This is a genomic window from Streptomyces sp. NPDC111520 (genome assembly GCF_055635295.1).
In genome coordinates this window covers 225,448-453,191 of sequence record NZ_JBVKBW010000008.1, presented here as the reverse complement: position 1 = coordinate 453,191, position 227,744 = coordinate 225,448, and the positions used below count along the sequence as shown (strand labels likewise).

The window sequence follows — 227,744 nt, the reverse complement described above, 5'->3', positions numbered from 1 at the left end:
TCGCGGGCGGCCTGACCGAGGCCACCCGGCGACGGGCGGTCGGAGCGGCGAGGGAACTGCTCGACCAGACCGGGATAGACGTCGACGCGGTCCAGCGGAGCATCGGCGAGCGCATCCCGCCCGAGGTGCAGTCGCTCGCGGACGAGCTGATGGCGTCGGGACGGGCCAACCGCGACCTGCTCGTGGGGCTCATCCGCGAGGAGATCGACAAGGCGATGAGCCGGGTCGGCCGGCTGGCGGACGAGGTCACCAAGGTCGGTGTCGTCCTGGAGGCCCTGGAGCGCCGCATCCGCAACCTGGAGGACGGCGACCGGGAGCCGGCCGTGGCGGACCTGGCGGACGAGGAGCCGGACCCCGGTCTGTACGTGCCGCCGCAGCCGCCGGTGGAGCACGTGCCGGTCGACGGGTACGCGGCCGCGCCCGCGCCGGTCGCCCGTAAGAACGCCGCCCCGGGGAAGGCGCCCGCGACTCCTGAGGTCCCCGCGACTCCCGCGACTCCCGCGACTCCTGCGGCTCCGGAGGCGGCCGAGGCCGCGCCCGCGCCGGTCGCCCGTAAGAACGCCGCTCCGGCGAAGGCGCCCGCGGCCAAGAAGGCGGCGCCTGCCGCGAGGAAGACCGCCCCCGCGAAGAAGGCGGCCCCGGCGAAGAAGGCGACCGCTTCCGGCGGGGCGTCCACGGCGAAGAAGGCGGCCCCGGCCGTGAAGAGCACGACCGCCGCCGCGCCCGCGAAGAAGACGGCGGCCGCCAGGAAGGCCGCCCCGGCCAAGAAGGCGGTCCCCGCGAAGAAGACGGCCGCGGCGTCCGGCACCGCTGCCGCCACCCCGGCCAAGAAGACGGCGACCGCCAAGAAGGCCACCCCGGCCAAGAAGACGGCGACCGCCAAGAAGACCACCCCGGCCAAGAAGACGGCGACCGCCAAGAAGGCCACCCCCGCGAAGAAGGCCACGACCGCGAAGAAGACGGCGGCCCCCCGCACGCAGGAGGCGAAGGGCCGTGACTGAGACGGGGCCCGAGGGCGCGGCACACGCGCCCGGACCGGAGGCCGGGCCCGCGCCGGCGGCCCTCGCGGCGGAGGCCGCCGGAACGGGGCCGCGTCCACTGGGGGTCGTGCTGGAGGCGACGGGGAATACCGAGGTGGACGCCGTCCTTGTCCGCCTGCAGGACGCCGACCTGCTTCCCACCGAGGACCACGTCGAGGTGTACGAGGATGTACACCGTGGGCTGCGCGACACGCTCACGAGACTCGACGACGACAACAGGAGCTGAACCTCACGTGGCACGACGCCGACTCGACGCCGAGCTGGTGCGCCGGAACCTCGCCCGCTCGCGGGAACACGCCGGGCAGCTGATCGCCGCCGGCCGGGTGACCGTGGGCGGGACGACCGCGACGAAGTCCGCCACACAGGTGGAGACCAGCGCCGCGCTCGTCGTGACCAAGGACGAGTCGGACCCGGACTACGTCTCCCGCGGCGGCCACAAGCTGGCCGGCGCGCTGGCGGCGTTCGTGCCCCGTGGGCTGCTCGTCGAGGGGCGCCGCGCGCTGGACGCCGGGGCCTCGACGGGCGGTTTCACCGACGTCCTGCTGCGCGGTGGCGCGGCGCGCGTCGTCGCCGTCGACGTCGGCTACGGGCAGCTCGCGTGGTCGCTGCAGAGCGATGAACGCGTCACCGTGAAGGACCGTACCAACGTGCGCGAGTTGACGCTCGAGCAGATCGACGACGAGCCGGTGGACCTTGTCGTCGGCGACCTGTCCTTCATCCCGCTCGGGCTCGTCCTGCCCGCCCTCGTACGCTGCGCCGCGCCCGACGCGGACCTGGTCCTGATGGTCAAGCCGCAGTTCGAGGTGGGCAAGGAGCGACTGGGCAGCGGCGGGGTCGTCCGCAGCCCCGAACTGCGCGCAGAGGCCGTACGACAGGTCGCCGGGCAGGCGGCCGGACTGGGACTGGGGGTGCTGGGCGTGACCGCGAGCCCGTTGCCGGGACCGTCGGGGAATGTGGAGTACTTTCTGTGGCTGCGCGCCGGGGCGCCCGAACTGGACCCGGCGGATGTCGACCGCGCTGTGGCGGAGGGGCCCCGTTGAGCGAGACGAACGAGACGCACGAGGTGCACGGGACGTCCGGACGCACCGTCTTCCTGCTGGCGCACACCGGGCGGCCGGCGGCCATCCGCAGCGCCGAGCGGGTGGTCCAGGGACTCAAGCGCTGCGGCATCGGCGTCCGGGTGCTGGCCGAGGAGGCCGAGGAGCTGACGCTGCCGGGGAACGGCGCGGTGCAGCGGGTGCAGGAGATCGGACCGGACACCGTCGCGGACTGCGAGCTGATCGTCGTCCTGGGCGGTGACGGCACGCTGCTGCGCGGCGCGGAGTTCGCCCGCGCCTCCGGGGTGCCGATGCTCGGGGTCAACCTGGGCCGGGTCGGCTTCCTCGCGGAGGCCGAGCGCGACGACCTGGACAAGGTCGTCGACCGGGTGGTCACCCGCGACTACGAGGTCGAGGAGCGCATGACGATCGACGTCCTGGTGCGCAACGACGGCCGGGTCGTCCACACCGACTGGGCGCTGAACGAGGCGTCGGTGGAGAAGCAGGCGCGCGAGCGGCTGCTGGAGGTCGTGACGGAGGTCGACGGCCGCCCGGTCTCCCGCTTCGGCGGCGACGGGGTGGTGATGGCGACCCCGACGGGGTCGACCGCGTACGCCTTCTCGGCCGGCGGGCCGGTGGTCTGGCCCGAGGTCGAGGCGCTGCTGATGGTGCCGATCAGCGCGCACGCGCTCTTCGCGAAGCCGCTGGTGACCTCGCCGCGCTCGGTGCTGGCGGTGGAGGTGCAGCCGAAGACCCCGCACGGCGTGCTCTGGTGCGACGGGCGGCGCTCGGTGGACCTGCCGGCCGGGGCCCGGGTGGAGGTCCGGAGGGGGGCGGTGCCGGTCCGGCTGGCACGGCTCCACCACGCCTCCTTCACCGATCGGCTGGTCGCGAAGTTCGCGCTGCCGGTGGCGGGCTGGCGGGGCGCGCCGCACTGAGTTTCCCCTCAGGGGTGAGGCCCGTCGCGCGGCGGCCCGCAAACCTCGTATGGTCGTATCCGTGTTGGAGGAGATGCGGATCCGGTCGCTGGGAGTCATCGAGGACGCCGTGGTGGAGCTGTCGCCCGGCTTCACCGCGGTGACCGGTGAGACCGGCGCGGGCAAGACCATGGTCGTCACGAGCCTCGGGCTGCTGCTGGGCGGCCGTGCCGATCCCGGCCTGGTCCGGATCGGGACGAAATCGGCGTCCGTCGAGGGACGGATCACGCTGGACGCGGGCGCGCCCGCCGCGGTGCGGGCCGAGGAGGCCGGCGCCGAGCTGGACGACGGCGCACTGCTGCTCAGCCGTACCGTCTCGGCGGAGGGGCGTTCCAGGGCCTTCGTGGGCGGGCGCTCCGTCCCCGTGGGGCTGCTGGGCGAGCTGGCGGACGAGCTGGTAGCCGTCCACGGCCAGACCGACCAGCAGGGACTGCTGCGGCCGGCCCGCCAGCGCGAGGCGCTGGACCGGTACGCGGGCGACGCCGTGGCCGTGCCGCTGGCCAAGTACGCGGCCGCCTACCGGCGGGTGCGCGAGGTCGCGGGCGAGCTGGACGAGCTGACCACGCGGGCCCGCGAGCGGGCCCAGGAGGCGGACCTGCTGCGCTTCGGCCTGGAGGAGGTCGCCGCCGCCGAGCCGCTGCCCGGCGAGGACGCCGACCTGGCCGCCGAGGCGGAGCGGCTGGGCCACGCCGAGGCGCTCGCCTCGGCCGCGACCCTGGCGCACGCCGCGCTCGCGGGGAACCCCGAGGACCCCGAGGGCGTCGACGCGGGCATGCTCGTCGCGGGCGCCCAGCGCGCGCTCGACGCCGTCCGCTCGCACGACCCGGCGCTGGCCGCGCTCGCGGACCGGATCGGGGAGATCGGCATCCTCCTCGGCGACGTCGCCGGTGAACTCGCCGGGTACGCCGACGACCTGGACGCCGATCCGCGGCGCCTCGCGGCGGTGGAGGAGCGGCGGGCCGTCCTCGCCCACCTCACCCGCAAGTACGGGGAGACGATCGACGCCGTCCTGGCCTGGGCAGAGCAGGGCGCGGCCCGGCTCGGCGAGCTGGACGGCGACGACGAGCGGATCGATGAGCTCACGGCCGAGCGCGACGCGCTGCGCGCCGAGCTCGGCGACCTCGCCCAGGCCCTCACCGACGCGCGGACGGAGGCGGCGGAACGCTTCGCCGCGGCCGTCACGGCGGAGCTCGCGCAGCTCGCCATGCCGCACGCCCGCGTCAGCGTCGCCCTCCGGCAGACGGCGGACGAGGAGGGCATCGAGGTCGGCGGCCGCCGGGTGGCCTTCGGCGCGACCGGCGCGGACGAGGTCGAGCTGCAGCTCGCGCCCCACCCCGGCGCCCCGCCCCGGCCCATCGCCAAGGGCGCGTCCGGCGGCGAGCTGTCCCGCGTGATGCTCGCCGTGGAGGTCGTCTTCGCCGGGTCGGACCCGGTGCCGACGTACCTGTTCGACGAGGTCGACGCGGGCGTCGGCGGCAAGGCGGCGGTCGAGGTCGGCCGGCGCCTGGCGAAGCTGGCGCGCAGCGCGCAGGTCGTGGTCGTCACGCACCTTCCGCAGGTGGCCGCGTTCGCGGACCGGCAGTTGCTGGTGGAGAAGACCAACGACGGGTCGGTGACGCGGAGCGGGGTGCGCGTGCTGGAGGGCGAGGAACGGGTGCGCGAGCTGTCGCGGATGCTCGCCGGCCTGGAGGACTCGGAACTTGGCCGCGCCCACGCGGAGGAACTGCTGGCGGCGGCCCGCGAAGCCCGCTGACGCGCGCTGACGCGCCCCAGGACGGGGTACGCCGCATCGTGCCCAGCCTCTGTGCCCTGAAGGCGCGCCGGTCACCGCGTGCGCGGGCCGCGGTGCGGCTCGTCGCCGGCGACGGGTGGGCGACCGCCGTCCCCGGTGTGACGGGGTGCCCGTCTCGTCGTCCGAGGGCTGCCGGAGCGGGTCCGGGTGCCGTCGTTGCCGGTCGGTCCGTGGCCGGCTCGCGGTGAGCCTGGCCGTTTCGAGGCGCGGCCGGGGCGTGTGAATGCCGGGCCCGGTGACGGCTGGGCGACCGCCGTCCTCGGTGTGCCCGTCCGGGGTTCCGGAGGGGGTTCCGAGTGTCACCGTCGCGGGTCGGTCCGCGGCCGGCTCGGGGTGGGCCTGGCCGTTCTGTGGTGCGGCCGGCGACGGGTGGGTGGCCGCCGTGCCCCGGAGTGGGTTCCGGTGCCACGGTCGCCGGGGGCCCCGAGGGGGCTCAGCGTTGCGGGAGAGGCGGGCGTCCGCGTCGCCGGCCGGCCTGCGGTGGGCCTCGCCGTCCTGGGGCGCGTGGTGGCGGGTTGGTGGCCACCGAGCCCGTCCCGGGGTTCCGAGTGTCACCGTCGCCTGTCGGTCCGCGGCCGGCTCGCGGTGGGCCCCGCCGTTCTGTGGTGCGGCCGGCGACGGGTGGGTGGCCGCCGTGCCCCGGAGTGGATTCCGGGTGCCAGGGTCGCCGGGGGTCCAGGGGGTTGCGGGGGAGGCGGGTGTCGCCGTCGCTGGTCGGACCGCGGTGGGCTCGCCGTCCTGGGGCGCGCGCGGCGACGGGTGGGCGGCCGCCGTGCCCGGAGGGGGGTTCCGGGTGTCCGCGTGGGCGGGTGCGCCGGAGGCGCCGCCCCGGCGCGCGCGGATGCCACGGCCGACGGCGGGTACCCCGGCTTACGGGGGCGGGGTCGGCGTGATGGGGGAGCCGAGGGCACTCGTAAGGGTGGTCCCGCGTACGTGTGGCCGGGTGGGGGCGGGGCATCGCTCCCTGGATGGCCTATCGGCCTGGCATCCTTGAGGGAGCGGACCCGCCGCCCTTCCCACGATGCCGAGTCAGGAGTCCTACCCCGCGTGAGCAGTTCACCGAGCCCCTTGCACGGGCAGCTGCACGCCGTCCACGTGCTGGGCGAGACGGCGCGGGCCCATGTCGCCTCCGTGGCGGGCGGTTTGGTGGCGCGCGGTGTGCAGGTGACCGTCTGCGGGCCGGGCGAGGCCGAGGAGCGGTACGGATTCGGCGCGGCGGGCGCGAGGTTCGCCCCGGTCGAGATCACGCGGCGCTCGCAGCCGAGGGCGGACGCGGCGGTGGTGACGGCCCTGCGGGCGGCGTGCGCCGGAGCGGACGTGGTGCACGCGCACGGGCTGCGGGCCGCGCTGCTGGCCACGATGGCGCTGAGCGGGCGTCGTACGCCGCTGGTGGTGACCTGGCACGGCGCGGTGCTGGCCGAGGGCGCGCGCGGGCGGGTGCTGCGGCTGCTGGAGCGCCGGGTGGCGCGGGCGGCGGCGGTGGTGCTGGGCGCCTCCTCGGACCTGGTGGACCGGGCCCGTTCGGCGGGGGCCCGCGACGCCCGGCTCGGGCCGATCGGGGTGCCGGCTCCGCCGAGGGTCGCGCCGTCCGCGGAGGCGGCGGCGGAGGCGGAGCGGCGCCGGCAGAAGTCCCGGGACGAATTTGCCGTGGGGGAGCGTCCGTTGCTGCTCGCGGTGGGCCGCCTGGAGCCGCGCAAGGGCTACCACCTGCTGCTGGACGCGGCCCACGGCTGGGCGGGGCTGGAGCCGGCGCCCCTGCTGATCGTCGCGGGCGAGGGCTCGCTGCGTACGGAGCTGCAGGAGCGGATCGACGCCGAGGAACTGCCGGTGCGGCTGCTCGGCCGCCGTGACGACGTGCCCGAACTCCTCGCCGCCGCCGACGTGGTGGTGCTGCCGTCGCGCTGGGAGGCGCGCTCGCTGACCGCGCAGGAGGCGCTGCACGCGGGGGCGCCGCTGGTGGCGACCTCCGTCGGCGGTACGGCCGAACTCGTCGGCGAGGCCGCGGTGCTGGTGCCGTACGGCAATCCGAAGACGCTCGCCGACACCGTCACGCGTCTGCTGGCGGACCCGGCGCGGCGTGCGGGGCTCGCCGCCGCCGGTCCCGCGCAGGCCGCCACCTGGCCGACCGAGGATGACACGGTCGCCCAAGTGCTCAGCATCTACGACGAGTTGACCTCCTGCTGAGGGCCGCCGGGGGCGGCGGCCCCGCCGTCAGCCGCCGTACGCGCCGCTCGCGGTGAGCCGCAGCGCCGTGTCGATCAGCGGCACATGGCTGAACGCCTGCGGGAAGTTGCCGACCTGCCGCTGCAGTCGCGGGTCCCACTCCTCGGCGAGCAGGCCGAGGTCGTTGCGGAGCGCGAGCAGCTTCTCGAAGAGCCTGCGGGCCTCGTCGACCCGGCCGATCATGGCGAGGTCGTCGGCGAGCCAGAACGAGCACGCGAGGAAGGCGCCCTCGTCACCGGGGAGGCCGTCGAGGTTCTCGCCGCCGGGAGGGGCGTCGGTCGGGTAGCGCAGCACGAAGCCGTCCTCGGTGGACAGCTCCCGCTGGATCGCCTCGATGGTGCCGATCACGCGCTTGTCGTCCGGCGGCAGGAAGCCCACCTGGGGGATGAGCAGCAGGGAGGCGTCCAGCTCGCGCGAGCCGTAGGACTGCGTGAAGGTGTTGCGTTCCTTGTCGTAGCCCTTCTCGCACACGTCGCGGTGGATCTCGTCGCGCAGTTCGCGCCAGCGCTCCAGCGGCCCGTCGACCTCGCCGGACTCGATGAGCTTGACGGTGCGGTCGACGGCGACCCAGGCCATGACCTTGGAGTGGACGAAGTGCCGGCGCGGGCCGCGGACCTCCCAGATGCCCTCGTCCGGCTCGTCCCAGTGGTCCTCCAGGTACTGGATGAGCCGGATCTGCAGCAGCGAGGCGTAGTCGTTGCGGGCCAGGCCCGTCATGTGCGCCAGGTGCAGGGCCTCGGTGACCTCGCCGTAGACGTCGAGCTGCAGCTGGTGGGCCGCGCCGTTGCCGACCCGGACCGGGATCGAACCCTCGTAGCCGGGCAGCCAGTCCAGCTCCGTCTCGCCGAGCTCGCGCTCGCCGGCGATGCCGTACATGATCTGCAGGTTCTCGGGGTCGCCGGCGACCGCGCGCAGCAGCCACTCGCGCCAGGCACGGGCCTCGTCCCGGTAGCCGGTGCGCAGCAGGGAGGACAGGGTGATCGCCGCGTCGCGGAGCCAGGTGAAGCGGTAGTCCCAGTTGCGGACGCCGCCGATGTCCTCCGGGAGGGAGGTGGTGGGGGCGGCGACGATGCCGCCGGTCGGCCCGTACGTCAGGGCCTTGAGCGTGATCAGGGAGCGGACCACGGCGTCCCGGTAGGGGCCGTGGTAGGTGCACTGGGCGACCCACTCGCGCCAGAAGTCCTCGGTGGCCTCCAGCGAGGCCTCGGGCTCGGCCAGCGGGGGCGGCTCCTTGTGCGAGGGCTGCCAGCTGATGGTGAAGGCGATGCGGTCGCCGGGCGACACCGTGAAGTCCGCGTAGGTGGTGAGGTCCTTGCCGTACGTCTCGACGTCGGTGTCGTGCCAGACGGAGTCGGGGCCGGCGACGGCGACGGTGCGCTCGCCCACCTTGTGCACCCAGGGCACGACCCAGCCGTAGCTGAAGCGCATGCGCAGCGCGGACCGCATCGGCACCCGGCCGCTGACGCCCTCGACGATCCGGATCAGCTGGGGGGCGCCGTCACGCGGCGGCATGAAGTCGATCACACGGACCGTGCCGCGGGGGGTGTCCCACTCGGACTCCAGCACCAGGGAGTCGCCCCGGTAGCGGCGGCGGGTGGCGGCCGGGGGCCGGGTGCCGTTCGCGTGGGCGGGACCGAGCCGCCAGTACCCGTGCTCCTCCGTGCCGAGCAGGCCCGCGAAGATCGCGGGGGAGTCGAAGCGGGGCAGGCACAGCCAGTCGACCGTGCCGTCCCGGCACACCAGGGCGGCGGTCTGCATATCGCCGATGAGTGCGTAATCCTCGATACGCCCGGCCACGTAGGTCTCCCAGTCGAACGACGGCGGCGCCCCGTGGGACTGGGGCGGTGATTGCGGTCTGTGGATCTGTCGACGAGCTCTTTCCCGGGAGCGGGCGGGGTAGTGCCGTGCCGGTTCACTCGCATCGAATCGATGTGTCCGAGCAGGATACGACGTCAACGCGGGCTGTGCGGAAGCGACGACCGCACCCGCTGGGCCGGTCGGGTGCATTTTGTCGTACCAAAGTCCCGGTGGCCTCGTTTTTCGTCAGAGAGCCGCCCGCACCGTCTGGTGCGCGTCACTGATACCCTGGTAGCCCGTGGGCCGGTGGGCTGAACCACTGAACCGCCGCGACGACACCCCTCTTCACCACCATGGTGCCGTCCCGACCACCACCTCGCGACCACGGGAGCCCCCTGTTGGCACTGCCGCCCAAATCCACGACGACCAAGCACCTCTTCGTCACGGGGGGTGTCGCCTCCTCGCTCGGCAAGGGCCTGACCGCCTCCAGCCTCGGCGCCCTGCTGAAGGCCCGGGGTCTGCGCGTCACCATGCAGAAGCTCGACCCGTACCTCAACGTGGACCCGGGCACGATGAACCCCTTCCAGCACGGTGAGGTGTTCGTCACGGACGACGGCGCCGAGACCGACCTGGACATCGGCCACTACGAGCGCTTCCTGGACGTGAACCTCGCCGGCTCGGCCAACGTCACCACCGGCCAGATCTACTCCTCGGTGATCGCCAAGGAGCGGCGCGGCGAGTACCTGGGCGACACCGTGCAGGTCATCCCGCACATCACCAACGAGATCAAGTCCCGCATCCGGCGCATGGCGACCGAGGACGTGGACGTGGTGATCACCGAGGTCGGCGGCACCGTGGGCGACATCGAGTCGCTGCCCTTCCTGGAGTCCGTCCGCCAGGTCCGGCACGAGGTGGGCCGGGACAACGTCTTCGTGATGCACATCTCGCTGCTGCCGTACATCGGCCCCTCCGGCGAGCTGAAGACCAAGCCGACGCAGCACTCGGTCGCGGCGCTGCGCAGCATCGGCATCCAGCCCGACGCGATCGTGCTGCGCGCCGACCGCGACGTGCCGACGTCCATCAAGCGCAAGATCTCGCTGATGTGCGACGTGGACGAGGAGGCGGTGGTCGCCGCCATCGACGCCCCGTCGATCTACGACATCCCCAAGGTGCTGCACACCGAGGGCCTGGACGCCTACGTCGTCCGCAAGCTGAACCTGCCGTTCCGCGACGTCGACTGGACGGAGTGGGACGACCTGCTGGGCCGGGTCCACCAGCCCGAGCACGAGGTGAAGGTCGCGCTCGTCGGCAAGTACATCGACCTGCCCGACGCCTACCTGTCGGTGACCGAGGCGCTGCGCGCCGGCGGCTTCGCCAACAACGCCAAGGTCAACATCAAGTGGGTGACCTCGGACGAGTGCAAGACCCCGGCGGGCGCCGCCCGTCAGCTCGGCGACGTGGACGCGGTCTGCATCCCCGGCGGCTTCGGCGACCGCGGCGTGGAGGGCAAGGTCTCGGCGATCACCTACGCCCGGGAGAACCGCATCCCGCTGCTCGGCCTGTGCCTGGGCCTGCAGTGCGTGGTCATCGAGGCGGCCCGCGGCCTGGCCGGCATCCCGGACGCCAACTCGACCGAGTTCGACCCCGCCACAGCGCACCCGGTGATCTCCACCATGGCCGAGCAGCTCGACATCGTGGCCGGCCAGGGCGACCTCGGCGGCACCATGCGGCTGGGCCTGTACCCGGCGAAGCTCGCCGAAGGCTCCATCGTCCGCGAGGTCTACGGCGGCGAGCCCTACGTCGAGGAGCGGCACCGCCACCGCTACGAGGTGAACAACGCCTACCGCGGCGAGCTGGAGAAGAAGGCCGGCCTGCTGTTCTCCGGCACCTCCCCGGACAACACCCTGGTCGAGTACGTCGAGTACCCCCGCGACGTGCACCCGTACCTGGTGGCCACCCAGGCGCACCCCGAGCTCAAGTCCCGCCCGACCCGTCCGCACCCCCTGTTCGCGGGACTGGTCGCGGCCGCCGTCGAGCGCCTCAAGGGTTGATCGGTACGGTTGCGGGGGCGGGCCGGCGAACGGGCCGCCCCCTGCACCGCGTACGGAGGGCACCATGCTGAAGGACACCCCCGAGCAGTGGCGGGTCACCGCCACCGCCACCCCCTTCACCGGGAAGAAGACCGGCGTCCGCACCGACGACGTCGTCATGCCCGACGGCAGCGTCGCCCGGCGCGACTACCAGGTCCACCCGGGCTCGGTGGCCGTGCTCGCCCTCGACGACCAGGACCGGGTCCTGGTCCTCAAGCAGTACCGCCACCCCGTGCGGATGAAGCTGTGGGAGATCCCCGCCGGGCTCCTCGACGTCCCCGGCGAGAACCCGCTGCACGCCGCCCAGCGCGAGCTGTACGAGGAGGCGCACGTCAAGGCCGAGGACTGGCGGGTGCTCACGGACGTGTACACCACGCCCGGCGGCTGCGACGAGGCCGTGCGGATCTTCCTGGCCCGGGGCCTGTCCGAGGTGGAGGGCGAGCGCTTCGAGGTGTCGGAGGAAGAGGCCGACATGGAGTCCGCGCGCGTGCCGGTGCAGGAGCTGGTCCGCGGGGTCCTCGCGGGCGAGCTGCACAACAACTGCCTCGTGGTCGGAGTGCTGTCGTTGCAGGCCGCCCGGGCCGGGGACGGCCTGGAGGCGCTGCGCCCGGCCGAGGCCGAGTGGCCCGCGCGACCGTTCTCCGCGTGATCGGTTCGGTCTGACCATCCGATCGTCCGAGAGGGTGATCATTGGCCGGATCCGCCGCGTCGCGTACGGGGGTTGGACCCCCACCGTGAACTAGGCTCTTGCCGTTCGTAGGAGAACGGGAGTGGGCCCGTGGCGGATCACGTGCTGGACGCCGACGCATCGGCGGCGGCCTCTGACGACGGCCCGTGGGAGCCGGCGTCACAGACCCCGGCACACGGCACGCTGCCCCCCGGCCTGCCGGGTTTCGTCGGCCGCCGCCGCGAGCTCGAGGAACTGCGCGCCGACATCGACCGGCCGGGCCTGGCCGCCCTGCGCGGCCAGACGCCCGACGGCAGTCGTGTCCTGCTCGTGGCCGGCCGGCCGGGCTCGGGACGCACGGCGCTGGCCGTGCGGCTCGCCCACGAGGTGGCCGACCGCTACCCCGGCGGTCAGTTCTACGTACGGCTCAGCGAGAACGACGGCCGTCCGGTGCCGCCCGAGCAGTCCGCCCGCGACCTGCTGCGCGCGATGGACGTGGAGGCCGAGCCGGCCGCGGAGCCCGAGGAGCTGCTCGCCGCACTGCGCACCGCCCTGAACGGGCGCAAGGCCGTCCTCGTCCTGGACGACGTCGTCGACTCCCGGCAGCTGCTCGACCTGTTGCCCAGGGGCTCGGGGAACTTGCTGGTGGCCACGGCCGAGGGGCCGCTGCCCGGCGTCCACGACGTACGCCCGTGCACCCTGGGCGGGCTGGACCCGGCGGCCTGCGTGGACCTGCTGACCGAGGCGGTCGGGCGGGTGCGGATCACCAACGACCCGCGGGCCGCGGAGGGCCTGGTCCAGGAGTGCGGCGGGCACCCCGGGGCGCTGCGGCTCGTCGCCGCCTGGCTCGCCGCGCAGCCCCGCACCCCCGTCGCCGAGGCCACCCGCAGGCTGCACGCCGACGCCGGCGAGCCGGTGGCCGCGAACGCGGCGTCCGACGGCGGCGCGGCCACCCGCGGCAACGGCATGCTCCGCGCGGACGTCGGGCACCGCACGGGCAGCGGCCCGCTGCCGGAGGCGTTGCGCGGTCTGGCCGCGGACGGGCAGGCACGGGTGCTGCGCCGGGCGGGCGCTCCGGGCGAGCCCGCGGCGAAGGCGGCCGGCGGCGCACGGGAGGCCGACGGGACCGGGGCGGCGAAGGAGAAGGGGAGCGCCACCGCGGCGTCCACCCCGCGTGCCACTCCCGCGCCGGAGCTGCTGCGCGCCTTCCGTTTCGTGTACGGGGCGCTCTCGCCCGCCGTGTCCCGGATGCTGCGGCTGCTCGCGCTCGCCCCCTCGGGCCTGACCGACGCGCACACCGCCTCCGCGCTGGGCGGCTGCTCGGTCGAGGCCGCGCAGGCCACGCTGGCGGACCTGGCCGCCTGCGGGCTGCTGCACCCCGAGCCGGTCTTCGGCGAGCTGCCGGCGCAGTACCGGGTGCCGGGCTGGCTCACCCCGCCGCTGCGGGCGCTGCTGGAGGGCACGGAGAAAGCGTCCGAGGTGCAGCTCGCCCGCGCCAGGATGCTGGAGCGCACGGTACGGCTGCTGCACGCGTGCCGGATGTGCCTGGAGGGCGAAGAGGAGCCCGACGGGCTGCCCAAGTCCCTGCGCTTCCCCGGCCGTCCGGTCGCGGCGGGGTGGCTGCGGATGCGGCTGCCGGTCCTGCTGGCCGCCGCTCGGCTGGCGGTCGCGGACGGCGACCTGGACACCCTGGCCCGCCGCCTGATGGCCGCGCTCGTGCGCGCCCTGGCCGCGGACCCCGACGGCGGCGCGACGGCGCCGGAGCGCTACCGGCTCCACCACCTGGTGCTGGACGTCGCCGAGCGGCGCGGACTGCACCGGGAGAAGGCGGCGGCCCTGCTGAACATCGGCGACCTGGACGTCGAGGCGGTCCGCCCGCTGGACGCCCTCGACCGCTACCGGGCCGCGCTGGTCGCCTCCCGGGAGGCGTACGACGGGGATGCCGAGGGCCGCGCGCTGGAGGCCATCGCCGGGACCTACCTGGAGCTGGACGACCCGCAGCGGGCCTCCGACTGGTACGGCCGGGCGCTGGCCCTGCGGCAGGCCCGCGGCGAGCTCGTCCACCAGGCGCGGCTGCACGCCCGGCTCGGCGCCCTGTTCACCTACGCCGGCCACTACGGCAACGCGCTGCGCGAGTGGCGTGCCGCGGCCGCCGCGCACCGGCGGCTGAAGGACCTGCCCGCGCAGGCCCGGGCGCTCAGCGAGGTGGCCCGGGTCCAGGAGTACGCGGGGCACCCGGAGGACGCGCTGCGGACCTGCCGTGACGCCCTGTACTGGGCCCGGCAGGCCAAGGAACGGCGACTGGAGGGCGCGGTGCTGCTGCGGATGGCCGACACCCTCGACCGGCTGGGGGACCCCGCGGGCGCCCGGTTGCAGCGGGCCGCCGCGCGGCGGCTGCTGCCGGCCGAGGAGATTCCGCAGCCGGAGGAGGACTGAGGGCCCCTGTTTCCGGGGCCGAGGGCCCGCTGGGGCACCTCAGATCGCGCCGAGAGCGAGCTGTACCTACGAAACTGCCGATGCCTTCGCTGAAAGTAGTCACTTTGTAAGGCTGGACAGTGACTCTTCCTTCACTACACTTGGTCGCACCGCAGAACATCGCGGTCAGGTCCGACGTACCCCGTCATCGGGCGACATGTCCGAAGACCTGCTAGAAACCCTCCACTCCCGTGAACAGGACCGTGATCGACGTGAAGGTCGGCATCCCCCGCGAGGTCAAGAACAACGAGTTCCGCGTGGCCATCACCCCCGCCGGCGTGCACGAGCTCGTCCGCGGCGGCCACGAGGTGTTCGTCGAGCAGGACGCCGGCGTCGGCTCGTCCATCCCGGACGGGGAGTACGTCTCCGCCGGCGCGACGATCCTCCCGACCGCCGACGAGGTGTGGGCCGTCGCCGACCTGGTGCTGAAGGTCAAGGAGCCGATCGCGGAGGAGTACCACCGGCTCCGCAAGGACCAGACCCTCTTCACCTACCTGCACCTGGCCGCGTCCCGCGAGTGCACCGACGCGCTGCTGGAGTCCGGCACCACCGCGATCGCCTACGAGACCGTCGAGCTCGCCAACCGCCAGCTGCCGCTGCTCGCCCCGATGTCCGAGGTGGCCGGCCGGCTCGCCCCGCAGGTCGGCGCGTACCACCTGATGCGCTCGGCCGGCGGCCGCGGCGTGCTCCCCGGCGGCGTCCCGGGTGTGGCCCCGGCCAAGGCCGTCGTCATCGGCGGCGGCGTCTCCGGCTGGAACGCCACGCAGATCGCCGTCGGCATGGGCTTCCACGTCACCCTGCTCGACCGGGACATCAACAAGCTGCGCGAGGCCGACAAGATCTTCGGCACCAAGGTGCAGACCATCGTCTCCAACGCCTTCGAGCTGGAGAAGGCCGTCCTCGAGGCCGACCTCGTCATCGGCGCGGTCCTCATCCCGGGTGCCAAGGCCCCCAAGCTCGTCACCAACGAGCTGGTCTCGCGCATGAAGCCGGGCTCGGTGCTCGTCGACATCGCCATCGACCAGGGCGGCTGCTTCGAGGACTCCCGTCCCACCACGCACGCCGAGCCGACCTTCGCGGTGCACGACTCGGTCTTCTACTGCGTCGCCAACATGCCGGGCGCGGTGCCGAACACCTCCACCTACGCGCTCACCAACGCGACGCTGCCCTACATCGTCGAACTCGCCAACCGCGGCTGGCGCGAGGCGCTGCGCCGGGACGCCGCGCTCGCCAAGGGCCTCAACACCCACGAGGGCCAGGTCGTCTACGGCCCGGTCGCCGAGGCGCACGGCCTGGACGCGGTGGACCTCGGCACCGTCCTCGGCTGACGGCCGCCTCATCGATTGATCGATTTTTCGCGTTGGCGTCAACTTGTCGCCAATCCGGTACGCACGGCCGGGTCTTGAGTCCCAAGGCCCGGCCGTTCGCGTGGAACCATACTGTTTTGCCGATTCGTCCCCCCGCGAAACATCCCCGGCGTCGTCGTTACACCCTTGACAGCGAGACGTTCGGTTGCCGACACATCGTGCCGTGTCCGGTGGATTGTGTTGCTGTGAACCACCGACACGCCATAGAGTCGCCAACCGTCGGCATGCTGCAACGCTGACCTATTGAGAAGTTTCCTGGTCACCAAGGAGGTAAGACGACTTGTGAATGAGTCGACATTTGCTCCCGGGGGTGGTCAGCCAGGAATGACCGTGCAGACCGACGGTTCCGCACGACTCGGACCGGTGGCCTCGGTGGCCGTCCGGACGTTCGAGGCGCGCAGGCCCGGCACAGACAACGAGACGCGCTACGCGAACCCCATGGCCCAATACGAAGAAGAGCTGCAGGACGGTCAGTTCTACGACCCCGACGCGGAGTACGAACCCGACCCCGAGTACGCGGCCACCCTCGCACCCGACGCGGCGCGCCAGCGCCGTGAGCGCGTGGGCCCCACCGGCCGCCCCTTGCCGTACTTCCCGATCCCCGGCCCGCTGACGGACCACGGCCCGGCGAAGATCATCGCGATGTGCAACCAGAAGGGCGGCGTCGGCAAGACGACCTCGACCATCAACCTGGGTGCCGCGCTCGCCGAGTACGGCCGCCGCGTCCTCCTGGTCGACTTCGACCCGCAGGGCGCGCTCTCCGTCGGCCTCGGCGTCAACCCGATGGAACTGGACGTCACGGTCTACAACTTGCTGATGGAGCGCGGGCTCTCGGCCGACGAGGTGCTGCTGAAGACCGCGGTGCCCGGCATGGACCTGCTGCCCAGCAACATCGACCTGTCCGCCGCGGAAGTCCAGTTGGTCAGCGAGGTGGCCCGGGAGTCGTCGCTGCAACGCGCGTTGAAGCCGCTGCTGCCCGACTACGACTACGTCATCATCGACTGCCAGCCGTCGCTCGGCCTGCTGACGGTCAACGCCCTGACCGCGGCCCACCAGGTGATCGTCCCGCTGGAGTGCGAGTTCTTCGCGCTGCGCGGAGTCGCACTGCTCACCGAGACCATCGAGAAGGTCAGGGAACGGCTCAACCCCGAGCTGGAGCTGGACGGCATCCTCGCCACGATGTACGACTCGCGGACCGTGCACAGCCGCGAGGTGCTGGCGCGCGTCGTCGAGGCCTTCGACGACCACGTCTACCACACCGTCATCGGACGGACCGTCCGCTTCCCGGAGACCACGGTCGCCGGTGAGCCGATCACCACCTACGCCTCCAACTCGGTGGGCGCCGCCGCCTATCGCCAGCTCGCCAGGGAGGTGCTCGCCCGGTGTCACGCCGAGTGAGTCTCCCGGGGGCCGACGAACTGTTCCGCACGACGGGGGGACGGGGGCTCCAGTCCCCGGCGCCGCGGCAGCACGCCAACGGCGAGACTCCCGGCGCGGGCCCGGGCTCGGACCCCGCGGCCCCCGGCGAACGCCCGCTGCGGCAGGTGCCGGCCCCCGCCGAGGAGCCGGCGGCGGAGGAGGCGCCGGTCAGCGAGTCCGCGACGCCCTCCGAGGCGGCCGAGCACGGCGGACGGGACACCGCCGCCGACCCCGGCGCCCCGCCGGCCCCCGCGGCCCGCTCCGTCCCGGAACAGGCGGGTCCGTCCGGTCCGCCCGTACGGCGCGGCCTGCAGGCCCCCGGAACGGGCTCCACGGGCCCCCAGGCGGCCCCGCAGCCGCCCCAGCCACCGCAGCCGCGCCGCAAGTCCGGACGGGCTCCCAGACGGCCCAGCGGGCGCGAGCGCCACGACGAGAAGATCACCGTCTACGTCTCCGCCGAGGAGCTGATGGACCTCGAGCACGCCCGCCTCGTGCTGCGCGGGGAGCACGGGCTCGCCGTCGACCGCGGGCGGATCGTCCGCGAGGCGGTCGCGGTGGTCCTGGCCGACCTCGAGTCCCGCGGCGACGCGAGCATCCTCGTACGCCGCCTGCGCGGCCGCTGACACGCTCCGCGCGATACGGTGCCGTCCTCCGTACGGCCCCGTCAGCACCACCTGGACCCCCATGCCCCCCGACGACACCGCCAGCCCGCAGCGCTCCCGCCGCCTCCTCGGCCGCGGCCCCGGCGCGAGCCCCGTGCCGCCCCCTGCCGCGGCCGAGGAGGGCGTGGACGGCCCGGGCGCGGGCGACGGGGCAGGTGATCCCGGCCACACCACGTCCCCGGTGCCGCCGCCCGCCGTCGCCGAAGCCGTGGCGGAGACCGCCCCGGAACCCGTGGGACCTTTGCTCGTCGCCGACCCGCCGCCCGCACCGGAGGCCGGGGAGCCGCCCGCCACCGACGAGCCGGCGGACGCGGGCGAGCCGGCCGACGGGGGCGAGCCCGGGGACGAGGACGGCGGCGCCGCGAACGACGGCCGCTTCACCGTCCGGCTGGCGAACTTCGAGGGTCCCTTCGACCTGCTGCTGCAGCTGATCTCCAAGCACAAGCTCGACGTCACCGAGGTCGCCCTCTCCAAGGTGACGGACGAGTTCATGGCGTACATCCGCGCCATGGGACCCGACTGGGACCTGGACCAGACCACGGAGTTCCTGGTCGTCGCGGCGACCCTGCTGGACCTGAAGGCCGCCCGCCTGCTGCCCGCCGCCGAGGTGGAGGACGAGGAGGACCTCGCCCTGCTGGAGGCCCGGGACCTGCTCTTCGCCCGGCTGCTGCAGTACCGCGCGTACAAGCGGATCGCCGCGATCTTCGCCGAGCGCCTGGAGGCCGAGGCGCTGCACCACCCGCGCACCGTGGGGCTGGAGCCGCAGCACGCCGAACTGCTGCCCGAGGTGGTGCTGAGCATCGGGCCGGAGCGCTTCGCGCAGCTCGCCGTCAAGGCGATGCAGCCGAAGCCGAAGCCGCAGGTGTACGTGGACCACATCCACGCGCCGCTGGTGAGCGTCCGCGAGCAGGCCGAGCACGTCGTCGCGATGCTGCGGGAGCGCGGCGAGGCGAGCTTCCAGGAGCTCACCTTCGACGCCCCCGACACCTTGACGGTCGTGGCGCGCTTCCTGGCCCTGCTGGAGCTCTACCGGGAGAAGGCGGTGGCGCTCGACCAGGAGGAGGCCCTCGGTACGCTCCAGGTCCGCTGGACGGGCGGCGCGGCGGCGCCGGACCAGCCGCTGGTCACCGACGAATTCGACCAGGCGCCCGCCGCCGCGAAGGACGGGAAGGATGGCTGACGTGACGGAGGTGACCGGAGTGACCGAGCCGGCGTCCGAGGCGCCCGAGACGGTCGAAGGGACCGTAGGGACGGCCGGCGGTGCGCCCGCGGGGTTGCTGTCCGTGGCGGGGCTGGAGCTGCGGCCCGCCCTGGAGGCGGTCCTGATGGTCGTGGACGAGCCCGTCACCGAGGAGACCCTGTCCAAGGTGCTGGAGCGCCCGCGCCGGGAGATCGCCACCGCCCTGCACGACCTCGCGGAGGAGTACGCCGCCCAGGGCCGCGGCTTCGACCTGCGGCTGATCGCCGGCGGCTGGCGCTTCTACACCCGGCCCGCGTACGCCGCGGCCGTGGAGAAGTTCGTCCTGGACGGCCAGCAGGCCCGGCTCACCCAGGCCGCGCTGGAGACGCTGGCGGTCGTCGCGTACCGGCAGCCGGTCAGCCGTTCGCGGGTCTCCGCGGTGCGCGGGGTCAACTGCGACGGCGTGATGCGCACCCTTCTGCAGCGGGGTCTGGTGGAGGAGTGTGGGACGGAAGCCGAGACAGGTGCGATCCTGTACAGGACGACGAACTACTTCCTGGAGCGGATGGGCCTGCGCGGCCTGGACGAGCTGCCCGAGCTCGCCCCGTTCCTCCCGGAGGCGGACGCCGTCGAGGCGGACTCCCTGGAGGGCGTCCCCTCATTCGACCCGGACTCGACGACGGAAACTTGATGCGAAGCAGCAGCGGCAGCGGCAGGAACAGCGGTGGCAACCGGAACTACCGGGGTGCCGGCAACGAGCGCGACGACCAGCAGAAGCGCGCGCGCCGGCCCCGTCCGGAGGAGCGCCGCTACGACGTCGGCGGCGGCGCCGGTGGGTCCGGCGGCTCCGGGGGCTCCGGCGCACCGGGGGGAGCCGCCAAGCGCGGCACCGGCGGCAAGCCGGGCGGCGCGTCCGGCAAGCCCCGCAAGTCCGCGCCCGCGCGCCCGCGCGAGCTGGACGCCCAGATCGAGGAGCGCAACCGCGAGCGGCACAGCAAGCCCAAGCTGAACCTGCCCAAGACCTTCCCCGGCGCGGAGCAGGAGGGCGAACGCCTGCAGAAGGTGCTGGCGAGGGCGGGCATGGGCTCGCGCCGCGCGTGCGAGGAGCTGATCGAGCAGCGCCGCGTCGAGGTGAACGGCAAGATCGTCACCGAACAGGGCCTGCGGGTGGACCCCGACAAGGACGAGGTGCGCGTCGACGGGCTGACCGTCGCCACGCAGTCGTACCTGTTCTTCGCCCTGAACAAGCCGGCCGGCGTCGTCTCCACGATGGAGGACCCCGAGGGCCGCCAGTGCCTCGGGGACTACGTCACCAACCGCGAGACCCGGCTCTTCCACGTGGGGCGGCTGGACACCGAGACCGAGGGCATCATCCTGCTCACCAACCACGGCGAGCTGGCCCACCGCCTCACCCACCCCCGCTACGGCGTGCAGAAGACCTACCTCGCCGCGATCAACGGTGTGCTGCCGCGCGACATCGGCAAGCAGCTGAAGAACGGCATCCAGCTGGAGGACGGCTACGCCCGCGCCGACAGCTTCCGCGTCGTGCAGCAGACCGGCAAGAACTACCTGGTCGAGGTCACCCTGCACGAGGGCCGCAAGCACATCGTGCGCCGCATGCTCGCCGAGGCGGGCTTCCCGGTCGACAAGCTGGTCCGCACCAGCTTCGGCCCGATCGCGCTCGGCGACCAGAAGTCGGGCTGGCTGCGGCGGCTCACCAACACCGAGGTGGGCATGCTGATGCGCGAGGTCGACCTCTGAGCCGTCCGCACCCCGACGGTACGGGCCCGGTCCGCCTCCCGTGGCGGACCGGCGTCCCGGGCCCGGCGACCGGCCGGCCTCCGGCCGCTCTGCGGCTGCTCCCGGGATAAGGACTTTCCCGGAAGGTGCCGTTCCGGGAAGGATGGCGCCATGACCATCCACGCCGAACGCCTGCGCGGGGCCGGGCTGCCCGAACTCACCCCGGACCTCGCCCAGCAGGGACACCCGTTGCTGTTCGCCACCGTCTCCGGTGCGCACCTGTACGGCTTCCCGTCCCGTGACTCGGACGTGGACCTGCGCGGTGTCCACCTCCTCCCGCTGGCCGACCTGATAGGGCTGCGGGAGGGCGAGGAGACCCAGACCCGCATGTGGCAGCAGGACGGCCTCGAACTCGACCTGGTCACCCACGACCTGCTGAAGTTCGCCCGGCTCATGCTGCGGCGCAACGGCTACGTGCTGGAGCAGCTGCTGTCCCCGCTCGTGGTGCACACCAGCGGCGTCCACGCCCAGCTGGTCGACCTCGCGCCCGGCGTCATCACCGGCCACCACGCCCACCACTACCGGGGCTTCGCCCGTACCCAGTGGGAGCTGTACGAGAAGACCGGCGAACTCAAGCCGCTGCTCTACACCTTCAGGGTGCTGCTGACCGGCATCCACCTGATGCGCACGGGCGCCGTCGAGGCGCACCTGCCGACGCTGCTGGAGCACGTCCCCGCCCCCGGCTACGTCCGCGAACTCATCCACGAGAAGGCCGTCGCCGAGCACGGCCTGGCATGGACCTCGACCCGCGGCGCGTCCGCGCCGACGTCGACGCCCTCCACGCGGTCCTGGACGACGCGCAGCGCGACACCCGGCTGCCCGGCGAGCCGACGGCTACGACGCCCTCCACGACCTGGTCGTCCGCACCCGGGTGGCCGCCGTATGAGACGCGCCGCATCGGGGGCGATGGCGGGGCTGGCGATCGGTGACGCGCTCGGCTTCCCCACGGAGTTCAACGACGTCCCGTCGATCCTGGCCAAGTGCGGCCCGTGGCGGGAGATGGAACTGCCCCGCCCGGCCTTCGTCACCGACGACACGCAGATGACCCTCGCCCTCGCGCGCGGGCTGCGCACGGCGACGGAACGCGGCCCCCTCACGCCGTCCCGGCTGGCCCGCCCGGTGCGCGAGGAGTACGTCGACTGGTACCACTCGCCCGACAACAACCGCGCCCCCGGCCGCACCTGCCTGGTCGCCTGCGCGAAGCTGGACCATCCGGACCGGCCCTGGCAGGAGGCCAGCCAGACGGGCTCCAAGGGCTGCGGCGCGAACATGCGGGTCGCCCCGATCGGGCTCGTCCCCGGGCTGCGCCCCGACGAGCGGTCCGGGGCGGCGCAGTTGCAGTCCGCGCTCACCCACGGCCACCCCACGGCGCTCGCGGCCTCCGACCTCACCGCGCACGCCGTCCACCTGCTCGCGGGGGGCGCGGAGCCGGCGGAACTCACCGGCCTGCTGCGCGGCTACGCGGCGCAGCAGCGCGACACCTACCACGAGTGGTGGCTCGGGGACCTGTGGCTGCGCGCCCACGACCACGGCCCGCCGGCCTTCGTCCGCCGTGGCTGGGACGAGTGCGTCGAGGCGCTCGACCGCCTCGACGCGGCGCTCGCGGCGCCCGACCGCGAGGCCGATCCGTGCCTGGCGACCGGCGCCGGATGGATCGCCGAGGAGGCCCTGGCGACCGGTCTGCTGTGCTTCCTGCTCTTCCCGGACGAGCCCGTGACCGCGGTGCGCCGGGCGGCGTGCTCCTCCGGGGACTCCGATTCCATCGCCTGCCTGACGGGCGCCTTCGCCGGCGCGCACCACGGCCTGGCGGCCTGGCCGGAGGCCTGGCTGGAGCACCTCGAGCACCGGGACGAACTACTGGCCTTCGGCGCCCTGTGGGACGGCGACGGCGGCTGACGCCCGCCGGACCCGGAACAGGAAGTCCTCGACGCGGGCCCGGTCCGGCTCGTCCGGGAGCGGGCTGCGCGAGGCGGCGGCCGCCGCCTCCTCGTACAGCCGGCGCATCCAGACCTCCGTCTGGGACCAGCCCACCTCGCCCCGCTTGACCGCGAGCAGCCGCTCGCGGTGCTCGCCGACCTCGATGCGCAGCTCGCCGGTGCGCAGCAGGTCGCGGGCGCTGATCAGCAGCCGCAGCAGGTGCATGGCGTGCTTCCAGCGGGGCGCGCCGTGCGTGCGGACGTCGGCCTCCAGCTTCCGCAGCTGGCCCGTGGCGTAGCGGGCGAAGCTCTCGTGGACGTGCCGGGACAGGAAGGCGCCGCGCAGGGCGAGCAGTTCCCTGCCGGTGTCGTCCACGTGCTCGACCAGGGGGGAGTGCAGGCACTCCAGGATGTTGGGGTTGGCGCGCAGCGCGAGCTCGCAGAACCGCTCCAGCTCCCAGGAGAACTGCTCGCGCTCCGGACCGTCCACGTGGCGGGGCGGCTTGTCGAACCGCCAGAAGAGCGGGGTGGGCGCGACGTACACCCCGCGGCGGTCCGTGTCGCTGCCGTCCGTGGCCAGTCCGAAGGCGCGCGAGCCCATCACACAGGCGTAGACGGTGTGATGGCGTACGAGGTCGTGGTCGCGCATGGACCGGGATGGTACGGGCTAGGCGAGGACGATCTCGCCGTCTTTTTCGACGATCGACTCGGCGGGCAGCGGCTTCGGGGCCGGCCCGGCGACCACCGAGGCGTCGGTGATGCGGAACTTGCTGCCGTGGCAGGGGCAGTTGATGGTGCCGTCGGCGACGCTGTTCACCAGACAACCCTGGTGGGTGCAGACGGCCGAGAAGGCCTTGTACTCGCCGGCCTCGGGCTGGGTCACCACGATCTTCTTGTCCGTGAGCACCGTGCCGCCGCCCACGGGCACGTCGGCCGTCTTCACCAGCACCTCGCCCGGGGTCGCGGCCGGTGAGGCCGATGCCGAACCCGGCGGCGACGCCGGCGCCGCGGCCGGCGCGGAGGCGGGCTCCGAGGCCGGTGGCGCCGAGGTCGCCGCGGCCTGCGGCGCGCTCTCCTCGCCGTACTTGCTGCATCCCGCAAGCGCCGCCGTCGACAGCAGCACGATGCGTCGTTTCATGTCGTCACCCCGACCGTTCGGAAGAACCACAACGCGGACGTCAGCCACAGGACCGTCAGCGCCGTGAAGACCAGCCCGCCGACGAACGGCAGCAGCCGGTCCGGCAGTCGCTCGGCCCGCAGCAGGAGCATCTTTGCGGTGAATGTCCCGAAAAAGAAGCACCCGACCAGCGAGTGCCACAACACGCGGCCGCTGTACGTCTGATAGCCCAACGCGTACAGGCAGTGCACGGCGACCGGGACGGTCAGCAGGAACGCGGCCCGGCCCGACCAGCGGTGCAGCCCGCCGGTCCAGGAGGGGGCGCGGACGCCGGGCACCTTGCCGTACATCACCAGCGCCGAGGCCGCCTGCACCAGGGCGAGGGCGAAGGCGGCCGTGGCGAGCCACGCCTTGACCGCGCCCGTGCTGGAGAAGCCGGCCAGGTTGAAGGCGGTGCCCGCCGGGTCGTGGACCCTGCCGTACGCGCCCAGGGCGACGGCGACCGCCGCGGCGGCGAGCGCGGGGACGAGGAACACGGCGGCCCGCTGCCGGGGCCGCGGCGGCGGTGCGGGGAAGGACGTGGTGGCGGCGTTCGGGTCCACGTTCATGGGGCGCTCCTGCCTGCCTGCGGGCGGACGGTCAGGGGATGGGCCGTGCGGTGAGCTGCGTGCCGTCGACGGTCACGGCGCCGGTGGCGGGGTCGATGGCGGGGGCGGCGGACGGTTCGCCGTCGCGCGAGACGATCCCCACCTGCTTGCCGTTCGGCAGCACGATCCAGCCGCCGACGACCCGTGCGCCGCGCACGGAGGCGGTCGCCCGGTACAGACCGGACGGCTTCACCGCGTGCCCCGCGGTGAAGGGCTGCTCCAGCCCGGTCAGCCGCACCTGGCCGGTGACGCGGCCGCCCTCCACGGTGCCCTCCAGGCGCGCGCCCCGGTCACCGGTCAGGCGCATCCGGCCGTCGTCCCGGACCTCGCCGCGCAGCCACGCCTCCTTGGTGCGCCCGTCGCAGACGTACGCGACGGCCTTCCCGTCGCGCAACGCGATCGCGACGCCCGCCGCGCCGTCACCGGTGCGGCCCGCGTAGTCCGCGTCGGGGCGCGGGGCGGCCGTCCTCGTGGCCGTGGGGGAGGGGGTGGGCGTGCGCGACGCCGAGGGCGGCCCGGAGGGGGCCGGGGAGGTCGCCGGAGTAGCCGCCGAGGGCGGCGGGGCGTCCGCGCCCGCCGGCGGCGGTTCCGTCGTCGCGTTGAGCGACAGCATGACCAGGGCGAGCACCAGCCCCGCCAGGAGCGTGTGGAGCGGTCCGGAACGCTGCATGTCCGCCTCCCCCGAGGCCGCGCGGTCAGGCCCCCATCGAACCGGACCGCCGCCCCGCCGTCCAGGGGCGTGTCAGGACAAAGCAGCGCTTACGACCACACCGCCAGCGCCACCGCGCGGCCCTCCGCGTCCCGCCGCACCTCCAGCATCCCGACCACCGCGCTGCGGTTGACGCGCCCGTACACGTGCGGGAAGCGGGTCTCCGCGGGCACCCCGGGCGGCGGCACCGGATCGGCGTCCTCCCACAGCACACGGGCCTCCAGGGCCTCCTCGTCGATCAGCAGCACCATCAACGGACCCGGGGTGTCCCGGTAGAAGGCGTCGGCGACGGCGAGCGCCACCTCCTCGTCGGGCGCGCAGTGCACGAACCCGTCCTCGGCGAGCGACGAGGGCGCGTACGGACGGTCCGGGTCGCGCAGCCAGTCGTCCAGCGGAACCAGGTGGAAGATCATGCTTCATGGTGTACCGCGGCACCCCGTGCGTCTCGCAGGGCGGGCGTGTCCGCCGCACCCCGTCCACCACGACTACGCTGACCAGGTACGTGCGCGCAGCAACACAGGGAGCGATGACGTGGCGGTACGAGCGGTCCGCGGAGCCGTCCAGCTGGAGCGGGACGAGGCGGAGCACATGCACGAGCAGGTCGCCGGGCTGCTCACCGCCATCCTGGAGCGCAACGGCATCGCGGTGGACGACCTGATCAGCGTCTGGTTCACCGCCACCCCGGACCTGCACAGCGACTTCCCGGCGGTCGCCGCGCGCAAGCTCGGCATCACCGACGTGCCGCTGATCTGCGCGCAGGAGCTCGACATCGCCGGGGCCATGCCCCGGGTCGTGCGCATCCTCGCCCACGTCGAGTCCGGGCTGTCCAAGGGCGAGATCTCCCACGTCTACCTCGGCGCCGCGGCCGCCCTCCGCAAGGACATCGCGCAGTGAGGACCGCCCTCGTCATCGGCACCGGCCTCATCGGCACCTCCGCCGCCCTCGCGCTCGCCGCGCGCGGCGTGGTGGTCCACCTGGAGGACCACGACCCCGCCGTGGTGCGGACCGCCGCCGCGCTCGGCGCGGGCACCGACGAGCCCCCGTCCGGCCGGGTCGACCTGGCGGTCATCGCCGTGCCGCCGGCCCACGTGGCCGCGACGGTCGCCGACGCCCAGCGGCGCGGACTGGCCCGCGGCTATCTCGACGTCGCCAGTGTGAAGTCCGGGCCGCGCCGCGACCTGGAGGCGCTCGGCTGCGACCTCACCTCGTACATCGGCACCCACCCCATGTCCGGCCGCGAGCGCTCCGGCCCGCTGGCCGCGACGGCCGACCTGTTCGAGGGCAGCCCCTGGGTGCTCACCCCGACGCCGGTCACCGAGACCGAGGTGCTCAACCTCGCCCTGGAGCTGGTCGCGCTCTGCCGCGCCGTCCCGGTCGTCATGGACGCCGACGCCCACGACCGTGCCGTCGCCCTGGTCTCGCACACCCCGCAGCTCGTCTCCAGCATGGTCGCGGCGCGCCTGCAGCACGCCGAGGACAGTACGGTGCGCCTGTGCGGCCAGGGCATCCGCGACGTCACCCGGGTCGCGGGTTCCGAGCCCGGCATGTGGATCGACATCCTCTCCGCCAACCCCGGCCCGGTCGCCGACGTCCTCGCCGACCTCGCCGCCGACCTGACGGAGACCGTCGAGTCCCTGCGGGCCCTGCAGTCCGCGGACGACGCCAAGCGCCGCGACGGCGCCGCCGGCATCGAGGACCTCCTGCGCCGCGGCAACGCCGGCCGGGCCAAGGTCCCCGGGAAGCACGGCTCCGCCCCCAAGGCGTACGAGGTCGTCGCCGTCCTCATCGGCGACCAGCCGGGAGAGCTGGCGCGGCTCTTCGCGGACGCGGGTGCGGCCGGGGTCAACATCGAGGACGTGCGGATCGAGCACTCGACGGGGCAGCAGGCGGGTCTGGTGCAGCTGATGGTCGAGCCGGCCGCGGCGGCACGCCTGTCCGTGGCCCTGCGGGACCGCGGCTGGTCCCTGCGGGCCTGACCCCCCGGGGCCCCTCAGGGGCCCGGGGAATCGCGGACGTGGTCCGGTGCGGCCCTCCGAGGACGTGGCGTCACGCGGGTCCGAGCGGTGCGCCGGCGGCCCCGCGGGCCCCGGAGCGGGTGGTCCTCGGTGCGGCGGCGGGGCGCCCGGCCGGGGGCCGGGAAATCGTGGTACGGAGCCGAATGGGTGGGCCGGTAACCTTGTGGGGATGGCATTGCGCCAGCCGTGTACCTGCTCCACGCACAAGGAAGGTCCCCCGACTGTGTCGAATCCGGTGATCGTCGCGATCGACGGCCCCTCGGGCACTGGCAAGTCCAGCACTTCGAAGGCGGTCGCGGCCAAGCTCGGCCTGAGCTACCTGGACACCGGGGCGCAGTACCGGGCGATGACCTGGTGGATGCTGAGCAACGGCGTCGACATCGACGACGCCTCCGCCGTGGCGACCGCCGCCGAGAAGCCCGTGATCGTGTCCGGGTCCGACCCGGTGGAGCCCACGATCACGGTGGACGGCCTGGACGCCTCCGGCCCGATCCGCACCCAGGAGGTCACCGCGGCGGTCAGCGCCGTCAGCGCGGTGCCCGAGGTGCGCACCCGCCTGGTCGGGCTCCAGCGTGACGCGGCCGCCGCCGCGCCGGCCGGCATCGTCGTCGAGGGCCGGGACATCGGCACCACGGTGCTCCCGGACGCCACCGTCAAGATCTTCCTCACCGCCTCCCCGGAGGCCCGCGCCGCCCGCCGCGGCGGCGAGCTGACGGCCACCGGCGGCGCCCAGGTCGACCTCGTGGCGACCCGGGAGGCCCTGGTACGCCGCGACGCGGCCGACTCCGGCCGCAAGACCTCCCCGCTGGCGAAGGCGGACGACGCCCTCGAGGTCGACACCAGCGAGCTCACCCTCGACCAGGTCATCGAGTGCGTCGTCACCTTGATCGAGGAGAAGCGGGCCGCTTCGTGAGCGACACCTCCGCGGTTCCCGGGCCGAAGGGCGTGGCGGTCGGCCGCCGCCTCGGCATCGGGATCATCCACAGCCTCTGGCGGCCCCGGGTGCTCGGCGCCTGGCGGCTGCCGGCCGCGGGCCCGGTGATCCTGGCCGTGAACCACTCGCACTACGTGGACGGGCCGGTGCTCATGGGCACCTGCCCGCGCCCGGTGCACTTCCTGATCAAGAAGGAGGCGTTCGTCGGGCCGCTGGACCCGTTCCTGCGTGGGATCGGCCAGCTCCCGGTGGACCGCCACAGCACCGACCGCACCGCGGTGACCAGCGCGCTCAGCGTGCTGGAGCGCGGCGGGGTGCTCGGGATCTTCCCTGAGGGCACCCGCGGCGAGGGCGACTTCGCCGACCTGCGGGCGGGCCTGGCGTACTTCGCGGTGCGCTCCGGCGCGCCCATAGTGCCGGTCGCGGTCCTCGGCACGTCCCGGCCGGGACGGCTGATCCGCGGTCTGCCGCCGGTGCGCAGCCGGGTGGACGTCGTCTTCGGCGACCCCTTCGACGCCGGCGACGGCAGCGGCCGCCGTACGCGTACCGCGCTGGACGCCGCCACCGTGCGCATCCAGAAGCACCTGACCGGCCACCTCGAGTACGCCCGGCGTACCACGGGCCGCGCCTCCTAGCGGCGGCCTGATCCACTCTGGGGCGTGCAAGCGCCCGCACATTTGACGATCGACGGAGAAGCTTTCATGGACATCGAGAACGAGTACGGCGAAGTCGGCGCGCTCGGCGACGCCGAGTACGCCGAGTTCATGGAGCTCGCCGCCGAGGAGGGCTTCGACCTCGACGAGGTCGCGGGCGACCTCGCCGCGGCGGGTCACGGCCCGCTGCCGGTCGTCGCGGTCGTCGGCCGTCCGAACGTCGGCAAGTCGACTCTGGTGAACCGGATCATCGGCCGCCGAGAGGCGGTCGTCGAGGACCGCCCCGGCGTCACCCGTGACCGCGTCACGTACGAGGCGGACTGGAACGGTCGCCGCTTCAAGATCGTCGACACCGGCGGCTGGGAGCAGGACGTCCTCGGCATCGACGCCTCCGTGGCCGCGCAGGCCGAGTTCGCGATCGACGCCGCCGACGCCGTCGTTTTTGTGGTGGACGCCACGGTCGGCGCGACCGACACCGACGAGGCCGTCGTCAGGTTGCTCCGCAAGGCCGGCAAGCCGGTCGTGCTGGCCGCCAACAAGGTCGACGGCCCCTCGGGCGAGGCGGACGCCGCCATGCTGTGGAACCTCGGCCTGGGCGAGCCCTTCCCCGTCTCGTCGCTGCACGGCCGCGGCACGGGCGACCTGCTGGACGCGATGCTGGAGGCGCTTCCCGAGGCGCCGATGCAGTCCTTCGCCAACGCCATCGGCGGCCCGCGCCGGGTCGCGCTGATCGGCCGCCCGAACGTCGGCAAGTCCTCGCTGCTGAACAAGGTGGCCGGGGAGGAGCGCGTCGTCGTCAACGAGCTGGCCGGCACGACCCGCGACCCGGTCGACGAGCTCATCGACCTCGGCGGCAAGACCTGGAAGTTCGTGGACACCGCGGGCATCCGCCGCCGCGTCCACCTGCAGGAGGGCGCGGACTACTACGCCTCGCTGCGTACCGCGGCCGCCCTGGAGAAGGCCGAGGTCGCGGTCGTCCTGATCGACGCGGGCGAGACGCTGGCCGAGCAGGACACCCGCATCATCTCGCTGGCCGTCGAGGCGGGCCGCGCCATCGTCATCGCCTACAACAAGTGGGACCTGCTGGACGAGGAGCGGCGCTACTACCTCGAGCGCGAGATCGAGAAGGACCTGGTGCAGGTCCAGTGGGCGCCGCGGGTGAACGTCTCCGCCCGCACCGGCCGCCACATGGAGAAGCTGGTCCCGGCCATCGAGACCGCCCTGGCGGGCTGGGAGACCCGGGTCCCCACCGGCCGGCTCAACGCCTTCCTGGGCGAGCTCGTCGCCGCCCACCCGCACCCGATCCGCGGCGGCAAGCAGCCCCGCATCCTCTTCGGTACCCAGGCCGGCACCAAGCCCCCGCGCTTCGTGCTCTTCGCCTCCGGCTTCCTGGAGGCGGGCTACCGCCGCTTCATCGAGCGCCGGCTGCGTGAGGAGTTCGGGTTCGCGGGGACGCCGATCCAGGTGTCGGTGCGGGTGCGGGAGAAGCGCGGCCGCAAGAAGTAGTCCCCGCGAGGGCACGGTGTTCCGCCGCCCGCCCGGTCGTCCCCGAGGGGACCGACCGGGCGGGCGGTTCTTCGTGGGTCCGGCGGCGCGCGGAACCCGGCCGCGGCAAGTGGGCCCGCCGGGGCCGGACATGGCGCCGCCCGCCGGGTCGCCTCCTGGAGGGGCGGTCGGGCGGGCGGTTCGTGCGGGGCGGGTCAGAGGCCGCCGTGCATGCGGTTCTCGGCGAGGCCCGGGGGGAGGGCCGGGAGGTCGCCGCGGTGGCGGCCGGCCCGGTACGGGGAGTTGGGGCCACCGCGGTCGCCGAACGCGTTGAACTGCAGGTCCTCCTCACCGGTGCGGTCGCCCGGGAGGGTGCGGAACAGCCTGCGGTACTCGGAGTAGAGCGCGTCGTAGATCGGCGTGCCCTCACTCACGGACGCCTCCTGCGCGGTGCGCATGGGAGGAATGGGGCTCCGGTACTGGGCTCGTGAGGAAGCGTCAAAGGTGTGCACGTCGTGGCAACGAGCGGCTCAACTGCGGGGATGCGGGTCGTACGGATGAATCACGCATATGCACTGCCATAGGCCAAAGGCGCGTACGGACAGCCGTACGCGCCTTTGGTCGGAGCCGGGGCGATCAGGTGCCGGAGAGGGGCATCGTCGCCGCGACGAGGAGCCCGCGCCCGCAGGCGCGCTCGAGGGCGTCGCGCAGCAGGTCCTCTCGGGGCTGCTGGCCGATGGTGCCGTGCGGGGCGGCGTACACGTACACCTCGTTGGTCTTGTGCACCGCCTGGCGCCAGCCCTCGCTCACCGCGAGCGGCTGGTGCGCCTGCCACCACGCGCCGGCGGAGCCGGGCTGCAGGATGGCGTGCAGCTGCCCCATGGCCAGCAGCACGGACCAGCCGGGCAGCGGGGAGGGCGGCGTGGACAGGTCGTTGACGGGGAGGAAGCCCTGCTCGATGAGGATCGGCAGGAAGTCGTCCTCCGGGCCGTTGTCGCCGGGGCGGGCGATCGGTCCGGTCGGTTCGATGACCAGGGCCGGGCACACCTCCTCCTTGACCAGGACGAGGCCGCAGGTGATGCCGAGCACCGCCTGGCGGGGCACGGCCGGCGCCGCGGCACCGGCCACCTCCTCGCCGGCGATGCTCTGCACCGCGCCCTGCAGTTGCTCCTCCGACACCGGCACGACCTGGGAGGGGATGCAGGTCGCGTGGGCGAAGGCGAGCACGGCGGTCTCCTCGCCGACGAACAGCACCGTGCTGGTGCGCTCCGTGGCGGTGTCCCCGGGGGTGCGGCAGGAGGTGCAGTCGTACGTGCCGGGCGCGCTGTCGCCGGCCAGCAGGCGTGCCGCCTCCTCATCGCCGATCTCGGCTCGTACCTCGTCGCTGACGTCGAGCATGGGCGGCACTGAAGCCTCCTTGGAAATGTACGGCTACGGGCTCCTTTGCCGGGCCTCGCCCGGCACATAGTGACAACGGCCGATCTGTGGCGGGAGTCACGGCCTTCTTGGTGCGTGCTCGTGCGTCCGCGTGCGGAGGGTGAGCGGAGGTGCGGAGCCGGTCACTCCTCGTCCCACCTTTCACCCCCGGAAGCCTCCGCGCCTATGAGACGGGTCACATGGCGCATATGCGCTGTGCGGACATGCCGTAAAAAGCACCATCAATCCGGTGTCCTGAATAGGTCTTTACTCCCGGTAACCATCAAGTGGCCTGCGACGTAAGGGATTTGTTTGGTGACGGAGCGCGAGCCTGCCTAGATTGGCCCGCCGTGTGCAGGGAGCACCACCCGGGAGGGCCCGTACGGAGGGCGACCGCGGCCAGGACGGCCGGCGGTCGGCGGGCGAAGGGGGCGGGGACCGCGCCGGATGCGCGGGGACCCGTCCGTCGGGTGCCGTACCAGGAGTACGGCGCCATGGGGGAACCCCGGGTCCGTGGAGAGGGATTCCATGGCCGTATCAGCCAAGTACCGCCGGTCCGCAGTCGCAGCCGGCGTCACCGTCCTGACCCCGCTGGCCCTGATGGCCGCCGCGGGGCCCGCGAAGGCCGCCGGCAACGGGGTCTGGGACCGCATCGCGAGCTGCGAGAGCGGCGGGAACTGGCACATCAACACCGGCAACGGGTACTACGGAGGACTCCAGTTCTCGGCCGGTACCTGGCGCGCCTACGGCGGCACCGCGTACGCGGCCACCGCCGACCGGGCGAGCCGTGAGCAGCAGATCGCCGTCGCCACCAAGGTGCAGCGCGCGCAGGGCTGGGGCGCCTGGCCCACCTGCTCCGCCCGCGCCGGCGCCCGGGGGAGCGCGCCCGCCCGCGGCAGCGCCCCGGCCGCGCCCAGGACGCAGCGGCACACCGCCCCGGCGCCGGCGAAGCAGTCGCGCGGTACCGGCGACCACGCCGACCGCGGCCGGAGCCGGCCGGCGGGGCACGGTGACTACAGCGTCCGCAGCGGCGACACCCTGAGCGGCATCGCGGCCGCCCACGGGACGACCTGGAAGAAGCTGTACGCCGTCAACCGGTCCGTGATCGGCGCCGACCCCAACCTGATCCTGCCGGGTCAGCGCCTGTCGGTCTGACCTCCCGCGCACCCCGGACCACCCGGCGGCCGTGCGCCGACCGGGTGGGCCCGGGACGCGCCCACGGCGCGGCGGGCGACGACGCCCGCCGCGCCGTGCCTAGCCTGGCCCGCATGTTCCGTCCCCGCCGTGCCGCGGTGACCGCGCTCGCCCTGCTCGCCACCTCGGCGGCCCTCGCCACCGGCGTCGCGCGGGCCGACGGGCACGCCCCCGTCTGGGTGGAGCTCGCGAACTGCGAGAGCAGCAACCGTTGGAAGACCAACACCGGCAACGGCTTCTACGGCGGGCTGCAGATCTTCCAGCCCACCTGGGCCGAGCACGGTGGCCTCGACCTGGCGTCCCGGCCCGACCGCGCCACGCCCGACCAGCAGGTGACCGTCGCCGAGGAGATCCTCCGCGACCAGGGCTGGGAGGCCTGGCCGACCTGTGCGCAGCGCCTGCGGCTGGCCGGCCGTGCGCACGCCGTCCAGTCCGGCGAGACCCTGGACAGCGTGGCCCGGCGCTTCGACGTCAGCGGTGGCGCGGCCGAGCTGTACCGGCTCAACCAGGACGTCGTCGGCTCCGATCCGGCCCGCCCGCTCACCCCCGGGACGCTGCTGCGCCTGCCGAGGTGAGACCGGCGGGCACGCCGTGAGCGGCCCGCCGCCCGTCCCGGTCCGCCGCCCCGCGCCCGCGTCGGGGTCCGCTGCCGCCTCCGTCACCCGGTGGGCCCTGGGCGCGTAGCCCGGTGGGGTGACACCGTGGACGGAGGGCTCGGGGGTTCGGGCCATCCGGGGAACGCAGTGTGGGGCGCGATCGCGCCTCCGCGCCGCGACGGGGCTCCGTGCCTGATGGCACGCGATCCGGGGAGGATGCCCCGGGACCTCTCGCGAACGTCACGGCGGGGATACAACGAGGAAACGGGAAGGTGAACGGGGGCAACCTGTGGGTCCTGGGAGCGGTCTTGCCAGCACCAGGACGGACACCGGTCCGTGGGAAGCAGGAGAACGCAGAGACGCATGCGCATTTCCATACTGATCCAAAACGCGTACGGAGTCGGTGGCACCATCCGCACGACGTACAACCTGGCGGGAGCCCTGGCCGAGCGGCACGAGGTCGAGATCGTCTCCGTCTTCCGCCACCGTGACGAACCCACCTTCGCCCTCGACCCGCGCGTCAGCCTGCGCCACCTGGTGGACCTGCGCCCGCACAGCGACGCCTGCGACCTGGCGGACCCGCTGTACAGGCAGCCCTCGGCGGTCTTCCCCAAGGGCGAGAACCGCTACGCGCAGTACAGCGTGCTCAGCGACCGGCGGATCGAGGCCCACCTGTCGTCCCTCGACGCCGACGTCGTCATCGGCACGCGCCCCGGGCTGAACGTCCACATCGCCCTGCAGGCCCCCCGCCACATGGTCCGGATCGCGCAGGAGCACCTGACGCTGGAGACCCACTCCGTACCGCTCATCCTCACGCTGCGCCGGTTGTACCCCCGGCTGGACGCCGTCACCACGACCACCGAGGCCGACGCCGACGCCTACCGGCGCAGGCTGCGGCTGCCCGGGGTGCGGGTGGTCACCGTGCCGAACAGCGTGCCCGACCCGGGCGTGGCCCCCAGCACCCTGGACGCCAAGTACGTCGTCGCGGCCGGCCGGCTGGCCCCGGTGAAACGATACGGAGACCTCATCCGGGCCTTCGTCAAGGTCGCGGCGGAACGGCCGGACTGGGGCCTGCGGCTGTACGGCTCGGGTGCGCAGCAGGAGAAGCTGGAGCGGCTCATCGCGCGCCTGGACATCGGGGACCGCGTGACCATGATGGGCACCGCCTCGCCGATCGAGCCGGAGATGGCCAAGGGGTCGATGCTCGCGGTCTCCTCCAGCATGGAGTCGTTCGGCATGACCATCGTCGAGGCGATGCGCGTCGGTCTGCCGGTGGTGAGCACCGACTGCCCGCTCGGTCCCGGCGAGATCATCAGCGACGGGGTGGACGGCCTGCTGGTGCCCCCGCGGGACGTGGACGCGCTGGCCGCGGCGATGCTCCGGCTGATCAACGACGACGAGCTGCGCCACCGCATGGGCCAGGCGGCCCTGGAGAAGGGCGCCAGGTACGACCCCGCGGAGATCGCCGGCGACTTCGAACGGCTGCTGGAGGAACTCCTCGCCCGGCGGGGCGGCGCCGTGGGCCGGCTGCGCGCGGCCGGCCGCCACGTCGGCGGCCTGGGCGTGGGCGCCGCCTACTCGGGCAAGGACCTCGCCCGCGCGGCCAAGCGGCGGGCCCGCAGGCTCCGCAAGAAGCTGCGGAAGAAGCTCCGCGGGAGCGGGCACAAGGCCGGGTCCCCGGCGCGGGGCCGGTCCGCGGGATAGCGGGAGAGCGGGATGGCGGGGTCCGGGCCGCGGGTCAGCGCGGGCCGGGCCGGGCGGGGGCGGTACGGCGTCGTGGCGCCCCCGCCCCGCTCAGTCGTGCTCCCCGGCCCCGGGGTCGACGGCGTCGCGGCGGCCGGTGGACCGTGCCTGGTCGAGGGCGGCGACCTCCGGATGGTGCAGGTCGAAGGCGGGGGACTCGGAGCGGATCCGCGGCAGCGTCGCGAAGTTGTGCCGCGGCGGCGGACACGAGGTCGCCCATTCCAGTGAACGGCCGAAGCCCCAGGGGTCGTCGACCTCGACCCGCCGGCCGTACCGGGCGGTGCGCCACACGTTGTAGAGGAACGGCAGGGTGGACAGGCCCAGCAGGAACGCCCCGATCGTCGAGATCGTGTTGAGCACCGTGAAGCCGTCCGCCGCCAGGTAGTCGGCGTACCGCCGGGGCATGCCCGCCACGCCCAGCCAGTGCTGGACGAGGAAGGTGGTGTGGAAGCCGACGAAGAGCGTCCAGAAGTGGATCTTCCCCAGCCGCTCGTCGAGCATCTTCCCGGTGAACTTCGGCCACCAGAAGTGGAAGCCGGCGAACATCGCGAACACCACCGTCCCGAAGACCACGTAGTGGAAGTGGGCCACCACGAAGTACGAGTCGCTGACCTGGAAGTCCAGCGGGGGTGAGGCGAGGATCACCCCGGTGAGGCCGCCGAACAGGAAGCTCACCAGGAAGCCGACGGACCACAGCATCGGGGTCTCGAAGGACAGCGAGCCGTGCAGCATCGTGCCGATCCAGTTGAAGAACTTCACCCCGGTCGGCACCGCGATGAGGAACGACAGCAGCGAGAAGAACGGCAGCAGGACGGCGCCGGTGACGAACATGTGGTGCGCCCACACCACCATCGACAGGCCGGTGATGGCCATCGTCGCGCCGATCAGCGTCGTGTAGCCGAAGACCGGCTTGCGGGAGAACACCGGGATGACCTCGGTGACGATGCCGAAGAACGGCAGCGCGATGATGTACACCTCGGGATGGCCGAAGAACCAGAACAGGTGCTGCCACAGCAGCGCCCCGCCGTTCCCCGGCTCGAAGACGACCGAGCCGAAGCGCCGGTCCGCCTCCAGCACCAGCAGCGTCGCCGCCAGCACCGGGAAGGCCATCAGCACCAGCACCGAGGTGAAGAGCACGTTCCAGGTGAAGATCGGCATCCGGAACATGGTCATGCCGGGGGCGCGCATCCCCAGGATCGTCGTGACGAAGTTGACCGCGCCGAGGATGGTGCCGAAGCCCGACAGCGCCAGTCCCATGATCCACATGTCGGCGCCGATCCCCGGCGAACGGGTCAGGCTGTTCAGCGGCGCGTAGGCGAACCAGCCGAAGGAGGCGCCGCCGGTCGGCGTCAGGAAACTGCCCAGCACGATCAGGCCGCCGAAGAGGAAGAGCCAGTACGACAGCATGTTCAACCGAGGGAAGGCGACGTCCGGCGAACCGATCTGCAAGGGCATGATCTCGTTGGCGAACCCGGCGAAGGTCGGGGTGGCGAAGAGCAGCAGCATGATCGTGCCGTGGACGGTGAACAACTGGTTGTAGCGGTCGTTCGTCATCAGCTGCAGACCGGGGCGGGCGAGCTCGGCGCGCATCAGCAGGGCCATGAACCCGGCGGCGAGGAAGAAGCCGAAGGACGTGATCAGGTAGAGGTGGCCGATCTTCTTGTGGTCGGTGGTGGTCAGCCAGTCCACCATCAGCCGCCCGGGCCGCCGGGGCGCCTTCGGCCGTCCGGTCGTGGTCCGTGCTGCGTACGTCCCCATCGGCGCGTTCCCTCGCGGTAGGAGATCCTGCCGGTACCCGCGGTCCTGCGTACTCGATCCTCCGTACAGTCTCGGGCAGACGGCCCGTCAGGCGACGGACCGGGACGGGACGGCCGTGCCGCGTCGTCGACGGGTGTCGGTCCGGAGCGTCACCATGGGGGTGACCGGCCCGGCGGGAACGGGTGCGTGAGGGTTCGTCAGGCACCCGGTGCCGGGCGGGCCGGCGGCTCGTAGGGGCTGTTCGGCGCGCCATTGAGTGGGCGGTCGAACGAAAGTACGATAAAGAGGCCATGCCGTAGCGCATCGAGGGGGCACCCCGTGACGCATCCGGACCACGACCGCGCGCTGGAGTGCGCGCTCGCCGCCGCCCGGCGCGGCTTCCCGGTCATCCCGCTGTCGCGGACCAAGCTCCCGGCGGTCCGTTCACCGCACCGGGGGGAGACCGGCCGCGGGATGTGCCGCGGCCAGTGCGGACGGCTCGGCCACGGTGTGCACGACGCCGCCACCGAGCCCGCCCGGATAGCCGAGCTGTTCGCCGCCGCCCCCTGGGCCTGCGGGTACGGGATCGCCTGCGGGCGCGCGCCGCACTACCTGATCGGCCTCGACCTGGACCGCAAGGACGGCGTCGACGGCGTGACCGACCTGGTGGACCTGGCCGCCCGGTGGGGCTTCGCCGTGCCGTGGACGCGCACGGTGATCACCCCGAGCGGCGGCCGGCACCTGTGGCTGCGCGGGCCGGCCGAGGTGATCGTGCCCAACTCCGTGCGCCGGCTCGGCAACGGGATCGACGTGCGCGGCAGCGGCGGCTACCTCGTGGGGCCCGGCTCGGTCACCACGGCCGGCTTCTACCGCTGGGACCCGCCGACGGCCTCGATGCCGCCGGCCGCCGTGCCCAGGAGGCTGCTGCGGCTGCTGCTGGCGACCCCGCAGCGCCGGGCCGTGCGGGCCGCGGCGGGCGGTGCGGGTGCGGGCGGCGGTGGTGGGGGCGGCGGGGGCGGAGGCACGGCCGAGCCGCTGATCCGCTTCGTCCTCGGCTCGCCGGTGGGGGAGCGCAACGAGCGGCTCTTCTGGGCCGCCTGCCGGGCGTTCGAGAACGGGCACGGCGACCGGGTCGCCGCGGAGATGGTCGGAGCGGCCGTCAGCACCGGTCTGCCGGAACGCGAGGCGGAGTCGACCGTGGGCTCCGCCCGCCGGCATGTCCTGCGGGGGTCTGGCGGGCGGCGCCCGGCGGGAGCACTCTGACCCCATGACCTCAACCGCACCGAGGGCCCGCCGGGTCGACGTCACCGAGGAGGCCGCGGGGCTGCTGCGGCTGCTCGCCGACCAGCACGGCCCGTTGATGTTCCACCAGTCCGGCGGCTGCTGCGACGGCAGTTCGCCCATGTGCTACCTGCTGGGGGAGTTCCTCACCGGGGACTCCGATGTGCACCTCGGCGACCTCGACGTCCCGGGCGTCGACCCGGTGCCCGTGTGGATGTCGCGCGACCAGTTCGCCTACTGGAGCCACACGCATCTGACGATCGACGTGGTGCCGGGGCGCGGCAGCGGCTTCTCGCTCGAAGCACCCACGGGCAACCGGTTTCTGATTCGGTCCCGGCTGCTGACGGACGACGAGCTGTCGTCGCTGGGGATGTGATGTGAGGGAAGTGTGTGGACCGTTTCCCGGAATTCCGCCGGGACCGGTCCGGCCGGTTTTCGGCGGTCCGGACCGCGAATTCGGCGGCCGATTGGAAAAGTCGCCCCCAAAGAGTGAACGGTGCACGCCAAACGCTGCCCGGGATTCTGTGACAGAAGTGTGACGATCAAGTCGGCCGCGCCTTCCGTCACGGGTCGTGTGCGCCTACGGTTGCTCACATGGCAACCGATCCGACCGCCCCACGGCAACCGCAGGACGAACCGGAGACCTACGTCGGCCTCCCCGCCGACGAGGCCGAGCGCCGGGCCACCGAGCGCGGCTGGAGCGCGGTGCGCGCTCTGCCGCCGGGCGCCGTCATCACCATGGAGTACCGGGTGGGCCGGCTCAACTTCACCGTCGAGGGCGGCCGGGTGACCCGCTGCTGGAGCGGCTGAGGTCCCCCGTACCGCCCCGCACCACGGCGAAGGCCCCGGGCGCCCCTGTGAGGGGCGGCCGGGGCCTTCGTACGGGCGGCGCGGGCGGGGCTGAGGCGTGCGTACCGGCCCCGCGGGCGGTCAGCCGGTGGCGTTGCGGCCGCGGGCCACGCCGGCCTGGCCGACGGGCGCCGGGCGGCCCGGCCGGTCCGCGGGCGGGCGGCGGCTGCCGGCCGGGGTGACCGGGGTGCGCTCGTGCCGGTTGGTGTGCGGGCGGGCCGGGTGGTGCGCCACCCCCGGGGTGGGCGCCGTCGCGCGGCCGCTGAGAACGACGGGCTCGAGTAGGCCGTCCGGGTTGTCGGCGAGCTGCGCGGAGGCCATCGACGCGTTCGCGACGGGGGCCGCGGCCGGAGCCGGCGCGGTGCGGCGGCGGCGCGCCCAGGCGGCGGTCATCCGCTGCTCGGCGGAGGCCATCAGGGGCTCGAACCAGGGCAGTGCCAGCAGGATCAGCAGGCCGGCCGCCCAGCCGAGCAGGACGTCGCTGACCCAGTGGGTGCCGAGGTAGATGGTGGTCATGCCGACGCCCAGCGCCAGCAGCGCCGCGATCACGGAGGTGACCCGGCGGACCCACGGGGTGGTGGCCAGATAGGCCAGGACCCCCCAGGTCACCACCGCGTTCGCGGTGTGACCGGAGGGAAATATATCGCCGCCGGCGAAGAGTTCGGCCGATCCGGCGCTGGTCGCGTAGTGCGGGCCGAGCCTGCCGAGGCCGTACTTCACCGAACCCACGGTGACGTTCAGCAGCAGCAGCGACGTGCCCAGCACGAGCAGCGGGTGCAGGGTGCGCTGGCGCCAGGCGCGCCAGCCCAGCCAGGAGGCCACGATCACGGCCGTCGGGCCGCGCTGGCCCAGGACCACGAAGTAGTCCAGGAAGGCGTGGATCTGCGGCCATTGCTTGTACGGCCGCCACATCATGACCTGCCAGTCCAGGGTCACGAGCTTTGACGTGGTCAGGACGCCTACGACGATGGCCACGTAGGCCACGAGCGTCGAGCCGAACAGCAGTACGCGTGTCCGGCTCATACCCGGGGGCGCCTGGGCCGTCTCGGGCTCCTCCATGAGGCGAAGCTTGTCATCGGTACGCACTCAATCGACGTTACAGCGTGTGATGGCGGAGTTCGGCCGGAGGGACGGGTTCGTAATGACGATGTGATGTGGACTCCGTCTCACTCCACCCATTGGCCGTAGTGCTGACGTGCGCATTGAGCCGAATGCGGGAACTCCTTGATTTTATGTTTCGAAGTGCTTCCGGAGGGTCTTGTGAAATAGTGCGTTCGATTTTCTTATGCCTTGTTTATCTTTGATTGGCCGTCACTTCTCCTGGAGTTCGCCCGGCCTTGGCCCGGGCCGCCCCCGTGTCGTCCGGACCGGCCGCCGCGGGCCGGAGGCGGGTCGGCGATCCGGGCGTATTCCCCGGCGGCGGGTGCGTGAACGCATGTGAAGGGCGTGCGCGTTGGCTCGCGCGCCCCCGGACCGTCGTGCGTGCGACGGGAACCGACGGGTACACGAGACCGCGTGGACCCCCGGCGGACGGCCCGCCGGCACCGGAAACGTCCGGCAGGTCGCCGGCGGATGACCGTCACGTGACGACGGCCACGGGGCAACGTGACCTGCGCCACCCACCATCGGCGCGGACTCGCGTAGTCTGACGACTTCACTCGCCCTCGTCACTGGGTTCCCCCGGGACCGTCCCCCTCGTCCTGCCCAGGGACACCGCGAGAGCACCGCTGGGAGGTACGTACATGACAGGGACGTCCTCGGCCGGCATTCCCGCGCGGGCCGCCGTCCCACGGCACGATCGACCGGTCAACCGCTGGACCGTGCTGATCGTCCTCTGCGTCAGCCTGCTGCTCGTCGCCCTCGACGCGACCGTGCTGCACGTCGCCGTTCCCGCGGTGAGCGAGGACCTGCGCCCCGGCGCGATCGAGCTGCTGTGGATCGTCGACGCCTATCCGCTGGTCGCCGCGTCCTTGCTGATCCTCTTCGGCACCCTCGGGGACCGGGTCGGGAGACGCCGGATCCTGCTGCTCGGCTACACGATCTTCGCGGCCGCCTCGGCGGTGGCCGCCTTCGCGCCCGACCCGCACGTGCTGATCGCGGCCCGCGCCCTGCTCGGCGTCGGCGGCGCGATGATCATGCCGGCGACGCTGTCGATCCTCCGGCAGGTCTTCCCCGACCGCCGTGAGCGGGCCGTCGCCATCGGCGTGTGGAGCGCCGTCGCGGCCGTCGGCGCCGCCGTCGGGCCGGTCCTCGGCGGTTTCCTCGTCGAGCACTTCTGGTGGGGCTCGGTCTTCCTGATCAACATCCCGCTGATGGCCGTCATCCTTCCGGTGGCCCGCTGGCTGCTGCCGGAGTCCCGCGGCGAGCTGGACGGGCCCTGGGACGTCCTGGGCGCGGTGATGGCCGCGCTGGGCATCCTCGGCGCCATCCTCGGGGTCAAGCGGATCGGTGGCGGCGCGGTCCCGTACGGGCCCTCCGTGCTGGTCCCGCTGCTCGTGGGCCTGGGCCTGCTGGTGCTGTTCGTGCGCCGGCAGCGGGGGCGCGAGCATCCGCTCATCGACATACGCATGTTCACCAGGCCCGCCTTCGGCACCTCCGTGGGCTGCATCGTGCTGGCGCTGCTCGCCCTCGTCGGCCTGGAACTGATCGCCGTCCAGTACCTGCAGCTGGTCCTCGGCCTGAGCCCCCTGCAGACCGGGCTGCGGCTGCTGCCGCTCACCCTCGCCGCCATGGGCGCCGGCCTGCTCGGCTCCCGGATGCTCGGCGGCCTCGGGCCGCGTGTCATGGTCAGCTCCGGCTTCGTCCTCACCGCGTGCGCGGTGCTCGTGCTCACCCTGATGGGCCAGCACGACCGGCCGGGAGTGCTGGCCACGGGCTTCGTCCTGCTCGGCTTCGGGCTGGAGACCACGCTCTTCGGCGCGTACGAGTCCATGCTCAGCGACGCCCCCGCCGAGCAGGCGGGCGGCGCCGCCGCGATCGGCGAGACGTCCTACCAGATGGGCGCCGGCCTCGGCATCGCCCTGCTGGGCAGCGTCATGAACGCCGCCTACGCCCCCGGCGTCGCCCGGGTCCCCGGCGTGCCCGCCGAGGCCGGCGCCTCGGCCGGGAAGTCGCTCGGCGAGGCCTACGAGGTCTCCGACCACCTCGGCGGCTCCGCCGGGGCCTCCCTGCGGCACGCCGCACGGCACGCCTTCGTCCACGGGATGCACCTCACCCTCGTGGTCAGCGCCGGGCTGCTGCTGCTCGGCGCGGTCGCCGCGCTGCGGCTGCCCCGCCGGATGGAGTGCGGAACGGCGGCCCAGCGGGCCGCCACCCCCGGCATCCCCTCCCCGCGCGAGCACGCCCTGGCCGGGGCCGAGGTGTCGCGCTGAGCACACCGCCGGGGGCTTTACCCGCCCCCGCCGCGGAAGTAGCTTCGTCGGCGAAGCGCAGTGATCACCGGAGAGGACGACGATGTCCGCTGGAAGGCCGCAGTTCGACCCGTACGACCCGCTCGGCATCGACGACCTGCTGGACGACGAGGACCGCGCCGTACGGGACACCGTCCGGGTCTGGGCCGCCGACCGCGTGCTGCCGCACGTGGCCGAGTGGTACGAGCGCGGCGAGCTGCCCGGGATCCGCGAGCTGGCCCGGGAACTCGGCTCGATCGGCGCGCTGGGCATGTCGCTCACCGGCTACGGCTGCGCGGGTGCCACCGCCGTCCAGTACGGCCTGGCCTGCCTGGAGCTGGAGGCGGCCGACTCCGGCATCCGCTCGCTCGTCTCCGTCCAGGGCTCGCTGGCGATGTACGCGATCCACCGCTACGGCTCCGAGGAGCAGAAGCAGCGGTGGCTGCCGCGGATGGCGGCCGGCGAGGTCATCGGCTGCTTCGGGCTCACCGAGCCCGACCACGGCTCCGACCCGGCGGGCATGCGCACCCACGCCAAGCGGGACGGCTCCGACTGGATCCTGAACGGCCGCAAGATGTGGATCACCAACGGCTCGGTCGCCGGCGTCGCCGTGGTGTGGGCCCGGACCGACGAGGGCATCCGCGGCTTCGCCGTGCCCACCGACGCCCCCGGGTTCTCCGCCCCCGAGATCAAGCACAAGTGGTCGCTGCGCGCCTCCGTCACCAGCGAGCTGGTCATGGACGACGTCCGCCTGCCCGCCGACGCGGTCCTGCCCGGGGTCACCGGCCTGCGCGGCCCGCTCAGCTGCCTGAACCACGCCCGCTACGGCATCGTCTGGGGCGCCATGGGCGCCGCGCGCAGCAGCTTCGAGGCCGCCCTGGAGTACTCCCGCACCCGTGAGCAGTTCGGCCGGCCCATCGGCGGCTTCCAGCTGACCCAGGCCAAGCTCGCCGACATGGCGCTCGAACTGCACAAGGGCGTCCTCCTCGCGCACCACCTCGGGCGGCGCATGGACGCGGGCACGCTCCGTCCCGAACAGGTCAGCTTCGGCAAGCTCAACAACGTGCGCGAGGCGATCGAGATCTGCCGCACGGCCCGGACCGTGCTGGGCGCGAACGGGATCTCGCTGGAGTACCCCGTCATGCGGCACGCGACCAACCTGGAGTCCGTGCTGACCTACGAGGGCACCGTCGAGATGCACCAGCTCGTGCTCGGCAAGGCGCTCACCGGGATCGACGCCTTCCGGTAGCCGCGAGGACGGCGCCGGGTCCCGGGACCCGGCGCCGTCCCCCCGCGGTCAGTTCTGGTTGAAGAAGCCGTCGCCCCCGCGCTTGCTGTCGGCGTTGACGACCAGGTAGTCGGGCGGGGTCAGCAGGAAGACGCGGTTCGCCACGCGGTCGATGGAACCGCGCAGGCCGAAGGTGAGCCCGGCCGCGAAGTCGACGACGCGCTTGGCGTCGGCGGGGTCCATGGCCGTCAGGTTGACGATGACCGGGACGCCGTCCCGGAACAGCTCGCCGATGCCGCGGGCGTCCCGGAAGCCGTCCGGGGTGACCGTCGCGATCCGGCGTCCCTGCTCCTCGGCCGAGTCGGACGCCACGCGCACGCGGGGGTCGGTGACCCAGGAGTCGGGGGAGGACGTCTCGGCGCCGTCGCCGTAATCGGCGTAGTCCTCGTCGTAGTACTCCTCGGCGCTGTTGTCGTCGACGAGTCCCAGCCAGGCGCTCGCCCGTCGTACCGATCCCATGGACGCCTCCTCTCGCACGCGGTTCAGTTTGCCGTCCGCACCCCTATGGTCGTCCATGATGCGGATGATGCGCCAAGCGGATACCCACCGTGGGGTGGATTCGTGACAGACCTGGTGCATAAATCGCACTAGTGGCCCCCAGTCGCCCCACGGAATACGGATCCTGACGGATCATCGGAAAGGGTCCCGCTCGGTAGAGTGATGCCGCACCGCCGGACAGCCGAACGGGTGGCGTACCGAACGACCAGCCGATGACGTGCTCCATTGCTGCGAATGATGTACGGGGGATTGCGATGTTCGGAATCGTCAGACCGTGCAGACACCGTCTGCCGGAGAAGCTGGCCATATCGTGGACGGCCCATCTGTGCGGCCTCTGCCTTGCCCTGAGGGACGATCACGGGCAACTGGCCAGGGTCGCCACGAATTACGACGGGCTCGTCATCTCGGTGCTGGTCGAGGCCCAGGCCGGGCGGGCGCGGGACGCCCGCCGCACCGCCGGGCCGTGCCCGCTGCGCGCGATGCGGACGGCGCCGGTCGCCCAGGGGGAGGGCGCACGGCTGGCGGCGACGGTCTCGCTGGTGCTGGCCTCCGCGAAGGTGCGCGACCACATGGCGGACGGCGACGGGCTGCTGGCGCGCCGTCCGGTCGCCGCGGCGGCGCGCACGGTGGTGCGGCGCTGGGACCGGGCGGGCGCCGTGACCGGTTCGGGGCTCGGGTTCGACACCGCGGTGCTGCTGGACGCCGTCGGCCGGCAGACGGCCGTCGAGGCGGCCGCCGGTCCCGGCACGTCCCTGCTGACCGTCACCGAGCCCACCGAGTCGGCCACCGCCGCCGCGTTCGGCCACACGGCGGTGCTCGCCGGGCGCCCGGCCAACCGCGCCCCGCTGGAGGAGGCGGGCCGCCTCTTCGGCCGCCTCGCCCACCTGCTGGACGCCGTGGAGGACCTGGAGGCCGACGCCGCGGCGGGCGCGTGGAACCCGCTGACCGCCACCGGCGCGAGCCTGGACGAGGCGCGCCGGCTGTGCGACGACGCCGTGCACGGGGTCCGGCTGGCGCTGCGGGACGTCGAGTTCGCCGACGGCGCGCTCGCCCACCTCCTGCTCGCCCATGAGCTGCGGCGCTCCGTGGACCGCGCGTTCGGCGCCTCGTGTGCCCACCAACCGGGCCCGGGCGGGCCCGGGCAGCCGGTGCAGTCGCCCTGGCTGACCCCCGGCCCCCCGCACCAGCAGGGCCCTCGCCGCGGCCTGCTCGCCGGGTGCGCGGTGTTCGCGGGGCTCTGCTGCACCTGCCAGATCTGCTGCCGGGACCACTACGAAGACCCCTGGAGCGGCAAGCGGCGCGAGGGCTGGTGCTCCAACTGCGACTGCTCCTCCTGCGACTGCGGCTGCGGTGACGGCTGTTGCTGTGACTGCGACTGCTGCGGCTGCGACTGCTGAGGGGGCGTGCGGCCCGTTCCCGGCGAGGTCGGGGGCGAGGGTGACGGCGGGCGCGGGCGCGATGTCCTGCGCCCTGGCGCCCGTGGGTGCGCGCGGTGGTCCTCGGGCGGTTGTCGTCAGGTGGGTGAGGTGCCCGGGGCCCTTCAACGGGCCCCGCGCGGCGGGGGATCGTGCGGCCGCGGTGCTCGGGCAGGCCGCGCGGGCGGCCGCATCTTCGGCGCAGGCCGCACTCGCACTCCCGCGGGCGCGCGGCCATGAGCCGGAGCCAGGCTGAGGCGGCGTGAAGGGCAGGCGCGTCGTGCGGCGCTGCGGAGGGGTGTTCCCCCGTGACCGGTGGGCCCCGGTCGGGGGCTGCGTGGCGTAGGGACGCACGTGCCCGTGAGGCCGTTCGGCGCCGCTCTGGGCGGTCGTCATGTGGGCCCCGGACACGGATCGCGTGGCCGCGCAGCGCGGTGGCGTGCGGCGACCTGGCGGCGTCAGGCCTGGTGCGGGCCGTCCGTTCGCGCCAAACCGGGGGCGGGGCGCGGGGGCGGCCGAAAGGTGGCGGGGGCGGCGGGCTCACCAGCCGATACACCGTCACAGCGGTGAGCGCGGGGGCGCCGCCGCGGCGTTCCGGGGGTGTGCCGCGGCCGAAACCTGCCCTTGTGCGCTTGTGCGTGACTCTGAATACTCCCGTGTGCGCAGCACTTGTCAGGGGCACGCCACCCCCACAGTACGGCGGCGCCCTGGCTGCGCCTCACCGGCCCGCGCTACGCGGGTCAACTTCCGTTCCCCCACAGGAGGAAAAAGCGTGAGGATCAAGCGCACCACCCACACCCCCGTCCCGAGACGCGCTCGGCTGATCGCCGTGGCGTCCGGTCTGCTGGCGGCCACCGCGCTCACCCTGCCCGCCGCCCAGGCCGCCCCCGCGCCCAAGGCCTCCCCCGAGGCCGCGGCCGCGCTCACCACGTCCCTCGGCACCGCCTCCACCGCCGGTTCGTACTACGACGCCAAGGCCAAGGCCATGGTCGTCAACGTCACCAGCGACAAGGCGGCCCAGGCCGTCAGCGCGGCCGGCGCGGTCCCGAAGTTCGTGGCGCACAGCACCGCCCAGCTGGAGAAGGCCGGCAAGGCCACCCTCGCCGCGGACGTCGCGGGCACCTCGTGGGTCGTCGACCCGAAGTCCAACCGGCTGGAGGTCACCGCCGACAGCACGGTCTCCGGTGCCGAACTGGCCAAGCTGCAGGAGGCCACGGCCTCCTACGGCGACGCGGTCACCTTCCGCCGTACGGCCGGCACCTTCAAGCGGCTGATCGCCGGCGGCGACGCGATCTACGGCGGCGGCTACCGCTGCTCGCTCGGCTTCAACGTGCGCAGCGGCAGCACCAACTACTTCCTGACCGCCGGGCACTGCGGTGAGGTCGCGTCCACCTGGTACTCCAACTCCAGCCAGTCCACCGTGCTGGGCTCGAACGTCAGCTACAGCTTCCCGACCAACGACTACGCGCTGGTCCGGTACAGCAACACCTCCGTGACCAAGAGCGGCACGGCCGGCAACACCGACATCACCAGCGCCGGCAACGCCTTCGTGGGCCAGGCCGTCCTGCGTGACGGCTCCACCACCGGCATCCACAGCGGTTCGGTCACCGGCCTCAACGCCACCGTCAACTACGGCGGCGGCGACGTGGTCTACCAGATGATCCGCACCAACGTATGCGCCGAGGGCGGCGACTCCGGTGGCGCGCTGTACACCTCCGGCGGCATCGCGCTGGGTCTGACCTCCGGCGGCAGCGGCAACTGCAGCGTCGGCGGCACGACCTTCTTCCAGCCGGTGACGGAGGCGCTCAGCGTCTACGGCGTCAGCGTCTTCTGACCTTCCGGGAGGTCCACGCCCTCCCTTCCGTCACGGACGTGCCCGGCGGCCCCACGGCCGCCGGGCACGTCCCGTATGGCCCTCTTGTCCGCAGGGCTGATCGTCGCAATACTCCGCGAGGCACCGCATAACCTCGTAGGGGGGAACATATGAGGAACAAGCGCACCACTCCGCGCCGCGGCCTCGCCAGAGGCGCCGCACTGCCCGGAGCGGCGCTGCTCGGCCTGCTGGCCGCGACCGCGGTCGCCGTGCCGGACGCACGGGCCGCCACCTCCGCCACCGCCGCCCGCACCGCCTCGGCCGCGCAACTGGCCGCCGCGGGGCTGGCGGCCGAGTCGGCGGACGTCGCGGGCAGCGCCTGGGCGGTCGACCCGCGGAGCGGCGCGCTGGTCATCGCCACCGACGACACCGTCTCGCGCAGTGGGCTCAGCGCGCTGAGGCGGGCCGCCGGACGCCACGGCGGCGCGGTCCGCTTCGAGCGCGTCGGCGGCTCCTTCAAGCGGATGGTCGCCGGCGGCGACGCCGTCCACGGCGGCGGCTTCCGCTGCTCGGTCGGCTTCAACGTCCGCGCCGCGGGCACCTACTACTTCCTGACCGCGGGTCACTGCGGACGCGCCGCCACGACCTGGTACGCCGATCCCGGCCGGACCAGGACGCTGGGCACCACCACCGCCTTCAGCTTCCCGTACGACGACTACGCCCTGGTCCGCTACACCGGCTCCGTCGCCCGGCCCGGCAAGGCCGGCCGCCAGGACATCAAGAAGGCAGCGCGGGCCCGGGTCGGGGAGGCGGTGAAACGGGACGGCTCCACCACGGGCGTCCGCGGCGGCACCGTCACCGGGCTCGGCTACACCGTCAACTACGGCGACGGCGACATCGTCCGCGACCTCATCCGCACCGACCTCTGCGCCGAACCCGGGGACTCCGGCGGGCCGTTGTACGACGGGACCAAGGCACTGGGGCTGCTCTCCGGCGGCAGCGGCGACTGCACCGAGGGCGGCACCACCTTCTTCCAGCCGCTGCCCGAGGTCCTCACGGCGTACGGGGTCAGCGTGTACTGAGCCGGCCACGCCGCCGCCCGCGAACGCTCCGCGGTCACCCCGCGAAGCGCACCTCCCGGGCGGTGGCCTCCGGCACCGCGAACGCCAGCAGCCGCCCGCCCTCTGCCGCGACCGCCTCCCGGGCCCGGGCGCCGAGCGGCGCGTACGGCCGGACGTGGAGCACGGCCGCGTCGCGGGCGGCCTGGATCCGCCACAGCCCGTGGACGAAGCCGTCGTGCAGGAAGAAGCCGCGGCTGCTGCCGCTGCCGGGCAGCGGCAGGTCGGCGTCGGGGTAGCGCGGCATGATCCGTGCCCGGTCGGCGTGCGAGAGGGCGATGTTGTCGTACTGCGGCAGGAAGCGCGGCGGCGCCGGTGTCCCGGGGTCGGGGAAGGGCGCCCCCGGGACGTCGTACAACGTGGTGCCCTTCTCGTCGCGGTAGACCCGCAGCCGCGGGCGGAGCCGGTCGACGACCGCGCCGAGCCCGGTCAGCCCCGACCAGACGGCGACGTCCCGGGGCGAGGCGGGCCCGAAGGCGGCGAGGTAGCGCAGGACGGCCGCGTCGGGCGCGGCGCCGTCCGCGAGGTCGAAGTCCCGGCCCAGCCAGCGGTCGGCCGGGGTCTGCAGAGCCGCGCCCGAGGTACGCCACAGACCGCGCGGCGGCGGCTGCACCGTCGGAACGCGGACCGTGACGGCCAGGCTGAGCGGCAGCCGCTCCCGGTCCGGCCAGCGCTCGCGCAGGGCGTCCCCGAGCCGGCTCGCCGGCAGTGGGCCGGCCGCGAGCAGCGTCCGGCCCGCCGCGGCCACCTCCGCCAGGTCCAGCCCCGCCAGCTGCCGCCGGAACTGCCCGAGCAGGCGGCGTTCGATCACGTCCTGCACCACCGGGCGCAGCGCCATGCAGTCCCGCGCCGTCACCAGATGCACCGTCCACCGCAGCAGCGACATCCGCACCGCCCGCCGGTCCTCCAGCAGCGCGGACAGCTCGCGGGGCGCGAAGTCCTCGATCCGGGACCACAGCGCCACGTACGGGTCCTGCGGCTCCTGCGCCTGCAGCCCCACCAGCTGCTCGACCGTCTCCGCGACGCCGGTGCGCTCCCGGCCCAGCAGCGACTGCCGCGCGAGAAGGGAGCGGTTGAGCGTCCGGCGGTCGAGGACGGTGCCCTCGGGGATCGTCTCCATGGACGTGACGGTAGGGCGGAACGCGGTCAGGAACCGTCCGCGACGACTGCCAGACTGATGCCGTGCTGGAAACCTCCGCCCGTCTGCTGTGCCTGCTGTCCCTGCTCCAGTCCCGGCGCGACTGGCCGGGGCCCGAACTCGCCGAGCGTCTCGAGGTCACCGCCCGGACGGTGCGCCGCGACGTGGAGCGCCTGCGCGCCCTGGGCTACCCGGTGCACGCCACCCCCGGCACCGCCGGCGGCTACCGGCTGGGCGCGGGTGCCGCGCTGCCCCCGCTGCTGCTCGACGACGAGGAGGCGATCGCGGTCGCGCTGTGCCTGCGCACCGGCGCCGGCGGCACCGTCGAGGGCATCGAGGAGACCTCGCTGCGCGCCCTGGCCAAGCTGGAGCAGGTGCTGCCCGCCCGGCTGCGCCACCGGGCGCAGGCCATGGAGGCCGTCGCGGTCGCCCGGCCCGCCGTCCTGCGGAGCGCCGTCGCCCAGGACGTGCTGACCGCGATCGGCACCGCCTGCCGCGACCACGAACGGCTGCGCTTCGACTACCGGGCGCACGGCGGCACCGCCAGCCGCCGCACCGTCGAGCCGCACGGCCTGGTCCACCACGGCCGCCGCTGGTACCTGCTCGCCTGGGACACCGACCGGCAGGACTGGCGCACCTTCCGGGTGGACCGGATGGAACCCAAGTCCCCCACCGGCCCCCGCTTCGCGCCCCGGCGGCCCCCGGTGGACGCCGCGACGTACGTCGCCCGCGGCGTCACCTCGCGGGCCTACCGCCACCAGGCGGTCGTCGCCGTGCACGCCCCCGCCGAGGCGGTGGCGGAGTACGCCGGCTACGCGACCGTGGAGTCCACCGGGCCGGACAGCTGCGTGCTGCGCACCGGTTCCGACTCCCTGGACGCGCTCGCCGTCTACATCGGCATGATCGGCGTCGACTTCGAGGTGCGGGAGCCCCCTGAGCTGGTGGAACGGCTGAGGGTCGTCGCGGACCGGCTCGCCCGGGCGGCGGGCGAGCCGGGCGCGCCGCGGTAGGGCGCCGCCCGGGGCGCGACCGGCCGGCGACCGGGCACCGTAACGGGGCATCCCGGACCGTATCCGGCGGGTTACCCGCGAGGTACCGTGGAAGTACTGCGATTCCGGACCCCAGGGGGCCGTGATGGTCGTCGAGTTGATAGCCGCCGTGCTCTCGGCGGGAGCGCTGTACTTCCTTGCCGGGGCCCGTGTGGTGCAGCAGTTCGAGCGGGGTGTGGTGTTCCGGCTCGGCCGGGTCAGGGGCGGGGTGCGCACGCCCGGATTCACCATGATCGTGCCGGTCGTCGACCGGATGCGGAAGGTGAACCTGCAGATCGTGACGATGCCGGTGCCCGCCCAGGAGGGCATCACCCGCGACAACGTCACGGTCAGGGTGGACGCGGTGGTGTACTTCAAGGTCGTCAACGCCACCGACGCGATCATCAACGTCGAGGACTACCGGTTCGCCGTCTCGCAGATGGCGCAGACCTCGCTGCGGTCGATCATCGGCAAGAGCGACCTGGACGACCTGCTCTCCAACCGCGAGAAGCTCAACCAGGGGCTGGAGCTGATGATCGACAGCCCGGCGATCGGCTGGGGCGTGCAGATCGACCGCGTCGAGATCAAGGACGTCTCGCTGCCGGAGACGATGAAGCGCTCGATGGCCCGCCAGGCCGAGTCCGAGCGGGAGCGCCGGGCGCGGATCATCAACGCGGACGCCGAGTTCCAGGCCTCCAAGAAGCTCGCCGACGCCGCGGCGGTCATGAGCGACACCCCCGCCGCGCTCCAGCTGCGCCTGCTGCAGACGGTCGTCGCCGTCGCCGCGGAGAAGAACTCCACGCTCGTGCTGCCCTTCCCGGTGGAGCTGCTGCGCTTCCTCGAACGTGCCCAGCCGGGCCCGTACCCCGCGGTCGAAGCGCAGCCCGCGCCGGCACCCCGCGCGGCGGCCCCCCGCGGGCCCGCGTCACGGGCCGAAGCCGACCCACCGGAGTCCGGCGTGCCGCTGGAGGAGCCCGCCGAGGAGCTCCCCGCCGACCTGCGCGAGACGCTTTCGGCGGACCCGCTGCTGGACACCGTCCGGCCGCAGCGGCCCCCCGACGTCAGCTGACCCCGTCGCCCGCGGGCGGCACGTCCGGCCGCCACACGTACGGCACCGTCACCGCCACGGGCAGCAGCCCCAGCCGGGCCAGGATCGGGGCGCTGTCCGGGGAGGCGTCGACCTGCACGAAACGGTGGCCCGCCGCGACCGCCAGCCGGGCCCGGTGCGCCACCGTCGCCCGGTAGGCGCCCCGCCCCCGCCACTGCGGCAGCGTGGAGCCGCCCCACAGCGACACGAAGTCGGTGCCCTCGTGGAAGCGGGCCCAGCCGGCGCAGACCACCGTGCCGTCGGAGGTCTCGGCGACGACCACGGTGCAGGGGTCGCCGGGCCCCGACACCTCGCTCTCCAGCATCCCCGGCAGCCAGTCGTGGGGGACGCCCCAGACCGCCTCCTCCATCTCCCTGACGCGCTCGAAGTCCGCCCGTGACGTGACCTCCCGCAGCGCGAGACCCGCCGGCAGCACCGGCGCGGCCGTCAGCGCCGCCGCCTCGCCGACCAGCACCGTCTCCGGTTCCTCCGGCACGAAGCCGGCCGCGACCAGCCGGTCGGGCAGCCCCGGCGGCAGGTCGTGGGCGTGGTACTTCCACTCCACCGGCATGCCCAGCGCCGCGTAGTGGTCCCGCTGCCGGGCGATCAGGGCGTCCAGCCCGGGGCCGTCCAGTCCGCCGAGGTCGCGGTAGTCCAGGAACCCCGTCTCCCCGTGCTCGTAGGTCTTGCGCAGCAGCGGGCCGTCGCGTTCCACCGAGCGGAACCGCGAGAGGTCGGCGGGCACACGGGCGCGCAACTGCCGGTCGTAGGCGGCGCGGTACTCCAGCGCCACGGGGGAGGGGTCGAAAGTGCTCATCGGGCGGATTCCACCACAACCGCGACCGCGGACGCGAGCGGATCGGCGGTGGTGAACGCAACGGGGCGGGCCTGCGTATGGGGGACGGAACGACGCTTCCCCCTGCGCCCGACGATCCGGCCTGTATCCCCCCACAGGAGGTCACGAGTTGAAGCACAAACAGATAGCCAAGAGGAAGATCGTGTTCGTCACGGCCGGTGCCGCCGCCATCGCGGCAGCGGCCGTACTGCTGCCCAACGCCAACGCCTCGCAGTCCCCGTCGCAGGACCGTGAGGCCGCCGCGCCGAAGAAGTTCAGTGCCGCGTCCGCCGCGGAACTCGCCTCCCGGCTGGGCGCGGAGTTCGGCCCGTCCGTCGCCGGGGCGTACTACGACAAGGCGAGCGGGCGGCTCGTCGTGAACGTGGTCGCCGGGGACAACGGCGACGTGATCGCACAGGCACAGCGGGCCGGCGCCGAGACCCGGACGGTCGAGAACAGCGCCGCCGAACTGACCTCCGCCGCGCGGACCTTGAAGCAGCGCGCCACGATCCCCGGCACCGCCTGGGCCGTCGACCCCCGGACCAACCGGATCCTGGTCACCGCGGACCGCACCGTCACCGGCGGCAAGTGGGACACCCTGGAGTCCACCGTGCGGTCCCTGGGCGGCGGCACGGCCCGGATCCGGAAGTCCGCGGGCGAGTTCAGGCCCCTGTTGGCCGGCGGGGACGCCGTCTTCGCCGACGGGGCGCGCTGTTCGCTGGGCTTCAACGTCGTCAAGGACGGCGCTCCGGCCTTCCTCACCGCGGGCCACTGCGGGGTCGCCTTCCCGAACTGGTCGGACAGCCAGGGCGGGGCACCCGTCGCGACCGTGCGGCAGGCGGTCTTCCCGGGCGAGGGCGACTTCGCCCTCGTGACGTACGACGACCCGGGCACCCAGGCGCCCAGCCAGGTGAACCTCGGCAACGGCCGGGCCCTGGCGGTGGGCGGGGCCGCGGAGGCGGCCGTGGGCCAGGAGGTGTTCCGGATGGGCAGCACCACGGGGCTGCACGGGGGCACGGTCCTCGGGCTCGACGCTACGGTCAACTACCCGGAGGGCACCGTCACCGGGCTGATCCAGACCGACGTCTGCGCGGAGCCGGGCGACAGCGGTGGCGCGCTGTTCACCCGTGACGGCAGCGCGATCGGCCTCACCTCCGGCGGCAGTGGGGACTGCCAGGCGGGCGGGGAGACCTTCTTCCAGCCGGTGACCACGGCGCTGGCCGCGGTCGGGGCGCAACTCGGCTGACGCCCACGTGTTCCGGCGGGCCCCGGGCTGCGGCGGAGTCCGGGGCCCGGCCGTGCGCGGCCGGGGGAGCCGCACCGGGTGCCGGGCGGCCGGGACCGGGGGGTCAGTGGAACCGGCGGTGCAGGGGGAAGGCCATGACCGTCGCGCCGACGTGCACGGCCCGGTGCGCCGGGCGCGGCGCCTTGGCCTCCTCGTGCAGGCCGACCAGCAGCGCCGCGAGCCGGTGCCGGAAGTCGTCCCAGACCTCGGCGTCCTCGTCCTCCGGGTACCGCGGGGGCCGTGCGCCGCACGGCGGCTCCACCAGGCCGGCGGCCGCGAGGCGGCGCAGGCGGCTCACCATGCGCAGCCGGCCGGGGTGCGCCACGGGTCTGGAGAGGATGTCGGTCGCCGTCATGGCGGTCAGTAAATCGTGCCGTCCCCTTGCCTTCGCAACCCCTGAGTAGCCACTGGGGTGACGCGCGCGTGACACGGGTTGACGGGTGGGGCGAGGGAGCATCCACGTGACATCGGGACGTGACGAATCTCGCACCGACGCGGTGTTTGGGGCGCCCGGGAGGGCGCGTACCCTCGCCCCCTTCCGGGCCGGGCCGCCCGTCCCGCCCCGCGGGGGCCCGCGGGGCGGGGCGATGACGCCGTGTCCGGGGAAGGCCGGGGCTTTTCGGCGTAGCGTGGCGGCCGTGACGGATCTGGTGGCACGGACTTGTGACCGCATCGACCGGCTCGACGCCCGGATCAAGGCGTTCGTGCGGGAACCGGACCGGCGGGGCAGGCTGGCGGCGGAGGCGGCCGCGGCGCCACCGGGTGCGCTGTCCGGGGTGATGGTGGGCGTCAAGGACATCGTCCGGATCGACGGGATGGAGACCAGGGCCGGGTCCGCGGTGCCGCCGGAGGCGCTGGCCGGGCCGCAGGCACCGCTGGTGGACCGACTGCGGGCGGCCGGGGCGCTGGTCGCGGGGAAGACGGTGACGGCCGAGTTCGCGGTGACCGCCCCGGGGCCGACTCGCAATCCGCACAACACCGCCCACACGCCGGGTGGTTCGAGCAGCGGTTCGGCGGCCGCGGTGGCGGCGGGCATGGTGCCGCTGGCGGTCGGGACGCAGACCGTCGGCTCGGTGGTCCGGCCCGCGGCCTACTGCGGGGTGGTGGGCTTCAAGCCGACCTTCGGACGCGTACCGGTGGACGGGGTGATCGCCAACGCCCCGAGCTTCGACACGGTCGGCGTGCTCGCCGTCGACGTGGCCACGGCGGCGCGCGGCGCGTCCGTCCTGTGCGACGACTGGCGGGAGCCGCCGGCCGGCGAGGGCCGGCCGGTGCTCGGCGTTCCCGTCGGCCCCTACCTGGACCGGGCCGGGGCGGAGGCCCGGGAGGCCTTCGCGGCCCAGGTCAAGCGGCTGGAGGCGGCGGGCTGGACGGTCCGCGAGGTGCCGGTGATGGCGGGCCCGGGCGAGTTCGACGCGGTCGTACGGCAGTTGTACGTCATGAACCGCTACGAGGCGGCCCGTACGCACGCCGACTGGTTCCCCCGGTACGGCCACCTGTACCGCGAGCAGACGGTCGCCGCCATCCGCGAGGGCCACGCCGTCGGCCGCGACGACTACGAGCGGGCCGAGGGCGAGCGCCGGGTCTTCCGCGAGCGGCTGCTCGCGGCCATGGGGGAGGTCGACGTCTGGCTGGCGCCGTCCGCCACCGGCCCCGCCCCCTTCGGGCTGGGCAGCACCGGCGACTCGGTGATGTGCCTGCCGTGGAGCAACGCCGGCTTCCCCGCGGTGAGCCTGCCCGCCGGGTTCGCCGCGAACGGCCTGCCGCTCGGTCTGCAGGCCGTCGGACGCCCCGGCGAGGACGAGGAACTGCTGCGGTGGGCGGCCGGGTTCGCCCCGGTCGTCAGGCCTCGGTGAAGACCAGGTCCTCGATCGGGACGGTCATCCGCACGGTGTGGTCGCCGGTCACCTCGACGACCCGGTGCAGTCCCCGCACCTGCGTGCGGGGGGTGTCCGAGGACAGGATCCGGTAGCTGTCCGCCGCCCCCGCCAGATAGGCGCGGAAGGCGGCGAGGGAGGGCTCGCCGAGCGCGAGGTAGTCGAAGAGCCGCCGGAAGAGCTTGGGGACGAGCACCGCGTCGTCGGTGAGCGAGGAGAGCCCGGTGATCTTCGCCCCGGTGGTGCTCACGTCGCCGGGCCACAGCCCCTTGCCCGCGTCCCGGGCCTGCCGGGCGGCCTCGGTCAGCTCCTGGCGCAGGTCCTCGTAGAGGTTGCTGTAGAAGGTGGGGTAGGCCAGGCCCTCGGTGATCAGGTGGTGGTTGACGGTCTCGCGCAGCAGCGGCACGCCGACGGTGACCTCCTGCCCGCTCTTGGTGCCCTCCGGCAGCGGGCCGCGGCCGGCCAGGGCGACGCAGCGGCCGTGCACGTCCACCCCGCCGGTCAGGATCCAGCCGGGGACGCTCTCGGGGGCGGACGCGACGACGCGCTCGTCGCCGGGCTCGCGCTCCACGGCGGTGAAGCCGAGCCAGCGCAGCAGCTCGTCCCGGGCGGCGTGGGCGAAGGGCAGCGGCTGGTGGGCGGGGGCGGAGGTGGGGCCGTAGTGGGTCTCCAGCGCGTCGACGGCGTCCAGGCGCAGCTTGCCCCGGCAGGAGTTGGTGAGGTCGAGCCCGAGCCCGCCCCTGACCCGGTTCCAGTCGGGGTGGCGGGTGGGGGTGAAGCCGACGGTGTCCCCGTCCGGTTCGGTGTTCTTTATCTGGAAAGAGCCCTTGACCAGCAGCATCGGCATGGCGACTCCCCGTCGGGGTGCGAGCGTCGGTGACGTCGTGTGCATGAAACCACGCGGAGGGTGGCGGAGGACAGGGATCCGGCGCGTCTTCGTACACATGTTCGACAAGTGGTCTATGGTGGGTGGCAGAGGGTTCGGAAGGGGGGAGACGTGAGCGGTCGGAGGTGCGTATGGCGGGATTCACGCACCTGCACACCGTCTCCGGCTTCTCGCTGCGGTACGGGGCCTCGCACCCCGAGCGGCTCGCCGAGCGCGCCGCCGAACGGGGGATGGACGCGCTGGCACTGACCGACCGGGACACCGTGGCCGGTGTGGTGCGCTTCGCCAAGGCGTGCGTGCGGGCCGGGGTGCGGCCGCTGTTCGGCGCCTCCCTGGCGGTGCCGGCGGCGTACGCCGGAGGGGGCGCCGCCCCGCAGACCGGCTCCCGGACCGCCCCGCCGGCCGCCCGGCGGCGCACCCCGGTGCGCGGCGGGGCCTTCGTGCCGGAGGCGACCGACCGGGCGGTGTTCCTCGCCCGCGACCGCCGCGGCTGGGGCACGCTGTGCCGGCTGGTCAGCGCCGCCCACACCGACGGCGGCATCGGCTGGGAGGACCTGGGGCGGGAGGGGCTGTACGTGCTGCTCGGCGCGGACTCCGAGGTCGGCCGCGCGCTGGCGGCCGGACGCCCCGACCGGGCCGCCCGGCTGCTGCGCCCCTGGCGCGAGGTGTACGGGGACGCGCTGCGCCTGGAGGCCGTGCACCACGGCCGCACCGGCACCGGGTACGGCTCGCTGCGGCTCGCCGCCCGCACCGTCGGCTTCGCCGTCGAGCAGGGCGTCGTCCCGGTGCTGAGCAACGCCGTCCGCTACGCCGACCCCGGGCAGGGGGAGGTGGCCGACGTCCTTGACTCGGCGCGCCGCCTGGTGCCCGTCGACGTGCGCGACACCGGGAGCCTGGACAGCGGCGAGCGCTGGCTGAAGGACTCCGGGGACATGGCGCGCACCGCCGAACGGGTCATGGAGGCGGCCGGGTTCACCCGCGGCGACGCCCGCCGGCTGCTGCGGTCCACCGAGGAGACCGCCGCGGGCTGCGCCGTCGACCCCGAGGAGGACCTGGGGCTCGGGCAGGTGCACTTCCCCGAGCCGGAGGTCGTCGGCGCGGGCGCCCGCACCGCCGACCGCGTGCTGCGCTCCCACTGCGCCGCCGGGATGGTCCGCGAGGGCCACGACCGGGACCCGGAGTACTGGACGCGGCTCGACCACGAACTGCGGATCATCGAGCGGCTCGGGTTCGCCTCGTACTTCCTCACCGTCGGCCAGGTGGTCGCCGACGTACGGGAGATGGGCATCCGGGTCGCGGCGCGCGGCTCGGGCGCCGGCTCGCTCGTCAACCACCTGCTGGGCATCGCCGCCGCCGACCCCGTCGAGCACGACCTGCTCATGGAGCGCTTCCTGTCCGGCCGGCGCGCCTCCCTGCCCGACATCGACATCGACGTGGAGTCCGCCCGCCGGCTGGAGGTCTACCGGCGCATCCTGGACCGCTTCGGCGGCGAGCGGGTCGCCACCGTCGCCATGCCCGAGACCTACCGCGTCCGGCACGCGGTCCGCGACGTGGGCGCGGCCCTCGGGATGGACCCGGAGCAGACCGACCGGCTGGCCAAGGCCTTCCCGCACATCCGGGCCCGCGACGCGCGGGCCGCCCTCGCCGAACTGCCCGAGCTGCGGCAGGTGGCCGGGGAGGACCACGGCCGGCTGTGGGAGCTGGTCGAGGCACTGGACGCACTGCCGCGCGGGGTCGCCATGCACCCCTGCGGGGTGCTGCTCTCGGACGCCGGGCTGCTGGACCGTACGCCGGTGATGCCGACCAGCGGCGAGGGCTTCCCCATGTCGCAGTTCGACAAGGACGACGTCGAGGACCTCGGGCTGCTCAAGCTCGACGTGCTCGGGGTGCGCATGCAGTCCGCGATGGCGCACACCCTGGACGAGGTGGAACGGACCGGCGGCGGCCGGATCGACCTGGACCGCATCCCGCAGGGCGACCCCGCCACGTACGAACTGGTCCGCTCCGCCGAGACGCTGGGCTGCTTCCAGATCGAGTCCCCGGGCCAGCGCGACCTGGTGGGACGGCTGCAGCCGGCCACCTTCCACGACCTGGTCGTGGACATCTCCCTCTTCCGCCCCGGGCCGGTCGCCGCCGACATGGTGCGGCCCTTCATCGAGGCCCGGCACGGCCGCAAGCCCGTCCACTACCCGCACCCCGACCTGGAGCCCGTGCTGCGCGAGACCCACGGGGTCGTCGTCTTCCACGAGCAGCTCATCGACATCATGCGCGTCATGACCGGCTGCGACCGGGGGTTCGCCGACGAGGCCCGGCGCGCGCTGTCGGACGAGGCCCGGCAGGGGCGGCTGCGGGCCTGGTTCGCGGACGAGGCCCGGGAGCGCGGCTACTCCCGCGAGGTCATCCGGCACACCTGGGAGATCGTCTCGGCCTTCGGCGCGTACGGCTTCTGCAAGGCGCACGCCGTCGCCTTCGCCGTGCCGACCTACCAGTCCGCCTGGCTCAAGGCGCACCACCCGGCGGCCTTCTACGCCGGGGTGCTCACCCACGACCCCGGGATGTACCCCAAGCGGCTGCTGCTCGCGGACGCCCGGCGGCGCGGGGTGCCGGTGCTGCCGCTGGACGTCAACCGGTCGGGCGCGGCCTACCGGATCGAGCCGGTGCCCGGCGAGGAGGGCGAGGGGGCCGAGGAGGTGTGGGGGCTGCGGCTCGCGCTCTCCGAGGTGCACGGCATCAGCGAGGCCGAGGTCGCCCGGATCACCGCCGGACAGCCCTACTCCTCCCTCCAGGACCTGTGGGAGCGCGCCCGGCCGGGCCGTGCCGCCGCCGAACGCCTCGTCCAGGTCGGCGCGCTGGACTCCTTCGGGGGCAACCGCCGCGACATGCTGCTCCAGGTCGCCGAGGTGCACCGGCAGGGCCGGGCCTCCGCCTACGACGGCCAGCTCACCCTGACCGGAGGGGAGGGGGAGCCGGCGTTCGCGCCGGTCGGCCTGCCCGACATGGACGACGGCGAACGGCTCGGCGCCGAACTCGGCGTCCTCGGCATGGACGCCTCCCGCCACCTGATGGACGACCACCTCGCCTTCCTGGAGGAGCTGGGCGCGATCCCGGCGAACCGGCTGCGCGAGGTGCGGCACGGCGAGACCGTGCTGGTCGCCGGGGCCAAGGCGGCCACCCAGACGCCGCCCATCCGCTCCGGGCGCCGGGTCGTCTTCACCACCCTCGACGACGGCACCGGCCTGGTCGACCTCGCCTTCTTCGACGACAGCCACGAGGCCTGCGCCCACACCGTCTTCCACTCCTGGCTGCTGCTGGTCCGCGGGGTGGTCCAGCGCCGCGGCCCGCAGAGCCTGTCCGTCGTCGGCGCCGCCGCCTGGAACCTGGCCGAACTGGTCGAACTGCGCAAGGAGGGCGGCCTGGAGGCGGTCGCGGCGCGCCTGGCCGAGACCCCGGGCGAACCCGCCGGCCTCCCGGCGCCCCCGCCCGCGGGCCGCCGGGTCCGCATGTCCACCGGTTACGAGATGCACCCCTGGGCCGATCTGCGGCCCGCGGGCGAGGGCGTCCCGACCGGCCGCAAGCTGTGGCACTCCAGCCCGGGGAGCGCGGGACGATGAGCGCCGACCTGACGCGGAGTTTGCAGGCCGGGCGGCGCCCGCAGCCGCCGGGGACCCCGCCCGCACCGCACGTGCTGTACGTGCACTTCCACGCAGCCGAGGAGCGGTACGAGCCGCTGCTCGCGCTGCTCGGCGGCTTCACCCCCGTCGTCCAGGCACTGCCGCCCGACGCCGCGCTCGCCGACGTCCGCGGGGCGCTGCGCTACTTCGGGCGCGACGCCGCGGGACTGGCCACGCTGCTGCGGGTGCGGCTGCTCGCGCTCCACGGCGTGGACTGCACGATCGGCGTCGGCCCGAACCCGCTGCTCGCCCGGATGGCGGCACAGGACGGACCGGAGGGCGCGGTGCGCGTCGCTCCCACCGACCCCGCCGCCGTCGCGGCCTTCCTCGCCGAGCGCCCGGTGGCGGCGCTGCACGGCGTCGGCCCGGCGACGGCACGGCAGTTGGCCACGTACGGCCTGGACACGGTGGGACGGGTGGCGGCCGCGCCCCTGGGCACCCTGCAGCGCATCCTGGGCGCCGCGGCGGGCCGCAGGACGCACGAGCGGGCCCGCGGCATCGACCCGGCCCCGGTCGTCCCGAACGCCCCCGCCCGCTCGGCCGGGGCCGAACGCCGCTTCGGCCACGACGAGCTGGACCCGGTGCGGCACCGCCGTGCCCTGCTGTCGCTCACCGAGGAACTGGGCTCCTCGCTGCGCGCGTCGGGCCGGGTCGCGCGCTCACTGACCCTCACCGTCCGCTACGCCGACCGCTCCACGACCACCCGCACCCGCGCGCTGCCCGAGCCGAGCGGCCACGGCACCGCCCTCGCCGAGGCCGCGTACCGGCTCTACGAGGGGCTGGGACTGCAGCGGGCCCGGGTGCGCGGACTCGCGCTGCGCGCCGAGGGGCTGACGGACGCCGGACTCGCGACGCTGCAGCTCAGCCTGGACCCGGGGGACGAGAAGGCGCGCCGCATCGAGGCGGTCGCGGACCGGGCGCGGGCCCGCTTCGGCCCGCGGGCGCTGATGCCCGCGGCGCTGTCGGGCGCCGCCTGACGCCCCATTATCACATCGACGTGAAGCCGACGTGATGAATTCTTTACCGACCGGTAGCTGGCGACGTTTGTTACTCACTCGTAAATTGACGGAAGCTCAGCACTCTGGTGATCCGGATCACAGGCTGCACGGGAGCCAGTCCTTCCCCCACCTGCGAGGAGATCGCTCGATGCTGCCCATCAGACCGCGATCAGCGCTCCGGCTCCTCTCCGCGCTGACTCTCACCGCCGCCCTCTTCGCCACCCCCGTCCTGGCGGACACCACCACCGCCGCACTGGCGAAGGCCCCCGCGTCCGGTACCAAGACCACCACGGCCGTCAACGCCGCGGCCACCGCCGCCGGCGCCACCGCGAGCAGCGGCTGGAACAACTGGTCCTGCAAGCCGTCCGCCGCCCACCCGCGGCCCGTCGTCCTCGTCCACGGCACCCTCGGCAACTCCATCGACAACTGGCTCGGGCTCGCGCCCTACCTGGTCAAGCGGGGCTACTGCGTCTACTCCCTCGACTACGGCCGGCTGCCCGGTGTGCCCCTCTTCTACGGGCTCGGCCCCATCGCCGCGTCCGCCCAGCAACTCGCCGACTACGTCGACCGGGTCCTCGCGGCCACCGGCGCGGGCAAGGTCGACGTCGTCGGGCACTCCCAGGGCGGCATGATGCCGCGCTACTACATGAAGTTCCTGGGCGGTGCCCCCAAGGTGAACGCCCTGGTCGGCATCGCGCCCAGCAACCACGGCACCGACCTGGGCGGGCTGCTCAAGCTGCTGCCCTACTTCCCCGGCGCGGCCGAGGCCATCGAGCACCTCACCCCGCAGGGACTGACCGACCAGATGGCCGGATCGGCCTTCCTCACCCAGCTGAACGCCGGCGGCGACACCCTGCCCGGCGTCCGCTACACGGTGATCGCGACCACGTACGACGAGGTCGTCACGCCGTACACCTCGCAGTTCCTGTCCGGCCCCGACGTGCGCAACGTGGTGCTGCAGGACCTGTGCCCGCTCGACCTGTCCGAGCACGTCCTCGCCGGGCTGACCGACCGCATCGTGTTCCACGAGACGGCCAACGCCCTCGACCCGGCGCACGCCAAGGCGACCGACTGCGGGGACGTCTTCAGCTGACGGTCCGCCTCAGCCGGCGTTCCCCGCCCGGCGCCTTCGGGCGACCAGCAGCAGCACCGACGCACCGAGCGTCACGGCGGCGGCCCCCGCCGCCATCAGCGAGGTCGTGCCGGTGCTGCTGCTCCCGGTCTGCGCGAGGTCCGCGCCGGCCGGGGAGGCCTCCGCCGTCGTGGAGGGCTCCGGGAGCGGGCTCGCGGAGCCCTCCACGGCGGTCTGCGCGTGATGGCGGTGGCGCACCGTCGACCGGTCCGCCCCGGCGGAGACCTGCGCGTCGTCCGGCACGGAGGCGGTGGGCGCGGGGGCGGTCGTGGCCGCGGCCGGGGCGCCCCCGGTCGTGGCGGGGGCCGAGGTGGCGGGCGCGGCGGGTGCCTCCGGGGCCTTGCCGGTGTCCGCGCCGAAGACCACGTCCGAGCAGGAGTAGAAGGCCTCCGGGCTGTCCGAGCGCTGCCAGATCGCGTAGACCAGCTGGCGCCCCGACCGGGCCGGCACGTCCACCGGCAGGACGTAACTGCCGTCCCGCACCGGGGGGTCGGTGACCTTGGCGAAGGGCCGCGCGTCCAGGTCCGACCACGTCAGCGGCCTCGACGGGTCGTACCCCGCCTTCGTCATGTACAGCTCGAACGCGCCCTTGTGGCGGGCCGTCACGCGGTACGTCAGCTCCTGCCGTCCCGGTGCCATCCCCGTCGCCGGCCAGTCGGCCCGCGCCAGGTCCAGCGCCTTGAACTCCTCGTTGCCGGCGCTGCACAGCCTGCCGTCCGGTATCAACTGCCGGTGGCGCCCGGCCGCGTCGCCGATGCGCACCCCGTTCCAGTCGTAGAAGGCCTGCGTGCCGCCCGCCGCGACCGCCGCCCGGCACGCCGCCGACGACGGGTGCTCGGGGTTCTCCGCGTAGCAGGTCAGCACCCGGCTGACCGGGCCGCCCATGGTGCCGTGGGCGTTCGCCGGTCCCGCCGCCAGGCCGGTCAGCGCGAGCGGTCCGATCCCGAGGGCGGCGGCCAGGGCGGCCGTTCTGCGTGCGGTCATGGTGGGGTTCTCCTTCGGCGGTGGCCCGGGGTGCGCGGGGTGCCGGGACCCCGTCGGCGCCGCCCCCGTGCGCGGCGCCGACGGGCATCGGCGAACCAGCACGCTAGCCGCGCCGCAGGGGCGGAACCCCTGTTCGGGGGAGCTGCGGACGATCTTTATGGCGGCGTTAAGGCATCGCTAAGCGGGGGCTGAGGCTGCGGGACGCGCCCGAGCGCGGGCCTCGCCGGGCCCGCGGCCCCGGCCCGCTCGACGGGCCGGGGAGGGGCGCCGTGTCAGGAGGAGTGCCGGCTGCGGGAGGTGCGGCGCGGCGGGTGGGTGAGGGTGATCTGCCGTACGAGCTGGTGGAAGCAGGACAGCGCGGCGATGGCGGGCAGGCTGGCGACGGTCCAGTCGGTGATCGTCCGGGGGGCGGAGGCGACGCAGAACAGGATCGCGAAGGCCGAGAAGAGCAGTACGACCGCCCAGGAGTGCGGTGCGCGGCGCTGGTGCAGCGCGGCCCGCAGGATCGACAGCGAGGCCACCATCCAGGGGCCGTAGACCAGCAGCGGCCACCAGTCGGCCAGCCCCGACGCCCCGTTGGTGGCGGCGATGTGCCGCAGCGGGTCGTGGGCGACCATCCCGCCGAGCACGCTCACCATGGCCACGATCGTGGCGGCGACCGCCGCGACGACGAAGCTGAGCGTCTGGGTCCTGGTCACCTTCTGCCGCAGCGCCGCTCCGCGGATCCTGCGGTGCCGGTGCCGGGTGAGCGGCAGTTCGTGCGTCGCGGCCTCCGGGGAGGGCGCGGCGAAGACGTCGTCCTCGTCGTCCTCGTCCACGTCGTCCAGCAAAGGGGGTTCGAGGAGCTGGGCCAGTTCCTCCTCGGACGTCCACACCCCGTTCAGGACGTCGTAGTCAGGGGCGGAGAAGACGCCGTTCCCCGAGGTGTCGTCCGGGGCCTGGCGGGGACTGTAAATGGTGTGGCCGTTGAGGTCGTCCTCGTACGGCACGTCGTTCTCGAAGCGGAAACGGTCCTGCAAAGGCGGCATGTAGGAATTCCTGTCGGGGCCGGGCGTGTGCGGGGGATACGGGGAATGCACGCCCTAATACCGCCCGTCCAGATCGATGCCGGAGCAGCGGCGGGTGAAATCACCCTCGATCCCGACCATTTCGTTGGCGAACTGTTCCAGTTCCGAAGAGCAGTACACGAGGGGAATGTGCTCCTCGCCGCGCTCGATGTAGGCGTCCGAACTCTGCCCGAAGAATCCCGCCGTCCCCGGGACGAAGACCCATTCCCCGAGGGGGAGGCCTTCCGGCGGGCGGTACGGACGGCTGCGGCGGATGGGCGCCGGGACCGTCCGGGGGACCTCACTCCCGGACGGCGCACCCGGCGCGTTCTGGGGATCGACTGTGACCACATCCCCACAACGACCTTCGGCCCGTGATGGAGTTGCGCCGTCCGAGTGACCTCCGCCCCGTGTTCCGTGAGGTGTTGGCCCTGGCCACCGCCTCCGTCGGGCACCCTAGGGTGGCCCCATGACCGAACCGACGCGCCGCCGCGCGGCCGCCCTCGAGCTCATCGACGCCGTCGTCGACCGCGGCACCTGGCACGGCTGGGACGAGCCCGTGACCGCCCTGCCCGGGTACCTCGACGACCCCGGCTACCGCGCCGACGTCGCCCGGGCCCGTGAGCGCACGGGGCTCGACGAGTCGGTCGTCACCGGCGAGGGGCGGATCCGCGGCCGCCGGGTCGCCGTCGTCGCGGGCGAGTTCCGCTTCCTGGGCGGCTCGATCGGCGTCGCCGCGGGCGAACGCCTCGTACGGGCCGTCGAACGGGCCACCCGCGAACGGCTGCCGCTGGTGGCCTCGCCCGCCTCGGGCGGGACGCGGATGCAGGAGGGCACCATCGCGTTCCTGCAGATGGTCAAGGTCGCGGCGGCCATCACCGACCACAAGGCGGCCGGTCTGCCGTACCTGGTCCACCTGCGGCACCCGACCACGGGCGGGGTCTTCGCGTCCTGGGGCTCCCTCGGGCACGTCACCGCCGCCGAACCCGGTGCGCTCATCGGCTTCCTCGGCCCGCGGGTCCACGAGGCCCTGTACGGGGAGGAGTTCCCGGCCGGCGTCCAGGTCGCGGAGAACCTGCTGGCCAACGGCATCGTCGACGCGGTCCTGCCCTCCGGGGGGCTCGCGGACGCCGCGGCCCGGGTCCTCGGGGTGCTGAGCGGCGACTCGTCGGCCGCCCCCGACCCCGGCGGGGCCGGACCCGAGCCCGACGCGCCCGTCCCCGTTCCCACCGCCGAGGAGTCCATCCGGCGCTCGCGGCGGCCCGAACGGCCGGGGCTGCGCGCCCTGCTGGCGGTGGCCGCCCGGGACGTGACCCCGCTCAGCGGCACCGGCGCAGGGGAGCGGGACCCCGGACTGCTGCTGGCGCTCGCCCGCATCGGCGGCACGCCCTGCGTCGTCCTCGGCCACGACCGGCGCGAGACGGGCGACGGCCGGCCGCCCGCACTGGGCCCCGCCGGCCTGCGGGTCGCCCGCCGCGGCATGGGCATCGCCGCGGAACTGGACCTGCCGCTGCTGTCCGTCGTCGACACCGCGGGCGCCGCCCTCTCCCGGGAGGCCGAAGAGGGCGGGCTGGCGGGCGAGATCGCCCGCTCCCTCGCCGACCTGATGACCGTGCCCGCGCCCACGCTGTGCCTCCTGCTCGGGCAGGGCGCCGGCGGGGGCGCGCTCGCGCTGCTGCCCGCGGACCGGGTGGTCGCGGCCCGCCACGCCTGGCTCTCCCCGCTGCCGCCCGAAGGGGCCTCCGCGATCCTCCACCGGACGACGGAGCGGGCGTACGAGGTCGCCGGGCGCCAGGGCGTGCGCTCGGCGGACCTGGCCGCGCACGGCATCGTCGACCGGGTGGTGGAGGAGACCCCCGACGCGGCGGACGAGCCCGAGGCGTTCCTCGTCCGTCTCGGCGCTGTCCTGGGCGCGGAACTCGCTGCCCTCCGGACCCGGCCGCGCGCCGTCCGCCTGGCGGCCCGCCGCACCCGCTACCGGAACCTCGGCCTGAGCTGACACCCCTCCGCGGCCCGCGCCCCGCCGGGGGAATCCGCAGGGGGTGGCTCCGCGGGATCGCCCGGCCGTTGTCCGGCCGGGGAGCGGTCGTTGACGCCGCGCAGTCGCGGGGCCGGCGACGCCCGCCGGCCCACGGACGCCGGGTCTGATGCGGGTGGCCGCCACCGCGTCCTGCCGGTGCGCCGGACGGCGGCCTCCGCGCCTGCGGCGGCGGGGGCGGCCCGCGGTCATCGGGCGTTGTCAGTGGCGGGTGGAAGGATCACGGGGTGGGCGAACTCAGCAGTGACGCGTACTGGGACACCGTGGCCGACCGCTTCGACGAGGAGCCGGACCACGGTCTGCGGGACCCCGCGGTGCGGGAGGCATGGGCGGCGCGGCTGCGGGGATGGCTGCCCGGCGCCCCGGCGGACGTGCTCGACCTCGGCTGCGGCACGGGCAGCCTCGCGCGGCTCGCCGCCGAGCAGGGGCACCGGGTGACGGGCGTCGACCGTTCGCCGCGGATGGCCGCGCTGGCCCGGGCGAAGCTGGCCGGCACCGGGGCCCGGGTCCTGGTCGGGGACGCCGCCGGACCGCCCGTCGCGGACGGCCGGTTCGACGTGGTGCTCGTCCGCCACGTGCTGTGGGCGCTGCCCGACCCCGTGGCGGCGCTGCGCCGCTGGGCCCGGCTGCTGCGCCGCGGCGGACGCCTGGTGCTGGTCGAGGGCTGCTGGGGGGAGGTCGAGCCCGCGGGCATCCGCGCCGCCGAACTGGCCGCGATGGTCCGGCCGCTGGCCGAGCACACCCAGGTCGAGCAGCTCGCCCACGACACCGCGCTGTGGGGCCGCCCGGTCCACGACGAGCGCTACGCCGCGGTCGTGCGGATCAATCAGCCCCGCAGGCACACGGAGATCGTCGACGTCCACCTCGTGCTCCGCCGCGGCGGGCAGGTCCTGCTCGGCCGCCGGGTCAACACCGGTTACGCCGACGGCCTGCTGCACGCCCCCTCCGGGCACGTCGAGGACGGCGAGGACGTCCTCACCGCCATGATCCGCGAGGCCCAGGAGGAGGTGGGCGTCGTGCTGCGCCCCGAGGACGTCTCCGTCGCCCTCGTCATGCAGCACCGCGCGCCCGGCGGCGGCGAGCGCATCGGCTGGTTCTTCACGGCGGACGGCGACGCCCACGAACCGGTCAACCGCGAGCCGGAGAAGTGCTCGGAGCTCGGCTGGTTCCCCCTGGACGCGCTGCCGGACGACATGGTGGCGTACTGCAGGGCCGGCCTGGAGGCGTACCGCGCGGGTGAGCGCTTCGTGCTGCACCTGCACGAGCCGGGCGACTCCATCGCCCACGACCCGGCGGGTCCAGGCCGTGCCGTCCTCCTCGCGGACGGCGTGTGCAGCACAATGGCCGCGACAAACAGCGCCGATCCGTCCCGCCGGGAGGACGACACACCGTGAGCCTCAAGATCACCGTCAGGCCGGACGCGGCCACCGCCCCCTACGAGCAGCTGCGCGAGCAGATCGCCGACCAGGCCCGTTCCGGCGCCCTGCCGGTCGGCTACCGGCTGCCGACCGTCCGCGGCCTCGCCGACGACCTCGGGCTGGCGGCCAACACCGTGGCCAAGGCCTACCGGGCCCTGGAGGCGGACGGTGTGATCGAGACCCGCGGCCGCAACGGCACCTTCATCGCCGCCGCGGGCGACGCCGCCGCCCGGGAGGCCGCGTCCGCCGCGTCCGCCTACGCCCAGCGCGCCCGGCGCCTCGGACTGGACCGGGCCGCCGCGGAGACCGCCGTGCGGGACGCCCTGCGCGCCGCGTACGAGGCGTAGCCCGCGCCACCACCGGTCACAGCAGCCCGGCCGGCTTGTAGAGCGCCGGCGAGCCGGCGACCGCGACGTTGAGGCCGGCGTCCGTGCCCACCATCGGGATCTCCACGGCGAGGTCGAGCAGGTCGAGCGCCTCCGGCGGTATGCCGTGCTGCTCGTGCCCCAGCACGACGACGGTGGTGCGCCGCGCGGCCGGCAGGTCCGTCGGCCGTACGGCCTCCTCGGCGAGTTCCACCCCGACGACGTGCGCCCCCCGGTCGCGCTGCCGCCGCAGCCGGCCCAGGGGGTCACCGGTCCGGTGCACGCAGGCGGGCCGCCGCAGGGTGTTGCCGCGGGCGAGCGCCTCCGGCACCCAGGGGAAGCGCGGGACGACCAGGCACGCGCCGACCGCGTCGCAGGTGCGCAGCAGTGTCCCCAGGTTCACGCCGTGCAGCGGCCACAGGGGCGCCGCGTACAGGTGGTCCCAGCAGCCGTGCGACCGCGGACGGCGTTCGCGGCGCAGTTCCGCCGGGGTACGGGTCCGGATCCGCCCCCGCGCCCCGGCGGGGGGACCCCCGGCCATCAGAGGTAGAGGCCTCCGGATGCGGAGGCCGGGGTCGTCTGGTGGGGGAGCGCGGTGCCGCCGGAGGAGGACGCGGCACGGCGCAGCGCGTACAGCTCCGCGAGCGTGGCGCCGTCCCGGCCGACGCCCTCGGACGTACCGAGCCAGCCGGTCGCCTCGGCGCGGGTCAGCGGGCCCACCTCTATCCGGGCCAGGCAGCGGCCGGGACGGACCACCGCCGGATGCAGACGCTCCAGGTCCTCGTTGGTGGTGATGCCCACCAGGACGTTGCGGCCCTGGCCGAGCAGGCCGTCCGTGAGGTTGAGCAGCCGCGACAGGGCCTGCCCGGTCTGGTGCTTGGCCTGGCCGCGGATGAGCTCGTCGCAGTCCTCCAGGAGCAGCAGCCGCCAGCGGCCCGGCCCTTCGGAGTCGTCCTCGCCGATGGCGATCTCCATCAGGTAGCCGACGTCGTTGAAGAGCACCTCGGGGTCGAGGACGCAGTCCACCTGGCACCAGTCGCGCCACGACCGGGCCAGCGTGCGCAGCGCGGAGGTCTTGCCGGTGCCCGGCGGGCCGTGCAGGAGCAGCAGCCGGCCGCTGACGTCGTCGGCGGTGAGCTTCATCAGCCCGTCCATGGCCTCGGCCACGGGCGCCGTGTAGTTGCCCCGCACGTCGTCCCAGGGGGCGGCGCTGATCTGCCGGGTGATGCGGTGCGGGCCGCGGCGCGGCGCGACGTACCAGAAGCCCATGGTCACGTCGTCGGGCTGCGGTTCCGGCTGGTCCTCGGCGTCCTCGACGGCCTCGGCCAGGACGCGCCGCGCCAGCTCCTCGCTGACCGCCGTCACCGTCACGTCGGCCCGGCGGTGCCAGCGCGAGACGAGGATCGTCCAGCCGTCGCCCTCGGCGAGGGTCGCGCCGCGGTCCTTGTCCCGCGCGGAGCGCAGCACCGACCCGCCGCCCGGGAGGAGCGTCAGCCCCGACTTGACCCGGTCCAGGGACGTGCCGCAGGAGTAGGGCTGCTCGCCGGTGACGAAGCGGCTGAGGAACAGGGCGTCGATGGCGTCGGACGGCGAGTCGTCGTCGTTCATGCCGAGACGGATGGACAGGGCGCGATGCGGGGGCGTTGCGTCGGGCATGCCGCACATGATCCGGCACAAGGTCCTCATTCGCACCGGGTTTTTGCGGAGTGGCGGAATACCCCTGAATCCCTGAACGGCCGGTGAAACCGGCCCGATCCGGGCATCGCGGCGGTTACCCTGACGGGTGATGGGACGTCATGCGAACGTGCGTGTGGGGTTGCCGGGGGCCGGGCGGCGAGGCGTCACCGTGCTCCTGGGCATCGGAGTGGCCGCGCTGGTCCTCCTGTTGGCGATGTGCGATCTCGGGGGCGGCGCGGGCAGCACCGCGCGCGGCAGCGGCGGCGCGGGAGGCGGGGTGCACGGTCCGTCGACCGCGCCCACCGGCAGTCCCACGACCGGGCTGGGCTTCGGCCTGACCCACACCGAGTACAGCGCGGACCACGGCGGCCGCACGGCCAAGCGGTCCGCGGAGCGGCTGCTGTCGGAGCGTGCGCTACCGCAGAACCAGGCGATCATGGGCTGGGGCGCCGACAACCCCGAACCCTCGCCCGGCACCTACGACTTCGGGGAACTCGACGACCGGGTCGACCTGGTCCGCGCCAGCGGCGGCACGCCCGTCATCACGCTGTGCTGCGCCCCGGACTGGATGAAGGGCGGCAAGGCCGGGACGACCGACTGGTCACGGCTCGAGGTCGCCCCCGACCGCGCGCACTTCGACGACTTCGCCGCGCTCGCCGCCACCGTGGCCCGGCGCTACCCGGACGTGCGGCACTTCATCGTCTGGAACGAGTTCAAGGGCTTCTGGAACGACGGCCGGCAGCGCTGGGACTACGAGGGCTACACCGACCTCTACAACCGGGTGTACCGGGCCCTGAAGGAGGTGAACCCCGGCAACCTCGTCGGCGGCCCCTACCTCGTCATGGACAGCTTCGCCCCGGGCGACGACGGCAACGGGGACGCCTCCGCGACCCTCAAGGGCCCCTGGGGCGCCGCGGACCGGCGGGCCCTGGACGCCGTCGACTACTGGCTGGAGCACAAGGCCGGTGCCGACTTCATCGTCGCCGACGGCTCCAGCACCAGCCGCGACGACCGCATGCGGCCCGACGAGTTCGCCGCCACCGAGAAGTTCGCGGCGGTCGGCCGCTGGCTCAAGGAACGCGCCGGCGGGCTGCCCCTGTGGTGGGCCGAGTGGTACGTGGAGCCCGACGACGGCAGTGCCGGCTGGGACGAGCGCCACCGCACCGCCGTGCAGGCCACCGCGATGATGGAACTCGCCCGAGGCGGCGCCGACGCCGCCTTCTACTGGAACCCCCAGGAACGCGGCCGTTCCTGCCCCGGCTGCCTGTGGACCAGCACCGAACTCTCCTCGGGCGGTGGGGAGCAACTGCCCATGATGGACCTGCTCCGGCGCTTCGCCGCCGCCTTCCCGCCGGGCACCCGGTTCCGTGACGTGTCCGTCGCGGAGGACGACCGGCCCAACGTGCGCGTCCTCGCGGACGACCACGCCGCCCTGGTCGTCAACACGCTCGGCCGCACCATCCGGGCGACGGTCGACGGCCGTTCCTTCGACCTCCCCGCGTACGGCGTCCGCTGGCTGCGCCGGGGGTAGCCGAGCCGGGTGCGGGTGGGTGGTTCGGCTTTCCCGCCGTGTCGCGCCCTTCGGGCGCGAGACGAACCCGCACCCACCGGTCCACCGAACCTCCGGCAGACCGCAGTCGGTCAGCCCACGGTGCGGATCAGCCACTCGTCCGGGTTGTAGGTGTCCCTGGCGGGCTGCGGGGCCGTGGCCGGGGTCTCCACGAAGGTGTCCTCCGGGCGTATGCGGTCCGGCAGCTTCCCGAAGCGGGCGCGCCGCGACTGCGCGGCCTCGTCCTCCACGGCCGGGTCCGCCACGGTCCTCCGGGGGCTCTGGTCCTCGGTCATCGGGCCACCTCCTTCACTCCTGCCACGACAACGCGGAGGCTCGGACGGGTGTTCCCCCGGGTGGCCACCCGACGAACCCCGGTGGCCCCCCGCCGGTACGGGCGGGGGGCCCGGCCGGTCACCGCAGGGTGAGGAACCGCTCGACCGTGGCCGCCAGGAACACCAGCAGCAGCGGCGCGGCCGCCAGCAACGAGATCCGCATGCCGCGCCGCCGCCGCGCCTCGGGCAGCGTGACCCGGGCCAGTTCGCGGGCGCCGAGCAGCACCAGCAGCGCCACCCCGGCCAGCACGCCCGCCGCCGTCCAGGCGTTCCAGGTCACGACCGGGAAGACGCGGCCGGGCCGTGGCTCCGGTACCGGCCAGTCGGCGGGCTGCTCCCGCAGCTCGTACAGCGTCGCGTCTGCGTCGCGCAGCACCGGCCGCAGCTCGGGGCGTCCGTCGAGGGAGCGCAGCAGCTTGTCCGGCCAGGTCGCCGAGAAGCCGGCGTCCAGCTGCAGGTAGGTGTTCTGCCCGCGCGACACCATCAGGTACGAGTTGGGCCCGGCGTCACGCAGTGCCTCGACCAGCGGACCGACCAGCACCGGATCGCGCGGCGCGAGTACCGGCACGTACGTCACGCGTTCCATGTCGCGGGCGTTCCACGGCAGGCTGGGCGTCACGTCCTCCACGGGGTCGGTACTGAGCCAGACCACCCGCGCGGTGGGCCGGTCGTGCTCGTAGACGTACTCCATGGCCGCGACCTCGCCCGTGCGGACCCGCTCGAAGGACTCGTTGCCCCAGCGCGCCACGAGGAAGCCCGCGATGAGCACCCAGCCGGCGAGCAGCGCCGCGACCGGCCCGCGCCACCCCCGGTCCGACGAGCTGCGCGGGAAGATCGCCAGCGCGCCGAGCACACAGGCACCGGGCAGGGCGAAGAGGAACACCCGCAGTGCCATCTCGCCGCCGTAGGACTGCATGCCGAAGCCGAGGAAGGGCACGAACAGCAGCACCAGCAGCGCCCGGTCGGCGAACCCCGCCCAGCGGCGGCGCAGCCAGCCCAGGACCGCCAGCGCCATGACCGCGCCCGCCAGCGCCACCCGCACGTAGAGCACCAGCTTGTGGACGGTGCTGCCGCCCTCGATGCGCCCGGAGACGCTGGAGGAGACGTTGCCGCCCAGCGAGCCCATGCCACCGAACAACTCGTCGAAGTGACCCGACCAGTACGGCTCGGCGACGAAGCAGATCCACCCGACCAGCAGCACCCCGCACAGCAGGGGCAGCCCGGCCGGCGTGGAACGGCGGACGAGGACCAGCACGGTCAGCACGCCGAGCATGACGAACGGGGTCAGCTGGTGGCTGACGACCGAGGCGGCGAACAGCCCGACCAGCAGCGCCAGCAGCAGCGCCCGGTCGCCCCGGCCCACCGTCGGCACGTCGGCCTCGCCCGGGATCAGCTTGCCCGCGGGCGGGCCGGCGGCGCGGAACCACACCAGGAGCACGGCGGCGAACATCAGGTACAGGAGGTGGTTGAGGGACTGCGGGGAGAAGTAGTCCTGCCCGACCCAGCCGCACAGCGCGAACAGCCACGCCGCGCACCACTTGGCCCGCCGGCCGGCCCGTACCGCGCGCAGCAGCAGCGCCAGCGGGGCCAGGGAGAGCAACTGGACGGCCAGCGGCCACCAGCGCAGCACCTCGGTGAGGTCGGTGACCCCGCAGGCCGAGGCGACGAGCGTGATCAGCGCGAAGAAGCCGGGCCACGAGAACCGGGCGTCCATGTCGGGCGCCGCGTCCCCGGTCCGGCCGATGTAGTCGATGAAACCCGCGTGCTGCCAGGCCGTCGCGAACCGCGGCTGTTCCTCCAGGACCGCGGGGACCGCGTGCAGCGACACCACGGTCGCCAGCAGAACGGCGGCCAGGAGCCACGGCCGGCGGCCGGGCAGCCACAGTCCGCAGACGAACGCCAGGACGAGCAGTGCCGCGCCGGCCAGCGTCGCGGGCGGCAGGACGGAGACCAGGCCGAGCCCGTTCATGGCGTCCAGCGAGGCGTCGTCCATGCCGCGCAGGGGCAGCCAGTACAGCCCGAGCGCGCACAGCAGCAGTCCCCACACGCCGAGTTCGAGCAGCAGGGTGCGCCCGCGCCGCCCCTCCTCCGGAGGCGGCTGCGCGGGCGGACCCGGTCTCCCCGGCCCGGCGGTCGAGGGCTCCGCGGTCCTCCGTGCCGGGGACGCGGGGAGCGCCGGGAGCGCTCGGGACGCCGTCGCGGACGCGGACGCCGGCTTGGACGCCGGCGCCGGCACGGCGGTGCCCTGCGGGGGCGTCACATAGGGGCGCCGCTCCGGATGGTCGAAGTCCATGCGCACGCCGAGCTGGAGCGTGTCGCTGTCCAGCGCCGCGGCGCGCGCCCAGCGCGTGCCGTAGACGATCTCCAGGTCCTCACCGGCGGCCGTGGTCTCCGCCGCGCGCGCCGCGTCGGCCGGGTCCGCGGCCTCGGTCGCCCCCGCGGTCTCCGCGGCTGCGGCCGGCTCCGGCGTGGGGACGGTGGACGCCGTGCCGGAGACCAGCCGCCGCAGCCCGACCAGCGAGACCAGCGCGATGACGACGAGGCTGCCCAGCTCGGCCCAGCCCGCGCCGGTGATGCCCAGCGGGCCCAGCAGCGCGAGGGTGAACCCCAGTACCAGGACGCACAGCAGCCCCTGGAGCACGGCGAGGAGGCCGGTCCGGCTCTGGGCGCGCAGGATGCCGAAGTACACCTCGATCAGCACCCGGGTCAGCGAGCAGAGCGCCAGCAGCCGCAGCAGCGGCGCGCCCTCGCGTGCGTAGCCCTCGCCGAAGACGCCGAGTATCTGCGGTGCGAAGACGACCATGAACAGGGCGATCGGGACCATGATCCTGGCCATCCGGCGCAGGGCGGCCCGGCAGTTCTCGGCGATCCGCGACGGGTCGTGCGCGCCCTCGACGGTCAGCGAGGCACCCATGTTGATCGCCAGCAGGTCGATCGTGCCGCCGATCGTCATCGTGATGTAGAAGTACGCGTTGTCCTCGGAGCTGATCTGCGAGGCCACGATCACCGGCACGAGGTAGACCACCGCGAGGGCGAAGAAAGAGCCGGTCGCGTCCCCCGCGACGAAGCGCCGCATCTCGCGCGGCCGGGGCGCGGCCGTGGTGCCCTCCGTCGCCTTGACGTGCCGGGGCACCAGCCGCCGGAAGACCAGCCAGCCGAGCGGGACGACCGACAGCGCGATCGCGGCGACCCACGAGACGAAGACGCCCGCGGTCGGCACGGCCGCGGCGATGCCCACCAGCAGCGCCAGCTTGGCCGCGGAGAAGACGGTGTTGCCCACCGGTACCCACACCGCGCTGCGCAGCCCGGTCAGTACCCCGTCCTGGAGGGTCAGCAGCGACCAGCCGACGACCGCCGCGAGGAAGCCGAGCCCGTTGACGGGGCCGTGCAGGAAGCGGTACGAGGGGCCCCAGAAGTCCAGGGTCAGCAGGAAGACCGCCGCGGCGAGCGCCACGACGGCCGAACTCCCCGCGTACGTACCGAAGATCAGCCGCCCGGTACGGCGCCCCGCGACGGGGATGAACCGGGCCAGCGCCCCGGTGAGCGTCACGGCGGTGAGCCCGGCGAGGAACTTCATCGCGGCGATCGCCGCCGAGCCCTGGCCGACCGCGTCCTCGGTGTAGTAGCGCGCGGCGACCAGCCAGTAGCCGAGGCCCAGCACCGCGGAGACGCCGGTGTTGAGCATCAGCGCGTACGCGTTGCGGAACAGCTGGTTGCCGCCGCGCTGGGCGGTCGTCCCCCCGTCCTCGCCCCCGTCGAGGGGGCCGCCGCCCGTGGCGGCGGGCGGCGGCGCGGCGGTGGCCCCGGGATCCGTGGTGGTCGTGCTCGTGGTGGCCGTCGTCTCAGACACGGGTCTCGTGCACCTTCCGCAGGCACCGCCGGGCTCTGCGGACCAGGGCGTACCCCTTGGTCAGCGCCCGGTCCTTGGCGAAGTCGCGGGCGACGGAGCGGCCCTCGACCAGCCGCTCGAACTCCTCGGTCCCCGTGCTCCGGCGCACGGTCACCCGGGCCAGCGCGTACGGCCCCTGGCGCCTGCGGTCCGCGAGGGTGTTGCCGACGGCGAGGGCGGAGGTGAACCCCGCGGAGCGCACGGCACGCCGTACGCGGCGGCTGGAGTAGCCGTACGGGTAGGCGAAGGAGAGCGGGGGAGCGCCCAGTTCGTCGCGCAGGACCTCCTTGCAGCGCAGCACCTCGGACCGCAGGCGTTCGTCGTCGAGCTGGTCCAGTTGGGGATGGGTGTGGCTGTGGCCGCCGATCTCCACGCCCGCGGCGTGCAGTTCGCGCACCTGCTCCCAGTCGAGCATGGTGTCGAGGGCGGCGCCCGCCACCTCGTACGGCCCGCGCAGCCAGCCGGTCGAGACGAAGAGGGTCGCCGGGAAGCCGAGGCCCTTCAGCACGGGGAGGGCGTGCCGGTGCACGCCCTCGTAGCCGTCGTCGAAGGTGATCAGCACGGGGCGGGGCGGCAGCGGCCGCCCCGCGCGCCACGCGTCGGCCAGCGCCGTGCTGCCGAGCGGGGTGAAGCCCCGCGCGGCGAGCAGCGCCATCTGCCCGGCGAAGGCGCCGGGCGTGACCGACAGCCCGCGCGTGGCGGGCGCGGGCGTGTCGGTGACGGCGTGGTACATCAGGATCGGCACGGGACCGGTCCCCTGCCCGGCCGGCTCGGTCATACGACGGCACCTCCCGGTGCGTTGTGGTCGGACGGGGACACGGCGGGCGGTCTCATGCCGGGCCGGCCTCCCCTCGGGTGCGGAACCGGGCGACGGCGTAGCCCGTCGCCGTCGTCGCGACGCCGGCGACGATGGCGCCGGCCCGGCCCGCGCCGCCCGGACGTCCGCGCAGGGCGTCGCGCAGCCCGCGGGCCGCGCCGGCGGGCAGGACGCGGGTGGCGTACCGCCGTTCGGTCGCGAGCCCGGCGTCCGTGCCGACGCTGCGGGTGACCAGGGCCTTGGACAGGCCCTCGGCGTAGCAGCGGGTGCGGAAGTAGCCGAAGCGCTCCCGGGCGGCGGGGACGCGGTGCCAGATCACGGCGCGGTCGTCGATGAGCAGCAGGCTGCCCGGCTTGGCCTGGGTGAGCCGGATGCAGAACTCGGTCTCCTCGCAGCCCAGCGGCCGCCGGTCGCCGTCCCGGCCGATGCCGGTGGCGAAGCCCCCGGCGATGTCGAAGGCGATCCGCCGGAACGAGGCGTTGCCGCCGAGCACGTTGCGCACCAGGGCGCGCCCGGCGGGCTGCCCGCGGTAGGAGGCGCCGACCACCCAGTCGAACTCCTCGGGGAACCAGCGCGGCCGGCGCCCGGAGGCCCACACCGGGCGGGTGCGCCCTCCGACGCCCATGACGGCCGGGTCCCGGTAGGCGTCGGCGAACCAGTGCAGCCAGTCGCGTTCGGCGACGGCGTCGTCGTCGAGGAAGGCGACGACCTCGCCCCGCGACGCGGCGATGCCGGTGTTGCGGCCCGCGGACAGGCCGCGGGGACCGGCGTTGGCGAGCACCCGCACGGCCGTGCCCTCGTAGTGGCCGGTCAGCCGGGCCAGCAGGACGGGGTTGTGGTCGACCACCAGCAGCACCTCGTGGGCCGGGAGGCGTTGCGCGTGCACCGAGGCGACCGCGGCGAGGATGTCCTCCCAGCGGTCCTCGGTGTACGCGCAGACGACCACGGACACCCGGAGGAGGTCCTCGTGGGTCACCGGGCCCCCTCGCGGCGGGCCGCCCGGCGCTCGGTCTTCTCCCGGAGGATGACCTTGAGGACCCGTAACCCGTCGCGGACCGCCCGCAGGTTGCTGGCGCCGTGGATGCGCACGTACTCGTGGCTGGGGATCTCCTGGACCTTCAGACCGGCCGTGACCACTCTGATGTTCATCAGGGTCTCCACCTCGAAGCCCGTGCAGTCCAGGGTGATCTTGTCCAGGCAGTGCCGCCAGAAGGCGTTGTACCCGTAGCACAGATCGGTGTAACGGGCTCCGAACTTGGCGTTGACGGCCGCGCACAGCACGCGGTTGCCCAGCTTGCGGATGGGCGTCATGTCGTCGGTGCCGCCGCCGTTGGCGAAGCGCGAGCCCTTGGCGAAGTCGGCCCCGGCGACCAGGGCGGAGACGTAGGAGACGATCTCGGAGCCGTCCGCCGACCCGTCGGCGTCGACCATGACGATGATCTCGCCGGTGCAGGCGGTGAAGCCGGCGATCAGCGCGTCGCCCTTGCCCTTGCCGGTCTGCGGGACGATCCGTACGTCGGGCCGCAGCTCGCGGGCGACGCGGACGGTGTCGTCGGTGGAGTTGCCGTCGACCAGGACCACTTCGTGGATCCAGGACGGCAGGGTGGCGAACACGTGCGGCAGGTTCTCCGCCTCGTTCATCGCCGGGATGACCACGCTGACCAGCGGAGCGATGGCCAGGTGCGTGGAGACCGGCGTGAAATGGTCCGGCGCCAGGACCGCGGCGGTCTGCGCCTGCCCGGTGGCTGCCGGGCGCAGGAAGGAGCTCATGAGTCGTGTTTCCCTCTCGTCCGGTGGGCCGCCCGCGCGGGCGGCCCTGTGGCGTGTCCGGTTCGAAAGGGGGGTTGGTCTCACCCCGCCCGGGACCCCGCGCATGGCGGGCATGTCGGTGTCCCGTGCGCAGGCCGGCCGGGTGAGCGGGCATGCGTGACCGGCCGCGCGGTTCGCGGCTCGGCACACGTGTGACGGTGACCGAGCACGGCACCCCCCTACCGCGCCCCGCGGTTGTCCTGTCGCGACTCTCTGGCCCTCCCCTTGAGCCGCTGTGCATGACAGGTCGCCGCGGGTGGATGTACGACAATATTGAGGATTGAGACCCTATGGCAATACCTGACAGAGTGAATGCCGTTTTAAGAAATTGCCATGGACTCGTCTGATTGATCATGCCTGTACGACAATGTCCGTTATTGAGCGCCGGCGCGCAACCGTCCCACACGCTTGAGGAATCGGTCCGCCGGCTCCCGCAACGCGGGCCGGGCCGTCACCGCGTTGCGCAGCGCGCGCACCGGCGCACGCCGGGCGCGGTGCCCGAGCGCGACCGGATGACGGCGGGTCACCCATCCCTCGGAGACCGTCAGGTCCCGCGTCTTGAGCGACTCCTTGTACTCCTTGTGCCCCCGCCCCAGGTCGAGTTGGGCCACTCCCTCGGCGGCCGCCCCCTCCGCCATCCGCAGGTGCAGCACCAGGCCCGGGGAGAACTTGGAGAACTCCGTGTCGTACGCCGGGAACCAGCAGGCGAGCACGGCGGGCGTGCGCATCCCGAAGTGCGCCGCGACCGGCCGGTCCCCCGCGTACAGCACCGAAAGCCGCCCGGCGAAGCCCTCGGTGCGGGTGTGGAACAGGTGCTCCACCAACTCGACGATCCACGGCCGCGCGAAGCGGTCGCTGCGCCCGGTTCTTCGGTACTGCGCCGACTTCCAGGCCATCAGCCGCCGCAGCGCGGCCACGTCGCGCTCGTCGTGGACGTAGCGCACCTCGCCCGCGTCCCGGCCGAGCCTGCGCTCCTTGGCGAGCGTGGTCCGCAGGAACTTGGGCGAGTGCGCCCGAAGATGGCCGAGATACGCCTCGTACCCGTGTTCCACGTCCATGACGGGCGAGGGGTACGTGCCGGTCGCCCCCTCCTCGAAGGGTTTCTGGCCCTCCATCAGGTGGTCGAACTCCCACAGGGCCAGGCCGCAGGCGCGCAGCAGTTCCCGCGCGTCCCACTGGAAGCCCGGCCGGTGTACGAGCCCCTGGCAGTCCGACAGCCCGAGCCCGACGGCCCGGCCCACGCCGGCCGCCGAGCGCTGGTACGGGAAGAAGGCCACCGGGACGCCGTCCTCGCGGACCACGGCGACGCGCACCCCCCGGTGGTGGTGGGCCACGGCCAGCGTGAACTCCGGTGACAGGAAGGGATTCCCCAGTTGCGGGCTGCCCGAGGCCACGGCCTGGTCCTGCACGCGGGTCCACTCCGCCCGGTCGGCGGCGGTGAGCTCGCCGGGGCGGTACACGGTGATGTCCACTTTACGGAGTCCGCCTTCTCTCGGCCCGGGCAAGGGAGCGCCGCAGCAGCGGCAGCAGGAACAGCGCGGCGCTCAGCGCCGCGACCACCGCGACACCACCGCGGACCGACCACATGTGCAGGGCGAGCATGCCCTGCGCCACCAGCAGGTCGATCACGATCGTGCCGCCGGCCGCCACCACCGCCCGGCTCAGCGGGTCGAGGGAGCGCAGTGCCCCGGCAAGCGCGGCCGCCGGGGCGGCCAGCAGGAAGAAGAAGGTGAACGGCGCCCGGACGGGCGAGGCGATGTCCGCGAGCGCGAGCACCGCGCCGACCCCGCCGACTCCCACGGCGGCGCCCGCGAGCAGGGGAAGTGATTCGTTGCCGGTCGGGTGACCGGATGCGTTGTCTCTACGCGTTGGTTGCATTGGCGACTTTGCCCCCCAAAACGCCGGATGCAGAAGTTCAATGTCGCTCAATTCGGGCGCGTGCGTCAAGGAAGGGGCGAACAGAAGCGGCCGCCGCGCCCGATGGGGTGACGGGCGCTCATGACGTGGGCGATTTCCGTCGAACAGTTCGGACGGCCGGGGTGTTGTGTTCGAGTGGCGTCGCGTTGGCGGCTCCCTTCGGGAGCGGGCCGACCGGGGGAGTGGGGTGCGGCGCCGGATGCGGCGTCACCTCCGGGTGCGCGCAGGGCGATCACGAGGTTCTTAGGAATGTCCATGCCAATAAATCTTGGCATGGACACTTCCCGAACGTGTTACTGCGCGGTACGAAAGACGCGGCAGAGATCCTGCTAAGGGAGGTTCCATGAGACTGTCCCGTTTCGTGTCAGCCGCATCCACACTTCTCCTTACCGCCACGATCGCCCTGTTCGGTACCGGTTCCGCCCACGCCGCCGGCCCCGTCTACGTGGCCCTGGGCGACTCCTACTCCGCCGGAGTCGGTTCCGGCAGCTACGACAGCTCGAGCGGCAGCTGCTACCGCAGCAGCAAGGCGTTCCCCCGGCTGTGGGCCAACACCCATAGCCCGTCCGGGTTCTCTTTCACCGCGTGTTCGGGAGCGACCACGACCGACGTGCTCAACAACCAGCTCGGTCCGCTCAACTCCTCGACGACCCTGGTCAGCATCAGCATCGGCGGCAACGACGCCGGCTTCGCCGACGTGATGACCACCTGCGTCCTCAGCTCCGACAGCACCTGCCTCAGCCGGATCAACCAGGCCAGGGACTTCGCCAACAACCAGCTGCCCGCGCGCCTCGACTCGGTCTACAACGCCATCAGCTCCCGTGCCCCCACGGCGCGTGTGGTCGTCCTCGGCTACCCGCGCTTCTACAAGCTGGGCACCACCTGCATCGGCCTCAGCGAGACCAAGCGCAGGGCCATCAACGACGCGGCCGACCTCCTGGACACCGTCACCGCCAAGCGCGCCGCCGACCACGGCTACACCTTCGCCGACGTCCGCGGCACCTTCACGGGGCACGAGCTCTGCTCGGGCTCGGCGTGGCTGCACAGCCTCACCCTCCCCGTCTACGAGTCCTACCACCCCACCGCCTCCGGCCAGTCCGGCGGCTACCTGCCGGTGTTCACCTCCGCCGCGTGACCCGCCGCACGGCGGCGCGCAGCACCCGGACGGCATGAGACGAGGGGTGCCGGGCCATCGCCCGGCACCCCTCGGCCGTGCCGCGGCGGTTCGGGGCGCCGGCCTCAGGGGGTCGGCGCCGTGCCGTCCGAACCGCTCGGCGACGGGCTCGGCTCCCGGCACGTGACCGTGAACGGGACGTGCCCGGACTCCGATTCCACCGGGCTCCGCACGGCGAACGCGACCCAGCCCTCGATCGTGCCGTCCGGCTCGTAGGACGGCACCGTGTACGTGACCGTACGGCTCTTCGCGCCCCCCGCGGGGAAGTCCAGGGTCTGCTCGCCGTGGTCGGAACCGCCGGCGCTCGACGTCCAGCGGTAGGTGACCGTCACCGGAGTGCGGTCGACCGTGACGACCGCCGAGAAGGACGGCGCCTGCTCCGCGGGCGGCGGACAGCTCCCGGTGTAGGTGTCGCGCACGGCCGACACCGTGACGTGGACGTTCACACGGGTCGGTGTGGCGGACGGCGCGGAGGAGTGCGGCGAGCCAGAACCGCCGCCGGCCGTCGCCTCGTAGCCGCTGGCCTCCGCGTCGTCCTCGTCCTCCGGCGAGCCCGTGGCGGACGGGGACGACCCGCCGCCCGGGGTCTCGCCGGCGGTGGTCGAGGGGCCGGAACCGCCCGGGTCCTCGTCGAACAGGGCGTAGGCCACGCCCCCGACGCCCAGCGCGAGGGCGAGCACGCCCGCCGTCATCGCCACCACCGCACGGCGCGGCCGGGCCCGCGGACCGTCCGCGGGCGGGGGACCGTACCCGGGGCCGACGGGCGTCGTCGGCCCGAGCGGTGTGGAGGAGACCGGGGTCGAGGAGACCGGGGCCGAGCGGACCGGTGTGCCGCCCGGCCCCGGCGCCGGCAGCGGGACGGCGGCCCGCGTGGTGGCGTACGCCGTTCCGGCCCCCGGCGGGGTGCGCCCGGCGGCGAGGGCGTCCAGCAGCCGCTGCGTCTCGTCGCCCGGGAGCCGGGCCGCCGGGTCCTTCTGCAGCAGCCCCGTGATCACCGGGGCGAGCGCTCCCGCCCTGCGGGGCGCGGGCAGTTCCTCGTCCACCACCGCGCGCATCGTGCTCAGCGCCGTCTCGCGGCGGAACGGCGAACCGCCCTCCACCGCCACGTACAGCAGCACCCCCAGCGACCACAGGTCCGACGCCGGGCCGGGACGGCGGCCCAGCGCCCGCTCGGGCGCCAGGTACTCGGGCGAGCCGACCAGTTCGCCGGTGCGGGTGATCGCCGAGGACCCCTCGATCATCGCGATGCCGAAGTCGGTGAGCACGACCCGCCCGTCGTTGCCGATGAGCACGTTGCCCGGCTTCACGTCGCGGTGCAGCACCCCGGCGGCATGACCGGCGCGCAGCGCCTGCAGCACCTTGCCGCCGACGCCCGCGGCGCGCCGGGGGTCCATGGGGCCCTCCGCGTCGAGGACGTCGTCGAGCGTCACGCCCCGCACGAGCTCCATGACGATCCACGGGCTGCCCTCGGCCATGGCCACGTCGTACACCTTGATGACGTTGGGGTGCTCGACCCGCGCCGCCGCGATCCCCTCCTGCTGCAGCCGGGCGTACAGCCGCTCGACCTCCCGGTCCTCCAGGCCCGGCGGGGCCTTGACCTCCTTGACGGCCACCTCGCGGCCCAGCAGTTCGTCCCGGGCCAGCCACACCACACCCATGCCGCCCCGGCCCAGCTCGCTGATCAGCCGGTAGCGCCCCGCCACGAGCCGTGTCATCGGCGTGTCCCCCCCTCGCTCCGCCCGCAGCCCAGCATGACCGAACTTCCTCCCCAACGGACCCTTTCGGCGGAAAGCTCCCTCAACCGGCCATCGCCAGCGACGCCCTGAGCACCAGGCCGCAGCCCAGCACCAGCACCACCGACGCCGTGACCAGCGGCGCGAGCCGCCGCGCCGCGGCGAACGACCGCCCCCGGGCCCGCAGTACGGACGCCTTCCCGGCCAGCCGCCCGAGCCGGACGACGGCGAAACCGGCGGCCGTGAGCGTGACCGCCAGGCCCGCGCCGTACGCCAGGACCAGCAGGAAGCCGAACCAGGCCTGGCCCAGCGCCGCGGCGCCCACCAGGACGACGACCGCGGAGGGGCTGGGGACGAGACCGCCCGCGAAGCCCAGCAGGACGGTGCCCCGCAGGGTGGGGCGCGGCTCGTGCGCGTGGACGTGGACGTGCGGATGCGGGTGGACGTGCACGGGGTGGACGGGGGCGGGGCGTTCGGCGGTGAGGACGGTGGCGGGCACGGCTTCTGCGGCGGTCCCGGGCGCGGACGCGGGCGCGGAGGTGGGCGGGGCGTGATGCGGGCGGCCGTGGTGGGGATGCCCGTGGTCGTGGTGAAGGTGCCCGTGGTCGTGCCCGTGGTCGTGCCCGTGGTCGTGTCCGTGCCCGTGGTCGTGATCGTGGGTCCGTCCCCGCAACCGCCACGCGCGGCGGAGCAGCGCCGCCCCTGCGCCGGCGACGAGCACGCCGCTCGCCACCCCCAGCCAGCCGATGACCGAGGGCGCCGCTGCCGAACCGGTCGTCACCAGCAGCCCGAGCGCGAACACCCCCATGGTGTGGGTGACCGTCACGGAGGCGCCCAGCGCGACCATGTCCCGGCGCGATCGCCGGCCCCCCGCCGCGGCCGCCGCGGCCATCAGCGTCTTGCCGTGCCCGGGCGCCAGCGCGTGCATCGCGCCGAGCGCCAGCGCCGTCAGGAGCGCCAGGGCGGCGAAGCCCGGGGTGAGCGCGTGCCGCGACACCAGGTCGGTGAGGGCCCGCGTCCAGCGGTCCGCGCCGCGCGGCAGCACACCGGCGGTGGCGGGGACGTCGTCCTCCGCCGCCAGGGCGGGGCCGCCGGGGGTCACCCGGAAAGCGGCCGCGCGGTCGTCGGCGGGCGAGGAGAGCAGGTCCTTCGGGTACGCGGTGAGCCGCCGCGACACCGACTCCGCCGGCACGTCGGCGCCGTGGAGCGTCGTGCGGTCGCCGCGCGCGGTGACCTCCCGCCAGCCCGGCCCCGTGGCGACGTCCGCCGGACGGTAGTCCAGGGACGCCGGCTCCCCGGACGGCAGCCGCGCCGTCATCCGGCACTCGACGCGCAGCGTCGTCAGTCCCGCCTGCCCCGGGCGCACGGCCGCCGTCGCCCGGCGCACCGCGACCGGTTCGCGCCGGCCGTCGACGGTCGCCCGCGCGCCCTTCGCGGCGGTGTCGCAGCGCCGCGCCGCCCAGTCCGCCAACTCGGTGCGGCCCAGCGCACGGTCGCCGTCCCGGTCGATCACGGGTACGGCCTGCGCCGCGGGGATTTCGGCGAGGTCCTCGACGTGGTCGATCCGCAGTACACCGGGGGCGGCGACCAGGCCGTCGTAGCGGTTGACGGTGAAGTTGCCGAGCGGATGCGCCTGGGCCTGCCCCGCGGGCAGCAGCGCGAGGGCCGCTCCGGCCGCCGCCGTGACCGCCGCGGCGGCCGTCCTGTGCCGGATCCTGCGCCGGATCCTGTGCCGGATCATGACGGGTCTCCTTCGATGCGGGCCAGCACACGGCGGGCGGCGGGGGCTGCGGTGGGCGAGAAGCCGGGGTTGAGCCGGAGTGCCGCGGTGAGGGAGGTCCTGGCCGCCTCGCGCCTGCCGAGGGCGGCCTCGATGACACCGCGGTGGTAGAGGAAGGCCGCGTTGCGGTAACCCGGCGCCGAGGAGCGCTCGGCGTACGGCAGGGCCTCGCGGTCGCGGCCGTTGACGTGCAGGGCCCAGGCGAGCGCGTCGGCGGTGTGGACCGTACGCCGGCGCGACCATTCGGCCCGTGCCGCCCGCAGCGCCTCCGCGGCGTCCCCGTGGTCGGCGGCGACCAGCGCCGCGTCCAGGTCGGTGGCGACGCCGTTCGCCCTGGCGAGGGCGATCCAGGTGCCGACGACCGCGTACTGCCGCGCCGCGCGCTCCTTCCGCCCCGCGGCCTCGTACAGCTCGCCCAGGGCGGCCAGTTGCGCCGGCAGCGGGTAGCGGTCGACGACCGTGCCCAGGTCGCGCAGGGCCTTCTCGCGGTCGCCGAGGGCCTCGTGGGTACGGCCGAGGCCCTCGACCGCCGGCAGGTATCCGGGGTCGGCGCGCAGCGCGGTGGCGAAGTGCCGCAGCGCGTCCGGGTAGTGGCCCTGGCTCCAGGCGAGCTGGCCGAGCGCGGTGGCGACGTAGGCGGTGTCGCCCGGGGTCGCGGCCGAGTCCAGGGCGCGGGTCAGGATGCGGCGGGCACCGGCGGTGTCGCCGCGCAGTTCGTGGACGTAGGCGAGACGGGTGAAGACCGGGATGCCGGGGCGCACCGCGTCGGCGTGCTCGGCGGCGCGCAGCGCCTCGTCGTAGCGGCCGAGTTCGACCAGGGCGTCGACCCGTACGGCGAGGGCCCGCTCGGCGTAGGGGTTCACCTTCAGCGCCCGGTCCGCCTCGGCGAGGGCGGTACGGAAGTCGTGCCGGGCGGCGGCGAGCGCGGCACGCCCGGCGAGCGCGGCGTCGTTGCCGTGCGAGGAGATTCGCAGCGAGCGGCTGAAGGCCGCCTGGGCCTGCGGGTAGCGGGTCGGGTCGCCGCTGGTCCTGGCCTGCTCGACGTATGCGGCGCCGAGCGCGGCCCACCCCGCGGCGTCCTTGGGCTGGGCCCGCAGGTGCGTCTGCAGGGCCGCGATGCCGCCCCCGAGGTCGCCCTCGGCGAGGCGGTCCAGCGGGGCGTCGGCGGCGGGCGCCGCGGCCCGCGCGCCGTCCCGCGGGGCGGAGGGCCCGCCGAGGACCAGCGCGCCGGCGGTGAGCGCCAGCGCGAGGCCCAGCACCAGCGCCGCGTACAGGGCGGCGGCGCGCAGTCGGCCCGGGGCCGGTACGTCCATGGCTGCTGCCTTTCGGGAGGATGGGGTGGGGCCCGGCCGGGGCGCTTGCGGTGCGCCCCGGCCGGGTGCCGTGCGGTGTGCTTCCGCCGGGTTCACCGGGCCCGGCGGATCGACGGGCCGGTGTGCCTTCGGACGGGCGGCGGACCGGGCCTCAGGCCCGGCCGTGCGCCCCGCGGCCGGCGGGGCGGCGGCGCGTCCGCCACCACAGCAGCGCCGCCCCGACCAGCAGCACGCCCGCGCCGCCGGAGGCCGCGGAGGCGATCAGCACGGTGTTGTCGTCGTCACCGCCGCCGGAGAGCAGGCCGCTCCCATTGAGTTGTGTGACCCCGTTGGACTGCGCCGAGTTGGTGGCCGGCTTGGCCAGCGGGCCGTCCGAGCCCGAGGCGGGCAGGGCCACGTACGGGAAGCCGGCGCCGAAGGCCTGGTCGTTGGCGTTGACGGCGTCGCCCAGGTCGTTCTTCGACCCGACCAGTTCGCCCTCCACCACCTGCAGTGCGATGTCGACGACGTCGTCACCGAGCCTGCGGCCGTTCGGGAAGCCCGCGTTGTCGCCGTCCAGGACGCCGAGCCGCTTGGGCGCGGCGGCCGGCGGGACGGCCGTGTTGAGCCGCAGCATCTCCGACGGGCGGACGTGCGGCGGCTGGTTGAGCCCGGGCACCCCCGTCAGGAACACCTGGACGAGGTCGTCGCGCGGGGTGGCCGGGGCCTTGATCTTGTAGATGCCCTCGATGAGCTTCGGCAGTTCGGGGTGCGTCACGTTCTTCAGGAACTGGGCGTCGTTCCAGGGCGAGGAGGCGTTGAACCGGTCCTTGTCCTTGAGCGGATTGACCACCTCGTTGACCAGCGGCATGCCGAGCCGGGACACCTGCGCCCAGTCGCCGTTCGCGGTCCGCCGCTGCGTGGTGGACCAGATGCCGACGACGGGCTGCTTCGCCGACTTGCGGATCGCGGCCGTCGGGACCTGCAGGGCTATGGTGTTGACGTTGTAGCCCTTGAGGGTGTCGTCGCCGACCTCGGAGAGGTTGCCGCCGTAGAGCAGGTCGAAGACCCGCAGGTCCAGGAAGAACGGGTCGTCGGCCTGGCCGGCGAAGGCCTTGGTGCCGCGGCCGAGGTCCTTGACGGCCTGCCGGCGCAGTACGTCGTAGTCGGGCATGGAGGCCTTGCCGACGTTCGACGGCGCGACCGGCACGTCGTTCGCGACCTTGTAGCGGCCGGTGACCTGCTGGTCGTGCAGCCGGAACAGGTCGATGTCGTAGGTCTGGCGGAAGTTCAGGTCCGGGTCGTCGAGGCTGGTGACCGGGCCGGTGTTGTAGAGGAACGTCTTCTTGTTGCGGACGTGGTCCTGGAACGTCCACCGGTAGAGGTAGTCGCCCTGGGCGTCGCCGTCGTTGTCGATGTGGATGTCGTACTGGGCGTCGTCGGCGAACTTGTAGAAGTTCGGGCCGCCGGCCGGGTCCTGGAACGGGATCCAGTTGGCCACCAGGGTGGTGGTGTCCGGGCGGTCGGGGCTGACGAACGCGTAGACGTCCGTGGTGTCGTACTGCGGCTGCCCCGAGATCAGCGGTGCCTCCCGGTGGCTGGACGCCTGCGCCGTCCCCGGCTCCAGTCCGGTGACGCCCACGGTGGCGAGTCCCCCCGCGGCCACGGCGCCCGCGGCGAGCAGGGCGATCGTGCGCGATCGCCCGAACCGGGCCCTGAGCCTGCTCCTGCTGTGTGCGGTCATCGCGTCGGTCCTTCGCGAGTCTGGCCCCTCCCCCTTGGAAGAGGTCCTGCGTGGGTTGTTCGGGGCCGTTCGGACGGCGGATTGGCGGACCGGGGTGAATTTGTGTCACAGGGTTGTAACGTGATAAAGGCCCGGCCGGTCGGTGCGCGCACCGCGGAGGGAAGCGGGGCGACCCATGAGAGGTTCCGTGCACGAACTGGCCGCGGCGTACGCGCTCGACACCCTCGCGCCGCGGGAACTGCGCCGTTTCGAACGGCACCTGATGCGCTGCGACGCGTGCGCGGACCGGGTGCGGCGGCTCGCCGGGGACACCGTCCGGCTCGGCGCCGGGGGCTCCGCCGTGTCGGCGCCGCTGCCCTTGGCGCGCCTGACGGTGCCGTCCGCGGTGGTCCCGCCACCGATCAGCGCCGGGCCGGACGGCGCGGACGCCCCCGAGGAAGCGCCGCAGGGACGGTGGTGGGAGGCGTGGCGCCGGCCGCCCACGACCCGTCTGGCCGTGGCGGGCGCCGGGGCGGCCCTCCTCGTCTGTGCGGTGCTGGGCGGCCTGCTGGTGTGGACCGCCGCGCAGTTGGACCGCGTACGGGGTGACACACGCGCGGTGAACGAGGTCCTGACGGCCGCCGACGCCCGCCCCGTCTACTCCAGCGACGACCACGGGCGGGGGGTGTCCGCCGTCGTGTCGCGGGACCTGCGGCGCGCCGTGGTGACCGTCCACGGGCTGCCGCCGCTGGAGGGGCGCGAGGTCTACCAGTTGTGGCTGGTGAGCGAACGCCCGGCGTCCTTCCGCTCCCTCGCGGTGCTGGGCGCCGATCCGGCGGCGGGCGGCACGTCCGGTCCGTTCGTCACCGACGGGCTCGACGAGTGGTCGTACGCCTTCACCGTGACGGTTGAGCCGACTGGCGGATCCGCGGTTCCGACCTCGGATGCCGTCGTCCAACTGCCGCTGCTCGCACTGGGTATCGGCTCGTGACGTCAACCCCCTTGACGGGAAGGTGAATCCGGGAACGCGGATGCATAGGTGACGCCGCAGGACGATAGGGTTACCCTGCCCGGTGCCGGGTGCCCTCGAACGGGTGGGGAGTGTCATGGATCAGATAGCAATGCGGAGCAGGCCGCGAGTGCCTGCCATCACGTGTGGGAGCAGCGCGTCCAGTGCGCGCCTCGACCGTCATCTCTCGGTGCTGGCCGGCCCTGCCGTGCCGCAGCAGGAGGCGGAGGAGGCCACGCTGTTGATGCGCGAGCTGACCTCGCGCGACCACGTGCGCGCGAACGCCAACCGCGGGGCGCGTGTATCGCTGTTCGCGCCACTGCGGCGACTGCGTCGTTCCCTCTTCGGCAGCCGCGGCTGACCGGAGGCGTTCTCGGCGTTCCTTCAGCGGACAGGCTCGGGCGCAGTACACCGTCCCGGCACCGCGCTGCGTCAAGCGGCGCGTCGGTGTACTCCGTCCGGGCCTGTTGTCATGTCGACTTGTGGTCACAGCAGGGCGAATTGCCCGTCCGGTCCCTCTTCGTGGTGATCCAGCACGGAGGCCGGGCGGCGCGCGGATTCCGGCACCGGAAGGACGCGCGCCGCGCGCAGCTCGGCGGCGCCGATCCGCGGGCCGGCCGCCACCCGGGCGGCGAGCGCACGGCGTGACGGCCGCGCCTCGGCCAGCAGCGCCAGCACACTGATCAGCTCCAGCAGCTCGGTCGTCCTGGCCCGCGGCCAGGCGGCGGGCCGGACCGCGTCGAGGCCCTCCGCCGGCCCGTCGGGGATCCGCCGCTCGAACCAGGTCTCCAGCACCCGCGTCCCCCCGGCGTGGAACTCCCACACCGCCTCCGGCACCGGCGACACCCGCCCGCTCCCCAGCACCAGCGCCTCTTCCCGCGGGTCGTACGACGGCGCCTCCCGCGGCACGTCGGGCAGCGCCGCCCGTACGTAGGGGCGCCGGCCGCCCGGCAGCCGGGGATGCCCGGCGGGGCGCTCCCGCGCCGGATCGGAGCAGCGGGCGCCCCGGGTGTGCAGCCACAGCAGACGGCGCCCCAGCGCGACCCCCTCCGCCCACAGCGCCGGATCCGCGGTGAGCGGGACCTCGACGGGCGAGCCCGTGGCGAGCGCCGCGATCCAGGCGAGCACGTCCTGGGCGGCGACCGGGGTGCCCAGCCGTTCGGAGAGGCGGTCCAGCAGGCCCGGCGCCAGATTGGGGTCCGCGCCGCCGGGGCGGCGGAACAACGGACGTACGCGGCCCGGCCGGCCGGCGGGGGAGTGGCCGTCCGGGAGCAGCGCGGAGAAGCCCAGCGGCGGCCCGGGGACCTGGGGCAGCCGCGCCAGCTCCACCGCGTACAGCTGGTGGTCCTCGTCGGCGACCCGCCACAGCTCGGGGCGGGCGGCGTCGATCAGCCGCTGGTCGGGGATGAGCCACTGCTGGTCGTAGGGCCCGTGCAGCACCCGCACCGGCTCCGCGCACGGGCCCTCCGCCCGCTCCAGGCGGGTGGTGGGCGCCGGGTGGCCCGGCAGCTGGGCGACGGCGGTGTGCGGGGTGCGTGCCCGGGTCGGGCGGAACAGCCGCTCGCGCTCGGCGGCTCCGGCCTCCAGCAGCCGGTCCCAGCGCGCGGTGAGGGTCGCCGCCTCCGGGGCCATGACCCAGCTCCGCCCCAGGCGCAGGGGCGGTACGGACCACGGCATCAGGTCGGCCAGCGTCGGCGATTCATCGCTCACCGTGAGCATGCTACTGAGGCCCCTCAGGGTGCCTCCATGGTCACCGTGAAGGAGAAGCGGTCGCCCCGGTAGTGGATGCGGACCACGTCGACCGTGCGGCCGGTGTCGTCGTAGGTCACCCCCGTGTAGTGCAGGATCGGGCTGAGCAGGGGCACCTGCAACAGCCGGGCGGTGTCCGGGTCGGCCAGCCGCGCCTCGACGGTGTCCGTGATGCGGCTGATCCGGACCCCGAGGGCGTCCCGGAGCACCTTCGTCATCGGCCAGCGCGCCAGGTCCGCCAGGTCTATCCGGGCCGCCAGTTCCGGCAGGACGAAGTTCTCCGCCCAGTTGGTGGGCTCACCCGACTCGTCGCAGCGCAGCCGGCGGTAGGCGACGGTGTCCGCCAGCCCGGGGAAGTACTCGGCGTACTCCGGCGGCACGGGCGACGGGCCGTGGCTGAGCACGCTGGTGCGCTCCCCGGACTGCTGGGCCACGATCGCGTCGACCGAGCCCAGCAGCCGCACCGGCGCCCCGCGCAGCGCGGCGGGCTCGATGAACGTGCCGCGCCGCCGGCGGCGGCTGATCAGGCCCTCCTCCTCGAGCTCCTTCAGCGCCTGCCGCATCGTGAGCACGCTGACGCCGTAGTGGCCCGCCAGCGCGTCCTCCGTCGGCAGCCGCAGCGGGGCGTCCGGACGACGGCCGAGTATGGAGGCGCGCAGGGACTGCGAGACCTGGTACCACAGCGGGAGCTTGCGGTTCAGGACCAGCGAGTCGGGGGCGAAGGTGCTGCTCGGGCTCGTCGTCATGGCCTGAAGTGTCGCTCAAGCCCCCGCCACACGCCGTCGTAGTCCCGCTGCAGGTGCCCGGCCGTCATGGCCTCCGGTGTCGCCACCACCGGCCAGCGCGTCTCGAACATGAAGGCCAGCCCGTCGTCCACCTTCTGCGGGACCAGTTCGGCGGCGCTCGCCCGGTCGAAGGTCGTCCGGTCCGGGCCGTGCGCCGACATCATGTTGTGCAGCGAGGCCCCGCCGGGCACGAAGCCCTCCGCCTTGGCGTCGTACGCGCCCTCGACGAGCCCCATGAACTCGCTCATCACGTTCCGGTGGAAGTACGGCGGACGGAAGGTGTCCTCGCCGACCAGCCAGCGCGGGGCGAAGACCACGAAGTCGGCGTTGGCCAGGCCCGGGGTGTCGGAGGGCGAGGTCAGCACGGTGTAGATCGACGGGTCCGGGTGGTCGTAGCTGACGCTGCCCAGCACGTTGAAACGCCTGAGGTCGTACACGTACGGCACCAGGTTGCCGTGCCAGCCGACGACGTCGAGGGGGGAGTGGCCGTACTCGGCGGCCCACAGGTTGCCGCCGAACTTGTTCACCACCTCCACCGGCTCCTCGCGGTCCTCGTACGCCGCGACCGGCGCCATGAAGTCCCGCGCGTTGGCCAGGCCGTTGGCGCCGATCGGGCCGAGGTCGGGCAGCCGGAAGTGCTGGCCGTAGTTCTCGCACACGTAGCCGCGCGCCTCGCCGTCCGGCAGCTCGACGCGGAAGCGCACCCCGCGCGGGACCAGCGCGACGTGGCCCGGAGCGGCGGCCAGGACGCCGAACTCCGTGCGCAGCAGCAGCCGGCCGCGCTGCGGCACGATCAGCAGCTCGCCGTCGGAGGAGGAGAACACCCGGCCGTCCATGGAGCGGTTGGCCGCGTACCAGTGGATGCCGATGCCCTCGCGGCGCAGCACGTCACCGTTGCCGCCGACGGTGACCAGGCCGTCCACGAAGTCGGCCGGCTCCTGCGGCAGCGGCAGCGGGCTCCAGCGCAGCCGGTTGGGATCGGGCTCGGCCGTGAAGGGGGCGCTGCGCAGCCGCCCGTTGTCGATCCGGCGGAACGGCGGGTGGGCCGCCGAGGGGCGGATGCGGTACAGCCACGAACGGCGGTTGTGATGCCGCGGCTCGGTGAAGGCCGTGCCGCTGAGCTGCTCCGCGTACAGGCCGAGCGGGGCGCGCTGCGGCGAGTTGCGGCCGGCCGGAACCGCTCCGGGGACGGCCTCGCTCGTGTGCTCGTTGCCGAATCCGGGGAGGTAGGCGAGGTCCTTGCCGTCCTGGATCTCTGTGCTGGCGATCTCTGTGCTGGTCACGATTCCTATGGTTGTCCATAGGAATCAACCCCGCAAGGGATCGGCCGGTCCCTGTGGAAAACCGGCATGATGGACCCCGTGCACAGCAGCGGCAACGGTCTCCGGCGCGTCCCCGTCCAGCAGCGCAGCGCCGAACGCTTCGCCCGGATCCTCGACGCGGCCGCGGCGATCCTCGACGAGGGCGGTTACGACGAGCTGAGCACGCGGGCCGTGGCCGCCCGCGCGGGTGTGCCGATCGGCTCGGTCTACCGCTTCTTCTCCAACAAGCGCGCGATGGCCGACGCCCTCGCCCGGCGCAACCTCGACAAGTACCTCGCCGGGGTCACGGACCGCCTCGACGCCCTCGGCGCGGCCGACGGCGGCGCGGCCGACGGCGGCGCGGCCGACTGGCGCCTGCTGATCGACGTCGTCGTCGACCAGTACGTCGCGATGCGCCGCAGCGTGCCGGGCTTCGCCCTCGTCAGCTTCGCCGGCCCGGCACCCGGCCCCGCCGTGAACGACCTGGCCAACCACCTCGTGGCCGACCGGCTGAGGTCGCTGCTCATCGCCCCGCTCGGCGCGGCGGGCGTGGCCGTGACCGACGACCGGCGGTTGCGCACCGCCTTCGTGGTGGGCGTGGAGGCCGCGGACGCGCTGCTCAAGATGGCCTTCCGCGCCGACCCGCAGGGCGAGGCCGCCCTCATCGCGGAGACGAAGGAACTGCTCCGCGCCTACCTGGCCGGGGTCCTGGAGCCGTAGGCCGTGTCGCGTTCCCGCGGCGGCCTCCCGCGAGGGCCGTCCCCGCGAACGCTATCCCGACATGCATACCGGTCGGTATGGTGACCGCACACGAGGAAGCGCCCTGCCCCGGGAGGCCCGATGGCCAGCAGTCGTACCGCCCTGCGTATCTGTCCGCTGTGCGAGGCAACCTGCGGACTGACCCTGACCATCGACGGAGACCGGGTCACCGGCGCCCGCGGCGACCGTGACGACGTCTTCAGCGCGGGCTTCGTCTGCCCCAAGGGCGCCTCCTTCGGCGAGGTCGACGGCGACCCCGACCGGCTCACCCGCCCGCTCGTACGCCGCGACGGCGTGCTCGCCGAAGCGACCTGGGCCGAGGCGTACGCCGCCGTCGCCGAGGGCGCCGCCCGCGTCCGCGAGACCCACGGCGCCCACGCGACCGGCGTCTACCTGGGCAACCCCAACGTCCACACCATCGCCGGCGGCCTCTACCCGCCGGCCGTCGTCCGCGCCCTCGGCACCCGCGCGCTGTTCTCGGCCAGCACCCTGGACCAGATGCCCAAACAGGCGGCGTGCGGCCACCTCTACGGGGACGCGCTCGCCGTCCCCGTGCCCGACCTGGACCGCACCGACCACCTCGTCGTCATCGGCGGCAACCCCCTGGTCTCCAACGGCAGCCTCGCCACCGCCGCCGACTTCCCCGGCAAGCTCAAGGCGCTGCGTCGCCGCGGCGGCCGGCTGACCGTCATCGACCCCAAGCGCACCCGCACCGCCGAACTCGCCGATCTCCACATCGCCCCGCGCCCCGGCACCGACGCCGCGCTGCTCTTCGCCGTCGTCCACGTGCTGTTCGAGGAGGGGTTGACCGGCCTCGGCCACCTCGAAGGGCAGGTCACCGGCGTCGACGAGGTCCGCGCCCTGGCCCGCGACTTCGGCCCCGAGACCGTCGCCCCGTACTGCGACGTCCCCGCCGAGCGGATCCGCACCCTCGCCCGCGACCTGGCCGCCGCCCCCAGTGCCGCCGTCTACGGGCGCCTGGGCAGCACCGCCGTACGCTTCGGCACCCTCGCCAGCTGGCTGATCGACGTCCTCAACATCCTCACCGGCAACCTCGACCGGCCCGGCGGCGCGATGTTCCCGCTGCCCGCCACCGCCCGCGCCCCGCGGCCGGCCGGACCCGGCCGCGGCTTCACCACCGGCCGCTGGCGCAGCCGGGTCTCCGGCCACCCCGAGGTCGCCTCCGAACTGCCCGCCGCCGCCCTCGCCGAGGAGATCGACACCCCCGGCGAAGGCCGGATCCGCGCCCTGGTCACCATCGCGGGCAACCCCGTGCTGTCCGCCCCCGACGGCGCCCGCCTCGACCGGGCCCTGGCGGGCCTGGACTTCATGGTCAGCGTCGACCCGTACCTCAACGAGACCACCCGCCACGCGCACGTCGTCCTGCCGCCGCCCCCGCCCTCCCGCAGCGCGCACTACGACCTCGCGTTCGGCAACTTCTCCGTGCGCAACAACGCCCGCTACAGCCCGCCCGCGATCCCGCTGGAGGACGGCAGGCCCGGCGAACCCGAGATCCTCGCCCGGCTCGCCCTCGTCCTCGGCGGCTCCGCCCCGGACGCCGACCCCGCGACCGTCGACGAACAGGCCGTCGCCCACCGCCTGGCCAAGGAGACCGCCGACCCGCACTCCGCCGTCCACGGCCGCGACCCCGCGGAACTGGCCGCGACGCTCACCGGGGACACCGGCTACGAGCGGCGGCTCGACATGATGCTGCGGCTCGGCCCGTACGGCGACGGCTTCGGCACCGCCCCCGGCGGCCTCAGCCTGCGCCGCCTCCTCGACCACCCCCACGGCATCGACCTCGGGCCGCTGCGCCCGCGCGTCCCCGAGGTGCTGCGCACCGTCTCCGGCGCGATCGAACTCGCGCCCGCGCCGCTCACCGCCGACGTGCCCCGGCTGCTGGCGGCGGTCACCGGCCGGTCCGCGGACGGGCTGGTCCTCATCGGCCGCCGCCACCTGCGCTCCAACAACAGCTGGATGCACAACGTGCCCGCGCTCACCGGCGGGAGCAACCGCTGCACCCTCCAGGTGCACCCCGAGGACGCCACCCGGCTCGGCCTCACCGACGCGGCGCGCGCCCGCATCAAGGGCGACGGCGGCGAGATCGAGGCCCCGGTCGAGGTCACGGACGCGGTGCGACCGGGCGTGGTGAGCCTGCCGCACGGCTGGGGCCACGACCGCGCCGGCACCCGGCTGACGGTCGCCACCCGCGAACCGGGGGCCAACCTCAACCAGTTGCTCGACGGCACCCTGCTCGACCCGCTGTCGGGCACGGCCGTCCTCAACGGATTCCCCGTCCAGGTCGCCCCGGCGTGACCCACCGCACGGGGCACCGGCCTGGAAACCGAAAACTATCGGCGCTAGTTTGGGCGTGCCACGGCAGGCCCGCCCGGGAGGACAAGGGATGAAGCCGCACGACGGGATGTACATCGACGGTGACTGGCGGCCCGCCGCCGGCCCGGGGACGATCGAGGTCGTCAACCCCGCGGACGAGCAGGTGTTCGCCACCGTGCCCGCCGGCACCGCCGAGGACGTGGACGCCGCGGTCCGCGCCGCCCGCGCGGCCTTCCGCGGCTGGGCGGCCACCCCGCCCGCCGAGCGCGCCGCCCGCATCGCCGCGCTGCGCGACGTCCTCGCCGCCCGCGGCGAGGAGATCGCCGAGACCGTCTCCGCCGAACTGGGCGCGCCGCTGGCCTTCAGCCGGGCCGTCCACGCGGGGCTCCCGGTCGCGGTCGCGGGCTCGTACGCCGAACTCGCCGCCACCCACCCCTTCGAGGAGCGGATCGGCAACTCCACCGTCCTCCACGAGCCCGTCGGCGTGGTCGGCGCGATCACCCCCTGGAACTACCCGCTCCACCAGATCGTCGCCAAGGTCGCCCCCGCGCTCGCCGCCGGCTGCACGGTCGTCCTCAAGCCCGCCGAGGACACCCCGCTGGTCGCCCAGCTCTTCGCCGAGGCCGTCCACGAAGCGGGCCTGCCCGCGGGCGTGTTCAACCTCGTCACCGGCCTCGGCCCGGTCGCCGGACAGGCCCTGGCCGCCCACGAGGACGTCGACCTGGTCTCCTTCACCGGGTCCACCGCCGTCGGCCGGCAGATCGCCGCGACCGCGGGTGCCGCCGTCAAGCGCGTCGCCCTGGAACTCGGCGGCAAGTCCGCCAACGTCATCCTCCCCGGCGCGGACCTGGCCAAGGCCGTGGGCGTCGGCGTCGCCAACGTCATGTCCAACACCGGCCAGACGTGCAGCGCCTGGACCCGCATGCTCGTCCACCGCGACGTGTACGAGGAGGCCGTGGCCCTCGCCGCGACGGCCGCCGCCAAGTACGTGCCCGGCGAGCGCATCGGCCCCGTCGTCAACGCCCGGCAGCACGAACGCGTCCGCGGCTACATCGCCAAGGGCGTCGAGGAGGGGGCCCGCCTCGTCGCCGGCGGCACCGACGTGCCGCGGGCACGGGGCTACTGGGTCAGCCCCACCGTCTTCGCCGACGTCACCCCGGAGATGGCGATCGCCCAGGAGGAGATCTTCGGCCCCGTCCTGTCGATCCTGGCGTACGAGGACGAGGAGGACGCGCTGCGCATCGCCAACGGCACCGTCTACGGCCTGGCCGGGGCGGTCTGGGCGGGCGACGAGGCCACGGCCGTGGCCTTCGCCCGGCGCATGGACACCGGCCAGGTCGACATCAACGGCGGCCGCTTCAACCCGCTGGCGCCGTTCGGCGGGTACAAGAAGTCCGGGGTCGGACGCGAGCTCGGCCCGCACGGCCTCACCGAGTACCTCCAGACCAAGTCCCTCCAGTTCTGACCGCCAGGAGAAAACACCGTGGTCCGCGCCGCCGTACTGCCCGCCGTCAACGCGCCCCTCACCCTCGCCGACATCGACCTGCCCGAACCCGGGCCGGGCCAGGTGCGGGTCAGGCTCGCCGCGGCCGGGGTGTGCCACTCCGACCTGTCCCTGTCCAACGGGACGCTGCGGCAGCCCGCGCCCGCCGTCCTCGGGCACGAGGGCGCCGGCACGGTCGTCTCCGTGGGCGAGGGCGTCACGGACGTGACCCCCGGCGACCGCGTCGTCCTCAACTGGGCGCCCGCCTGCGGCACCTGCCACTACTGCGGGCTCGGCGAGCCGTGGCTGTGCGCCGGCGCGGGCGCGGCGGCGGGCGTGCCCTACGCCAAGCTCGCGGACGGCGGGACCGAGCTCTACCCGGGGCTCGGGACGGCCGCGTTCGCCGAGGAGACCGTGGTCGCGGCGGGCGCCGTCCTGCCGCTCCCGGACGGGATCCCCCTGACCGAGGCCGCGCTCCTGGGGTGCGCCGTGCTCACCGGGTACGGCGCGGTCCACCGCAGCGCTGCGGTGCGCCCCGGAGAGTCCGTGGCCGTCTTCGGCGTCGGGGGCGTCGGGCTCGCCGTCCTGCAGTCCGCCCGCATCGCGGGGGCGGGCACCGTCGTGGCCGTCGACGTCTCCCCGGAGAAGGAGGCCCTGGCCCGGGCCGCGGGCGCCACGGAGTTCCTGCCGGCGGGGGAGGACGTCGCGAAGCGGATCCGCGCACTGACGGGCGGGCACGGGGCGGACGTCGCCATCGAGTGCGTCGGGCGCGGCGAGACGATCCGCTCCGCGTGGTCCTCGACGCGGCGGGGCGGGCGCACGACGGTCGTCGGCATCGGCGGCAAGGCGGACCTGGTCTCCTTCTCCGCGCTGGAGCTCTTCCACTTCGGGCGGACGCTGTCCGGCTGCGTGTACGGCAACAGCGACCCGGGGCGCGACCTGCCGGTTCTGGCGGAGCACGTGCGGGCGGGGCGGCTGGACCTCTCCGCGATGGTGACGGAGCGGATCGGGCTGGACGGGATCCCGGGGGCGTTCGCGGCGATGCGACAGGGGCGGGGCGGGCGGTCGCTGGTCGTCTTCTGACGTCCGGTTGTCGTGTGCGGGTGCGTTGTGGTTGTTGTTGGGTTTCTCCCCCCACCCTCCCGCCCGATTGCCCGGCACGATTGGTGCGGGTCTCGCACCTTGTGCTGGGGTCGGCGCCGCGCCGGCGCACTCCCCCAGCCTTCGGCCGGGGGGACCCCCAGAACGCTCGCGGTTTACGTCCACATCGTCGGGCGCCGCACTTGACCGCTCGTCTCCCCCAGCCTTCGGCCGGGGGGACCCCCATGGGCGCACCCCGACACACCCCCTCCCGTCGTATGGGCGCACAACGGCCGGTGGGGGGGGCAGATAGGCGTGCGGGGGCACCCGGAACCGCCTTCTGACCCCCACAGCCCCGTGGTTAAGGCCCGCATTGTTCGGCACCGGGTCTGTTGCTCGTCTGCCCCGGCCTTCGGCCAGGGGGAGCACCCCGCAGCGCCCCTCCCTCTCGCGCCGGCGCAGGGTGTCCCGTTGGGGGTGCGTGGGACAGGTGCGGTGCCCCCGGACTGCCTTGTGACCACCCACCGGCCGTTGGCCGCGACGGGTACGGAGGGGGTGGGGTCGTAGGGGTGGGCGTTCTGGACGCTGACGTGTATTTGATGTGCGGCAGAGACGGCACCGACGAGTGGTTGCCCGCCATGCACATAAATATGCGGTACAGAATGCCCACCCCGGAGGCCCCGCCCCCGGCCCACCCAGCCACAGTGCGCACGCCCGCACCAATCGCGCCGGGCAATCGGGTGGGAGGGCGGGCGAACAGCCCGCCGCAGGCGCAAACAACCCGCACGCAAGAACGGGGCAGCACGGTGCAGCCCCGCACAATGGCGCCGCACGCGGAAACAGCCCTACCCGGCGGAGCCCAGCGCAGCGAACTGCAGCGCGAGCCCGTCCACCAACGCCCGCAGCCCCGTCTCGAAGGCACCCTCGTCCACCTGCTGCTGCCGTTCCGCGAGGAGGTGCGCCTGCCCGAGGTGCGGGTAGTCCGCCGGGTCGTAGGCGGACGCGTCGTCGACGAAGCCCCGCGCGAAGGACCCCAGCGCCGACCCCGCCACGAAGTACCGCATGAGCGCGCCCACGCGGGTGGCGTGGGCCGGGGGCCAGCCGGCGGCGGTCATGCCGCCGAAGACCGCGTCCGCCATGCGCAGGCCGGCCGGGCGGCGGCCGGGGCCCTGGGCGAGGAAGGGGACGATGTGGGGGTGGGCCGCGAGCGCGGCGCGGTAGGAGCGGGCCCAGGCGACGAGGGCGTCCCGCCAGTCGCGGCCGTCGTCGAACATGGCGAGGTCGACCTCGCCGACGACCGCGTCGGCGACCGCGTCCAGGATGTCGTCCTTGGTCGGGAAGTGGTTGTAGAGGCTCGGCCCGCTGACGCCGAGCTCCGCCGCGAGGCGGCGCGTGGAGACGGCCTGCAGCCCTTCCCCGTCCACGAGCGCGAGTGCCGTGGAGACGATGCGTTCGCGGCTGAGCAGGGGCTTGCGGGGGCGGGCCATGCGGCACATAGTAGAGGCTGCCCACAGGAAACTAGCAGTGGTAATTTAAAGCCGAACCGAGGTGTGCCGTGAATCTTGAGCTGTCCGAGGAGCAGGCCGCGGTCCGCGCGCTGGCCGCCGAGTTCACCGCGCGCGAGATCGTGCCGCACGCGGCCGCGTGGGACCGGGCGGAGGCCGTGGACCGGGGCATCGTCAAGAAGCTGGGCGACGTGGGCTTCCTGGGGCTGACGGTGCCGGAGGAGTACGGCGGCTCGGGCGGCGACCACCTGGCGTACTGCCTGGTCACCGAGGAGCTGGGGCGCGGCGACTCCTCGGTGCGCGGCATCGTGTCCGTCTCGCTCGGGCTGGTGGCGAAGTCGGTCGCGCACTGGGGCACGGAGGAGCAGAAGCGGGAGTGGCTGCCCCGGCTGGCCTCCGGGGAGGCGCTTGGCTGCTTCGGGCTGACCGAGCCCGGCACCGGCTCGGACGCCGGCAACCTGACCACGCGCGCCCGGCGCGACGGCGGCGACTACGTGATCAACGGCGCCAAGATGTTCATCACCAACGGCACCTGGGCGGACGTCGTCCTGCTGTTCGCCCGCACCAACGACGCCCCCGGCCACAAGGGCGTCAGCGCCTTCCTGGTCCCCGCCGACAGTCCCGGCCTCGCCCGGTACGAGGTGCACGGGAAGCTGGGGCTGCGCGGCCAGGCCACCGCGGAGCTGGTGCTGGAGGACGTGCGCGTGCCGGCCTCCGCGATGCTCGGGCCGGAGGGGAAGGGCTTCTCCGTGGCCATGTCCGCCCTGGCCAAGGGCCGGATGTCGGTCGCCGCGGGGTGCGTGGGCATCGCGCAGGCTGCGCTCGACGCCGCCGTGGGCTACGCCAAGGAGCGCGAGCAGTTCGGCAAGCCGATCGCCGGGCACCAGCTGGTGCAGGAGCTGCTCGCGGACATCGTTCTGGACGTGGACGCCGCCCGGCTGCTGACCTGGCGGGTCGCCGACCTGATCGACCGGGGCCTGCCCTTCGCGGCGGAGTCGTCCAAGGCGAAGCTCTTCGCCAGCGAGGCGGCGGTGCGCTGCGCCGGCAATGCGCTGCAGGTCTTCGGCGGCTACGGGTACATCGACGAGTACCCCGTGGGCAAGCTGCTGCGGGACGCCCGCGTGATGACCCTGTACGAAGGGACGAGCCAGATCCAGAAGCTGCTGATCGGCCGGGAGCTCACGGGGGTGTCGGCCTTCTGAGGGGGCGGGCCCGCACCGACCGACCGCTCGGTATCTAAGCGCTTGCTCAGCGTCCATGTAGGGTGTCCGCCATGGACGTGGAGGCGGAGCGGTCGGAGCAGCGGACCGAGGCGTGGACCGGTGTCACCCCTGATGCCGCCCGGCGGCTGGTGATCGCCGCGGTCGAGGCGTTCGCGGAGCGCGGCTACCACGCGACGACCACGCGCGACATCGCCGGCCGGGCCGGCATGAGCCCCGCGGCGCTCTACATCCACTACAAGACCAAGGAAGAGCTGCTCTACCAGATCAGCGTGGTCGGCCACCGGCTCTCGCTCGGGCTGCTCCAGGACGCCGCCGACGGCGACGGCGGCCCCGCCGACCGGCTGGCCACGGCCGTGCGCTCCTTCGTGCGCTGGCACGCGGAGCACCACACCACCGGCCGGGTCGTGCAGTACGAACTCGGCGCGCTCGGCCCCGAGCACTACACCGAGGTGGTGGAGCTGCGCCGCAAGAGCGAGGCGGCGGTCCGCTCGGTCATCCACGACGGCGTGCAGGCCGGGGAGTTCGACGTCCCTGACGTCTCCGGGACCACCGTCGCGCTGCTGTCGCTCTGCATCGACGTGGCCCGCTGGTTCAACCCCGGAGGGCGCCGGACGCCGGACGGGATCGGCGCGCTGTACGCCGATCTCGCCCTGCGCATGGTCGGGTACGCGCCCCGTCAGAGGTAGAAGCGGACGACCGTCTCGGCCACGCACACCGGCTTCTCGCCGCCCTCCCGCTCCACGGTGATCGCCACGACGAGCTGGGCGCCGCCGGGGACCTCGCTCACCTCGGCGATCCGGCCGGTCGCCCGCAGGCGTGAGCCGACCGGTACGGGGGAGGGGAAACGGACCTTGTTCACCCCGTAGTTGACGCCCATCTTCACGCCCTCGACCCGCAGCAGCTGCGGGGTGAAGGACGGGATCAGCGACAACGTCAGGTAGCCGTGCGCGATGGTCGTGCCGAAGGGGCCCTGGGCCGCCTTCTGCGGATCCACGTGGATCCACTGGTGGTCCCCGGTGGCGTCCGCGAACAGGTCGATCCGCTTCTGGTCGACCTCCAGCCAGCCGGTCGTGCCGAGGTCCTCCCCGATGGCCTCCTTCAGTTCGCCGACCGAGGTGAAGATCCTGGGCTGTCCCATGTCATGCCTCCCGTACTGTCCAAGCGCTTGCTCAGCATGGTCTCCGCGGCGGACCCGTGTCAACGCCCCGCACCCGGCGCGTATCAACGGCCGTTCGTCCGGTTTGTGACTATCTTTCATCTCCGTATGTCCCTGTTCGCGCCGGTGGAGGAGACGGAAGTGGCCGAGGCCCCCACGGAGACCAGCCCGTCCGACTGGCACACGGTGGAGGTCCGGCACGGCGGCGGCACCCCCGCCGCGGCGGGCGCCGGCATCGCCTTGCTGCGGCCCGCGACCTGGCCCCAGACCTGGCTCGCCCTCGGCGTCTACTGGCTCGCCAGCCGGGTGGTCATGCTGGCCCTCCTGCGCAGCGGGCAGGGTGACATCGCCCGCGAGGTGCACTTCCTCTACCGCCGGTGGAGCGAAAGCTTCGCGCACGGGACGTTCCCCGTCGGCGACGTGACCTGGCAGTACCCGCCCGGCGCCGCCCTGGTGATGCTCGCCCCGGAACTGCTGCCCGGGCTCAGCTACTTCCAGGGCTTCGTCCTGCTGTCGCTCACCGCCGACGCCGTCGTCCTGCTGCTCCTCCTGCGGGCCGGGACCGGCCGCCCCGGCCGCAGCACGGCCGGGGCGTGGCTGTGGGCGCTCGCCCTGCCGCTGCTGATGCACCTGCCCTACGCCCGCTACGACCTGATGGTCACCGTCGTCGCCGTCGGCGCGCTGCTCGCCCTGCCCGCGCGGCCACGGCTCGGCGGCGCGCTCGCCGGACTCGCCGCCCTCATCAAGCTCTGGCCCGTGCTCACCGTGCTCGGCACACCGCGCGGCCGCACCACCCGGGAGACCTGGACCGCGCTCGCCCTGTCCGCCGGCGGCCTGCTCCTGGTGCTGTGCACCGCGTTCCGCGGCGCGTTCGGCTTCCTGTCCGCCCAGCACCACCGCGGGGTCGAGATCGAGTCCCTCGGCGGCACCTTCCTCCACGTCGCCGAGATGTTCGGCTGGCCGGGCCGGGTGGTCGCGCACTACGGGTCGCTGGAGTTCACCGGACCGTACGTCGCCGAGATCACCACCGCCTCCCTGCTGCTCACCGGGACCTCCCTGCTGTGGCTGCTGATGTGGCGCGTGAGGGCGTCCCGCTGGACCCCCGCCACGCCGTACGACGCCGCGCTGGCGGCCGTGCTCCTCTTCACCGTCACCAGCCGGGTCATCAGCCCCCAGTACCTGGTCTGGCTGATCGGCCTCGGCGCGGTCTGCCTGACCACGCGGCAGACCACCCAACGCCCGGCCGCCGCCCTGGTGCTGCTCGCCACCGCCGTGACCACGGTCGACTACCCGCTCTTCTTCGCGGACGTCACCGCCGCCACCTGGCAGGGCGCCGTCATCGTCGCCGTCCGCAACGCGCTGCTGGTCGCCGCCGCGCTCGTCTCCTGCGTCCGGCTGTGGCGGAACAGCGTCCCGCACCGCAAGTAGAGTCGTGGCGTGGCGAGGATCCCCGGCGAGCACCGCGAACTGACCGTAGGCCAGCTGAGCGGGCGCAGCGGCGCCGCCGTCTCCGCGCTGCGCTACTACGAGGCCCAGGGCCTGATCCGCAGCCGCCGCACCAGCGGCAACCAGCGCCGCTACACCCGCGACACCCTGCGCCGCGTCGCCTTCATCCGGGCCTCCCAGCGGGTCGGCATGCCGCTCGCCGCGATCCGCGAGGCACTGGACGGCCTGCCCGAGGGCCGCACCCCGGACCGGGCCGACTGGGCCCGGCTCTCCGCGGGCTGGCGGGCCGAACTCGACGCCCGCATCGACCGGCTCACCGCGCTCCGCGACAGCCTCGACGACTGCATCGGCTGCGGCTGCCTCTCCCTGGACCGCTGCGCCCTGTCCAACCCCGGCGACACGCTCGGCGACCAGGGACCGGGAGCACGGCGGCTGCTCGGCACGGAGCCGCCGCGCCCCGCCCCCGCTACCAGATCGCGGGCCTGCGGGCGGCCCACGGACGGGCCGACTCCAACTGCGCCGACAGCGAGATGAGCGTCGCCTCGTCCCCGAAGCGGCCGCCGAACATCACACCGATCGGCAGATCCTCCTCCGTCCAGTGCAGCGGCACGTTCACGGCCGGCTGGCCGGTGGCGTTGAAGACCGGCGTGAACGGCGTGTAACCGGCCAGTCCCGCGAACTCGGCCGCCGGGTCGTCGTCGTTCCGCAGACCCGCGCTCCCCACGAACGCCGGGGGCTGCGCCAGCGTCGGGGTCAGCACCACGTCGTACGAGGAGAGCAACGCGTCCGCGATCAGCTGCCCCAGCGCCCGGAACGCGTACAGGGCCGCGGCGAACTCCGGGCCGCTCACCCGGCCGCCCTCGGCCCGCAGGTGCCGGGTGAGCGGCATCAGCAGCTCCTCCTGCTCCGGTGCCACCGGGTAGACGGTGGCCATCACGCCCCACACCCGGGTGAAGGCGTCCAGGACCGCGCCGTCGACGGGCAGTTCCAGCTCGTCCACCTGGTGGCCGAGACCCCGCAGCAGCTCGGCGGCGCCGTCGTACGCTGCACGGCAGTCCGGGTGCAGCTCGACCCCCGGCACGGGGGGCCGGGGCAGGCCGGCCACGCGCAGCGTCCCCGGGTCGCGGGTGACGTACGAGGAGAACGTCTCACCCGGCGGCAGCGAGGGCGCGCCGTACGGGTCGCCCGGCATCGGGCCCGCCAGGACGTCGAGCAGGGCCGCCGCGTCCGCGACCGTCCGGGCGATCGGGCCGCTGCCGCTCAGACCGCTCACGTCGTGCTGCACCGGGCCCGCGCTCACCCTGCCGCGGCTCGGCTTGATGCCGAACAGTCCGCAGACGGAGGAGGGGATGCGGATCGAGCCACCGCCGTCGCTGCCCTGCGCGACCGGGGCCAGCCCCGCGGCGACCGCGGCCGCCGCGCCGCCGCTGGAGCCGCCGGCGGACCGCTCCAGGTCCCACGGGGTGCGGGCGGGCGGGGCGAGCTTGTTCTCGGTGTAGCAGGGCAGCCCGAACTCCGGGGTGTTGGTCTTCCCCAGCAGCACCGTGCCGGCCGCGCGCAATCTGGCGGCGACGTGGTCGTCGACGTCCGGCACGTGGTCGGCGTACGCCTGCGAGCCCAGGGTGCAGCGGACTCCGGCCACGAAGTTGAGGTCCTTGACCGGGACCGGGACGCCGTGCAGCGCCGACAGCTCTTCCTCCCGGTCCCCGCGGCGGGCCGCCAGTGCCTCCGACTCGGCGTCGGCGGCCTGCTTGCGGGCGATCTCCGGGGTGACCGTGATGAACGCCCCGAGGGTCCCGTTGTGCCGGTCGACCCGGTCCAGATAGTGCTCGGCGAGCTCCGTGGGGGAGACCTCCCCGGCCTTGATCGCGTTCCCCTGCTCCAGCGCCGTCAGATCGTGCAGCTCCGCCATGTGCCGGTCCCGTCCCTCCGCGCGAGGTACTTGCCTGGGCTGGCATCGTCGCATCGTCCCCGTGGGGGTGTCAGTACGGCGGGGTGCGTCTGTGCGGGCCGGTTGCTGGGTGCGGGTTGTTCGCGCCTGCGGGCGGCTGCGCCGGGCTGCGGGGTGGTTGTGTGCGGGTCCGTTGCGCCTGCGGCAGGCTGTCTCCCGCCCTCCCTCCCTCCCCCAGCCTTCGGCCGGGGGGACCCCCATCCGGCGCGGTTGGTGCGGGCGTGCGCTCTGTGCATGGGTGGGCCGGGGGCGGGGCCTCCGGGGTGGGCATTCTGTACCGCATATTTATGTGCATGACGGGCAGCACTTGTTCTTGCCGTCTCTGCCGCACATCAAATACACGTCAGCGTCCAGAACACCCACCCCTACGACCCCACCCCCTCCGTATCCGTGGCGACCAACGGCCGGTGGGAGGTCACAAGGCAGCCCGGGGGCACCGCACCTGCCTAACGCACCGTCGCTAGAGGGAGGTGGGTGACGGGGTTGTCTCCCTGACCGAAGGCCGGCGAAGACATGCGGCGAAGCCGATGCCGAATGACGTGGGCGCAATCCTCATGGCCGCGGCGGTCATGCGCACACAAGAGGAGGGGGTGTGGCTGGAGTGCCTCCCCCCCTGACCGAAGGCTGGGGAGGGACGAGCGCCGGCACCGAATGATGTGGGCGTAGGGCCATGGAGCCGTGGGGGTCAGAGAGCGGTTCGGGGTACCCCCGCATGCCTATCTGCCCCCCCACCGGCCGTTGTGCGCCCGTACCTCGGGAGGGGGTGTGGCGGGGTGCGCCCTGGGGGTCCCCCCGGCCGAAGGCTGGGGGAGACGAGCGGTTAAGTGCGGTGCCGAATGACGTTGGCGTAAACCGCGAGCGTTCTGGGGGTCCCCCCGGCCGAAGGCTGGGGGAGTGCGCCGGCGCGGCGCCGACCCCATACGTACTTGCGCAGGCCCGCACCGATCGCGCCGGATGGGGGTCCCCCCGGCCGAAGGCTGGGGGAGGGCGGGAGGGTGGGAAAAATCCCCAACCCCAGCCACAAACGACCCGCACACAACCACCCACCGGGCAGCCCGGCGCAGCCGCCCGCAGGCGCAAAACAACCCGCACACAACAACGCCCCGCACCCGCAACGCGGCCCCCCGCAGGCTCATCCCGAAGGGACAAGCGCCCCCCGCGCCCCCACCAGCGCGGCCTCGCAGAGAACAGGCACCGGCACCACGATCCCGCACCGCCCGCACACGGGCCCCGCCCCGGGGTAGTGGTTGAGCCCGTTCCGCCACCGCAGCCGCTGCTCGCCGCAGACCGGGCACCCCGCCCCCGGCCCCGCGTCGATCGCCGCGATGAGGCGGCGCAGCACGTCCGCCAGCCGGTCGTCCGGGTGGACGCGGGGGTCCTCGCACCAGGCGACCCCGTTGCCGCCCCACGTGCGCCGGTGCCAGTCGTCGAGCGCGCCGGGCTGCCGGATGCCGTAGTACTTCTCCTCCTTGCGGCGGGCCGCGAACTCCCGCTCGTAGGTGAGCCAGACCGCTCGCGCCTCCTCCAGTTCCGCGAGGGCCGTGACGAGCCGGACCGGGTCCGGCTCGCGGTCGTCGGGCGCGATCCCCGCGCCGGTGCACAGGTGGTCCCAGGTCGCGCGGTGCCCGTACGGCGCGAAGCGCTCGAGGCACCTGCGCAGGTAGGTGCGGCGCTGGGTGGGGGAGCGCCGGGGATCGCGCACCTGTCTGGCGAGGCTCCGGAATCCGGCCATGGTGTGCCACCTCCGTCGTCGGTGTCGCATCGCTGTCGAATGGACGTAACGGACGGCGTTCCGGATCCATCCCCGGCGCGGCGAGTTCCAGCCGGGATGGCGTAGCTGAAACGTGACGCATGTTCACCTTACTCGGCGGTCATCTCCCGAAGTAACCTGCGTCACACCGCGCTTCGGGAGGAGTGGTCATGCGATCCAGATTTGGCAGGTTCAGGACAAGACTCAGAACGGCCGCCGCGGCGGCGGTCCTCGCCCTGGGGGCGAGCCTCGTCGCGCCGCTGCCCATGGCGGCGCACGCCGCCCCCGCCACCGACTACTGCCAGGGACGGTGCTCCGACGTCCTGCCGCCGGGCCAGAACGGCAACGCGACCCTCGCCCAGATCCTGCTGAACCAGATCTTCGGCACCCAGCCGGAGCACGCGGAGGACCAGCTCGGTCCGTACGCGAACCTGGCCGGCGGGTACCAGAACCTCACCGACGCCACCATCAACAACTTCTTCAACGACGCATCCTTCGGCGTCCCGGCCGGGCAGGTCGCCTCGACGACCTCGCCCCGCAGCGACGTGACGATCACCCGCGACAAGAAGACCGGGGTCCCGCACATCTCCGGCACGACGCGGTACGGGACCGAGTTCGGCGCCGGGTACGCCGCGGCGCAGGACCGGCTGTGGCTGATGGACCTGTTCCGGCACGTGGGGCGCGGTCAGCTGACCTCGTTCGCCGGCGGCGCCCCCGCCAACCAGGGTCTGGAGCAGGAGTTCTGGCGCGCCGCGCCGTACACCGAGGAGGACCTGCAGGCCCAGATCGACTGGATCGCCACGCAGAACGGGGAGCGCGGCCGGCAGGCGCTGGCCGACGTCAACGCCTACGTGGACGGGATCAACGCCTACATCGCGGCCTCCGACAGCGGCCGCTACTTCCCCGGCGAGTACGTGCTGACCGGCCACAAGGACGCCATCACCAACGCCGGGACGATCGAGAGGTTCAAGTCCACCGACCTGATCGCGCTGGCCTCCGTGATCGGCGCGCTGTTCGGCACCGGTGGCGGCGGTGAGGTGACCAACGCCCTGTCCCTGCTGGCCGCCCAGCAGAAGTACGGGGTCACCGAGGGCACCAGGGTCTGGGAGTCCTTCCGGGAGCGCGACGACCCCGAGGCCGTGCTGACCGTGCACGACGGCCAGAGCTTCCCCTACGCCGTCCGCCCGGAGAACCCGCAGGGCAGGGCGCTGCCCGACGCCGGGAGCGTGACGGTGGAGCCGCTCGTCCACGACCGCACCGGCACCGCGGGTACCGCGAAGGCCTCCGCGGCGTCGAAGAGTGCCACCACGAGCGCGCTCTCCGCGAACACCCGGGGCATGTCGAACGCGCTGCTGGTCAGCGGCGCGCACACCGCGAGCGGCCACCCGATCGCCGTGTTCGGACCGCAGACCGGCTACTTCGCGCCACAACTGCTGATGCTCCAGGAGATCCAGGGCCCCGGCATCAGCGCCCGCGGCGCCTCCTTCGCGGGCCTGAGCATGTACGTGGAGCTCGGCCGCGGCCAGGACTACGCGTGGAGCGCCACCACCTCGGCCCAGGACATCACCGACACCTACACCGTCGAGCTCTGCCAGGACGACGTCCACTACCTCTACCGCGGCACCTGCACGGCCATGGAGAAGCTGGAGCGCAGCAACTCCTGGAAGCCCACCACCGCCGACGGCACCGCGGCCGGCTCCTACCGGATGCAGATCTACCGCACCGAGTACGGCCCGGTGACGCACCGCGCGACGATCGACGGCAAGAAGGTCGCCTACGTGGCGCTGCGCAGCTCCTACATGCACGAGGCCGACTCGGTCGTCGGCTTCCAGATGCTCAACGACCCCTCCGCCGTCACCGACGCGGCCTCCTTCCAGCAGGCCGTCCAGCACATCAACTACACCTTCAACTGGTTCTACGCCGACTCCCGTGAGGCCGCCTACTTCAACAGCGGCGCCAATCCGGTGCGGGCCGCCGACGTCGACCCGACCTTCCCCGTCCGCGCCGAGCCCGCGTACGAGTGGCGCGGCTTCGACCCGGCCCACAACACCGCCGACTACACGCCCGCCTCGGAGCACCCGCAGTCCGTCGGCCAGGACTACTACGTCTCCTGGAACAACCGGCAGGCGAAGGGCTACGACGCGGCCGGGTTCGGCAACGGCTCGGTGCACCGCGGCGACCTGCTGGACGACCGGGTGAAGAAGCTCGTCGCGGCGGGCGGCGTCACCCGCGCCCAGCTCACCAAGGCGATGGCCGACGCGGCGCTGACCGACCTGCGCGGCGAGGACGTGCTGCCCGGCCTGCTCAAGGTGCTGCGCAGCGGAGCGGTCTCCGACCCCGCGGTGTCCGCGGCCGTCACCAAGCTCTCCGACTGGGTGGCCGCCGGTGCCAAGCGCCGGGAGACCTCGCCGGGTTCGCACGCCTACGCCAACGCCGACGCGGTGCGGATCATGGACGCCTGGTGGCCGCTGCTGGTCAAGGCCCAGTTCGAACCGGGCCTGGGGAGCGAGCTGTACGCGGCACTGACCGCCAACCTCACGGTGGACGAGGCGCCTTCGGCCGGGCACGGCCCGACCGGCTCGCACGCCGGCAGTTCCTTCCAGTACGGCTGGTGGTCCTACGTCGACAAGGACGTGCGGGCGGTGCTCGGCGAACCCGTGCGGGGCGGCCTGGCCCGCACCTACTGCGGCGGCGGCGACCTCGCGGCCTGCCGTGACGTGCTGACCGGCACCCTCAAGCAGGCCGCCGCCAGGACCGCCGCCCAGGTGTACCCGGGTGACGAGAACTGCTCGGCCGGCGACCAGTGGTGCGCCGACACGATCATCCACCGCACCCTCGGCGGCATCAAGCACGGCAAGATCAGCTGGCAGAACCGCCCGACCTACCAGCAGGTCGTGGAGTTCCCCGCCCACCGCTGACCCGCCGAGCACGGCCCGCGCGGGCCGGTGAACGGCCCACGGCCTCAGGCCAGGAGCCGGCCCGCGCGCAACACGATCCGCGCCAGTTCGGGGTGGCAGATGTCGCTGTGCGCCCCGGACGGCGGGCCCCCGCGGCTCACCACGGCCGAGGCGTCCACGCTCACGCAGCCGGCCCGGGGGAACGCCCCGCGCAGCGCCTCGGCCAGCGGCACGTCCGTGGTGCCGTCGACCGCCTTGATGCCGTCGTGGCCGGTGGCCCCCCAGCGGTCGCCGAGGTCCGGCCCGAACCCGCGGTCGTCGCCCGCCAGCCGGGAGGCGATCGGGTACATCGTGCCCAGCGCCGTGTCGTGGCGCGAGTAGCAGGACACCACCGGGCCCGCCACCTTGAGCCGGGCGGCTCCCAACGCGCCGCCGTGCGCGCCGTCGTGGGGCAGCCGGGACGCGAACGCGTAGTGCGAGAAGGCGCCCTGGAGCAGCGTCACCGACTTCACCGACCGCACCTCCTCCGGCAGTCCGCGCAGCGCGTAGGAGACCAGCCGGCCGCCGAAGCTGTGCCCCACCAGGTGGACGGAGAGCGAGGGGTGGGTGCGGGCGAGGCGGCCGAGGAGCGGGCCGAGTCCGCGCTCGCCGACCGTACCGGCCCGCCGTTTCATCGCGTAGTACGTCGCCTGGCGCAGCATCTCCTTGGCGCCGTTCCACAGCCGCGTCCAGCCGCCGCCCGCCAGCGGCAGCCGGACGCCGCCCTCCAGGGCCGCCGCGTACTCCTCGCAGGCGGCCACGGGATCGCCGCACAGGACGGCCGGCTCCGCGCCCGGCGCCGCGTCCGAGGTGTCGTCCGCGCACAGCCCGGCGACGGCCTGCGGTGCGACCCCGGTCAGACGCCGCACCAGCGCGGCGAACTCCGCGAACGGCTCCTCGCCGTCGGGGCGTTCCTCCAGCAGTTCGGCGATCCGGCGAATCTCGTCCTCGTGCCCGGGGAAGACCGCCACGAGCGCGTCGCGGCTGGCGGCGTCGAGCGCCGGCTCCGGCCGGGGCGGCTCCGGGACGGGCAGCAGGGCCTCGAAGTCCGGGATCGGCTCGTCGGAGAAGCGCATGGAGGGCCACAGCACGCCGACGTAGCCCAGGACCGAGCCGGGCCGGGCCCGGCCGGCGAGCAGCCCGGGGACGGGGGCGAGGAAGCGGTCGTACAGGGCGGTCGCGCCGGAGCGGTCGTTGTTCCAGCCGTGCGAGAAGACCAGCAGATCGGTGACGCCCCGCGCGCCGACCCCCGCCGTGAGCCGGTCGCGCTGCGCCCGGTCGGGGTCGCCGTCCGCGTCGAAGGTCAGCTCCCAGTACGGTTCGACACTCATCCCCGGCATGACCGTCCCCCTGGTTCGCCCGGACCGATGCGGTCGCATCATCCCAATCCGGCGCGGGTCCGGCCATACACCGCGCGGGGGGAATTCAGCCACCGGCCCGGTGCGCCCTTCCCCAGGCGTGACCGACCGCTTAGTATGTTGACCGGAGCCGTTCCGAGTCGAAGTCGAAGGAGACGCGATGGAAGCGCTGCGCGATGCCCGGGTGGTCGTCACCGGTGCCGGGGGCGGGATCGGGGCGGCGCTGGCCCGGGGGTTCGCGGCGCGGGGCGCGCGCGTGGTCGTCAACGACCTGGACGAGGACTCCGCCAAGGCCGTCGCGGACGAGATCGGCGGCATCTGCGTCCCCGGTGACGCCTCCGTCGTCGTCGGGCCGGCCCGCGCGGCCCTCGGCGGGGGCGTCGACGTGTTCTGCGCCAACGCGGGCGTCGGCAGCATGGCCGGGGCCGAGGCCGAGGACGCCGTGTGGGAACGGGTCTGGGACGTCAACGTCATGGCCCACGTGCGTGCCGCCCGGGCACTCCTCCCGGAGTGGCTGGAGCGCGGCGAGGGCCGCTTCGTCGCCACCGTCTCCGCCGCCGGGCTGCTGACGATGGTCGGGGACGCCCCGTACTCGGTCACCAAGCACGGCGCGCTGGCCTTCGCCGAGTGGCTCGCCCTCACCTACCGGCACCGGGGCGTGCGCGTCCACGCCGTCTGCCCGGAGGGCGTGCGCACCGACATGCTGCGCGCCGCGGGCCCCGCGGGCGACCTCGTGCTCGCCCCCACGGCCATCGAGCCGGAGGACGTCGCCGAGGCCGTGCTCCAGGGCATCGCCGACGAGCGCTTCCTGATCCTGCCGCACTCGGGGACGGCCGCCCACTACGCCGCCCGCGCCGGGGACACCGACCGCTGGATCGGCGGGATGAACCGGGTGCAGCGGAAGCTGGAGGAGGGGCACGGCGCGTGAGCCCGTACGGGAACAAGCCCTGGCTGCGGCACTTCGACGAGGAGCTGCACACCCTCCCCGACCCGCCGGTCACCCTGCTGCACGCCTTCCGCGAGGTCGTCGCCCGCGTCCCCGACCGCACCGCGCTGGCGTACTTCGACGGCCGCCTGAGCTACCGCGAACTCGACGCGCTGTCGGACGGGCTCGCCCGGTACCTCGCCGCCCGCGGCTTCGCGCGCGGCGACCGGATGGCGGTCCTCCTGCAGAACGTGCCGCAGTTCGCGGTCGCGCTGCTCGGCGCCTGGAAGGCCGGCGGCACCGTCGTGCCGGTCAACCCCATGTACAAGGAGCGCGAACTCGCCCATGTGCTGGCGGACGCCGGGGTCACCGCCCTGGTCTGTGCCGACCGGGCCTGGGACACGTACGTGCGCCGGACGGCGGCCGGGTCGCCGGTGCGGATCCCGCTGACGACCAGTGAACTCGACCTGCAGACCAGGGACGACGAGCGGGTCCTGCCCCAGCGGCGCACACCGCCCGGGGACACCGACGACCTGCTGGCCGCCGCGCGGGCCGGCGCGGCCGGCCCGGAGCTGCCCGACCCCGGGCTGACCGGGGCCGACGTCGCGCTGATCAGCTACACCTCGGGCACCAGCGGCGTCCCCAAGGGCGCCATGAACACCCACGGCAACATCAGCTACAACGCCGACCGGCAGCGCGCGCACAGCGTCCTGCCCGACGGCGCCACGCTCTTCGCCCTCGCCCCGCTGTTCCACATCACCGGCATGGTCTGCCAGCTGGCCGCCGGCCTGGTCGCGGGCTCCACCGTCGCGCTCGCCCACCGGTTCGAGCCGGGCGTCGTCCTCGACGCGCTGCGCGAGCACCGCCCGGCGTACATGGTCGGCCCCTCCACCGCCTACATGGCGCTCATGGCGCGGCCCGACGCCACCGCCGAGGACTTCTCCTCCTTCCACCTGCTCTACTCCGGCGGCGCCCCCGTGCCGCCCGCGCTGGTCGCCGCCTTCCGCGAGCGCTTCGGCCACTACCTGCGCAACGGGTACGGCCTCACCGAGTGCACGGCGCCCTGCGCCAGCGTCCCCGCGGGGCTGGAGGCCCCGGTCGACCCGGTCTCCGGGACGCTCTCGGTCGGCGTCCCGGGCCCCGGGACGCTGGTGCGCATCGTGGACGACGAGGGCGCCGACGTGCCCTTCGGCGAGCACGGCGAGATCGCCGTCCGCGGGCCCATGGTGGTCCCCGGCTACTGGAACCAGCCGGAGGCCTCCCGTGCGGCGCTGCCCGGCGGGGAGCTGCGCACCGGCGACATCGGCTTCATGGACGAGGAGGGCTGGCTCTTCGTCGTCGACCGCAAGAAGGACATGATCAACGCCTCCGGCTTCAAGGTGTGGCCGCGCGAGGTCGAGGACGTCCTGTACGCCCACCCCGCGGTGCGCGAGGCGGCCGTGGTCGGGGTCCCCGACGCCTACCGGGGCGAGTCGGTGAAGGCCTTCGTCAGCCTCCGGCCGGGGGCCGAGGCGGACCCCGCGGAACTGGTCGGGCACTGCAGGGACCGTCTCGCGGCGTACAAGTACCCGCGCGAGGTCGAGGTCCTGCCCGAGCTGCCGAAGACGTCCAGCGGCAAGATCCTGCGCAGGGAGCTGCGCGCACGGAGGGATTGAGCCACATACCGGTCGGTATGCTGTCCGGGCGCACCGGTACGGAGAGAGGGCAGGCCATGGCACGGAGCACCACCCCACCCAAGGCGACCGCGACCGCGGTACCCCAGCGGCTGCTCGCCGAGGCCACCCGCCTCTTCGCCGAGCGCGGGTACGACCGGACGTCGGTGCAGGAGATCGTCGAGGCCGCCGGGGTCACCAAGGGAGCGCTGTACCACTACTTCGGCAGCAAGGACGACCTCCTGCACGAGATCTACGGGCGCGTGCTGCGGCTGCAGATGGAGCGCCTGGAGGCGATCGCCGGCAAGGAGACGGCCCCGGTGGCCGACCGCCTGGTCGAGGCCGCCGCCGACGTCGTCGTCACCAGCATCGACAACCTCGACGACACCAAGATCTTCTTCCGGTCGATGCACCAGCTCAGCCCGGAGAAGCAGAAGGCGGTGCGGGCCGACCGCCGCCGCTACCACGAGAAGTTCCGCGCACTGGTCGAGGAGGGGCAGCGCGAGGGCGTGTTCCGGCCGGAGGTCCGGCCCGACCTCGTCGTCGACTTCTTCTTCGGGGCCGTGCACCACCTCGGCACCTGGTACCGGGAGGACGGGCCGCTGTCCGCCGGCCAGGTCGCCGCCGACTTCGCAGACATGCTGCTGCACTCCGTGCGGCAGCCCTGAACCGAACCGGGAGCAGACCGCATGAAGGCATGGCGAGTGCACGAGAACGGGGAGCCGCGCACGGCGATGCGCCTGGACGAGGTCCCCGACCCGCAGCCGGGCCCCGGTGAACTGCTCCTGAAGGTCCGCGCCGCGAACGTCAACTTCCCCGACGCGCTGCTGTGCCGGGGGCACTACCAGGTGCGGCCGCCCCTGCCGTTCACCCCGGGCGTCGAACTCTGCGGCGAGGTCGTCGCGGCCGGCGAGGGGGTCACCGGGCACACGGCCGGCGACCGGGTCATCGCCCCGGCCGCGCTGCCCGGCGGTGCCTTCGCCGAACTCGTCGTCGTCCCCGCCGCGAACGTGCTGCCCGCGCCCCCGGCCCTGGACGACGCCGAGGCCGCCGCCCTCCACATCGGCTACCAGACCGGCTGGTTCGGGCTGCACCGGCGGGCCGGGCTGCGCGCCGGCGAGACGCTGCTCGTGCACGCCGCGGCGGGCGGTGTCGGCAGCGCCGCCGTCCAGCTCGGCAAGGCCGCGGGCGCCACCGTCATCGGCGTGGCCGGCGGCCCCGGCAAGGCGAAGGCGGTGCGGGAGCTGGGCGCCGACGTCGTCGTCGACCGGACCGCCGAGGACTTCGTCGCCGTCGTCAAGGAGGCGACCCGCGGACGCGGCGCCGACGTCGTGTACGACCCGGTGGGCGGCGACGCCTACACCCGGTCGACCAAGTGCATAGCCTTCGAGGGCCGCATCCTGGTCGTGGGCTTCACCAGCGGCACGATCCCCAGCCCCGGCCTCAACCACGCCCTGGTCAAGAACTACTCCGTCGTCGGCCTCCACTGGGGCCTGTACAACACCCACGACCCCGCCGCGGTGCGCCGCTGCCACGACGAGCTCACCCGCCTCGCCGCGGAGGGCGCCGTCAGGCCCCTCGTCAGCGAGCGCGTCCCGCTGGAAGGCGCGGCGGACGCCGTCCAGCGGGTCGCCGACGGCACGACGACCGGCCGCCTGGTGGTCGTGCCAGGCTGACCGCGTGGCGGGCACCCGGCCGCGCGGCGGATCCCACGCGGCCGGCCGGGTCCTCACGCGCCGCGATGCGGTGGCGCCGCGGCGGGGTGCCGTGGGGCCGCCGCAGGGCCGACGCGGGGGTCAGCCCTCCTGGGCGTGGCGCCTCAGTTCCCGCCGCGCCAGGGAGCGCTTGTGGACCTCGTCGGGGCCGTCGGCCAGCCGCAGCGTGCGGGCCGCCGCGTACAGCTCGGCCAGCGGGAAGTCCTGGCTGACACCGCCCGCGCCGTGCAGCTGGATGGCGCGGTCGAGGATCAGCCCGACCTTCTCCGGGGTGGCGATCTTGATGGCCTGGATCTCGGTGTGGGCCCCCCGGTTGCCGACGGTGTCCATCAGCCAGGCGGTCTTGAGCACCAGCAGCCGCAACTGCTCGATCTCCACCCGGGCCTCGGCGATCCACTGCTGGACGACACCCTGTGCCGCCAGCGGCTTTCCGAAGGCGACCCGTCCCGTGGCCCGGCGGCACATCAGCTCCACCGCCCGCTCGGCCATGCCGATCAGGCGCATGCAGTGGTGGATGCGGCCCGGGCCCAGCCGTGCCTGAGCGATGGCGAAGCCGCCGCCCTCCTCGCCGATCAGGTTCTCCGCGGGGACCCGCACGTCGTGGAAGACGACCTCGGCGTGGCCGCCGTGGTCCCCGTCGTCGTAGCCGAACACCCGCATGCCGCGGCGCACTTCGAGGCCGGGGGTGTCCCGAGGTACGAGGAGCATGCTCTGCTGGCGGTGCCGCTCGGCGGACGGGTCGGTCTTGCCCATGACGATGAAGATCCGGCAACGGGGGTTCATGGCGCCGGAGATGAACCACTTGCGACCGTTGACGACGTACTCGTCACCGGCCCGCTCGATCCGCGTCTCGATGTTGGTCGCGTCGGAGGAGGCGACGTCGGGCTCGGTCATCGCGAAGGCCGAGCGGATCTCGCCCGCGAGCAGCGGCTCCAGCCAGCTCTTGCGCTGCTCCTCGCTGCCGAACTCGGCCAGCACCTCCATGTTGCCGGTGTCCGGCGCGGCGCAGTTGAGGGCCGGCGGGGCGAGGTGCGGGCTGCGGCCGGTGATCTCGGCCAGCGGCGCGTACTGCAGGTTGGTCAGCCCGGCGCCGCGCTCGCCGGGGAGGAAGAGGTTCCACAGTCCGCGCTCGCGGGCCGCCGCCTTCAGCTCCTCCACGACCGGCGGCGCGGACCAGACCTCCTCACCCACGGCCGCCTCGCGCTGCCGGTGGAAGACCGGTTCCGCGGGGTACACGTGCTCGTCCATGAACGCGAGCAGTCGCCCACGCAGTTCCTCGGTCCTGGCGTCGTACGCGAAATCCATGGCTCAGCCTTCCTGAAGCGTCCGCAGGCCGTTGTCGATGAAGGCCGGGACCAGGGCGCCGATCCGGTCGAAGCCGGCGCCGAGGGTCTGGCCGAGGGTGTAGCGGTAGTGGATGCCCTCGAGGATCACCGCGAGCTTGAAGTAGGCGAAGGCGGTGTACCAGGCGACCGAGGACACGTCACGGCCGGAGCCGGCCGCGTAGCGCTCGACGAGCTCGGCGGGGGAGGGGTGGCCGGGCGCGCCCCCGGTGACGGAGACGGGCGTGCCGGGCGTCGGACGCAGCTCGCTGTACATCAGCAGCAGCCCGAGGTCGGTGAGCGGGTCGCCGAGGGTGGACATCTCCCAGTCGAGGATGGCCCGGACGGTGTCGTCGGCGCCGACCAGGACGTTGTCCAGCCGGTAGTCGCCGTGCACGACCGCTGCCGGCGCGGAGGCGGGCAGGCGGGTGCCGAGCAGTGCCGCGAGTTCGTCGATGCCCGCCAGCTCGCGGCTGCGCGAGGCGTCGAGCTGCTTGCCCCAGCGGCGCAGCTGCCGTTCAAGGAAGCCGTCGGGCCGCCCGAAGTCGTCCAGTCCCACCGCCCGCGGGTCCACGGCGTGCAGCGCCACCAGGGTGTCCACCAGCCGCAGCACGATGTCGCGGGTGCGTTCCGGTCCGAGCGCCGTCAGCTGCCGCTCGGTGCGGTAGGGCGTGCCCTCGACGAAGTCCATCACGTAGAACGGCGCCCCGACGACCTCGGGGTCCTCGCAGAGCAGCACGGCCCCGGGGACGGGCACGGGGGTCTCGCGCAGGGCGCTGATGACGCGGTGCTCGCGGGTCATGTCGTGCGCCGTGGCCAGGACGTGGCCGAGCGGGGGACGCCGGACGACCCAGCGGGAGACGCCGTCGGTCACCGCGTAGGTCAGGTTCGACCGGCCGCCCTCGATGAGCTCGCCGTCCAGCGGGCCCGCCAGCAGCCCGGGCCGCTCGGCGTCCAGGTGCCGCCGCAGCCGCTCCAGGTCGAGTCCCGGTGGGTTCTCCGTCCCGCTCATCCTTGCTCCTCGCCGCTGCCGTGGGCACCTGTCCGGGCTATCATGCCGACCAGTCGGTATGTCGTCCAGTCCGCCGCCCCGCCCGCCGCCGGGAAAAGCAGGTGACCGGCGTTGCGGACGCTGCGAGACTGGTGACCATGATCCCGCCCGCCGCCCTCGACTCGCTGTACGGACTGGCCCACGGCGAGGCGTTCGGCGACCGCTGGTTCTTCACCTCGCGGGAGGAGCGGGAGGGCGGCATGGCGCACCGGATCGCCCCCGAGGACGTTCCCTGGTACTGGACCGACGACACCGCCCAGGCCCTGGTGCTCTTCGGGCACCTGGCGGGGAACGGCGGATCCGTCGGGCAGGACTCCCTGGCGGCCGGCCTCGCCGGTGCCTACGCCGCCGACCCCCACCGCAAGTACGGGCCCTCCATGCACGACGTCCTGCGCCGCATCGGCGCCGGTGAGCGCTGGGCGGACGTCGTCGGCGAGCAGTTCGGCGGGCAGGGCTCGTACGGCAACGGCGCCGCGATGCGGGTGGCGCCGCTGGGCGCGTGGCTCGCCGCCGACCTGGAGGGCGTGGCCGAGGCCGCCGCGGCGCAGGCCGCCGTCTCCCACCACCATCCCGAGGCCGCCGTCGGCGCCGTCGCCGTGGCGCTCGCCGCCGCCTTCGCCGCGCGCAGCCGGGGCGGACCGGCGCCGCGGGACCTGCTCGCACAGGTGGCCGACCGGCTGCCCGACAGCGACGTGCGCTCCGGCCTGCGCATCGCGAGCCGTTTCCCGGAGGCCACGTCGGTCCGGCACGCGGCCGAGGTCCTGGGCTCCGGCTACGGGGTCTCCGCGCAGGACACCGTCCCCTTCGCGCTGTGGTGCGCCGCGCGGCACCCGGACGACCTGGAGGGCGGCCTGTGGGACACCGTCGCCGGGCTCGGGGACATGGACACCACCTGTGCGATCGCCGGCGGGGTCATCGCCGCCCGCACCGGGGTCGGCGAGCTGCCCTCCGCCTGGAGGGCGGCCCTGGAGCCGTTGCCGGACTGGGTCCCGGCGCCGTCCGGCGAACCGGTGTAGCGCCGCCGACCTGCGCGTTCTTGACGGGCATCCGGACGCCACCTAGGGTCGCGTTCTGGTGGACGCACAGGATTCACATATATGAACGCGAGGGGTGGCGTGCCGTGGCACAGCAGAGGGATCTGACGATCACCGGGGTGAGCCTCACCCCCGTCCTCATCTCCGACCCGCCGCTGCTCAACACCCAGGGCGTGCACCAGCCCTACACCCCGCGCCTGATCGTCGAGGTGACCACCGCGGGCGGGGTGAGCGGCGTCGGGGAGACCTACGGCGACACCCGCTACCTGGAACTCGCGCGGCCGCTGGCGGAGGCCCTGCCGGGCTGCCGCGTGGACGACCTGAACAACCTTCCGGTCCTCGCGGCGCTGGTGTGCGCGCCCCCCGAGGAGACCACCGACGCGGTGGACGCCGGCGGCCTGCGCGGCGTCCAGACCGCCGACAAACTGCTGCTCTCCGTGGTCTCGGCCTTCGAGGTGGCCTGCCTGGACGCCCTCGGCAAGGCGCTCGGGCTGCCCGTGCACGCCCTGCTCGGCGGGAAGGTCCGCGACACCGTCGACTACAGCGCCTACCTGTTCTACCGCTGGGCCGAACACCCCGGCGGCCACGGGGAGAAGGACGACTGGGACGCCGCGCTGGACCCCGCCGGGGTGGTCGCGCAGGCCCGCAGGCTGGTGCGCGAGCACGGCTTCACCTCGTTCAAGCTCAAGGGCGGGGTGTTCGCGCCCGAGCAGGAGATCGCCGCCGTACGGGCCCTCGCGCAGGCCTTCCCCGAGCAGGCGCTGCGCCTGGACCCCAACGGCGCCTGGTCCGTGGAGACCTCGCTGCACGTGGCGCGGGAGCTCGGCGACGTCCTGGAGTACCTGGAGGACCCGGCCACCGGCACCGCCCTGATGGCCGAGGTGTCCGCGGGCACCGACGTGCCGCTCGCCACCAACATGTGCGTGACGACCTTCCCCGAGATCGCCGAGGCCTTCGCCAAGGACGCGGTCCAGATCGTGCTCTCCGACCACCACTACTGGGGCGGGCTGCGCAACACCCGTGAACTGGCCGCGATCTGCCGCACCTTCGGGGTCGGCCTGTCGATGCACTCCAACACCCACCTGGGCATCAGCCTGGCCGCCATGACCCACGTCGCCGCCACCGTGCCGGACCTCCACCACGCCTGCGACTCGCACTACCCCTGGCAGACCGAAGACGTCATCACCCGCCGGCACGAGTTCCGCGGCGGCCGGCTGCCCGTCTCCGACGCCCCCGGGCTGGGGGTCGAACTGGACCGGACGGCCCTGGCCGCGCTGCACCGCCGCTGGCTGGAGGACGACGGCACCTTCCACGTGCGCGACGACGCCGCCGCCATGCGCAAGGCCGAGCCCGGCTGGGCCGCCCGCCGCTGGTGACCCGGCGACGGGCGGCCCGCACGGCCCTCAGGCCAGGCACTCCGGGATCCGGCCGCCGTTCAGCACGGCCATGTCGGTGATCACCGGCGGCAGGTCCAGCGGCGAGCCGAGCGGCAGGCCGTCCAGCTCCGCGTAGGCGCGGTGCAGGTTGGCGACCAGCCGCTCCGGCTCGCGCAGCGTCGCGAACCCGCCGAGGTCGGCCGCCCGCGCCACCTCCATCGGCGTCCGCCCCGCCTTGTGGCCCTCGGCCGCCAGCTCGGCCACGAAGCGCAGGTAGCCCTCGACGGTGGCGTACACCGAGGGGTCGCAGATGCCGCCGTGGCCGGGCACGACGACCTCGGCGTCGAGCGAGCGCAGCACCTCCAGGGCACGCAGCGAACCCTCGAGGGAGCCCATGGGGACGAACGGCGCGCCGCCGTTGAAGACCAGGTCGCCGGTGAAGACGACCTTGCGTCCCGGGAGCCAGACGATCGTGTCGCCGAGGGTGTGCGCCACGCCGGGGTGCAGCAGCTGCACCTCCTCCTCGCCGACGTGGAGGGTGAGGCGGTCCTCGTAGGTGACCGTCGCCGGGACCACCGGCACCTCGCCGTACTCCACGTCCGGCCAGATCGCGTGCAGCTGGTGCCCGGCCGCGATCTGCTCGGTGACGCACGCCGAGTGGCCGACGATGCGGGCGCCCTCCGCGAAGACGCTGTTGCCGTAGGTGTGGTCACCGTGGTGGTGCGTGTTGACCACGTGCGCGGGCATCGGCGCGCCGGAGGCGAGGAGGGCGTCGCGCAGCATCAGGGCGCGGCGCTCGGTGGCGGCGGTGTCGATCAGCAGCGTCGTGGCCCCGTCGGTCACCCAGCCCGCGTTGTTCAGGCACCAGCCCCCGTCCGGCTGGACGTAGGCGTGGACCCCGGGGGCGATCTCCTCGGTGAACGGATGGTCGGTGTGCAGCTGTGACATTTTGACGCCTTTCCCTGGTCAGACGCATGGAACGTATCAGGGCAGGGCGTACGGGCGGCGACGTGGAGGCGTCGCCCCGCCGCCGTGACGCCTACAGGACGAGTGAGAGCAGCAGCACGAAGACGATCCCCACGACGGAGATCACGGTCTCCATGGCGGACCAGGACTTGAGGGTCTGCGGGACGTCCATCCCGAAGTACTCCTTCACCAGCCAGAAGCCCGCGTCGTTGACGTGCGAGAAGAACAGCGAGCCCGCGCCGACGGCGAGCACCAGCAGCGCGGCGTGCGTCCCGGTCATCCCCTCGGCCAGCGGCGCGACCAGACCGGCGGCCGAGATGGTGGCCACGGTGGCGGAGCCGGTGGCGACCCGGATCAGGACGGCGATCAGCCAGGCCAGCAGCAGCGGCGAGATGTTCCAGCCGTCCGACCAGCCGAGGATCATGTCGCCGATGCCCGCGTCGATGAGGGTCTGCTTGAAACCGCCGCCGGCGCCGACGATCAGCAGGATGCCCGCGATCGGGCCGAGCGACCTCTCCACCGTCGTGGAGATCCGCTCCTTGGTGAAGCCGGCCGCCCGGCCCAGGGTGAACATGCCCAGGACGACGGCGGACAGCAGGGCGATCAGCGGTGAGCCGATGACGTCGAAGACCCGGAAGACCAGGCTGTCCTGGTCGTCCACGAGGACGTCCACCAGCGCCTTGCCGAGCATCAGCACCACCGGCAGCAGCATCGTGGCCACGGTGGGGGCGAAGCCGGGGCGCTGGTCCAGGTCGTCCGAGGCCCGGGTGGGCGTGAGGTGCTCGGGCGGGGTGACCTTCACCCAGCGGTCGGCGACCCGCCCGAAGAGCGGGCCGGCTATGGCGACTGTGGGCAGCGCGACGAGCACGCCGAGCGCGAGGGTGGTGCCGAGGTCGGCGTGGATGGAGTCGATCGCGGCGAGCGGGCCCGGGTGCGGCGGCACCAGGCCGTGCATCACCGACAGGCCGGCCAGCGCCGGGACGCCGATCCGGATCAGGGAGTGGTTGCCGCGCCGGGCCACCAGCAGGACGACCGGGATCAGCAGCACGATGCCGACCTCGAAGAAGAGCGGCAGCCCGATCAGGCCCGCGATCAGCGCCATCGCCCAGGGCAGCCGCCGTTCGCCCGTCCTGGCCAGGACGGTGTCGACGATCTGGTCGGCGCCGCCGGAGTCGGCGAGCAGCTTGCCGAGGATCGCGCCGAGCGCGATGAGCACGCCCACACCCGCCACGGTCGAGCCGAGGCCGGCGGTGAAGCTGGCGATGGTCTTGGCGAGGGGGGCGCCCGCGACGGCACCGAGGACTCCGGTGCCGATGGTGAGGGCGAGGAAGGCGTGCATCTTCCAGCGGGTGATCAGCAGGACGATCACCGCGATGCCGGCGAGCGCGGCGACGGCCAGGCGGGTGTCGCCCGCGCTGGTGATCGGTTCCGTCGCCGCGGGGGCCGCGGCCAGCAACTCGGCGCTGAGTGCAGACACGTTTCTACTCCGTGGGGGGAGGGGGTGGGGGGACGGTGGCGGAGGAGGACGGGCTCAGTGGGGGAGCACGGCCAGGGCGCGGTCGGTGATCCGCCGGGGGTCGCCCTCGACGGTGACGACGGCGCCGGCCTCGTCGGGTTCCAGCGGTTCGAGCGCCTCGAACTGGGAGCGCAGCAGGCCCGCGGGCATGAAGTGCTCCATCCGCGCCGCCAGGCGCGCGGCGATCAGCTCCTCGGACCCGTCGAGGTGCAGGAAGAACAGACCGGGGGTGTCCTTGCGGAGCCGGTCGCGGTAGCGGCGCCGCAGCGCCGAACAGCTGACGACGCCGCCGCGCTCACCGCGCTCGACGATCCACGCCGCGATGGCGTCGAGCCAGGGTGCCCGGTCCTCGTCGTCCAGCGGGTGCCCGGCCGACATCTTGGCGATGTTCGCGGGCGGGTGGAAGTCGTCCGCCTCGGCGTAGGGGACTCCCAGCCGCTCGGCGAGCAGCCCCCCGACGGTGGACTTGCCGGAACCGGACACGCCCATCACCACCACCAGGGGAAGGTGCGGGGCCCGCGGGCCTGCCTCGGTCATCACTGGTACCTCCTCGTCCGCGTGACCGCCCCAGGAAACGCCATAGGTACTACTTATTCAAGGGGTCGACATCAAATCGTCACACGAAGAGTTGGCCGCATAGGCTGTCGCCCATGGACGGGTTCATCGATCGGCAGGCGGAGCACGGCGGTCTGCACGCCCGTGTCCTGGCGGAACTCGGTCCGGCCATCGCCTCGGGCGCGTACCCGCCGGGCACGGTGCTGCGCATCGACGAACTGGAGCAGCGTTACGGCGTCTCCCGCACCGTCGTCCGCGAGGCCGTACGCGTCCTGGAGGCCATGCACCTCGTCGAGTCGCGGCGCCGGGTCGGCGTCACGGTGCGCCGCACCGAGGAGTGGAACGTCTTCGACCCGGCGGTCATCCGCTGGCGCCTGGCCGGGGCGGACCGGCCCCGGCAGCTGCGTTCGCTCACCATGCTCCGCACCGCCGTCGAGCCCGTGGCCGCCGGTCTGGCGGCGACCGCCGCGACCCCGGAGCAGTGCCGCGAACTGACCGTCCTCGCCGCCGAGATGGCCGCGGCGGGGCGGGCCGCCGACCTCGACGAGTACCTGGTGCACGACGTGGCCTTCCACCGGGTGGTGCTCACCGCGTCCGGCAACGAGATGTTCGCCCGGCTCGGCGACGTCGTCGCGGAGGTGCTGACCGGGCGCACCGCGCACCACGTCATGTTCAGCGCCCCCGACCCCGAGGCGGTCACCCTCCACGTGCGTGTCGCCGAGGCGGTCCGCGCCCGCGACGCGGAGGCCGCGGAACGCCTGATGCGCGAGATCTGCGTCGGCGCGCTGCGCGAACTGGACGTCCTGGCCCCCTGACCCGCGAACCGCCGCCCTGCCGCGCCCTTGCCGGGACCGGGTCAGCCGGTGGGTCCGGCGTGGCGGAGGATGGCGTCCACGGTCTCCTGCGGGGTCTGGCGGGAGGTGTCCAGCCACAGGCCGATCCGCGGGGTGCCGGCCCGCAGGGCGCGGTCGAGGTCGGCCGGCGTCCAGGCGCCGTAGGCCCGTTTGGCCCGTCCGGCCTCGCGGGCGGCGATCGCCTCCGGGGAGGGCACGAGCACCACGACGTGCAGTGGCCGGGTGCGCAACAGGGCGATCGTGCGCGGCAGTTCGTCGCCGAGGATGACGTCCTGCAGCACGGGGGTGAACCCGGACACCGCATAGGCGTCGGCGCTCGCCGCCGCCAGGGAGTGCCGCAGCCGCAGTTGCCGCAGCGCCTCCTCGGTCAGGCCCGCGACGTCCCCCGAACCGTCGCCGGGCAGTGCCTCCGCCCGCCCTCCGACGATCATCCGCCGGAACGAGTCGCCGCGGACGTGCGCCGAGCGGGGCAATCGTTCGGCCAGTGCCTGCGCCACCGTCGACTTCCCCGATGCGGGGATCCCGGTGATCAGGAACATCGCTCGCACCTCACCGCCGTGTGCCCTTTCCCTCACCCCGCCCGGCACCGCGTGGTGCCCAGGGCGACTCTATGTTCGAGACACGTCAAGCGGAACGTTTCCGCGCACCGAAAACCAGGTGACCGGGGCGGAGTCGGGGTGCTGCACTGGGGATCATGACGCCTCCGCCGCCCGCCCCGCCGCCCCAGCCGTACCGCTGGGCGCTGTCGCGTGCCCGCGGCGGGGCGCCGCCGGACCGGCTCGGCACCCTCACCGAGGGCGCCGCACGCCCCCGCCTGTGGTTCCTGCCCGAACTGACGGTGTGCGCGGGGGAGGTGCTCGCCCGCTCCGGCGGCGCCGACCTGTGCTTCGTCGGCCGCTCCCTGGACAGCATGTACGACCTGCTGACCGGCGCCTTCGAGGGCTCCTCCCGGGAAGGGAGCCTGCTGCGCCTGCCGTTGTCATTGCGCCTGCGCCCGGTACCGCCACCCGCCCACACGGCCCGGCTGCGCGAGCACCTGGCCGCGGCCGGCCTCGCGCCGCACGCCCTGGCCCGCCGCACCCGCCCGGTGGCGCTGGTCGACCTCGTCCACGGGGGCAGCACCTACGACGCGCTCTTCGCCGCCCTCGCCGACTGGGTGCGCGAGAGCCGTGAGCCGTGGCCGGTGATCCGCCGCAAGCTGCGCTTCGTCGGGGTCACGGGCCGCCGGCGGACGAGCCCGAACACCTGGCGCTGGCAGCAGAACACCGCGGGCGGCTGGGCGCGTTCCCTGCCGTCCGGGCACGTCGCCGGGGTGTCGCTGCACCCGGTGGTGTGGTCGTACTTCGGCGACTCGCAGCCGAAACTGCAGCCGTCCTTCCCGCCGCCGCGCTGGTTCGACGCGTACGCCGCGGAGCCCTGGCACGGACCGGACCTCCCCGCGGCGCTCGCCGAGTCGCTGGCCCTGGTCGAGGCGGGTCGGGGACGGCCGGTGCGCGGGGAACTGGTGCGGGTGATCGCGGGGGAGCCCGGTTTCGCGGACCGTGAGGTCCGCGCCCTCGTCGCCCCGCTGCGCGGCCTGGCGCCGACCGGCTCCCGCCCCCGTTCCCGCGCCCGGGGCGGTTCCCGTGCCCGGGCCGGGGCGCGTCAGCGGTCCTTGCCGCGGGCCTCCATGACCGGGCGCAGCCGCTCCAGCAGCGCGTAGAGGGCCGCCTGCTCGCCCTCGTCCAGGGTGTCCAGGGCGCCGTGGGTGGCCTGCATCTCGTCCCGTACGCGACGGATGGTCTCGCGGCCGAGGTCGGTGGCCACGACGTTCTTGACCCGGCGGTCGGTGGCGCTCACCTCGCGGCGGACGAAGCCGTGCGCCTCGAGCCGGTCGACGATGCCGGTGACGTTGGACGCGTCGCACACCAGCCGCTCGGCCAGTCCGCGCATCGGCACCGGGCCGCCCAGCTGGGCGAGCACCTTGGCCTGCATGGAGGTCAGCCCGTGCCGGGCGGCAGCGGCGGCGAAGTCCTGCCACTGGGCGGTGCCGATGGCGGCGAGCAGCTCCAGCAGCTCGATCTTGGTGGGCTGCGCGGTCGTCGCGGCGGTCGGGGCGCTCATGTCTGCGAGTGTACTCAAAAGCTTGAGATGGTAAATGATTAGCTTGAACTCTTCAAGCTCTTCCCGTCTCCTCGCTCAGCGCGGGCCGAGGAACACCAGCAGCGCGCCCGCGACGGCGAGCACCAGGACGCACAGCAGCGCCCAGGACGCCGTCCCGTACGTCATCGCGGCAGGCCGCGCCGGGTTCAGGGCGGCGATCCGCCGCTGGGCGGTGACGGAGAACGCCAGCCATGCCAGCGCGCACAGCGAGAGCCCCAGCAGTCCGGCCGGGGACACCCCGTGCAGCAGCGCATCGCGCCCGGCCAGCAGTGCCGCCACCGCGAAGGCGAGGGTGGTGCGCCGCCAGGCCAGCCGGGTCCGTTCGGGCTGCAGGCCCGGGTCACGCGCCGTGTTCCCGCCCGGGGCCGTCATCAGCCCGCCCACCCCAGCACCACCGTGAGCAGCATCGCCACCGCCACCAGCGCCACGAGCACGGCCAGCAGGGCGGGGAAGCGCGAGACCGGCAGGTCCTCCCCGCGCCGCATCGCCCGCTCCGAGCGCACCCAGTGGTTCACCGCGCGGACCGCGCACATGGCGCCGCCGACCACCAGCACCACCGCGAGCGTCACCCGGACCGGACGGCGCAGGTCCCGGAGGAACTGGTCGACCGCGAACCCGCCGCCGACCAGCGCGAGGGCGGTGCGCAGCCAGGCGAGGAAGGTCCGCTCGTTGGCGAGCGAGAAGCGGTAGTCGGGCGTCGTCCCCTCGGCCCGCACCCGCGCCGGTGCGAACCACAGGGCGACCGCCCCGAACGCGGCCCGCGCATGCTTGATCACGGCCCCCACAGTACCGAGCGCGGTCCGGCCGGGCGCGTCCTGGGCGGGGCCGTGAAGGGACGGTCCGCGGACGCCATAGTGTAACAATTGATCCAGAAATGGTAGGCTCGCGCCATGGCGCGCAGCAGGGAGTTCGACCTCGACCAGGCCCTCGACCGTGCGATGGACCTGTTCTGGCGCCGCGGCTACGCGGCGACGTCCCTCCAGGACCTGCTGACCGAGCTCTCCATCGGCAGCGGCAGCCTCTACGCCGCCTTCGGCTCCAAGGACAAGCTCTACGCCCGCGCCCTGGAGCGCTACTGCTCCCAGTACGCCGGCGGGCTCGTGGAACTGCTGGAGAACGCGGACGAGATCCGCCCCGCCGTCCGTACCGCGCTGACGCAGATGGTCGAGGCCGACCTGGAGGACCCGGAACGCGGCTGCCTGCTCGTCAACGCCGCCACCGAGCGCGGGGACGACCCCGGCACCGTGGACCGGGTCGCGGTCACCCTCCGCCTGCTGGAGTCCGCCCTCGCGGCGGCACTGGAGAAGGCCCGGGCCCGGGGGGAGCTGTCCGCCGACAAGCAGCCGGTGGAACTCGCGCGCTTCCTCACCACCTTCGTCCAGGGCCTGCGCGTCGTCGGCCGGGCCCGCCTCGGCCGGGCCTTCGTCGACGACGCCGTCGCCACCGCCCTGCGCTCCCTGGACTGAGATCGCGCCGCCCGACCGCCCGACCGCCCGCCCGCCCGCCCGCCCGCCCGCGCCGCCCGCCCGCGACCGTGGCCGGAACGGGCCGCACGTGGCCGGAACCACGGCGGTGCCCCGCGGTGTCCCCCTCCCCATGGGACCGATCGTCACCGGCATCCGCAGGCTCGTGCTCTTCGGCTGGACGGAGGCGCGCTGCTGCGCCTTCGCCGTCGCGCTGATGGCGGGCGTGGCCGGCTCGCGGCTGCTGCCCCCGCTCCCCGTCGCCCGCTACGACCTGCTGCTCTGCTACGGGGTCGCGCTCAGCGCGCTGTTCTGGGCCTGCGGCTGGGAACGCGGACGTGACGTCGCCGTCATCGCGGTCTGCCACGCCGTCGGGCTGCTCTTCGAACTCGTCAAGGTGCACCTGGGTTCCTGGAGCTACCCCGAACCCGCGCTCACCAAGTTCGGCGGCGTCCCGCTCTACGGGGGCTTCCTCTACGCCGCCGTCGGCAGCTACGTGTGCGCCGCCTGGCGGCTGTTCGAGCTGGGCCTGACCGGCTACCGCCGCCGGGCCATGACGATCCTGGCCGCGGCGGTGTACCTCAACTTCTTCACCCACCACTGGCTGCCCGACGCGCGGTGGCTGCTGGCCGTCCTGCTGCTGTGGGCCACCGCGGGCACCTGGGTGCACTTCACCGTCGACGGGGCGCGCCTGCGGATGCCGCTCGCGCTCTCCTTCGTCCTCATCGGCTTCTTCCTCTGGGTCGCGGAGAACGCCGCCACCTACGTGGGCGCCTGGCGCTACCCCGACCAGGAGCACGGCTGGGTGCCGGTCTCCCTCGCCAAGTTCGGCGCCTGGGCGCTGCTGATCAGCGTCACCTTCGTCGTCGCCAGTCGCGCAGCCGCTCCCAGGCCTCCAGGCCGTCGGGCACCCATTCCCGCTCCGGCAGGAGGCGTTCCAGTTCCTCCTCCGTCACGAAGTCGTGCCAGGCGACCTCCTCGGCCTGCGGCGCGACCGGCAGATCGCAGCGCACCTCGTACACCCGGGACCACCAGGTGTGACCCGCCGCCGCCCCCTCCCCCTCGTACAGGAAGCTGAACAGCGGCGTCGGGCGCGGCAGGCCGCAGACCCCCAGCTCCTCCTCCGCCTCGCGCAGCGCCGCGTCGTCGTAGGCCTCGCCCGCACCCACCACACCGCCGACGAACATGTCGTGCAGCGAGGGGAACACCAGCTTCTGCGCGGTGCGGCGGTGCACGAACACGCGCCCCTCGCCGTCCCTGGCCAGGATGAAGACGCAGCGGTGCCGCAGGCCGCGCGCGGTGGCCTCGCCGCGCGTCGCGCGGCCGACCACCCGGTCCTTCTCGTCGACGATGTCCAGCAGTTCGTCCGCCGAGCGCGGCGCGTCCTCCATGGTGCCTCCCGTCCGTCCCGGGCCCGTGGTGCCCCTGGCGCCCCATGATCGGTCCCGGGGCGGGTTCGGGCCAAACTCCCGGCCCGGACCACGTCGCCGCCGCACCGGGCGCACAATCGCACCATGACGACCGCCCACACGAAGGCGCCGGGCCCTGCGGGGGTGCCGCTCCTCGGGTCCCTGCTCGACCTGCTGCGCGACCCCCTCGGCACCTACGAGCGCGTGCGGCGCGACCACGGCGACCTCGTCCGCCTCACCGCGGGCCCGCCGGGACTCCGCGCCGAGGTGTACGCGGTGTTCTCACCCGAGGGCGCCCAGCAGGTGCTGGCCACCGACTCGGCCGGCTTCCGCAAGGACAACGCGTTCTACGAGGAGGTCCGGCAGTCGCTCGGCAACGGGCTCCTCACCAGCCAGGACGCCGACTACCAGCGGCAGCGCAGGCTCCTGCAGCCGCTGTTCACCCCACGGCGCGTCGACGGCTACGCGACCGCCGTCACCGCCGAGGCGACCGCCCTCGCCGGCACCTGGCACACCGCGCCCGGCGGCACCGTCGACGTCCTGGACGACATGCACGGCCTGACCCTCCGCACGATCGCCCGCGTGCTGTTCGGCGGCGCGGTCGAGCCGGCCGTCGACGCCGTCCGCCGCTGCATGCCGGTCGTCGACGACCACATCCGGCGGCGCGGCTTCGCCCCGGTGCGCACCCCCCGCCACTGGCCGACCCCGCGCAACCGGAGGGCGGCCGCCGCCACCGCGGAGCTGTACGCGGTCTGCGAGGACGTCATCGAGCGCCGCCGCGCGGAGGGCGGCGACGGCCAGGACCTGCTCTCCCTGCTCGCCTCCGCCCGGGACGAGGACGGCCGCCCCCTCGACCCCGCCGAGATCCGCGACCAGGTGCTGATCTTCCTGCTCGCCGGGCACGAGACGACCGCCACCTCGCTCGCCTTCGCCCTCCACCTGCTCGCCCGCCACCCCGAGGCGCAGGCCCGGGCCGCGGACGAGATCGACCGGGTACTCGGCGACCGCGTGCCCGGCGCCGCGGACCTCGACGCCCTGCCCTGGCTCACGGCGGTCATCAAGGAGGCCATGCGCCTCTACCCGGCCGCGCCCGTCATCGGACGGCGCGCGGTCGACGCCACCCTCGTCGCGGGCCACCCCGTCCCGGCCGGCGCGGACGTCATCGTCGTCCCCTGGGTGATCCACCGCCACCCCGGCCACTGGACGGAGCCCGACAGCTTCGACCCCGGCCGCTTCTCCCCGGAGGCGGAGGCCGCCCGCCACCGCTACGCCTGGCTCCCCTTCGGCGGCGGCCCCCGCGCGTGCATCGGCAGGCACTTGTCCGTGCTGGAGTCGGTGCTCGCCCTCGCCGTGCTGCTGCGCGGCCACGAACTGACGGCCGTCGACCAGGACGTACCGCTCGGCGCCGGCATCACCCTCCAGGCCCGCGGACCCGCCCGCTGCCGGGTCACGCCCCGGGCGGCGGCGCGACCCGCGGACTGACCCGCGTCCGGTTCCCCCGCCCGGTCCCGCCGAACCCTTCATCCGGGCACGCCGGGGCCGGTAGCGTGCCGCTCCGGGACGGGCCGCCGCCGCTCCGTTCGCGCCGCGACGAGGCGTGTGCGAGCGTGGCCGGAGGCGTATCCGCACACGCCGCGGGTAGGGAATCGGGCCCCGAACGGTCCTACGGGAGGCGAGTGATGAAGCGACCCAGGATCCTGGTCGTCGGCGGCGGCTTCGCGGGCATGGAGTGCGTGCACCGGCTGGAGCGGCGGCTGACCCAGGACGAGGCCGAGATCACCCTGGTCACGCCCTGGAGCCACCAGCTCTACCTGCCCCTGCTCCCCCATGTCGCCGCCGGCGTGCTCACCCCGCAGGCGGTGGCCGTCCCGCTGCGCCGCATGGTGCACCGCAGCGAGGTCATACCCGGGCGGGCGACCGGGGTCGACCCGGCCGCCAAGGCCGTCGTCATCAAGAAGATCACCGACGAGGAGCTCGTCAGGGAGTACGACTACCTCGTGCTGGCCCCCGGCAGCGTGACCCGCACCTTCGACATCCCCGGCCTGACCGAGTACGGCCGCGGCATGAAGACCCTGGCCGAGGCGGCCTACATCCGCGACCACGTCATCGCGCAGCTGGACCTGGCGTCCGCCACGACGGACCAGGCCGAGCGGGAGTCGCGGCTGCAGTTCGTCGTCGTCGGCGGCGGCTACGCCGGCACCGAGACGGCCGCCGTCCTGCAGCGGCTGACCACGGCGGCGGTCAAGCGCTACCCGCGCCTCGACCCGGCCCTCATCAAGTGGCACCTGATCGACATCGCGCCCCGCCTGATGCCCGAACTCGGCGAGAAGCTCGGGCTGAAGGCGATGCAGATCGTCAGCGAGCGCGGGGTGGAGGTCTCGCTCGGCGTGTCCGTCGCCGAGGTCACCCCCGACACCGTGACCTTCACCGACGGGCGCAAGCTGCCCTGCCGCACCCTCATCTGGACCGCCGGCGTCGTCTCCAGCCCCCTGGTGACCACCCTCGGCACCGAGACCGTCAAGGGCCGGCTCGTCACCGACCCCGAGATGTGCATCCCCGGCGCCGACGGGGTCTTCGCCCTCGGCGACTCGGCCGCCGTCCCCGACCTCGACGTGGGTGGCGGCGCGGTCTGCCCGCCCACCGCTCAGCACGCCATGCGGCAGGGAAAGGCCGTCGCCGAGAACGTGGTCGCGGCGCTGCGCGGCCGCCCCCTCAAGCCGTACCGGCACCGGGACCTCGGCCTGGTGGTGGACCTCGGCGGGGTCGAGGCGGTCTCCAAGCCCCTCGGCATCCCGCTCAGCGGCCTCCCCGCCCAGGTCGTCGCCCGCGGCTACCACCTCGGGGCACTGCGCACCTTCCCCGCCCGCTTCCGCGCCGCCGCGGGCTGGTTCCTCAACGCCGTCGCCGGGGACGACTTCGTCCGCACCGGCTTCCAGGCCCGCAGGCCGGCCGCACTGCGGGACTTCGAGGTCACCGACATCTACCTCTCGCCCGAGGAGATCCGCCGCCACGTCGAGTCGCTGCGCGCGACGGCCGCCTGAGCCCGTACACGAGCACCACCCACCACCACCCACATCTGAACACCGACACCGCTGACGGCGAGGGACATGACCCAGCGACGTGAGACCCTGCGCATCGCCAACTGCTCCGGCTTCTACGGCGACCGCCTGTCGGCCGCCCGCGAGATGGTCGAGGGCGGCCCGATCGACGTACTGACCGGCGACTACCTCGCCGAGCTGACGATGCTGCTGCTCTGGAAGGCCCGGCAGCGCGACCCCGAGGCGGGCTACGCCCTCTCCTTCCTCGCCCAGATGGGCGACGTCCTGGCCACCTGCCTGGACCGCGGCATCAAGATCGTCGTCAACGCGGGCGGGCTCAACCCCGCAGGTCTCGCCGACAAGCTCCGCGAACTGGCCGCCCTGGCGGGGCTGGACCCCTCCGTCGCCCACCTGGAGGGCGACGACCTGATCGACCGGTTGCCCGAACTCCAGCGCGCGGGCCACCCGTTCGCCCACCTGGCCACCGGACTCCCGCTCGCCGACGCGGACGTGCGCCCGCTCACCGCCAACGCCTACCTCGGCGCCTGGGGCATCACCGAGGCCCTGCGCGCCGGGGCCGACGTCGTCATCTGCGGCCGCGTCACCGACGCCTCCCTCGTCGTCGGCCCCGCCGCCTGGGCCTTCGACTGGGCCACCGACGACTGGGACCGGCTCGCCGGCGCGGTCACCGCCGGGCACATCATCGAGTGCGGGGCCCAGGCCACCGGCGGCAACTACTCCTTCTTCACCGAGATCGAACGGCCCGTGCGCCCCGGCTTCCCCATCGCCGAACTGCGGCCCGACGGCTCCAGCGTCATCACCAAGCACGAGGGCACCGGCGGAGCGGTCACCGTCGACACCGTCACCGCCCAGCTGCTCTACGAGATCGACCGCCCCGCCTACCTCAACCCGGACGTCGTCACCCGCTTCGACACCGTGACCCTGCAACAGCAGGGCCCCGACCGCGTCCTGGTCTCCGGCGCCCGCGGCGAACCCGCCCCCGACACCCTCAAGGTGTGCCTCAACCACCACGGCGGCTACCGCAACGCGGCCACCTTCGTGCTCACCGGCCCCGACATCGAGGCCAAGGCCCGGTTCGCCGAGGCGTCCCTGCTCGACGCGACCGGCGGCCCGGCCGGCTTCGCCGCGTACGACCTGCGCACCGAGCCCACCGCCTCCGGCGCCCGGCTCACCCTCACCGTCAAGGACCCCGACCAGGACAAGGTCGGCCGCGCCCTGTTCGGCGCCGTCGTCGGCACCGGCCTGTCCACGGCGCCCGGGCTGCACATGGAGCACTTCTCGCCCCGGCCCACCGAGTACGGCGTCCACTGGCCGGCCCTCGTCCCCGCCGCCCTCGTCCACCCCGAGGTGGTGCTGCAGGACGGCACCCGCGTCCCCGTGCCGCGTCCGCCCGCCACCTCGGTACGCGTCCCCGCGCAGCCCCCGGCCCCGCCCGGGCGGCCCGCCGAGGGGCCCACCGTGCGCGCCCCGCTGGGCCTGCTCGTCGGCGCCCGCTCCGGTGACAAGGGCGGCGACGCCAACCTCGGCCTCTGGGCCCGCGACGACGCCGCCTACACCTGGCTGCGCCACTGGCTCGACGTCGAACGGCTGCGCGCCCTGCTGCCGGAGACCGCCAAGCTCCCCGTCAGCCGCTACGAACTGCCCAACCTGCGCGCCCTCAACTTCGTCGTCCACGGCCTGCTCGGCGAGGGCGTCGCCGCCTCCACCCGCCCCGACCCCCAGGCCAAGGGGCTCGGTGAGCACCTGCGCGGCCTGCAGGCCGACATCCCCGCCGCGCTGGTCCCCGGGCAGCGCCGCGAGGACGTGAACGTGACCGCGCCATGAGCAACCTCGACGTCCATCCCGCGCCCGCCACCTGCGGCGGGCGCGAGGACGTGTCCGCGCGGCCCGTCCACGACCTCCTCACCGGACGCCTCGTCCCGCTCGGCGAGAGCACCGCCGTACGCCGCCTGCTGCCGGGCCTCGGCCGCCGCATGGTCGGCGCATGGTGCTTCGTCGACCACTACGGGCCCGACGACATCGCCGACCAGCCCGGCATGCAGGTGCCCCCGCACCCGCACATCGGGCTGCAGACCGTCAGCTGGCTGCACGAGGGCGAGGTGCTGCACCGCGACACCCTCGGCAGCCTGCGGACCGTCCGCCCGCGGGAACTGGGCCTGATGACCTCCGGCCGGGGCATCGCCCACTCGGAGGAGTCCCCCCGCGAGCACGCCCGGCTCCTGCACGGCGCCCAGTTGTGGGTCGCCCTCCCGGAAGCGGCACGGCACCGCGAGCCCTCCTTCGAGCACCACGCCGACCTGCCGGTGCTGCGGGGCGGGAACGGCCTGACCGCCACGGTCGTCCTGGGCGAACTGGACGGCGCGGCCTCGCCCGGCACCGTGCACACGCCCATCGTCGGCGCCGACCTCGCGCTCGCCGCGGGCACCGACGTGACGCTGCCGCTGCGGCGGGACTTCGAGTACGCGGTGCTGTCGATGTCCGGCCGCGCCGACGTCGACGGCGTCCCCGTCGAGGCCGGTTCCATGCTCTACCTCGGCTGCGGCCGCACCGGACTGCCGCTGCGCGCCGACTCCGCCGCGGGCCTGATGCTGCTGGGCGGCGAGCCGTTCGAGGAGAAGCTCGTCATGTGGTGGAACTTCGTCGCCCGCAGCGGGGAGGAGATCGCCCGGGCCCGCGAGGAGTGGAACACCGGCAGCGCCTTCGGCACCGTGCACGGCTACGACGGCGCCCGCCTCCTCGCCCCGGAACTCCCCGCGACCCCCCTCAAGCCCCGCGGCCGCGACCGCTGACCACCGCGCGGCGCGCGCCGCCGACGCCGCTGGTAGGGCTCTGCCAGGAGGCTGGTCAGGGGTGGGGCTGGTCAGGGGTGGGGCCGGTGGTTCGCCGCGGTCATGACTCCGGACGGCCCACGGGCCCGCTCGGCGCCGACGGCCGGGCACCGCGGCAGCGTGACGCCGGGCCCGTCGCCACGTGCCGCACCCACAGCGCCTCGACCTCCCGGCCGTTCTCCAGGGTGTGGGTCGGCGGCCCGTCGGCGGGGACGAAGCCCGCGGCGGCGAGTGCCCGGGCGGACGCGGTGTTCGTCGGCTCGTAGCCGGCGCGTACGGTCCGGAGTCCGAAGTGGGTGTGCGCGAGCAGCAGGGCTGCCCGGAACAGTTCCGCGCCCAGTCCCGTGCCGCGCGCATGGGGTGCCAGCCAGCCGCCGATCTCCTGGAGGACGGGGTTCAGTTGGATGCACCCGGCGTATCTGCCGTCGTCCCGGCGGACACCGACCAGAACCTCTCCCTCTCCTGTGGGCTCGAAGGACTTCGTCAGCATGTTCCGTGTCCACGGGGCCGCACCGAGCGAGGCCGGGTCACCGGGACGCACATTCAGGACGGCTTCTCGGATCCGGGCGTCAGCCAGGTGGACAGTCGCCTCGTGTTCCGCTGAACCGAGCCACTGCTGCGCTTCGGGGTCCGCGGCGGCGGCAAGCACGGCGACGACGTCCAATGTCGTCTCCGGTGTGCGGAACGACAAGTGCTCGGTCCCCAGGACGTGCCGACGGTACGCGCACATGCCCGGCAAGGGCGGCAGTGGCGCCGCCGGCCCCCGACGCAGCCGTGACCAGACCATGTCGCCCCCTCGGACGTTCCAAGGCTCCCCAGCCGCGGATGGCATGCGGAGTCCAGACCGCTGACCGGGAAGGCTCCACGGCCGTCGACCGGATGCGCCTGTGGCGCGTGCGGCGTGAACCGTCGTCCGGGTGCTCCTGGCCACGAGGGCCCGAGGTGTGTGACGGCCGTTCGCCGCCTGACAGGTCCGCCCGGCTCGGCGGACTCCCCGGACGCGCACGCGGTGCGGCCGACCCGGGCGCCGTCCGGGCCTTCCCGGCCCAGGGGTGCCAAAGGCCCGCCGCCCGCGGCCCTCGGCAGCCCGGGGTGGCTTGTGCAGCCCTCGCTGCCCGCCGCCCGCCCGCGGCCGTCAGACGCGGAAGACCGAGCCGACGAACTCCGTCAGCAGCCGTTCCTTGAGCGGGACCGGCAGCGCGTCGAGCAGCGCGAGCACCGGGGCCGTCCGGCGCGGCAGGGCGGCGCCGCCGCCCATGCCCGCGAAGGCCAGGACGGCCTCGACCTCCTCCGGGCTCAGGGTGTCCGGGTCGAGCCCGGCCGCGAACTGCGCGATCGCCGGGTCCACCGCCACCGGTTCCAGGGCGCGCGCCGCCTTCGACGCCGCGTCCAGGTCGGTGAGGAGGGCGTCCACCAGCCCGGCCGCCGCGGGGGTCAGGGTCAGGTGCAGATTGGGCGGCAGCCCGTCGAAGGACAGCTGCGGCTGCAGGTACCAGCCGCGTTCGCGCATCTCGTCGGCGAGGTGGAGCAGCAGGCTCAGGTCCGGCTCGCCGTCGGCGCCGAGCAGCGTGAACGCGACGAGCCCGGCCTGGGGATCGCCCAGCACCCGCACCCCCTCGACCGCGCGCAGCCCGGGCAGCAGCCGGTCGGCCGCCGCGGCGGTGCGCTCGGCCAGCGCGCGGTAGCCGTCCTCGCCGATGTGCCGCTGCACGGCCCACGCCTGGGCCAGGAGCCCGGCCGACTTGGTGCCCTGCACCGTCGGGTTGACCACGGGGTAGCCCGGCCAGCCCGCGTGCGCGAAGTACTGGTGGCGGCGCAGCTCCGCGTCCCGGTAGAGCACCACGGACGCGCCCTTGTCGGCGTAGCCGTACTTGTGCAGGTCCACCGAGAGCGAGGTCACCCCGGGCACCGACAGGTCGAAGTCCGGCACGTCCCGCCCCGCGCGCCGCAGGTGGGGCAGCAGCCAGCCGCCGATGCACGCGTCGACGTGGCACAGCACGCCCCGGCCGGCCGCCGCGGCGGCGATCTCCGCGACCGGGTCGACCACCCCGTGCGCGTACGAGGGCGCCGAGGCCACGACCAGCGCCGTGCGGTCGGTGATCGCGGCCGCCGTGCCCGCCGCGTCGGCCCGCAGGGTCTCGCGGTCCACCGGTACCACCACGGCCTCCAGGCCCAGGTAGGCGGCGGCCTTGTGGAAGGCGGCGTGCGCGGTGGAGGGCAGTACCAGCTGGGGCGCGGTCACCCCGCGCACCGCGCGGGCGTGGTCCCGGGCGGTCTTCACGGCCAGCAGGATGGACTCGGTGCCGCCGCTGGTGAAGGTGCCCTGGGCGCCGGGTGTGCCCAGCAGCGCCACGGCGGCGGCGACCAGGTCGTTCTCCAGCCGCGCGACGCTGGGGAAGACCGTCATGTCCAGCCCGTTGACGGTGGCGAACTCCGTGTACGCCGAAGCGGCCAGCTCGTCGACGCCGGACAGCCCGGAGTCGTAGACGTACGCGAAGGTGCGGCCGCCGCGCGTGGGGGCGTCCTGCGCGCGCAGCCCGGCCAGCCGCGCCAGCACCTCGCCGGCGGGACGGCCCTGCGGGAGGGCGGGGGAGGGAACGGGCTCACTGGTCATGGTCGTCGGTGTCCTCGGGCCGGTCGGTACGGACGGGGGTCTGCGGGGCGGGACCGGCGGGGTCCTCGCGGTAGCGGTGGAGCAGCCACAGGCTCGCGGCGGCGAGCAGCGCGGGCAGCACGCTCATGCCGGCCGTGATGCCCGCCAGGGCCGGGTCCGGCTGGTCGGCGTGGTGCGAGGCGTCCGAGGAACGGAACCCGCTCACCGCCAGCACCAGCGCGAAGGCCCCGGCGCCCAGCGCGAACGCCAGCGTCTCGGCGGCCGTCCACAGCCCGGTGAAGGTGGCCGCCCGCCGTCGCCCGGTACGGACCGCGTCCGCGGCCAGGGTGTCGGCGAGCATCGTCAGCGGCAGCAACTGCAGCCCCGCGTAGGCGATCCCGACGGCCGCGACCGCGGGGTAGCCGAGGCCCGGCCCTGCGTACGGGGTGAGGGCCAGCAGCGCGGCGGCGGCGACGAAGAGCAGCGAGGCGCACCACTGCGCGTACTTCACGCCCCGGGCCCGGGCCAGCCGGTTCCACAGCGGCATCACCAGCACCAGCGGGCCGATCATGCAGACGAACAGCGGGGTGACCGCCCCGGCCGCGCCCAGGGTGTACGTGGCGAAGTACTGGACCCCGGCCAGCATGACGCCCACGGCGAGCGCCTGCAGCGTCCACATCCCCACCAGGAACAGGAACGGCCGGTTGTCCCGGGCCGCCGCCAACTGCGCCCGCAGCGACGCCTCCGACTCGCTGCGGGCGACCGAGGGCGCGTGCCGGGTGAAGTGCCAGGCGCCGAGCATCCCCACCAGCAGCAGCACCGCCACGACCGCGCCCATCAGCCGGTAGCTCGCGGGGGTGTCGCCGTTCTCGTGGGCGACCGCCGGGGCCAGCGCCCCCGACAGCAGGATCGCCACCCCGAGGAACCCCACGCGCCAGCCCAGCACCCGGGCGCGCTCGTCCGGGTCCTGCGTCATCTCGGCCGGCATCGTCACGTACGGCACCTGGAAGACGGCGTAGGCGGTCGCGGCGAGCAGGAAGAACACCGCCACGTAGCCCGCGGCCGCCGCCCCGCGCAGCGGCGGCGCCGCGAAGACCAGCGCGAACAGCGGAGGCAGCGTCAGCGCCCCGGCCAGCAGGAACGGCCGACGTGAACCGCCCTGCAGCCGGCTGCGGTCGGCGGCCGCGCCCACCAGGGGGTTGATCAGCACGTCCCACGCCTTCGGCAGGAAGACGGCCGCGCCCGCCACGGCCGCCGGCACGGCCAGCACATTGGTGAGGTAGTAGAGCAGGATCAGGCCCGGCACCGTGCCGAAGGTGCCGGTGCCCAGCGACCCCAGGCCGTAGCCGATCCGCACCTGCCGGGGCAGCGCCGGGCCGGAGGCGCGGCGGGCGTCCTGGTCGGGTGCGGAGGGCAGCGTCTCGGACATGGCTCCCCTGCGGGTCCGGGCCGTGTCGCGGCGGGCGGGCGGATGCGCGTACGCGACGGCGCGGCGTGCCGTGGCCGGACGCCGCGCCGTCAGGCGTAGGAGATCACGCCGACCCGGGACTCGGACAGACCCTTGAGCAGGTCAATTCACGCGGGCACCGGCCCCGCCACCACCCGGCCCGCGACCTCGCCGAAACCGATGCGGGTGCCGTCCGGGCCCGGGGCGCTCGCCGAGATGACGAGCTCGTCGCCGTCATCCAGGAACGTCCGCTTCGTGCCGTCCGCCAGGACGAGCGGCTCCTCGCCGTTCCACGTCAGCTCGATCAGCGCACCCCGCTGCTCGCGCAGCGGGCCGCTGACGGTGCCCGAGGCGAAGAGGTCGCCCGCCCGCAACGAGGCGCCGTTCACGGTCATGTGGGTGAGCATCTGGGCGTACGTCCAGTACATGGTGGAGAACGGCGGACGCGAGACGACCTCGCCCCGCAGCCGGACCTCCACGGCGATGTCGAGCCCGCGCGGCGGCGTCCCGGTGCCGCGGTCGTCCAGGTAGGGCAGGATCCCCACGTCGTGCGGCGGCGGGTCGACGCGCGCCGTGGACAGCGCGTCGAGCGGGACGATCCACGGGGAGACGGAGGTCGCGAAGGACTTGCCCAGGAACGGGCCGAGCGGCACCGTCTCCCAGGCCTGGATGTCCCGGGCGGACCAGTCGTTGAGCAGGCAGACCCCGAAGACGTGCTCCTCGGCCTCCGCCAGTGGCACGGGTTCGCCCTGCGCCGTCGGGCCGCCCACGACGAAGCCGAGCTCGGCCTCGAAGTCCAGCCGCTCGCACGGCCCGAAGGACGGGGCCGAGAGGCCGGCGCCCCTGCGCTGCCCGTTGGGACGCACCACCGGCGTCCCCGAGACCACGATCGTGCCGCTGCGGCCGTGGTAACCGATCGGCAGGTGCTTCCAGTTGGGGGGCAGCGGCTCCCCGTCCGGGCGGAAGATCCGGCCGACGTTGGTGGCGTGGTGCTCCGAGGCGTAGAAGTCGACGTAGTCGGCGACGTCGAAGGCCAGGTGGAGCGTGACGGAGTCGTGCGGCAGCAGGTGCGGCTCGACGGCCGGCCGGTGGGCCTCGTCGGTCAGCCACGCGGTGATCAGCGACCGCACCGCCGTCCACGCCGAACGCCCGGCCGCCAGCAGCGGGTTGAGCGTCGGCGCGGTCAGCAGCCCGGCCTCCGGGCCGGCCGTCCCGGCACCGGCGGTGCGGGCGGCGGCGCCCGCGTCGAGCACGTGGTCTCCGATCGCGACGCCGATCCGGCGTTCCTGCGGGCGGTCCGCGGTGGTGAACACCCCGTACGGCAGATTGTGGACGCCGAAGGGGGAGTCGTCCGGCACGGCGACCCAGGTGGGGGCGGCCATGGCACCTCCAGATACGTCGGGGCCGCGCTTCCTCGCGCGGTCGGCTCACCCTAACGTCCAGCGTGCCCTGCGCCTCGGTGCGGCCCCGCGTCGGTAGTCTCGCCGGACATCACCCGTTCCGCCCCATTCGCGAGCGAGGAGGCCGGCGATCAGCCACCCCGGGAACCAGCCTCAGGAAGCGGACCAACTGCGCGAACTGCTGCGCCGGCCGGCGTACCGCAGGACCCTGGTGTTCTCCGCGCTGATCGGCATCCCGGTGTCCTTCCTGGCCTTCTGGTTCCTCGTCGCGCTGCACGAACTGGAGCGGCTGCTGTGGCAGGTGCTCCCCGTCCAGTTCGGCCTGCGGACGCCGCCGTGGTGGTGGCCGCTGCCGCTGCTCACCCTCGCCGGCGTGGTCGTCGGCCTGGTCGTCACCCGCCTGCCGGGGCGCGGCGGCCACGTCCCGGCAGGCGGCCTGCACACCGGCGGGATCACCCCGTCCGCGCTGCCCGGGGTGGTCCTCGCCGCCCTCGCCGGCCTGCCGCTGGGCGCGGTGCTCGGCCCCGAGGCCCCGCTCATCGCCTTCGGCGGCGGACTCGCCCTGCTCTTTCGCGACCTGGTCCGCTCGCCGGCGACCCCGCAGAACAACGCGCTGCTGGGCGCGGCCGGTTCGGCGGCGGCGATCGCCACGATCTTCGGCAATCCCGTGGTCGCCGGGGTCCTCCTGATGGAGGTGGCCGGGATCGGCGGTCCCCAGCTGTTCGCCGTGATGCTGCCCGCCCTGCTCGCCAGCGGCGTGGGCGACATCGTGTTCACCGGCTTCGGCCGCTGGACGGGACTGAAGACGTCCCACCTCGACATCGGCCTGCCCCGGCCGCCCACGCTCGACGCCGGCGACGTGGTGTGGGGCGTGCTGCTCGCCCTGGCCGTCGGAGCGGGCGTGCACCTGATCGTCACCGGCGGCAGGGCGGCCGCGGTGTTCGTCTCCCGCCGGCCGCTGCCGCACACCGTGCTCCTGGCGCTCGCCGCCGGTGCCTGCGCCGCCGGGTACGCGCTGGCCACCGGCCGTACCCCGGAGGAGGTCGCCTCCTCCGGGCAGACGACGCTGGCGCGGATGGCCGCCGACCCGCACCTCTGGCCGGCCGGCGCCCTCGTCGCGGTGCTGCTGTGCAAGGGCGCCGGCTACGCGCTGTGCCTGGGCGGCCTGCGCGGCGGCCCGATCTTCCCCTCGCTCTTCCTGGGCGGTGCCGCCGGCCTGCTGGCCGCCCCGCTACCGGGGTTCGGGGTCGTACCGGCGATGGCGGCGGGCATGGCCGCGGCCGGGGCCGCCGCGATGCGCCTGCCGGTGAGCAGTGTGGTGCTCGTGGTGCTGCTGCTCGGCAACGCCGAGTCGGTGCCGGTCGTGGTGCTCGCGGTGGTCGTCTCCTTCGTGGTGGCCGAACTGCTGCCGCAGGGCCCCGACATCCCTCCGCTGCCGCCGCTCAGGGGCGGGCGCCCGCCCGCCCCCGGCCGGGCGCCCCGCCCGGCGCCGTCGCGCCCGTGACGACGTCCCGACGGCGTGCCGCGCCACCGCGCGGGCGTCAGACGGTCTCCGCCCGGACCCGTCCGGCGCGGACGGCGTCCACGAGCGCCCGGTGGTCCCGCTCGTTCTGGTCCGCGTACGCCTCGGCGAACCGGGCGACCGCCCGGTCGAAGACGTCCGAGCCCCCCAGGTACGCCGCGATCGCGATCCGGTCGCCGGACCGCGCGTGCGCCCTGGCCAGGGTGGCGCCGCACACCTCCCCGAACAGCGTCATCGTCCGCGGGACCAGGTCCTCGGCCACCACGATGCCCTTCCAGTCGCGCAACTGCCGTACGTAGAAGTCGCGCTGACGCCCGTCGACGCCGTACAGGCGCTCCCAGCCGAGGAAGATGTCGCTGGTCGCCTGCATCAGGCGCTGCCCGGCGACCACCCGCTCGCCCTGCGTACGGTGCGTCCCCGCCCCCGCGTAGGGCGCCAGGACCGACTCCTCGGCCTCCTTGGCCTGCAGGAACAGCGGATCCCCGTCGTCCTTGCCCAGCAGGAGCAGGATCCAGCAGCGGGTGCCCACGCTGCCGACCCCGACGACCTTGCGCGCGCAGTCGGCGAGCCGGTACTGCTCGAGCAGGAAGCGGCGGTCGGGCTGCAGGGTGTGCCCGTACCGCTCGACGAGCCGGGCGATCTCCTTCTCCAGGGCGGCGCGGGCGTCGCCGTCGAGCAGGTCGCGCAGCGGCATCAGCAGCGGGGGATCGGGGGCGATCAGCCGCCGGCCGTCGATCACCCGGGTCAGCCTGTCGAAGGCCTGCAGGGTGTCGCGCGCCCGGGCCCGGGCCCGGGCGCGCTCCCAGCGCGCCACGTCCCCGCCGCCCATCATGGGCGCGAACTGCTGCTGCAACTCGTCCGCCTCGAAACGGGTGTACCAGACCTGCAGGTTGCCCATCCCCGCGAAGCCGCGCATCCGGCGCCGGTAGGCGCCCACGGCCGCCCGCACCACCCCCGCGCGTTCGGCCGCCGAGAAGCCGTTGGCGCGGCCCGCGACGACCAGGCTCGCGGCCAGGCGCTTGACGTCCCACTCCCAGGGGCCCGGCAGGGTCTCGTCGAAGTCGTTGATGTCGAACATCAGCCGCCGCTCGGGCGAGGCCAGCAGCCGGAAGTTCAGCAGGTGCGCGTCCCCGCACAACTGGGCCCGCAGGCCCGAGCGCGGCGTCCCCGCCAGGTCCCGGGCCATGATCGCGGCGGCCCCGCGGTAGAAGCGGAACGGCGACTCGGTCATGCGGCCGTAGCGGATGGGCACGAGTTCCGGCACGCGCCGCGCCGACTGCTCCTCCACGACGTCCACCGGGTCGGGCCGGTCCGCCGCGGGCGCGTACTCGGCGTGCGCGGACCGCGGCGCCGCCTTGCGGGCCGCCTTGCCGTGGGCGGCCCGCTCGCCGGGGGGTCCCCACCGGGCGTCCACGGTCATCGCGGTCACCGTCCTCCGGGCCGCACGGCCCGCGGGGAACGGGCGGGTGCGCGGGCCCCCTCAAACGTAAGCCCGGCCCGTGGGCCCGGCGAATCGGGCCCGGACGCGGCTGCCTCGGTGCCGCGACGCGCCGGCCACCCCCGACGCCGCCGCGTCCGGCCGCTGATGACCCCTGGTCAGGCGTTCCCGCCGACGACGGTGAAGCTCATCCAGGGCTCCGCGTCCGGGACGCCCGGGTTGCTGGTCTTCGTCGCCAGGTAGTAGCTCTCCGTGCCCTCCAGGTTCTTGCAGCCGGGGCCGGTGTGCAGGACCACGTCGTTGAGCGTCTTGTTCGTGATGGACCGGGCACCCGTGGGCGGCAGCTGGTGGCAGCCGTCCACCGACGGGTTGTCGATCTGCACCACCTTGTTGTCGGGGGTGGTGTACACCACCGAGCCCACCGCTGTGGGGGTCACGCCGGAGCAGCCCGCGGCGCCGAGCAGGAGGAACAGTGCGCCGGCGCGGATGCCGTGCCGCCGGGGATCGGCCATGGTGAGCGTCCTCGTCTGTGCGGAGAGCGGTGCGAGGGCAACGCTGCCCCCGGCCGCCGGCGCTGTCATGCCGGGCGCGACCAGTCGGCCGATCGTCCGCCGCCCCTTTCACCTGCCCGGGTGACCGCGGGGCGGGCGTCCCCACCGGGGAGAGGTCCCGGACGCCGCAAACGCCTGTGGGCGGCCCCACCGGTCTCCCGGTGATGCCGCCCACAGGCGTCTGTGTGGTGTCCGAGGGGGGACTTGAACCCCCACGCCCGATAAAGGGCACTAGCACCTCAAGCTAGCGCGTCTGCCATTCCGCCACCCGGACAAGGTGTTCGCCGCCCGGCACTCGGCCCGGCGACGTGGAAAACAATAGCAAACATCCGGAGGTCCCCGATCACACGCCTGCCGTGACGGGAGCAGGGCGGCCGGCCCGGGGCCCTCGCGGGCCGCGGAGGGGGCGCGGGAGGATGGCGGGGACCGACGAACGAAGGAGACAGCGTGAGCGAGTCGAACTCGGCCGCCCGTACGACCACCGCAGAGGACGAGGTCGTCGACCTCTGCCGGGACCTGATCCGGATCGACACCAGCAACTACGGCGACCACTCGGGGCCGGGTGAGCGGGCCGCCGCCGAGTACGTGGCGGAGAAGCTCGCCGAGGTCGGCCTGGAGCCACAGGTCTTCGAGTCCCACAAGGGACGGGCCTCCACCGTCGCCCGCATCGCCGGCGAGGACCCCTCCCGCCCGGCCCTGCTGATCCACGGCCACACCGACGTCGTCCCCGCGAACGCGGACGACTGGACCCACCACCCCTTCTCCGGCGAGATCGCCGACGGGTGCGTCTGGGGCCGCGGTGCGGTCGACATGAAGGACATGGACGCGATGACCCTGGCCGTCGTGCGCGACATGCTGCGCAGCGGCCGCCGGCCGCCCCGCGACATCGTGCTGGCCTTCCTCGCCGACGAGGAGGCGGGCGGCGTCTACGGGGCACGGCACCTGGTCGACCGGCACCCCGGGCTGTTCGAGGGCGTGACCGAGGCCATCGGCGAGGTCGGCGGCTTCTCCTTCACCGTCAACGAGGACGTCCGGCTGTACCTGATCGAGACCGCCCAGAAGGGCATGCACTGGATGCGGCTCACCGTGGACGGCACCGCCGGCCACGGCTCCATGACGAACACCGACAACGCCATCACGGAGCTCTGCGAGGCGGTCGGGCGGCTCGGCCGGCACGAGTTCCCGGTACGGGTGACCAAGTCCGTGCGGGGATTCCTGGACGAGCTCGGCGACGCCCTCGGTACCGAGCTCGACCCGGAGGACATGGAGGCGACGCTGGCCAAGCTGGGCGGCATCGCGAAGATCATCGGGGCCACGCTGCGCAACACCGCGGCCCCGACGATGCTGGGCGCCGGCTACAAGGTGAACGTCATTCCCGGCCAGGCCACCGCGCACGTCGACGGGCGCTTCCTGCCCGGGCACGAGAAGGAGTTCCTGGCCGACGTCGACCGGATCCTCGGCCCCCGGGTCCGGCGCGAGGACGTGCACTCCGACAAGGCGCTGGAGACCAGCTTCGACGGCGCCCTGGTCGAGGCCATGCAGGCGGCGCTGAAGGCCGAGGACCCGATCGCCCGCGCGGTGCCGTACTGCCTGTCCGGCGGGACCGACGCCAAGTCCTTCGACGACCTCGGGATCCGCTGCTTCGGATTCGCCCCGCTGCAATTGCCGCCGGAGCTGGATTTCGCGGGGATGTTCCACGGTGTGGACGAGCGGGTGCCGGTCGACGGACTGAAGTTCGGCGTGCGCGTTCTCGACCGTTTCCTTGCGAACTGCTGAAACGACGCTCGCATCATCGACATTTCTTGCCGCTTAGCCGAAAAGAGTGAATGAATCCCGGCGGCAGTAGCGCGCCTCCTCCCTGGTCGTTGGTTCGTGTGCGGTCCGAGGTTGGGGCCGTTTTGCCAACAAGGAGGAAAAATGATCAAGAAGGTCGTCGCTGCTGCCGCTGTCACCGGTGGGCTCGTGGCTGCGGGTGCCGGCGTGGCCGTCGCCGACTCCGGCGCTCAGGCTGCCGCCGTCGGTTCCCCGGGGGTCCTCTCCGGCAATGTGATCCAGGTGCCCGTCAACATCCCGGTCAACCTGTGCGGCAACACGATCAACATCGTGGGGCTGCTGAACCCGGCTCTGGGCAACGCCTGCTTCAACAACTGACGCCGCGGCGGGCCGCACTGCTGCAGGCCTGATCCCGGCGGCCCCGGAGGCGCCATCTCCGCGTTCCGGGGCCGCCGCACCGGCTAGGGGTGGGACACCGGTCATCCGGCCCCGGGGGGTCATTCATTCCCCCGGCGGGCGATAGTCCGCCGGTTTCCGTATCGGAAAAGCAAGAGGCAAGGACATTCAATGCGACAAGTCGCGAAAAAGGGGCTGCTCACCGCAGTCGCGACAGGCGGCGTGCTCGCCGTCACCACCGGCGGTATGGCCTACGCGGACTCCACCGCGTCCGGGGTCGCCGCCGGCTCTCCGGGCGTTCTGTCCGGCAACACCATCCAGGCGCCGGTGAACATTCCGATCAACGCCTGCGGCAACACCGTCAACGTCGTCGGGCTCCTCAACCCGGCGGCGGGCAACACCTGCGTCAACGGCTCCATCGACCACGGCAAGGGCCACGGCTACGGCCAGGGCAAGGGCTACGGGAAGAAGGAGAGCGGCGGCTACGGCGGCGGCAAGAGCGGCGGCTACGGCCAGGGTGGCGGCAAGAGCGGCGGCTACGGCGGCGGCAAGGGCTACGGCCAGGGCGGCAGCAAGGGCTACGGCGGCGGCAAGGGCTACGGCAAGGGCCACGACGGCGACGAGGGCTACGGGCACCGCGGTGGCGGCGCCTCGGCCCGCGCCGCGGCGGTCGGCTCCCCGGGCGTCCTGTCCGGCAACGTGATCCAGGCGCCGATCAACATCCCGGTCAACGTCTGCGGCAACACGATCGACGTCATCGGGATCCTGAACCCGGCGGCGGGCAACACCTGCGCCAACACCGGTGGCTACTACCACCACGAGGGCAAGGGTCACCACCACAAGCCCGGGCACCACGGCAACCGCCACAAGCCCGGCAAGGAGAACGAGGGCGGCGGTGGCGGCGGTGGCGGCGGCGGTAACGGCGGTGGCGGCGGCGGTGGCGGTGGCAACCAGCCGCAGTCCATGGGCCACGGCGGCGGTCCGTCCCTGGCCCGCACCGGTGCCGGCGACATCGCCACGGGCCTGCTGACCAGCGCCGGTCTCCTGCTGGGCGGTGCGGTGCTCTTCCGCCGCGCCCGCGCGGTCAAGAACTGAGCGTCACGGTCTCACCCCTTCGGGGCCCCGCGTTTCGCGGGGCCCCGTTCCGCGTCCGGGGGCGACCTCACCAGGTGGCGCGTATCTGCCGGATGATCCGTCGGCGCAGCCGCACCCGGCGGCTGCCGTCCGGGTAGAGGCGGAGCCGGTCGAGCTCCCAGTGACCGTACTCGGCGTGGTCGGTCAGCAGGCGCTGAGCCTCCTTGCGGGAGACTCCCCGCGGCACGTACACATCTCTGAATTCGTATTCGGGCATCGCATCTATTGTGCGGGGAGCGCCCCGGTACGGATAGCGTCTTCTGCATGTCTGATGCCGCGCAGCCCACCGTTGCCGAGGTACGAGCCGCCGTCGAGGCGGTGAAAGCCGCGCTGGACCGCCACCTGGACGCGATCGAGAACCGCACCGGGGAGGACGATCCCGCGGTCTACCGGGCCTTCGAGGGCCTCGCCTCGGCCGCCGAGGCCTACGACGAGCTGCTCTACGACACCTACGACGAGGTCACCCCCTTCGAGGTGCCGCTCGGGGACACCCTCCCCGACTACGCCGGGCCGGGGGAGCCGGGCGCGATCAGCGTCCTGATCCGCCGGGACTACACCGTGGCCGACCCCCAGCGGCTGCGCCGGCAGGCGGAACGGGTCTCCGGCTCCGCGGCGGAGGACGGCGGGGACATCGGCGCGGCCGTGGGCGCCCTCTTCGGGGAGTACGAGCCCGACGAGATCGCCGAGCGCCACAAGGAGTTCGGCCTGGAGGAGGGCGACTCCACGCTCTGGGTGACCGCGGCGGGGCATGCCGAGCCCGGCGAGTGGCTCTCCGCGCCCTTCGACCAGGCGGACCCGCGGCACCTGCTCTGCCGCTTCGACGTCAGCGCCGTCTACGACGACGAGGCCGAAGCGGACGAGCTCGACCGGTTGGCCTGATCCGGCTCGGACACGGCCCGGCCGCGGGCCCGGGGGAGCCGCCCCGGGCCCGCGCCCCGGGTCACTCCGCGGCGGCGGCGGCCGCCTGCTCGCGCAGGATGTCCCGCAGACGGGTGGTCCGCTCCCGGGCGGGGACCTCCGCCACGGCGTGCGGGAGCGCCTGATCGACGCCCTGCACCACGGACAGATGGCGTTCCCCGCGGCTGAAGGCGGTGTAGACCCAGGCCCGGGTCAGGTCCTTGGCGGCGTCCCCCGGCAGGACCACGACGGCGGCCGGCCAGCGGCGGCCCGCCGCCTGGTGCGCCGTGACGGCCCAGCCGTGCCGCACCTCGCCGGGAACGGCGTCGGGCGCGACCACGACCTGCGTGCCCCCGCAGTCGAGCCGCAGCCCCTCCGCGCCGGCGGAGACCACGGTGCCCGGCACGGCCGTCCCGGGGGCCGGGGAGTGGACGATCCGGTCACCCGGGTCGAAGCCGCCGAAGCGGCCGGGCCCCGGGTTGAGCCGCTCCTTGAGCGCGGCGTTGAGCGCGCGGGTGCCGGCGGCACCGCCGTGGCCCGGGGTGATCACCTGGGTCTGCTCCGGGGGGACGCCGATGACCCGGGGCACGGAGTCCGCGACCAGCTGGACCGTGCGGTGCACGGCCTCGCCGGCGTCGCGCACCGGGACGATCACGACCTCCTTGCCGGGGGCGTCGACGGTGGCCAGCTCACCGAAGCCGATCCCGGAGACCAGTTCGCCGACCGGGCCGGGGTCGGGCGTGCGCGAGGCGACCTGCGGGCACACCTTGGCCGCCAGCAGGTCGGCGAAGACCCGGCCGGGCCCCGGGGACCACAGCACCGCCGGGTCACCGGAGAGCACCAGGCGCGCGCCGTCGGGCACGGACTCGACCAGGGTCGCCGCCGTCTCCACGTCGAGCTGGGGCGCGTCCAGCACCGCCAGCAGGTCCAGCGCCAGGGCGCCGTCCTCGTCCCGGCCGGGGCCCTCGTGGCCCGAGAGCAGCCCGGCGAGGGTGGCGGTGGCCTCCGTGTCCACGGACCCGGCCAGCCGCCGCCTGCCGTCCTCGGTGGCCGCGACGGCCCAGGCCCGCAGCCCCAGGGAGCGGGCGGCCGCCACGAGCGCCGCCGGCTCCCCCCGGGCCGCCTCCGCGCCGGTGTGGACGACCAGACCGCTGCCGGCCGCGGCCCGGACCAGCGCCGCCGCGGACGGGGACGGGGCCGCGGCCGCCGCGCCCTCCCAGTCCTGGGACGCGTCCGCGTCGAAGGTGTTGAGGAGCCTGCCCAGGCCGTCCGCGAGGCTCTCCTCGGCGAGCGCGTAGCGGTCCAGGCCGAGGAGCAGCCGCACCGGCGCCTCCTCGTCGTCCTCGCCGGCCGCCGGACGGGCACCGGCGCTCTCGTCCGGGACGTGGAAGACCAGCACCAGGCCGTCCGCGACGGCGGCCTTCAGGGTCTCTTCGGCGCCGGTGACCCCGTTCTGCCCGAGTGCCGCGCCGAGCGTCCCCCATTCGAGCGCGGTGTGGCCCCGCTCGGCGGCCCGCTCCAGCAGCCAGACGACCAGCGCGCGCACCCGGCGCGCGTCGTCGGGGCCGGCCTCGCCGCCGAGCAGCGTCTTGGCGAAGCCGTCGGCCTGGTCCACCCGGACCCCGGTGAGCGCCAGCACCTGCCACGGGTCCTCGCGCAGCGTCTCACCGGCCCGTTCGCCCAGCGCCGTCACGGCGGCCTCGGCCATGCCCTCGGGGGCCCCGCCCGCCGCCAGCACCGTCCGTGCGGCCGCGACCGCGTCTTCGCTGAGCCGGTCGGGCAGCGCGGGCCGCGCCACGGGGGCGGGCGCAGGGGCGGGCGCAGGGGAGGGGGCGGCCGCGGGCGGCGCCGCGGCGGGACGTACGGGCCCGCCGCTCCTGGCGGGCGCGGTGGGACGCTCGCCGCGCTCGATGGCCCGCACCGCCGCGGCCAGGTCCGAGAGTTCGGCGGGGAGCTGCGAACCGACGCCCTCGGTCGAGGGCCGGGGCCGCCGGGGAGCCGCGGACTCCTCGGCGGCGGCCTCCTGCGGCTCGGCGCCCTCCTCGCGGGCGCCGTCCTCGCGGTCGTCGCGGTCCTCGGTCACGGTGGCCTCCGTTGTACGGCGGACTACGGCCGGGGCCCGATCACAGCGTGCTCCAGTCGTGGTCCGGATAGCGGTGCACCGGCGCAGAGACGTCGTCCAGCGCCTGGCAGATCTCATCGGGAAGACTAAGGGTCTCCACTGACAACGCGGCAGCGAGCTGCTGGGCGTTGCGCGCCCCGACGATCGGGGCGACGACCCCCGGGCGGTCCCGCACCCAGGCGAGCGCCACCTGCAGGGGGCTGGCGGCCAGCCCGTCGGCCGCTATGGCCAGCGCGTCCACGATGAGCCGGGCCGTCTCGTCGAGGTAGGGGGCGACGAAGGGCGCCATGTCCTCGGAGCCGCCGCGGGAGTCCTGCGGGGTCCCGTGCCGGTACTTGCCGGTCAGCACCCCGCGTCCCAGCGGCGAGGAGGGCAGCAGCCCCACCCCCAGGTCCAGCGCGGCGGGCAGGACCTCGCGCTCGATGCCGCGCTGCAGCAGCGAGTACTCCATCTGCGTGCTGGCCAGCGGCGTGCGCGTGGGCAGCGCCTGCTGCCAGGTGGCCGCCTTCGCCAGCTGCCAGCCGCAGAAGTTGGACACCCCGACGTAGCGGGCGCGGCCGGAGCTCACGGCGAGGTCGAGGGCCTGCAGCGTCTCGTCGAGCGGGGTGGTCGCGTCGTACGCGTGCACCTGCCACAGGTCGACGTGGTCGGTGCCGAGCCGCTGCAGGGAGGCGTCGAGTGCCGCCAGCAGGTGGCCGCGCGAGGTGTCGAAGCGGCGGTAGGGGTCGGGGACGCTGCCGGCCTTGGTGGCGATCACCAGGTCCGAGCGCGGCACCAGGTCCTCCACCAGCCGGCCGAGGAGGTACTCGGCCCCGCCGTCCCCGTACACGTCGGCGGTGTCCACGAGCGTGCCCCCGGCCTCCCAGAAGGCCTTGAGCTGGTCGGCGGCGTCGAGTTCGCCGGTGTCGCGCCCCCAGGTCAGCGTGCCGAGCCCGAGCCTGGACACGCGCAGTCCCGTACGGCCGAGGTGCCTTTGCTCCATGAGGGGTGAGATTACTGGTCGTCCGGGACCTTTGGGCAGGAGTGACGTACCCGACAGGCGCCGGCGCGCGCCCGGAGCGATAAGGTCCGGGGAACAAAGACGTTACTCATCGGTAAGGGGATCGCCATGCGGCTCGGGATCAACCTCGGCTACTGGGGCGCCGGGATGGACGCCGACAACCTCGCCGTGGCGCAGGAGGCGGACCGTCTCGGCTACTCCGTGTGCTGGGCGGCCGAGGCCTACGGCTCGGACGCGCCCACCGTGCTGTCCTGGGTGGCCGCGCAGACCGAGCGCATCGACGTCGGCTCCGCGATCTTCCAGATCCCGGCCCGTACGCCCGCGATGACGGCGATGACCGCCGCCACCCTCGACTCCCTGTCGGGCGGCCGCTTCCGGCTGGGCCTGGGCGTGTCCGGCCCGCAGGTCTCCGAGGGCTGGTACGGCGTCAGGTTCGACAAGCCGCTGGCCCGCACGCGCGAGTACGTCGAGATCGTCCGCAAGGCGATGTCCCGGGAGCGGCTCAGCCACGAGGGCGAGCACTGGACGCTGCCGCTGCCCGGCGGCCCCGGCAAGGCGCTGAAGCTGACGGTGCACCCGGTGCGCGAGCGCGTCCCGCTGTACATCGCCGCGATCGGCCCGAAGAACCTGGAGCAGACCGGCGAGATCGCCGACGGCGCCCTGCTGATCTTCCCCTCGGCCGACCACCTGGAGGACACCGCGCTCCGCCACATCCGGGCGGGCCGCGAGAAGGCCGGGAAGACCATGGACGGCTTCGACGTCTGCCCCACCGTGCCGCTCGCCGTCGGCGAGGACGTGGACGCGCTGGCCGACCTCTTCCGCCCCTACACCGCCCTGTACGTGGGCGGCATGGGCAGCCGCGAGCAGAACTTCTACAACCGGCTCGCGCAGCGCATGGGGTTCGAGAAGGAGGCCGCCGAGATCCAGGACAAGTACCTGTCCGGCGACAAGGACGGCGCCGCCGCCGCGGTCCCGCGCGAACTCATCGACTCCACCACCCTGCTGGGCTCCGTGGAGCGGATCGCCGACCGGATGCAGGCCTACGCGGCCGCCGGCGTCACCACGCTGACCCTGGCCCCGGCCGGGTTCACCCTGGACGAGCGGGTCGCCGCGCTGCGCGCGGGCGTCGAGGCGCTGGAGCGCGCCGGACTCGCGGGGTAGGGCCCACGGGCCCACGGCGCCGGTCCCGGCTCAGCCCGGGACCAGGCGCCCCATCATCCGCCCGAAGGCGATCAGGCGCGCTATCTGGCCGGCCCCGCCGTCGTCGAGGGACTTGCTGAACCGGAAGGCCTCCGGGCGGAAGCGGGCGGAGGCGATCTGGCCGTCGGCGTCGCCGCGCACCGCGCTCAGTTCCTGCGGCGTGGCGGTGGCCAGCACCACGTACACCCCGCGGTCGATGCGCCGGCCCTGTTCGTCGCGGCCCACCAGCGTGCGCATGCCGACGTGGCCGATCGCGTCCAGGGGCAGCACCTGCAGCGAGGAGTCCAGCACCCGGCCGCCCGGCGCGTCCTCGTCGGCGACCTCCTCGCTGTGCCACAGGATGAGCCGCCGGCCGTCGCAGACCGCGGCCTCCTGCCACACCGAGGTGCCGGCCTCCGTCAGGTCGACGACGCGTTCCAGGGTGAAACCGCGCACCCGCCGCCGGCCCAGGATCCCGTCGATCGCCTCCAGGGCCACGTCGGCGTGGAGGAAGTAGGCGCGTGCCGCGTCGTCAAGGCGCGCGTAAGGGGCCCAGTCCGAGCCCGCCGGGCCCACGGGGCGTGCCGTCGTCCGGCTGCGCGTCGCCTTGCTGAACATGTCTTGGTCGTGACCCCTCCGAGGGGCTATGAAATCACGGGCACTTCGGCCGGCGGCAGCGCCCCTCGGTTTCCGCGGCCGTGGTGGGGGCTCGGGGGTCTTCCCCGCCACGGCCGTCACCAAACTCAACGCCCGAGGGCGCCAGGGGTTACGTGTCCGGTGCCGGACGGCCCTCATCCGTTCGGCCGAGTTGACGCCCGGGCCTGTTGCCTCCCGCATTGCGGGCGACTTGACTCGTCTTTTGCGTATGCCCGATTCGCGCAGGAGGTACGTCATGCTCTCCGCCCGGAGTCTGTTCCAGGAGATCCTCGACAACGACGACTCCTTCCGGCTGTTCTGCTCCATCGCGGCCAGCGGTGAGGCGCAGGGCGGCTGGGAGAACGGCAGGATCGCCGCTCTGGTCCCCGAGTCCCAGCGTGAACTGGCCCCCAAGATCGCCCGGCACGGCGCCGACGAGGACAAGCACGGCCGGATCTTCCACGCCCTGATGCGCAAGCGCGGCCTCGAACCCGTCCCGGTCCCCCCGGACACCGACTACACCATGCTCCTCGAACGCGGCGGCATCGGCCTCGCCCACGACAAACTGCGCCGCGACGAGCCCCTGACCGTGCAGGACGTCGTCACCTACCTCGCCCACAGCCGGGTCACCGAACAGCGCGCCTCCGAGCAGATGGCCCTGCTCACCAAGTACTTCGCCGACCACGCCGACATCGGCAGGGCGGTCCGCATGATCTCCGCCGACGAGGACAACCACCTCGCCTACTGCCACGAGGAACTGCTGCGCTTCGCCGGCACCGGCCACGGCGCGGCCATCGAGCGCGTCCTGCGCGAGTGCGTCCGCGCCGAGATCCGCGTCTACCGCGACGTCAGCCTCGCCGTCATGGCCCACATGGGCCGGATCCTCGGCTGGTCCGCCGCGAAGGCCGCGGTGCTGCGGGCCGGCATCCACGGGACCTACGCGTACGAACGCCTGGGCGGCTGGCGGCGGATGGTACGGCTGGCGATGCCCCAGCGCCGCGACGCGCTCGGTGGCCCCGAGCCCGCGGCGGAACCCGCGGTCTGAGCCGCCTCCCGGCCCCGCCCGCACCGTACGGACCCCGGGCGGGGCCGGGGACCGCTCAGAGCCAGCCGTGCCGCTTGAACATCCGGTACAGCAGGATCTCGGACACGGCGATGACCGCCAGGACCGCCGGGTAGCCCCACACCTGGTGGAGTTCGGGCATGTAGCGGAAGTTCATGCCGTAGATGCCGGCGATCATGGTGGGCACCGCCGCCATGGCGGCCCACGACGAGATCTTGCGCATGTCGTCGTTCTGCCGCACCCCCACCTGGGTCAGATGGGAGCTCAGCACGTCGCTGAGCAGCCGGTCGAGGCTGTCCACCTGCTCGTTGGCCCGGGTGAGGTGGTCGGCCACGTCGCGGAAGAAGGGCCGGGTGCCGGCCGCCACGTGCGGCACCGTGCCCGCCGAGAGCCGGATCATCGGCTGCATCAGCGGCGCGGTGGCCCGCCGGAACTCCAGCAGCTGGCGCTTGAAGCCGTAGATCCGGCTCGCCGTGCTCTCGGCGCCCCGGCGCGCGACGGACCTGCGGCCCTCCGGGGCGAAGACCTCCGTCTCCAGGTCCTCCAGGTCGGCCTGCAGATCGGCCGCGACGACCATGTAGTCGTCCACGACGGCGTCGCTGATGGCGTACATCACCGCGGTCGGACCGTGCTTGAGGACCTCGTGCTCGGCCTCCAGGCGGTGCCGGATCTCACCCGGGGCGATCGCCTCGCCGTGCCGCACGGTGACGACGAAGGCCTCCCCGACGAAGATCATCAGCTCGCCCGCGGTGACGGTGTCCCGCTCGTCGTCGTACGCGACCGGCTTGAGGACCAGGAACAGCGAACCCTCGTACACCTCCAGCTTGGGCCGCTGGTGGGCGCAGAGCGCGTCCTCCACGGCCAGCGGGTGAAGGCCGAACTCACGGCTGACGAGGTCGAACTCCTTCTCCGTCGGCTCGTACAGGCCGATCCAGACGAAGGCCCCCTCCGTGGACCGCGCCGCGTCCAGCGCGTCGGAGAGGTCGTCGGGGGCGGCGGTGCGCTCCCCGTCGCGGTAAATGGCGCAGTCGACGATCACACCTGTCTTCTTCCGCGTTACGTCGGCGCCACACCGGACGAGCGGTGGTCGTATGGTGGCGGTCATGCCCACCGTGATCCTGGTCCGGCACGGCCGGTCCACCGCCAACGCGGAGAAAGTGCTGGCCGGACGGCTCCCCGGAGTCGCCCTCGACGAGACGGGACGTGACCAGGCCGCCGCGCTGGCGGCCCGGTTGGCCGCGCTGCCGCCGGCCGCCGTCGTCACCAGCCCCCTGCAGCGGTGCCGGGAGACCGTGCAGCCCCTGCTGGACGCCCTGCCCGGGGTGCCGCTCCACGTCGAGGAGCGGATCTCGGAGTGCGCCTACGGCGACTGGAGCGGCCGCAAGATCGCCGAGCTGGCCGACGAGCCGCTGTGGGGCGTGGTCCAGCGCTACCCCTCGGCCGCCGTCTTCCCCGGCGAGGGGGGCGAGTCGGTGCGCGCCATGCAGGCCCGCGCGGTCGACGCGGTGCGCGACTGGAACGCGCGCGTGGAGAAGACCCACGGCCCCGACGCCCTCGTCGTGATGTGCTCCCACGGCGACATCATCAAGTCCGTGGTCGCCGACGCCCTCGGCATGCACCTCGACCTCTTCCAGCGCGTCGCCGTCGACCCCTGCTCGGTCACCGCGATCCGCTACACCGCGGAGCGGCCCTTCCTGCTCCGGCTCGGCGACACCGGCACCCTGGACGGCCTGCGCCCCAGGGAACGGCCCACCGCCGCCCCGGGCGACGCGGAGGTCGGGGGCGGTGCGGGCGCACCGTGATCAGCTTCCGCAGTAGGGTGGACCGAACCGCGAAGACACCGAACTAACGGAGCAGGACGTGCCTCGTCAGGTGTTCCTCTACGACAAGCCCGAACGCTTCGTCGCCGGCACCGTGGGCCAACCGGGCCAACGCACCTTCTTCCTGCAGGCGAGCGCCGCCGGCCGGACCACCAGCGTCGCGCTGGAGAAGACCCAGGTCGAGGCACTCGCCGAGCGCATCGACGAGCTGCTGGACGAGGTCGTGCGCCGCACCGGCGGCGCCGCCCCCGTACCCGCCGTCGCCCCCACGGAGCTGCTCGACAGCAGGCCGCTCGAGGTCCCCGTCGAGGAGGAGTTCCGGGTCGGCACCATGGCACTGGCCTGGGACGGCGCCGAGGAGCGGATGATCCTGGAGGCCCAGGCGCTGGTCGAGATCGAGGCCGAGGACGAGGAGGACCTCGAGGCGGCCGAGGAGATGCTCCTGCAGGACGACGAGAACGGACCCCCGCTGCTGCGGGTGCGCCTGACCGGTGCCCAGGCCCGTTCCTTCGCCAAGCGCGCCCTCGACGTCGTCGCGGCCGGCCGCCCGCCCTGCCCGCTGTGCAGCCTGCCCCTGGATCCGGAAGGACACGTATGCCCGCGTCAGAACGGGTACCGGCGGTCGGCGACGGCCTGAGCGGGGACATAGCCGGCCAACTGCTCGCGCACGGCGAACTGACCGTGCGCGGGCGGCTGCGGGACGCCTCCAACGCCGTGCTCTACTGCGCGGTCGAGCACGACGGCGTACGTGCCCACTGCGTGTACAAGCCGGTCGCCGGCGAGCGGCCGCTGTGGGACTTCCCCGACGGGACGCTCGCCCAGCGCGAGGTCGCCGCGTACCTGGTCTCCGAGGCCACCGGCTGGGGCCTGGTGCCGCCGACCGTGCTGCGGGACGGGCCGTACGGCGAGGGCATGGTGCAGTTGTGGATCGAGACCCCCGAGGAGGGCGGCGAAGGGCTCCTCGCCCTCGTCGAGGGGGAGGAGGCGGGCGAGGGCTGGAAGGCCGTCGGCTTCGCCGAGGTCGGCGAGGGCCGCACCGCGCTGCTGGTGCACGCCGACGACATCCGGCTGCGCCGGCTGTCCGTCCTGGACGCCGTGATCAACAACGCCGACCGCAAGGGCGGACACCTGCTGCCGGCCGCCGACGGGCAGCTGTACGCGATCGACCACGGCGTGACGTTCAACACGGAGAACAAGCTGCGCACCCTCCTGTGGGGCTGGGCCGGCGAACCGCTCACCGACGAGACCGTCGAGGTCCTCGGCAAGCTCTCCGCGGAGCTCGCCGACGGGGGTCTGGGCGCCCGGCTGGCGGAACTCATCACGGCGGACGAGCTCGACGCGCTCCGCGCCCGCGTCGCCGCGCTGCTCGACTCGGGACGTCATCCCGAGCCCTCGGGGGAGTGGCCCGCCATCCCCTGGCCGCCCATCTGACCCGGGGGCCGGGCGCCCCGGGCGTACCCACCGTTCGTTTGTGGATCAGGCGGGCGGTTAATCTCATGACATGCATGCCTGGCCCGCTTCCGACGTCCCTGCCCTCCCGGGCACCGGGCGCGACCTCCGCCTCCACGACACCGCGACCGGTGGCCCGGTAACCCTGAGCCCCGGTCCGGTCGCCCGCATCTACGTGTGCGGGATCACCCCCTACGACGCCACCCACATGGGTCACGCGGCCACCTACAACGCGTTCGACCTCGTGCAGCGCGTGTGGCTCGACACGAAGCGCCAGGTCCAGTACGTCCAGAACGTCACCGACGTCGACGACCCGCTGCTGGAGCGGGCCGGCCTGACCGGTGAGGACTGGACGGCCCTCGCCGAGCGCGAGACCACCCTGTTCCGCGAGGACATGACCGCCCTGCGGATGCTGCCGCCGGCCCACTACATCGGCGCCGTCGAGGCCATCCCGGGGATCGTCCCGCTGGTCGAGCGGCTGCGCGAGGGCGGCACCGCGTACGAACTGGACGGCGACATCTACTTCCACGTCGACTCCGACCCGCACTTCGGCAGCGTCTCCCACCTGGACGCGGCCGCCATGCGCGCCCTGTCGGCCGAGCGCGGCGGCGACCCGGACCGCCCGGGCAAGAAGAACCCCGTGGACCCCGTCCTGTGGCTCGCCGCCCGTGAGGGCGAGCCCAGCTGGGACGGCGGCAGCCTGGGCCGGGGACGCCCCGGCTGGCACATCGAGTGCGTGGCCATCGCCCTCGACCACCTCGGCATGGGCTTCGACGTGCAGGGCGGCGGCTCCGACCTCGCCTTCCCGCACCACGAGATGGGCGCCTCGCACGCCCAGGTGCTCACCGGCGAGTTCCCCATGGCGAAGGCGTACGTGCACGCCGGCATGGTCGCGCTGCACGGCGAGAAGATGTCCAAGTCCAAGGGCAACCTCGTCTTCGTCTCCCAGCTGCGCCGCGACGGGGTGGACGCGGCGGCCATACGGCTCAGCCTGCTGGCCCACCACTACCGCCAGGACTGGGAGTGGACGGACGAGGTCCTCGCCGGCGCGGTGGAGCGGCTGGCCCGCTGGCGCGCCGCCGTCTCGCGGCCCGACGGCCCGCCGGCCGAGGCGCTGCTGGAGGAGATCCGCGAGGCCCTCGCCGACGACCTGGACGCCCCCGCCGCGCTCGCCGCCGTCGACCGCTGGGCCGCCCGGCAGGAGACCGAGGGCGGCACGGACACCGGCGCCCCCGGCCTGGTCTCCCGCGCCGTGGACGCCCTGCTCGGCGTCGCGCTCTGACGCGGCGGGAGTCCCCCGGGCCCTGCCCGGGGGACTCCCGCGGAAACGGCCCGGCCGCCGTCCCCTGTGCGGGACGGCGGCCGGGCCGTGTTCGTTGACGTGCCGTACGGGTCACTCCCCGTCGGCGCCGTCCTCCTTCTCCTCGCGGTCGTCCTTCGGCTTCTGCGACATGTCCCGCAGGTACGGGCCCGCGTCGGACTCGCCCGACTGGGGGTCGCGGCGCCGCAGGTAGCGTTCGAACTCGCGGGCGATGGCCTCGCCCGAGGCCTCCGGGAGCTCCGCGGTGTCGCGGGCCTCCTCCAGTGTCTGGACGTACTCGGCGACCTCGCTGTCCTCGGCCGCGAGCTGGTCCACGCCGACCTGCCAGGCACGGGCGTCCTCCGGCAGCTCGCCGAGCGGGATGCGCAGGTCCAGCAGGTCCTCGAGACGGTTGAGCAGCGCCAGCGTCGCCTTCGGGTTCGGCGGCTGCGACACGTAGTGCGGCACGGCCGCCCACAGGCTGACCGCCGGGATGCCCGCGTGGGTGCAGGCCTCCTGGAGGATGCCGACGATGCCGGTGGGGCCCTCGTAGCGGGACTCCTCCAGGCTGAGCGCGGTCGCCAGGTCCGGGTCGGAGGTGACGGCCGTGACCGGCACCGGACGGGTGTGCGGGGTGTCGCCCAGGAGGGCGCCCATCACCACCACCATCTCGATGCCGAGCTCATGGGCGAAGCCCAGGATCTCGTTGCAGAACGAGCGCCAGCGCATGCTGGGCTCGATGCCCCGTACGAGGACGAGGTCGCGTGGCTTGGGGGTCTCGATGCGGATGACGGACAGCCGCGTGGTGGGCCAGGTGATCCGCCGTGTGCTGCCGTCCATCCAGACCGTGGGACGGTTGACCTGGAAGTCGTAGTAGTCCTCGGCGTCCAGCGCGGCGAACACCTCGCCCTTGAACTCCCGGTCCAGATGCCCGACCGCGGCGGAGGCGGCGTCCCCGGCGTCGTTCCAGCCCTCGAACGCGGCCACCATGACCGGGTCGATCAGCTCGGGAACCCCCTCGAGCTCGATCACCCAGCGCCTCCTTCCGGCCGGAAGGGGGATGGTGCCACCCCCGCCGGCTGCCGTTCCTTCGCGTGCTGCACCAGCCTACGGCTTCGCGGGACAGGTGCCGCCGCCTTCGTTAGGGGGATGATCCCCAGAGTCATCGGACGTACGCGTCCGGTCAGCCACCGCTCCACGCGGAGCGGTACGCGGCCCAGTCCGCCGGGGTCGCGGCGAAGTCGACGTACAGCGCGACGCCGAAGCGCTCGCGCGAGGGCGCGTGCCGGGCCAGGCCGAGCCGGGCGCCGCGCACGGCGGCCGTGACGGTCTCCGCCCAGGCGTGGCGGCCCAGGTTGTTCGTGTGGTAGCCGGGCAGGCCGACGAGCAGGTCGGTGTCCTGCGGCGTCACCTCCAGGGCGAGCGCGGTCTGCTGCGCCACGTAGCCGCCGTAGAGGCTCTCGAGCGGCAGGGCGGTGTCGTAGGTCATCATCGCGACCTGGTCCACGCGCCGGGCCACCTCCGCGAAGTAGTGCTGGGACCACCACTTGGGGTGGTTGAACAGCGGGCCGCTCACCGAGTGCAGCGAGGGCAGCGGGTCGATCTGGTGGGTCGCGACCGACAGCGGCGCGCCGCGGGCGGCGGTGAGCCGGTGCACCGAGTCCAGCAGCGTGAGGAAGCCGCGGTCGTCGGAGTACATCGGCTCCAGGTCCAGGTGGACCCCGTCGAACCCGGCCGCCAGGACCTGGGCGGCGCTGCCGGCCACCCGGGCGCGGGTCGCCGGGTCGTCCAGGTGCAGGCCCTCGGAACCGTCGTGGGACAGGACCTGGCCGAGCCACGCCTGGACGCGCACCCCCGGCAGCGCGGCGTGCATCCGGCCGATCATGTCCCGCGCCCGCGGGTAGAGGCCGGCGTCGAGGCGGCCGTCGAACTCCAGGGGCCCGGTGTGCACGTACAGGTCCCGGGTGCCGCTGCCGCGCAACTCCCGGGCCAGCGCCTCGAGGTCGGCGTCGTCGCGTTCCCCGTCGACCCAGGCGTGCCCGAGCCACACCGCGTTCCGGCCACGGTCGGCCCCGGCGCCGGAGGGGTCGCCGGCGTACTCCAGCCGCAGGGCGACCCCGGCGGCCAGCACCGGGAGCAGGACGACGAGGACGCCCGTCAGCGCGCCGCGGCGCAGCGTGCGGGCCGAGGGGCGGCGCAGGCGCAGCCTGAAGCGTGGATTCATCCGATCCCTCTTTTCGATCACTCTTACGAAGGACCGGACGCGCCCCGGCGCCGTGCGGTTCGCCCGCCGGGAGTCAGAGCGTGGAGCGCAGCCACTGCTCCACGCTGGCGACGTGCACCGTCGCCCACGACCGCGCCGCCTCGGCGTCCCGGTCCCGCAGGGCCGCCAGGATCGCCCGGTGCTCGTGCAGGGTGCGGCTGACCGCGTCCTCCTGCGTCAGCCCGCGCCAGATCCGCGCCCTGGTCGTCGGTCCCGACAGCCCGTCCAGCAGCGAGCACAGCACCGAGTTGCCCGAGGCCTGCACGATGCCGCGGTGGAACTCCAGGTCGCACGCGACCAGTTCCTCCACCGACGGCGTCGTCCCCAGTGCCTCCAGCTGCTCGGTCAGTGCCTCCAGCTGGGACTCGGCGATGCGCGTGGCCGCCATCGCCGTCGCCGCGGGCTCCAGGATGCGGCGCACCGCGAGGAACTCCAGGACGGTGTCGTCGCGGTGGAAGTCCACCACGAAGCTCAGCGCCTCCAGCAGCAGCTGCGGGTCCAGGCTGGTGACGTAGGTGCCGTCGCCCTGCCGTACGTCCAGGATCCTGATCAGGGACAGCGCGCGGACCGCCTCACGCAGGGAGTTGCGCGACAGCCCGAGCTCCGCGGCGAGTTCGCTCTCCTTGGGGAGCCGGTCGCCGGGCCGCAGCGCGCCGGAGACGATCATCCCCTTGATCTTCTCGATCGCCTCGTCGGTGACCGCCATGAGCCCCTCGCCTCCCCGGACATCCGATGTATCGGGCCATTATGCCCGTACGGCCGCGCGCCGGAAGCCCCCGCGGGGTGCTGCTCCACCGGCGTGCGGCCTCCCGCGGGGCAGAACGCGCGAAGGCCGTGTCCGCTGCTGCGGACACGGCCTTCGAACTGCTGCGTCACCGTCGGGACGACAGGATGTGAACCTGCGACCCCTTGACCCCCAGTCGCGTTCAGCCGTTCGAATCGCCTCCGACGGTTCCGGTAAGCATCCATAAGACTGCAGTTCAGAGGCATGATCACCATGCCGAGAACGTGCCTGCTCATAGTGCTGCCTTTCTGTCGTGACATTCAGCAAGACAGCGCAGCCACTCAGATGCGTGACGAGACGGCGCAAATGTTCCGCTCACGCCCAGGCCCAAGCGGAGAAGCAGGCCGGCGGCGTACCGAATCAGCGTTCCGCCGGAGTGGACGATGTAGTTCTTTCAGCAAATGATCTGAATCGAGAAACTCACTGGATCAGCCGACGCCGCTGATGTCGGCGTCCAGCATCGTGACCGCGCTCAACTGCCGGCTGACGTGCCGGGTCCGGCGAACTCCTCGAGTTCCTTGACCACCTCAGCGGCTTGCTCGCTATCGCCGCATTCCTCGAACTCCCGCAGCGCTTCCACCAACGCCTCGCGCGCCTCCTCGACCCGGCCCACCTGCTGCAGCGCTGTGGCCAGGCCGCGCTGGACACGTCCCAAGACCTGACCGATCGGGCGGGAGCGCAACTCGGGCAGCGCCTGCCGGTAGGCGTCGACCGCCTCCTCCCCGCGTTGGAGCGCGAGGTAGTCCATGCCGATCTGAGTCAGGGTCACCCCGAGAGTAAAGGTGATGATGGCCGGGGAACCGCCGTAGGCAGGGTCACGCAACGTAGCCACCAGTGCCAGGTTGCGCTCCAAGGCCTCTTCTGCCCGGCCCGCCCAGCGCAGGGCGCCGGTGTAGCTCGTCATGGCCTGGGGATAGCCCTCCAGATCCCCAGCCTGCAGCAGGAGATCAGCGGCTCGCCGGCTGAAGTCCAGCTCACGCTCCAGGTTCGCCGGATCGCCCCGGGTCGCCCAACTGGCGTGGTACAGCGCCCACCCTTGCCAGCGGACGTCGCCGACCTCGCGGGCCAACTCCAGCGCCCCCAACGCGATCGCCTCCCCCTCCTCCTTACGGCCATCGCACACCGTGAGCGCCCAGGACAGATAATTGAGCAGCACCGCCTCCTGCAGCCGGTCGCCCATGGCGCGTGCCGCGCCGGAGGACAGCTCGAACACCTCCAGCCAGTGCCCCCACTGGACCCACTGGCTGGCGAACCAGTACATGGACTCGGCCACCTCGACCACCGTCGCATGTTCTCGGCGCCGCGCCGCTGAGCGCAGCGCCTCCAGCCAGGCCGTGCTCTCCGACTGCAGCCAATCGTTGGCCTCTTGCGGGCTGTCGAGCGTGACCAGCGGCCGCCGCTCCCGCGACGGCGCTCCGTAGTCCGGCTTGAACCAGCGTGCGGCGACCACTGCCACCTCCAGCAGCCAGCTCTCCATCCGCCGGCGCGCCTCCTCCTGGGTCTCTACCGGCTCCTCCTGCTCCAACTGGGCACGGGCATACAGCCGGACCAGATCATGGAAGACGTAACGACCGGCGTACGGCGAGGTCAGCAGGCCCAGCTCGACCAGCTCCTCCAGCGCGTCCTCGGCCTCGAACAGGTCCACCTGGGCGAGGACGGCGGCCAGTGGTACCCCGAAGTCCGGTGCGGCGGCCAGCGCCAGCCGCCGGAAACTGATGCGCGCCGTACCGGACACCTGCTGGTACGACAAGGCGAACGCGGCCGCGACGGCCAGATCCCCCACCGCCAGCGCCTCCAACCGGCGCTCTTCATCACCCAAACGTCCGGCCAGCTGACTGATCGTCCACCCCGGCCGGCTCTGCAACCGGTTCCCCGCGATCCGCACCGCCAGCGGCAGATTCCCGCACAGCCGGGCCAGCTCGGCCACGCTGTCCGGATCGGCCTCGGTCCGCTCCGCCCCCACGATGGCTCGCAGCAGCCCGGCCGCCTCCGTACTGGACAGCTGGTGGAGCGGGATCTGCCGTATCCCCTCGAGCCCGGCCAGCGACCGGCGACTGGTGACGATGGTCATCCCTGGACCGTACGCCGGCAGCAGCGGCCGCACCTGCGCCTCATCCGCGGCGTTGTCGAGCACGACCAGGCAACGGCGATCACCCAGCAGCGCCCGATAAAACCCGGCCCGTTCTTCCTCATCGCCCGGGATCCGCTGCTCGGCCACGCCCATGGCCTTCAGCAGCCGCGACAGCACGCTCCCCGGGGCCGGCGGGGCGCTGTCCATGCCGCGCAGGTCCACGTAGAAGCAGCCGTCGGGGAACACCTCGGCCAGGTGCCGGGCGGCGTGCACGGCCAAGGCGGTTTTCCCGATACCGGCGGTACCGGAGATGGTGGCCACGACCGCCGGCTCCCCAGCCCTCGCCTGCCCGGCGAGCCGGCGCAGCAGATCCAATTCCCTCTCGCGACCGGTGAAATCACCCGCTTCACGCGGCAGCTCACATGCACCCGGCACCGTGCCACTCGGCCGTGGCCGGCCCGCCCGCGCGGCCTCGGTCAGCTCCGCCCGCTGCTCGTCACCGAGCCGCAACGCCTCTGCCAGCGCCTCCACCGTCCGCTTTTGCGGTCCGCGGCTGACGCCTCGCTCCATGTCACCGATGGCCCGCACACTCACGCCGGACGCATGGGACAGCTCCTCGATCGTCAACTGCGCCGCTTGCCGCAAGCTCCGCAGGAGCAGGCCGAACGAGCCGACCATTCATCCTCCTCAACACCGCCCGGCACTCCGGCCATCGGGCGAGCTTGATCTATTCGGGTCTTCGTACTCGCCGATGCCGCGCCGGGCCGTGGGTGCGTCCGGCGCGCCGAAGGTCGCGCCTGCGTGGGGCCGGTGCCACTTCCCTACCGGGTCTGGTCGGTGGGGCGGATGAGGATCTCGTTGACGGCGACGTGCTCTGGCTGGGTGACCGCGTACACGACGGCGTTGGCGATGTCCTCGGGCTGCAGGGTGCGCATGGAGGCGCCGATGTTCTTGGCGGCGGCCTGCATCGTGGGGTCGGTGATGTGGTCGGCCAGTTCGGTGGCGACGAAGCCGGGTTCGATGACCACGACGCGCACGCCCTGGGCGGTGACCTCCTGCCGCAGCGCTTCGGAGAAGGCGGTGACGCCGAACTTCGTCGCGGCGTAGACGCCGTTGCCGGCCGACGAGGTCCGGCCTGAGGTCGAGGAGACCTGCAGCACGGTGCCCTTGCGCTCCAGCAGATGCGGCAACGCGGCGTGGACCGTGTACATCGACCCGAGCAGGTTGGTCTCGATCATGCGCGTCCACTCCGTGGTGTCCGCACCCGCGATCGGGCCGGCGAGCATCACCCCCGCGCTGTTCACCAGAATGTCCAGGGCGCCGAAGCGCTCGACGGTCGCGGCGACCGCGGCCCGCACCGACTCCTGGTCGGTCACGTCCAGGTCGAGGGCCAGCACCTCACCGGGAGCCTTGCGCGCCAAAGACGCCAACCGGTCGGCCCGCCGCGCCCCGACCGCAACACGGGCACCCTCCGCCGACAGGGCCAACGCCGTGGCCTCGCCGATGCCCGACGACGCCCCGGTGACGAGGACGACCTTTCCATCCAGCGTGCTGCTCATGTTGCTTCCTTTCCGCAGGGGGCTCACCAGTTCCACCTCAACCACGCGTGCTGATCTGGGCGACTGTCGAGGTAGGGATGCCGTCATGCCGTGGCCGCTGTTCCGTTGAGCAGCGCGGGGATCTGTTTGCGGGAGGCGATGCCGAGCTTCGCGAAGACTTTGCGCAGGTGCCATTCGACGGTGTGCGGGCTGATGCACAGCTGAGCGCCGATCTCGGGGTTCGTCAAACCGTCGCCGGCCAGACGCGCTATCTGCGCTTCCTGGGCGGTGAGGAGGTTGCGCTCCTTGGCGGGGATCTTGCGTGTCGTCTCGCCGGTGGCCTGCAGTTCGCGGCGGGCGCGTTCCGCGAACCCCTCGGCCCCCATCTGGCTGAGCATCTCGTACGCGGCGCCAAGCTGCTCGCGTGCGTCGTGGCGCCTGCTCTCCCGGCGCAGCCACTCGCCGTAGAGCAGCCGGGCGCGGGCGAGTACGAGCCGCGCACCGGTACGGCCGAACCGCTCGATCGCCTCGCGGTACAGAGTCTCGGCCGCCGGCCCTTCGTTCACCTGGGCACGCGCGCTCGCCGAGGTGCCGAGGGCCCAGTCGGTGCCGCCGGCCTGTGCCATCTCGTCGAGCCGCTGGGCGGCTTCCGCGGCGCGGGCCGGCCGGCCGGTCCGGGTGGCAGCCTCGACGAGCTCGACCATGGCCCTGATGAACGGTCCGCCCAGCTCCTCCGGGTGCTCGCAGGCCCGCTCGGCCGCGGCGTACGCCTCCTCGTGGCGGCCCAGGCTGTTGTAGAGCACAGAGCTCGCCCATTGCCCGGCGGTCAGCACTTTGGTCTCCCCCGCGAGGACCGTGTCTCGCGCGATCGCCTCGATCACTTGAAGTGTCGCGGCCTCCCGGCCCCGCCACGGTTCGACGACCAGGGCCGTGTACTGGGCGAAGAAGCGGCTTCCTGTCGCCTCACCGACCGCGGCCGCCTCGGCGACCAGCGCATCGGCGACGGCGAGCTCACCGGCGAGGGCCCGGTTCGACACGAGCAGCAGCAGAGCCGACGGCAGCACCGACAAAGACCCTGTCTCGCGTGCCAGGTCGACCAGCCTCGCCGACAGCACCGACCAGTTGTCGAAGTCCCAGACGTTGTGCGCCATGCGGCACGCGAGCGGGAGCCAGCCAAGGCCCTCTTCCCCGGAGACCCCTTCGGTACGGAAAGCGTCCAGGGCCTGTCGTACCAGTGGCACGCCCGCGGCGTAACCCTCGGTGGTCACCACGGCCAGGCCACGCAGGAGCAGGTCGTTGCGTTCCGGTGGCGGCCCCGGCGAAGCGGCGAGCAGCGCCTGGGCGATGTCCACCATCTGAGCGCCGCTCGGCAGCCCGCCTGCGGTCATGGCTGCGTGCAGCGTGTCACGGTAAGCCTCGCGCGTCAGTCCGGCGTCCATCGGCTCCGACCGCTTGGCGGCACTGAGTAGCAGCGGCAAGGCGGCGCCGGCGCTGGTGGAGGCGAACACGATCTGCCCGCGCAGCAGTCCGGCCTGGGCAAGCTCGTGTTCGTCCAGGGGGCTGAGCTCGGCCGCGTCCAGCAGTTCGAGCGCAGCGCCATATCCGGCGGCCTGGTACTTGGCCCGTGCCGCCGCCAACGCTCTGGTTCCGCGGCGTGCGGGATCAGGGGTCAGCTCGGCTGCTCGCTCGAGAAACGCGGCCGCAGCCGCCACTCCGCCGCGCGCCTGGGCCCGATCGGCACAGCGCTCAAGCTCGGCGGCCACCGCCTCATCAGGGCCGACTGTGGCGTTGGCCAGATGCCACGCCCGGCGATCGGGATCCGAGTGAGGATCGGTCGCGTCGGCCAGTGCCTGGTGCACGTTCTGCCGGGCCTGCGGGGTGCCCATGTGATAGGTCGCCGAGCGCACGAGAGGATGACGAAAGCGCACCCGGGTCCCGATGGTGATCAATCCTGCCGCTTCGGCCGCCGACGCGGCGGCCGCGTCGATCCCGAGCAGCTCCGCCGCGTGGGTCAGCAAGGTCACATCTCCCACCGGTTCGGCCGCCGCGACGAGCAGCAACTGCTGCGTCTGGGCCGGGAGCGACTGGACCTGCCGTAGAAGGCTCTGCTCGATCTGGCCGGTCGGCGGCCGCGCGTCGGGCCGCCTGAATCCACCTGCCAGCTCCGCCGGAGTCAAACCCCGGGGCAGCTCGCGCAGAGCCAGGGGATTTCCCTTCGTCTCGGCGACGATCCGGTCCCGGACCCACTCGTCGAGCCGCCCGGGAGTCACGGAGTCCAGCAGGGCGCGAGCGTCTCCGTCGCTCAATCGCCCCACTTCGAGCTGGGGCAGCCCCGCCAACTCGTCTTCGAGTCCTGGTTCGCGCACCGCGAACACCAGCCCGATCCGCTCCGCGAGCAGGCGGCGCGCGACGAAGGCGAGGGTCTGTGCGGAGACCCGATCCAGCCACTGGGCGTCATCGATGAGGCAGACCAGCGGCTCCTTCGCGGCCGCGTCGGCGAGGAGGCTGAGCACCGCGAGCCCGACCAGGAAACGGTCCGGTTGAGCTCCCGCACGCAGCCCGAACGCCGTTTCCAGCGCGTCACGTTGCGGCTCCGGCAGGCGACACAGGCGATCCAGAAACGGGGCGCACAGCTGATGCAGCCCGCCGAAGGCCATTTCCATCTCCGACTCGACGCCCGCCGCTCTGGCGACCCGGCAGTCGGGCGCGCTGTCTCGCGCGTATTCCAGCAACGCCGTCTTGCCGATGCCGGCCTCACCACGCAGCACCAGGACCGCGCTACGGCCGGCCTGCGCAGCCGCCACAAGCTGGTCCAACGTCTCGCACTCGATCTGCCGGCCACGCAACGTCAACCTGGGGTTCCTGCCGGCCATCAGCACCGCCCAACCGACACCGCGGCGTCGATGCCGGCTACCACGTTTGGCCGCCGGCACGAACCAGCATCTCGTTGACGGCGACCCGCCGATCTCGCGTGATGATGTAGCTGATTGCGTCCGCGATGTCCTCCGGCCGCAGCGCTTCGATTCCGTCGATCTGTCGGCGGGCCGCGTCCCGGGTGGTGTCACTGAGGTGATTCACCGGTTCGGTGTCCACGGTGCCGGGCTCCACCACGCTGACCCGGACGCGTTCGCCGAGCAGTTCCTGGCGAAGCGATTCGGTGAACGCGTTCAGGCCGAACTTGGTCAGGCCGTAGACGCTGCTCCCCGGCCGGGCGACTCGCCCGGCCGTCGAGCTGACGTTGACGAGATCGGCCACCTGCCGCGGGGATGTCGATGCCGCGTAGATCAGATGCGGGATGGCGGCGTGCGTGACGTGCAACAGCGCCGCCACGTTGAGCGAGATCATCCGATCCCACTCCTCGATGGAGGTGTGCAGCGCCGAGTTGAGCAGCATGATCCCGGCGTTGTTGACCAGGATGTCGAGGCGCCCGAACCGATCCAGCGTCCCTTGCACCATGTCGTCGGCGCGTTCGGGCTCGGTGATGTCGGCCTCCAACGCGACCGCTTCGCCGCCCAGCATCGAGATGTCGCACGCGACCTGGTCCAGGCGGTTGCGGCGACGGGCGACCAGGGCGACCGCCGCGCCGTCGCGGGCGAGCCGGCGCGCGGTCGCGGCTCCGATCCCGCTGCTCGCCCCGGTGATCAGCGCGACGGCTCCGTCCAGCGGCAGGTCGTCCATGGCTGCCTCATTCCCTCAGGTCGAGGATGACGCGGCCTCATGCCCATCACCGCTGCTCCCGTGCTCGGACGAAAAGCCGACACGAGAAGACTCGCGCAGGCGCCTGCAAGGTCGCACCAGGGAGTCTCACTGGTCACCGGGGGCCAGGGAGGGTTCACGGGTGTCAGCGGCCGCCCGTCGACCCGATGCCGGGCATACCCGTGACCTGGCCACACCGGTTCTTCACCGAACTGCCCCCGCAGGTCAGCTGGGAGTGGCCCGATCCACGCAGCGATCACCGGGATGGACTTCGATCAGGCACGGAACCTTCACTGCGTCATGGACTCGTACTCGCCGCGGGACAGGGCCTCGCCGAGCTGCCTTCGGGAGCTGATACCGAGCTTTGCGAAGATCTTGCGGAGGTGCCACTCGACCGTACGCGGGCTCAGGAAGAGACGAGCCCCGACCTCCGGGTTGGAGAGGCCGTCCCGCACGAGCAGGGCGATCTGTGTCTCCTGTGCCGTCAACTCGTCACTCGTCGAGGCCTTGTTCCTGCGCTTGCGGACGGTCTCGCCTGTGGCGAGAAGCTCGCGACGGGCACGCTCGGCGAACGCCTCCATCCCGATCGACACGAACATCTCGTACGCGGTGCGCAGGTGAATCCGCGCCTCGGCCCGCTGACGGTCCCGGCGCAACCACTCGCCGTACAGCAGGTGAGCGCGCGCCTGTTCGGGACGCAAGATCGTCCGGCCCAACCGCTCGATCGCCTCGCGGTAGAGGTCGTCCGCGGCGGCATCGTCGCTCAGCAGCGCACGGCAGCGGGCCAGGATTCCCTGTGCCCAGTCCGTGTCACACGCTTCCGCCGAGTCCGCCAGACCTTCGAGGGCCCCGCGGGCGGCCGTATCGTCTCCGACGCGCGCCGCCGCCTCGACGAGCTCGGGCAGCGCCCATTGGGAGACGATCAGGTTGGCGCTCTGAAGGGTGGCCTGGGCCGCGGGCAGCGCGAGCCCATAGTGGGCGAGACCGTTGTAGAGGACCGCGGCCGCCCACTGGGCGGATGCGACCCCGTTCAACTGACCACTGGCACCGGCCTCCTCGATCGTCGCGGCGATCAGCGCCGAGGCCTCGGCCTCCTTACCCTGCATCGCCGTCAGCAGGAGCTTGGTGTGCTGCGTCATGGGCCCGCGCGTCGCCTCGGCGACGGCATCGGCTTCGACGACGATCGCGGCCCCGGCCGCGAAATCACCGCTCAACGAGACCGGTATCCCCAACGCGTGGAGATAGATGGGAAGCTCGGACAGTGCGCCGGCCGTACGCACCTCCTCGACCGCTCTGACGGGCGTCTCGGGCATGATCCGGTCCTCCCAGATGAGCGCGCTCACGCCACAGGCCGCCCAGCCCCATTTCAGGAAGTCCTGCACGGGATGGTCCGTGAGCGCGGTGTTCGCCCTTCGCAACGTGGGAAGCGCGGCGCTCCGGCCGTCGGTGACGAGCAGCGCGTAGCCCTCCATCACGAGATCGAGAGCACGCGGGCTGCCTTCACGAGAGGGCAGCTCCCTGATCGCCCGAGAGATGGCCATGAGACTGTCCCGGTTCCCGGCACCGAATGACGCGGAAGCCCAGGCGATGAGATACGTCTCTCGCGCCAGGTCCATGTCGAAGGGCTCCAGCCGCTGCGCGGCTGTCAGCAACATCAGCGGCGCCTCGTTGTCGAAACCGGCCGCGAACGTGATGTGACCGCGTATCAGGTGGGCTCGCACGCGCTGGAACTCGGTCTGGGCATCACGGTCGGCGAGGTCGACGAATCGCCGCGCGGCTTCGATGTCGCCCGCCCGAAGGCCGGCGTCCGCAGCCGTCAGGGCACGTTCGGCGCGCCGCGAGGTGTCGCAGGTCAGAGCCACGGATCGCTGCAGGAACGCCGCTGCGGTGGCCAGCCCACCGCGGGCCTGTGCCCGGCCGGCCGACCGCTCCAGTTCGGCGGCGACGGTCTCATCGGGCGCGGCCGTCGCGGACGCAAGGTGCCAGGCACGGCGGTCCGGGTCGACCTGCGCGTCGGTGACCTCAGCCAACGCAAGATGGACCGCCCGGCGATCTCCCTCCTTCGCCGACCCGTACACGGCGGAGCGCACGAGCGGGTGACGAAAGATCACACGTACATCGAACTCCAGGAGCCCGTCCGTCCCGCTCGCCAGGACCGTCGCCGGCGTGATGCCGAGCCGTTCGGCGGCGCGCCACACCAACGAGGGATCGCCGACCGGCTCGGCGGCGGCGATCAGCAGGAACAACCGGGTCTGCTCGGGCAGGCCTTCGATCCGGGCCATGAAGCTACGCTCGATCCGGCTCGGCAGCGTGTCGGCGTCCAGGAGGCCGGATCCGCCCGCCACCTGGGTCACGGCCAGCTCACGCGGGAGCTCCAGCAAAGCAAGGGGGTTGCCTCTGGTCTCGGCCACGAACCGATCGCGGATGTGTTGATCGATCCGGACGTGCGTCACCGAGTCCAGCAGAGCGTGCGCGTCCGCGTCCTTGAGCCCGGTGACCTCCAACTCCGGTAGTCCGAGCAACTCCTGAGCCCTCCGGCGAGAGCCGAAGACGAGGGCGACCGACTCCGCCAGCAGCCGCCGGGCGACGAAGCCGAGGACCTGCGCCGAGGACCGGTCCATCCACTGCGCGTCGTCGATCACACAGAGGAGAGGGTTCCCCTCCGAGACGTCCGACAGCAGACTCAGTACCGCCAGCCCAACCAGGAAGCGTTCGGGCGGCGTTCCCCCTCGCATCCCGAACACCCTCTCAAGCGCATCGCGCTGCGGCGCGGGAAGATGCTCCAGCCGATCCAGCAGCGGCGCACACAACTGATGCAACGTGGCAAAAGCCAATTCCATCTCGGACTCGACACCGACCGCACGCAGCACCCGCATGCCGGCCGCCGAGTTCTCCGCGTACTCCAGCAGCGCCGACTTTCCGACTCCCGGCGCGCCGTGCACCACCAGCACGCGACTCTCCCCCATGCGGAGGGCCGCGATCATCTGATCGAAGACAGCACACTCCGGCCCCCGCCCGAGCAGCCCGACCTTCTCACCGTGCCCGGCGCCCCGCTTACGTTGGCCCACGGCCCCCCGCCTTTGATCCCCATTGCACGACTCTGCATACACCCAAGACACACGCCAGGCCAAGTTTCGGACTGGGGGGCGGTAACGGAGCTGCCATGAAGCACACGCGACGACGTTCCGCCAGGTCAGCGGCTTGCACATACCGGACAGAGACGGCTGGGCGACGACGTGGCCAACGCTGCCCCGTCCGGGCCCGGGAACCTCCTACTGACCTGTCCTGCGTCCAGGCCGGGCCCTGATGGCGGTGCGACCGGTGAACATGGCTTGGCCGGCCCCCCTACAAGGGGGCCGGCCTTGGAGAAATGATCAGTTGGTTGCGCGGGCTGCGGTCTCGATGAGCTGGGTGACCGCGCCGGGCCTGCTCATCATGACGACGTGCGAGCCTGAGACCTCGATCGTGTGGGACTTGGCGCGGGCGGTCATGAAGCGCTGGGCCTGCAGCGGGATGACCTGGTCGTCGAGGGGGATCAGCGCCCAGGACGGAACGGTCTTCCAGGCGGGCGCGCCGGGAGGCCAGGCCGCGCAGCGGGTTGCCCGGGGCGATCACCGGATAACCGTCGTTCCTTAGTCGGGTGATGACTCCGTTCCAGCCGGAGGCGTCGGCCCAGGCGCCGTGAACGAGGACGATGGTGGGCTTGGCGCCGCGCGCGACGGTCGCGTTCGCGGGATGCGCGGCCACCGCGCCGGTCAGGGCGACCAGTACGGCGGCGAAGGCGGTCTTCACGCGTCGGGACATCGCGGGAGTCCTTCTCTTCATGTGGGGCATGTCATTCCTTCTCATGCGTCGCTTGTGCGGATATGACCTAACCTGCCGACCCGCGTGATCATCGACATCGCATGAATGCCTGAGATGGGTTCCGCCATCACGTCCAGGCTTGGCGGACGAGTCCGGCCGAACTGCGCTGGGCGCGCAGGTCGTGCTCCTCATCGACGATTGAGCATGCACGCACTGAAGAATCTGCTGTTCATTCATCGGGGGATCCCGTTCCGCTCGCGGAATCCGCCGGCGCTCGTCGTACCAGCCGGCAAGCCACTCTGTCGGTGAGTAGTGGGAACTCACATCGCACGAACTCATGTGAACGGCCGCATACGTGGGTTCTCTCAACACCGCCAGTACGCCGGGGCCGAACCGGGCGGGCCGGCCGGAGGGTGTCAGCGGGTACGGCGGTCGGCGTCGACGGCGATGTCTTCGATGGTGATCCGGGTGGCCGACCAGGATCACCTTGCCGCGGATGCCCTTTGACGACGCCCGCGATGTCTTCGGCGTCTCCCGACGGGTTGCGCAGCGGATCGGCGGCGGATTTCTCGCCGACCACCCGGCTGACCTCACAGGTCTTCCCCGAGGGATGTCAAGTATCCGTGTGATGTCCGCCGATCCCTTCAGGCGTTTGCTGGCCTCACCGACCGGCGCTGATCTCTCGTCTGGAGACAACGATGATTCCCGTCCGCCATCTCATCGAGGACGTCAACGGCTTGACCGTCTTCTACCGTGAAACGGGTCCGAAGGACGTGCCCACGATCGTCCTGCTGCGCGGTTTCCCGAGCAGCTCCCCCTTGGTCCGGAACCTGATCCGGGCCCGTGCCGACCGCTATCACGTGACCACGCCTGACCACATGGACTTCGGCTGTTCCCTGGCGCGCGTCACGGCGATCGTCACCCGGATCGGCAACGCGTGTACAGCTCGTGGCCGCGGCCGTCGTTCGTCTCGCCGATGCTCGTCTTCGAGCCGGGACATCACCGTCGCGCGGGCGGTGACAACGGTGGACAACGGTGGCCACCACGGTCTCCCCAGGGCGCGATGGAGGGGTCCGACAGGCGACCGTGATCGCAGCGGCATCACCGGATGCTGGGTGCGAGTGGAGTCGAGACCGTGACCATGAACGTGTTGGAGTTGCCCAGAGACGACGCGGCGCAGACCAGTCCGACGGGTTCCGCGGCTGGTGACCGGTTGATGAGTGAGCCGGACGCGACCGCTTCGGTGTTCCTCACCGCAGCGCCCCGGCTCTTCGCGATCGGTCTCCGCGTCCTTGACGACGTGGGCGAGGCCGAGGACCTGGTGCAGGAGACGTGGCTCCGGTGGGCACGCACCGACCACTCGGTCGTCATCAGTCCGCCCGCGTTTCTTGCGACGACCACCACCAGGCTGGCCATCAATGTCGCCCAGTCCGCACGGAGGCGCCGCGAGACGTCTGTCGGCTCGTGGTTTCCCGAAACGATGGACCACAGCGTCAGTCCTGAGACAGCGGCCGAACGACATGACGCGGTCGATGCGGCGGTCCGGCTGCTGTTGGAGAAACTGACGCCCGCCGAACGGGCGGCATATCTTCTCCGCAAAGCATTCGACTACCCATACCGGCGAATCTCCGATGTTCTTCAGCTGGGTGCAGACCATACGCGGCAACTCGTGCGGCGCGCCCAGGACCACATCGCCACCAAGCGACCTCAGCCGGTGGACACCGCCGCGCATCGACGCCTCGTACAGACGTTCCTCGCTGCGGCGCAGACCGGCGACCTCACCGAATTGGAACAACTTCTCGCTGCTGACGTTGCCCGCCAGGTCCGACGACAGCGACGCGGGGGTGGGCGGTATCAGGCGCCAGGCCCGGGTGCGGCGTGAGCGAAGTCGTCCAGAAGCTCGTCGGCGTACCCGTCGGCGCCCGCACCCGACCTGGACCAGCCATGACCGCACCTGCCCCGGCGTCGCGTCGGTGATCGAACTGAGCTCGGGCCGGCAAGCTGTAGTCACTGAGAACGGTGGAAACGCTCGCCTGTTGCTCGCAAACCAAGGGGAAGTGACCTGTCACAACCCGCGCGGTTGCCCGGTCTCAGGAGGTGGGCGGACCCCTCCGTATCCCCATCCCCTTCCGCAGAAAGGTCTTTCCCTGCCGGACATCGAGTCGGCGACCACCGGGCCCAGGCCACGATCGAACGCGGGACAGCCGGCGGTCACCATGGTGATGCATCGAGGGGACCAGACGATCAAGGAGCGTCAGGCCGTGGCCGCCGTGCCTTCGAGCAGCGTGGTCCGGATCTGTTTGCGAGAGGTGATGCCGAGCTTCGCGAAGATCTTGCGCAGGTGCCATTCGACGGTGTGCGGGCTGATGAACAGCTGAGCGCCGATCTCGGAGTTCGTCAGCCCATCACCGGCCAGGCGGGCTATCTGCGCTTCCTGCCCGGTGAGAGTGGCGCGCTCCTCGGCAGGGCGCTTACGTATCGTCTCGCCGGTGGCCTGCAGCTCGCGGCGGGCGCGTTCCGCGAACGCCTCGGCCCCCATCTGGCTGAAGATCTCGTAGGCGATGCCCAGGTGCTCGCGCGCGTCCAGGCGGCGGTTCTCCCGGCGCAGCCACTCGCCGTAGAGCAGCCGGGCGCGGGCGAACGTCACCCGGACCTCGGTACGGCCGAGCCGCTCGATCGCCTCACGGTAGAGAGTCTCGGCTGCCGGTCCTTCGTTCACCTGGGCACGCGCGGCGGCCGCCGTACCGAGAGCCCAGTCGGTGCCGCTGGCCTGTGCCATCTCGTCGAGCCGCCCGGCGGCTTCGGCCGCGCGGGCCAGCCTTCCGCTCCGGGCGGCGGCCTCGACGAGCTCGACCATGGACCAGATGGACAGTCCGAGCTCCTGCGGGTGCTCGCAGCCTTGCTCGGCCGCGGCGTACCCCTCCTCGTAGCGACCGAGGCTGTTGTAGAGCACAGAGCTCGCCCATCGGGTGGCGGTCAGCACCTTCCCTTCCCCTTGAAGGGCCATGTCTCGCGTGATCGCTTCGATCACCTGGCGCGTGGCGGCTTCCCGGCCTTTCCAGGCCTCGAGCACCAGGGCTACGTACTGGGCCATGAAGCGGCTGCCTGTCGCCTCACCGATCGCCACCGCCTCGGCGACCAGCAAATCCGCGACGGCGAGTTCACCGGCGAGGACCCGGTTCGACACGAGCAGCAAGAGAGCCGACGGCAGCACCGACAAAGCCCCTGCCGCGCGTGCCAGGTCGACCAGCCTCGCCGAGAGCACCGACCAACTGTCGAAGTCCCAGACGTTGTGGGCCATGCGGCACGCGAGCGGGAGCCAGCCGAAGCCTTCTTTCCTGGAGACCCCTTCGGCATGGAAGCCGTCCAGGGCCTGTCGTACCAGTGGCACGCCCGCCGCATAGCCCTCGGTGGTCACCATGGCCAAGCCGTTCAGGAGCAGGTCGTTGCGTTCCGGTGGCGGCCCCGGCGGTGCCGCGAGCGTCGCCTTGGCGACGTCTACCAGCTGAGCGCCGCTCGGCAGGCGGCCGGCGGTGAGAGCCGCGTAGAGGGCATCGCGGTAGGTCTCGCGGGCCAGCCCGGCGTCCAGCGGCTCCAGGCGCTTGGCGACTCTGAGCAGCAGCGGCAAGGCGGCGCCGGCGCTGGTGGAGGCGAACATGATCTGCCCACGCAGCAGCCCGGCCTGGGCAAGCTCGTGCTCGTCCATGGGACTGAGTTCCGCCGCGTCCAGCAGTTCGAGCGCCGCGTCATACCCCCCGGCCTGGTACTTGGCTCGTGCCGCCGCCAACGCCCTGGCTCCGCGGCGTGCGGCATCGGGGGTCAGCTCGGCCGCCCGCTCCAGGAACGCGGCCGCCGCTGCCACTCCGCCGCGCGCCTGCGCGTGATCGGCACAGCGCGCCAGCTCGGCGGCCACCGCCTCATCAGGGCCGGCTGTGGCGTTGGCCAGATGCCACGCCCGGCGTTCAGGATCCGATCGGGGATCGGTCGCATCGGCCAGCGCGCGGTGCACGTTCTGCCGGTCCTGCAGGGTGGCCACTCGGTAGGCCGCCGAGCGCACGAGGGGATGGCGGAAACGCACCCGGGTCCCGATGGTGATCAGTCCCCCCGCTTCGGCCGGCGCTGCGGCGGCCGCGTCAATTCCCAGCAGCTCCGCCGCCCGGGTCAGCAAGGTCACATCGCCTACCGGCTCGGCCGCCGCGAGGAGCAGCAGTTGCTGCGTCTCGCCCGGGAGCGACTGGACCCGCCGCAGGAAGCTCTGTTCGATCTTGTTCACCAGTGGCCGCGCGTCGGGCCGTCCGAATCCACCTGCCAGCTCCGCCGGAGTCAAACCCCGGGGCAACTCCAGCAGGGCCAGGGGATTTCCCTGCGTCTCGGCGACGATCCGGTCCCGGACCCGCTCGTCGAGCCGCCCGGGAGTCACGGAGTCCAGCAGGGCCCGGGAGTCGCCGTCGCTCAATCGCCCCACTTCGAGCTGGGGCAGCCCCGACAACTCTGGTTCAAGGCCGGGCTCGCGCACCGCGAACACCAACCCGATCCGCTCCGCGAGCAGGCGCCGCGCGACGAAGGCGAGGGACTGCGCGGAGACCCGATCCAGCCACTGAGCGTCATCGACAAGACAGACCAGCGGCTCCTTTTCAGCCGCCTCGGCCAGCAGGCTGAGCACCGCGAGCCCGACCAGAAAACGGTCCGGTGGAGCTCCCGCACTCAGCCCGAACGCCGTCTCCAGCGCGTCACGTTGCGGGCCCGGCAGACGACACAGACGATCCAGAAACGGAGCGCACAGCTGATGCAGCCCGCCGAAGGCCAGCTCCATCTCCGACTCGACGCCTGCCGCTCTGGCGACCCGGCAGCCAGGCGCGCTGCCTCGCACGTATTCCAGCAACGCCGTCTTGCCGATGCCGGCCTCACCACGCAGCACCAGGACCGAACTGCGGCCCCCCTGCGCAGTCGCCACGAGCTGATCCAACGTCTCGCACTCGATCTGCCTGCCACGCAAATGCATCATGAAGCTCAGCCGTTCGCCAGGAATTGGAGCAGGGTGCGGTTGAAACGCAGAGGGTGCGTGGCTTGGCAGCCGTGCGACGCGCCCTGGATGACCTCCACGGCGCTGCCCCCGATCTGTGCGCCGGTGGCCGGGAAGGGGGTGATGTCGTCGTGTTCACCATGAATGACCAGCGTCGGCAGTGGAATCGAGAGCTCGGTGCGCAGATCGCTTCGCGCCAGCGTGGTCAGACCGGCGTTGAGCGCCTGCGGCGACGCGGCCGTGCCCTGGGCACGGTAGTGGTCGCGGTGCAGGTCACTCAGCAGCACGCGCCCGTCGGCTCGGAACATCCGGGTGGCGTACGTGTCGAGCGCGGCGAATCTGTCGGTGTTCAGACGCGCCTCGAGGCGGTCGAACTGCTCGGGGGTCCAAGGACCCTGCGGGTTGTCGTAGGAGCGGTACAGGTACGGCAACGCGGCGCCCGCCAGCACCACACCCCTGACCCCTGCGGTCCCGTACCGGGTGAGGTAGCGCACGATCTCCGCCGCGCCCATCCCGGCTCCCACCAGTGTCAGTTCACTCAACTTCAACTGCTCCAGGACCGCGTGGAGGTCGGCCGCCAGGCTGTCGTAGCCGTAGCCGTCCCACGGACGGGAGGAATCGCCGAATCCCCGGCGATCGTAGGTGATCACGCGGTACCCCGCCTCCACCAACGCGGGCAGTTGGGCCGCCCACATGTGCCTGGACAAGGGCCAGTCGTGGAGCAGGACGACGGGACGGCCGTGACCGTAGTCCTCGAAGTAGAGCTCGACCGGGGTACGGTCGTGGTCGACGCCAACTGGCAGGTAGGCCATGAAGCCGTCGTCTCCTTTCTGAAGAATCGCTGATCAGCCGTCGTGTTCGACGACCAGCCGGGTCAGCTCCACCCGCGAGTTGACGTCCAGCTTGGTGTAGGCGTGGCGCAGGTGGGTGTTGACGGTGTGTGGCGACAGGAACAGCCGCGCGGCCACCTGCCGGTTCGTGGCGCCCTGGGTCACCAGCCTGACCACCTGCAACTCTGAGGTGGTCAGCCCGTTCCAGCCGCGTGTGGCACCGGAAGCGCGGCCACGGCGCCGTATCCCGGCGTCACGCAGCCGCTGCCGCACCCGTGCGGCGTCCCGCAGCGCGCCGGCCTGCTCATACAGCTCCAGCGCTGTGCCCAGGTGCCCCACGGCCGCCTGCCGGCAGGTCGCCGCCAGGGCGCGGCCGGCGTCCTCCAGCGCGGACGCGCGGACGATCACTCGGGAGAAGCCCGCGAACTGCTCGGCAGCCCGTACGAGTGACGCTGCGTCGTCGTCCAGCAGCCCACGGGCGTGCGCCGCGACGGCGGCCAGGAACGGGAAGTCCGGGTTGCGCTCGGCTCGGCCCTCGGCCAGGTGCACCATGTCCGCGGCGGCTCCGCGTTCGCCGGCACGCAAGGCCATGCGGACGAACACCACGTCGTCGGCCGGGTCCAACGGCGTGGTCACGGGCTCGCCGCAAGGGCCGGCCGCGACCGCCGCGGCCGCGTACGTCATGGTGTGTGCCGGATCGTTCTCGCCGTCGGCCACCAGGGCGAGCATCCAGGCGCCCGTCCTAGCGACGAAGGCGGCCTCGTCGTGGGTCATCCGCTGACCGTCGGCGACGAAGCGTGCGATGCCCTGCCGGTCACCTGCGTACAACGCCGCCCGGCCGAGTGTGTAGAGAGCGGTCACGTCGGCGGCGTTCCCCGCGGCCTCGTCCAGGGCGAGCACCGCCTCGGCACGGGCGTCGGCCAGCCGGCCGGCGTCGAGCAGGATGCGGGCGCGGTACATCGACCACATGCTCACGGCGGCTGCTTGTCCGTGCGCCTGTGCCTCGCGCAGTCCGGCGTCGACTTCTGCGAGCCCGCGCAGCGACTCTCCGGCCGAGCTCCACAGGAAACTCTTCCAGGAGGGTTCGGGAACCCACAGCGAGTGCAGGACACCCGCTTCGGTCGCCAGCCGCACAGCTTCGTCCTGCCGGTCGAAGGCACGCCGCCAATCCATTCGGTGTAAGGCGACGGCGGCTTCGATCGCGATCGCCGTGGCCTCGATGGCGTGATCGACGCAGGATGCGGCGGTCCGCAACGCCGCATCGACCACGCGACCGGTCTGCTCCACGTCGCCGGCCATGATGAGTGCGAGGGCCTGTAGAGCGAGCAGCCGCGCCTGGGTCGCCGGTGAGAGCCCGGGCAGGGCCAGCGCGAGGCGGCACTGCCGGATCGCTTCGGTGAAGGAGTGCCGGCTCGACACCCGGGCCAGGCCGAGCCGTACCTGTGCTTCGGCCTCCGGCTCCAGCAGCCCGGCCAGGGTGTTGTCAGCCATCGTGCGCGCTTCGATGTCGTGGCCGTTCAGCCACAGCAGGATGACGGTCTCGGCGATCAATGCCGGGCGGTCGGCGTGGTCTGCCGGAGCCAGGTCCAGGGCGCGGGTGCTCAGGGCGACCGCGGTGGCCGGGGAGGTGGGCGCGAAGTCGATGGCAGCCCGGCGCAGCAGCGAGACGGCCTCGTGGTCGCCCGGCTCGGCGACCTCCGCCAGGTCGCCCGCCACCTCCATGACCGCCGCGCCGCGCCGCAGACGTACATCGACGGCCTGGCGGCGTACGACGTTCTTGACCGCGGTCGGCGCACCGACCTGGACGGCTTCGCGGATCAGGTCGTGACGGAAAGCGAGTCGCCCGTCGGCGTCGGTCAGCAGGTCAGCGCGGAGCGCCTCTTGCAAGGGTGCCATCAGATCCACAGGTGAGCACCGCAGCAGCTCGGCCAGCACCTCGACGTCGATGTCGCGGCCGAGCATGGCCGCGAAACGCACGCTGTCGCGGGCCGGTGGCGAGAGCTGGTCGAGCCGATGGCGGACGGAGGAGCGAAAGCGCATCGGGAGGTGCCCGGGGACTCTCAGGTGCGCCATTCCGTTCTTTACGGTGATGGAGCCTTCCTCGCGTATCCCGTTCAGCAGTTCGACCAGGAACAGCGGGCGGCCGTCGGCCTTGTGGGCGAGTTCCAGCAGCGCGGGCTCGGCAACGGCCTGCAGGATGTCCTGAGCCAAGAGCGTGACGGCGTCTGCGGACAGCGGCCGCAGGACGATTCTGTCCTCCGGCCACGCAGAACCGGTCTGGTGGTGCTCGCGGGTGGCCAGCACCCACAGGATGGGCCGGCCGGACAGACGGGTCGGCAGTGTGCGCAGCGCGCTGTGGGTGGCAGCGTCGCACCACTGCAGGTCGTCCATGACAATCATCAGAGGAGCGGCGGACGCGGCTTGCTCCAGTTCGTGCTGCAGCTCCTGCAACAGCCAGAACCGCTGGTCAGTCGCTTCGCTCAAGGCCAGCATCCGGTCGCGCGCCATGAGCGGGGCGGGGCCGGACAGCAGTGCGTCCAGCAGAGCGGCGAAGGGGACGGCCTGGCCGTCCGGCACGCCGGCGCCCGCATGAACGCGTAGACCGGCGGCCGTGGCCAGGTCGGCGATCTCGGCGAGCAGGCGCGACTTGCCCGTTCCCGGCGCTCCCTCGATCAGCACAGCTCCGCCGTGTCCTCGTGTCAGGGTGTGCAGCCGATCACGCAGCAGCAGCATCTCGGCCTCCCGGCCGCGCAGCGGCAGGGAGGCCGAGGCGTCCGTGGCTCGGTGCGGCGTGTCCTCGAAAGGCCCGGAGAACGCCGTGCCGTTGCGGCTCATGTGCTCGTCCGCTCCGGATCGCCGCTCGGCCGAGGCCAGGGAGGAGGTCATGGGCTTCCACATCTCTCAGTGCTTCGACAGGAGCGAAGCAACGTACGGTTTGTGGGCGAGTGGCATGCCGACTAAGTCGGGTTCTGTTCTGATCGAGTGCGCAAGACAAGGGAAGCAAGCGTGGGGGCTGTGGAGCGAGGCAGAACGACAGGCAGAAGTAGCCGGCTGATTCCGCCTCCCGCCGGGACGAGGGAGGCACGGGGTTGATCGACGAGGTGTCCTTCGGAACGCTGTTGAGGGCTCACCGGCAGGCGGCAAACCTGACGATCGAGGAGTTCTCGCATGCCTCCGGGGTGAGCGTGCGGGCGATCGGCGACATGGAGAGAGGCATCAGTCGCGGTCCGCAGCGCCGTACGGTTGCCGCGCTGGCCGAGGTGTTGTGTCTGTCGGCGGATGACCGCGACGCCTTCGTCGCCGCCGCCCAGGCCGGTCGGCCGCGCCCCGCTCCCTCCAGCGCCGGAATCTGTGAGCTACCCCGGGGAGTCGGTGATTTCACCGGACGTGAACATGAGCTCAGCTTGTTGCGCGAGTTGGCGGCCCGGCACACCGGTGACGGTCCAGCCGTCACCGCGACCGTATGGGGTACGGCGGGGATGGGCAAGACCGCGCTGGCCGTACACGCCGCCGGCCGGCTGGCAGACCTGTTCCCCGACGGCCGGTTCTTCCTCGACCTGCGCGGCATGGACGCCACACCACTGGAGAGCGGGAGCGCTCTGGCGCGGCTGCTGAAGGCGCTGGGCATGGCCGAGCGGGGCATCCCCGCCGACGAGCAGGAACGCGCCGGGCACTACCGGGCTCTGCTACGCGAGCGGCGCTGTCTCATCGTGCTCGACAACGCGGCCGGCGAAAGGCAGGTACGCCCCTTGCTGCCAGGTGACGGGCCCAGCATGACTTTGATCACCAGCCGTAGCCCTCTGGCGGGGCTGGAGGGCGTTCACCAGGTCCCGCTCGCCCAGCTCGCCGATACGGAGGCCGCCGCGTTGTTGCGGACCATCGTGGGCGACGCCCGCTCGACGGCGGAACCGGACGCGGTCGATGCACTCGCCCGGTTGTGCGGCCATCTGCCGCTGGCCATGCGCATCGCCGGCAACCGGCTGCAGAGCCGGCCGGGCTGGACGATCAAACAGCTCGTCGGCCGGCTCAGCGACGAAGAGCGCCGCCTGGACGCCCTGGCCGCCGGGGACCTGCATGTCGCCGCCGCGTTCGCGCTGTCGTACGACCAGCTCACCCCGACCGCCCGGCAGACCTTCCGGCGGCTCGCGCTGTGCGCCGCGTCCGATTTCGGCGTCCCGCTGACCGCCGTCCTGACCCAGCTCGATGTGGACGACGCCGAGGACGCGCTGGAGGAGTTGGTCGAGCTGGGCCTGCTGTCCTCGCCGCACGCGGGCCGTTACCGCTTCCACGACCTGGTCCGGCTGTATGCCCGCGCCCAGCTGGAGCGGGAGGAGCCGATCGAGGCGCAGCGGGAGGCGCGTCGGCGGATGGAGGCTTGGCTGCTGGAGGTCACGGTGGTCGCCGGGCGCTGGTTCGAGCCCGAGTACGGCGCACCGCCGCCGGATTGGCGTTCCCTGGTCACGCTCGACAGCCGGCAGGAGGCGAGCGAGTGGCTGCGTGCGGAGAGCACGGCCTGGCTGAAAGCACTGCGCTCAGCGGCCCGGCACGGAGAGCACACGATGGTCGTCGAAGTGGCCGAGTCCATGCACTGGTTCTCCGACCAGTGGATCCGATGGGGCCACTGGCGCGAGGTGTTCGAGCTGTCCTCCAGCGCGGCGCGGGCCATGGGCGACCGGCTCCAGGAAGCGGTGCATCTCAACTACCTGTCCTGGGCACTGAAGTTGTGTGAGGGCCGCGTGGAGGAGGCGGAGGCGACCGCGTTGCGGGCACTGGAGCTGGCCCGCGAGGCCGGCGACGTACGCCAGCAGGGGTGGGCGCTGCTGTATACCTGCTGGGCTGTCTGGGGCGATCCGGCGAACCTGGAGCGTGCGCTGGACTACACCCGGCGAGCCGCTGATCTCCTCCTGCAAGCCGGGGATCTGGAGGGCTATCCCCAGGCCATGACGCGCCAGATCCTCGCCCTTCAGCGGGCGGGCCGGGTAGAAGAGGCCTTGAAGCGCAACCTGGCGCTCGTGGCCACGCTGCGTGACCCTGCCTACGGCGGTTCCCCGGCCATCGTCAGCTACAGTCACGGGGTCGCCCTGGACCATCTCGGCCGCGCCTACATCGCCCTCGAACGCTGGGAGGAGGCGGTCGACGCCTACCGGCAGGCACTGCCCGAGTTGCGCGTCCACCCGATTCCCCTGGTCTTGGGAAATGCCCAGCGCGGCCTGGGCACCGCGCTGCGGCACTTGGGCCGGGTCGAGGAGGCCGGCCACGCGTTTGCGGCGGCGTCACGGCTGTACGAGGAATCCGGCGACACCGCGCGAGCCGCTGAGGTGGTCAAGGAACTCGAGGAGATGGCCGGACCCGGCGCAGCAGTTGGGCGCTGAGCGCCACCACGCCAGTGGAATCCGATATGAGCAGGGCGCCTACGGCCGGCCCGAGCGTCGCCCCCTGCCCCGTTTCACGCGCCGTGATCGCCCGGCCGGGAGTCGTCCTCCAGCACCTCGACCGCATCGAGCAGACCCCGCACGCCGACTTCCTCACGCTCGGCATCTGTCGGATCGAACAGCCGGTCGGTGACCGGCAGCTGACAGCGTGGATCAGCCGCACGGCGATGTGACCGGAGGCGAACAAGCGGGTGAAGCGCTCACTCTGACGGGCTGCCAGCGCGTAGGCGTGATCGGCCCGATGACGGGGGGCGACGACCGCCGCGACCTGCTCAGCCCGTCGCGGCCATGACAGCGGCGCGTCGGCCGGCTGGTCGATCTGCTCCAGAAGCTCGAACCTGGCGCCCGTGAGCAGCGCGTCGAGTTCTTGCTGGGCGGGAAAGTGGTTGCCGTCCGGAACCGGAAGAACCTGCGGGCCTTGGGCGACGACCACCAGGAGCCCCAGAGAGCGCACTGCGGCGGAGAAGAACCCGGATCGCCGGGGCCGTCGGCATTCCTGATCCGAGGCGCAGCCACGACAGTGCTGAATGTGTTCACCAGTGAGAAGAACGGTGATCACCAACGGCTTCGCGCCCAAGCCGGAGACCGCCTTCGGCAACGCCACGGCTCGATCACCGCGTGGCGGGGTCGTGTTCGAGGACCAGCCGGGTGAGCTCGACGCGTGAGCTGATCCCGAGCTTGGTGAAGGCATGCCACAGATGGGTGCTGACCGTGTGCGGGGACAGGAAGAGCTGGTCGGCGACCTGCTTGTTGGCGGCGCCACCTGCGACCAGCCTGACGATCTGCAGTTCAGAGGCGGTGAGGCTGTCCCAGCCCTCGGTCGGCCTGCTGGAAACAGCGCGCGATCGGCGCGCGCCCATGCCTTTGAGGCGATCGCGTACGCGGGCCGCGTCGTGTTCGGCCTCCGACTGCTCATAGAGCCGCAGTGCCGTCTCCAGGTGGAGGACCGTACCGGTGTCCTCCAGGGCTCCCGCCAGCGCCAGCGGCCGAGGGATGTCCTGATACAACTCGACGGCTCGAGCCAGCAGGCCGGCGTCGCCGTCAACGAGAGCTCGGGCGTGCAAGGCCGTGGCCCCGTAGATGGGGATGTCGGGATTGTTGCGGTGACGGGTCTCGGCGAACTCGGTGACCAGAGTGGCGCGGGCGCGGTCTCCGGCCCGCAGCGCCATCCGGACCAGGACAGGCTCGTCGGCCGGGTCGGCTGGGCAGGACAGCGACGAGGTGGGCCGATAGTAGGTACGGGCGGCTTCGGCGGTCAGCTCCATGGCCCGGGTGTGGTCGCCGTCACGGGAGGCGGCTTGGGCGGCCAGCCAGGCTCCTGCCCGTCGGATTTGCCCGGCCTCGACCCGCATGACGGCATCGGCGAATTCACGGCCGCGCGCCAGTTCCTGCGGTTCGCCGGTATGCAGGGCGACGCGGCCGAGCACATATCGGGCGGTGACGTCGTCGAAATTGCCGGGACCGAGTTCGTCGGACATGGCCAGGGCCGATTCGGCCTCGGCTCGGGCGTCGCAGAGCCGGCCGGCGTACAGATACACCCGGCAGCGCACCATGCCCCACAGCCGCAGTAGGTTGACCTGTCCTTGATGCTGGGCCTTACGCACGCCGTCATCCGCCTCGGCCAGCGCCTCCTCCACGCGCCCCAGCCTGCTGAGCAGGGCGGCCTTCCAGATGCCGGGCATCCACAGCACGTCGGTGGAGCGGACGTCCCGCGACGCGGCCACCGCCTGATCGGCGAGGTCGAGCGCACGGCGGACGTCGAGCCGATGGTCGGCGATGATCGAGCCCACGCTCAGCAGAGTGGCACGCGAAGCCTGGTCGGCCGCCTGATCCGCCGCGGACAGCGCGGCCGGGAGCAGGCTTTCCGCCTCTGCGATCTCCTGGGCGTCGATGAAGGCGAGGTTGAAGGCCAGCATGGCCATCAGCTGAGCGCGCATGCGCGGCGGCAGGCCGGGCAGTGCGACTCCGGCGCGGCCCTGCCGTACGGCCTCGGTGAAGGAACGCTGGTTGGCCACGAGCGTCAGGCCCAGCCTGATGCCCGCCTCGACATCGACCGGCAGTGGCCGTCGCAGCCCGGTCTCGGCCAGTGCAAGGGCTTCGCCGGCGCGGCCCGTCTGGCTGAACAACGGCAGGGCCTCGGCGATGAAGCCGGCTTGCCGCAGCGGGTCGAGTGCGGAGAGCTCGATCGCGCGGCGGCTCATCTCCACGGCGGCCGACGGCGCGGTGTTCGCCAGGTCGCGGGCGGCCTGGCGAAGCAGTGCGATGGCCGTGTCGTCGCCGGGCTCGGCGGTCTCCGCGAGGTCGGCGGCGATCTGTGCGACCGGAATGCCGTGATCGAGCCGCAGGTCGACGGCCTGGCGGCGGAGCGCCTTGCGCAGTGTCGCGGGCAAGGTTCCCTGGACGGCCTCGCGGATCAGGTCGTGGCCGAACGCCAGAGTGCCGTCACTCTCGGTCAGGAGGTCGGCCGACAGCAGGTCCTCAAGCGGCTCCAGCAGCGTGACGGCGGACTCTCCGGTGAGTTCAGCGAGTTGGTCGATGGAGACGGTCCGGCCCAGAACCGACGCGATCTGCGCGGCCTTCTTGGCCAGCGGTGAAATCTGTTCCAGGCGGTGCTGGATGGAGGCGTGGAAGCGCAGGGGCAGGCGCCGCTGAGTCAGCCGCGCGACGCCGTCGGTGATGGTGACCGCCCCTTCGTCGAGCATGCCGTTGATCAGCTCGGTGATCAGCAGCGGGCGTCCCTCTGCCTGCTGCGCCAGTTGCAGGATGCCGGGATCGGGGGTGGCCTCAAGCAGGTCGCCGGTCATCGCTTCGACGGCCTTGCCCGACAAGGGGGCCAAGGTGAGCAGGTGACCGCCCGGCAGGGTCAGTGCGGAAATCGTGGCGCGTACGTCCGGGGTGAGCGGGCCGATTCGTGCGGCCAGAATCCAGACGATGGGATGCATGGACAGGCGCTGCGGCAGGGTTCGCAGGGCCAGGAGGGTGCCCTCGTCGCACCATTGGAGATCGTCGATGGCGATCATCAGCGGTGCGGTCAGCGCAGCGTGTTCCAGATGCTCGTAGAGCGCCTGCAGCAACCAGTAGCGACTTGAGGAGGTCGCCGGAACGGCATCGAGCGCAGCGGCCGGGAGAATCGGGTCAAGGCTGGAGTGCAGAGTCCCGAGCAGCGCGCCGAAGGGGATGGTCTGCCCGTCCGGGTCTCCTCCGCCGTACATCATGCGAAGTCCTGTCTCCTCGGCCATGTGGCGCGCCTCGGTGAGCATGCGGGTCTTGCCGATGCCGGGACTGCCCTGGATGAGCAACGTCGCGCCCGTGCCGCGGGACAATGCGGCCAAGTGGGTCCTCAGAGTGGTGACCTCGGGCTCTCGACCGCGCAGCCGGTGACGCCCGGACTCGGCGGCCGCGCCGGCCTCCGTCTCACGCGCCTTCATGCCGTCCTCCGGTCACCAGCCGCGGCGGAAACCGTCGGACTGGTCTGCGCCGCGTCGTCTCTGGGCAACTCCAACACGTTCATGGTCACGGTCTCGACTCCACTCGCACCCAGCATCCGGTGATGCCGCTGCGATCACGGTCGCTTGCCGGACCCCTCCATCGCGCCCTTGGGAGACCGTGGTGGCCACCGTGGTCCACCGTTGTCGCCGCCCACGCGACGGTGATGAGGTCACAAATCACGCCGCCGCCCGGTCGTCCTCCTGGGATGGGCGGATCTCGCAGCGCTTCTTCGGCGCCCACACGTACCGGCGGACCGACTACGCCGGCGACTACACGGGACTCGAGATCCAACGCACCCTGGTCAACCGGGCGGCGCAGTTGGATGTCCCCATCCTCGACACCGTGTACATCACGCGCATTCCCGTCCGCGACAACGCGGTCTTCGGCGCGTACGGCTTCGACCTGACCGACGGCAGCCACTACGTCATCCACGCCGACGCGGTGATCCTCGCCGCCGGCGGCCACACGCGGATCTGGCGGCGCACCTCCTCCCGCCGCGGCGAGACCACCGGCGACTCATTCCGCCTGGCCGTACTCGCGGGCTGCCGCATCCGCGACGCCGAGCTGGTGCAGTTTCACCCGTCGGGTCTGATTTTGCCCGAGAACACGGCGGGCACCCTCGTCTCCGAAGCGGCACGGGAACTGCAGATGCTCGACATCACCAAGGACCCGATCGAGGTCGCACCGACGGCGCACTACTCGATGGGCGGGGTCTGGGTGCGACCTGAGGACCACGGCACGGGCGTCGACGGCTCGTACGCGATCGGAGAAGCAGGGAGCGGCCTGCACGGCGCCAACCGTCTCGGCGGCAACTCACCCATCGAACTCCTCTTCTTCGGCCGCGTCGTCGGGGAGGCAGCAGCAGAGTATTCCGCGGGTCTCGGCGCTCGGCGCCGCTCGGCTGAAGCACTCGACGCGGCACGGGCGGAGGTAGACGAGCTTCTCGCGGCCGACGGTTGGGCGGGTGCAGGGAAAGGCTTTCGTGCGGTCTCGTAACGAACCTGAGTGGCTGCGCGGTCTTGCTGAATGACACGACAGAAAGGCAGCACTATGAACAGGCACGTTCTGGAAGCAGCGGCGCAGGAATTCGCCGATGCCGCCGCCAGACCCCCCTTCCTGTACGAGCTCGGGCCTGATCGCGCCCGTAAGGTGCTCGACGACATCCAGGCCGCTCCGATCGACAAGCTCGACGTCCAGGAAAAGTGGATCACCGTTCCCGCCGAGGTCGGCAAGGTGCGGGTCCGCATCATCAAGCCGGTCGGCGCCGAAGACCGACTGCCGGTCATCCTGTACGTCCACGGCGGCGGCTGGATCCTCGGCGACGCCGGCACCCACGACCGGCTCGTCCGGGAACTGGCCGTCGGGGTGAACGCCGCGGTCGTGTTCGTCGAGTACGACCGCTCGCCCGAGGCCCGCTACCCGGTCGCGATCGAGCAGGCGTACGCCACCGCGCAATGGATCGCCAAGCACGGCGTCACCGAGGGCCTCGACAGCTCTCGCCTGGCCGTCGCCGGGGACTCCGTCGGCGGGAACATGACCGCCGTCTTGGCCATCTTGGCCAAGCAGCGCGGCGACGTCACATTCGTGCACCAGTCGCTGTACTACCCGGTCACCGACGCGGGCCAAGACACCGGCAGCTACCGCGAATTCGCCGACGGGCCGCATCTGACGGCCAAGGCCATGGCGTGGTTCTGGGACGCCTACCTGCCCGACAAGGACCAACGCGACCAGATCACCGCCTCACCGCTGCGGGCGACCGTCGAGGAGCTCGCCGGGCTACCCGAGACCTTCCTCATCGTCGACGAGAACGACGTCCTGCGCGACGAGGGCGAGGCCTACGGACGCAAGCTCATCGAGGCCGGCGTTCGCACCACGACCATCCGCTACAACGGCACCCTCCACGACTTCATGATGCTCAACCCCTTGCACGGCACCGCCGCCACAACCGGCGCGATCGAGCAGGCCATCCACGTCCTCCGCAAGGCCCTCGGCCGCTACTGATCAGATAGGCAGAATCATGGCCCAGCAGAAACCGACCGTCGTTCTCGTGCACGGCGCCTTCGCCGAATCCGCCAGCTGGAACGCCGTCGTCGAGCAACTGCAGGCGAACGCCGTACCCGCGATCGCCGTCGCCAATCCGCTACGCAGCCTGCCGGGCGACGCCGCCTATCTACGCGATGTGCTTGCCGGTATCGACACCCCCGTGGTCCTCGTCGGGCACTCCTACGGCGGCATGGTGATCACCGAAGCCGCCGGCAGCGACAAGGTGGCCGGCCTCGTCTACGTCTGTGCGTTCGCGCCCGAGCAGGGTGAGTCCGCGTTCGCGCTGTCGACCAAGTTCCCCGGGAGCACCCTCGGCGACGCCCTTACCGCCTACCCGGTCACGACGGGTGGCAACGAGTTCGCCATCCGGGCGGACGCCTTCCACCACCAGTTCGCCGCCGACGTGCCCTCCGGCCGGGCCGCCGTGATGAGCGCGACCCAGCGCCCGGTCACGGAGATCGCCCTCGCCGCAGGGCTGCCGACGGACGCCCCGGCGTGGAGATCCATCCCGTCGTGGTTCGTCTTCAGCGACGAGGACCTCAACATTCCCGTCGCTCTGCACCGCTTCATGGCGAACCGGGCCGGCGCCAAGGGGATACGCGAGGTCCCCGGCGCGTCCCACGCGCTCAGCGTTTCCCAGCCTGAAGTCGTGACAGCGTCGATCCTCGAAGCCGTGCACGCGGTCGGGGCGTAACCAGGTCTAGTGGTGAGGTCCCCGGCAGCGCCACCGGGGACCTCACCCAACAGCTGAAGCAGGGGAAGGCGGCCTTTGCGACGTGCTGGCGCACCATCGGCTCGAGAACCCCTACGCCCGCTGGTCGGGATGGGCCATCGTGGTCCAGCGCATGCCGACCGTGCACCGCTCTGTGCTGGTGATGAGCGGGCATCCCCTTGGGCGCGGTCGCCGCGCGAGCATCTGGACCAGCACGCCAGAGACCGGCGACCCGCGAGAAGGGCTGGGCCGGGTGCGGCGCCGACGGCTCCGCGCGCTGGTCCACGATGCGGCTGACCTGCTCGGCCACCCGGTCGACATCGAAGTCGCGTACGACTCCTGCGGCACCGGTCGAATCGTCGACTGCTGCCGCTACGGCTCGGCTACCTGGAAATGAGCGGCACGGGCAATCGATCCGGGTTCATGCGCTCCTGCCCGTGCACAACACGGTCGAGCATGCACTCCTCACCGCCCTGGCCAGCAGAACGCCGGCCACGCCGACACCGTCGTCAGGCGCCGACCGGCACACCCGCTGAACGCGACCGGAGTCGTGCCGTCTGCCTCCGCATGCGGTCCGGTCTCGCCCAGACCGACCCACACCATCGTTCACCAGGCGGTGATCATGACACTCCACCAGACTCACCAGCACCACGACCCACGACCACCTGTGCACTGGACGGCCCGCGCCGCCTGTCGGGACGCGGACCCCGACCTGTTCTTCCCGATCACCTGGGACGCCGCCCAACCCAGTCAACCCAGTGAACAGGCACGGCGCATCTGCCAGGCATGCCCCGTACAGCCGGCCTGCCTTGACTGGGCCGTGCGCACCGGCGAACCGGACGGCATGTGGGGCGGCACCACCCCCGCAGAGCGCCGCCGGCTACGCGCCCGCCAACGGCAGGCCACGGCATACCCATCCGCCTCCTGAGGCGTCCGCCCGCGAGACGTCTGACTTACGCCCCTTCTGGCAAACCAGGCTCACGCATGAGAGGCCGCTCTCTTCCTCTATCAGCCGAAGCCGGACTAGCCGGCGGTGAGACCCCAACCGTCCCTGCCACGCCGAGCGCCGTCCTTTACAACGTAGATCCGCCGCGCATGTGAACTTCACAACGGTCATCACGCCAGGAATCAGCGAACACGGTGACACCCAGGAGAGAGATCTGTCACCCGACGACAGCCCCTGAGACGGCGCGCTTGGGTGACACCTGGGTGACACAAGCGAAAAGCCGCAGTATCCGATCATGGATACTGCGGCTCCGACCTGCCGAAACAGAGTCGGGACGACAGGATTTGAACCTGCGACCCCTTGACCCCCAGTCAAGTGCGCTACCAAGCTGCGCCACGTCCCGGTGAGGTCCCCCGGAGTTGTGCCCCGGAAGATCACGTAAAGAGGAGGATACCCGAACCTCGCTGATCAGCCGAATCGCTCGATGCGGATCCGGTCGAGCGGCTGCCCGGCGTCCGCCAGCAGACGCGAGGCGTGCTCGGCGAAACCGTTGCCGCCGCACACGTACGCCTCCCAGCCGCCGGGCGGCGGATCCGCGAGGTGCGGGGCCAGGTGGGCGGCGGTGAGGCGGCCCTCGGCACGGGTGAGCAGCACGGTCGTCTCCGGGCCGTACTCGGCGGCGTAGATCAGGTCCTCGCGGGTGCGGGCCGAGACGATCAGCCGCAGCGGTACGTCCAGGCCCCGCAGCCGGCGGTGGCGCACCATCGCCATGAGCGGCACCACGCCCGACCCGGCGCCCAGCAGCAGCGCCGGATGGTCACCCGTCCAGGCGAAGAAGCCGCTGTGCGGGCCGCGGACCTCGACGGTGTCGCCCGGCCGGGCGACGGTGTGCAGGTACCCGGAGACCTCGCCGCCGGCCACGTGGTCCAGGGTCAGCTCGATGTGGCCGGAGGCGTCAGGGGCGGAGGCGACCGAGTAGTTGCGCTGCGCCGTGTAGCCGTCGGGGGCCGTGAGGCGCAGCGTCAGGTACTGGCCGGGCCGGTGGCCCGCCCAGCCGGGCACCGCCAGGCGGAACGTGGAGGTGCGCGGGGTCTCCCGGCGGATCTCCGTGATCACCGCGCGCCGCCAGACCGAGGACGCGGCCTCGGGGACCGCGATGCGGCCGGGCACGGCGAACCGGGTCGGCGGGACGAACGCCGGGACGGGGGCGGCGCCGGGGGCGGCGAGGTCAGTCATGGGCGTAGCGCTGCTCCTGCCAGGGGTTGCCCCGGTGGTGGTAGCCGTTCTGCTCCCAGAAGCCCGACTCGTCGTGGTCGAGCAGGCGCAGGCCCGCGATCCACTTGGTGCTCTTCCAGAAGTACAGGTGCGGGACGACCAGCCGGGCCGGGCCGCCGTGCTCGGCGGCGAGCGGGGCGCCGTCGTACTCCCAGACGATCCAGGCGCGGCCGCCGGTGACGTCGGTGAGCGGCAGGTTGGCGGCGTAGCCGGTGTGGGACCAGGCGACGACGTGGGTGGCCGCGGCGGAGGGGCGTGCCGCCTCCAGGAAGGAGTCGACCGACACCCCGCCGAAGCGCACGCCGAACTTGGACCAGCCGGTCACGCAGTGGATGTCGCCCCGGTACTCGGAGCCGGGCAGGGCGTGCGCCGCGTCCCAGTCCCAGGTGTGCGGGCGGTCCACCAGCCCGTCCACCCGCAGCGTCCAGTCCGCCGCCGCGATCACGGGCGTGACCTCGGCGGAGAGGACCGGCCAGGTGTCGCGGGCGTCGTACTGGCCGGGAGGCAGCCGTGGATCGCGGTCGGCGGCGCGGCTGCGCCCGGTGAAGCCACGCGTGGGTTCGACGGCGGAGGTCACGAGGGGTGCTCCAGCTCCAGCGCCTCCACCTCGCGCAGCGCGGCCGGCTCGTCGAGGGTGAGCAGCACCCGGTCGCGCATCAGGACCCGGCCGTCGACGACGGTGTCCCGTACGTCCGCCGCGGCGGCCGCGTACGCCAGCATCGACCAGGGGTCGTGGCGCGGCGTGAGGTGCGGCCCGCCGAGGTCGAGCACGGCCAGGTCGGCGCGCTTGCCCGGCTCCAGGGAGCCCAGCTGGTCGGCGAGGCCCAGCGCGCGGGCGGCCTCGATCGTCGCCATCCGCACCGCCTGCTGCGCGCCGACGGCGGTCGGGTCGCCGCCGGCCTTGTGCACCAGCGCGGCGGCCCGCACCGCGCCCAGGACGTCGAGGGTGTTGGAGCTCACCACCCCGTCGGTGCCGAGCCCGACGGTGACCCCGGCGGCCAGCAGCTCCGGGACGCGGGCGATGCCGCAGCCCAGCTTCAGGTTGGAGACCGGGCAGTGCGCGACGGCGGTGCCGGTCCTGGCCAGGGCGGCGATCTCGCCGTCGGTCAGGTCCACGGCGTGCGCCAGCAGCACGTCGGGCCCGAGGACGCCGAGGGAATCCAGCAGCTCGACCGGCCGCTTGCCGTGCGCCTCGACCACCGTCGCGACCTCGGCCGCGTTCTCCGCCGCGTGGACGTGCAGCAGCGCGCCGTGCTCACGGGCCAGCGCGCTGATCGCGACGAGCTGCTCGGGGGCGAGGGTGTAGGCGCTGTGCGCGAAGACCACCGGCCGCGTGCCGGGCGCCCGGGCGGTACGCGCGGCCAGGTCGGCGGCGGCCCAGGCCATCCGGTCGCCGTAGGGCCGGCCGTCCGGCGGCCCGGGCACGTCCATGAAGGTCGGTCCGGCCAGCAGCCGCCAGCCCGCCGCCCGCGCGGCCTCCTCGGCGGCCTCGTGGAACCAGTACATGTCCAGGCCCGTGGTCACCCCGGCCCGTACGCTCTCCGCCACGGCCACCCGCACGCCCGCGGCCACCGCCCGCGGCGAGAGCAGCTCGGCCTCGCGGGGGATCACCCGGGCCAGGAACTCCTGCAGGTCGACGTCGTCGGCGCAGCCCCGCAGCAGGGTCATCGCCAGGTGGGTGTGGGTGTTGACCAGCCCGGGGAGCACCAGGCACCCCGTGGCGTCGATCTCCTCGGCGGCGCGATGGGCCGCGCGCACCTGCGCGGTGGGGCCGACGGCGACGATCTCGCCGTCCCGCACGGCGACCGCGCCGTCGGTGACGACGGTGCCCGCCGCGTCGACGGTCAGCACATCGCCGCCGTGCACCAGCAGATCGGCGTCCTGAGCGCTCACTTCTCGTCGCTTCCGTACTCGGTGGCCAGCAGATGCAAGGCGTCCAACGTTACCCGGCTGCCGCGGGCGACCCCCTCGGCGACCACCGCCCGGTGCGGGTCGTAGCCGCCCGTGGCCTCCACGTCGACCAGGTCGTCGGCGTTGGCGCCGTCGACGACGAGCGCCCCGCCGGCCACCAGGCCGCGCGTCGAGGCCAGCACCAGCAGCGCCGACAGCTCCATCTCGATCGCGGCGATCCCGGCCGCCGCGTACGCCGCGCCGGGCAGCGGCAGGAAGCCCGGCTGGAAGGCCGCCCGCGTCCACACCACGCCCCGGTGGTGCGGCGCCCCCGCCGCCCGGGCCGCCCGCTGCAGCGCGAGCACCGCCTCCGGCGCCGCGTACGCCGGGTACTCCGGCGGCAGCAACTGCTGCGTCACCCCGTCGTCCCGTACCGCGGCCTCGGCGATCACCAGGTCGCCGTCCCCTATGCCGGCGCGGATGGCGCCCGCCGTGCCCAGGCGCAGGATCGTGCCGACGCCCGCCTCGGCCAGTTCCTGGAACAGGCACATGGCGCCCGGCCCGCCGACCCCGTGCGAGGACACCACGACGGGGGTGCCCTTCCAGGCGCCGGTGAAGGTGCGGTACTCGCGGTGGTGCGACACCTCGCGCGGCTCCGTGAGCAGGGCGGCGACCTCCGCGGCGCGCGCCGGGTCGCCCACGACGACCGCGTGCCGGGGCAGCCCCGTACGCGGGATGCGGGAGATGGGCAGCTGATCCGTGGTCATCGGGCCTCCGGGCCGGGCGGGACGATGCTGTGCGGATCAGCCTATGGCCCGGCCTCAGGCCGTCCGACGGCGGAGCAGCGCGAAGGCGGCCCAGCTGACGAGGGCGGCGAGGGCCAGCACGATGCCGGTCTCGACGAGCTGCAGCGGCCAGAAGTGCGAGGCCGGGTGCACCACGGCGTAGGCGTCGGCGGCACCGAAGTCCGCCAGGCACCGGTGGAAATCCGTGGGCAGATCCAGATTGCACTGCAGACCGGTCAGCGATCGTCCCTCGGGGGTGACGACGCCCACCTCGATCCGGTCGGCACTGCCGGGCAGGTGGGCCGCCTGGAGGCCGGTCCACCGGGTCGTCGGCCACAAATGGGACCGGACCGTGGAGAGGACGACGTGGATCAGGAGGGTGGCGAAGAATGCCAGGCCGAGGCCACTGAGCGCGCGCCGCATCAGCAGGCCGCCCAGGCCGCCCAGCGCCAGGCCGAGCAGGACGTGGGCGAGCCCGACGGGGCCGCCGGCGAAGAAGACGTCCGTCTCGTACCACCCGGGGGCCTGGGCGGCGTCGCCCGAGGTCCACACCCACCGGAAGAGGAGGGACAGGACCGCCGTGCCCGCGGTCAGCAGCAGAGCGGGCAGGGCGAGCTTGGCGGCGAGCCAGCGGGCCGGACTCACCGACTGGGTCCAGGCGAATGCGGCCGTGCCGTTCTCCACCTCACGGCCGATCAGCGCGCCGCCGGCGTAGACGGCCACGACGAACGGGAGGAGCAGGATCGCGCGGGCGGTGAGATGGAGGGCGGCGAAGTCGTCGAACGGACGGGAGCCCGGTACCGGGGGCGTTCCGCCCGGCTCGTACGACCACAGCAGCCAGCCGGATCCGGCCGCGACGAAGGCGATCCACAGCCACAGCGCCGTACGGTGCAGGCGCAGCACCGACCAGGGCACGCCGCGCAGGAGCGGCGGTCGGGGGGCGGGGGCGACGGCGGTCATACGGCGATCTCCTGGCGGGGTGCGGGCGGGGCGTCGGCGATGAGCAGGGCGGGCGTCCCGGGGTTGCGCAGATGGGCGAGGACCAGCTCCTCGAGGGTGGGCTCCTCCACGAGCCAGTCGCCCTCCGGCGCCCCTACGGGGCGGACCAGCGCGGTCCGCCCGCGTCCGTTGGCGTGCTCCTCGACGACGGTGTGGGGGCCGAAGTCCGCGCCGGTGCCGGTGAGTCTGCGGTGCGCGGCCAGCAGGTCGTCGGTGTCGCCGGCCAGCCGGACCCGGCCCCCGCCGAGCAGCAGCAGGTGGTCGCAGACGCCCTCGAGTTCGGCGACGACGTGCGAGGAGATCACGATGGTGGTACCGCGCTCGGCCGCCGATGCCATGAGGGCGCCGGTCAGCTCGTGGCGGGAGAGCGGGTCGAGGTCGGCCATCGGCTCGTCCAGGAGCAGCAGTTCGGCCCGCTTGCCCAGGGCCAGGGCGAGCGCCACGCGGGTGCGCTGCCCGCCGGAGAGGGCGCGGACGCGCGTACCGGGCGTCAGGCCGCCGCCGTAGGCGACCCGTTCGGCGGCCTCCCGGTCCCAGCGGCCCGGGTTGAGCTCGGCGCCGAGCCGCAGGGTCGCCGCCACGGTGAGCTGCGGGTGGAGCGGCTTGTCCTGGGCGACGTACGCCAGCCGCGCGCGGGCCGCGCCGGGCGTCGTGCCGTACACGCGGAGCTCCCCCTCGGTGGGGCGGAGCAGCCCCGCGGTGAGCGCGAGCAGCGTCGACTTGCCCGCGCCGTTGGGGCCGACGAGCGCGCAGATCCGGCCGGCCGGAAGCCGGAAGGAACAGTCCCGCAGGACGGGGTCCCGGCCCCACGCGTAGCGCATGCCGAGCCCGGCCGCCTCGACGGCGGCCGCTTCCTGGTTCATCTCTCTCCCTCGGAGAACTCCTGGTCCAGTACGGAGTGGAACAGTGCCGCCGCGTCCTCGCGGTCGAGGCCGGCGACGCGTGCCCGGCGCATCCAGTCGGCCAGTTCGCCGGCGAGCGGCGAGTCGGCCGGGCCGCCGCCCAGCGACTTCTGGACGAAGGTGCCGAGGCCCCGGCGCGCCTCCACCAGGCCCTCGCGCTCCAGTTCGCGGTACGCCTTGAGCACGGTGTTGGGGTTGACGGCGGTCGCCGCGACGACCTCGCGGGCCGTCGGCAGCCGGTCGCCGGGCTCCAGCAGCCCCAGCCGCAGGGCCTGTTTGGTCTGCTGGACGATCTGGAGGTACGTGGCGACACCGCTGCGGCGGTCGATGCGGAACTCGACCATGCGCGAAACACCCTTTCACTAAGCAAGTGATGAAAGGGTGGGGTCTCGGCTGACGTCCTGTCAAGCCGCGGACGGTCGTGGACCGCTGCGGACGGCCGCGGGGCACGCCCGCGACGGTTCGGCGCGCGCCGAAACGTCCGGGGCGCATGCTGGGGACATGGTGCGGAACAACCACGCGGGAAGCGCCCTCGCCGCCCTCGCGGCGCTGCTCGCCGACGAGACGAGGGCGGCGATGTGCCTGGCACTGCTCGACGGCCGGGCCTGGACGGCGGGCGAGCTGGCCCGGCACACCGGCGTGGCGCCCTCGACCGCCAGCGAGCACCTCGGCCGGCTCGTCGCGGGCGGACTGCTCGCCGAGGAACGCCAGGGCCGGCACCGCTACGTACGCCTTGCCGACGCCCGTACCGCGCAGCTCGTCGAGGACCTCGCCGCCCACGCCGGGCCGCCGCCCGCGCCGCGCACCCTCGCGCAGGCGGGGGCCGGGAGCGCCATGGCCCGCGCCCGGACCTGCTACGACCACCTCGCCGGACGCCTGGGCATCCTCGTCACGGACGCCATGACCGAGCGCGGACTGCTCACCCAGCGCACCGGCTTCGCCCTCACCGACGAGGGCGTGGAGTGGTTCGCCGGACTCGGTGTCGACCTGGCCGCCGCCCGCACCGGCCGCCGCCCGCTCGCCCGGCCCTGCCTGGACTGGACGGAGCGCCGGCCGCACCTGGCGGGCGTCGCCGGGGCCGCGCTGTGCGCGCACGCCCTCGCGTCCGGCTGGTGCGTGCGCATCGGCAGTGGCCGGGCCCTGAAGACCACCGCGCGGGGCCGGGCCGCCCTGCGCACCCACCTGGGCATCGCGCCCGACGCCCTGGAGGCACCCACCGCATGAACCGCTTCGAGGCCTTCCGCGCCCTCCACCGGGCAGGCCGCCCGCTCTTCCTGCCGTGCGCGTGGGACCGCGCCTCCGCGGCCGCCCTCGCCGCCCGCGGCCACCCGGCGATCGGCACCACGAGCCTGGGCGTCGCCGCCGCGGCGGGCCTGCCGGACGCGGCCGGCGCCACCCGGGAGACGACCCTGTGGCTGGCCCGCGACCTCGTGCGGCTGCCCGTCCTGGTCAGCGTCGACATCGAGGCGGGCTTCGGCGGCACGCCCGAGGACGTCGCCGAACTCGCCGCCGGCCTGGAGCGGCTGGGCGTCGCGGGCGTCAACATCGAGGACGGCCGCCCCGGCGGAGCGGACCTGACCGACCCCGCCGCGCAGTGCGCCCTCATCGCCGCGGTCAAGGGCGCCGCCCCCGGGCTGTTCGTCAACGCCCGCACCGACACCTACTGGCTCGGCACCACCGAGGACCCACGGGACGAGACCCGCCGCCGCGCCGCCGCCTACCTCGCGGCCGGCGCCGACGGGATCTTCGTGCCCGGCATCGCCGACGACGGCGACATCGCCTCGCTCGCCGCGGACCTCGACGCCCCGCTCAACGTCCTGCTGCCGCCCGGCGGCCCCGGGCTGCCCCGCCTCGCCGCGCTCGGGGTGAGCCGGGTCAGCACCGGCTCGCTGCTCTTCCGTGCCGCGCTCCACGCCGCCGTCGACACCGCCGGGCACGCCCTGCACGGCGCACCGCTCCCTGCGGGCCTGCCCTCGTACGCCGACGCCCAGGGGCTCGCGGACGTCTACGTCCCGCAGGAAACGCGGCGGCCCGGGCGTCCGGGGTGAGCGGGGAGGTCCTTCCGCTCGCCCCGGGGCGCCCGGGCCCACGGGTCGGGGGTGTCAGTCGCGCCGGGCGGCCAGCAGCGACTCGACCCGCTCCCGGACGTCCGCGGTGTCCAGGCCGCGCACCGTCAGGGTGGTGCGGCGGCGCAGCACGTCGTCCGCCGACTCGGCCCACTCGTGGTCGCGGGCGTACACGACCTGGGCCCATATCTCCGGTGCGTCCGGGTGGATCCGCTCGCCGAGCGCCGGGTCCTCGTTCACCATGCGGGCGATGTCGAAGGACAGCGCGCCGTAGTGGGTGGCGAGGTGACGCGCGGTCAGCGGGTCGATGCGGTGCCCCGGGTCGCGGTCGACCAGCAGCCGGTGGGCGACCGCGTTGGGGTTGGCGACGCCGGGCAGCGGCACCCGGCGCGGCAGGTGGTCCAGGGGCTCCATGTCCTCGTTCAGCGGACCGCCGGGCAGCTTGGCGAGCTTGGCGATGACGGTGCGGCCGATGTGCCGGTACGTCGTCCACTTGCCGCCCGCCACCGACAGCATGCCGCCGCTGCCCTCGGTGACAACGGTCTCGCGCTTGGCCTTCTCCACGCCGCCGGGGCCGCCGGGCAGCACCCGCAGGCCCGCGAAGGCGTAGGTGATCAGGTCGGGGGACAGGTGCTCGTCCCGCACGGAGTGCGAGGCCTCGTCCAGGATCTGGCGGATGTCGGCATCGGTGGCCCGCACGTCCGCCGGGTCGCCGGTGTACTCCTCGTCCGTGGTGCCCAGCAGCAGCTGGTCCTCCCACGGCAGGGCGAAGGTGATGCGGTACTTGTCGATCGGCGTGGCCATGGCCGCCCGCCACGGCGCCTTGCGCTTCAGCACGATGTGGGCGCCCTTGGACAGCCGGATGCTGGGGGCGGCGCCCGTGTCCTCCATCCGGCGCAGGTGGTCGACCCAGGGGCCGGTCGCGTTGAGCACCAGCCGCGCGTCCACGCCGAACGCGGTGCCGTCCAGCCGGTCCTCGAGGTCGGCTCCGGTGACCCGGCCGCGGGTGAAGCGCAGTCCGGTGACCTCGGCGTGGTTGAGGACGACGGCACCCGCCTCGACGGCGGCGCGCACCGTCATGACGGCCATCCGGGAGTCGTTCATCTGGTGGTCGTAGTAGACCGCGACGGCCTTGAGGTTCTCCGTGCGCAGGGCGGGGTTGGCGGCCGCCGCCCTGGCCGGGGAGATGATCCTGCCGACCCCGTCGCCGAAGGCGGACAGCGCCGAGTAGGCGAAGACGCCCGCGCCGAGCTTGGCCGCGCCGACCGGGCCGCCCTTGTAGACCGGCAGGTGGAAGGTGAGCGGGTTGACCAGGTGCGGAGCCACGTCCCTGGCCAGGACCCGCCGTTCCATGTGGTTCTCCGCCACCAGCTTGACCGCGCCGGTCTGCAGGTAGCGCAGACCGCCGTGGACGAGCTTGGAGGAGGCCGAGCTGGTGGCGCCGGCGAAGTCGCCGGCGTCCACCATCGCCACCCGCAGCCCCGACTGCGCGGCGTGCCATGCCACGGAGGTGCCCAGGATGCCGCCGCCGATGACCAGCAGGTCGTAGGTGGCGCGGCTCAGCAGTTCCCGGGTCTCGGCGCGGCCCGGGTTACGGCCGGCGGTCGGACGCGTCCCGAGCGCCGGGACGTGCTGCGTGGTGGTCATGTTCGGTTCAGTGCTCCTCTTCGATCCAGCCCATGGTCCGCTCGACGGCCTTGAGCCAGTCCTTGTACTCGCGGTCGCGGACCTCGGCGTCCATACGGGGGGTCCATTCGGCGGCCCGGCGCCAGTTGGCGCGCAGCTCGTCGGTGTCCGACCAGAAGCCCACCGCGAGGCCGGCCGCGTACGCGGCGCCCAGACAGGTGGTCTCGGCGACCAGCGGGCGCACGACCGGTGCGTCCAGGAAGTCGGCGAGGGTCTGCATCAGCAGGTTGTTCGCGGTCATGCCGCCGTCGACCTTGAGCGCGGTGAGCTCCACGCCCGAGTCCTTGGTCATGGCGTCGACGATCTCCCGGGTCTGCCAGGCGGTCGCCTCCAGCACGGCGCGGGCGATGTGCGCCTTGGTGACGTACCGGGTGAGGCCGGCGATCACACCGCGGGCGTCGGAGCGCCAGTACGGGGCGAACAGACCGGAGAAGGCGGGCACGAAGTACGCGCCGCCGTTGTCCTCGACCGACAGGGCGAGGGTCTCGATCTCGGCCGCGGTCTTGATCAGGCCCATCTGGTCGCGCATCCACTGCACCAGCGAACCGGTGACGGCGATCGAGCCCTCCAGGGCGTACACCGGCTTCTGGTCGCCGATGCGGTAGCCGACGGTGGTGATCAGGCCGTTGTAGCTGTTGATCGGCTTCTCGCCGGTGTTCATCAGCAGGAAGGTGCCGGTGCCGTAGGTGGACTTGGCCTCGCCCTCGGAGTAGCAGGTCTGGCCGAACAGGGCCGCCTGCTGGTCGCCGAGCGCGGAGGCGACCGGTACGCCGGCCAGGGCGCCGGAGGCGGCCTCGCCGTACACCTCGGCGGAGGAGCGGATCTCCGGGAGCACCGCGGCGGGCACCTCGATCGACTGGAGGATCTTGTCGTCCCAGTCGAGGGTGTGCAGGTTCATCAGCAGGGTGCGGGAGGCGTTGGTCACGTCGGTGACGTGCCGTCCGCCGTCGACGCCGCCGGTGAGGTTCCAGATCACCCAGCTGTCCATCGTGCCGAAGAGGATGTCCCCGGCCTCGGCGCGCTCGCGCAGGCCCTCGACGTTGTCGAGCAGCCAGCGGATCTTGGGTCCGGCGAAGTAGGAGGCCAGCGGCAGTCCGGTCTCCCGGCGGAAACGGTCCTGCCCGACGTTGCGGCCGAGTTCCTTGCACAGGGCGTCGGTACGGGTGTCCTGCCAGACCAGGGCGTTGTGCACCGGCTCACCGGTGTTCTTGTCCCACAGGACGGTGGTCTCGCGCTGGTTGGTGATGCCGATGGCCTTGACGTCGGCGGAGGTGATGCCGGCCTTGTGGACCGCCTCCTCGACGACCTCCTGCACGTTGGTCCAGATCTCGGCGGCGTCGTGCTCGACCCACCCCGGCTTGGGGAAGATCTGCTCGTGCTCCTTCTGGCCGACCGAGACGATCCGGCCGTCCTTGTCGAAGATGATGCAGCGCGAGGACGTGGTGCCCTGGTCGATGGCCGCGATGAACGGGCCGGTGGTGTGGGCGTCGGTCACGGTGTGCTCCTCGGGTCCTTGGGAAGTCGGGGCTGCTTCTCAGAATGCGATCTTGTACAGGCCGGCCGCGAGGACCGAACCGACGATCGGGCCGACGACGGGTATCCAGGCGTACCGCCAGTCGGAGCCGCCCTTGTTGGGCAGCGGCAGCAGGGCGTGCACGATGCGCGGACCGAGGTCGCGGGCGGGGTTGATGGCGTACCCGGTCGGCCCGCCGAGCGAGAGGCCGATGCCGACCACGACCAGCGCCACCATCAGCGTGCCGGTACCCGAGACCGCGAGGCCCTTGGTCAGGCCGAGGGTCAGGATGAACAGCACCAGGACGAAGGTGCCGATGATCTCCGTGGCGAGGTTCTGCGCGACGTTGCGGATCTCGGGGCCGGTGGAGAAGATGCCCAGCACCGGGCCGGGGCCCGTGGTCTGCTTCTCGGCGGCCGCGGTGGCCTGCGCCCCCGGACCGCCGGTGATCTCGGCGTCCGTCAGGTGGGCCTGGAACTGGCCGTAGTAGGTGATCCACACCAGGGCCGCGCCGATCATCGCGCCGAGCATCTGGCCGGCCAGGTAGACCGGGACCTTGCCCCACTCGCCGCTGTCGACCGCGAGACCGATCGTGACGGCGGGGTTCAGGTGGGCGCCGGAGAGGGAACCGGAGATGTAGGCGCCGGCCAGGACCGCGAAGCCCCAACCGAAGGTGATGGCCACCCAGCCGGCGTTACGGGCCTTGGATCCCTTGAGGGTGACAGCCGCGCAGACGCCGCCGCCGAGGAGGATCAGAACAGCGGTACCGATGGTCTCGCCGATGAAGATGTGGTCGCTGGACACTCGCGACTCCTTTGTCCTTCGTCCAGGGGAAGGCGGACCCCGGTCCCGTTCCGGAGTCCGTGGGCCTGTCACCAGGCCCTCGGCGGTCCCACGGTTACGTACACCTTACCGACTCCGTCGGCTGGTGTTCGACAATGTCGACCGTCGAACGAGAGTGTTCTCCTGCGCGACCGGACCCGTCAAGGGTTCGTCAGGTTGCGGAAAGGTCTCCGAGTCGGCGCGTTCGGCCGGGCGCCGGCCGGGCACCGTCCGGGCGTCAGAAGCGGCCGGCGCCCAGGTCGCGGGAGACCGCCCTGGCGCAGTCCCGTACCGCCGCGACCAGTTGGGGCCTGATCTCGCCGTCCGCGCAGACCCGTTCGACCGCGCCGGTGACGGCCACCGCCCCCACGGTCATGCGGTGCCGGTCGTGGATGGGCGCGGCGATGGAGGCCACGCCGTCCCAGGTCTCCTCCAGGTCGGCGCTCCAGCCGCGGGCGCGGGTGAGATCCAGCACACCCTCGAACGCCACTCCCTCGGTGACGGTGCGCGCCGTCAGCGGCTCGCGCTCGCTCTCGACCACCTCGCTGTGCGCCACCGGGTCGTACGCCGACAGCACCTTGCCCAGCGCGCTGCTGTGCAGCGGGTGCATGGCCCCGACCTCCAGCACCTGACGGCTGTCGTCCGGACGGAAGACGTGGTGGACGATGAGCACCCCCTGCTGGTGCAGCACCCCCAGGTAGACGGCCTGGCCGCTGGAGCGCGCCAGGTCGTCGGTCCACACCAGGGCGCGGGCCCGCAGCTCGTGCACGTCCAGGTAGCTGTTGCCCAGCCGCAGCAGCTCCGCCCCCAGCTGGTAGCGCCCGGAGACCGGGTCCTGCTCGACGAAGCCCTCCTGCTGCAGCGTGCGCAGGATGCCGTGCGCGGTGCCCTTCGCCAGGCCCAGGGAGGAGGCCACGTCCGACAGGCCGAGCCTGCGCTCTCCGCCGGCCAGCAGGCGCAGGATCGCGGCCGCCCTGGCGAGCGACTGGATGGGACCTGGCATGAACAACCCCTCCGTTAGGAACGACCACGCGCCTCGATGACTGATTCGACAATGCTGAACGATGTCAGACGATGCCGACCATCATCATCCCAGAGAAGAGTGTGGCACCGCCGTCCGCCCCTCGGAATGCCCCGCGGCGGAATCCGGGGGCACGGCTACGCTGGCCTGGTGTGTACCAGCAGGACCGGCACACACCAAGCCGACAGCCGTCGCATCCCAGGGAGCACACCCATGGCCCAGCCGTCCCTTCCGTCCACGAGCGGTGCCCGAGGCGCAGCACTGCGAGAGGCCCTGGCGACCCGGGTGGTCGTCGCCGACGGGGCGATGGGCACGATGCTCCAGGCGCAGAACCCCACCCTCGACGACTTCCAGGGGCACGAGGGCTGCAACGAGGTCCTCAACGTCTCCCGCCCCGACATCGTCGCCTCCGTCCACCGCGAGTACTTCGCCGTCGGCGTGGACTGCGTGGAGACCAACACCTTCGGCGCCAACTTCTCCGCCCTCGGCGAGTACGACATCGCCGACCGCATCTTCGAGCTCTCCGAGGCCGGCGCCCGGATCGCCCGCGAGGTCGCCGACGAGTTCTCGGCGGCGGACGGCCGCCTGCGCTGGGTCATCGGCTCCATCGGGCCCGGCACCAAGCTGCCGACGCTCGGTCACGTCGACTACGCCGTCCTCAAGGAGGGCTTCCGGCAGAATGCCGCAGGCCTCGTCTCCGGCGGCGCCGACGCCCTCCTCGTCGAGACCTGCCAGGACCTGCTGCAGATCAAGGCCGCCGTGCTCGGCACCAAGGAAGCGCTCGCCGAGGCCGGACTCGACCTGCCGCTCTTCGTCCAGGTCGCCGTCGAGACCACCGGCACCATGCTGCTGGGCTCCGAGATCGGGGCCGCGCTGACCGCATTGGAACCTCTCGGCATCGACACCATCGGCCTGAACTGCTCCACCGGCCCCGCCGAGATGAGCGAGCACCTGCGCTACCTCGCCCGCCACGCCCGCGTCGGCATCTCCTGCATGCCCAACGCGGGACTGCCCATCCTCGGCAAGGACGGCGCCCACTTCCCCCTCGACCCCGAGGGTCTCGCCGACGCGCAGGAGGCCTTCGTCCGCGAGTACGGACTCGCCCTGGTCGGCGGCTGCTGCGGCACCACCCCCGAACACCTGCGCCAGGTCGTCGAGCGGGTCCGCGGCCGGCAGGTCACCCCCCGCACGCCGCGCCCCGAGGCGGGCGCCTCCTCGCTCTACCAGACCGTCCCCTTCCGCCAGGACACCTCGTACCTCGCCATCGGCGAACGCACCAACGCCAACGGCTCCAAGAAGTTCCGCGAGGCCATGCTGGACGGGCGCTGGGACGACTGCGTGGAGATGGCCCGCGAGCAGATCCGCGAGGGCGCCCACCTCCTCGACCTGTGCGTCGACTACGTCGGCCGCGACGGCGTCGCCGACATGAACGAGATCGCCGGACGCCTGGCCACCGCCTCCACCCTGCCGATCGTCCTGGACTCCACCGAGCCCGAGGTGCTCCGCGCCGGCCTGGAGAAGCTCGGCGGGCGCGCCGTGATCAACTCCGTCAACTACGAGGACGGCGACGGCCCCGACTCCCGCTTCGCCCGCACCACCCGCCTCGCGGCCGAGCACGGCGCCGCCCTGATCGCCCTCACCATCGACGAGGAGGGCCAGGCCCGCACCCCCGAGAGCAAGGTGGCCGTCGCCGAACGGCTCATCGCGGACCTGACCGGGAACTGGGGCATCGACGAGGGCGACATCATCGTCGACTGCCTGACCTTCACCATCGCCACCGGCCAGGAGGAGTCCCGCAAGGACGGCATCGCCACCATCGAGGCGATCCGCGAGCTCAAGCGCCGCCACCCCGACGTGCAGACCACCCTCGGCCTGTCCAACATCTCCTTCGGCCTCAACCCGGCCGCCCGCATGGTGCTGAACTCGGTCTTCCTCCACGAGTGCGTCGAGGCCGGCCTGGACTCGGCGATCGTGCACGCGTCCAAGATCCTGCCGATCGCCCGCATCCCCGAGGAGCAGCGCGAGGTCGCCCTGGACCTGGTGTACGACCGGCGCCGCGAGGGCTACGACCCGCTGCAGCGCTTCCTCGAGCTGTTCGAGGGCGTCGACACCAAGTCCGTCAGGGCGAGCCGCGCCGAGGAACTGGCCGCGCTGCCGCTGGAGGAGCGCCTGCAGCGGCGCATCATCGACGGCGAGAAGAACGGCCTGGAGGCGGACCTCGACGAGGCCCTGACGACGCGTCCCGCCCTCGCCATCGTCAACGACACCCTCCTGGAGGGCATGAAGGTCGTCGGCGAGCTGTTCGGCTCCGGCCAGATGCAGCTGCCGTTCGTCCTGCAGTCGGCCGAGGTGATGAAGACCGCCGTCGCCCACCTCGAACCGCACATGGAGAAGTCCGACGCCTCCGGCAAGGGCACCATCGTGCTGGCCACCGTCCGCGGCGACGTCCACGACATCGGCAAGAACCTCGTGGACATCATCCTGTCCAACAACGGCTACAACGTCGTCAACCTCGGCATCAAGCAGCCCGTCTCGGCGATCCTGGACGCCGCGGGCGAGCACTCCGCCGACGTCATCGGCATGTCCGGCCTGCTGGTGAAGTCCACGGTGATCATGAAGGAGAACCTGGAGGAGCTGAACCAGCGCGGCCTCGCCGCCACCTACCCGGTCATCCTCGGCGGCGCCGCCCTCACCCGCGCCTACGTCGAGCAGGACCTCCACGAGCTCTACGAGGGCGAGGTCCGCTACGCCCGCGACGCCTTCGAGGGCTTGCGCCTGATGGACGCCCTCATCGCCGTCAAGCGCGGCGTGCCCGGCGCCACCCTCCCCGAGCTGAAGCAGCGCCGCGTGGCGGCCCGCGCGGGCGTCGTCCCCGAGCCCGAGGAGAACCGCGGCCAGATCCGCTCCGACGTCGCCGTCGACAACCCGGTGCCCACCCCGCCGTTCTGGGGCTCCCGGGTCGTCAAGGGCATCCCGCTCAAGGACTACGCGTCCTGGCTGGACGAGGGCGCGCTCTTCAAGGGCCAGTGGGGACTGAAGCAGGCGCGCGCCGGCGGCCCCACGTACGAGGAACTGGTGGAGACCGAGGGCCGCCCGCGGCTGCGCGGGCTGCTGGACCGCCTGCAGAGCGAGGGGCTGCTCGAGGCCGCCGTCGTCCAGGGCTACTTCCCCTGCGTCTCCAAGGGCGACGACCTGATCATCCTCCACGAGGACGGCACCGAACGGACCCGCTTCACCTTCCCGCGCCAGCGCCGCGGCCGCCGCCTGTGCCTGGCGGACTTCTTCCGCCCCGAGGAGTCCGGCGAGACCGACGTCGTCTGCCTGCAGGTCGTCACCGTCGGCAACCGGATCTCCGAGGCGGCCAACGAACTGTTCGCCGCCGACGCCTACCGCGACTACCTCGAGCTGCACGGCCTGTCCGTCCAGCTCGCCGAGGCGCTGGCCGAGTACTGGCACGCCCGGGTCCGCTCCGAACTCGGCTTCGCCGGGGAGGACCCGGCCGCCATGGAGGACATGTTCGCCCTGAAGTACCGGGGCGCCCGCTTCTCCCTGGGCTACGGCGCCTGCCCCGACCTGGAGGACCGCGCCAAGATCGCGGAGCTGCTGGAGCCGGAGCGCATCGGGGTCCGCCTCTCGGAGGAGTTCCAGCTCCATCCGGAGCAGTCCACCGACGCGATCGTCATCCACCACCCGGAGGCCAAGTACTTCAACGCGCGGTAGCCGGACGTACGTCGTACACTGGACGGTCCGATACGGCACCTGGCCGGTCGCACGCCCCCACCACCCGGGCGCGAGGCGACCGGCCTTTGTGCCCCCTGGAAGCAGAGGAGTGGGGCGCATGACGAGCGGTATTCCCGCCATCGAGATCCGGCCCGCCCGGGAGGCGGGCCTGCAGGCCGTGCTCCTGGACATGGACGGCACGCTGGTCGACACCGAGGGTTTCTGGTGGAACGCCGAGGTCGAGGTGTTCGCCGAACTCGGCCACGTCCTGGACGACACCCACCGCGAGGTCGTCGTCGGCGGCCCCATGGCCCGCAGCCTGGGACACCTCATCTCGGTCACCGGAACGGACGCCACGCTCGCCGAACTGTCCACCCTGATCAACCTGCGCTTCGTCGAGCTCATCGGCCGCGGCGTGCCGCTGATGCCGGGCGCCCGGCGGCTGCTGACCGACCTGGCCGCACACGGCGTGCCCGCCGCGCTGGTCTCCGCCTCCCACCGGCGCATCATCGACGCCGTCATGCTCTCCCTCGGCTCCCACCACTTCGCCTTCTCCCTCGCCGGGGACGAGGTCGAGCGGACCAAGCCGTACCCGGACCCCTATCTGCTGGCCGCCGCGCGGCTGGGCGCGGACCCGTCACGGTGCGTGGTCGTCGAGGACACCCCCACCGGGGTGGCGGCCGCCGAGGCCGCCGGCTGCCGGGTCGTGGCCGTCCCGTCCGTCGCCGCCGTCGCGCCGGCCCCCGGGCGGACCGTGGTCCGCTCCCTGGAAGGGGTCGACGTGCCATTTCTGCGCTCTCTGATTACAAGCGTTCACTGAGAGTCGCCGTGAATTGAACGGAAACTCTGGGCGCCTGCCCGGCTATTTTCCGTGACGATTCGGGGCGCCGAATTGTTTACCGGCCAGTACCCCGGGGCGTGATACTTTTCACATCCGCCGGTCTCGACAGGGCGCCCCCAGCGTGCTCCACCCCGTCACATCGCCATGCGGTCGGAGTGGTTGTGTCCGGATTGGGGGAGCGGCGGGCTGTTCGTTCCGCTGTCCGGATATCGGTACGGCACACCCTGTTATCCAGCCGTGACGTGGACTCAACTTCTCCGTGTTCGGGGGCGGTCCGCCGGAATGCCGGGGCCCCGCAATTCCGGGTATCGTCGCCCCGCTCAACACTGCGCGGCCGGGGGCCGGAAGAGGGAGAACAACGAGGATGAATCGCAAGCTACTGGTGCTGCCGGCCCTGCTGGGTCTTGCCGCGCCCGTACTCGCCGGGTGCGGTGACTCGACCGGCGGTGGCGGTGGCGGTGACGCGGTCGTCATCGGCACCACGGACCCCATCGAGGTGTCCGCGGACCAGCCTTCCCCCCTCGACCCGGCCACGGCCTACGACGGCGGCACGTACAGCTTCTTCAACAACACCTTCCAGATGCTGCTCGGTTACTCGCGCAGCTCCACCACCCCCGAGCCGGACGCCGCCAAGTCCTGCGGGTTCTCCGACACCAAGTCGGAGACGTACCGCTGCACGCTGCGCGACGGCATGAAGTTCGCCAACGGTCACGACCTCACCTCCGAGGACGTCAAGTTCTCGGTCGACCGCGTGATGAAGATCAACAGCGACATCGGCCCGGCGAGCCTCCTGGTGGGCATCGACAGCGTCGAGGCCCCGGACCCGAAGACCGTCGTCTTCCACCTCAAGGCCTCCGACGCCACCTTCCCCTACAAGCTGGCGACCCCGGCCGCGGCCATCGTCGACAGCGAGGTCTACAGCGCCACCGAGCCGCTCAAGGGCCTGAAGATGGAGGGCTCCGGCCCGTACAAGCTGGACTCGTGGGAGAACGGCAAGGCGGTCCTCAGCGCCAACCCGAACTACAACGGCCTGTTCAACAAGCGCGCCAACGACAAGGTCGAGGTCCGCTTCTTCCCCTCGGCCCCCGAGATGCTGAAGGCGCTCAAGGCCGGCGAAGTCGACCTGGTGAACCGCACCCTCACGGCGGACCAGATCAACGAGCTCGAGCAGGGCACGGTCCAGGACGTCAAGCTGACCGAGACCCAGGGAGCCTCGGTCCGCTTCATGTTCTTCAACCTCGACGACCCCTCGGTGAAGCCCGACGCCGTCCGTGAGGCCCTCGCCCGCGTCCTCGACCGCGACGCCCTCACCCGCGACGTGACCGGCCGCACCGCCGCCCCGCTCTTCGGCGCCGTCCCGACCGGCATCACCGGCCACGCCAACTCGTACTTCAACACGTACGGCGAGCCCGACCGCGACAAGGCCGCCCAGGTCCTGTCCTCCGCCGGCATCAGCACCCCGGTCAAGTTCACCTGGACCTACCCGACCGAGCACCCCTCCACCCCGGACAAGGAAGAGGCGCAGCTGCTGAAGAAGCAGCTCGAGGCCACCGGGCTGTTCAAGGTGGACCTCCAGCCGATCACCTGGAAGAAGTTCCTCAAGGGAATCGCCACCGGCCAGTTCGCCGCCTACTCGCTCAGCTGGCTCCCCGACTTCCCGGACGCCGAGACCTACATCGCGCCGTTCTTCGCGGACGACGGATTCCTCGACCTCCACTACAAGGGGTCGACCATCAAGAACCAGCTCCTGCCGGCCACCCGCCAGTCCGCCAACCGCAGCAAGACGGACAAGGACTTCGCGCAGATGCAGGAGATCCTGTCGCGTGAACTCCCGATGATCCCGCTGTACCAGGACAAGCAGTTCGTCGCCAGCCGCGACGGCATCACGGGAGCCGAATGGTTCCTCAATTCCTCTTCCAGCGCCCAGTTCTGGGAGATTGGTCGCGGTGTGACAGGATGAGCCACCGGTCGGCCGGACCCGTGAGTTATTCCGGGTCCGGCCGACCGGGGCCCGCCCCTGCGACGAAGCTGTGAGGGAAGTCTCGTGAGGAATCGAGTCCAGCGACTGGCGCTCCCGCTCTCCGCGACCGTGACGGCGGTCGTCGTCGCCGGCTGCGGCACGGGAGGGGCGGACGGCGAGGCCGGCGGAGACCCCCTCACGATGGGCATCACGGACAAGGTGACCGCGGTCGATCCGGCGTCCGGCTACGACGTCGGCTCCTGGATCGTCTTCACCAACGTCTTCCAATCGCTGCTGAGTTTCCCCAAGGGCGCGACCACGCCCGAGCCGGAGGCGGCGCAGAGCTGCAAGTTCACCGACGAGGGCAGCAAGACCTTCGACTGCACGCTGCGCAAGGGCCTGAAGTTCAGCAACGGTGAGGCGCTGACGTCGCAGGACGTGAAGTTCTCCTTCGAGCGGACCGTCAAGATCAACGACGAGAACGGTCCCGCGGTGCTGCTGGACTCGATCAAGACGATCGACACCCCGTCGCCGGAGCGGGTGGTGTTCCACCTGAAGTACTCCGACGCGACGTTCCCGATGAAGATCGCCTCGGGCGCGGGGTCGATCGTGGACCACACGCAGTACCCGGCGGACAAGCTCCGCACCGACGGCGGGGCGACGGGCTCGGGCCCGTACAAGCTGGACTCCTACGAGGCCGGCGACAAGGCGGTGTTCACCGTCAACGGGGGCTACCAGGGGTCGGCGGAGATCCGTAACTCCGGTATGACGATGAAGTTCTTCGGTGACGAGCCGGCGTTGAAGACGGCGGTCGAGGACGGGTCGGTGGACCTGGCCTACCGTGGTCTGGACTCGGCCGACATCGCGTCGCTGCAGCGCAGTTCGATAGCCGGCGACACCGGGATCCAGGTGGTGGAGGGCACCGGTGCCGAGGTCCAGCACCTGGTGTTCAACGTCAAGGACCCGGTGGTGGGCAACAAGGCGGTGCGCCGGGCGGTGGCGTACGTGATCGACCGCAAGGCGTTCATCCGGGACGTGTACCAGCGCACGGCGACGCCGTTGTACTCGATCGTGCCGCAGGGCATCACCGGTCACAACACGGCGTTCTTCGACCGGTACGGCGAGGGCGGCGACGTGGCGGGCGCGCAGTCCGCGCTGTCGCAGGCGGGGATCACCGCGAAGGTGAAGTTCACGCTGTGGGCGACGCCGGTGCGTTTCGGGCCGGGCACGGTGGCGGAGCTGAAGGCGATCGCCAAGCAGCTCAACGACAGCGGGCTGTTCGACGTGGACGTCAAGACCACCGACGCCGACCAGTACGCCAAGGACATCGAGGCGGGCAAGTACGCGGCGTACGTGCGCGGCTGGGTGCCGGACTACCCGGACCCGGACAACTTCACCGCCCCGTTCTTCGGTGACGGCAACGTGCTGTCCAACAACTACGTCAACAAGAAGATCACCGAGCAGCTGATCCCGCACACCGCCGCCGAGGCCGGCCGCGGCGACACCACCGCCGACTTCGAGGAACTCCAGGACATCGTCGCCGACGACGTGCCCATGATCCCGCTCTGGCAGGGCAAGCAGTACGTGGTCTCCAAGGACAACATCAACGGCCTGGAATGGACCCTCGACCCCTCCACCGTCTTCCGCTTCTGGGAGATCCAGAAGGGCGCCTCGGCCTCCTGACCACCAGGGCCCGCACCGGGCCCCGGCCACCCCACACGCCCCGGGACGCTACTGCGCCCCGGGGCGCACCAGTCCGCTCTCGTACGCGTACACCGCCGCCTGCACCCGGTCGCGCAGCGCGAGCTTCGTCAGCACATGACCCACATGGGTCTTCACCGTCGTCTCGCTCACGAACAGCTCCGCGGCGATCTCCGCGTTCGACAGGCCCCGCGCCACCAGCTTCAGCACCTCGACCTCCCGGTCGGTCAAGGTGTGCAGCGCCTGCGGCACCGGCTCCTCGCCCGACGGCAGCCGGCCCGCGTACTTGTCCAGCAGACGCCGCGTGATGCTCGGCGCCAGCATCGCCTCACCCGCCGCGACCACCCGGATCGCCTGCACCAGCTCGTGCGCCGGGGCGTCCTTCAGCAGGAAACCGCTCGCACCCGCACGCAACGCCTCCACCACGTACTCGTCGAGGTCGAAGGTCGTCAGCACCAGCACCTTCGCCGGACCGTCCCGGCCCGGCCCGGTGATCTGCCGCGTCGCCTCCACCCCGTCCATCCGCGGCATGCGGATGTCCATCAGCACCACATCGGGCTGCAGCGCCCGCACCTGCTCCAGGGCCTGCTGACCGTCCCCCGCCTCGCCGACCACCGCGAGGTCGCCCTCCGCCTCCAGGATCATCCGGAAGCCCGTACGCAGCAGCGGCTGGTCGTCCACCAACAGGACGCGAATAGCCACAAGATCTCCTTCGCCCTCAGGACTCCCCATTCTTCCCCACGACGGGCAGCGGATACGGTGGGGGAGTCCCCCCGAAAGAGGGGCACACCTCCCGGTGGTCGCACCAGTCGCACAGCCGCCCCGGCCGCGGCCGCCAGTCACCCGACTCCGTGGCCCGCCGGATCGCCTCCCACAGCGCCTCCAGCTTCCGTCCCACCGCCCGCAGCTCACCCTCCGACGGGTCGTACGTCAGCACCTCGCCACTGCCCAGGTAGACCAACTGCAGCCGGCGCGGCACCACGCCCCGCAGCCGCCACAGCACCAGCGCGTAGAACTTCATCTGGAACAACGCCTCGTCCGCGTACTCCGGCCGCGGCGCCTTGCCCGTCTTGTAGTCCACCACCCGCAGGTCACCCGAGGCCGCCGCGACGTCCAGACGGTCGATGTAACCGCGCAGCGTCAGCCCCGACTCCAGCTCCGTCTCCACGTACAGCTCACGCTCGGCCGGCTCCAGCCGCGTCGGGTCCTCCAACGAGAACCACCGCTCGACCAGCCCGGCCGCCTCCTCCAGCCACTGCGCCAGCCCCTGCCCGTCCTCCGCGGCGAACAACTCCGACAGCTCCGGACGCTCCTCCAGCAGCCGCTGCCACTGCCCCGGCACCATCGCCCGCGCCCGGTCCGCCGTCCGCTCCGCCGCCGGCACGTCGAAGAGGCGCTCCAGCACCGCGTGCACCACCGTGCCCCGCGTCGCCGCCTGGCTCGGCTTCTCCGGCAGCCGGTCGATCACCCGCAGCCGGTACAGCAGCGGACACCGCATGAAGTCGGCGGCGCGCGACGGCGACAGGGAGGACGGCGGCCTCGGAGGAACGGCTTCGGTGCTGGTGCCCATGGCAGGACCCTACGGGGTGGCGCCGACAGCCGGTGTCGGGTCCCCGCAACCGGGCAATACCATCGACGTCGGAGCGTCAGCGACACGAGGGGAACCAGTGAGCGAGAGCCAGCAGCCGCCGCCGGGCGGCGAGGGGACTCCCGGAACCGGAGACGGGCCCGCCAAACGCCCCCCGGGACCCGGCGGCGGCATCCTCATGGGCCGCTTCTTCGGCGTGCCCGTCTACGTCGCGCCCAGCTGGTTCCTCGTCGCCGCCCTCATCACCTGGGTCTTCGGCGGCCAGCTCGACCGCGTCCTGCCCGAGCTCGGCGGCGTCCGCTACCTCGTCTCGCTCTTCTTCGCGGTCGCCTTCTACGCCTCCATGCTCGTCCACGAACTCGCCCACACCGTGGCCGCCCTCCGCTTCGAGCTGCCCGTGCGCCGCATCCAGCTGCAGTTCTTCGGCGGCGTCTCCGAGATCGAGAAGGAGTCCGAGACCCCCGGCCGCGAATTCGTCCTCGCCTTCGTCGGCCCCCTGCTCTCCCTCGTCCTCGCCGGGGTCTTCTACCTCGGCATGTACGGCGTCGAACCCGACACCGTGCCCGGCGTCCTGCTCGCCGGACTCATGATCAGCAACCTGCTCGTGGCCGTCTTCAACCTGCTGCCCGGCCTCCCGCTCGACGGCGGACGGATGCTCCGTGCCGTCATCTGGAAGATCAGCGGCAAGGCCATGACCGGCACCATCGCCGCCGCCTGGACCGGACGCGCCCTCGCCATCGCCGTCCTCGTCGGCCTCCCGCTGCTGTCGTACGCCGGCGGCATGAACGACGGCGGCGACGGCGCCACCGGCTTCGACTCCCTCACCGACGCCCTGCTCGCCGCCATCCTCGCCGCCATCATCTGGACCGGCGCCGGCAACAGCCTGCGCATGGCACGGCTGCGCGAGCACCTCCCCGAACTCCAGGCCCGCACCCTCACCCGGCGCGCCCTCCCCGTCGCCTCCGACACCCCGCTGTCCGAGGCCCTGCGCCGGGCCAACGAGGCCGGCGCCCGCGCCCTCGTCGTCGTCGACGGCCAGGGCACCCCCACCGCCGTCGTCCGCGAAGCCGCCATCGTCGGCGTCCCCGAGCACCGCCGCCCCTGGGTCGCCGTCTCCGGCCTCGCCCAGGACATCAAGCCCGGCATGAAGGTCTCCGCCGAACTCGCCGGCGAAGACCTCCTGGACACCCTGCGCGCCACCCCCGCCACGGAGTACCTCGTCATCGAGAACTCCGGCGAGGTCTACGGCGTCCTGTCCACCGCCGACGTGGAGAAGGCCTTCCTCGCAGCCATGGCCCGGCCCTCTTCTTGAGGCTCGGTTCGCCTCCGGGGCGCCCCTTTTTTTAGGCTCGGTTCGCCTCCGGGGCGCCCTCTGCACCTGTCGACGGTCGACCGTGCTCGGCTCCTCGTTCCTCGGAGCCTCCGCGCGCTCTCCCTTTCGACAGGCGCGCGCCCCTTCGGCTCACTCGCAGGGGTGCGTGGGCGCCGTCCGGGGCTGCCGGGTCATCGCGGACGCCCCAGCGGTCGGCGCCTGTGCACATCCGACTGCTGCCTCGGCGAGTGAGCCGAAGGGGCGCGGACGGTGTCGAAAGGGAGAGCGCGCGGAGGTCGCGAGGAACGAGCGACCGAGCACGGTCGACCGTCGACACCGGCTTGAGCGGCCCGGAGGCGAACCGAGCCCCCAAAAATGAAAGGTAGGCTTGTCGGCATGTCCGAACCGACCGGTGCCGCCCGCCGACGCGGGCCCTTCAAGGTCGGGGACCAGGTCCAGCTCACCGATCCCAAGGGACGCCACTACACGTTCACGCTCGAGGCCGGGAAGAACTTCCACACCCACAAGGGTTCCTTCCCCCACGACGAGCTGATCGGCGCCCCCGAGGGCAGTGTGGTCCGTACCACGGGAAACGTCGCCTACCTCGCGCTGCGCCCCCTGCTCCCCGACTACGTCCTGTCCATGCCCCGCGGTGCCGCCGTGGTCTACCCCAAGGACGCGGGGCAGATCCTGTCGATGGCCGACATCTTCCCCGGCGCACGCGTCGTGGAGGCGGGCGTCGGCTCCGGCTCGCTCAGCATGTTCCTGCTGCGCGCCGTCGGCGACCAGGGGATGCTGCACTCCTACGAGCGCCGCGCCGACTTCGCCGAGATCGCCACCCAGAACGTCGAACGGTACTTCGGCGGCCCGCACCCCGCGTGGCAGCTCACCGTCGGCGACCTCCAGGACAACCTCAGCGACACCGAGGTCGACCGGGTCATCCTCGACATGCTCGCCCCCTGGGAATGCCTCGAGGCCGTGTCCAAGGCACTCGTCCCCGGCGGCATCCTCTGCGCCTACGTGGCCACCACGACCCAGCTCGCCCGCACCGTCGAGGCGATCCGCGAGCACGGCACCTTCAACGAGCCGTCCGCCTGGGAGACGATGGTCCGCACCTGGCACATCGAGGGACTGGCCGTACGCCCCGACCACCGCATGATCGGGCACACCGGCTTCCTGCTGACCGCCCGGCGCCTCGCTGACGGCGTCGAGCCCCCCGTACGGCGCAGGCGCCCCGCGCCCGGCGCATACGGCGAGGACTACACCGGCCCGGGCGGCGGCAAGCCGGCCACCGGCGCGTAACCACCCGACCCCGAAGCGCCGTCGCCGGACACCCCGGCGGCGGCGCTTCGCCACACCCCGCGGACATCTCCCGCAACACGGGCCCCGGTCGTACCAACTGACTGTGACCTGTGGCACGATGCTGGCCACCCCGCTCGACCAACTCCACAGGAGACAGGCGCGTGCAGCCATCCGCAGGGCCGGCCCTCCCGCACACCCGAGCCCGCTCGGTGCACTGGATCACGACCGCCGCGGTGATCGCCGCCGTCATAGGCAGCGCCGCCCTCGTGCAGCCCGCCGGCGCCTCCACGGGCAGAACCGCCGCCGACGCCAAGGCCGGCAAGCCCGCCCCCGCCGACGTGGCACCCCCGGACCCCCGCGCCGCCCACTTCCCCCTGGAATGCGCCGGCGCCCCCGTGGACGTCGTGGACCGCGCCTCCGCGGACCTCGACGGGGACGGCCGCCCCGAGACCGTCGCCGTCGCCCGCTGCCACTCCGAGACCGGCACCCCGCCCAGTGGCCTGTACGTGCTGTCGACGGATCCGGCCGCCGGCGGCACCCCCCGCATCGCGGAGACCCTCGTCGGCCCCGAGGAGCAGCGCAGCTTCAAGGGACTGCGGATCGACGGCCGCACCGTACGGGCCACCGTCCTCGGCTACTCCACCGACGACGTGCCCCGGTGCTGCCCGGACCAGCAGCGCGACTACAGCTGGGAATGGCGGTCCGGCACCTACTACGAGATCCCCGGACCGCTCGCCGGCGGCGTGTGACAGATCACTCCGCGTCGGGTCCGTACAGCTCTACACTGTCCGAAACCCGACGCACATGAATGCAGTCGCCAGGGCAGTCCCTGGCCGAATCCACCACATCGGTCAACAACGGCAGGGGAACCGGGACCGTGGCCCCGGGTGCCTGACGGAGTTCGGCGTCGTCGCCCTTCACGTAGGCGAGCCCGTCGATGTCCAGCTCGAACACCTCGGGCGCGTACTGCACACAGATGCCGTCCCCGGTGCACAGGTCCTGATCGATCCAGACCTCAAGCGCCTCGACGACTTCCTCGCTCACCGGTACCTCGCCTGCCGTTCATCGTTCGGGAAGGGACAGCCCATGACGGGCGTTGACCGAACCGACGATACAACCGGCCGCTTTCGGATGGTGATGGCTGGGTATCTCCCTGGCGGGAGGACGTGCGCAAGGGTGAAGATCGGACACACCCAGGACGTCTTTGTGATCTAGGGGTTTCAACCCCTACTGGCCCAGGTAGGGTCTGGAAGCGTCCAGCTCCCCTTGGAGGAGGTGAGGACCGTGGCGGCCCACGACGACGACATCAACCGTGGCGGCCGACCCGCTCGTGGATCGGAAGACCCCATGAGCCAGGTCGCCTTTCTTGAGCAGGAGATCGCCGTCCTGCGACGTAAGCTCGCCGACTCTCCGCGGCACACGAGGATTCTCGAGGAGCGGATCGTCGAGCTGCAGACCAACCTGGCAGGCGTGTCCGCTCAGAACGAGCGGCTGGCGAACACCCTCCGCGAGGCCCGCGACCAGATCGTGGCCCTCAAGGAAGAGGTGGACCGCCTCGCACAGCCCCCTGCCGGATTCGGCGTGTTCCTGCAGGCGAACGACGACGGGACGGCCGACATCTTCACCGGCGGCCGCAAGCTGCGGGTGAACGTCAGCCCGTCCGTCGAGCTGGACGACCTCCGGCGCGGCCAGGAAGTCATGCTCAACGAGGCGCTCAACGTGGTCGAGGCCATGGAGTTCGAGCGCATCGGAGACATCGTCACCCTCAAGGAGATCCTCGAGGACGGCGAGCGGGCCCTGGTCATCGGGCACACCGACGAGGAGCGGGTGGTGCGGCTCGCCGAGCCGCTGCTGGACGGCACCCTCCGCGCCGGCGACGCGCTGCTGCTCGAACCGCGCTCCGGATACGTCTACGAGCGGGTCCCCAAGAGCGAGGTCGAAGAACTCGTCCTCGAAGAGGTCCCCGACATCGACTACCGCCAGATCGGCGGCCTGCGGAACCAGATCGAGCAGATCCGCGACGCGGTCGAACTGCCCTACCTGCACGCCGAGCTGTTCAAGGAGTACGAGCTCCGCCCGCCCAAGGGCGTGCTCCTCTACGGCCCCCCCGGCTGCGGCAAGACCCTGATCGCCAAGGCGGTCGCCAACTCCCTTGCCAAGAAGGTCGCCGAGGTCACCGGGCAGCCCCAGGGCAAGAGCTACTTCCTGAACATCAAGGGCCCCGAGCTGCTGAACAAGTACGTCGGCGAGACCGAGCGGCAGATCCGCCTGGTCTTCCAGCGTGCGAGGGAGAAGGCCGGCGAGGGTACCCCCGTCATCGTCTTCTTCGACGAGATGGAGTCGCTGTTCCGGACCCGTGGGTCCGGCGTCAGCTCGGACGTGGAGAACACCATCGTCCCGCAGCTGCTCGCCGAGATCGACGGCGTCGAGGGACTGGAGAACGTCATCGTCATCGGTGCCTCCAACCGCGAGGACATGATCGACCCCGCGATCCTGCGGCCCGGCCGCCTGGACGTGAAGATCAAGATCGAGCGGCCGGACGCCGAGGCGGCCAAGGACATCTTCTCCAAGTACCTCGTCGCGACCCTGCCGCTGCACTCGGAGGACCTGTCCGAGCACGGCGAGTCCGCCGAGGCCACCGTCGACGCCATGATCCAGTCGGTCGTCGAGCGGATGTACTCCGAGTCCGAGGAGAACCGCTTCCTGGAGGTCACCTACGCCAACGGTGACAAGGAAGTCCTCTACTTCAAGGACTTCAACTCCGGCGCCATGATCCAGAACATCGTGGACCGGGCCAAGAAGATGGCGATCAAGGCCTTCCTCGACCACAACCAGCGCGGTCTGCGCGTCTCCCACCTGCTCGCCGCCTGCGTGGACGAGTTCAAGGAGAACGAGGACCTGCCCAACACCACCAACCCGGACGACTGGGCCCGCATCTCCGGCAAGAAGGGCGAGCGGATCGTCTTCATCCGCACCCTCGTCACCGGCAAGCAGGGCGCCGACACCGGTCGCTCCATCGACACCGTCGCCAACACGGGCCAGTACCTGTAACACGCGACCACCCCCCGGCTGCGGGTGCCCACGCAGGGGCACCCGCAGCCGGAGCATTTCACCCCGGCACCACCAGGAAAGCGCGTAATGATCTCCCCACCACCGCCATCGCGTTCTAGGCTCAGCGGTACCGCACGAGGTCCCATCGCGAAGCGGTACTTGAGCGACCGGCCCACCACGGGCCGCAGCCGGGCAAGGAGGGCCGCATGACCGTACGGCGAGTAATGGGCATCGAGACGGAGTACGGGATCTCCGTCCCGGGCCACCCGAACGCCAATGCCATGCTCACCTCGTCCCAGGTCGTCAACGCCTACGCGGCGGCGATGCACCGGGCGCGCCGCGCCCGCTGGGACTTCGAGGAGGAGAACCCACTGCGGGACGCCCGCGGCTTCGACCTCGCCCGAGAGGCCGCGGACACCAGCCAGCTCACCGACGAGGACATCGGCCTCGCCAACGTCATCCTCACCAACGGAGCACGGCTCTACGTCGACCACGCCCACCCCGAGTACAGCGCCCCGGAGGTCACCAACCCCCGCGACGCCGTCCTGTGGGACAAGGCCGGTGAGCGCATCATGGCCGAGGCCGCCGAACGCGCCGCCCAGCTCCCCGGCGCCCAGCCGATCCACCTCTACAAGAACAACACCGACAACAAGGGCGCGTCCTACGGCACCCACGAGAACTACCTGATGAAGCGGGAGACCCCCTTCTCGGACATCGTGCGCCACCTCACGCCCTTCTTCGTCTGCCGCCAGGTCGTCACCGGCGCCGGCCGCGTCGGAATCGGCCAGGACGGCCACGAACACGGCTTCCAGATCAGCCAGCGCGCCGACTACTTCGAGGTCGAGGTCGGACTCGAGACCACCCTCAAACGGCCCATCATCAACACCCGTGACGAGCCGCACGCCGACGCCGAGAAGTACCGCCGGCTGCACGTGATCATCGGCGACGCCAACCTCTCCGAGATCTCCACCTACCTCAAGCTCGGCACCACCGCACTCGTGCTGTCGATGATCGAGGACGGCTTCATCAACGTCGACCTCGCCGTCGACCAGCCCGTACGCACCCTCCACCAGGTCAGCCACGACCCCACCCTGCGACGCCTCATCACGCTGCGCAGCGGGCGCACCCTGACCGCCGTCCAGCTCCAGATGGAGTACTGCGAACTGGCCCGCAAGTACGTCGAGGACCGCTTCGGCACCGACGCCGACGACCAGACCAAGGACGTCCTCGGACGCTGGGAGGACGTGCTCAACCGGCTCGAGGGCGATCCCATGAGCCTCGCCGGCGAACTCGACTGGATCGCCAAGCGCGAACTCCTCGAGGGCTACCGGCGCCGCGACTCCCTCGACTGGGATGCCGCCCGGCTGCACCTCGTCGACCTCCAGTACGCGGACGTACGCCCCGAGAAGGGCCTCTACAACCGCCTGGAGGCCCGCGGCCGCATCCAGCGGCTGGTGACCGAGGACGAGGTCGTACGGGCCATGAGCAAGCCCCCGGAGGACACCCGCGCCTACTTCCGCGGCCGCTGCCTGGAGCAGTACGCGGACGACGTCGCGGCGGCCTCCTGGGACTCCGTGATCTTCGACCTCCCCGGCCGGGACTCCCTGCAGCGCGTCCCGACGCTGGAGCCGTTGCGGGGCACCCGCAACCACGTCAAGGAGCTGCTGGACCGCTGCCGCACCGCGGAGGAGCTGGTGCGGATCCTGTCGGGCGGCTGAGCAGGGCTGAAATCCGTCCGAACCGGGAATCATCGGGGTGGCCCCCGGACGTTGGGCAATACCGGGGGCCGAAGTCAGACCCTCCTTGTAGGGTCTGATCTTGTAGGACATGGACACCGAGCGGGGTGAGGGACACATGGCTACCAAGGACACCGGCGGCGGGCAGCAGAAGGCCACGCGTTCGACCGAGGAGGTCGAGGAGACCGCGCAGGACGCGCAGGGCACCTCCGACCTCAAGGAGCGGCAGGAGAAGCTGTCGGACGACGTGGACTCCGTGCTGGACGAGATCGATGACGTCCTCGAAGAGAATGCCGAGGATTTCGTTCGGTCATTTGTCCAAAAGGGCGGCCAATGAGCGATGTGTCCGATTTGCCTGAGGGGAAAAAAGGCTCTCGGTGCAAGCGGATGCTCTCTCGTGAGGCGTTCAACAAAAATCGCAGGGCCTGGGATGGGCTGCAGGCCTACTGCCGGGAGTGCTCTGCCAGATACTCCCGGCAGTATCAGGCCTCTCTGGATGGTGAGCCCGCACTTCCGGTGAAGGTACCCGTCCCCCAAGGGCACAAGCGCTGCCCGCAGTGCGGTGAGGTGAAGCCGCATGGCGAGTGGGAGCGCAATGCCACGTCGTCGGACGGCCTCGCCGGCTACTGCGAGACATGTCGCGCGGAACGCAACCGTGCCGCCTACTTCAAACGCAAGTACGGCATCACCGCGGCCGAGCGGGACGCCATGGTCGGTGAGCAGTTCGGTATGTGCTGCATTTGTTTGGACGCCCCGGCCGAACATGTGGATCACGACCACGGGACGGGTAGGGTCCGTGGCGTACTGTGCTTCAGCTGCAATGCCGCGCTGGGGCAGTTCAAGGATCGGCCCGACGTCATACGGCGGGCGGCCGCCTACGTGGAAGGAAACGTGTGGAAGCCAACACTCGTAGCACCGGGCGTCTACCAGCTGCCTTCCTGACGCCTGGCTCGTCCTCGTTCGTGGACTTCCTGGGGGTGCACGCGCCGGGGATGCTCCCGGGCAACCGGACCCTGCCCGCCGTGAAGGGGGCCGTCGAGCTGCCGCACGGTACGACGATCGTGGCGGCGGCCTTCCCCGGCGGTGTGGTGCTCGCCGGTGACCGGCGGGCCACGATGGGCAACGTCATCGCGCAGCGGGACATCGAGAAGGTCTTCCCGGCCGACGAGTACTCGGCGGTCGGCATCGCGGGCACGGCGGGCCTGGCGGTGGAGATGGTGAAGCTGTTCCAGCTGGAGCTGGAGCACTACGAGAAGATCGAGGGCGCGACGCTCTCGCTGGAGGGCAAGGCGAACCGCCTGTCGACCATGATCCGGGGGAACCTGGGGATGGCGCTGCAGGGGCTGGCGGTGGTGCCGCTGTTCGCCGGTTACGACACGGACCGTGAGAAGGGGCGGATCTTCTCGTACGACGTGACGGGTGGCCGTTCCGAGGAGCACGGGTTCGCGGCGACGGGTTCGGGCTCGGTGTTCGCGCGGGGTTCGATGAAGAAGCTGTACAAGCCGGACCTCACGGAGTCGCAGGCGACGACGTTGGTGGTCCAGGCGCTGTACGACGCGGCGGACGACGATTCGGCGACAGGTGGCCCGGATCTGGGGCGGCGGATCTACCCGATCGTCACGGTGATCACCGACGAGGGTTTCCGCAAGCTGACCGAGGCGGAGGCGTCGGAGATCGTCCGGGCCGTCCACGAGCGGCGGCTGGAGCTGCCGGACGGCCCGCGGGCCGCGCTGCTCTGAGCTGGTCGTCCGAGATGCACTCGCTACTGACAGAAAGGGACGGATAGCCGGTGTCGACGCCGTTCTATGTCTCACCCCAGCAGGCCATGGCCGACCGTGCCGAGTTCGCCCGCAAGGGCATCGCGCGCGGGCGCAGCGTCGTCGTGCTGCAGTACACCGACGGCATCGTCTTCATCGCCGAGAACCCGTCCCGCGCCCTGCACAAGGTCAGTGAGATCTACGACCGGATCGCTTTCGCGGCGGTGGGCAAGTACAACGAGTTCGAGAACCTGCGGATCGGTGGGGTGCGCTACGCCGATCTGCGGGGTTACACCTACGACCGGGACGACGTGACGGCGCGTGGTCTGGCGAACGTGTACGCGCAGACGCTGGGCACGATCTTCTCGAGCGTGGGGGAGAAGCCGTACGAGGTGGAGCTGATCGTCGCGGAGGTGGGTGCGGACTCCTCGGAGGACCAGATCTACCGGTTGCCGCACGACGGTTCGATCGTGGACGAGCACGGTGCGGTGGCGGTGGGTGGCAACTCCGATCAGATCGGCAGTTACCTGGACCAGCGGCACCGTGACGGCATGACGCTGGCGGAGGCGCTGAAGCTGGCGGTGGAGTCGCTGAGCCGGGACAGCAACGGCAGTGACCGACAGCTCACGGCGGAGCAGCTCGAGGTGGCGGTGCTGGACCGTACGCGGCCGCAGCAGCGCAAGTTCAAGCGGATCCTGGGCCGGCAGTTGTCGCGTCTGCTGGAGGGGGAGGGGGCGGCGGCGCCTTCGGTGGAGAAGGCGGAGAAGCCGGCTCCGTCGGCTGCTCCCGTGGAGGGGGACGACGACCTTCCGGAGCTCGACGAGGACGTGTGAGAGGTGTGATGGGCTGAGGCCCGTTCCCGACGCCCCGGTCGCCTTTTCGGCGGCCGGGGCGTCGGTCGTCTCAGGGGTGGCGTGGTGGGGCGGTGGAGCCGCGTACGACGAGCCGGACGGGGAGTTCGGTGGTGGTGGCGGTGACGGGGTGGTCGGCGAGGGTGTGGAGGAGTGCGGTCATGCCTTCGGCGCCGACGGCGTCGGCGGGGAGGGTGACGGTGGTGAGTTCGGGTTCGACGGCTGTGGCGAGGGCGGAGTCGTCGTAGCCGGTGACGGAGACGTCGTGGGGGACGCGCAGTCCGTGGCGGCGCAGTGCCTTGCAGGCGCCGACGGCGAGGACGTCGTCGTCGCAGACGAGGGCGGTGGGGGGTGGGCCGGGGCGGGCCAGGAGGCGTTCGGTGGCCCGGCGGGCGTCCTCGTAGGTGAGGGGGGCGCGTTCGGTGGGCGGGGTGGTGCCGAGGGCGCCGGCGAGGGCCTGGGCGCGTTCGCGGAAGGTCCAGGTGTCGATGTCGGCGGCGAGGTGGGCGATGTCGCGGGGGTGGTGGCCGAGGCCGAGGACGTGGTGGGCGATCTGGCGCATGCCGTCGGCGATGGCGAGGTTGACGGTGGCGGCGGGGCCTGGTCCGGCGGGGTCGGCGTCGAGCATGACGAGGGGGAGTCCGCCGTCGCCGATGGCGGCGAGGGCGTCGGCGGCCATGGAGGAGGCGATGATGCCGTCGAGGGCGGCGCGGGCGGAGCCGAAGGGGTCGCGGGCGGGGCCGACGCCTTCGGGGGAGGGGTAGAGGACGACGCCGAAGCCGTGGTCGTCGGCGATGCGGGCGGCGCCGGTGTAGACGCGGCCGAAGTACTCGTTGGTGAGGGTGGGGACGACCAGGAGCGCGGTGCGGGTGCGGCCGAGGCGGAGGTTGCGGGCGGCGAGGTTGGGGCGGTAGCCGAGGTCGCGGGCGGCGGTGCGGACGGTGTCGGCGGTGCGTTCGGAGACGCGGCCGCGCCATTTGTCGCCGAGGACGAGGGAGACGGTGGCCTGGGAGACGCCGGCGGCGCGTGCAACGTCGCGTGAGGTCGGGCGCGCTGTGTCGGTCACCGTGGGGGCCTCTTTCGGGTGGTCGTCGGGGGTCTCGGGCCGGGGTGCGGGGGTTCTGCGGCTGGACCGGTGGGCTGGGCTCATGGTACGTATGACCCACGACGTTATACGTACAACTAGCGAAGGGGCGGCCATGGGGACCGGCTACGCGGACCTGCTGCGGGCCCGGTACGCGGTCCGGCTGCTGACCGGGACGCTGGTCGGCCGGCTGCCGAACGCGACGGCGGCCCTGGGCATCGTGCTGCTGACCCGCGCGCAGGGCGGGGACTTCGCCCTGGCCGGCGCGCTGTCGGCGGTCTACGGCCTCGCCAACGCCGTGGGGCAGCCGCTGCTGGGCCGGGCGGTGGACCGGCTGGGGCAGCCGCGGGTGATGTTCCCCGCGGCGGTGGCCTCGGCCGCCGGGATGGCGCTCTTCGCGTTCTCCGGGCCCCGGCCGCTGCCCGTGGCGTACGCCGCGATGCTGGTGGCGGGGTTCTTCACGCCGCCCCTGGAGGGCGGGCTGCGGGCGCTGTGGCCGAGCGTGCTGAAGCGGGAGGACCGCATCCACGCCGCCTACGCGCTGGACGCGGCGGCGCAGGAGGTCATGTTCGCGGTGGGGCCGCTGCTGGTGACGCTGCTCGTGGCTGCGTTCTCGGAGACGGCGGCGCTGCTGTGGATCGCGGTGCTCGGTGTGGCGGGGGCGCTGGGCGTGGTCACCGCGCCGCCGTCGCGGGCGTGGCGGACGCAGCCGCGCACCCCGGACTGGCTGGGGCCGTTGCGGGCGCCGGGGATGCGGGCGCTGGTCGGCTCGTTCTTCTTCGTGGGGCTGGCGCTGGGGTCGATCGCGGTGGCGGCGGTGGCGTACGCGGACGGCCACGGTGGCGGGATGGTCTCCAGCTACGTGCTGTCGGGGATCGGTGCCGGTGCCCTGGCGGGCGGGGTGGTGTACGGGGCGCGGCGGTGGGCCGGGGTCCCGGAGCGGCGGTTGCGGCTGCTGATGGCGGGGCTGGCCGTGGGCTACCTGCCGCTGGCGCTGGTGCCGGGTGTGCCGCTGATGGCGGGCCTGGCGGTGCTGGCGGGTCTGTTCCTCGCGCCGTCGCTGGCCTGCGCGTTCGTGGTGGTCGACCGGCACGCCCCGGTGGGCACGGTGACCGAGGCGTTCTCATGGATCGTCACCACGTTCGGCGTGGGCGCGGCGGTGGGGACGGCGGTGGCGGGTCCGGCCGCGCAGTACGGCGGTGCGGCGGCGGCCTTCGGTGTGGCGGGGGCCGGTGGGGTGGTGGCGCTGGCCGTCCTGCTGGCCAGTGGGCGTTACCTCATACCCGCCGGGCCGGCAACCGGGACGGAAAAAGATCGAATCGCCGTGGTCGAACCCGGTTTGAGGTCCACGCATCAGGCGTAAGGTCTCATCATGGACCGCCGCATTTTCGGGCTGGAGAACGAGTACGGCGTCACGTGCACGTTCAGGGGACAGCGGCGTCTGTCCCCGGACGAGGTGGCGCGGTACCTCTTCCGCCGTGTCGTGTCATGGGGTCGCAGCAGCAACGTCTTCCTCCGCAATGGCGCCCGTCTCTACCTCGACGTGGGTTCGCACCCGGAGTACGCCACTCCCGAGTGCGACAACGTGACGGAACTCGTCACCCACGACAAGGCAGGGGAGCGCATCCTCGAGGGTCTCCTGGTGGACGCCGAACGGCGCCTGCACGAGGAGGGCATCGCGGGTGACGTCTACCTCTTCAAGAACAACACCGACTCCGCCGGCAACTCCTACGGGTGCCACGAGAACTACCTGGTGGCCCGGCACGGGGAGTTCTCCCGCCTCGCGGACATCCTGATCCCGTTCCTGGTGACCCGGCAGCTGCTGTGCGGCGCGGGCAAGGTGCTGCAGACCCCGCGCGGCGCGGTCTACTGCGTCAGCCAGCGGGCGGAGCACATCTGGGAGGGCGTCAGTTCCGCCACGACGCGTTCCCGGCCCATCATCAACACGCGGGACGAGCCGCACGCGGACGCCGAGCGGTACCGGCGGCTGCACGTCATCGTGGGCGACTCCAACATG

General features: G+C 73.0%; 191 protein-coding genes, 2 tRNA genes and 3 pseudogenes (2 of these 196 only partly in view). 106 read left to right on the top strand and 90 right to left on the bottom strand.

The window, feature by feature from the left end; translation table 11 throughout:
- The 6 genes from ACZ7MY_RS21980 to ACZ7MY_RS21955 form a co-directional block, all read left to right on the top strand.
- Window positions 1-1,001: the 3' portion of a histone gene (locus ACZ7MY_RS21980; RefSeq protein ID WP_499603866.1), read on the top strand. It extends 31 nt beyond the left edge of the window; 1,001 of the gene's 1,032 nt are visible here — the last part of the coding sequence; the start codon falls outside the window, past its left edge; the stop codon is at window positions 999-1,001.
- The gene (locus ACZ7MY_RS21975; RefSeq protein ID WP_499603865.1) at window positions 994-1,266 is read left to right on the top strand and encodes a hypothetical protein; all 273 of its coding nucleotides are present in this window, start codon (window positions 994-996) and stop codon (window positions 1,264-1,266) included. The genes ACZ7MY_RS21980 and ACZ7MY_RS21975 overlap by 8 nt, the downstream gene beginning before the upstream one ends.
- A gap of 7 nt (window positions 1,267-1,273) precedes the next feature.
- Window positions 1,274-2,080: a TlyA family RNA methyltransferase gene (locus ACZ7MY_RS21970; RefSeq protein WP_499603864.1), complete on the top strand. Its 807-nt coding sequence runs from the start codon at window positions 1,274-1,276 to the stop codon at window positions 2,078-2,080.
- Window positions 2,077-3,015 carry an NAD kinase gene (locus ACZ7MY_RS21965; RefSeq protein ID WP_499603862.1) on the top strand — a complete coding sequence of 313 codons (939 nt, stop codon included), beginning with the start codon at window positions 2,077-2,079 and terminating at the stop codon, window positions 3,013-3,015. Before ACZ7MY_RS21970 ends, ACZ7MY_RS21965 begins: the two co-directional genes overlap by 4 nt.
- Before the next feature lie 49 nt (window positions 3,016-3,064).
- A complete protein-coding gene (gene recN, locus ACZ7MY_RS21960) occupies window positions 3,065-4,807 on the top strand; it encodes a DNA repair protein RecN (RefSeq protein ID WP_499603860.1) in 1,743 nt (580 codons plus the stop codon).
- Between the two features lie 1,086 nt (window positions 4,808-5,893).
- Window positions 5,894-7,030 carry a glycosyltransferase family 4 protein gene (locus ACZ7MY_RS21955; protein ID WP_499603857.1) on the top strand — a complete coding sequence of 379 codons (1,137 nt, stop codon included), beginning with the start codon at window positions 5,894-5,896 and terminating at the stop codon, window positions 7,028-7,030.
- 27 nt (window positions 7,031-7,057) lie between these two features.
- On the opposite strand, the gene ACZ7MY_RS21950 is transcribed toward ACZ7MY_RS21955, so the two are convergent.
- The gene (locus ACZ7MY_RS21950; RefSeq protein WP_431967844.1) at window positions 7,058-8,866 is read right to left on the bottom strand and encodes a glycoside hydrolase family 15 protein; all 1,809 of its coding nucleotides are present in this window, start codon (window positions 8,864-8,866) and stop codon (window positions 7,058-7,060) included.
- A gap of 398 nt (window positions 8,867-9,264) precedes the next feature.
- Between ACZ7MY_RS21950 and pyrG the strand changes: the two genes are divergently transcribed.
- The 11 genes and pseudogenes from pyrG (at window position 9,265) to ACZ7MY_RS21895 (ending at window position 22,422) form a co-directional block, all read left to right on the top strand.
- The gene (gene pyrG, locus ACZ7MY_RS21945) at window positions 9,265-10,917 is read left to right on the top strand and encodes a CTP synthase (RefSeq protein ID WP_499603855.1); all 1,653 of its coding nucleotides are present in this window, start codon (window positions 9,265-9,267) and stop codon (window positions 10,915-10,917) included.
- Window positions 10,918-10,981: 64 nt separating this feature from the next.
- Window positions 10,982-11,605 carry an NUDIX domain-containing protein gene (locus ACZ7MY_RS21940; RefSeq protein WP_499603852.1) on the top strand — a complete coding sequence of 208 codons (624 nt, stop codon included), beginning with the start codon at window positions 10,982-10,984 and terminating at the stop codon, window positions 11,603-11,605.
- Window positions 11,606-11,734: 129 nt separating this feature from the next.
- Window positions 11,735-14,059, top strand: coding sequence for an AAA family ATPase (locus tag ACZ7MY_RS21935; protein ID WP_499603850.1), 2,325 nt, complete (start codon window positions 11,735-11,737; stop codon window positions 14,057-14,059).
- A 251-nt stretch (window positions 14,060-14,310) separates the two neighbouring features.
- Window positions 14,311-15,426, top strand: a complete 1,116-nt coding sequence (gene ald, locus ACZ7MY_RS21930) for an alanine dehydrogenase (protein WP_499603903.1) — start codon at window positions 14,311-14,313, stop codon at window positions 15,424-15,426.
- Between the two features lie 363 nt (window positions 15,427-15,789).
- Entirely contained in the window at window positions 15,790-16,863 is a 1,074-nt protein-coding gene (locus ACZ7MY_RS21925) for a ParA family protein (RefSeq protein WP_499603849.1), read from the top strand.
- Complete coding sequence (locus ACZ7MY_RS21920) at window positions 16,860-17,507, top strand: hypothetical protein (protein WP_499603847.1); 648 nt, start codon at window positions 16,860-16,862, stop codon at window positions 17,505-17,507. The genes ACZ7MY_RS21925 and ACZ7MY_RS21920 overlap by 4 nt, the downstream gene beginning before the upstream one ends.
- A 61-nt stretch (window positions 17,508-17,568) precedes the next feature.
- Entirely contained in the window at window positions 17,569-18,726 is a 1,158-nt protein-coding gene (locus ACZ7MY_RS21915; protein WP_499603845.1) for a segregation and condensation protein A, read from the top strand.
- A complete protein-coding gene (gene scpB, locus ACZ7MY_RS21910) occupies window positions 18,719-19,417 on the top strand; it encodes an SMC-Scp complex subunit ScpB (protein WP_499603844.1) in 699 nt (232 codons plus the stop codon). The genes ACZ7MY_RS21915 and scpB overlap by 8 nt, the downstream gene beginning before the upstream one ends.
- A complete protein-coding gene (locus tag ACZ7MY_RS21905) occupies window positions 19,417-20,487 on the top strand; it encodes a pseudouridine synthase (RefSeq protein WP_499603842.1) in 1,071 nt (356 codons plus the stop codon). The genes scpB and ACZ7MY_RS21905 overlap by 1 nt, the downstream gene beginning before the upstream one ends.
- 150 nt (window positions 20,488-20,637) lie before the next feature.
- A pseudogene (locus ACZ7MY_RS21900) lies at window positions 20,638-21,192 on the top strand (nucleotidyltransferase domain-containing protein); the annotation flags it as partial.
- A gap of 216 nt (window positions 21,193-21,408) precedes the next feature.
- Window positions 21,409-22,422 carry an ADP-ribosylglycohydrolase family protein gene (locus ACZ7MY_RS21895; protein ID WP_499603902.1) on the top strand — a complete coding sequence of 338 codons (1,014 nt, stop codon included), beginning with the start codon at window positions 21,409-21,411 and terminating at the stop codon, window positions 22,420-22,422.
- On the opposite strand, the gene ACZ7MY_RS21890 is transcribed toward ACZ7MY_RS21895, so the two are convergent.
- The 5 genes from ACZ7MY_RS21890 to ACZ7MY_RS21870 form a co-directional block, all read right to left on the bottom strand.
- Entirely contained in the window at window positions 22,381-23,091 is a 711-nt protein-coding gene (locus ACZ7MY_RS21890) for a nucleotidyltransferase domain-containing protein (RefSeq protein ID WP_499603839.1), read from the bottom strand. The genes ACZ7MY_RS21895 and ACZ7MY_RS21890 overlap by 42 nt on opposite strands.
- A gap of 18 nt (window positions 23,092-23,109) precedes the next feature.
- Window positions 23,110-23,580, bottom strand: coding sequence for a Rieske (2Fe-2S) protein (locus ACZ7MY_RS21885; protein WP_499603837.1), 471 nt, complete (start codon window positions 23,578-23,580; stop codon window positions 23,110-23,112).
- Window positions 23,577-24,167, bottom strand: a complete 591-nt coding sequence (locus ACZ7MY_RS21880) for a DUF6529 family protein (protein WP_499603835.1) — start codon at window positions 24,165-24,167, stop codon at window positions 23,577-23,579. The genes ACZ7MY_RS21885 and ACZ7MY_RS21880 overlap by 4 nt, the downstream gene beginning before the upstream one ends.
- 31 nt (window positions 24,168-24,198) lie before the next feature.
- Complete coding sequence (locus tag ACZ7MY_RS21875) at window positions 24,199-24,876, bottom strand: hypothetical protein (protein ID WP_499603834.1); 678 nt, start codon at window positions 24,874-24,876, stop codon at window positions 24,199-24,201.
- Window positions 24,877-24,965: 89 nt separating this feature from the next.
- Window positions 24,966-25,328 carry a DUF952 domain-containing protein gene (locus tag ACZ7MY_RS21870; protein ID WP_499603832.1) on the bottom strand — a complete coding sequence of 121 codons (363 nt, stop codon included), beginning with the start codon at window positions 25,326-25,328 and terminating at the stop codon, window positions 24,966-24,968.
- Between the two features lie 118 nt (window positions 25,329-25,446).
- Between ACZ7MY_RS21870 and aroH the strand changes: the two genes are divergently transcribed.
- The 5 genes from aroH to der all read left to right on the top strand — a co-directional run bounded on the left by aroH (window position 25,447) and on the right by der (window position 30,023).
- Window positions 25,447-25,809, top strand: coding sequence for a chorismate mutase (gene aroH / locus ACZ7MY_RS21865; protein WP_499603830.1), 363 nt, complete (start codon window positions 25,447-25,449; stop codon window positions 25,807-25,809).
- Window positions 25,806-26,891 (top strand): prephenate dehydrogenase, encoded by a 1,086-nt coding sequence (locus ACZ7MY_RS21860; RefSeq protein WP_499603828.1) that lies wholly within the window; start codon window positions 25,806-25,808, stop codon window positions 26,889-26,891. Before aroH ends, ACZ7MY_RS21860 begins: the two co-directional genes overlap by 4 nt.
- Before the next feature lie 208 nt (window positions 26,892-27,099).
- Window positions 27,100-27,843 carry a (d)CMP kinase gene (gene cmk, locus ACZ7MY_RS21855; protein WP_499603826.1) on the top strand — a complete coding sequence of 248 codons (744 nt, stop codon included), beginning with the start codon at window positions 27,100-27,102 and terminating at the stop codon, window positions 27,841-27,843.
- Entirely contained in the window at window positions 27,840-28,499 is a 660-nt protein-coding gene (locus ACZ7MY_RS21850) for a lysophospholipid acyltransferase family protein (RefSeq protein ID WP_499603825.1), read from the top strand. The genes cmk and ACZ7MY_RS21850 overlap by 4 nt, the downstream gene beginning before the upstream one ends.
- A 66-nt stretch (window positions 28,500-28,565) precedes the next feature.
- Complete coding sequence (der, locus tag ACZ7MY_RS21845) at window positions 28,566-30,023, top strand: ribosome biogenesis GTPase Der (RefSeq protein ID WP_499603823.1); 1,458 nt, start codon at window positions 28,566-28,568, stop codon at window positions 30,021-30,023.
- A gap of 194 nt (window positions 30,024-30,217) precedes the next feature.
- Here the strand turns inward: der and ACZ7MY_RS21840 are convergent, their stop codons facing one another.
- Both ACZ7MY_RS21840 and ACZ7MY_RS21835 read right to left on the bottom strand, forming a co-directional pair.
- Window positions 30,218-30,436 carry a hypothetical protein gene (locus ACZ7MY_RS21840; RefSeq protein ID WP_499603822.1) on the bottom strand — a complete coding sequence of 73 codons (219 nt, stop codon included), beginning with the start codon at window positions 30,434-30,436 and terminating at the stop codon, window positions 30,218-30,220.
- Between the two features lie 202 nt (window positions 30,437-30,638).
- Window positions 30,639-31,409 (bottom strand): DUF8842 C-terminal domain-containing protein, encoded by a 771-nt coding sequence (locus ACZ7MY_RS21835; RefSeq protein ID WP_499603821.1) that lies wholly within the window; start codon window positions 31,407-31,409, stop codon window positions 30,639-30,641.
- A 537-nt stretch (window positions 31,410-31,946) separates the two neighbouring features.
- On the opposite strand from ACZ7MY_RS21835, the gene ACZ7MY_RS21830 reads away from it, so the two are divergent.
- The 3 genes from ACZ7MY_RS21830 (at window position 31,947) to ACZ7MY_RS21820 (ending at window position 34,912) form a co-directional block, all read left to right on the top strand.
- The gene (locus ACZ7MY_RS21830; RefSeq protein WP_499603819.1) at window positions 31,947-32,573 is read left to right on the top strand and encodes a LysM peptidoglycan-binding domain-containing protein; all 627 of its coding nucleotides are present in this window, start codon (window positions 31,947-31,949) and stop codon (window positions 32,571-32,573) included.
- A 113-nt stretch (window positions 32,574-32,686) separates the two neighbouring features.
- Entirely contained in the window at window positions 32,687-33,187 is a 501-nt protein-coding gene (locus tag ACZ7MY_RS21825) for a LysM peptidoglycan-binding domain-containing protein (protein WP_499603817.1), read from the top strand.
- A gap of 384 nt (window positions 33,188-33,571) precedes the next feature.
- Complete coding sequence (locus ACZ7MY_RS21820; RefSeq protein WP_499603816.1) at window positions 33,572-34,912, top strand: glycosyltransferase family 4 protein; 1,341 nt, start codon at window positions 33,572-33,574, stop codon at window positions 34,910-34,912.
- Between the two features lie 90 nt (window positions 34,913-35,002).
- Here ACZ7MY_RS21820 and ctaD read toward each other — a convergent pair whose 3' ends face one another.
- On the bottom strand, window positions 35,003-36,709 hold the full coding sequence (gene ctaD / locus ACZ7MY_RS21815; protein WP_499603814.1) for an aa3-type cytochrome oxidase subunit I: 1,707 nt from the start codon (window positions 36,707-36,709) through the stop codon (window positions 35,003-35,005).
- A 318-nt stretch (window positions 36,710-37,027) separates the two neighbouring features.
- Between ctaD and ACZ7MY_RS21810 the strand changes: the two genes are divergently transcribed.
- The 3 genes from ACZ7MY_RS21810 (at window position 37,028) to ACZ7MY_RS21800 (ending at window position 38,779) form a co-directional block, all read left to right on the top strand.
- Window positions 37,028-37,951, top strand: coding sequence for a bifunctional DNA primase/polymerase (locus tag ACZ7MY_RS21810; protein WP_499603812.1), 924 nt, complete (start codon window positions 37,028-37,030; stop codon window positions 37,949-37,951).
- A 4-nt stretch (window positions 37,952-37,955) separates the two neighbouring features.
- The gene (locus ACZ7MY_RS21805; protein WP_499603810.1) at window positions 37,956-38,345 is read left to right on the top strand and encodes a DUF779 domain-containing protein; all 390 of its coding nucleotides are present in this window, start codon (window positions 37,956-37,958) and stop codon (window positions 38,343-38,345) included.
- A gap of 218 nt (window positions 38,346-38,563) precedes the next feature.
- Window positions 38,564-38,779 carry an I78 family peptidase inhibitor gene (locus ACZ7MY_RS21800; protein WP_499603809.1) on the top strand — a complete coding sequence of 72 codons (216 nt, stop codon included), beginning with the start codon at window positions 38,564-38,566 and terminating at the stop codon, window positions 38,777-38,779.
- A gap of 120 nt (window positions 38,780-38,899) precedes the next feature.
- Here ACZ7MY_RS21800 and ACZ7MY_RS21795 read toward each other — a convergent pair whose 3' ends face one another.
- A complete protein-coding gene (locus ACZ7MY_RS21795) occupies window positions 38,900-39,904 on the bottom strand; it encodes a phosphatase PAP2 family protein (protein ID WP_499603807.1) in 1,005 nt (334 codons plus the stop codon).
- A gap of 656 nt (window positions 39,905-40,560) precedes the next feature.
- Between ACZ7MY_RS21795 and ACZ7MY_RS21790 the strand changes: the two genes are divergently transcribed.
- Both ACZ7MY_RS21790 and ACZ7MY_RS21785 read left to right on the top strand, forming a co-directional pair.
- Window positions 40,561-42,189 carry an MFS transporter gene (locus ACZ7MY_RS21790; RefSeq protein WP_499603805.1) on the top strand — a complete coding sequence of 543 codons (1,629 nt, stop codon included), beginning with the start codon at window positions 40,561-40,563 and terminating at the stop codon, window positions 42,187-42,189.
- Window positions 42,190-42,271: 82 nt separating this feature from the next.
- The gene (locus ACZ7MY_RS21785) at window positions 42,272-43,456 is read left to right on the top strand and encodes an acyl-CoA dehydrogenase family protein (RefSeq protein WP_499603803.1); all 1,185 of its coding nucleotides are present in this window, start codon (window positions 42,272-42,274) and stop codon (window positions 43,454-43,456) included.
- A gap of 48 nt (window positions 43,457-43,504) precedes the next feature.
- Here ACZ7MY_RS21785 and ACZ7MY_RS21780 read toward each other — a convergent pair whose 3' ends face one another.
- Window positions 43,505-43,954, bottom strand: a complete 450-nt coding sequence (locus tag ACZ7MY_RS21780; RefSeq protein ID WP_499603801.1) for a cell division protein SepF — start codon at window positions 43,952-43,954, stop codon at window positions 43,505-43,507.
- A gap of 293 nt (window positions 43,955-44,247) precedes the next feature.
- Here ACZ7MY_RS21780 and ACZ7MY_RS21775 point away from each other — a divergent pair, with 293 nt between their 5' ends.
- The 3 genes from ACZ7MY_RS21775 to ACZ7MY_RS21765 all read left to right on the top strand — a co-directional run bounded on the left by ACZ7MY_RS21775 (window position 44,248) and on the right by ACZ7MY_RS21765 (window position 48,303).
- Window positions 44,248-45,390 (top strand): DUF5685 family protein, encoded by a 1,143-nt coding sequence (locus ACZ7MY_RS21775; RefSeq protein WP_499603798.1) that lies wholly within the window; start codon window positions 44,248-44,250, stop codon window positions 45,388-45,390.
- 790 nt (window positions 45,391-46,180) lie between these two features.
- On the top strand, window positions 46,181-47,242 hold the full coding sequence (locus tag ACZ7MY_RS21770; protein WP_499603796.1) for a S1 family peptidase: 1,062 nt from the start codon (window positions 46,181-46,183) through the stop codon (window positions 47,240-47,242).
- Window positions 47,243-47,391: 149 nt separating this feature from the next.
- Window positions 47,392-48,303, top strand: a complete 912-nt coding sequence (locus tag ACZ7MY_RS21765; protein ID WP_499603794.1) for a S1 family peptidase — start codon at window positions 47,392-47,394, stop codon at window positions 48,301-48,303.
- 34 nt (window positions 48,304-48,337) lie between these two features.
- Here ACZ7MY_RS21765 and ACZ7MY_RS21760 read toward each other — a convergent pair whose 3' ends face one another.
- Window positions 48,338-49,459, bottom strand: coding sequence for a winged helix DNA-binding domain-containing protein (locus ACZ7MY_RS21760; RefSeq protein ID WP_499603792.1), 1,122 nt, complete (start codon window positions 49,457-49,459; stop codon window positions 48,338-48,340).
- Window positions 49,460-49,521: 62 nt separating this feature from the next.
- Here ACZ7MY_RS21760 and ACZ7MY_RS21755 point away from each other — a divergent pair, with 62 nt between their 5' ends.
- Together ACZ7MY_RS21755 and ACZ7MY_RS21750 are read left to right on the top strand one after the other, a co-directional pair.
- Window positions 49,522-50,487 carry a helix-turn-helix transcriptional regulator gene (locus ACZ7MY_RS21755; protein WP_499603789.1) on the top strand — a complete coding sequence of 322 codons (966 nt, stop codon included), beginning with the start codon at window positions 49,522-49,524 and terminating at the stop codon, window positions 50,485-50,487.
- 124 nt (window positions 50,488-50,611) lie between these two features.
- The gene (locus ACZ7MY_RS21750; protein ID WP_499603786.1) at window positions 50,612-51,574 is read left to right on the top strand and encodes a slipin family protein; all 963 of its coding nucleotides are present in this window, start codon (window positions 50,612-50,614) and stop codon (window positions 51,572-51,574) included.
- Here the strand turns inward: ACZ7MY_RS21750 and ACZ7MY_RS21745 are convergent.
- Entirely contained in the window at window positions 51,567-52,409 is an 843-nt protein-coding gene (locus ACZ7MY_RS21745; RefSeq protein WP_499603784.1) for a GNAT family N-acetyltransferase, read from the bottom strand. The two genes, ACZ7MY_RS21750 and ACZ7MY_RS21745, sit on opposite strands and share 8 nt — an antisense overlap.
- 148 nt (window positions 52,410-52,557) lie before the next feature.
- Here ACZ7MY_RS21745 and ACZ7MY_RS21740 point away from each other — a divergent pair, with 148 nt between their 5' ends.
- On the top strand, window positions 52,558-53,673 hold the full coding sequence (locus tag ACZ7MY_RS21740) for a S1 family peptidase (protein ID WP_499603782.1): 1,116 nt from the start codon (window positions 52,558-52,560) through the stop codon (window positions 53,671-53,673).
- Between the two features lie 103 nt (window positions 53,674-53,776).
- On the opposite strand, the gene ACZ7MY_RS21735 is transcribed toward ACZ7MY_RS21740, so the two are convergent.
- Complete coding sequence (locus tag ACZ7MY_RS21735) at window positions 53,777-54,067, bottom strand: hypothetical protein (RefSeq protein ID WP_499603781.1); 291 nt, start codon at window positions 54,065-54,067, stop codon at window positions 53,777-53,779.
- A 274-nt stretch (window positions 54,068-54,341) separates the two neighbouring features.
- Between ACZ7MY_RS21735 and ACZ7MY_RS21730 the strand changes: the two genes are divergently transcribed.
- On the top strand, window positions 54,342-55,568 hold the full coding sequence (locus ACZ7MY_RS21730) for an amidase (RefSeq protein WP_499603779.1): 1,227 nt from the start codon (window positions 54,342-54,344) through the stop codon (window positions 55,566-55,568).
- Here the strand turns inward: ACZ7MY_RS21730 and ACZ7MY_RS21725 are convergent.
- A complete protein-coding gene (locus ACZ7MY_RS21725; protein WP_499603777.1) occupies window positions 55,555-56,436 on the bottom strand; it encodes a thermonuclease family protein in 882 nt (293 codons plus the stop codon). The two genes, ACZ7MY_RS21730 and ACZ7MY_RS21725, sit on opposite strands and share 14 nt — an antisense overlap.
- A gap of 170 nt (window positions 56,437-56,606) precedes the next feature.
- On the opposite strand from ACZ7MY_RS21725, the gene ACZ7MY_RS21720 reads away from it, so the two are divergent.
- From ACZ7MY_RS21720 to ACZ7MY_RS21710, 3 genes are all read left to right on the top strand, one after another.
- Entirely contained in the window at window positions 56,607-60,086 is a 3,480-nt protein-coding gene (locus ACZ7MY_RS21720) for a DNA polymerase III subunit alpha (RefSeq protein ID WP_499603776.1), read from the top strand.
- Complete coding sequence (locus ACZ7MY_RS21715; RefSeq protein ID WP_499603774.1) at window positions 60,083-61,123, top strand: DNA polymerase Y family protein; 1,041 nt, start codon at window positions 60,083-60,085, stop codon at window positions 61,121-61,123. Before ACZ7MY_RS21720 ends, ACZ7MY_RS21715 begins: the two co-directional genes overlap by 4 nt.
- A gap of 169 nt (window positions 61,124-61,292) precedes the next feature.
- Entirely contained in the window at window positions 61,293-62,237 is a 945-nt protein-coding gene (locus ACZ7MY_RS21710) for an esterase/lipase family protein (protein ID WP_499603772.1), read from the top strand.
- A 9-nt stretch (window positions 62,238-62,246) separates the two neighbouring features.
- On the opposite strand, the gene ACZ7MY_RS21705 is transcribed toward ACZ7MY_RS21710, so the two are convergent.
- From ACZ7MY_RS21705 to ACZ7MY_RS21695, 3 genes are all read right to left on the bottom strand, one after another.
- Window positions 62,247-63,260, bottom strand: coding sequence for a lytic polysaccharide monooxygenase auxiliary activity family 9 protein (locus tag ACZ7MY_RS21705; RefSeq protein ID WP_499603770.1), 1,014 nt, complete (start codon window positions 63,258-63,260; stop codon window positions 62,247-62,249).
- A 272-nt stretch (window positions 63,261-63,532) separates the two neighbouring features.
- On the bottom strand, window positions 63,533-64,288 hold the full coding sequence (locus ACZ7MY_RS21700; protein WP_499603768.1) for a DUF2637 domain-containing protein: 756 nt from the start codon (window positions 64,286-64,288) through the stop codon (window positions 63,533-63,535).
- 54 nt (window positions 64,289-64,342) lie between these two features.
- The gene (locus ACZ7MY_RS21695) at window positions 64,343-64,657 is read right to left on the bottom strand and encodes a hypothetical protein (RefSeq protein WP_499603767.1); all 315 of its coding nucleotides are present in this window, start codon (window positions 64,655-64,657) and stop codon (window positions 64,343-64,345) included.
- Window positions 64,658-64,775: 118 nt separating this feature from the next.
- On the opposite strand from ACZ7MY_RS21695, the gene ACZ7MY_RS21690 reads away from it, so the two are divergent.
- The 3 genes from ACZ7MY_RS21690 (at window position 64,776) to ACZ7MY_RS21680 (ending at window position 68,109) form a co-directional block, all read left to right on the top strand.
- Complete coding sequence (locus ACZ7MY_RS21690) at window positions 64,776-66,305, top strand: carboxyl transferase domain-containing protein (protein WP_499603765.1); 1,530 nt, start codon at window positions 64,776-64,778, stop codon at window positions 66,303-66,305.
- A 266-nt stretch (window positions 66,306-66,571) separates the two neighbouring features.
- Window positions 66,572-67,738: a methyltransferase domain-containing protein gene (locus ACZ7MY_RS21685; RefSeq protein WP_499603763.1), complete on the top strand. Its 1,167-nt coding sequence runs from the start codon at window positions 66,572-66,574 to the stop codon at window positions 67,736-67,738.
- Window positions 67,735-68,109 (top strand): GntR family transcriptional regulator, encoded by a 375-nt coding sequence (locus ACZ7MY_RS21680; protein ID WP_499603762.1) that lies wholly within the window; start codon window positions 67,735-67,737, stop codon window positions 68,107-68,109. Before ACZ7MY_RS21685 ends, ACZ7MY_RS21680 begins: the two co-directional genes overlap by 4 nt.
- A 16-nt stretch (window positions 68,110-68,125) precedes the next feature.
- On the opposite strand, the gene ACZ7MY_RS21675 is transcribed toward ACZ7MY_RS21680, so the two are convergent.
- Window positions 68,126-68,668 carry a TrmH family RNA methyltransferase gene (locus tag ACZ7MY_RS21675; protein WP_499603761.1) on the bottom strand — a complete coding sequence of 181 codons (543 nt, stop codon included), beginning with the start codon at window positions 68,666-68,668 and terminating at the stop codon, window positions 68,126-68,128.
- Window positions 68,668-69,783: a DUF5925 domain-containing protein gene (locus ACZ7MY_RS21670; protein ID WP_499603759.1), complete on the bottom strand. Its 1,116-nt coding sequence runs from the start codon at window positions 69,781-69,783 to the stop codon at window positions 68,668-68,670. The genes ACZ7MY_RS21675 and ACZ7MY_RS21670 overlap by 1 nt, the downstream gene beginning before the upstream one ends.
- Window positions 69,784-69,913: 130 nt before the next feature.
- Between ACZ7MY_RS21670 and ACZ7MY_RS21665 the strand changes: the two genes are divergently transcribed.
- Window positions 69,914-71,335 carry a xylan 1,4-beta-xylosidase gene (locus tag ACZ7MY_RS21665; RefSeq protein WP_499603757.1) on the top strand — a complete coding sequence of 474 codons (1,422 nt, stop codon included), beginning with the start codon at window positions 69,914-69,916 and terminating at the stop codon, window positions 71,333-71,335.
- A 110-nt stretch (window positions 71,336-71,445) separates the two neighbouring features.
- On the opposite strand, the gene ACZ7MY_RS21660 is transcribed toward ACZ7MY_RS21665, so the two are convergent.
- The 7 genes from ACZ7MY_RS21660 to ACZ7MY_RS21630 form a co-directional block, all read right to left on the bottom strand.
- Window positions 71,446-71,649 (bottom strand): hypothetical protein, encoded by a 204-nt coding sequence (locus tag ACZ7MY_RS21660; RefSeq protein ID WP_499603755.1) that lies wholly within the window; start codon window positions 71,647-71,649, stop codon window positions 71,446-71,448.
- A gap of 118 nt (window positions 71,650-71,767) precedes the next feature.
- Window positions 71,768-75,538: a lipopolysaccharide biosynthesis protein gene (locus ACZ7MY_RS21655; RefSeq protein ID WP_499603753.1), complete on the bottom strand. Its 3,771-nt coding sequence runs from the start codon at window positions 75,536-75,538 to the stop codon at window positions 71,768-71,770.
- Entirely contained in the window at window positions 75,531-76,355 is an 825-nt protein-coding gene (locus ACZ7MY_RS21650) for a polysaccharide deacetylase family protein (protein WP_499603751.1), read from the bottom strand. The genes ACZ7MY_RS21655 and ACZ7MY_RS21650 overlap by 8 nt, the downstream gene beginning before the upstream one ends.
- 52 nt (window positions 76,356-76,407) lie before the next feature.
- A complete protein-coding gene (locus tag ACZ7MY_RS21645; protein WP_499603749.1) occupies window positions 76,408-77,370 on the bottom strand; it encodes a glycosyltransferase family 2 protein in 963 nt (320 codons plus the stop codon).
- Window positions 77,367-78,164 (bottom strand): glycosyltransferase family 2 protein, encoded by a 798-nt coding sequence (locus ACZ7MY_RS21640; RefSeq protein ID WP_499603748.1) that lies wholly within the window; start codon window positions 78,162-78,164, stop codon window positions 77,367-77,369. The genes ACZ7MY_RS21645 and ACZ7MY_RS21640 overlap by 4 nt, the downstream gene beginning before the upstream one ends.
- A gap of 413 nt (window positions 78,165-78,577) precedes the next feature.
- The gene (locus ACZ7MY_RS21635) at window positions 78,578-79,675 is read right to left on the bottom strand and encodes a GNAT family N-acetyltransferase (protein ID WP_499603747.1); all 1,098 of its coding nucleotides are present in this window, start codon (window positions 79,673-79,675) and stop codon (window positions 78,578-78,580) included.
- 1 nt (window position 79,676) lies between these two features.
- On the bottom strand, window positions 79,677-80,003 hold the full coding sequence (locus ACZ7MY_RS21630) for a hypothetical protein (RefSeq protein ID WP_499603746.1): 327 nt from the start codon (window positions 80,001-80,003) through the stop codon (window positions 79,677-79,679).
- 460 nt (window positions 80,004-80,463) lie between these two features.
- On the opposite strand from ACZ7MY_RS21630, the gene ACZ7MY_RS21625 reads away from it, so the two are divergent.
- Complete coding sequence (locus ACZ7MY_RS21625) at window positions 80,464-81,255, top strand: SGNH/GDSL hydrolase family protein (RefSeq protein ID WP_499603744.1); 792 nt, start codon at window positions 80,464-80,466, stop codon at window positions 81,253-81,255.
- Window positions 81,256-81,359: 104 nt separating this feature from the next.
- Here the strand turns inward: ACZ7MY_RS21625 and ACZ7MY_RS21620 are convergent, their stop codons facing one another.
- From ACZ7MY_RS21620 to ACZ7MY_RS21605, 4 genes are all read right to left on the bottom strand, one after another.
- On the bottom strand, window positions 81,360-83,009 hold the full coding sequence (locus ACZ7MY_RS21620; protein WP_499603743.1) for a serine/threonine-protein kinase: 1,650 nt from the start codon (window positions 83,007-83,009) through the stop codon (window positions 81,360-81,362).
- A gap of 82 nt (window positions 83,010-83,091) precedes the next feature.
- Window positions 83,092-84,768, bottom strand: a complete 1,677-nt coding sequence (locus ACZ7MY_RS21615) for a nickel transporter (protein ID WP_499603741.1) — start codon at window positions 84,766-84,768, stop codon at window positions 83,092-83,094.
- The gene (locus tag ACZ7MY_RS21610) at window positions 84,765-86,120 is read right to left on the bottom strand and encodes a tetratricopeptide repeat protein (RefSeq protein WP_499603739.1); all 1,356 of its coding nucleotides are present in this window, start codon (window positions 86,118-86,120) and stop codon (window positions 84,765-84,767) included. The genes ACZ7MY_RS21615 and ACZ7MY_RS21610 overlap by 4 nt, the downstream gene beginning before the upstream one ends.
- 151 nt (window positions 86,121-86,271) lie before the next feature.
- Window positions 86,272-87,843 carry a DUF4331 domain-containing protein gene (locus tag ACZ7MY_RS21605; protein ID WP_499603738.1) on the bottom strand — a complete coding sequence of 524 codons (1,572 nt, stop codon included), beginning with the start codon at window positions 87,841-87,843 and terminating at the stop codon, window positions 86,272-86,274.
- 175 nt (window positions 87,844-88,018) lie between these two features.
- Here ACZ7MY_RS21605 and ACZ7MY_RS21600 point away from each other — a divergent pair, with 175 nt between their 5' ends.
- Entirely contained in the window at window positions 88,019-88,813 is a 795-nt protein-coding gene (locus ACZ7MY_RS21600; RefSeq protein WP_499603736.1) for an anti-sigma factor, read from the top strand.
- A 115-nt stretch (window positions 88,814-88,928) separates the two neighbouring features.
- Window positions 88,929-89,192: a hypothetical protein gene (locus tag ACZ7MY_RS21595; RefSeq protein WP_499603734.1), complete on the top strand. Its 264-nt coding sequence runs from the start codon at window positions 88,929-88,931 to the stop codon at window positions 89,190-89,192.
- Window positions 89,193-89,317: 125 nt separating this feature from the next.
- Here ACZ7MY_RS21595 and ACZ7MY_RS21590 read toward each other — a convergent pair whose 3' ends face one another.
- From ACZ7MY_RS21590 to hmgA, 3 genes are read right to left on the bottom strand one after another with little or no spacing between them, the layout of a single operon-like run.
- Window positions 89,318-90,550 carry a type ISP restriction/modification enzyme gene (locus ACZ7MY_RS21590; RefSeq protein WP_499603732.1) on the bottom strand — a complete coding sequence of 411 codons (1,233 nt, stop codon included), beginning with the start codon at window positions 90,548-90,550 and terminating at the stop codon, window positions 89,318-89,320.
- A 14-nt stretch (window positions 90,551-90,564) separates the two neighbouring features.
- Window positions 90,565-91,326, bottom strand: a complete 762-nt coding sequence (locus ACZ7MY_RS21585) for a GntR family transcriptional regulator (RefSeq protein ID WP_499603730.1) — start codon at window positions 91,324-91,326, stop codon at window positions 90,565-90,567.
- Complete coding sequence (gene hmgA / locus ACZ7MY_RS21580; RefSeq protein ID WP_499603728.1) at window positions 91,323-92,648, bottom strand: homogentisate 1,2-dioxygenase; 1,326 nt, start codon at window positions 92,646-92,648, stop codon at window positions 91,323-91,325. Before hmgA ends, ACZ7MY_RS21585 begins: the two co-directional genes overlap by 4 nt.
- A gap of 66 nt (window positions 92,649-92,714) precedes the next feature.
- On the opposite strand from hmgA, the gene ACZ7MY_RS21575 reads away from it, so the two are divergent.
- From ACZ7MY_RS21575 to ACZ7MY_RS21560, 4 genes are all read left to right on the top strand, one after another.
- Entirely contained in the window at window positions 92,715-93,386 is a 672-nt protein-coding gene (locus ACZ7MY_RS21575) for a TetR/AcrR family transcriptional regulator (RefSeq protein WP_499603726.1), read from the top strand.
- A 120-nt stretch (window positions 93,387-93,506) separates the two neighbouring features.
- Window positions 93,507-95,741 (top strand): molybdopterin-dependent oxidoreductase, encoded by a 2,235-nt coding sequence (locus tag ACZ7MY_RS21570; RefSeq protein WP_499603724.1) that lies wholly within the window; start codon window positions 93,507-93,509, stop codon window positions 95,739-95,741.
- Between the two features lie 88 nt (window positions 95,742-95,829).
- A complete protein-coding gene (locus tag ACZ7MY_RS21565) occupies window positions 95,830-97,224 on the top strand; it encodes an aldehyde dehydrogenase family protein (protein WP_499603723.1) in 1,395 nt (464 codons plus the stop codon).
- 18 nt (window positions 97,225-97,242) lie between these two features.
- The gene (locus tag ACZ7MY_RS21560) at window positions 97,243-98,325 is read left to right on the top strand and encodes a Zn-dependent alcohol dehydrogenase (RefSeq protein WP_499603721.1); all 1,083 of its coding nucleotides are present in this window, start codon (window positions 97,243-97,245) and stop codon (window positions 98,323-98,325) included.
- Window positions 98,326-99,167: 842 nt separating this feature from the next.
- On the opposite strand, the gene ACZ7MY_RS21555 is transcribed toward ACZ7MY_RS21560, so the two are convergent.
- Window positions 99,168-99,809, bottom strand: a complete 642-nt coding sequence (locus ACZ7MY_RS21555; protein WP_499603719.1) for a TetR/AcrR family transcriptional regulator — start codon at window positions 99,807-99,809, stop codon at window positions 99,168-99,170.
- Window positions 99,810-99,877: 68 nt separating this feature from the next.
- Between ACZ7MY_RS21555 and ACZ7MY_RS21550 the strand changes: the two genes are divergently transcribed.
- Entirely contained in the window at window positions 99,878-101,029 is a 1,152-nt protein-coding gene (locus tag ACZ7MY_RS21550) for an acyl-CoA dehydrogenase family protein (RefSeq protein ID WP_499603718.1), read from the top strand.
- A 71-nt stretch (window positions 101,030-101,100) separates the two neighbouring features.
- Entirely contained in the window at window positions 101,101-101,736 is a 636-nt protein-coding gene (locus ACZ7MY_RS21545; RefSeq protein ID WP_499603717.1) for a TetR/AcrR family transcriptional regulator, read from the top strand.
- On the opposite strand, the gene ACZ7MY_RS21540 is transcribed toward ACZ7MY_RS21545, so the two are convergent.
- Window positions 101,727-102,188: a MaoC family dehydratase gene (locus tag ACZ7MY_RS21540; RefSeq protein ID WP_499603715.1), complete on the bottom strand. Its 462-nt coding sequence runs from the start codon at window positions 102,186-102,188 to the stop codon at window positions 101,727-101,729. The two genes, ACZ7MY_RS21545 and ACZ7MY_RS21540, sit on opposite strands and share 10 nt — an antisense overlap.
- A gap of 126 nt (window positions 102,189-102,314) precedes the next feature.
- Here ACZ7MY_RS21540 and ACZ7MY_RS21535 point away from each other — a divergent pair, with 126 nt between their 5' ends.
- A complete protein-coding gene (locus tag ACZ7MY_RS21535) occupies window positions 102,315-103,634 on the top strand; it encodes a glycosyltransferase 87 family protein (protein WP_499603713.1) in 1,320 nt (439 codons plus the stop codon).
- A 9-nt stretch (window positions 103,635-103,643) separates the two neighbouring features.
- A complete protein-coding gene (gene soxR / locus ACZ7MY_RS21530) occupies window positions 103,644-104,186 on the top strand; it encodes a redox-sensitive transcriptional activator SoxR (protein ID WP_499603712.1) in 543 nt (180 codons plus the stop codon).
- On the opposite strand, the gene ACZ7MY_RS21525 is transcribed toward soxR, so the two are convergent.
- Window positions 104,119-105,564, bottom strand: a complete 1,446-nt coding sequence (locus tag ACZ7MY_RS21525) for an amidase (RefSeq protein WP_499603711.1) — start codon at window positions 105,562-105,564, stop codon at window positions 104,119-104,121. The genes soxR and ACZ7MY_RS21525 overlap by 68 nt on opposite strands.
- Before the next feature lie 1,171 nt (window positions 105,565-106,735).
- Window positions 106,736-107,335 (bottom strand): hypothetical protein, encoded by a 600-nt coding sequence (locus ACZ7MY_RS21520; protein ID WP_499603709.1) that lies wholly within the window; start codon window positions 107,333-107,335, stop codon window positions 106,736-106,738.
- Window positions 107,336-107,523: 188 nt separating this feature from the next.
- Here ACZ7MY_RS21520 and ACZ7MY_RS21515 point away from each other — a divergent pair, with 188 nt between their 5' ends.
- Entirely contained in the window at window positions 107,524-110,271 is a 2,748-nt protein-coding gene (locus ACZ7MY_RS21515) for a penicillin acylase family protein (RefSeq protein ID WP_499603708.1), read from the top strand.
- 44 nt (window positions 110,272-110,315) lie between these two features.
- Here ACZ7MY_RS21515 and ACZ7MY_RS21510 read toward each other — a convergent pair whose 3' ends face one another.
- Window positions 110,316-111,620, bottom strand: a complete 1,305-nt coding sequence (locus tag ACZ7MY_RS21510) for a serine-threonine protein kinase (protein WP_499603706.1) — start codon at window positions 111,618-111,620, stop codon at window positions 110,316-110,318.
- 187 nt (window positions 111,621-111,807) lie between these two features.
- On the opposite strand from ACZ7MY_RS21510, the gene ACZ7MY_RS21505 reads away from it, so the two are divergent.
- From ACZ7MY_RS21505 to ACZ7MY_RS21490, 4 genes are read left to right on the top strand one after another with little or no spacing between them, the layout of a single operon-like run.
- Window positions 111,808-112,575 (top strand): SDR family oxidoreductase, encoded by a 768-nt coding sequence (locus ACZ7MY_RS21505; RefSeq protein ID WP_499603704.1) that lies wholly within the window; start codon window positions 111,808-111,810, stop codon window positions 112,573-112,575.
- Window positions 112,572-114,227, top strand: a complete 1,656-nt coding sequence (locus tag ACZ7MY_RS21500; RefSeq protein WP_499603703.1) for a long-chain-fatty-acid--CoA ligase — start codon at window positions 112,572-112,574, stop codon at window positions 114,225-114,227. Before ACZ7MY_RS21505 ends, ACZ7MY_RS21500 begins: the two co-directional genes overlap by 4 nt.
- 56 nt (window positions 114,228-114,283) lie before the next feature.
- Entirely contained in the window at window positions 114,284-114,892 is a 609-nt protein-coding gene (locus ACZ7MY_RS21495) for a TetR/AcrR family transcriptional regulator (protein ID WP_499603701.1), read from the top strand.
- Between the two features lie 21 nt (window positions 114,893-114,913).
- Entirely contained in the window at window positions 114,914-115,900 is a 987-nt protein-coding gene (locus ACZ7MY_RS21490) for an NADPH:quinone oxidoreductase family protein (protein WP_499603700.1), read from the top strand.
- A 120-nt stretch (window positions 115,901-116,020) separates the two neighbouring features.
- Here the strand turns inward: ACZ7MY_RS21490 and ACZ7MY_RS21485 are convergent, their stop codons facing one another.
- Window positions 116,021-117,244 carry an acyl-CoA dehydrogenase family protein gene (locus ACZ7MY_RS21485; protein ID WP_499603697.1) on the bottom strand — a complete coding sequence of 408 codons (1,224 nt, stop codon included), beginning with the start codon at window positions 117,242-117,244 and terminating at the stop codon, window positions 116,021-116,023.
- 3 nt (window positions 117,245-117,247) lie between these two features.
- Complete coding sequence (locus tag ACZ7MY_RS21480) at window positions 117,248-118,273, bottom strand: phosphotransferase family protein (protein ID WP_499603695.1); 1,026 nt, start codon at window positions 118,271-118,273, stop codon at window positions 117,248-117,250.
- Window positions 118,274-118,410: 137 nt separating this feature from the next.
- Here ACZ7MY_RS21480 and ACZ7MY_RS21475 point away from each other — a divergent pair, with 137 nt between their 5' ends.
- On the top strand, window positions 118,411-119,328 hold the full coding sequence (locus ACZ7MY_RS21475) for an ADP-ribosylglycohydrolase family protein (protein WP_499603693.1): 918 nt from the start codon (window positions 118,411-118,413) through the stop codon (window positions 119,326-119,328).
- A 104-nt stretch (window positions 119,329-119,432) separates the two neighbouring features.
- Window positions 119,433-120,722 carry a glucarate dehydratase family protein gene (locus ACZ7MY_RS21470; RefSeq protein ID WP_499603691.1) on the top strand — a complete coding sequence of 430 codons (1,290 nt, stop codon included), beginning with the start codon at window positions 119,433-119,435 and terminating at the stop codon, window positions 120,720-120,722.
- A 27-nt stretch (window positions 120,723-120,749) separates the two neighbouring features.
- Here ACZ7MY_RS21470 and ACZ7MY_RS21465 read toward each other — a convergent pair whose 3' ends face one another.
- The 3 genes from ACZ7MY_RS21465 to ACZ7MY_RS21455 all read right to left on the bottom strand — a co-directional run bounded on the left by ACZ7MY_RS21465 (window position 120,750) and on the right by ACZ7MY_RS21455 (window position 123,741).
- Entirely contained in the window at window positions 120,750-121,670 is a 921-nt protein-coding gene (locus ACZ7MY_RS21465; protein WP_499603690.1) for an MBL fold metallo-hydrolase, read from the bottom strand.
- 91 nt (window positions 121,671-121,761) lie between these two features.
- Window positions 121,762-123,165: a GntP family permease gene (locus tag ACZ7MY_RS21460; protein WP_499603688.1), complete on the bottom strand. Its 1,404-nt coding sequence runs from the start codon at window positions 123,163-123,165 to the stop codon at window positions 121,762-121,764.
- A gap of 54 nt (window positions 123,166-123,219) precedes the next feature.
- Entirely contained in the window at window positions 123,220-123,741 is a 522-nt protein-coding gene (locus tag ACZ7MY_RS21455) for a gluconokinase (RefSeq protein WP_499603686.1), read from the bottom strand.
- 113 nt (window positions 123,742-123,854) lie between these two features.
- On the opposite strand from ACZ7MY_RS21455, the gene ACZ7MY_RS21450 reads away from it, so the two are divergent.
- The gene (locus ACZ7MY_RS21450; protein ID WP_499603685.1) at window positions 123,855-124,574 is read left to right on the top strand and encodes a FadR/GntR family transcriptional regulator; all 720 of its coding nucleotides are present in this window, start codon (window positions 123,855-123,857) and stop codon (window positions 124,572-124,574) included.
- Between the two features lie 41 nt (window positions 124,575-124,615).
- Here the strand turns inward: ACZ7MY_RS21450 and ACZ7MY_RS21445 are convergent, their stop codons facing one another.
- Entirely contained in the window at window positions 124,616-125,152 is a 537-nt protein-coding gene (locus ACZ7MY_RS21445) for an AAA family ATPase (RefSeq protein ID WP_499603683.1), read from the bottom strand.
- 155 nt (window positions 125,153-125,307) lie between these two features.
- Here ACZ7MY_RS21445 and ACZ7MY_RS21440 point away from each other — a divergent pair, with 155 nt between their 5' ends.
- Window positions 125,308-126,315 carry a hypothetical protein gene (locus ACZ7MY_RS21440; RefSeq protein WP_499603681.1) on the top strand — a complete coding sequence of 336 codons (1,008 nt, stop codon included), beginning with the start codon at window positions 125,308-125,310 and terminating at the stop codon, window positions 126,313-126,315.
- On the opposite strand, the gene ACZ7MY_RS21435 is transcribed toward ACZ7MY_RS21440, so the two are convergent.
- The 3 genes from ACZ7MY_RS21435 to ACZ7MY_RS21425 all read right to left on the bottom strand — a co-directional run bounded on the left by ACZ7MY_RS21435 (window position 126,258) and on the right by ACZ7MY_RS21425 (window position 127,531).
- Window positions 126,258-126,716 (bottom strand): MarR family winged helix-turn-helix transcriptional regulator, encoded by a 459-nt coding sequence (locus tag ACZ7MY_RS21435; RefSeq protein WP_499603679.1) that lies wholly within the window; start codon window positions 126,714-126,716, stop codon window positions 126,258-126,260. The two genes, ACZ7MY_RS21440 and ACZ7MY_RS21435, sit on opposite strands and share 58 nt — an antisense overlap.
- Before the next feature lie 75 nt (window positions 126,717-126,791).
- Window positions 126,792-127,127: a DUF202 domain-containing protein gene (locus ACZ7MY_RS21430; protein WP_499603677.1), complete on the bottom strand. Its 336-nt coding sequence runs from the start codon at window positions 127,125-127,127 to the stop codon at window positions 126,792-126,794.
- Window positions 127,127-127,531 carry a YidH family protein gene (locus ACZ7MY_RS21425; protein ID WP_499603676.1) on the bottom strand — a complete coding sequence of 135 codons (405 nt, stop codon included), beginning with the start codon at window positions 127,529-127,531 and terminating at the stop codon, window positions 127,127-127,129. The genes ACZ7MY_RS21430 and ACZ7MY_RS21425 overlap by 1 nt, the downstream gene beginning before the upstream one ends.
- A gap of 114 nt (window positions 127,532-127,645) precedes the next feature.
- On the opposite strand from ACZ7MY_RS21425, the gene ACZ7MY_RS21420 reads away from it, so the two are divergent.
- Entirely contained in the window at window positions 127,646-128,221 is a 576-nt protein-coding gene (locus ACZ7MY_RS21420; protein WP_499603674.1) for a TetR/AcrR family transcriptional regulator, read from the top strand.
- Between the two features lie 130 nt (window positions 128,222-128,351).
- Window positions 128,352-129,020 (top strand): annotated as a pseudogene (locus ACZ7MY_RS21415) (DUF817 domain-containing protein); the annotation flags it as partial.
- Between the two features lie 52 nt (window positions 129,021-129,072).
- Here the strand turns inward: ACZ7MY_RS21415 and ACZ7MY_RS21410 are convergent.
- Window positions 129,073-129,609 (bottom strand): NUDIX hydrolase, encoded by a 537-nt coding sequence (locus tag ACZ7MY_RS21410; protein ID WP_499603672.1) that lies wholly within the window; start codon window positions 129,607-129,609, stop codon window positions 129,073-129,075.
- 123 nt (window positions 129,610-129,732) lie between these two features.
- Here ACZ7MY_RS21410 and ACZ7MY_RS21405 point away from each other — a divergent pair, with 123 nt between their 5' ends.
- The 4 genes from ACZ7MY_RS21405 (at window position 129,733) to ACZ7MY_RS21390 (ending at window position 135,475) form a co-directional block, all read left to right on the top strand.
- The gene (locus tag ACZ7MY_RS21405) at window positions 129,733-131,109 is read left to right on the top strand and encodes a cytochrome P450 (RefSeq protein ID WP_499603670.1); all 1,377 of its coding nucleotides are present in this window, start codon (window positions 129,733-129,735) and stop codon (window positions 131,107-131,109) included.
- Window positions 131,110-131,306: 197 nt separating this feature from the next.
- Window positions 131,307-132,668 (top strand): NAD(P)/FAD-dependent oxidoreductase, encoded by a 1,362-nt coding sequence (locus tag ACZ7MY_RS21400; protein WP_499603668.1) that lies wholly within the window; start codon window positions 131,307-131,309, stop codon window positions 132,666-132,668.
- Window positions 132,669-132,734: 66 nt separating this feature from the next.
- The gene (locus tag ACZ7MY_RS21395; RefSeq protein WP_499603666.1) at window positions 132,735-134,510 is read left to right on the top strand and encodes an acyclic terpene utilization AtuA family protein; all 1,776 of its coding nucleotides are present in this window, start codon (window positions 132,735-132,737) and stop codon (window positions 134,508-134,510) included.
- The gene (locus ACZ7MY_RS21390; protein ID WP_499603664.1) at window positions 134,507-135,475 is read left to right on the top strand and encodes a pirin family protein; all 969 of its coding nucleotides are present in this window, start codon (window positions 134,507-134,509) and stop codon (window positions 135,473-135,475) included. The genes ACZ7MY_RS21395 and ACZ7MY_RS21390 overlap by 4 nt, the downstream gene beginning before the upstream one ends.
- Window positions 135,476-135,575: 100 nt before the next feature.
- On the opposite strand, the gene ACZ7MY_RS21385 is transcribed toward ACZ7MY_RS21390, so the two are convergent.
- The 4 genes from ACZ7MY_RS21385 to fahA form a co-directional block, all read right to left on the bottom strand.
- The gene (locus tag ACZ7MY_RS21385; RefSeq protein ID WP_499603663.1) at window positions 135,576-136,244 is read right to left on the bottom strand and encodes a GNAT family N-acetyltransferase; all 669 of its coding nucleotides are present in this window, start codon (window positions 136,242-136,244) and stop codon (window positions 135,576-135,578) included.
- Window positions 136,245-136,649: 405 nt separating this feature from the next.
- On the bottom strand, window positions 136,650-138,128 hold the full coding sequence (locus tag ACZ7MY_RS21380; protein WP_499603661.1) for a pyridoxal phosphate-dependent decarboxylase family protein: 1,479 nt from the start codon (window positions 138,126-138,128) through the stop codon (window positions 136,650-136,652).
- A complete protein-coding gene (locus ACZ7MY_RS21375) occupies window positions 138,118-139,536 on the bottom strand; it encodes an MFS transporter (protein ID WP_499603660.1) in 1,419 nt (472 codons plus the stop codon). The genes ACZ7MY_RS21380 and ACZ7MY_RS21375 overlap by 11 nt, the downstream gene beginning before the upstream one ends.
- Window positions 139,537-139,682: 146 nt before the next feature.
- Window positions 139,683-140,936 (bottom strand): fumarylacetoacetase, encoded by a 1,254-nt coding sequence (gene fahA, locus ACZ7MY_RS21370; protein ID WP_499603658.1) that lies wholly within the window; start codon window positions 140,934-140,936, stop codon window positions 139,683-139,685.
- A gap of 229 nt (window positions 140,937-141,165) precedes the next feature.
- Between fahA and ACZ7MY_RS21365 the strand changes: the two genes are divergently transcribed.
- Entirely contained in the window at window positions 141,166-142,458 is a 1,293-nt protein-coding gene (locus ACZ7MY_RS21365) for a chloride channel protein (protein WP_499603657.1), read from the top strand.
- A 37-nt stretch (window positions 142,459-142,495) separates the two neighbouring features.
- On the opposite strand, the gene ACZ7MY_RS21360 is transcribed toward ACZ7MY_RS21365, so the two are convergent.
- The 3 genes from ACZ7MY_RS21360 to ACZ7MY_RS21350 form a co-directional block, all read right to left on the bottom strand.
- The gene (locus ACZ7MY_RS21360; RefSeq protein ID WP_499603656.1) at window positions 142,496-143,896 is read right to left on the bottom strand and encodes a DUF2252 domain-containing protein; all 1,401 of its coding nucleotides are present in this window, start codon (window positions 143,894-143,896) and stop codon (window positions 142,496-142,498) included.
- A gap of 176 nt (window positions 143,897-144,072) precedes the next feature.
- Window positions 144,073-144,426 carry a hypothetical protein gene (locus tag ACZ7MY_RS21355; RefSeq protein WP_499603654.1) on the bottom strand — a complete coding sequence of 118 codons (354 nt, stop codon included), beginning with the start codon at window positions 144,424-144,426 and terminating at the stop codon, window positions 144,073-144,075.
- Window positions 144,427-144,651: 225 nt separating this feature from the next.
- Window positions 144,652-144,739 (bottom strand) — tRNA-Leu (locus ACZ7MY_RS21350).
- Between the two features lie 173 nt (window positions 144,740-144,912).
- On the opposite strand from ACZ7MY_RS21350, the gene ACZ7MY_RS21345 reads away from it, so the two are divergent.
- From ACZ7MY_RS21345 to ACZ7MY_RS21335, 3 genes are all read left to right on the top strand, one after another.
- The gene (locus ACZ7MY_RS21345) at window positions 144,913-146,241 is read left to right on the top strand and encodes a M20/M25/M40 family metallo-hydrolase (RefSeq protein ID WP_499603652.1); all 1,329 of its coding nucleotides are present in this window, start codon (window positions 144,913-144,915) and stop codon (window positions 146,239-146,241) included.
- Window positions 146,242-146,382: 141 nt separating this feature from the next.
- On the top strand, window positions 146,383-146,616 hold the full coding sequence (locus ACZ7MY_RS21340) for a chaplin (protein WP_018559022.1): 234 nt from the start codon (window positions 146,383-146,385) through the stop codon (window positions 146,614-146,616).
- A gap of 189 nt (window positions 146,617-146,805) precedes the next feature.
- Window positions 146,806-147,729 (top strand): chaplin, encoded by a 924-nt coding sequence (locus ACZ7MY_RS21335; RefSeq protein WP_499603650.1) that lies wholly within the window; start codon window positions 146,806-146,808, stop codon window positions 147,727-147,729.
- 67 nt (window positions 147,730-147,796) lie between these two features.
- On the opposite strand, the gene ACZ7MY_RS21330 is transcribed toward ACZ7MY_RS21335, so the two are convergent.
- Window positions 147,797-147,985 (bottom strand): DUF5703 family protein, encoded by a 189-nt coding sequence (locus ACZ7MY_RS21330; protein ID WP_026250995.1) that lies wholly within the window; start codon window positions 147,983-147,985, stop codon window positions 147,797-147,799.
- Window positions 147,986-148,032: 47 nt separating this feature from the next.
- Between ACZ7MY_RS21330 and ACZ7MY_RS21325 the strand changes: the two genes are divergently transcribed.
- The gene (locus ACZ7MY_RS21325; RefSeq protein ID WP_499603648.1) at window positions 148,033-148,647 is read left to right on the top strand and encodes a hypothetical protein; all 615 of its coding nucleotides are present in this window, start codon (window positions 148,033-148,035) and stop codon (window positions 148,645-148,647) included.
- A gap of 61 nt (window positions 148,648-148,708) precedes the next feature.
- On the opposite strand, the gene ACZ7MY_RS21320 is transcribed toward ACZ7MY_RS21325, so the two are convergent.
- Together ACZ7MY_RS21320 and ACZ7MY_RS21315 are read right to left on the bottom strand one after the other, a co-directional pair.
- Window positions 148,709-150,748, bottom strand: coding sequence for a helix-hairpin-helix domain-containing protein (locus ACZ7MY_RS21320; RefSeq protein ID WP_499603646.1), 2,040 nt, complete (start codon window positions 150,746-150,748; stop codon window positions 148,709-148,711).
- A 40-nt stretch (window positions 150,749-150,788) separates the two neighbouring features.
- A complete protein-coding gene (locus tag ACZ7MY_RS21315) occupies window positions 150,789-151,769 on the bottom strand; it encodes an aldo/keto reductase (RefSeq protein WP_499603644.1) in 981 nt (326 codons plus the stop codon).
- A gap of 126 nt (window positions 151,770-151,895) precedes the next feature.
- Between ACZ7MY_RS21315 and ACZ7MY_RS21310 the strand changes: the two genes are divergently transcribed.
- Entirely contained in the window at window positions 151,896-152,948 is a 1,053-nt protein-coding gene (locus ACZ7MY_RS21310) for an LLM class F420-dependent oxidoreductase (protein ID WP_499603642.1), read from the top strand.
- 30 nt (window positions 152,949-152,978) lie between these two features.
- Here ACZ7MY_RS21310 and ACZ7MY_RS21305 read toward each other — a convergent pair whose 3' ends face one another.
- Window positions 152,979-153,584, bottom strand: a complete 606-nt coding sequence (locus ACZ7MY_RS21305; RefSeq protein WP_499603641.1) for a hypothetical protein — start codon at window positions 153,582-153,584, stop codon at window positions 152,979-152,981.
- Between the two features lie 274 nt (window positions 153,585-153,858).
- On the opposite strand from ACZ7MY_RS21305, the gene ACZ7MY_RS21300 reads away from it, so the two are divergent.
- Window positions 153,859-154,647: a ferritin-like domain-containing protein gene (locus tag ACZ7MY_RS21300; protein ID WP_499603640.1), complete on the top strand. Its 789-nt coding sequence runs from the start codon at window positions 153,859-153,861 to the stop codon at window positions 154,645-154,647.
- 55 nt (window positions 154,648-154,702) lie between these two features.
- Here the strand turns inward: ACZ7MY_RS21300 and corA are convergent, their stop codons facing one another.
- Window positions 154,703-155,704, bottom strand: coding sequence for a magnesium/cobalt transporter CorA (gene corA / locus ACZ7MY_RS21295; protein WP_499603638.1), 1,002 nt, complete (start codon window positions 155,702-155,704; stop codon window positions 154,703-154,705).
- A 64-nt stretch (window positions 155,705-155,768) separates the two neighbouring features.
- Here corA and ACZ7MY_RS21290 point away from each other — a divergent pair, with 64 nt between their 5' ends.
- The 4 genes from ACZ7MY_RS21290 to mshC all read left to right on the top strand — a co-directional run bounded on the left by ACZ7MY_RS21290 (window position 155,769) and on the right by mshC (window position 159,216).
- Window positions 155,769-156,467: a histidine phosphatase family protein gene (locus tag ACZ7MY_RS21290; protein WP_499603636.1), complete on the top strand. Its 699-nt coding sequence runs from the start codon at window positions 155,769-155,771 to the stop codon at window positions 156,465-156,467.
- A 58-nt stretch (window positions 156,468-156,525) separates the two neighbouring features.
- Complete coding sequence (locus ACZ7MY_RS21285) at window positions 156,526-157,122, top strand: DUF3090 domain-containing protein (protein ID WP_499603634.1); 597 nt, start codon at window positions 156,526-156,528, stop codon at window positions 157,120-157,122.
- Complete coding sequence (locus ACZ7MY_RS21280) at window positions 157,080-157,916, top strand: SCO1664 family protein (protein WP_499603632.1); 837 nt, start codon at window positions 157,080-157,082, stop codon at window positions 157,914-157,916. Before ACZ7MY_RS21285 ends, ACZ7MY_RS21280 begins: the two co-directional genes overlap by 43 nt.
- A 70-nt stretch (window positions 157,917-157,986) precedes the next feature.
- Complete coding sequence (mshC, locus tag ACZ7MY_RS21275; RefSeq protein WP_499603630.1) at window positions 157,987-159,216, top strand: cysteine--1-D-myo-inosityl 2-amino-2-deoxy-alpha-D-glucopyranoside ligase; 1,230 nt, start codon at window positions 157,987-157,989, stop codon at window positions 159,214-159,216.
- 111 nt (window positions 159,217-159,327) lie between these two features.
- On the opposite strand, the gene ACZ7MY_RS21270 is transcribed toward mshC, so the two are convergent.
- From ACZ7MY_RS21270 to ACZ7MY_RS21230, 9 genes are all read right to left on the bottom strand, one after another.
- Complete coding sequence (locus ACZ7MY_RS21270; RefSeq protein ID WP_499603629.1) at window positions 159,328-160,266, bottom strand: PAC2 family protein; 939 nt, start codon at window positions 160,264-160,266, stop codon at window positions 159,328-159,330.
- 151 nt (window positions 160,267-160,417) lie between these two features.
- Complete coding sequence (locus ACZ7MY_RS21265; protein ID WP_499603627.1) at window positions 160,418-161,458, bottom strand: glycoside hydrolase family 18 protein; 1,041 nt, start codon at window positions 161,456-161,458, stop codon at window positions 160,418-160,420.
- Between the two features lie 73 nt (window positions 161,459-161,531).
- Complete coding sequence (locus ACZ7MY_RS21260) at window positions 161,532-162,203, bottom strand: FadR/GntR family transcriptional regulator (RefSeq protein WP_499603626.1); 672 nt, start codon at window positions 162,201-162,203, stop codon at window positions 161,532-161,534.
- 550 nt (window positions 162,204-162,753) lie between these two features.
- A complete protein-coding gene (locus ACZ7MY_RS21255; protein WP_499603624.1) occupies window positions 162,754-165,030 on the bottom strand; it encodes a helix-turn-helix domain-containing protein in 2,277 nt (758 codons plus the stop codon).
- Between the two features lie 143 nt (window positions 165,031-165,173).
- Window positions 165,174-165,911, bottom strand: coding sequence for an SDR family NAD(P)-dependent oxidoreductase (locus tag ACZ7MY_RS21250; protein ID WP_499603622.1), 738 nt, complete (start codon window positions 165,909-165,911; stop codon window positions 165,174-165,176).
- Between the two features lie 83 nt (window positions 165,912-165,994).
- Entirely contained in the window at window positions 165,995-168,763 is a 2,769-nt protein-coding gene (locus ACZ7MY_RS21245; RefSeq protein ID WP_499603901.1) for an AAA family ATPase, read from the bottom strand.
- 37 nt (window positions 168,764-168,800) lie between these two features.
- On the bottom strand, window positions 168,801-169,568 hold the full coding sequence (locus ACZ7MY_RS21240; protein ID WP_499603620.1) for an SDR family oxidoreductase: 768 nt from the start codon (window positions 169,566-169,568) through the stop codon (window positions 168,801-168,803).
- A 308-nt stretch (window positions 169,569-169,876) separates the two neighbouring features.
- A complete protein-coding gene (locus tag ACZ7MY_RS21235) occupies window positions 169,877-172,654 on the bottom strand; it encodes an ATP-binding protein (protein WP_499603618.1) in 2,778 nt (925 codons plus the stop codon).
- A 306-nt stretch (window positions 172,655-172,960) separates the two neighbouring features.
- The gene (locus ACZ7MY_RS21230; RefSeq protein ID WP_499603900.1) at window positions 172,961-173,122 is read right to left on the bottom strand and encodes a hypothetical protein; all 162 of its coding nucleotides are present in this window, start codon (window positions 173,120-173,122) and stop codon (window positions 172,961-172,963) included.
- Window positions 173,123-174,531: 1,409 nt separating this feature from the next.
- On the opposite strand from ACZ7MY_RS21230, the gene ACZ7MY_RS21225 reads away from it, so the two are divergent.
- On the top strand, window positions 174,532-175,272 hold the full coding sequence (locus tag ACZ7MY_RS21225) for a sigma factor (protein ID WP_499603898.1): 741 nt from the start codon (window positions 174,532-174,534) through the stop codon (window positions 175,270-175,272).
- A gap of 372 nt (window positions 175,273-175,644) precedes the next feature.
- On the opposite strand, the gene ACZ7MY_RS21220 is transcribed toward ACZ7MY_RS21225, so the two are convergent.
- From ACZ7MY_RS21220 to ACZ7MY_RS21210, 3 genes are read right to left on the bottom strand one after another with little or no spacing between them, the layout of a single operon-like run.
- Window positions 175,645-178,395, bottom strand: coding sequence for a helix-turn-helix transcriptional regulator (locus tag ACZ7MY_RS21220; RefSeq protein ID WP_499603616.1), 2,751 nt, complete (start codon window positions 178,393-178,395; stop codon window positions 175,645-175,647).
- Between the two features lie 5 nt (window positions 178,396-178,400).
- Window positions 178,401-179,225, bottom strand: coding sequence for an alpha/beta fold hydrolase (locus ACZ7MY_RS21215; protein ID WP_499603615.1), 825 nt, complete (start codon window positions 179,223-179,225; stop codon window positions 178,401-178,403).
- Between the two features lie 33 nt (window positions 179,226-179,258).
- Window positions 179,259-182,129, bottom strand: coding sequence for an ATP-binding protein (locus ACZ7MY_RS21210; protein WP_499603613.1), 2,871 nt, complete (start codon window positions 182,127-182,129; stop codon window positions 179,259-179,261).
- A 203-nt stretch (window positions 182,130-182,332) separates the two neighbouring features.
- On the opposite strand from ACZ7MY_RS21210, the gene ACZ7MY_RS21205 reads away from it, so the two are divergent.
- Together ACZ7MY_RS21205 and ACZ7MY_RS21200 are read left to right on the top strand one after the other, a co-directional pair.
- Window positions 182,333-184,615 (top strand): ATP-binding protein, encoded by a 2,283-nt coding sequence (locus tag ACZ7MY_RS21205; RefSeq protein ID WP_499603612.1) that lies wholly within the window; start codon window positions 182,333-182,335, stop codon window positions 184,613-184,615.
- A 26-nt stretch (window positions 184,616-184,641) separates the two neighbouring features.
- Complete coding sequence (locus ACZ7MY_RS21200; protein WP_499603610.1) at window positions 184,642-184,848, top strand: hypothetical protein; 207 nt, start codon at window positions 184,642-184,644, stop codon at window positions 184,846-184,848.
- 438 nt (window positions 184,849-185,286) lie between these two features.
- On the opposite strand, the gene ACZ7MY_RS21195 is transcribed toward ACZ7MY_RS21200, so the two are convergent.
- Window positions 185,287-188,103 (bottom strand): ATP-binding protein, encoded by a 2,817-nt coding sequence (locus ACZ7MY_RS21195; protein ID WP_499603609.1) that lies wholly within the window; start codon window positions 188,101-188,103, stop codon window positions 185,287-185,289.
- Between the two features lie 223 nt (window positions 188,104-188,326).
- On the opposite strand from ACZ7MY_RS21195, the pseudogene ACZ7MY_RS21190 reads away from it, so the two are divergent.
- The 5 genes and pseudogenes from ACZ7MY_RS21190 to ACZ7MY_RS21170 all read left to right on the top strand — a co-directional run.
- A pseudogene (locus ACZ7MY_RS21190) lies at window positions 188,327-189,121 on the top strand (FAD-binding protein); the annotation flags it as partial.
- A gap of 93 nt (window positions 189,122-189,214) precedes the next feature.
- The gene (locus ACZ7MY_RS21185; protein WP_499603608.1) at window positions 189,215-190,165 is read left to right on the top strand and encodes an alpha/beta hydrolase; all 951 of its coding nucleotides are present in this window, start codon (window positions 189,215-189,217) and stop codon (window positions 190,163-190,165) included.
- A gap of 16 nt (window positions 190,166-190,181) precedes the next feature.
- The gene (locus tag ACZ7MY_RS21180) at window positions 190,182-190,901 is read left to right on the top strand and encodes an alpha/beta fold hydrolase (RefSeq protein WP_499603607.1); all 720 of its coding nucleotides are present in this window, start codon (window positions 190,182-190,184) and stop codon (window positions 190,899-190,901) included.
- 82 nt (window positions 190,902-190,983) lie between these two features.
- On the top strand, window positions 190,984-191,316 hold the full coding sequence (locus ACZ7MY_RS21175; RefSeq protein ID WP_499603605.1) for a hypothetical protein: 333 nt from the start codon (window positions 190,984-190,986) through the stop codon (window positions 191,314-191,316).
- Window positions 191,317-191,541: 225 nt separating this feature from the next.
- Window positions 191,542-191,847 (top strand): WhiB family transcriptional regulator, encoded by a 306-nt coding sequence (locus ACZ7MY_RS21170; RefSeq protein WP_499603603.1) that lies wholly within the window; start codon window positions 191,542-191,544, stop codon window positions 191,845-191,847.
- 347 nt (window positions 191,848-192,194) lie between these two features.
- Here ACZ7MY_RS21170 and ACZ7MY_RS21165 read toward each other — a convergent pair.
- The 8 genes from ACZ7MY_RS21165 to ACZ7MY_RS21130 all read right to left on the bottom strand — a co-directional run bounded on the left by ACZ7MY_RS21165 (window position 192,195) and on the right by ACZ7MY_RS21130 (window position 198,060).
- A tRNA-Pro gene (locus ACZ7MY_RS21165) sits at window positions 192,195-192,268 on the bottom strand.
- Window positions 192,269-192,333: 65 nt separating this feature from the next.
- Window positions 192,334-193,101, bottom strand: a complete 768-nt coding sequence (locus ACZ7MY_RS21160; RefSeq protein ID WP_499603601.1) for a ferredoxin reductase — start codon at window positions 193,099-193,101, stop codon at window positions 192,334-192,336.
- Window positions 193,094-193,717 (bottom strand): sulfite oxidase-like oxidoreductase, encoded by a 624-nt coding sequence (locus ACZ7MY_RS21155; RefSeq protein WP_499603599.1) that lies wholly within the window; start codon window positions 193,715-193,717, stop codon window positions 193,094-193,096. Before ACZ7MY_RS21155 ends, ACZ7MY_RS21160 begins: the two co-directional genes overlap by 8 nt.
- Entirely contained in the window at window positions 193,714-195,033 is a 1,320-nt protein-coding gene (locus ACZ7MY_RS21150; RefSeq protein ID WP_499603597.1) for an amidohydrolase, read from the bottom strand. The genes ACZ7MY_RS21155 and ACZ7MY_RS21150 overlap by 4 nt, the downstream gene beginning before the upstream one ends.
- The gene (locus tag ACZ7MY_RS21145; RefSeq protein WP_499603596.1) at window positions 195,030-195,797 is read right to left on the bottom strand and encodes a phosphorylase family protein; all 768 of its coding nucleotides are present in this window, start codon (window positions 195,795-195,797) and stop codon (window positions 195,030-195,032) included. The genes ACZ7MY_RS21150 and ACZ7MY_RS21145 overlap by 4 nt, the downstream gene beginning before the upstream one ends.
- A 54-nt stretch (window positions 195,798-195,851) precedes the next feature.
- Window positions 195,852-196,775, bottom strand: coding sequence for an ABC-2 membrane transporter-related protein (locus ACZ7MY_RS21140; protein ID WP_499603594.1), 924 nt, complete (start codon window positions 196,773-196,775; stop codon window positions 195,852-195,854).
- Window positions 196,772-197,677: an ABC transporter ATP-binding protein gene (locus ACZ7MY_RS21135; protein WP_499603593.1), complete on the bottom strand. Its 906-nt coding sequence runs from the start codon at window positions 197,675-197,677 to the stop codon at window positions 196,772-196,774. The genes ACZ7MY_RS21140 and ACZ7MY_RS21135 overlap by 4 nt, the downstream gene beginning before the upstream one ends.
- Window positions 197,674-198,060 (bottom strand): GntR family transcriptional regulator, encoded by a 387-nt coding sequence (locus ACZ7MY_RS21130; RefSeq protein ID WP_499603592.1) that lies wholly within the window; start codon window positions 198,058-198,060, stop codon window positions 197,674-197,676. Before ACZ7MY_RS21130 ends, ACZ7MY_RS21135 begins: the two co-directional genes overlap by 4 nt.
- A gap of 157 nt (window positions 198,061-198,217) precedes the next feature.
- Between ACZ7MY_RS21130 and ACZ7MY_RS21125 the strand changes: the two genes are divergently transcribed.
- Together ACZ7MY_RS21125 and ACZ7MY_RS21120 are read left to right on the top strand one after the other, a co-directional pair.
- Window positions 198,218-198,940, top strand: a complete 723-nt coding sequence (locus ACZ7MY_RS21125) for an ArsR/SmtB family transcription factor (RefSeq protein WP_499603590.1) — start codon at window positions 198,218-198,220, stop codon at window positions 198,938-198,940.
- Window positions 198,937-199,764: an isocitrate lyase/PEP mutase family protein gene (locus ACZ7MY_RS21120; protein WP_499603588.1), complete on the top strand. Its 828-nt coding sequence runs from the start codon at window positions 198,937-198,939 to the stop codon at window positions 199,762-199,764. The genes ACZ7MY_RS21125 and ACZ7MY_RS21120 overlap by 4 nt, the downstream gene beginning before the upstream one ends.
- A gap of 54 nt (window positions 199,765-199,818) precedes the next feature.
- Here the strand turns inward: ACZ7MY_RS21120 and ACZ7MY_RS21115 are convergent, their stop codons facing one another.
- The 4 genes from ACZ7MY_RS21115 to ACZ7MY_RS21100 form a co-directional block, all read right to left on the bottom strand.
- Complete coding sequence (locus tag ACZ7MY_RS21115; protein WP_499603586.1) at window positions 199,819-201,429, bottom strand: glycerol-3-phosphate dehydrogenase/oxidase; 1,611 nt, start codon at window positions 201,427-201,429, stop codon at window positions 199,819-199,821.
- A 7-nt stretch (window positions 201,430-201,436) separates the two neighbouring features.
- On the bottom strand, window positions 201,437-202,963 hold the full coding sequence (gene glpK, locus ACZ7MY_RS21110; protein WP_499603585.1) for a glycerol kinase GlpK: 1,527 nt from the start codon (window positions 202,961-202,963) through the stop codon (window positions 201,437-201,439).
- A 39-nt stretch (window positions 202,964-203,002) separates the two neighbouring features.
- On the bottom strand, window positions 203,003-203,785 hold the full coding sequence (locus tag ACZ7MY_RS21105; RefSeq protein ID WP_499603583.1) for an MIP/aquaporin family protein: 783 nt from the start codon (window positions 203,783-203,785) through the stop codon (window positions 203,003-203,005).
- A gap of 256 nt (window positions 203,786-204,041) precedes the next feature.
- Window positions 204,042-204,806, bottom strand: a complete 765-nt coding sequence (locus ACZ7MY_RS21100) for an IclR family transcriptional regulator (protein ID WP_499603582.1) — start codon at window positions 204,804-204,806, stop codon at window positions 204,042-204,044.
- A gap of 231 nt (window positions 204,807-205,037) precedes the next feature.
- Here ACZ7MY_RS21100 and metH point away from each other — a divergent pair, with 231 nt between their 5' ends.
- The 4 genes from metH to ACZ7MY_RS21080 all read left to right on the top strand — a co-directional run bounded on the left by metH (window position 205,038) and on the right by ACZ7MY_RS21080 (window position 213,028).
- Window positions 205,038-208,544, top strand: a complete 3,507-nt coding sequence (gene metH / locus ACZ7MY_RS21095; RefSeq protein ID WP_499603580.1) for a methionine synthase — start codon at window positions 205,038-205,040, stop codon at window positions 208,542-208,544.
- 118 nt (window positions 208,545-208,662) lie between these two features.
- On the top strand, window positions 208,663-209,364 hold the full coding sequence (locus tag ACZ7MY_RS21090; protein WP_499603578.1) for an HAD family hydrolase: 702 nt from the start codon (window positions 208,663-208,665) through the stop codon (window positions 209,362-209,364).
- A 385-nt stretch (window positions 209,365-209,749) separates the two neighbouring features.
- On the top strand, window positions 209,750-211,345 hold the full coding sequence (locus tag ACZ7MY_RS21085; protein ID WP_499603576.1) for an ABC transporter substrate-binding protein: 1,596 nt from the start codon (window positions 209,750-209,752) through the stop codon (window positions 211,343-211,345).
- 84 nt (window positions 211,346-211,429) lie between these two features.
- Window positions 211,430-213,028, top strand: coding sequence for an ABC transporter substrate-binding protein (locus ACZ7MY_RS21080; protein WP_499603574.1), 1,599 nt, complete (start codon window positions 211,430-211,432; stop codon window positions 213,026-213,028).
- Between the two features lie 48 nt (window positions 213,029-213,076).
- Here ACZ7MY_RS21080 and ACZ7MY_RS21075 read toward each other — a convergent pair whose 3' ends face one another.
- Together ACZ7MY_RS21075 and ACZ7MY_RS21070 are read right to left on the bottom strand one after the other, a co-directional pair.
- Window positions 213,077-213,748, bottom strand: a complete 672-nt coding sequence (locus tag ACZ7MY_RS21075; protein ID WP_450386271.1) for a response regulator — start codon at window positions 213,746-213,748, stop codon at window positions 213,077-213,079.
- Between the two features lie 16 nt (window positions 213,749-213,764).
- Window positions 213,765-214,616: a RecB family exonuclease gene (locus ACZ7MY_RS21070; protein ID WP_499603572.1), complete on the bottom strand. Its 852-nt coding sequence runs from the start codon at window positions 214,614-214,616 to the stop codon at window positions 213,765-213,767.
- Window positions 214,617-214,713: 97 nt separating this feature from the next.
- Between ACZ7MY_RS21070 and ACZ7MY_RS21065 the strand changes: the two genes are divergently transcribed.
- The 3 genes from ACZ7MY_RS21065 (at window position 214,714) to ACZ7MY_RS21055 (ending at window position 217,997) form a co-directional block, all read left to right on the top strand.
- A complete protein-coding gene (locus ACZ7MY_RS21065) occupies window positions 214,714-215,946 on the top strand; it encodes a site-2 protease family protein (RefSeq protein ID WP_499603571.1) in 1,233 nt (410 codons plus the stop codon).
- 396 nt (window positions 215,947-216,342) lie between these two features.
- A complete protein-coding gene (locus ACZ7MY_RS21060) occupies window positions 216,343-217,248 on the top strand; it encodes a tRNA (adenine-N1)-methyltransferase (RefSeq protein ID WP_499603570.1) in 906 nt (301 codons plus the stop codon).
- 161 nt (window positions 217,249-217,409) lie between these two features.
- Window positions 217,410-217,997, top strand: coding sequence for a hypothetical protein (locus tag ACZ7MY_RS21055; protein ID WP_499603568.1), 588 nt, complete (start codon window positions 217,410-217,412; stop codon window positions 217,995-217,997).
- A 4-nt stretch (window positions 217,998-218,001) separates the two neighbouring features.
- Here the strand turns inward: ACZ7MY_RS21055 and ACZ7MY_RS21050 are convergent, their stop codons facing one another.
- Entirely contained in the window at window positions 218,002-218,292 is a 291-nt protein-coding gene (locus ACZ7MY_RS21050) for a ferredoxin (RefSeq protein WP_499603566.1), read from the bottom strand.
- Window positions 218,293-218,532: 240 nt separating this feature from the next.
- Between ACZ7MY_RS21050 and arc the strand changes: the two genes are divergently transcribed.
- From arc to prcA, 6 genes are all read left to right on the top strand, one after another.
- Entirely contained in the window at window positions 218,533-220,299 is a 1,767-nt protein-coding gene (gene arc / locus ACZ7MY_RS21045) for a proteasome ATPase (protein WP_499603564.1), read from the top strand.
- Window positions 220,300-220,505: 206 nt separating this feature from the next.
- The gene (gene dop / locus ACZ7MY_RS21040; protein WP_499603562.1) at window positions 220,506-222,017 is read left to right on the top strand and encodes a depupylase/deamidase Dop; all 1,512 of its coding nucleotides are present in this window, start codon (window positions 220,506-220,508) and stop codon (window positions 222,015-222,017) included.
- 136 nt (window positions 222,018-222,153) lie between these two features.
- The gene (locus tag ACZ7MY_RS21035) at window positions 222,154-222,372 is read left to right on the top strand and encodes a ubiquitin-like protein Pup (protein ID WP_499603560.1); all 219 of its coding nucleotides are present in this window, start codon (window positions 222,154-222,156) and stop codon (window positions 222,370-222,372) included.
- Complete coding sequence (locus ACZ7MY_RS21030; RefSeq protein WP_499603558.1) at window positions 222,369-222,977, top strand: endonuclease VII domain-containing protein; 609 nt, start codon at window positions 222,369-222,371, stop codon at window positions 222,975-222,977. Before ACZ7MY_RS21035 ends, ACZ7MY_RS21030 begins: the two co-directional genes overlap by 4 nt.
- Window positions 222,929-223,774: a proteasome subunit beta gene (gene prcB, locus ACZ7MY_RS21025; protein ID WP_499603556.1), complete on the top strand. Its 846-nt coding sequence runs from the start codon at window positions 222,929-222,931 to the stop codon at window positions 223,772-223,774. Before ACZ7MY_RS21030 ends, prcB begins: the two co-directional genes overlap by 49 nt.
- 50 nt (window positions 223,775-223,824) lie before the next feature.
- A complete protein-coding gene (prcA, locus tag ACZ7MY_RS21020) occupies window positions 223,825-224,625 on the top strand; it encodes a proteasome subunit alpha (RefSeq protein WP_499603554.1) in 801 nt (266 codons plus the stop codon).
- A gap of 70 nt (window positions 224,626-224,695) precedes the next feature.
- Here prcA and ACZ7MY_RS21015 read toward each other — a convergent pair whose 3' ends face one another.
- Window positions 224,696-225,709 carry a LacI family DNA-binding transcriptional regulator gene (locus tag ACZ7MY_RS21015; protein WP_499603552.1) on the bottom strand — a complete coding sequence of 338 codons (1,014 nt, stop codon included), beginning with the start codon at window positions 225,707-225,709 and terminating at the stop codon, window positions 224,696-224,698.
- 133 nt (window positions 225,710-225,842) lie between these two features.
- On the opposite strand from ACZ7MY_RS21015, the gene ACZ7MY_RS21010 reads away from it, so the two are divergent.
- Window positions 225,843-227,090: an MFS transporter gene (locus tag ACZ7MY_RS21010; RefSeq protein WP_499603550.1), complete on the top strand. Its 1,248-nt coding sequence runs from the start codon at window positions 225,843-225,845 to the stop codon at window positions 227,088-227,090.
- 9 nt (window positions 227,091-227,099) lie between these two features.
- Window positions 227,100-227,744 carry the beginning of a Pup--protein ligase gene (pafA, locus tag ACZ7MY_RS21005; RefSeq protein WP_431952161.1) on the top strand. The gene runs 717 nt beyond the window's last position, so 645 of the gene's 1,362 nt are visible here — the first part of the coding sequence; its start codon is at window positions 227,100-227,102; the stop codon falls past the right edge of the window.

Bases quoted from the DNA above. Each gene is read 5' to 3' on its own strand.
- recN (WP_499603860.1), top strand. From the start codon at position 3,065: ATGGTCGTATCCGTGTTGGAGGAGATGCGGATCCGGTCGCTGGGAGTC.
- ACZ7MY_RS21940 (WP_499603852.1), top strand. From the start codon at position 10,982: ATGCTGAAGGACACCCCCGAGCAGTGGCGGGTCACCGCCACCGCCACC.
- ACZ7MY_RS21925 (WP_499603849.1), top strand. From the start codon at position 15,790: ATGACCGTGCAGACCGACGGTTCCGCACGACTCGGACCGGTGGCCTCG.
- ACZ7MY_RS21915 (WP_499603845.1), top strand. From the start codon at position 17,569: ATGCCCCCCGACGACACCGCCAGCCCGCAGCGCTCCCGCCGCCTCCTC.
- scpB (WP_499603844.1), top strand. From the start codon at position 18,719: ATGGCTGACGTGACGGAGGTGACCGGAGTGACCGAGCCGGCGTCCGAG.
- ACZ7MY_RS21905 (WP_499603842.1), top strand. From the start codon at position 19,417: ATGCGAAGCAGCAGCGGCAGCGGCAGGAACAGCGGTGGCAACCGGAAC.
- ACZ7MY_RS21895 (WP_499603902.1), top strand. From the start codon at position 21,409: ATGAGACGCGCCGCATCGGGGGCGATGGCGGGGCTGGCGATCGGTGAC.
- ACZ7MY_RS21890 (WP_499603839.1), bottom strand. From the start codon at position 23,091: ATGCGCGACCACGACCTCGTACGCCATCACACCGTCTACGCCTGTGTG.
- ACZ7MY_RS21885 (WP_499603837.1), bottom strand. From the start codon at position 23,580: ATGAAACGACGCATCGTGCTGCTGTCGACGGCGGCGCTTGCGGGATGC.
- ACZ7MY_RS21880 (WP_499603835.1), bottom strand. From the start codon at position 24,167: ATGAACGTGGACCCGAACGCCGCCACCACGTCCTTCCCCGCACCGCCG.
- ACZ7MY_RS21875 (WP_499603834.1), bottom strand. From the start codon at position 24,876: ATGCAGCGTTCCGGACCGCTCCACACGCTCCTGGCGGGGCTGGTGCTC.
- ACZ7MY_RS21870 (WP_499603832.1), bottom strand. From the start codon at position 25,328: ATGATCTTCCACCTGGTTCCGCTGGACGACTGGCTGCGCGACCCGGAC.
- cmk (WP_499603826.1), top strand. From the start codon at position 27,100: ATGGCATTGCGCCAGCCGTGTACCTGCTCCACGCACAAGGAAGGTCCC.
- der (WP_499603823.1), top strand. From the start codon at position 28,566: ATGGACATCGAGAACGAGTACGGCGAAGTCGGCGCGCTCGGCGACGCC.
- ACZ7MY_RS21830 (WP_499603819.1), top strand. From the start codon at position 31,947: ATGGCCGTATCAGCCAAGTACCGCCGGTCCGCAGTCGCAGCCGGCGTC.
- ACZ7MY_RS21825 (WP_499603817.1), top strand. From the start codon at position 32,687: ATGTTCCGTCCCCGCCGTGCCGCGGTGACCGCGCTCGCCCTGCTCGCC.
- ACZ7MY_RS21820 (WP_499603816.1), top strand. From the start codon at position 33,572: ATGCGCATTTCCATACTGATCCAAAACGCGTACGGAGTCGGTGGCACC.
- ctaD (WP_499603814.1), bottom strand. From the start codon at position 36,709: ATGGGGACGTACGCAGCACGGACCACGACCGGACGGCCGAAGGCGCCC.
- ACZ7MY_RS21805 (WP_499603810.1), top strand. From the start codon at position 37,956: ATGACCTCAACCGCACCGAGGGCCCGCCGGGTCGACGTCACCGAGGAG.
- ACZ7MY_RS21800 (WP_499603809.1), top strand. From the start codon at position 38,564: ATGGCAACCGATCCGACCGCCCCACGGCAACCGCAGGACGAACCGGAG.
- ACZ7MY_RS21790 (WP_499603805.1), top strand. From the start codon at position 40,561: ATGACAGGGACGTCCTCGGCCGGCATTCCCGCGCGGGCCGCCGTCCCA.
- ACZ7MY_RS21785 (WP_499603803.1), top strand. From the start codon at position 42,272: ATGTCCGCTGGAAGGCCGCAGTTCGACCCGTACGACCCGCTCGGCATC.
- ACZ7MY_RS21780 (WP_499603801.1), bottom strand. From the start codon at position 43,954: ATGGGATCGGTACGACGGGCGAGCGCCTGGCTGGGACTCGTCGACGAC.
- ACZ7MY_RS21775 (WP_499603798.1), top strand. From the start codon at position 44,248: ATGTTCGGAATCGTCAGACCGTGCAGACACCGTCTGCCGGAGAAGCTG.
- ACZ7MY_RS21765 (WP_499603794.1), top strand. From the start codon at position 47,392: ATGAGGAACAAGCGCACCACTCCGCGCCGCGGCCTCGCCAGAGGCGCC.
- ACZ7MY_RS21760 (WP_499603792.1), bottom strand. From the start codon at position 49,459: ATGGAGACGATCCCCGAGGGCACCGTCCTCGACCGCCGGACGCTCAAC.
- ACZ7MY_RS21750 (WP_499603786.1), top strand. From the start codon at position 50,612: ATGGTCGTCGAGTTGATAGCCGCCGTGCTCTCGGCGGGAGCGCTGTAC.
- ACZ7MY_RS21745 (WP_499603784.1), bottom strand. From the start codon at position 52,409: ATGAGCACTTTCGACCCCTCCCCCGTGGCGCTGGAGTACCGCGCCGCC.
- ACZ7MY_RS21735 (WP_499603781.1), bottom strand. From the start codon at position 54,067: ATGACGGCGACCGACATCCTCTCCAGACCCGTGGCGCACCCCGGCCGG.
- ACZ7MY_RS21725 (WP_499603777.1), bottom strand. From the start codon at position 56,436: ATGCCGATGCTGCTGGTCAAGGGCTCTTTCCAGATAAAGAACACCGAA.
- ACZ7MY_RS21720 (WP_499603776.1), top strand. From the start codon at position 56,607: ATGGCGGGATTCACGCACCTGCACACCGTCTCCGGCTTCTCGCTGCGG.
- ACZ7MY_RS21715 (WP_499603774.1), top strand. From the start codon at position 60,083: ATGAGCGCCGACCTGACGCGGAGTTTGCAGGCCGGGCGGCGCCCGCAG.
- ACZ7MY_RS21710 (WP_499603772.1), top strand. From the start codon at position 61,293: ATGCTGCCCATCAGACCGCGATCAGCGCTCCGGCTCCTCTCCGCGCTG.
- ACZ7MY_RS21705 (WP_499603770.1), bottom strand. From the start codon at position 63,260: ATGACCGCACGCAGAACGGCCGCCCTGGCCGCCGCCCTCGGGATCGGA.
- ACZ7MY_RS21700 (WP_499603768.1), bottom strand. From the start codon at position 64,288: ATGCCGCCTTTGCAGGACCGTTTCCGCTTCGAGAACGACGTGCCGTAC.
- ACZ7MY_RS21690 (WP_499603765.1), top strand. From the start codon at position 64,776: ATGACCGAACCGACGCGCCGCCGCGCGGCCGCCCTCGAGCTCATCGAC.
- ACZ7MY_RS21675 (WP_499603761.1), bottom strand. From the start codon at position 68,668: ATGGCCGGGGGTCCCCCCGCCGGGGCGCGGGGGCGGATCCGGACCCGT.
- ACZ7MY_RS21670 (WP_499603759.1), bottom strand. From the start codon at position 69,783: ATGCCCGACGCAACGCCCCCGCATCGCGCCCTGTCCATCCGTCTCGGC.
- ACZ7MY_RS21665 (WP_499603757.1), top strand. From the start codon at position 69,914: ATGGGACGTCATGCGAACGTGCGTGTGGGGTTGCCGGGGGCCGGGCGG.
- ACZ7MY_RS21660 (WP_499603755.1), bottom strand. From the start codon at position 71,649: ATGACCGAGGACCAGAGCCCCCGGAGGACCGTGGCGGACCCGGCCGTG.
- ACZ7MY_RS21650 (WP_499603751.1), bottom strand. From the start codon at position 76,355: ATGACCGAGCCGGCCGGGCAGGGGACCGGTCCCGTGCCGATCCTGATG.
- ACZ7MY_RS21640 (WP_499603748.1), bottom strand. From the start codon at position 78,164: ATGAGCTCCTTCCTGCGCCCGGCAGCCACCGGGCAGGCGCAGACCGCC.
- ACZ7MY_RS21625 (WP_499603744.1), top strand. From the start codon at position 80,464: ATGAGACTGTCCCGTTTCGTGTCAGCCGCATCCACACTTCTCCTTACC.
- ACZ7MY_RS21620 (WP_499603743.1), bottom strand. From the start codon at position 83,009: ATGACACGGCTCGTGGCGGGGCGCTACCGGCTGATCAGCGAGCTGGGC.
- ACZ7MY_RS21615 (WP_499603741.1), bottom strand. From the start codon at position 84,768: ATGATCCGGCACAGGATCCGGCGCAGGATCCGGCACAGGACGGCCGCC.
- ACZ7MY_RS21610 (WP_499603739.1), bottom strand. From the start codon at position 86,120: ATGGACGTACCGGCCCCGGGCCGACTGCGCGCCGCCGCCCTGTACGCG.
- ACZ7MY_RS21605 (WP_499603738.1), bottom strand. From the start codon at position 87,843: ATGACCGCACACAGCAGGAGCAGGCTCAGGGCCCGGTTCGGGCGATCG.
- ACZ7MY_RS21600 (WP_499603736.1), top strand. From the start codon at position 88,019: ATGAGAGGTTCCGTGCACGAACTGGCCGCGGCGTACGCGCTCGACACC.
- ACZ7MY_RS21595 (WP_499603734.1), top strand. From the start codon at position 88,929: ATGGATCAGATAGCAATGCGGAGCAGGCCGCGAGTGCCTGCCATCACG.
- ACZ7MY_RS21590 (WP_499603732.1), bottom strand. From the start codon at position 90,550: ATGCTCACGGTGAGCGATGAATCGCCGACGCTGGCCGACCTGATGCCG.
- ACZ7MY_RS21585 (WP_499603730.1), bottom strand. From the start codon at position 91,326: ATGACGACGAGCCCGAGCAGCACCTTCGCCCCCGACTCGCTGGTCCTG.
- ACZ7MY_RS21575 (WP_499603726.1), top strand. From the start codon at position 92,715: ATGATGGACCCCGTGCACAGCAGCGGCAACGGTCTCCGGCGCGTCCCC.
- ACZ7MY_RS21570 (WP_499603724.1), top strand. From the start codon at position 93,507: ATGGCCAGCAGTCGTACCGCCCTGCGTATCTGTCCGCTGTGCGAGGCA.
- ACZ7MY_RS21565 (WP_499603723.1), top strand. From the start codon at position 95,830: ATGAAGCCGCACGACGGGATGTACATCGACGGTGACTGGCGGCCCGCC.
- ACZ7MY_RS21555 (WP_499603719.1), bottom strand. From the start codon at position 99,809: ATGGCCCGCCCCCGCAAGCCCCTGCTCAGCCGCGAACGCATCGTCTCC.
- ACZ7MY_RS21545 (WP_499603717.1), top strand. From the start codon at position 101,101: ATGGACGTGGAGGCGGAGCGGTCGGAGCAGCGGACCGAGGCGTGGACC.
- ACZ7MY_RS21540 (WP_499603715.1), bottom strand. From the start codon at position 102,188: ATGGGACAGCCCAGGATCTTCACCTCGGTCGGCGAACTGAAGGAGGCC.
- ACZ7MY_RS21535 (WP_499603713.1), top strand. From the start codon at position 102,315: ATGTCCCTGTTCGCGCCGGTGGAGGAGACGGAAGTGGCCGAGGCCCCC.
- ACZ7MY_RS21525 (WP_499603711.1), bottom strand. From the start codon at position 105,564: ATGGCGGAGCTGCACGATCTGACGGCGCTGGAGCAGGGGAACGCGATC.
- ACZ7MY_RS21520 (WP_499603709.1), bottom strand. From the start codon at position 107,335: ATGGCCGGATTCCGGAGCCTCGCCAGACAGGTGCGCGATCCCCGGCGC.
- ACZ7MY_RS21515 (WP_499603708.1), top strand. From the start codon at position 107,524: ATGCGATCCAGATTTGGCAGGTTCAGGACAAGACTCAGAACGGCCGCC.
- ACZ7MY_RS21510 (WP_499603706.1), bottom strand. From the start codon at position 111,620: ATGAGTGTCGAACCGTACTGGGAGCTGACCTTCGACGCGGACGGCGAC.
- ACZ7MY_RS21505 (WP_499603704.1), top strand. From the start codon at position 111,808: ATGGAAGCGCTGCGCGATGCCCGGGTGGTCGTCACCGGTGCCGGGGGC.
- ACZ7MY_RS21495 (WP_499603701.1), top strand. From the start codon at position 114,284: ATGGCACGGAGCACCACCCCACCCAAGGCGACCGCGACCGCGGTACCC.
- ACZ7MY_RS21490 (WP_499603700.1), top strand. From the start codon at position 114,914: ATGAAGGCATGGCGAGTGCACGAGAACGGGGAGCCGCGCACGGCGATG.
- ACZ7MY_RS21485 (WP_499603697.1), bottom strand. From the start codon at position 117,244: ATGGATTTCGCGTACGACGCCAGGACCGAGGAACTGCGTGGGCGACTG.
- ACZ7MY_RS21480 (WP_499603695.1), bottom strand. From the start codon at position 118,273: ATGAGCGGGACGGAGAACCCACCGGGACTCGACCTGGAGCGGCTGCGG.
- ACZ7MY_RS21475 (WP_499603693.1), top strand. From the start codon at position 118,411: ATGATCCCGCCCGCCGCCCTCGACTCGCTGTACGGACTGGCCCACGGC.
- ACZ7MY_RS21465 (WP_499603690.1), bottom strand. From the start codon at position 121,670: ATGTCACAGCTGCACACCGACCATCCGTTCACCGAGGAGATCGCCCCC.
- ACZ7MY_RS21455 (WP_499603686.1), bottom strand. From the start codon at position 123,741: ATGACCGAGGCAGGCCCGCGGGCCCCGCACCTTCCCCTGGTGGTGGTG.
- ACZ7MY_RS21450 (WP_499603685.1), top strand. From the start codon at position 123,855: ATGGACGGGTTCATCGATCGGCAGGCGGAGCACGGCGGTCTGCACGCC.
- ACZ7MY_RS21445 (WP_499603683.1), bottom strand. From the start codon at position 125,152: ATGTTCCTGATCACCGGGATCCCCGCATCGGGGAAGTCGACGGTGGCG.
- ACZ7MY_RS21440 (WP_499603681.1), top strand. From the start codon at position 125,308: ATGACGCCTCCGCCGCCCGCCCCGCCGCCCCAGCCGTACCGCTGGGCG.
- ACZ7MY_RS21435 (WP_499603679.1), bottom strand. From the start codon at position 126,716: ATGAGCGCCCCGACCGCCGCGACGACCGCGCAGCCCACCAAGATCGAG.
- ACZ7MY_RS21430 (WP_499603677.1), bottom strand. From the start codon at position 127,127: ATGACGGCCCCGGGCGGGAACACGGCGCGTGACCCGGGCCTGCAGCCC.
- ACZ7MY_RS21420 (WP_499603674.1), top strand. From the start codon at position 127,646: ATGGCGCGCAGCAGGGAGTTCGACCTCGACCAGGCCCTCGACCGTGCG.
- ACZ7MY_RS21410 (WP_499603672.1), bottom strand. From the start codon at position 129,609: ATGGAGGACGCGCCGCGCTCGGCGGACGAACTGCTGGACATCGTCGAC.
- ACZ7MY_RS21405 (WP_499603670.1), top strand. From the start codon at position 129,733: ATGACGACCGCCCACACGAAGGCGCCGGGCCCTGCGGGGGTGCCGCTC.
- ACZ7MY_RS21400 (WP_499603668.1), top strand. From the start codon at position 131,307: ATGAAGCGACCCAGGATCCTGGTCGTCGGCGGCGGCTTCGCGGGCATG.
- ACZ7MY_RS21395 (WP_499603666.1), top strand. From the start codon at position 132,735: ATGACCCAGCGACGTGAGACCCTGCGCATCGCCAACTGCTCCGGCTTC.
- ACZ7MY_RS21390 (WP_499603664.1), top strand. From the start codon at position 134,507: ATGAGCAACCTCGACGTCCATCCCGCGCCCGCCACCTGCGGCGGGCGC.
- ACZ7MY_RS21385 (WP_499603663.1), bottom strand. From the start codon at position 136,244: ATGTGCGCGTACCGTCGGCACGTCCTGGGGACCGAGCACTTGTCGTTC.
- ACZ7MY_RS21380 (WP_499603661.1), bottom strand. From the start codon at position 138,128: ATGACCAGTGAGCCCGTTCCCTCCCCCGCCCTCCCGCAGGGCCGTCCC.
- ACZ7MY_RS21375 (WP_499603660.1), bottom strand. From the start codon at position 139,536: ATGTCCGAGACGCTGCCCTCCGCACCCGACCAGGACGCCCGCCGCGCC.
- fahA (WP_499603658.1), bottom strand. From the start codon at position 140,936: ATGGCCGCCCCCACCTGGGTCGCCGTGCCGGACGACTCCCCCTTCGGC.
- ACZ7MY_RS21360 (WP_499603656.1), bottom strand. From the start codon at position 143,896: ATGACCGTGGACGCCCGGTGGGGACCCCCCGGCGAGCGGGCCGCCCAC.
- ACZ7MY_RS21355 (WP_499603654.1), bottom strand. From the start codon at position 144,426: ATGGCCGATCCCCGGCGGCACGGCATCCGCGCCGGCGCACTGTTCCTC.
- ACZ7MY_RS21340 (WP_018559022.1), top strand. From the start codon at position 146,383: ATGATCAAGAAGGTCGTCGCTGCTGCCGCTGTCACCGGTGGGCTCGTG.
- ACZ7MY_RS21335 (WP_499603650.1), top strand. From the start codon at position 146,806: ATGCGACAAGTCGCGAAAAAGGGGCTGCTCACCGCAGTCGCGACAGGC.
- ACZ7MY_RS21330 (WP_026250995.1), bottom strand. From the start codon at position 147,985: ATGCCCGAATACGAATTCAGAGATGTGTACGTGCCGCGGGGAGTCTCC.
- ACZ7MY_RS21325 (WP_499603648.1), top strand. From the start codon at position 148,033: ATGTCTGATGCCGCGCAGCCCACCGTTGCCGAGGTACGAGCCGCCGTC.
- ACZ7MY_RS21315 (WP_499603644.1), bottom strand. From the start codon at position 151,769: ATGGAGCAAAGGCACCTCGGCCGTACGGGACTGCGCGTGTCCAGGCTC.
- ACZ7MY_RS21310 (WP_499603642.1), top strand. From the start codon at position 151,896: ATGCGGCTCGGGATCAACCTCGGCTACTGGGGCGCCGGGATGGACGCC.
- ACZ7MY_RS21305 (WP_499603641.1), bottom strand. From the start codon at position 153,584: ATGTTCAGCAAGGCGACGCGCAGCCGGACGACGGCACGCCCCGTGGGC.
- ACZ7MY_RS21300 (WP_499603640.1), top strand. From the start codon at position 153,859: ATGCTCTCCGCCCGGAGTCTGTTCCAGGAGATCCTCGACAACGACGAC.
- ACZ7MY_RS21290 (WP_499603636.1), top strand. From the start codon at position 155,769: ATGCCCACCGTGATCCTGGTCCGGCACGGCCGGTCCACCGCCAACGCG.
- ACZ7MY_RS21280 (WP_499603632.1), top strand. From the start codon at position 157,080: ATGCCCGCGTCAGAACGGGTACCGGCGGTCGGCGACGGCCTGAGCGGG.
- mshC (WP_499603630.1), top strand. From the start codon at position 157,987: ATGCATGCCTGGCCCGCTTCCGACGTCCCTGCCCTCCCGGGCACCGGG.
- ACZ7MY_RS21265 (WP_499603627.1), bottom strand. From the start codon at position 161,458: ATGAATCCACGCTTCAGGCTGCGCCTGCGCCGCCCCTCGGCCCGCACG.
- ACZ7MY_RS21260 (WP_499603626.1), bottom strand. From the start codon at position 162,203: ATGGCGGTCACCGACGAGGCGATCGAGAAGATCAAGGGGATGATCGTC.
- ACZ7MY_RS21255 (WP_499603624.1), bottom strand. From the start codon at position 165,030: ATGGTCGGCTCGTTCGGCCTGCTCCTGCGGAGCTTGCGGCAAGCGGCG.
- ACZ7MY_RS21250 (WP_499603622.1), bottom strand. From the start codon at position 165,911: ATGAGCAGCACGCTGGATGGAAAGGTCGTCCTCGTCACCGGGGCGTCG.
- ACZ7MY_RS21245 (WP_499603901.1), bottom strand. From the start codon at position 168,763: ATGGCCGGCAGGAACCCCAGGTTGACGTTGCGTGGCCGGCAGATCGAG.
- ACZ7MY_RS21240 (WP_499603620.1), bottom strand. From the start codon at position 169,568: ATGGACGACCTGCCGCTGGACGGAGCCGTCGCGCTGATCACCGGGGCG.
- ACZ7MY_RS21225 (WP_499603898.1), top strand. From the start codon at position 174,532: ATGAACGTGTTGGAGTTGCCCAGAGACGACGCGGCGCAGACCAGTCCG.
- ACZ7MY_RS21220 (WP_499603616.1), bottom strand. From the start codon at position 178,395: ATGATGCATTTGCGTGGCAGGCAGATCGAGTGCGAGACGTTGGATCAG.
- ACZ7MY_RS21215 (WP_499603615.1), bottom strand. From the start codon at position 179,225: ATGGCCTACCTGCCAGTTGGCGTCGACCACGACCGTACCCCGGTCGAG.
- ACZ7MY_RS21210 (WP_499603613.1), bottom strand. From the start codon at position 182,129: ATGACCTCCTCCCTGGCCTCGGCCGAGCGGCGATCCGGAGCGGACGAG.
- ACZ7MY_RS21200 (WP_499603610.1), top strand. From the start codon at position 184,642: ATGAGCAGGGCGCCTACGGCCGGCCCGAGCGTCGCCCCCTGCCCCGTT.
- ACZ7MY_RS21195 (WP_499603609.1), bottom strand. From the start codon at position 188,103: ATGAAGGCGCGTGAGACGGAGGCCGGCGCGGCCGCCGAGTCCGGGCGT.
- ACZ7MY_RS21185 (WP_499603608.1), top strand. From the start codon at position 189,215: ATGAACAGGCACGTTCTGGAAGCAGCGGCGCAGGAATTCGCCGATGCC.
- ACZ7MY_RS21180 (WP_499603607.1), top strand. From the start codon at position 190,182: ATGGCCCAGCAGAAACCGACCGTCGTTCTCGTGCACGGCGCCTTCGCC.
- ACZ7MY_RS21170 (WP_499603603.1), top strand. From the start codon at position 191,542: ATGACACTCCACCAGACTCACCAGCACCACGACCCACGACCACCTGTG.
- ACZ7MY_RS21160 (WP_499603601.1), bottom strand. From the start codon at position 193,101: ATGACTGACCTCGCCGCCCCCGGCGCCGCCCCCGTCCCGGCGTTCGTC.
- ACZ7MY_RS21145 (WP_499603596.1), bottom strand. From the start codon at position 195,797: ATGACCACGGATCAGCTGCCCATCTCCCGCATCCCGCGTACGGGGCTG.
- ACZ7MY_RS21140 (WP_499603594.1), bottom strand. From the start codon at position 196,775: ATGACCGCCGTCGCCCCCGCCCCCCGACCGCCGCTCCTGCGCGGCGTG.
- ACZ7MY_RS21135 (WP_499603593.1), bottom strand. From the start codon at position 197,677: ATGAACCAGGAAGCGGCCGCCGTCGAGGCGGCCGGGCTCGGCATGCGC.
- ACZ7MY_RS21130 (WP_499603592.1), bottom strand. From the start codon at position 198,060: ATGGTCGAGTTCCGCATCGACCGCCGCAGCGGTGTCGCCACGTACCTC.
- ACZ7MY_RS21125 (WP_499603590.1), top strand. From the start codon at position 198,218: ATGGTGCGGAACAACCACGCGGGAAGCGCCCTCGCCGCCCTCGCGGCG.
- ACZ7MY_RS21120 (WP_499603588.1), top strand. From the start codon at position 198,937: ATGAACCGCTTCGAGGCCTTCCGCGCCCTCCACCGGGCAGGCCGCCCG.
- ACZ7MY_RS21115 (WP_499603586.1), bottom strand. From the start codon at position 201,429: ATGACCACCACGCAGCACGTCCCGGCGCTCGGGACGCGTCCGACCGCC.
- ACZ7MY_RS21100 (WP_499603582.1), bottom strand. From the start codon at position 204,806: ATGCCAGGTCCCATCCAGTCGCTCGCCAGGGCGGCCGCGATCCTGCGC.
- metH (WP_499603580.1), top strand. From the start codon at position 205,038: ATGGCCCAGCCGTCCCTTCCGTCCACGAGCGGTGCCCGAGGCGCAGCA.
- ACZ7MY_RS21090 (WP_499603578.1), top strand. From the start codon at position 208,663: ATGACGAGCGGTATTCCCGCCATCGAGATCCGGCCCGCCCGGGAGGCG.
- ACZ7MY_RS21085 (WP_499603576.1), top strand. From the start codon at position 209,750: ATGAATCGCAAGCTACTGGTGCTGCCGGCCCTGCTGGGTCTTGCCGCG.
- ACZ7MY_RS21070 (WP_499603572.1), bottom strand. From the start codon at position 214,616: ATGGGCACCAGCACCGAAGCCGTTCCTCCGAGGCCGCCGTCCTCCCTG.
- ACZ7MY_RS21060 (WP_499603570.1), top strand. From the start codon at position 216,343: ATGTCCGAACCGACCGGTGCCGCCCGCCGACGCGGGCCCTTCAAGGTC.
- dop (WP_499603562.1), top strand. From the start codon at position 220,506: ATGACCGTACGGCGAGTAATGGGCATCGAGACGGAGTACGGGATCTCC.
- ACZ7MY_RS21035 (WP_499603560.1), top strand. From the start codon at position 222,154: ATGGCTACCAAGGACACCGGCGGCGGGCAGCAGAAGGCCACGCGTTCG.
- ACZ7MY_RS21030 (WP_499603558.1), top strand. From the start codon at position 222,369: ATGAGCGATGTGTCCGATTTGCCTGAGGGGAAAAAAGGCTCTCGGTGC.
- ACZ7MY_RS21010 (WP_499603550.1), top strand. From the start codon at position 225,843: ATGGGGACCGGCTACGCGGACCTGCTGCGGGCCCGGTACGCGGTCCGG.